Consider the following 230686-nt stretch of genomic DNA (forward strand, 5'->3'; position numbering starts at 1 on the left):
AACCAAATCTCGAATGGCATCGCGGTTTCAGAAACAATGTTTCTGGCTTCGGTTGTCAGGTCGAAAATAGCCATGACACTCACAATCGAAGAGTTTTTAATTAGAGAGATCACTTCATTGGTCAAAGGTGGCAAGGTGCGTTGCACCACCTGAGGAAGAATCACATCCCAGTAAGTATAGGTCTTTGATAATCCCAAGGATTGAGCTGCTTCAAATTGTCCTCTCGCAATACCATTTAAACCGGCACGGAATATCTCGGCGGTGTAAGCACCTTGGAAAAGTGCCAAGGCTAAAACGGCAGTGCTAAAGCGATCCAGCCCTAATACGGGGCCAAATACAAAATAGAGCAAATAAATTTGTACTAATAACGGCGTATTACGAATCAACTCAACATAGCTGGTGGCTAGGGTACGTCCAACCACAGAATTTGAGTTTCTCAATAGCGCTGTCGTTAAACCAATAATCAGCGTCGCGACCAAAGAAATCAGAGAGATATTGATGGTAACCAGTAGCCCTTCAACTAATTCAGCAGGCCACCATTCGCCATCTTCATAGAAAGCAATATAGTCTGGCACGCGCTCCCATTGCCAGCTGTATCCCATGGTTTGTGCACCAGAATCGAGAATCCAAACAACAGCAGCCACCAGTACAACAATCTGTACCAAAGCGGATAGGGCGGGTTTAATAATTCGAATCAACATCAATAAGTCAGGATCTGATTTAGGAACGCTTGAGTACGTTCATGTTGAGGGTTTTCAAAGAGCGCTTGTGGCGTATTCGATTCCACAATTTGTCCTTCATCCATGAAGATAACACGGTCGGCCACTTGTTTCGCAAAGCCCATTTCATGGGTCACACACACCATGGTGATACCTTCACTCGCCAGTTCAACCATTACATCGAGCACTTCGTTGATCATCTCCGGATCAAGCGCTGAAGTTGGTTCGTCGAACAAGAGTAATTCCGGCTTCATACATAGAGAACGGGCGATAGCCACGCGTTGTTGCTGACCGCCAGAGAGTTGCACTGGGTATTTGTTGGCTTGTTCTGCGATGTGTACACGCTCAAGATAGTGCATTGCAAGCTTCTCGGCTTCGTGTTTACTTTTTTTAAGCGTACGAATTGGGGACAAAGTTAAGTTCTCAAGCACAGTAAGATGGGGGAATAAATGAAAGTGCTGAAACACCATCCCAACTTGGCCTGGGGTGTTGAATTTGCTCGGAAGTGCTTGATCTAACACAGAAAGCTCGCCACTCTCGAAAGGTTCTAGCTGATTGATACAACGGATCAAGGTTGATTTACCCGAACCTGACGGCCCGCAAATCACCACTATTTCTCCTTGTTCAATATTTAAATCGATATCCTTTAGGGCATGAAAATCACCATACCACTTGTTAAGTGACTTAAACTTAACCATTTCCTTGAGATTGTTCAAATCGTTGTTCATACCTAGTAAAGAGACAGGTTTACCTTAACAATATAGAAATATGATTGCACATAAAATTAGGGACTTATGAGAATTTAATAGCATCTTGTAGGGCAAATAAAAAAGCAGCGCCTGATTTGGACGCTGCTTGAGGATATACGCAAGGGCAAAGAATTTGGTTCAGTTTCACGGCATAAATTTTTAGATTATGACGATTTTCCTTAGAACCTTGTTTTCCTTGCTCTAATTTTGAACGCTATTGAATCGCAGACTCTAGAATTTCACGAGTCTTCTCTGGCGTGATTGCTTGGTTTTCGCCAAGTTGCAGGTAGCCATGTGATTCAAGTTGAGCGACAACATTGTCGATCGCTGTTTCTTTGTTTGTTTCGTAGCCGTCGAACATAGTTGCAACGTCTAGGCTGTGGTAGAACGCTTCGATTGCCGCGATTGTGCGCTCGGCTAAATCTGCGCCCGCTTCTAAGCCAAATACGTTACGACCCATTTGCTCAAGCTTGCCGCGCTTCGCTTCGATTTGGTTACGAAGTAGTGAAGGTTGAACAATCGCAAGTGAGCGTGCGTGGTCGACGTGCCATAGTGCTGTGAACTCGTGGCCAATCATGTGTGTTGCCCAATCTTGAGGAACACCCGTACCAATTAGGCCGTTAAGCGCTTGGTTTGCTGTCCACATTAGGTTGGCACGCCATGCGTCGTTGTCACGCTCGTCGTATTGCTTACCCAGTACAAGTAGGTTTTTCAGCAGAGTTTCTGCGTAGCCGTCTTGAACCATCGCGTCTGTTGGCATTGTGATGTATTGCTCACATACGTGTACCCAAGCATCAACCAGACCATTCACTAATTGGCGCTCTGGTAGAGACTTCATTACATCTGGGTCCATTACTGCAAACTTAGGCTGTACCGCAGGGTTCATGAATGCCAATTTTTCTTGAGTTGCTTTACGAGTGATTACTGCACCCATGTTAGATTCAGACCCTGTAGCAGGAAGCGTCAGCACTGCGCCGATTGGCGTTGCTTCTGTTACTTGGTGTTTGCCCGCTAGGATGTCCCAACCGTCACCGTCGTATTTAGCCGCTGCAGCAACATACTTAGAACCATCGATTACCGAACCACCGCCAACAGCGATAATGAATTCTACGTTTTCTTCTTTAACAAGAGCGACGGCTTTATCTAGCGTCTCTTTGGTTGGGTTTGCTTCAACACCAGAAAACTCAATCCAAGCGTGATCTTTAAGAGATGCGACTACTTGGTCGTAAACACCATTGCTTTTGATTGAGCCGCCACCGTAGATGACAAGTACTTTCTTCGAAGTATCAACCGCTTGGCTGATAGCGTTGATTTGGCCTTGACCGAAGTGGATGACTGTAGGGTTAACATAAGTAAATTGCATTGTAGGTTCCTTGTGTAAAGCTAGATTTTTTATTCTGATGTGTTGCTCAATTTCTATATTTGCATATTAGTACAGGAATTTAGGGTGGTGAAGGCCATTTCCTACAAATTAATTGCCTATTTCTACAAACTTGTTATTCTTTTTGGGCTTTTGTGCAAATACACTCCGCACCTTGAATGGAATATCGCCAGTTATGAATACACTCGCTCAGTTAATGCAGTCTTACGTTGAACACAAAGGTTGGGATGATCTTGAAGGGATCAGAGAAACAGAAATTGACGGCGTGTGGTTATATAGAAGCAGCGGTGGCAATCAGCGTCAGCCTTTTACTTACCAATCTGGCATCATAATGCTCGGGCAAGGAAAAAAGAACATCTATATTGGCGAACGCCCAGTAACTTACGCAGCAGGTGATTACCTTGTAGTAGGTGTGCCAATGCCGTTGGAGTGTGAGGCCTTGCCTGTTAATGGCGAACCATTGCTTGGTTTATCTATCAACATTGACTCTCAACGTTTGCACAGCTTGGTAAAAAAGTTAGAAGACCAAGGCTTTCTTGAGAGTTACTGCAATAAGCACAAACAGAATTCTAGCGGCTTAGAATCCATGCCGATGGAAGAGCAAATGCTAGAAAGTTTTACTCGATTGGTGAAAATGCTGCATTGCGACATCGAAGCCAACATATTGGGTGATGCCATGGTCAGCGAAATTGTCTACCGTGCCTTAACCGGTTCAGAAGGGCGAGTGCTGTTTGATTTGGCCCATCATGACGGCCATTACGCACGTGTCGCTAAAGCACTATCTAAAGTGCATGAAGAGTATGACCAAACTATTACTGTTCAATCGCTTGCCGACGAAGCCAACATGAGTGTGTCTGCTTTCCATAATGCTTTTCGTAACGTCACTTTTGAATCACCACTGCAATACTTGAAGAAGGTTAGGCTCAACAAAGCCAAAGAACTGATCCAGTTAGAAGGCCTACGAATCAGCGATGCTGCACGCCGGGTCGGCTACTCTAGCCCATCCCAATTCAGCCGCGAGTTTAAGCGCCACTTCAATACCACCCCTAGAGCTGTTTAGTTCTTCTTTCAAAAAAGCCATGTCCCAAAAGCTATGGCGTCGATAATTCGTCTGACGCCATCTTCATTTCAGAAAACAGCACTTCTTAGTATCACAACCACCTTTCTCACCCAGTTACCCTAAACATCTCGCTTGTTTAATTATATGAGTAAATGTATCTAATCATGGGCTTTGTCAGATTATTGGCATTTGAGTATCGAACATTCTATTAACGTACTTGTATAAAATAGGCTCTTTAAAATAATTAGTTAAATAGCTTAAGAGTTTATGCAGGGTATTTTATTGATAGTTCGATGGTTCTGATAATACGGCTGTTTTATTGTGAACAACCTATCAAACAGCATCTAAATTTTTGGAATAACTCATAGAATTACCTGAGAGAGTATTCAATATTATTGAATAGTTTAAAAATTAAAGAGAATTTAGCAGTTGATAAAGCCAAATGTGACGGATATTTAGTCGTGTGATGACTAATTATTCTATAACCTGCTGATTTATAGTCACCTTAGAGTCTGACAGGTATCACGTTTACCCTAAAATAATTCACTTAACATGGCGCTACTTCAATCATTCTTTCCAATACGATTGTTCCACATAAACACGTATTACTATATTATTAAAAGGATAATTCCGATGAGTAGCGATATTATTAAAGTTTCAAGAAATACTGAAAACGCACCAAAAAATTCTGTATCTACACAAACGGTCGCTTTTTCTCATTATAATAACTTTTCAGCTCAATTACCTGTCGATCCTAAAACAGGTGAAGTTGTGATTGGTGATATTAAAGACCAAGCAGCACAATGCTTGAATAATATTAAGGCCATTGTTGAAAGCATCGACCATGTTATGGATGATGTGGTGAAGATTAATGTTTTCGTTAAGAATATTTCTGATATCGATGCTATCGATGAAGTTTACAAAAGCTTCTTCAACAATAGTCTTCCTACACGTACAGTTGTGGGCGTAGCTGCGCTACCGAATAGCGACGCTTTAGTTCAAATGGATGCGCTGATTTCAAACGGCGAAGGCACTAAACCACAAGCACCTTGCGCGCTGGTAAAGGTATCAAGAAATACAGATAACGCTCCGCATAGTGTTGTCTCTACGCAAACAGCGGCTTTCTCTCACTACAACAACCTTTCGGCTCAATTGCCTATCGATGTAAATACAGGTGAGTTGGTTTCAGGTGGTATCACAGAACAAACGACACAATGTTTAGCAAACATTAAAACGATTCTAGAGAGCATCGGTCATGTCATGAATGACGTGGTTAAAACCACTATTTACCTAAAAGATATCGAAGATGCAGAAAAGGTAAACGAAGCTTGTACTAAGTTCTTCCCAAGTTATGTTCCAGCGCGAACGGTTGTTAATGCCGCTGAACTACCAATGGGCGCTTTAATTCAAATTGATACATCCGTTTCACATGGCGACGGTACACCGCCACAACTGCCAGAAGACACTCGCTTACTGGTTATCGAAGCTAATAATACGGTTGATGCGCCATTTATGGCTTATTCGCACACAGTCGCTTTCTCTCACTACAATCATATTTCAGGTCAACTGCCTGTAGATCCGAAAACCAATGAAGTGGTTGCTGGTGGTATAAAAGAGCAAACTGAACAATGTCTTAAGAATATTAAGGCGATCATTGAAAGTGTTGAGCACAGCATGGACGATACGGTGAAAATTAATATTCAGCTTAAAGATGTTTCAGATATTGATGCGGTGAACGAAATCTACACTACGTTCTTTAATGCTGAGTTACCGGCAAGAACGGTAGTAGGGGTTTCAGAAATTCCTATGAATGCTTTAATTCAAATTGATGCTGTCGTTTCTAACTGCGAAGGCACACCTCCACAAGACGTTGTTGCTTAAACATCGTTACACACATCGATAACAGCGTTGAAATTTCGGCTCTAGTTCCTAACTTGGAATTAGAGCTGATTCAGTTTGAAGGCCTGCGATTAAGCGACAGTGTATACCGAATCAATGACTCCAATTCATCACAAGTTGGGCGCGAATGTAAGCGCCACCTCAATACATCACCACGAGCGGTGTAATGCTTCCTATCAGCAATAAAGGTTGTTAAACATGCGGCACTTCATATAGTGCAATCTTGCGCATAATTTTTGATTGACCGAGAAATCTAAATTTTATAAATACCTGTTATTGAGGTACTAAGATTCTGGAGGAGGTTCATTTGCTCGATTTGTTAAAGAAAGTGGTGCTTATCAATTTGATGGCTGCAATGGTCGTTTATGTGCTGTCGCAGTTTTTTCCTTTCTTTGCTTCTACTCGACTCGTCGACTTCTTATTTTTTGTCGTTATTGTCATTTGGATATTGGCAAAACTTCTGTGGGAGGGAGGCGTTCATAGTAAAACAACGCGCTTAGATGATCCTATTACAGACAAAGTTTACAAAATGGTCGACGGGCACGATTTTGCTAAAGACCAACAAGAACACTATCGAATGAATTATCAAACGGGCTTAGTGTTATTCATTGCTGGCTTACCGGCGTTTATTGCGTGTTTTGTTCTGCAATTCTTTTAAGTACGGGTAAGAGGTAGTAATGCAAGAATATTTAGAACTGGACGTGATGACATTGGAGTCAATTTCAAAAGAAGCGGGCTTTCCAATCGATAGAGATGCGTATTTAGCATCGCGCACTCAATCAATGGAACAAGGACTGCTTGTCGAATATCGGCGACGCAATAAGCTAATTGGTTACACCACGTTAAGTGATTTAGGGGATGGAAAGTGGTTTGTTCCTATGTTTGTAGTGCACCCAGACTATAGAAGTAAAGCCGCTTTTCTTGCTCTATTTCGTGGCATTGTAAATATACTGAAAGAGCGCGATTCAAGGGTATTAGTAAGCAATGTTTTACGCCTAAATGAACTGTCGGTGCAGTTTCATAAGCGATTAGGGTTTGAAATAACACGTGAGAATCACTTAGGTTATGAATTTACACTAGCGTTGACTCCTGAAGTAAAAAGAAAATGGGCTAACTTCGTCGCTGTTACCTTGGGGTCATAAATAATTGTGGATCGAGTTTGACCTCAAGTGTGTGGTGGTTAATATCACCTTTCTATCAAACGCATCACTATTAACGCTTCTTATCTTTCGAGAGTAATCAGCAAGGGCATGTATTATGTACAAATTCGGAATCGTATTATTTGATGACTTCACCGATGTAGACTTCTTCTTGATGTATGACTTACTAGGAAGAACGACAGACTCTTGGGAGGTTAAGGTTCTCGGAACCAAGCTCGAGCATCGCTCACATTTGGGTATGACCGTGAAAACCGATGGTCATTTGAGTGAAGTTGCACAGCAAGACGTTGTGCTTATCACAAGTGGTTATCGTGGTATTCCGGCTGCATTGAGAGAACCAGAGTTCATGAACTCATTACAGTTGGATCCGAGCGAGCAGTTAATCGGGTCGATTTGCGCTGGATCTTTTGTGTTGCACGAACTCGGTTTACTTAAAGGCAAGAGGCTAACAACAAATCCGCATGCAAAACCAACATTAGAAGCGATGGGTGGAGATGTTCAAGATCTACCTCTAGTCATCGAAGGCAACATTGCTACAGCTGGTGGGTGCCTTTCTCTGGTCTACTTAATTGGTTGGGTGGCCGAGCGGTTATTTGATTCTAACAAACGTAGGGCGATACAAAATCAGCTCATCCCTGCAGGGCAGCTAGAGCTCTTCGAAGAGCTTATCTCTAGAACCATCCAGTCTGCAGAGGCTGATAACTTACACAACAAGTCATTCAAAGCTGAGCTTACAGACGCGGTGAGTTAAATCATCGTCATGGTATTTTTACAAAAAGCGTTTAACGAGAGAAAGAAAACCAGTTTATGCAATTTCGAATTATTTTACTGTTGTGCCTAGCCCTGATGGGTTGTTCATCCAAACCAGAGTTAGCTCCTGACCCAACAACTGTCACTCTTTTTTATGGTAATACGTCGATCTCTGCGGGTGTCTTAGAAGATAAAACATTTAGTTCAGTGCTCGCTGATAGGGCTGAAAGCGTGACTTTTTCAGGGGCAATACGTAAGCAAGATCCTGGCTACTTCGTCGATATACTCGTGATTCGAGAAAAGAAAGAGCCGCGTTCAACACGACAACTAAACGCTTCGCTTGTTATGAAGCTGGGCGAGTTAGTGGATGTTGGCGGTGTGAATAACGATGTATTCAGAGTCATTATTGAGTAGCAAGAAAAACATGCCGATTAATTTGAATTTTCACTTTACCTCAACCTAACTTCAAGTCTTAAGCTTCTTTTACTCATTGAAAAGGAGCTTATTATGCAAAATAACTACGTAAAAGAACTTGCCGTCAAAACTTATCAAGAAGAGCTTCAGAAAGAGTACGTAAAATCTAAAGCTCGCCCATTTCATGCCCCAAGTTTTGTCGGAGGCATACTGTTGTCAGTCGTGTTGGTTGGCTTGTTTTAATTTATGCAGAATTTTTGATCTATTACCAACTCTCAACATCTCTATTTGCTGCGTTTTAATGCATACGGCACAATCGCTTAGGTTGAATTATGACGCCAATGTCGAGAGGAAGTATGGCAAGTCCTAGAGTTTTAAAGGCGCAGATTACTGATATTACGTGTGGCGAAAATGTCACTATCATCGAGCCCTCTAATGTGTATGGTTGTGAGCTTAAAGATGATGTGTTCGTTGGCCCTTTTGTAGAAATTCAAAAGAACTCGGTTATCGGTGACAGAAGTAAGATTCAGTCTCATACCTTTATTTGTGAGTATGTGACGATCGGAAGTGACTGCTTTGTTGGGCACGGGGTGATGTTCGCGAATGACTTGTTTAAAGATGGCAAGCCAGATCCAAACCCAGACAGTTGGGGACGAACTGTTATCGCAAATAACGTTACCATCGGCTCCAATGCGACAGTGTTGTCTGTCAGCATTTGCGAAGGGGTGGTAATCGGCGCGGGCAGTGTGGTGACCAAAGACATCACCGAGAAAGGTATCTATGCAGGCAACCCTGCTAAGAAGTTAAGAGACCTACCTTAAATTCAGAATAGAAGCTGCGCTGTATGAATCATAAGGTGCGGCTTTTTAGTTAAGCGTTAGAGTATTAATCATGGATGTATTTTTGCATTTGCTTCATTCAAATGATGTTAGTGCTTTATTGGAATTTGAAGTCGAAAATAGAGAGTGGTTTGAGCAATTTGTCCCAGCTCGGGAAGACAGTTTCTATTCAAATGCGGGCGTTGCTGAGCAAGTCACGAGTTTTCTAACAGAGTATGGCAATGGCGAGATGATTCCTATGTTGATCAAAGACGCTAATGGCACTATTTGTGGGCGAATCAATGTTCGTGATATCGACCAGAACGCTGAAAGTGGAGAACTCGGTTATCGAGTCGGTCACACATTTGGTTCCAAAGGTATTGCGTCCAACGCGGTGAGGAAGTTACTTACCTACTTGGCCGAGAACTCTTCCCTTAAATATGTTGATGCCTATGCGTTAGTGGGTAACGTAGGCTCAAATAAAATATTATCCAATACAGGATTTGATTTAGTTGAGCGCGTTGAAAGTTACGCTGTGTTCAAAGGGAAAAATCAAAACGCCAATTATTATCGTAAAGCGTTATCTGCTTAAGTGAATACTATCAATGCCGATCCTATCCTCATATAAGGTATTACTTGGTTTATCGTTGTGCGTATCTAACTTCTACCTGAGTCTTCTTTGATACTCAAAGTTTAGTGCTCACTTATCGCTCTAACTTGTTAATTCTACGTGATTTATTCATATCTCTCTTGTTATGCGTATCAGTGTGACTAATATTAGCCAGATTCTAACAAGATAGACTCGATCGTTAACCTGTCTATCTTTTTTGTATGTATTACATGGTGTTATATGAAGTATTTAATAGGTGTTTGCTTAGGTGCCTTATCTCTGTCTGCGGTAGCGCAGTCAATGGTCATTGTTGATTCAACAAGAGATCGCTCTATACCTCTAGAGGTCGTTTTACCTCAAAATTCTGACAGTTGTACAACGACAGAACAGTGCAATGTGGCTTTTATAAGTGCCGGCAATCGAGTTCCATTTACCAAATATGGTTTTGTTGGAGAAATGCTCAACGATAGGGGTTACATGACCATTTATGTCGATCACGAACTACCAAGTGATCCTCCTTTATCGAAGACTGGTGACTTGTATCAGACACGAATTGAGAATTGGACGCGAGGGGCACAAACTCTCAACGTACTTCAACATGAGCTAGCGAGTCGTTTCCCTACTTATGATTTTGACAAGTTAACCTTGGTCGGGCATTCGAATGGTGGCGATATTTCTACATGGTTGAGTAACGAAAATAAAAGTTATGTTTCTCAGTTAATTACGCTCGACCATAAACGAGTCACGTTACCTAAAAGTGAAAGTATCCGAGTGCTTTCCATTCGAGCAACTGAATACCCTACTAAACAGGGGGTACTACCGACTGAATCAGAGCAAAAGCAATATGGTAGTTGTGTTGTTGAGATTCCAGACTCTAAACATATGGATCTAAGCGATTATGGTTCTAATCTCGCCAAGCAAAGTACGAATGACATTATTATTGGCTTTTTGGATGGCTTCGCGTGCGGAGAGTTGAAAGTAAAAGTTGAGTAGAAACATCTAATCCATTAGAAGCTGGTAGCGTCCTTCTAGCCAGCTTCGAGCTTTTTTATTTCAAGGTTTAAGGTTACTTCCAGTTACGGCCACTTATAGATTTACGGTTACTTCTGAGGTTTGTTACGTTCGATTACGCTTATAGCGATCGCTAAAAACAAGATGTCTTTCACTAGGAAGAAGTTAGTGACTAAGATGCCATCCGATACTTTCCAAGCATTTGGCGTTGTAATCAAGAAGCTAAGTGTCACAACAAAGATAGCCGCTGCAGCAATACCTGAATAGAAAGCAATTGTCGGCTTCTTAAATCCAACGATCAACCCAATCGCGACAATGATCTCCGCGCCACCTACCATGTTAGACACAGCTTGCACTGAGAACAGATTGTAAAGCCAGTTCATTGCAGGATGATTTGCGATTAACGGTTCAATGAGCATCGCTTCGGTTGGCGTAAACTTGTAAATACCAATCCAAGCGAGCACTAACGCTACGCCAACCACTCCAAGGTTATATCCCACATTACTCTGTTTTAAATCATAGGTTTGAACATGCATAAAAGTACTCCATTTAATAAAATCCCTGAATATGACCGCATGAGTACAAAATTAATTTCGCTGTGAGAGTATTACTTTTCTATATGATTCATAATGCTTGGCACTTTTGGTGTTCTCTATGCTAATGATTTGTGTAAAGAAAAAGAGACTAGAGCTTTGAATGAGAGCTTTAGATGACAGAATAAGGAGATAGGTTATCAAAGCGTTTATATATGATGTATTTGGTGGGGAGTCAGCGAAAGGTAACCCTTGTGGGGTCGTAGAACTTGGCCAATGGTTAGCCGACTCGGAATTACTAGAAGTAACGCATCAACTCGCACTGCCAATCACAGCTTTCGTCGTGAAATCAGGGAATGCTTTCGATATTCGTTGGTTTGCCTTAGATGGTGAGATAAACCTTTGTGGTCATGGTAGTTTGGCTGCAGGCACTAGTTTGATCGAAAAGTATAAGCTCAATGAGATTACACTAAATAGTGATTATGGACAGGTCGTGATTTATAGAAAAGAAGGCTTGTCTCAAATAGAACTGCCAAGCTGGAAGGGTAAACCCTACTCGCAGTTAAGCGATGTTCCTATTGATTTAGCGGCTTTAAATCAATCTGTTGTCGAAGCTTTTTCTACAAGAGATTTAGTGCTGATTTTGGATTCAGAGGAAGCCGTAAAGAATTTTTCGCCTGACTTTGAATTATATAAACAAATTAAAGATCTGCATGCGGTGATGGTGACAGCCAAAAGTTCAGATGACAGTTATGTTCTGCGCTATTTTGCGCCGAAAATCGGTATTTCGGAGGATTTAGCAACAGGTTCGGCACAATGTTCACTGGCTCCATATTGGTTTGATAAGCTAGGAAAAGACAAACTTTCAGTTCGTCAGCTTTCAAGCTATGGCGGTTGTTTTGAAGTTGAGAGGAAGACAGACTCTTCAATTGTGGTGTCGGCACGAGTTGAGCGCCGTCCATAACAGAATGGTTATCTCACTCGAGAGGTAGAGCTTTCTAATTTATGTTTTCAATATTAGGAATTTGGATTAGATTACGCTGAAGTAAATCCTAATTATAAGAAGAGAATCGCACGTGAAAATCCATAGAATTAACCCGACCAAGCGTTGGTCAGATGTAACCGTATTTAATGGCATCGCAAGCTTTGTTGAAGTACCAGAGACGGATACATCGGCAGGAATTAAGAGCCAGGTTCAGCAAATTTTTGATCAAGCTGAAGAAATGATGAGCTTGGTCGACAGCGATAAATCTCGCGTATTGTCGGTGACAATTTACCTAACAAATTTCGCGAACTTCGATGCACTGAACGAAGTGTGGGATTCATGGTTCCTGAAGGTAGCGCACCAAGCCGAGCGTGTGTAAAAGCTGAACTGGCAAACCCAGAGCTATTGGTTGAGATGTCGTTTATGGTTGCTGCGGGTGAAAAGTTTCAATAAGCCGAACTATCGGTAGAAATAAGCTTCGTCAATACAAGTAACGAACAGATAAAACAAAGCCACTCAGGTGAATCACTTGAGTGGCTTTTTCGTTTTAAAGGCTAACCGAGACTAAATCGGATTAGGAATTAAGCGATGCCTTGATCTCTTGCCATCTGCTTCGCGATCTTCGGTGCGTGCCATAAACACGGCAGCAAGATAAACGATACAGGAACGGCTGTGATCACAATAAATGACTGTAGAGCAGAGATGCCGCCAGAGCCCATCGAGATAAGTGCAATAGCTACGGCACCCATGATGATACCCCAGAAGGTACGTACTGCTGCATTCGGCTCTGTTGTGCCCGTCATTACTACACTGATTGTGTAAGTCATTGAGTCACCTGTCGTCACGATAAACGTGGTCGTCAGGATAAGGAACAGAATCGCAATCAGAGTAGGGAACGGCAGTTGCGCAGTAATTGCTAGAAGAACTGCTGGAAGGTTGAACCCTTCGAACGCGCTAGAAATCACACCTGGGTTCTCTAATTCAAACGCTAAACCACTACCACCAACGATGCTGAACCAGAAACACGTTACAAGCGGTGCAACGATGCTGATAGATACGATCATTTGGCGAATAGTGCGGCCACGAGAGATGCGAGCAATGAAGATAGCCATCATTGGACCGTAACCTAAGAACCACCCCCAGAAGAACACAGTCCAGCCACCTAGCCATGCTGTATCTTGGCGGTAAAGCGCCATTGGGATGAAGTTATCAATCATTTCACCCATGCCTTGTAGGTAACCGTCAACGATGAAGCTTGTTGGGCCTACTAGAAGGATGTAGCCGATTAGACACACAGACAAGATGATGTTGTAACGGCTAACCAGTTGGATGCCTTTGTTCACGCCACTTAATGCAGACAATGTGTACATAGCGATAGCAAAGATAATAACGACACTTTGAGTTGCAAAGCTGTCTGAAATACCAAACAGTTCGCTCAATGCGTAGCTGATTTGTAGACCAAGGAAACCGATAGGGCCGATAGTACCTGCGGCTACAGCAACAATGCTGCATGCGTCTACTACGTTACCCACCCAGCTGTTGATTGCCTTGTCGCCAAGTAGAGGGTAAAGAAGAGTGCGAGGTTTAAGAGGAAGGCCTTTGTCGTAATGCAGATGCATTAACACGATAGAAGACAAGCCACCTAAGATTGCCCATGCAAGGAAACCCCAATGCATGAAAGATTGTGATAGAGCGTTAAACGCCATCGCTTGTGGATCAGCGTTGCCATAAAGTGGCGGAGCCGAAACAAAGTGAGCAATAGGCTCTGCAGCTGCCCAGAACACACCGCCGCCAGCTAGCAGCGTACATAGGACGATAGACATCCATTTGAAGGTGGTCATTTCAGGTAGGGCAAGCGTTCCTAAGCGAACGTGGCCGGTGCGACCTAGTGCAAGCACTAAACCGATAATGAAGTTGAGAAGTAGTAGGACTTGCCAGAAAGCACCGAACCACTTAGTTGAGTAACTGAAGCCGATGTTAACAAGTTCGGACAACACGGAGGTGTTGGTAAAAGCGAGGATGACAAAGAGGGTTAAAAAACTGCCACTAAGCCAAAAGACTGGGTTTCCGAGTTCCAGTTTTTCACCCAGAGATTGAGCTTTATTGAAATCGATAGAAGTAGATTCTGCGTTGATGTTTTCGTTGGCGACTTGCGTCAAGTTGGACATTATTTCTTCGCTATATTTGGCTCTTTCAAGCCTATGTATTTCTCCCACACTTGCATGGAAATGTGAGGTTCGTCAAAAAAGCCGCCGATACTAACACATTTGTTATCAAAAAGTGGGCGAATTCCCAAAAGAATCCCAAATCGCCTTTAAATCACTACTTTTTGGCTAGTTTTGATACGGATTTTTTTCTCGAATCCAAATCACATTTCCGATTTTTGAGATATTATTTTTTAGCTTTCCGAAATAAATTAATATTAGTTGTTGGTGCAAAATAAGTGTCGACTCATTGCATGCTATAAACAAATTAATGCGAGTCATTTTATAAATACTGAATATTTTAGGTGTTTAATTGGCGCTGTTACCTACAGTTGTTTTGCGAAGAGATTTAAGTGGTGAGGAAAATGCCATTTAGATTAAACATCTTGAAACAACAACTTAAGGGATAGCTAACATGCACCTAAACCAAGGAAGAGTGGCCAAGAAGGTTTTTACACTCAGTACTCTAACCGCGTCATGCTTAATGGCGTTCAACAGTTATGCGGCTGTTGATTGTTCAACGTTAGAAACGTGGGACTCAGCCACGGTATACACCGGTGGTGATCAGGTTTCACATGACGGCAGCGCGTACTCAGCGAATTACTGGAATCAAAACAACAACCCGAGCCAATTTGAAGGTGATTACGCACAGTGGAAAAAACTGGATGTGTGTAGTGGCAATGGAGGCGGCGGTACACCAAATGAAGCGCCAACCGCTTCGTTAACAGCGCCAACGGCATCCGATGTGATTGTTGAAGGTGATAATGTGGTACTTAGCTCAACAGCACTCGACTCTGATGGCAGTGTTGCTTCGGTAGAATTCTTTGTCGATGGTTCGTCGGTTGCAGTAGTGACAGCGGCACCATTTGAGGCGGCTTGGGCTGCAACGTCTGGCAACCATCAAGTTTCAGTTGTTGCAACGGATAATGAAGGCGCAGCAAGTGTTGCAAGTGTGGTTTCTGTTTCTGTTGATTCAGCACAACCAGGTAATGAAGCGCCAACAGTTTCAGTTGCCCTTTCAGCGACATCTGTTGATGTTGGTGGTGTAGTTACACTAACTGCAATGGCAGCAGACAGCGATGGTACGGTTGATAAGGTTGATTTCTACGTAGCGGGTGCTCTTGTGGGTACAGCTGCAACAAGCCCATACACGCTAGATTACACAACCACTCAAGCTGGCTCTCTAGCGGTCTACGCGAAAGCGACAGACAACCAAGGCGCAACGACTGATTCAGCACTGGCTTCTTTGACAGTTAACGGCGCTCCAACGGTGAGCACTTGTCGTCCTGATGGCTTGTATCAAACGCAAGGTGTCGATGTTCCTTACTGTACAATTTACGATGATGAAGGCCGTGAGAAAATGGGCGCGGATCACCCTCGTCGTGTGATTGGTTACTTCACCAGCTGGCGTGCAGGAGACGACCCGCAAGCGGCTTATCTGGTTAATGATATTCCTTGGGAACAACTCACACATATTAACTACGCGTTTGTGAGCATCGGTTCAGATGGCAAAGTGAACGTTGGTGACGTAAACGATCCAAATAATGCTGCTGTAGGTAAAGAGTGGCCGGGTGTAGAAGTAGACCCTGCATTAGGATTCAAAGGTCACTTTGGTGCGCTGGCAACCGCGAAGAAAAAACATGGTGTTAAAACGCTAATCTCAATTGGTGGTTGGGCTGAAACGGGCGGTCACTTCGCGACTGACGGAAGCCGAGTTGCTGATGGTGGCTTCTATACTATGACGACCAATGCTGATGGATCTATCAACCATCAAGGCATTGAAACATTCGCGACTTCAGCGGTTGAAATGCTGCGTAAATATCAATTCGATGGCCTAGATATTGATTATGAGTACCCAACGTCAATGGCCGGTGCGGGTAACCCATACGACAAAGACTTCATGGAACCGCGTCGTGAGTACCTATGGGCTTCGTACCAAGTATTGATGAAAGTGCTGCGTGAGAAGCTTGATGTAGCGTCTGCTGAAGATGGCAATCATTATATGTTAACTATCGCGGCTCCTTCTTCTGGGTACCTATTGCGCGGTATGGAAACATTTGATGTCACCAAGTACCTCGATTACGTAAACATCATGTCTTACGACCTTCACGGTGCGTGGAACGATCACGTTGGTCATAACGCTGCATTGTTTGATACAGGTAAAGATTCAGAGTTAGCACAATGGAACGTTTACGGCACTGCGGCTTACGGTGGTATCGGTTATCTGAACACGGATTGGGCTTACCATTACTTCCGCGGTTCTATGCCAGCTGGTCGTATTAACATCGGTGTGCCTTACTACACGCGTGGTTGGCAAGGTGTAACGGGTGGCGAAAATGGTCTTTGGGGCCGAGCTGCGCTACCAAATCAATCTGAATGTGCGGCGGGTACAGGCGAAGGCGAGAAGAATAACTGTGGTCATGGCGCAATTGGTATCGACAACATGTGGCACGATACCGATCCGAAAGGCAACGAAATGGGTGCGGGTTCCAACCCAATGTGGCACGCGAAGAACCTAGAGAAAGGTATTTGGGGTTCTTATGCGGATGCTTACAAGCTTGATCCTGTCAACGATCCAACGGATGTTCTAACGGGTACTTACACGCGTAACTACGACAGCGTGGCGGTTGCACCTTGGTTGTGGAACGCAGAGAAGGGCGTATTCCTCTCTACAGAAGATAAGCAGTCTATCGATGTGAAAGCAGACTACGTTATCGATAAAGAAATCGGCGGCATCATGTTTTGGGAACTAGCAGGGGATTATAACTGTTATGTACTCGATGCGAGCGGCAACCGAACTTCAATCGATACCACTGAACAAGCGTGTAACAGCGGTAACGGTGAGTTCCACATGGGTAACACAATGACGAAAGCTATCTACGATAAGTTTAAGTCTGCAACACCATATGGAAACAAAGTCGCGACGGGCGCTATCCCAACAGAAGCGCTAGATATCACAGTATCGGTTGGTGGCTTCAAAGTCGGTGACCAAAACTACCCAATCAACCCTAAGATCACGTTTACGAACAACACAGGGCAAGCACTTCCGGGCGGAACTGAGTTCCAGTTCGATATCCCAGTATCAGCTCCTGATAACGCGAAAGATCAATCGGGCGGTGGTTTGTCTGTGATTGCTTCGGGTCATACTCGTGCGGATAACATCGGCGGATTAGACGGTACTATGCACCGCGTAGCGTTCACGTTGCCTGCATGGGAAGATCTTCCTGCTGGTGGTGTGTATGAACTAGACATGGTGTATTACTTGCCAATTTCAGGCCCTGCAAACTATGCAGTGAGCGTGAATGGTGTCGATTATGCCTTTAGCTTTGAGCAACCAGACCTACCATTAGGTGATATCAGTTCAGGTGGCGGTAACCCTGGCGATGGTGGCACAAACCCTGGTACATGCGACACTGCAGGTTTAACGGTTTACCCAGATCTACCTCAGAAAGATTGGGCTGGTAATCCAAGCCATGCAAACACGGGTGACCAAGTCGTTCACAACGGTAGTATTTACCAAGCAAACTGGTGGACAAGTTCTGAACCGGGCAGTGATGGTAGCTGGACTCAGGTTTGTTCTTAATCTAACGCTAGATCATGTATTTATAGATAACGAATGCGAATGATTTTAAGTTTATTTATCAGTATCTTAGTTTGATTTAAATACATAACTGAAGCGTAAAATAAAAACGCCGAACTGAATCCAGTTCGGCGTTTTTGCTATAAGTCACAGATTGCGTATAGAAACCTCTCAAAATATCGACACTCGTTCAGTAAAAAATAAAAACATGATATAAAACAATCTGTATATAAAAGAAATCACGGCGTTACCTGAAATTATAAATCTATGGGGTAATCTTGAAAGTCAGACGTAAATACATTCTTAATTTTTCCATTGCGCTCGCCGTCGTGTCGATGATTCTTTCCGCTGTTCAATTTAATCGAACTGAAAAGTCATTATTAGAATCTAACCAACTGTTTTTTCGTACGATTGTGAATGCGAGCTACGATATTGTCGATACCACAGTTAATGAGGCGATAAAGACATATCTTAAAGGAATCACGGATACCGTTGCGTCTCATGTATGGCATGCCACGCCAGAACAAGAAATTGAACAGGTAAGCCAAATTGCCAGTGAATTGCACATTGGACAATCGGGTTATATTTATTTGATGTCTCCGCAAGGTGTCCACCTCTATCATCCATTCTTACAAGGTAAGAAGCGCGGTCACCTTACTCATATTCAAAAACAGCTCAGTATTGGCTCTGGTATGATCGAATACTTTCACGCCAATCCTCATGAAATAAACCGCCGAGCCAAAGTCGCTTATTCGATGAGGCTTCCGAGTGGCAATACATTGGTCGCGACGACTTATAAAGAAGAATTGATGTATTTGGTCGATCTTGAAGGTTTAAAAGACAAGCTAAGAAAGTACGCGTTCGGTGAGAGCGGATATGTGTACATTGTTGATCTGCAAGGTAACTTAGTGCTTCATCCGGATTATGAACATAAATCATTGAAATCCTTAATAGGCTACTCGTCTGAACTGCTTATTGATCGAGTCGCCACCAAACCCGAAGGTCACTTCAGTTATTCGATTTCTAGTGACAATGGCACGACAAATAAAAACATCTTCTATAAGTTTTACCCTTATCTGAATTGGGTCATTTCTGCAGGTATCTTAGAACAAGAGCTTAATCGAAATCACAGCCTCCTGTTTATTAGTTTGATGGCTTTGGTTGTAAGTTTACTGAGCATTATTATCGTGTTGGTGCTTTACCTGCGGCATCGCCATCTCAAAGTTTTGGATGTTGCGAGTCTTGATTACCTTACAGGGCTTCCTAGCAGACGGAGCTTTATCGAGCACCTAAAACTGAAGATTACTCAAAGTTCACCTTATCCGATAACGAATGTTGGTATCATCTTGCTTGATATTGACCATTTCAAGCGGGTGAATGATCAATATGGTCACGCTCAAGGTGACCGGGTTATCTGTGCGGTCGCAAAATCACTCAAGAGATTTGCTAACCGCCGTCGTTTGATTGCACGATATGGTGGTGAAGAGTTTATTTTAGTGACGTTTGATTGTGATGAACATGAGTTATTTGAACTATCAGAGGCGTTACGGCTATGTGTTGAGCAACTTCAAGGCTTGGTGTCTCCGGTGACAATCAGCGCTGGTTGTTGCCATGCTCCGGCACTGACTGATATTGAAACCGCTATCGATAAAGCCGATAAAGCGCTTTATCAAGCCAAAGAGAGTGGACGCAATAACACTCAAGCGTATCGAGAGAGTGAATATCGCGTTGCTTACATGTGAGTGGTTGAAACCTTCGATGTGAGTGAAGATTTGATGTACACAAATCGTGCTTGAGACCGACAGATACAAAAAAGCCCAAATAGATCGCTCTATTTGGGCTTTTTCAGAATTATTTGAAATGCTAATCGCTAATTTAAGCTTTCGCTGCTTTCATCGCTTCCGTTTTTTTTTCCTTTTGCATTTTTGCAAGGAAGTAGATGTTTACACAAGCGATAAAACCATTGGTGGCTGCAACTGGCCATGCGTCAATCATGATGCCGTATGCTGTGAAGAGTGCACAGCCAATAAAGTTAAGGACACGCAGACGAACGATATCTTTCATTGTTAATGAAATTGCGACCATAATAGACGCAGCGTAACCTAAAATTTCAACCATATTGAATTCCATTGTTTGACCCTCTTAAATTTGCCGATACTTTGTCGGTACCAATTCTTCTCTTCATGAGATGATTGAGGAAGCTCCGTGCCTCGAATGGTCTGGTTTTGTTTAACGGGATGAACTATACCAACTCTGTTTTTGTGATTAAACCCCCAAAACAGACAGAAGTGAAGGTTAGCGATTACGCAAACGTTTAATGACCTTTCTATTAACATAATTACTATTTATGTTGGAGGTTGAATTGATAGTTATTCTTATATGGGTAAGGGCTCCACGAATGATAAAACGATCCATTTGTGCAACAAAAAGCATAAGAAAAGTAGCGCAGTTGGCTTTGATAGCGATTGGACTGACAGCATGTACCACTCAAGAATTGCCGCCAACGCACAATTATGGTGTGGTCACCAGTGGTGATTTTGAGTTCATGAAACACGGAGTGATGACGTACTCGTGGCACCCTGAATCAGAGCAGGTTTACCTTTCTCAAAAATACGATGAAACTGTGGTTACCGATTTAGTGCGTGAGTCGATTCAAGAGCAACTCTCTAATAAAGGTTATCAGTTAAAACAGGATGGTGTCGGCGATGTTGTTGTCGGTTTTGGGTTGGCGGAAGAATCGGAACTGAACGATGAGTCGATCTTTGATGCGATCAAGCTATCTACTGGTGTGCCATTTTATGATGGTGAAGGTAAAGTAGCGGAGAAAGGATCGTTGTACATTGCGTTTTTCGTACCTAACTCTGAGGTCGTACAATGGCAAGCATTAGCACAATCTGGCATCCAAACTGATTTAGAGCCAAGCGAAAGAAAACAGCGCGCTACTGGCTTTGTTGAAATGTTATTTAGACGCATGCCTGAACGATAGAATTAGGAGCTGGATGGATTCGTTGAGTCAATATTAGTTGTTGAAAATATGGTCAGATCGCAGATTATACTTTTTTATTTGTAACGAACGGTACAAATACGTAAAGCAACGTAAAGTTCGCGCTTCTTTTGCTGGCATTTGTCTATACTGCTCAAAACGTTAACTTAGGTTTGATTCAATGAAACTGTTTTCCAAATACTCTCTCCCTCTATTAAGTATATTCATTGTAAGTAACGCAGCGATGGTAAGTAATGCAGCTATCGCAGCACCTTCTATAGTACCAAGCCCACCTAGCCTAGGCGCAAAAGGGTATGTGTTAATTGATTTTAATTCTGGTGATGTGCTGGTAGAAAAAAATGCACACACTAAGTTAAACCCAGCGAGTTTGACCAAACTGATGACCAGCTATGTAGCTGGACAAGAGATGAAGCGAGGCAACATTTCTGCTGATGATCAGGTACGAATCAGCGAAAACGCGTGGGCGAAGAACTTCCCAGACTCTTCAAAAATGTTCATCGAAGTAAACACAGATGTAGCAATGATGGACCTTTATCGTGGCTTGATTATTCAATCCGGTAACGATGCGAGTGTTGCGATTGCAGAACACGTTGCAGGTTCACAAGATGCATTCGTCGACCTTATGAACTCTTGGGCTACATCTCTGAAGCTAGAAAATACCCATTTTGCCAATGCACATGGTTTAGACGCCGATGATCTCTATTCGACTCCTTATGATATTGCGCTACTCGGTCGTGCCATTATTCGTGATTTACCGGATGTGTATGGCTTATACAGTGAGCGTTCTTTTAGTTACAACGGCATCACACAGCACAACCGTAATGGCTTGTTGCGTGATAGAAGCTTAACCGTTGATGGCATGAAAACGGGCTACACCTCTGGTGCTGGCTACAGTTTGGCGAGTTCAGCGACACAAGGTGAGATGAGACTTATTGCGGTTGTGATGGGCGCATCAAGCGTTAAGAGCCGTGAATCAGACAGTAAACAGCTGTTGAGCTATGGTTTCCGTTTCTTCGATACACTAAACCCGCACAAAGGTGGCGATCAAGTGGCTGAAGAGAAAGTATGGTTTGGTGAGCAAGACACATTGAAACTAGGTGTGGCAGAAGACACGTTCATTACCTTGCCTAAATCAGACAGTAAAAAGCTGACTGCATCTATCGAGCTTAACTCTGAACTGAAAGCGCCAATTGCAGAAGGTCAAACTCTAGGTGTGGTTCATTACACCGTTGATGGTGAAGATGTTCAAACTCAGCCTTTGATCGCGCTGGAAGCGGTTGAGCAGGGCGGTTTGTTCAAACGTTTAATGGACTACGTTAAGCTGTTCTTCGCGAGCCTATTCTAAATAGAGCTTGTAGCGATAAGCCGCAATCAAAAGTGGAAACATATGGGTGTTGTGAGTGAATCACAGCGCCCATTGTTTTTTTTACATCAATGAAAACACCGCTTCGTACCATCTTTATTAGCCGTAGCGGGCGGTTTCGATTAATATACGCAAAATTTAGCAGTGTAGTCACTTATGACGATAGAGATAAAGAACGTAACCGAACCCGAAGTAACCTGTGCCAATTGTCAGGCATGCTGTTGTCGTTTAGAGGTTATGATCATCACAGATACGGGCGTACCTGAAGAGCACATCGCTTACGATGAGTGGGGCGGTGAAACCATGAAGCGCTTAGATGACGGTTGGTGCTCTGCGGTAGATAGAGAAACACTGATGTGTACTATCTATGAAAACCGACCATGGATCTGTCGTGAGTTCGAAATGGGCTCTTTTGAATGCGTTGATCAGCGCAAAGATGTAATGGGCTAGGCGTCTGCAGTATTGAAGTTAGTAACGAAAATACGCTACTGAGCTGTGATAAGCACATTAAAAATTAAATATCAGGGTTCTATATCTGAAGCAGATGTAGAACCTTGATGCGTTTTACGAGATCGAATATTTAGTGAGATAAGAGTTTTAGTTCGACAAAATAACTTAGAACTCAGAAGGCACTTCAAACTCCATCCATTCTCCAGTTGTTGGGTGAATCAACTTTAGGTAGCCAGCGTGCAGGTGTAAGCGCTCGCGTTTGTATCCGTATAAGTCGTCACCACGAATCGGAACACCAAGCCCTAATGGATGAGCACAGTGCACTCGCAACTGGTGGGTTCGCCCTGTTTTAGGGTACAAGTGAACCTTGGTTTTCCCATTATGAGTGCCTACCGCTTGCCAATGGGTTTCTGCGTTTCGGCCGTGTTCATGGCAAACCAGTTGTCTTGGTCTGTCTGTGATGTCACCGCGCAAGGGCAGGCTGATATCGCCAAATTCGCCAGTTATCTCACCATCTAACAAAGCGGTGTAGCGCTTCTCTACTGTTCTATCAATGAACTGCTTCTGAATGTGCTTGTTTGACTCCGCTGTGAGCGCCAAGATCAACAAACCTGACGTCGACATATCCAATCTATGGATAATCAAAGGGCCAGTAGCATCCGGGTAACGCGCTTTTATTCGTGTATAAACAGAATCTTCGATGAACTTGCCGGGAACCGACAAGAATTCTTCAGGCTTATTGACGACCACGATCTCTTCGTCTTCATAAACAATATCAAAAGACTTACCAACCGCAGGGTTCACGATAAGTGGGTTATCTTCTAACTCAATGCTACTTAGCTGGTGTTCGAGGATTTCAAAGCTTTTACTCTGACAAACCGGGTAGAGGTTTGCGTGTTGTCGAATGATAGCTGTAGGCGGCAATCCCCACCAAAACTCAGATAATGCTAACGGCTTAAACCCGTGCTCAAAAGCGAAGTTAAGCAGCTTAGGTAGGCAGCAGTCACCAGAGCCTTCAAGCGCATCTTTGCCATCGAGTAATTCAAGTAAATTTTTAGATTGCTTCGTTTGATTGATAAAGCGATAGTGAGAGAGGCGTTGAGTTTCTAACTGTTCTGAAATTGCTTGGTGATCTTGCTTACGGCTTTTCAGTTCGTTTTCAATCAAGTCAACTTGTGATTGACGTTCTGCGATCTTCTGTTTCCACTCAATACGAAGTGCTTTTAGGTCGCGTTTCTCTTGGCTACTTTGATTGCCCAATTGTTTGAGCAAATTCGCCGCCGATTCTAGATTCCCCGATGCCTTTTCTTGGTTTGCTTGCTCTCTGACTTCATTTCGCTGAGTTTTGTTCTCGGCCATTGCTAACTGAAAGGCTTCGATAGCTTGTGCTGATTCGATTTTTAACCCTTCAAGCTCGGCTAATAATGCGTCTAGGTTGTGTGACTGTTGTAGCTTTTCAATGTCATCCGCTAGTTGCAACTGGCGAGCAAGGTTTGCACTATTTTGAGATTGAAACTGTTCTGAATCGAAGGCTGGTGGAACAAAGTGAATGTTGTTTAACTGAGAGACCAAAGCCGGATCTAACTGTAAACCTGAAAACGCAGAAAGGTAGCCTAACTCTTGCGTAGTTGGATTCTGAACAAGCAGAACAGCGTAGAGGTTACCTTGCGATATTTCGTTTAAACCACAGTCCAGCAGCGACTGTTGAAGCTGCTGCATCGCTAATTCACACAAAGGATGCGGAGTATAGTAATACGGGAATGTAAAACGCTCTGGCAGCGACAAGTCTTGATTCGCTGTTTGGTTTAACGTGCGCACTGGCGTGTATTGAGCAAGGTTTGCTGACATGAAGATCAAACTCTATGGGTATTCAGTTTAGATCTCGGTATTGTTGTCGAAATAAAGACAAATGAGAAGCCAAAGCGGAAGATAAATCGGCTTTGGCTTCATTTAGATTGTCATGTTCATGCTATGAAAGCAGTGAATGGAACAAATCTTGATTAGTTAGAGTGTTCTAACTCTAATTGCTCTGCTTTTTGGTAAGCTGGGTGGCTAGTCAAAAGCTTACCGTATTTAGCAATGTTAGGGTAAAGCGCAGTTGCACCGAAGTTACCAACGATTTCTACGATGAACGACATCATGAAATCGGCACCAGTGAGAGTTTCGCCTACAAGATAAGTTTTGCCTTCAAGCGCTTCGTTAACGAAGGTTAAGATCTTTTGATTTTCATCGTCTGCATAACCGCCTAGGAAGTTAGTCTCGCAGCCGTCTTTCATCACAAAGATCTTAAGCAACATTGGTAAAATACCTGAGCTTTCAGCGAAGTGAAGCCATTGTGAATATTCGACGTATTCTGCTGTACCGCGTGCTGGTGCGAACTTACCTTGACCGTATTTGTCGATTAAATATTCCGTGATAGCACCAGATTCAGTGATCACGACACCATCGTCTTCAATGACAGGAGATTTGCCCAACGGATGAACGGACTTGAGCTCTGGTGGTGCAAGGAAAGTGACACTGTCTCGTTGGTAAGGTTTGATTTGATAATCGACACCAAGCTCTTCCAGTAGCCAGATGATGCGCTTCGAACGTGATTTATTCAGGTGATGTAAAGTAATCATGATTTTACCTAGTTAACGGGTTCAGTTTATTGAATTATTTAGCTTCGTTCGTTTTGATAACAAGCTTGCCGAAGTTCTGACCGTCCAATAGGCCCATGAATGCTTGTGGCGCGTTTTCTAGGCCTTCAACTAAGTGTTCACGATAGTGCATCTTGCCTTGAGATAGCCACTCTGTCATTTGAACAGCAAACTCGTTGTAACGGTGTGCGTAGTCATCAAAGATGATGAAGCCTTGCATCTTAATTCGTTTAACCAGCAGCATCCCCATAAGGCTAGACATGCGATCTGGACCTTCAGGCAGTGATGTCGAGTTGTATTGAGAGATGAGGCCGCAAACAGGGATACGAGCGCCTGTGTTTAGAAGAGGCATGACTGCATCGAATACCTTGCCGCCAACGTTTTCAAAGTAAACGTCGATGCCGTTGTCACACGCTTTCGCCAGTTGTTCTGCGAAGTCGTCAGCTTTGTGGTCGATACATTCATCAAAGCCAAGAACCTCTTTCGCGTACTGGCACTTTTCTTGACTGCCTGCAACACCGATAACACGACAGCCTTTTAGTTTGCCGATTTGTCCAACGGTTGCGCCTACAGCACCTGTTGCTGCCGCAACGACTAGCGTGTCGCCTTCTTTAGGTTGGCCGATATCAAGCAAGCCCATGTAAGCAGTAAAACCAGGCATACCCATGATGCCCAGTGCGTAAGAAGGGTGCGTCGGTTCTTTGCCTAGTTTGATTAGGCCTTCACCGCTAGACACACCAAGATCTTGCCAACCTGTGTAAGCGAGAACCCATTCGCCAGTTTCGTAATCAGCGTGGTTTGACTCTTCAACCTGACATACGGTTGCGCCTACCATCACTTCATCAATCGCAACGGGGTCTGCGTAGGATTTAGCATCGCTCATACGACCACGCATGTATGGGTCTAGAGAAAGGTAAACTGAGCGAAGTAACATCTCGCCGTCTTTGATACTTGGCGCGGCTGCTGACTCTAAACGGAAGTTGTCTTGAGTTGGTGCGCCTACTGGGCGAGAAGCCAATACGATGCGGCGATTGTCTTGTTGAGTCATTGGATATCCTTAATATTATATTTATTCAGAATTAGACCAGTCGTCTAGTCTTGTTGTCTAAAAATCCCGCCGTCATCAAATTGATAAGAGGGCGGGTGATTTCTTTTAAGTTAAAGCAAGTAAAAGCGAATAAAGCGCATTTCGCGATATTAGCTTTCACCTTTTAAAATGCGTTCGGTTAGGCTCAAAGCCGACTGTAAGCTATGGGAGCTCTGGCTCAGCTTGCTTAATAAGCTTGCACCTAACCACATGGAGTATAGGTTCTGAGCTGCTTCTTGGTTCTCTTCAACCTTTATAGAGCCATCTTCAATACCGCCGACAATGCACTGTTCGATGGTATTCGTTACTTTCTCAGCACCCTTTAATAGCGCTTGGCGCATAGGATCAGAGAGATCAGAAACTTCCGCACTGAGTTTAACGACCAAGCATTTATGAGCATTACAGGTGCCGTTTTCGGTCTTCGCCCATAGCGAGAAATAGCTCAAGATTCGCTGATAATGATTACCTTCACCGTGTACTAAAATTGCTTCAATCTTAGTGATGTAGTTTTCAAAATAGTGCTGAATCAACGCCTCGCCAAATTGCTCTTTAGATTTAAAGTAGTGGTAAAACGAACCTTTCGGTACGTCCGCTTCTTTAAGCAACTGTGATAAGCCAACGCCATTGAAGCCGTTGTTCACTATTAATTGATAGCCGACATTTAAAATATGCAGGCGTGTGTCATTCGTTTTCTCGTTCATGGTCGGTACTATAGTTTAAATTAGACCAGTCGTCTAGTGGTGGGTTTTGAGGGTATATTTGGTCGTTGTTAAAATAGTTAAATAGTTAAATAGTTAAATAGTTAAATAGCTAAAGTGCTTTCAAATGTTCAGATATAAAAAAGCCCCAACATAGCGCGTATGTTGGGGCTTAAATCAGTCTCTTCGATTATTTGATAGAGATGAGTTCTACATCAAAAATCAGAGTCGATGATGGTGGGATAGGGCCTGAACCGCCTTTACCGTAAGCTAGAGTGCTTGGAATGAATAGACGAACTTTTTGGCCTTCAACCATGTAAGTCAAACCTTCTTGCCAGCCTTTAATTACTTGCTTAAGAGCAAATGAGATTGGCTCGCCGCGCTCAACCGAGCTATCGAAAACCGTGCCGTCAATCAAAGTGCCGTGGTAGTGAACTGTTACTTTGCTGTTCTTTGTTGGGTGCTCTGTACCTGTGCCTTCTTCAAGTACAAGGTACTGTAGGCCGCTTTCAGTCGTTACAACACCTTCTTTGGCGCCGTTCTCGATAAGGAACTGTTGACCTTGTTCGAAGTTTTCTGCACCAGACTTATGATTCGTCCAAGTACGGTAAATCATGAAACCCGCCAAAAGAAAGACAATGACCGGGATGACAAATTTAGACATAGTAAAACCTATTTATATTGAGTGCTGAATTTCGTAGTTAAAACTGAATGTGTTAATCAGTCGGCTTAAGCCGTGATTATGGTTGAGTCAAAAGGTAGTTGATCGTTTTCGCGATACCAGCAACGTCTTGGTGGCCAGCTGTCAGCACTTGGTATTTACCGTTGATGATAAAGGTTGGTACTGAGTTGATCTGACCTTTCACTGAGATCTCTTCTGCTTTTTTAACGTAGTCGAAAAGAGCGACTTGCTGTTCTTTGTTCAGTTGGTATGGGCTAACCAAACCACGAGAAGTAAACGCTGTCTCCAGCGCTTGTTGACGCTGCTCAGGTGTTGCATCTGCACCCATTTGAACGGCACCAAATAGGTCGTCCATGAACGCGTGGTCAGGCGTCGCATCAAGCTGCATCACTGCTGTGTAGTAGATCATTGCGCTGATTTGAGCGCTTTCGTTAAACGTCACGTGCATCTTGCCAATGGTTTGGTCTGTTAGAGATTCAATCTCTGGAATTGCACTTTCCATTTGACGGCAGTGACCACAGTTAAGAGAGAAGATTTCAGTGATCGGAGATAAGTTAAATTCGGTTAGAGCAGTAGGAAGCACTTCGTATTGAGCACCTTTTTGTGGCTCGTCTGTTTCACTACAACCCGCGATGATAAGTACGGCAGCGAGTGCTGTGATGAATTTAGTAAATGGTTTAAACATAATGTTTGCTCTAGCGTTGAGAAGTCGTGAGATTCTAACTATTTAGGACGAATTGGAAAACAATTATAAGGTAAATAAATGCAAACAGTTCGAACTAGCGAGTTAAGACAGTCTAGTTGACGGTTAACTGTGATCAATAGCACTTTTTTTGATGCAGGCTCTTTTGTCGAAAGTTTTCGTCTAAAGTTTTCCCCTCAGTGCCGATATAGACATTAGTGAATGATTTATCTGCATGAGTGGTTGGTGAAGTAATGAGATATTTAGCAATAATGTTAAGCATAGCTTTGGCAGGGTGTGAAACGACATTACCAACAGGTATGTTGGGCGATGATATGCTAGAAACTGCGCCGCAAACCGATTACGACTTGATGCATCCTGAATGGGGTGTGGTTCAAACGACTCATGTCGCGAGCAATCGTGGCTACACAATACAGAGCAACTCTCGTCAGCAAACAACCATTACCACCAACTATGGTCGAGGCGTATCAACCAATGATCCGCTAGAAGTTTTCCTCAGACAAAACCGTATCGATTTTGAAGTTTTACCGGGCAATCATGTAATGGTAAAGCTTGAGCAGCACGTGAACTTTAAAACAGGTTCTGCATTCCCTGAGCCTGCTTATAATCAATGGCTAGATACGCTAGGCAGCTATCTTGCTCAACGCCAAGATATTGATGTGGTCATAGAAGGGCATACTGATAATACGGGCACAGATCGAATCAACGATCCGCTTTCAGAGAAGCGCGCAAAAGAAGTGAAGGCTCGATTAGAGAGTAACTATGTGTCGAGTCGCTCCATTTATACTCGTGGCTTTGGTGAATATGTTCCAGCTTGTACCAACGCCTCTGCGCAAGGCAAGGCGTGTAACCGCCGTGTAGAATTGATGCTGATCGTAGCGAAGTAGTCGTTTGAACTTTCGTACCTCATTTGAAACGGCTTATGCTAAATAATAGACATAAAAAATCCCTCACATTTGAGGGATTTTTTGTATCTAGATTTTGTCGCTTTATTGCTTATGCAAACTGCCTTTCTAAGTAAGTCACGATATCTGAAGATTCGTACATCCACTCAGTTTTGCCGTCTTTTTCGATACGTAGACAAGGCACTTTCACACGACCGCCGCCAGCTTCAAGCTCTGCACGGTGTTGCTCGTTGTTTTTTGCATCACGAAGTTCAAATTGAACCGACTGACGTTTCATCGCGCGGCGCACTTTCACACAAAATGGGCACGCTTCGAATTGGTATAACGTGTGCGTTTTTGCTTGCTCGTTTACTTTGCTTTGCTCTTCTTGAGAACGCTTAACACCACGTGGGCTGAAAACAAAATTCAATAACAAGATGACACGACCTAAGAACCAACGGATAAACTTCATAACTCTCTCTACATATTTAAAATTAGCGTTACAATTTGCAGCATTATATACACAAGTTTTGCCAGATGCTTGCAACAAACCGCTAATATCTATTTTGTCCGTTCGATCGTGTGAGACTTAGCCACATTTAGCCCTAAACGCTTAGACAGTCGAGTCAGGTTTGCTCGGTCTGTTTTCAAAATACGGCCTGCTTGTGCCCAGTTAAAATTGGCATCTTCCAATACCTCAGTAATGATACTGCGTTGAAAATCATCTGTTGCACCGCGCAGCCCTGCAGAAAGATCGATCGTTGGTGTCGATAACGGTGTGTTCTTCACCTGTGTCGTCGCAATTGGCTGGTCTTGGTCGAGTGGACCACAATCTTCCTTGGTAATTGTCACCAGGTTTTTATTCGTGCTACGCGCCAATGCTTTCAATGCTGAACGACTGATCACGTGCTCAAGTTCACGAACGTTACCTGGCCAACCATAACGATTTAGGAAAGAAAGAACGTCAGAGCGGAACTTAACTTGGTTGATACCAAGTTTACGACGTGCTTGTTCTAAGAAGAAACCCGCTAATAGGCTGATGTCGTCACCACGATCTTTTAGTGCAGGTACTGCGATAGGGTACACACTCAGTCGGTGATATAAATCGGCTCTGAATCGCCCGTCTTCAACTTCTTGCTTTAGATCTCGGTTAGTCGCTGCCAATACTCGCACATCAATGGTTTGAATGTTGTCTTGGCCAACAGGTTGAATTTCGTTGTTTTGTAGAGCACGTAGTAGTTTACTTTGCGCGGCCAAAGGCAATTCACCAATCTCATCTAAGAACAGTGTGCCACCATCGGCTAACGCAAACTTACCTAAGCGGTTTTTGTCTGCGCCAGTAAACGCGCCACGAACGTGACCAAATAGTTCACTCTCTACCAAGTTCTCAGGAATAGCAGCACAGTTGACGTAGACCAACGGGTTACGTTTACGTTGCGATTGATGGTGCAGGGTACGAGCAACAAGCTCTTTACCAACACCAGTGTCACCATGAATCAAGATATTAAATTCAGACGGTGCGACAACGGCAATGTCGTTCTTAAGCGCGACCATGGTGTCACTGTTACCAATTAACTCGCCGCCGTCACGTTCCCAGGCTTCTACGTTCAACTCTTCCAGTAATTGCTTTGACTGTTTTGCTTGATGCTCAAGTTGCGAGAAGGTCAGTGCCATCTGCATAGTTGACGCTGCAATAGCTGCCAGCACCTCAAGGTTGCGGGCAGGAATATTCGCAAATACATCTGGTTTTAGGCTGTCCAGGGTTAGCACCCCTAACAATTTGTCACCAAACAGCAGAGGCAAACCCATGCAGGCGTGCATTGGTAGATCGCCGTCATGATCGATCAGTAAGCCATCGAAAGGATCAGGTAGCGAGCTATCAGCATCAAAACGAACAGGAGAGCGTGATGCGCAAATCTCATCAAAACGAGGGTGTTCTGAAATGATAAAGCGACGACCGAATGTATCTCGGCTGAGCCCTTGCATTGCTATAGGTACTAGCGTGTCGCCTTGAAGGCTTAAAAGCGCGACACAATCACACGTTATGGTTTTGCGAATGGCATCGATCAGGCGATTGAAACGATCTTGATCGTTCACACCACTTGCGAGGCTAATGGTCATTTCCATGAGGGTAGATGCGGAGATATCTTGCATAAAAAACTCTAACTGTGTGTGTTTATCTACATAATAGAGTCTTATTGACTTAAAAAAAAAGGTCTTTTTGACATTTTTATAAGATGTATTTTGAAAGGAAAACCAGTAATGACGGGGATTGATAAAGTTGGCACTGATTGTGCAAAAGAGACAGCGAAGCCCAATTATAGCGCTGATTAAACAGACTATTCTTGATCTCAATCAATCAGGTGGCATTAATCAGGTTTCGCGATTTTTTGAAATGAAAACGAGTCAAAATAACTCAGTTTCTAAAAATAACTCAGGTTTCAGAAAATCGATAAGTCATTCTTAATTTTTAGTAGTCAAAATGACATATAGGTCATAAGGCTCAGTGTTCGGAGTAAATTCATGCTTAACAATGCACATATCGAAATCATCAAATCTACTATCCCTCTACTTGAGAGCGCAGGCCCAGCTTTAACTCAGCACTTTTATCAACGTATGTTCACACATAACCCTGAGTTAAAAGATATCTTCAATATGACTCACCAAAGAACAGGTCGCCAAGGCGTAGCACTGTTTGAAGCTATCGCGGCTTATGCAAAGAACATTGAAAATCTAGCAGCGCTAACCACAGCAGTTGAACGCATTGCACAGAAACACACAAGCTTTAATATTCAACCAGAGCACTACCAAATTGTTGGTTTGCACCTGATTGAAACACTACGTGAATTAGCTGCTGACGCGTTTACTCCAGAAGTGGAAGAAGCATGGACAGCCGCTTACCTATTCTTAGCTCAAGTATTCATCGATCGTGAAGCTGAACTTTACCTACAGCGTAAGCAAGCTGTTGGTGGTTGGGAAGCAGCGCGTGCGTTTGTGATTGCAGACAAAGTCGAAGAGTCAGCGCTAGTAACAAGCTTCATCTTACAGCCAAAAGACGGCGGTGAAGTTCTGGATTACACACCAGGTCAATACATCGGTATTGAAGTGAAACCTGAAGGCTCTCAATACAGCGAGATTCGTCAATACTCACTGTCTGATAAGCCAAACGGCAAGCAATACCGTATTTCTGTCAAACGTGAGGGACAAGGTCAAGAGACACAAGGCGTTGTATCTAACCACCTACACGATATGGTTGCTGTTGGTGATGAAGTAAATCTTTACGCACCAGCGGGTGACTTCATGTATCAAGAGCGCAGCAAGCCAGTAACACTTATCTCTGCAGGTGTTGGTGTAACGCCGATGCAGTCTATGCTTGAGTTCCTAAATACGGAAGATAAAAACGAGCCAGTACTTTACCTTCACGCTTGTGAGAACGTAGGCCAACACTCTTTCACGACTCGTGTTAAAGACATTGTTGCCAACAAAGGTTGGGAAGCGAAAACGTGGTACATGAACAAAGACGAATCTGCATGTGAAAACACGCATCAAGGCCAAATGGATCTAGCGTCTATCTCAGACACTAAAGGCTTTGAAGAGAGTGACTTCTACATCTGTGGCCCGGTTGGTTTCATGAAGAACATCGTGGAACAACTAGACGCACTTAACGTTGATCGTTCACGCGTGCACTACGAAGTATTCGGCCCTCACGCTAACTTCTAATAGTTCTCGATAGTTCTATTAACACTCGCCTGAACTATTAACGACCTTGCCTATTCAAAAGGCCTCACATTGTGAGGCCTTTTTTGTTTGGAGGAGCGCTGAATCGAGAGGTCTCTAGAAAAGAGGGCTTGAGTTGATTAAGAACGCTTCGTCTTCTTAGACATGTAATCGGAATCAAAAAACTCAGGCCAGTACATTTTCACGTAACCACCTGCAACCCAAATCACTAGAATTGTCGCGATGGTTAGCTCAAAGAAACCAAACTTGTGTAGCCAATACCATTGTGGGTATTCCGCGCCGAAAAATGTGGTTAGACGATGCATGGCAATAGCGCTGATCACGGATGGGAAGGTGACGGCAGCAATTGAAGGTTGGAACTTCAGACGCATTAGGCGGATGTAACACAAGTAGATCAGCAGTGTCATTGTGATGGCAATGCCACCCAAAGCGCCAGTCAGAATAGGATCTGGATTATCAAAGTTGACCAAGTAAGCGGCTAAAGACAAGTTTACTGGTGCGGCCATGATTGCCAGTGTTGGTCTTGCTCTGCGTGGCAGGTTTCCTTCGAACACCAAGCGGTACAATACCACTGGCAGCATAAGGAAATAGATACCGATACAAGTGGCCGCAAGTGTTTCTGAAAATACCGTATGGCCAAACTGTGTGCCCGCTAAAGAACTGCTGATCAAACCTACCGGATACAGAAACCAACTCGGTACAATGTTTGACATTTTGAAGTTGATGATCTGAAAACCAAAGAACAATACCATCATGGTAAAGTGCAGCAATAGCGCACAGAACCAAACTGGGTAGGCGATGACTGGCGATATCTCGGCTAAGTAGTCGCACAGAATCAGCAAAGCCATGCTCATTGGTGCCATTAAGCTACCCACTAATGGGTGGCGTATGTCATTAAGGAAGGTATTAAAGCTCGTTAGATAACGGAGTAAAACAGGCAGCAATAATAGCGCACCGAATGAAGCGAGGTAGGGACGAATGATCTCACCAATGCCCGGGATATATAGCGCCCAAGCTTGTCCTAGCCCAATAACGCCAAGTGCTAAAGACGCCTGAGATGGCGGCACATTTTTTACTTGGGTTAATCTTCTCCAGTTCAACGACTTGCTCCGACTTAGTTAATTACAGAATATTGGATTATTTGCTTTAGTTAGAGCCTGTAAGTATTTCATCAATAGATTTTGAGGGCACTCAACTAATTTTGAGTGGATGATACCAAGTTTAACGTTTGCTTTTTTGATTTTGATACGGAATCGGGAGATTAAGCACGTTGAATGTGTGCTTTTGTTTCATGAGTCTTTTGTAATTAACGCACTTCCTCTTGTTGAGGCAGGTCTTGTTGTCTTAACTTCTCGTTTTTCAGCGTGCGGTTCAGTAGTTGGCTGTAAATCGGCTGACCCCCTAACATCTGCGCAATGATTACGGCACCTAGACAGGTGATGATCAACGGTAGGATAAGGTAGTAGTTATTGGTCATCTCGATAACCAGTAATATACCCGTAATTGGTGCACGCACGGTTGCAGCAAATAAAGCGCCCATACCTGCAATCGCAAACATGCCCGGCTCGATATTCAGTTCAGGAAAGAATGCCGCGGCGATAAGCCCAAATGCGTAACCAAAGAGTGTGCCGAGTGCAAGCATCGGCGCAAAGATACCGCCCGGAGCACCAGAGCCAAAACAAAGCAAAGTGGTGATAACACGCCCTAGAAAGATCAGTAGCAATATGTTGGTGCTGTAGCTGCCATTAGTGATATTCGGGATGATACCAATACCACCGCCAGTCAATTCCGGGATATAAAGCAGCAACAAGCCAAAACAGCCACCAAGCAGGGTTCCGGTTATCAAGTAGCGTTTGCGGTCGTTCTTATGTATTGCCACAAACATATCTTGCGAAAGTGTTATTAGCTTATTGAAGATCACGCCAAATACGCCGAACAACACGCCAAGTAATAGGAACAACCACAGTGCACTCAGTTCAGGCGGTTGGTATTGAGGCATTGTGATAACGGCAGATTGGCCATTGATCGAACGAAATACAATGTTGGCTGAGATTGCAGAGATGATGACGGCTTTGATTGAAATGAGTGAGTAGCGAAATTGTGGTCGCATCTCTTCAACAACGAACATAATCCCAGCCAATGGAGCATTGAACGCAGCAGCCAAACCGCCAGCCGCACCAGAAGCGAGCAGTGAATGTCGAGTATCGTCATCTTTCACTCGGAATATGTCAGTCACCATACGTCCGATGCTTCCGCCCATTTGCACGGTAGGCCCTTCACGACCTAACACCATGCCAGAGCCTAACGCGCCCATACCACCAAAGAATTTCACAGGAAGTACTCGCCACCAACGAACAGGTCGCATCCCGTCCATCGCGCCTTCTATTTCAGGGATACCTGAGCCGGCAGCTTCTGGAGCGAAACGGTGAACGAGGAAATAGCCAATGAAAGCGAATGCAGCACTAATAAGGAAAGCCGCAAGCCAAAGTGGTAAATAGCTACCGATTTCATCTTTCAGCCAATCGGTACGAGTTTCTGTGATGAAATGAACCGCAACCTCGAAATAGGTGCCCACCACGCCAGCAAGGATACCGACAATGCAAGAAAGGAAAAGTACTGAAGCGGGTGTTTTGTCTCTAGAGAGAAATTGGTTGATAGCATCCCTTGGCATTTTTGCTAAAAGGGATTGCTTAATTCTCTCTCTATTGGTCATTTAAGTTTGGTTCCTGAGTTGATGCGGGGAGGGCCTTAGTAAATTATACGCCTCCTCTGCATATCCTATAGCAGCAAAGATGCAAAGTTGAATTTCATTTATGAAAGAAGTGTATTACATAAATGGAATGTATGGACAATATAGTGGAATCGCCGTCACAGTTTTGATCGATTCTCAGGTAGCAACTTGTATTACGCCAAAAATGAACCATAGTTAAATCGTAAAGCAACATAACGAACCGCAAGGAGAAGTGAGGTTTTACACACAATTTGGATGGATTCAGAAACAAAGTTTTTAGTTCCTCGTTAAATGTTCAGGTCGATATTTAAGGCTTCCTGATTCGCGAACTCACGATTGAGTAACGAGGGTGAGGCGTACTGACAAGTACGCCTTTAGTCCGTCTGGAGCATCCAAAATTCTGCTTTTCACTTCAATTATCTATTTATCTGCTCAAAGTCTTTACACTTCGTTAAGCACTGTATCTCTGTTAATCAGCTTAACCCTCTATTTAGTTAACCCATTCTTCTGCTCGCCAATCTGAGTATAAACAAGCGATTGGGGTCAACTTTTTGGTAATTGAGTATATACTCCCTTAAAAAGGAGAACTGATATGACTAAAAAAGTTCCTACAAACATCATTACGGGTTTCTTGGGTGTTGGTAAAACGACAGCCATTTTGAATCTGCTTAAAAACAAACCTGAGAATGAAAACTGGGCTGTTCTGGTTAATGAGTTCGGTGAGATCGGCATAGATGGCGCATTGATGACGGACCAAGGTGCTTTGATTAAAGAAGTGCCGGGCGGTTGCATGTGTTGTACAGCGGGTGTACCTATGTCTGTAGGTATTAATGCTTTACTTCGCCAAAAGCCAGACCGCTTGTTGATTGAGCCAACAGGCCTTGGTCACCCTAAACAAGTGATTGCGACGCTGACTTCTGAGCAATACACGCCATACGTTGATCTCAAAGCGACGCTTGGTTTGGTTGACCCACGAAATCTATCCAATGAAAAGTACACGTCGAATCAGAATTTCAATGATCAACTAGACAGTGCCGATGTGATTCTTGGTACTAAGGTTGACCTTGTTCATTCTGAAGACATCGATGTGTTTAATGATTGGGTGACGGATCAAACGCCGGCCAAAGTCTTCCATAAGCTAATTCATGATGGTGAAGTGCCATTGGAAGTGTTGGACATTGAAAGAGTGTATGGCAGTGCTTCATCTCATCTTGAAGCGCACCATCACGATCACGCTGACCAAGAACCTCAATTCCAACTTCCTCCCGGTGAAGCTTTCATCCGTAAAGAGAATAAAGGGCAGGGCTACTTTAGTTGTGGTTGGTTGTTTGGAGCAGAGCATAAGTTCGACTTCGATGCGCTATTCTCAATGTTGTCGGATCTAACGGCTGAGCGTGTAAAAGCCGTAGTGAACACCGACCAAGGTTGCTACGCATTTAATGTGGCGAATCAAGTTGTATCTGTGAACGAAATTACGCTTGATGGTTTTGAATCTCGATTGGAAGTGATCGACTCACAACTCATGCCGTGGGGCGATCTCGAGCAGATTCTACTCAAGCTGTGTGGCATCAAATAGCCTCATTTTTGCTGTTTGAACCAATGAACTCGGTGTTTACTTCGTTTAAGGCGGGGTAAACACCAGATTAAATGAGAAAGTTTGCGTTATATCACGATAAATGTGAGATAAATCACTCTAATTACTTTATAGTGCTCGGCTGAAATAAGAATGTAGGCTGTCTGCTTAAGGAACCCGTAACAATGTCATTTTCCTCTCAAGGTTTTGCTCCTGAATTAGTCAAAGCGTTGACTGAGTGTGGTTATGAAAAACTCACTCCAATTCAACAAAAAGCGATTCCAATGGCTCGTAAAGGCCATGATATTTTTGCTACTGCTCAAACCGGTACGGGTAAAACAGCGGCATTTTCATTGCCTGTTATCCAACACCTTTTGAACAGCGGTAAAAAGGCGTCTAGAGGAACGGCTCGCGGCCTTATTCTTGCTCCAACTCGTGAGCTTGCTGCACAGATCGCTCAAAACATTAAAGACTACGTTAAATACACGGATCTAAGCGTTTCTGCGGTTTACGGTGGTAACAAGATGTCTTCACAAGTTCGTCAACTAGAACTGGGTGTCGATATTCTTGTTGCAACGCCTGGCCGTTTAGAAGAGCACTTAGAAGCGGGTAACGTGTCTATTGCTAACCTAGAATTCTTAGTATTTGATGAAGCTGACCGTATCCTTGATATGGGCTTTATCAATGCCGTTCGCAAGATCATGTTGGATGTTGAGACCTCTCCACAAATCATGATGTTTTCTGCAACGACTTCAACTCAGTTAAACCAATTGTCTGTTGATATTCTACGTAAACCAAAACGTATCAGTGTTGAGCGTGAAAACTCAACGGCTGCAACTGTTGGTCACGTGGTTTACCCAGTGGATCAAGAACGTAAAACTGAACTGCTTTCTGAGCTTATTGGCCGTAAAAACTGGCGCCAAGTGCTTGTGTTTGTGAACTACAAAGAAACAGCGAACGATGTCGTTAAAGAGCTTAAGCTAGACGGTATTAAAGCGGTACTTTGTCACGGTGATAAAGCGCAAAGCGCTCGTCGTCGTGCTTTAGACGATTTTAAAGAAGGCAGAGCGCGTGTCATGGTAGCAACAGACGTTGCGGCTCGTGGTCTTGATATCGAAGACTTACCACACGTAATTAACTACGATATGCCTTTCCTTGCGGAAGATTACGTTCACCGTATTGGTCGTACAGGTCGTGCTGGTAAACAAGGTCATGCAATCTCTTTCGTTAACCGTGAAGAAGAACTGACTGTTGTTCAAGTAGAAAAACTGATTCAACAGCGTATTCGCCGTGTCGAACAACCGGGTTATGAACCGAAGAAACGTGATGCTTACATCGAGAAGCTGAACACTAAGTCGGCTTACAAAAACCGCCAAGGTCGTAAGAACAACGCGAACGAAGAGCCTCAAGATCAAGCAAGCGCAGAACGCCGTTTGACTATGATGAAGCGAATTAAAAACCGTCGTAAGTAAAATTACGGTTGGTACTGAAAAAGAGCCACTGTATTGTGGCTCTTTTTCGTTGTGTCGCTAAATACAAGGTCGCTCCTTACAAAGACAACTCAACAAGCTGAACACTCAAATAAAAATAAGTCGATAAGGTAATAATATGGATAGCGCGCTACTTTGGGCTTTTATTCCCACGTTTTTCTTTGTATCAATCACGCCCGGTATGTGTATGACCTTGGCGTTAACACTGGGCATGAGCATCGGTTACAAGCGTACATTATGGATGATGGTCGGTGAGCTGGCTGGCGTCGCGGTAGTTTCAGTGGCCGCAGTATTAGGTATCGCGTCTATTATGCTGAATTACCCATGGCTATTTACAGGCTTCAAGTTTGTGGGTGCAGGGTACTTGTTCTACTTGGGTGTTCAGATGTGGCGTTCAAGAGGAAAACTGGCGATCAGTACTGATAATCAAACAACCAAAGTCAGCAATGATTGGGACTTGGTGGTTCAAGGCTTTGTTACTGCGATTGCAAACCCGAAAGGCTGGGCGTTTATGATTTCTCTGCTGCCTCCTTTTATCAACAGCAGTAAAGATTTAGCACCTCAGTTGATGATTCTGGTTTCTATTATCTTAGCTTCTGAATTTGTTTGCATGACTCTGTACGCGACAGGTGGAAAGAGCTTAAAACATATGCTGGGCAAAGCCGATAACGTTAAGTTAATGAACCGCATTGCGGGCACCTTGATGATGGGCGTGGGTGTGTGGTTGTTCGTGAGTTAATTCTGAGCATCGACAACGAGTCGTTTACGAAGTCACGGGTTCTCTGTTGAATCGAAGAACTGACCGAATATAAAAAGAGCGATAGGGCATTTAACCTTATCGCTCTTTTTGATTCTACTTAGCTAGGTAACGGAAACTAGATAACCGAAGTGTTTCTAATCTTAGTTAGCCTAAGTATTAAACAGCTATTTCACCGCCGTCTTCACGACGAATCACAACGGTAGATGCTCGTGGGCGAACATTGCCTTGAGTTTGAGCTGTTGCATCTTCAGACGATGGCCAGTTTGCAGGGTGTTGAATGTTCACAAATAGTGATTTGAAATCTGGGCTAATGGTAAAGCCCGTAACTTCACAACCGTTTGGACCCACAAAGAAGCGTTTAAGCTGTGCCTGGTTGTTTGCATCAATCACCGCGCTGTTGCCTTTGTCGTCCGTTAACTGAGATGGAACTACTGCCAGCATTTGGTCGTTGGTGTACCCAGTAACTTCGTCTGCACCGTTATCTGTCTGAATCCACAAAATGCCACGAGCATCAAACGCTAAGCCGTCAGGGCTCGCGAATTGGTTCATGTCTGTTAGTCCTGAGCGGTTGATAGATTTATCTTCCACTGCTGGAGAGCCGAATACAAAGATATCCCAATCGAATTCGCCAGCCGTTTTACCTTCATCCCAGCGGATAACATGACCAAACTTGTTGTTTACGCGAGGGTTCGCTGAATTGGCTTCTTTGCGCTTATTGTTGTTCGTTAGCGTTAAGTAAGCCGTACCTGTCATTGGGTCTACAGAGCACCATTCAGGACGATCCATTGGCGTTGCGCCTACAAGGTCGGCTGCGCCTGCGGTATTAACGATAAGTGCGGCTTGAGAGTCATATGAATCACCTAGCTTGCCGCCGTTTGTGGTTTTGCTGCTGAGTGTTAATGGTAACCATGTACCTGAACCGTCGTCGTTGAACTTAGCGACGTAAAGCGTGCCTTTGTCCATGTATTTGTCGCCCGCGCTTAGGCGGTTGCTTGGCTCAGCGTCACGCGGGTCCCATTTTGCTTCAGAAACAAATTTGTAGAGGTATTCGAAACGAGAATCGTGGCCAGAGTAGAATACGATCGGTTCTCCTTCGGTCAACTTACCAAATGTACAGCCTTCGTGACGGAAACAACCCAGTGCAGAACGTTTTTTAGCGCGAGAGTTTGCTGTGTATGGGTCGATTTCAACAATGTAGCCGTGACCGTGTGCTTCATTACGGTAATCGTCCATTGGTGAATCAGCGGTTGGTGTTACATCAAAACGTGCGAACTCATCCAAGCGTTCTTGTTTGTCACCAGAAAGTGTGTCCCAACCGTAGCGAGTTTTGTCAGTAGCGATACCGATACGTTCTTGAGCTGGTGTCGTTGTACCTTTATTGACGAAGTAACCTGGCCAGTTCTCTTCACAAGTTAGGTAAGTGCCCCAAGGTGTGTAGCCGTTGCCACAGTTATTCAATGTTCCACGAGCTTGGCTACCGTCTTGTGAGAATTTGGTTTTGGTAAACTCACTGTGAGCGACAGGGCCAGACAGGTCCATCACAGTTGCGCCTGTGTAGCGACGGTTAAGTGGATCGTTATCGACTATTACCCATTGATTGCCTTCAAGCTTAACGCGAACCACACTCACGCCGTGTGCGTTGATCTCTTTACGTACTTCATCAATGTTAGGACGAGCGCCTTCATTGTATGTAGGGCCATTAGCGTGCAGGGCTTTTTGGTCAATGTATTCGTGGTTGATCACCAACAAACCGTCATTGCTGTTGCCGTCGAGTGGGAAGAAGTGCATGCCATCGTGGTGCATTCCCAGTGCGTTGGCTTGGTCTTGTGCGTTGTTTGTACCGTCTTTTAACCAAGCATTACCTTGCTTGTTAAGTGGCGTACCCCAAGGAACAAGCACTTGTGCTGTGTAACCTTTCGGTACGACAACACTGTCAGTCAATGAGCCTTTAACCGATTCAAACGCTAGAGTCGCGGTGCTTTTCTGCGCGCCTGTTGCTTGCATTGTTGCGGCGTTAGCTGTGCTGTGACCCGCTAAACCAAACGCGCCAAAAGCGGTCATTGCACTGATGCCTAAACCGCCTTTTAATACATTTCTTCTTGAAAGATTTGCATCTAGAACTTCTTCGAAGGGTTTGTTTTTACTCTTGTTAAAACGAGTGCTATCAAATGTTTCCTTGCTCATCGCGACTGCTTCCTATTGGCTGACTTTATTATTCGTTATTTATGACTTACCCGCCTACTAGGGCGTGTTGACCTTTTGCGGTTAAATTTTGTTCGAGATAAAAGCGTCTTAATCGCGGCGAGGGGGAAGTAGCCTAGTCATTCTAAGCAAATCCTCCTCAACAAAGAGTAAAACGCTTTTAGCCGAACCCTTCGGGCAGCGTTTGCTGGTCATTTCTACTGCGTTATCGGCTTCTCATGTAGGCTAGCTACACATCGAAGCCTCTGCCTTGTATAAATACCCAGCAACTCGCTGCAAAAATCAGCTCAAAAGATCAACACGCCCTAATTAATTGGTTAATAAGTTGGGTAAATGTGTGACCAATCGTGAAGCAGTTAAGTGACAGATTTTTATAGTTTTCATTAAGCTTTTGTTTCTGTAGCACGATTTTTGCCATAACACTTCTCATGCAAGACAAAACACTTGGGGATTGGGTTAGAACTGTGTATAAATGCTTAATCAAATGAAAAGAGAGACAGTTATGAAATTAGATAAAATCGAAAACAAAAATCGTCGCCTACGCAAAAAGCTATACCTAGGTGAATTCGCGATTCTGGGTTTTGAAGTAAGCTGCAAGACATCGATTACTGATTTTGATCAATACGATGTGTTCATTGACGAGTTCATCGATTTCATCGACAGCATCGGTCTGTGCTTTGGTGGCGGTGGTCTTGAGCTGTTTGAAGGTTTCTTATGCTCTATTGAGCGCTACCGTTCAGTGACAGAAGCAGAGCAACTGCAAGTTGCACAATGGCTTGAAGCGCGTGCTGAAGTAACGAAAGTTGAAGTAAGCGAGCTTATTGACGCAAACTACGCGTTCTAAATTGATGTTGTTCTGTTAGCTTTGCTTAGAGGTCTATACGACTTTTAGAACGAGCAACAATACACAAAAACAGAGGCCGAATCGGTATGTCGATTCGGCCTTTTTGCGTTTTCTTCCTTTCATATTCTTTTTTTATGTTTCCCTTTTGCTTTGTGAGGCGACTAATTTCTCTTAAATATCAGTGCTCTATGGCTACTTATCTGGGCTGTAATAAGTTTGGATAAACTTGTGAGACTTTTATGAGAATTCAATGAAGTTGCTGATAGATTTGATCGCCATTCTTAGAGTCAACAACACCACTGTTCGTGGCTGACTAGATAACACGTCTTTCGATGTTATTGATTCGCCAGTCACGAAAGGACTCGATAAAGGATGGAATCAAAATGAATAAACGTACTCAAATCAGCTTAGTGATTGGCTCAGCGATGTTCGCTTTTGGGGCTGTTCAAGCTCAGGCAGCCCAGCTTGAGGTGACTGTCACCAATGCCACAAAAGGGATCTACTTTACGCCAATCTTGGCTGCGGCTCATGATTCAAGCTTGTTCATGTTTAGAACGGGGGAGGCAGCTTCTGCTGAGTTGGAATCCATGGCGGAAGGTGGCGATATTTCAGGTCTATCTAGTGTTATTGCTAACGCGGGCGGCGTGGTGGTTGAGAATCCAGCAGCCGGAATTCTCAATCCAGGCGTCGCAACTACGTTTGATATCGATACGGGTGATTTAGCTTACTTGTCACTCGGCGCGATGTTGTTGCCGACCAATGATGGCTTTGTTGGATTAGACAGTTGGAAGATCCCAACTCAAGCGGGCACCTACAAAGCCACACTCAATGGTTATGACGCAGGTACAGAAGCCAATGATGAGTTGGCAGGCAGTATGCCAAATCCTCCCTTTATTACCTTTGGTGCTGGTGGTACTGGTGTAGAGACTGCCGTGTCTAACACTAAGGTTCATATTCATCCGGGTAACATTGGTGATAGTGACGCGGCGGGCGGTATAAGTGACCTCGATAGCAGTAGTCATCGTTGGTTAAACCCTGTTGCAACTATCACCATTGTTGTGAAGTAAGGGGGATGTATGAAAGCTAGAATTCTATTTATCGCTGCCTCTGTTGCCGTGTTAGCCGGTTGTCCTGATGATGACGATTATTACTATCGCTATGATGTGAGTGTTACTAACCTCACGCCCAACCAACCTATGTCGCCACTTACAGTGCTGACGCACAACACCAGTTTTGATCTGTTTGAAATCGGGCAAAGTGCTTCCGTTGACCTTGAATACTTAGCTGAAGGCGGCAGCAATGCTGAACTTATCGCGCTTAGAGACAGCGACGCTAATGTCTATCAAGGCATCTCGGGCAATGGGCTAATTCTTTCGGGTGAGCAAGACACGGTGTCTATTCGTGTCGACCCAAATCAAGAGGAATATATCTCAGTTGCCTCTATGTTGGTGAACACCAATGATGCGTTTGTTGGTGAATCTGGTTTATCGCTGAAATCTTTGGCGGTGGGCGACACGTTCGTTATGAACATGAATGTGTGGGATTCAGGAACTGAGCTCAACGATGAGCTTGCTGCAACCATTCCGGGACCAGCAGGCGGTGGTGAGGGCTTTAATACCACACGAGACGACACCGATGTAGTGAGTTTTCATCCTGGTGTCATTAGCCAAGATGATGGTCTTGCGACCTCCGTATTAAGTGGCAACCATCGTTTCCTTAACCCCGGTGCGCGAATTACCATCACTCGCACTGAGTAACTAGTTGAACACACGATGAAAGAATTCCTGCTCTGTTCCGGTCAATTGAAAAGTGGGCAGACTCAGAATAGAGCAGGGATAATGAATAGTGCTGCGGTAAATTTGATGGCAAACATATTGCTGGTCGAAGACGACGTTGATTTGGCCGAGCTGGTGCAGATGCACCTCAAGTTCCAAGGGCATGATGTTGTAAGAACCAATTCAATTGAAAAGGCTCAAGCGTTATATCAGGGAAGCCAGTTTGATTTGATCGTGCTTGATCGAGGCTTACCTGATGGCGACGGTCTTGATTTCTGTCGATTGCTACGTCAGCAAGAAGACTGGGCGCCTGTGTTGATGCTTACAGCTAGAGACACTGAGCTAGATAAGGTCTTAGGCTTAGAAGCAGGGGTCGATGACTACATTACCAAGCCTTTCAGCGTTCTTGAGTTTCAAGCTCGAGTAAGGAATATACTGCGTCGCTTAAGTCACTCTGAAGCAATAGTGAAAGATCCGCAGTCAACCGAATCCGTAATGAGTTTTGGCAGGCTTACCATTCAACCTGAGCGTCATCAGGTTTCATTAAATAATCAAGATGTCCCACTTACCGCAACCGAGTTTACGTTACTTCACTTTTTAGCTACCCGACCGGGGCGCGTCTATAGCAAAGACGAGCTGCTCAATCACGTTTGGAATACCGATCATTCTGGGTATCACCACACGGTGTGTAGCACCGTTAACCGTTTGAGAACTAAGTTGGCCGTGCCGAATAGCGACGATGACTTCATCAAAACCGTGTGGGGTGTGGGCTATAAGTTCGAATCGAAAGTTTAGGGTTATGTGTCGCATCTTAAGCTTAAGAGGCATCGAGGAGAGAGCATGAGTTTCAAATCGCGTTTAGTGCTGTTTACCAGTTTGTGGTTTCTGCTCGTGAGTGTGGTTATCGCCTATACCTATCATTGGCAAAAAGAGACTATAGAACAAAGAACTAAGCAGAGCTTACATAAAGATCTCGCGCAGCACATGCGTGATGATAATCCTCTGATGATTGGCACGGACTACAACCCGAAAGCACTCAAATCCATATTTCATACCTTGATGTTGATTGGTCCCGATTTCGACATCTACTTTCTCGACAGTCAGGGCAATATCACGACACACGCCGCACCAGAGGGCACTGTGTTGGCAAACCAGATAGACTTAGCACCCATTAAACAATTCTTAAATGACGAGCCTTATCCGATTCTGGGTGAAGACCCGATTAACCCTGAATCTCGTAAGGTATTCTCTGTTGCTGCGATTGAAGAGTTGGGTTCTACGGTGGGGTATCTGTATGTGTTGATTGGCAGTAACCGCCATACCGTCATTGCCAATTCACAAGTCGATACGCCTTATATGGCGCTAGCCGGGCTTATGCTGATCTCTATCTTAGGCTTTGCGATTGGCGCTTACCTGCTCGTAAAACGTAGCCTGTTGAACCCTATTGAAGAGGTTACCAATAAGCTACAACAGCAAGCAGAGCAAGATTTCCGCCTCGACCCCAACTTCATACATCAAGTACCGGAGTTGGTGCCGATCGCACGCTCTTATCAGTTGATGGCGAAACACATTCAGCAGCAATTCTTACAGCTTGAGTATCAGTCTTCACATCGTAGACAAAGTTTATTGCAACTGAGCCATGATTTGAAAACACCGTTATCAAGTGTGTTGGGTTACTTAGAAACATGGAAGATCCAAAACCCTCAATCGGATTCACTGATTGATGTCGCGTATCGCAATGGTAATAAACTGTCTGAACAATTGCATTCACTGCTCGACAGTGCCAAACATGACAATCCTGTCTACGCATCGATAGATTTGAATGGGTTGCTTAGCGAGTGCTTAGAAACGATTCAGAGTCAGTACCGCCATAAAGATGTCGAACTTAAGGTTGATATACCTGATGGAGTAAAAGCAGCTGGTGACAATGACTTGCTTGAAAGGTTGATTTTGAACTTACTAGACAATGCGTTGAGGCATAGCCCAACTGGAACAGTAGTTTCACTGAGTGTTGATTTAGAACCGGATTCGAAGCGGGTGAAGGTGGTGATTCAAAATGAGGTGGAGCAGGAAGCACCGAATGGTTCATTGGGAATAGGAACCAAGATCGTGCAGTCTATACTGATGTTGCATCACAGTGTGCTAGAAACAACAAAGGCAGAGAACTCATTTCAGCAAAGCTTTTACTTGCCTTCGGTATAGTTCTGTCTGCCTTTGGTTTAGCTTGGTGTGTATTTACGTAGAAGTAACGTTAAGCGTCTTTGCTGCCTTCGTTACCTTCGTTCACTTTTGCGTAGAAGTGAAGTAGCTCAGTTAATTCTTTAACCCAACCAAATGCATCTTTAGGTGCATTCTTTAAAATCTTTTCTACTTTCTCACAGTGCACTTCGATTGCGATTGCTTCTTCAAGGTTGAAAGAAATTGAGTAGAAGTGCCAAAGCAGTAAGCGAGTCATTCGCTCGATGTTCTGTTGCGAGTTATCCGACTCTGAGAAGGCTAGGTTCACTTCACCAAGCGCGATAGCCGTCATTCGCAGCATCGCATCGAATTTTGCTGACTGCATGCGCTCTTCGCTGGTCACTTCTTCTTGTTCGAACGTGAACAATTCTGTCATTGCGTCTTCAGGAACAAGGCGATGGATCATTCTTAAACTAAATTCTTCTAGTTCATGGCGAGGCATGGTGATTAAACAATTTAAGGTGTAGTCGCGTTGCATGGTGTTCTCTTGAATCTGCAAAAAGGTCGGACAGTTTAATGGAGAAGCGAGCTTAGAAAAAGCAGATTTTAGATAAGCCTACCTTTGTAGGCTTATCTGGATGCCGCATACGTGAAAACTAGCGGAAATGGTGAATATAAAAAGCGCTACGCTTTACTATGACTTGGCGGTTGGTATTGCATGGACTGGTCGTTTCTCATAAAAATGTTGCTCGCAACCAAACTGCCAATGCAAATCGAACCAAGGGCGAGCCAAGTCATCGCATCGGGAATCTCGTTAAAAAGCGGGATGGCTAACAAGGTCGCTACTGCGGGGGTTGCACTGCCAAAGGCGGCAGAACGTTCAGCCCCTAAGGTATTGACCGCATAAAGGTAAGTGAACGCCGCTATTAAACCCGCCCCAACGCCTTGCACTGCTGAATGAACGGCAAGCTCTGTGTAGGGCCAATTAGCGATAGGTGTATCCATTAGATGGCTTGGGAGTGTTCCGGTTAGGATTAGGACGAGTAACAGCAAAGTAGAGCAGAGCGAAATAAAACCGGCACTGACTAACGCATTAAGATTAGCGACACGGGCAGATATGGTAAACGTTGCCCACATTAAGCTTCCGCATAAAAACAACAAATGGCCTTTGGTGTACTCAAAGTTGAAGCTGCTTAAGCTACTTCCCAAAAACAACACAATACCGAGCAAGACCAAACCTAAACCGACAACACGGTGTCGGCTGAGCGGCTGCTTAAAAAAGAGTACGGCAATTCCTGTTACGAAAAGAGGAAGCGTGCCCGGAACAAGAGCACTGCCATGTGATACCGGAACAAACTGCATGGCCGTTCCTGCAACAAGCAGATAAGGCAATCCGCTACCGACAAACATACCCGTTAGATACCGTTTAGGGACTTCAGCAATCACGCTGCGTGCTTTCCATATCAGAGGCAATAAAACCAAAGCCGGTATGAGAAATCTTGTGAGAGCGATATCTGCAGGTGTTAAATCTGAATTTGCGCCGCCTTTAAGAGAAAGGAAAAAGCTCGCCCAAATTAGCAGAGTGATGGTAATTGATAGATAGCCAAGATTCATAATAAACAATGAAAGTGAATGATGACTAATTATGGAGGAGAGCTCGTGCCTTAAGTTGGCAAGTTTCGTTCTAACTTGACCTATCATTGCGGATTTCTGCTAACATTCTTTAAATTGTTAACGAATTTAACTAATGAATGGCTTTCACTATGGACAGAATTGATAGACATCTTCTCGAGTTGCTGCAAAAGGACGGTAGATTGACCACGGCAGAGTTAGCTGATGAAGTAGGCTTATCCCCGTCACCTTGTGCTAGACGTATCAAAAGGCTTGAAGAAAAAGGCATTATCGACAGTTACCGCGTGAGCTTATCGCGAGAGAAGGTGGGTGTGGCGATGAGTGTGTTTGTCGAAGTGAGCCTAAACAACCACCAAGAAGTGTCGATCGATAAGTTCGAAGGCGCTGTTGTAGAGATGGAAGAGGTTATCAGTTGCCACGTTGTATCTGGGGCATATGATTATCTCTTGGAAGTGGTTAGCCCAAACTTGATGGCCTACGAGGCATTTACAAGAAAACTTCAAAGGCTCTCTAACGTGAAAGACATTCATACTCACCTTGCGATAAGACAAGTAAAAGGCAACGCGCCACTGCCAATTTATACCGATTAAACCAAAATAAGAGCAGTAACGCGGCGGTAAAGTGAGCTGAAACGAAATGGTTTTATCTTTAAAGAAGAGCGAGAAAGTTACCAAACATCTCTCACAGGATGACAAACTCACGGCAATAAAAAACGGAGCACCTCGTGAAAGGTACTCCGTATATGTAGGTGCAAAACTTAGTGATACTTAAAGTTAGAGATTGAACAATCCCCAGTTTGTGCATTAATTCTGAATGAAAAAGCATGTGAATGGTAATCCACACCATCATTCCAAATTGTTTCTCCAAATATCTTACATAGCTCTAGCTCACTTACTGAACCGAACTCTTCCATGTGTTTAGCTACAGATAAAAGTTTACCTCTTATCTCTGCAGTCCATTCCGTGTTACTCAAGCAGTTGAAAGCCATAGTCTTTTGCATATTACCTAGCCAAAATGTTTCTTGTTATTAAGTTATATGAAGATTCATGATAACAATTTTCTGGCGTTTGTAAATCTATTTTGTGATGAATATCTCACATACTCGCTTGCATTGGTCGGAAATTGAACTTTATTGTTGATAGTTAGCACATTAGTTTTACAACTTATTGATAAATCTTTGATTAGCGAGCTCTTAGAATAGTATGAAGTGGGTAGAGCATATTAATCGGAAAAGTCCAGTCAAACAGTGAGGTGATCTAATGGCTTCTTCAGTTTGATACATCGCTTATTGGTTGGTTTGTGTGGCGTGCTTCATCAATCATCGTAGCTTCTCTACGGTATATTGACGACAGCTGCCGGAATTTTTCACTGAGTGTATGGAGATCTCGGGAGAGTGATTGTGAGCTTTGTACGTGCACTTGTGCACTTTCTGTTTGTCTCGGTAGTTTTGCTCTAGCACAATGTTTAGCGACGGCTTGCCAAGAGTGTGTGAGAGACTCAGCTCCATCTAACTCGGTAGACACAACGTATGCCTGTTTTAATAGAACCTCAGAGACATCGTAAGCGGTATTCATATGACTATTGAGCTGTACATTAAACCTTTGCTCGTACTTTGCCCAAAGCTCAATGATCTGCTTTTTGGTGAAATGTTTGGATAACAGCGTTTGTGACTTGTAGGTTGAGAGAACTTGGTTGAATTCTTTGGTGTATTGGTTGTAACGTCCTTCAAATGAGAGCTGGCGATCCAGCAGTAGTTGCCAGTTTTCACTGCTACATTGGTTTGCTAGCACGACATTAGCACTCAAAGGTACACACACAGTGATAACCTTCACCCAAAAACTCATGACTTTCCTCTGCTTACCGCGTTCTCTATAGAGAGTATAGATGAGCAGCAGCATGAGTTGATGTACACTTGAAAGATACCTAAAACGGAAGAGCTGGTGGATTTGATGAAAAAAGCGCTGATCGCTTTACTTGTGTTGTTAATATTGGGCGGAGGAGGAGCTGCGTATTACTTCTTGGTCATGAATAAAGACCCAATTCTACCAGAGAAAATGGAACAGCCAGCTGTAGAAGTTACTCAGCAGTCAGAATTCGACCTGGCACCCATCATGGATCTGCAGCCTGAACCAGAACAGACGGAATTTTACGTTTTGGATAGAAAGCTTGAAGTGGTAGAGCAACCTGAAATTGATGGGTTGATAACAGATTATCTCTACAAAGGTGAAAAAGTCGAAGTATTAGAGAAACAAGGCGAATGGGCTCGTATCTCTGATTATATTGTTCTCAAAGAAGGTGGCCCGCAGGCAGCTGAATGGGTGTCTATGTCAGGCCTATCTAATGATGAAGTGATTATCTCAGAAAAAGAAAGCAAAGAGATATTAGATTCCTATTTGGTTAAGTCTGATGACCTCAAGATCCATCAAGAGAAATTCCGTAATTCGGTGGCTAAACTGATCTCTGAAGGGGAGTGTGCCCCAAGTGATTTTGAAGAACTCGGCGGATGGGTGAAATCGGTTAAGTACAGCAATCGAGATGTTTATTTTATTTATTGTGGCGGGTTGTCCATTGAAAACAAAATTTATCTTGATGTAAATACAAATGAAATATTTACGAAGTAGCAACCCACGCTCTATTTATTAATGATTTTAATTAAGCCCACTCATAGATTGAGTGGGCTTTTTTTTGCCTATCCATAATGTTAAGTTTTCCAATTCAGAACGTTAATTATATTGAAGTTCATATAGAATGATAATGAACCATTTATTAATGGATAATAAGATTTTTGTTATTATTCCCATGGTCAATCATTTCAAATTCTCACTTTGCATTCTTCTTGAAACAAGCTAAAAAATATAGGTTTATCTCCTATTAACAATGACTTACCTACTTGGTGATAAAGTTAAAAGTAAATAAATCCTAATGATATCAGCACCTTGCATTGATTTACATGTTCGCAACATTTCATTGATTTTGAGAGGGAAGTCAAGTTTTCAATCATAAGATATAAATATTTTCCATTTGTAATAATATTTTTTGATTTTGAGTTGTAGGGTTTAATTAAAGCAAAACGTAAAGTTTAATTATCAACTAAGACATTATCTTATTAACATTATTGTTATTTAATTGCTTGTAAGGGATGGAACCATTAATGAAAAAACTTGCTTTAATTACAGGGTCAAAAGGCGGTATCGGCTCAGCAATTTCCTCTAAATTAGTTGCAGACGGCTATCGTGTTATCGCGACTTATTTTACTGGAAACTACCAATGTGCATTGGATTGGTTTAATGAAAAACAATTCACCGAAGACCAAGTGAGATTGTTTGAATTAGATGTTACTAATACCGCGGAATGTGCGCTGAGCTTAAGCAAGTTGTTAGAACAAGAAGGCACGGTGGATGTGCTAGTCAATAACGCAGGTATTACACGTGATAGCGTATTTAAAAAGATGGATGCCGAAGCGTGGAAAGAGGTTATCGAAACGAACTTAAACAGTTTGTTCAACGTGACTCAACCTCTGTTCGCTCCTATGTGTGAAAAGGGTAACTGCCGAGTCATCAATATATCTTCAGTAAATGGTCTTAAAGGTCAATTCGGACAAACTAATTACTCGGCAGCGAAAGCTGGAATGATTGGGTTCTCTAAAGCTTTAGCAGCGGAAGGTGCTCGTAGCGGTGTGACAGTGAACGTGATTGCCCCTGGTTACACTGCAACGCCAATGGTTGAGCAAATGAAACCTGAAGTACTGGATTCAATCAAGAACCAAATCCCGATGAAACGCTTAGCAACACCTGTTGAAATTGCAGATGCAGTGGGTTTTTTAGCGAGTGAATCTGGCGCGTACATTACAGGCGAGACATTGTCTGTGAATGGCGGCTTGTACATGCACTAATGGCGAAACTGACAGGAATTGAATAATGGAAAAAGTATTTATTGTTGCAGCGAAACGCACACCAATTGGTTCATTTACGGGGTCATTGAAAAACGTTAACGCAGGTGAATTGGCTGGTGTAGCGATCAAAGGTGCTCTAGATTCAGTAGACCTTCCCCTAGATGTCATTGATGAAGTGATTGTCGGTAACGTGATTTCTGCTGGTCAAGGTATGGGCGTTGCGCGTCAGGCTTCCATCTATGCGGGGCTTCCTGAGGAAACACCAGCATACGGTGTGAACATGATTTGCGGCAGCGGCATGAAATCAGTGATGGACGCCGCGGCGCACATCAAAGCACAAGATGCTGAATTGGTTATTGCTGCTGGCGTTGAAGTGATGTCCCAAATTCCTTTTGTGGTTCCAGCGAGCGTTCGTAATGGTCACAAAATGGGTGACATCTCAATGAAAGACTTACTGGTTGGTGATGGCTTAACCGATGCGTTTAATCACTACCACATGGGCATGACCGCTGAAAATATCGCGAATACGTTGAATATTTCTCGCCTTGCTCAAGATAACTATGCCCTAGAAAGCCAACAGAAAGCAGTCGCGGCGATTGAAGCAGGTAAGTTTAACGATCAAATTGTGCCTGTAGCAGTTAAGCAGCGTCGACAAACTGTCACTTTTGATACCGATGAGTACCCGAAGTCAGATGCAACCTTCGAAGGTCTACAAAAGCTTCGTCCTGCCTTTGACCGTGAAGGAACAGTCACGGCTGGTAACGCTTCGGGCATCAATGATGGCGCGAGTGCAATCATCTTAGCGTCTGAATCTGCGGTAGCGAAACATGGTCTAACACCTTTAGTGGAACTGACCAGTTACGCACAGTCTGGTCTGGACCCAAAGATCATGGGTTTAGGACCCGTAGAAGCTGTTTCGAAAACGCTTGATAAGGCGAATCTAACTCTAGAAGAAGTAGATTTGTTTGAATTGAATGAAGCGTTTGCAGCTCAAGCTCTTGGCGTGATGTACCAATTGTCAGAGCAGCATGATTTACCGCTTGATGCGTTCAAACCAAAGGTCAACGTGAATGGTGGTGCAATCGCGCTTGGCCATCCTTTAGGTGCTTCAGGCAATCGAATCATTGTTTCACTCATCCATGAAATGCTTGAACAGAAAACGACTTATGGCGTTGCTTCACTCTGTGTGGGTGGAGGAATGGGAACCGCTGTTTTGCTAAAAGGTATGGAAGGTTAGAACCTGACATATCGGTGGCAAGCTTAAAAAGATCGATTCAGCTTTGCAAAGCATCGTGAGTTAGTCGATAAGCGTCGGCTGAATCGATAGTGACACAAATTTATTAAACTATGTATTCATCAGGAGTTATTTATGTACACGGATATTTTCAAAACAATTACTGACCAAACTGAAAAGCAATTTGAACCGTACTTAAAGTTCAACAAGTTGGTTGCAAAGAACGTCCAAACGATGACAGAGCTGCAAATGAATGCTATGCAGACTTACACGGACATGGGGCTTGCGCAAATGAAAGCAGTGACTGAAATCAAAGACGTGACTAGCCTAACGGCTTTCAACAGCCAGCAACTAGCAGCGCTAACTCAGCTGTCTCAACAGATGATGAGTGACAGTGCTAAGCTTCAAGCTGCGGCAAAAGAGTTCAAAGAAGATGTTGAAACACTAACAACTGAAAACTTGAAAACAGTTACACCTGCATAAATAAAATCGCCATCGAGTTAGCACTGTGTTTACTGTGAGGCTCGGTGGCGATTTTCCGATTATTGGAGTCATGTTATGTTTCAACACTTCTTTTCGGACTACCTTGTTAAACTTCAACAAACGAACCAGCAATGGTGGGAAAACTTTGAACAAAACAAGGAAGCCGCGCAATCCCCCCTCAATCAAGCGATGCAAGAATTGAACTTTGATGATGCATCAAAAATCTTCGAGCAAGCCGCCAACCAACCCGCCGTTCTACTTCAGCTACAATCTCAATGGTGGGAACAACAACTTAAGATCTGGCAGAATGCCGCGCTGATGGGCAACACCGAAAGTGTTATTTCAGAAGGTCGCAGCGACAAGCGCTTTATTGATGAAGCGTGGAAAAACGACCCATTCTACAGCTTTATCAAGCAATCTTATTTGCTATTCAGCAAAAGCTACATTGACACCATCAATTCTATCGAAGGCATCGACGAGAAAACCAAAGAGCGTGTGGCGTTCTTTTCACGTCAGGCAATCAATGCTCTCTCTCCAAGCAACTTCATTGCGACTAACCCAGAGTTGATGAAACTAACGCTCGAGCGAAATGGTGAAAACCTGCTTGATGGATTAGAGCAGTTACAAGCAGACGTTGAAGCGAGTGCTGATATCCTCAAGATCCGTATGACTAACAATAACGCTTTCCGATTAGGTGTTGATGTTGCTAACACGGAAGGTGATGTTGTCTTTCAAAACGAGTTGTTTGAACTGATTCAATACTATCCCAAGACACCGCAGGTCAATGCGACGCCTTTGCTGATCGTCCCGCCGTTTATAAACAAGTACTACATTCTTGACCTTCGTGAGAAGAACTCGATGGTGCGCTGGTTGCTAGAGCAAGGACATAGCGTATTCATGATGTCTTGGCGTAATCCGAGCGAGGCGCAGAAAGACCAAGAGTTCGGTGACTATGTCACGGAAGGTGTAGTGAAAGCGGTTGCGGCGATTGAAGACATCACAGGTAAAGAGCAGATTAACGCAGCAGGTTACTGTATCGGTGGTACGGTATTAGCCTCTACGGTTGCTTACTATGCTGCGAAGCGCATGAAGAAACGCATTAAAACCGCGACCTTCTTTACAACCTTGTTGGATTTCTCGCAGCCGGGTGAGGTTGGCGCGTATATCAACGAAACGATCATTAACGCGATTGAGAAGCAGAACGACGCCAAAGGTTATATGGATGGTCGTTCATTGAGTGTGACGTTCAGTTTGCTTCGTGAAAACAGCTTGTACTGGAACTACTACATTGATAATTACCTCAAAGGCAGCAGCCCAATGGAGTTTGATTTGTTGTATTGGAACAGTGATAGCACAAACGTAGCTGCTAAGTGCCATAACTTCTTGCTGCGTGAGCTTTACCTTGAGAACAAACTCGTTCAAGACAAAGGCGTGAAAGTTGGTGGCGTTTGGATAGATCTGAATAAGATCAAAATACCAAGCTACTTCATCTCAGCCAAAGAAGACCATATTGCCTTGTGGCAGGGGACTTATCGCGGTGCATTGAATACGGGTGGCAACAAAACCTTTGTATTGGGTGAATCCGGTCATATTGCAGGCATTGTTAACCATCCAGGCAAGAAGAAGTACGGGTTCTGGTTGAATGACAATCTTGATGATTCTGCTGATGAGTGGCTATCAAACGCAAGCCATAATGAAGGTTCATGGTGGACACACTGGGATCAGTGGTTACAGGGCTTTGAGACTGACGAGCAAATCGAACCATTCAATCAAGGTTCTGAGCTTAACCCTGTGATAGGCAAAGCGCCGGGCAACTACGTAAAACAGGTGCTGCCGATTGTTGATACAGAAGCTGTCGATAAAGAGCCTGCTGATACAGAAGCTCCGAAAAACGAAGCTTAGATTTTGCTATATAAGGCTTTCTTTATATTAGCTGCGATGTCGTTTTACTAAGGTTCCATCATCCCCCTAGCAGTAAACAGAAACGCCAGATAATAAAAAAGCCACTGAAATCAGTGGCTTTTTCGTATCAACTCCTATCAGAAGTAACTGGTAGACGTTGATGCAATCTCGATTATTAATCGACTTCTTTGTCTTTACCCATAGATAAAATCCAAAGAGATACGGCTGCAACACCTGCGAAGCCGCCAAGAATGATAACTGGCATAGCGCTGTAACCTAGGATGTGCCAAATTACGCTTTCTAAAGTACTCATTCAATCGCTCCTTATTGCCAGCCTTCAACGCCGTGCATGTCTGGTAGTTTGTGTGCAATACCTTTGTGACAGTCTACACACGTTTTTTCACCAGAAGCTAGCGCAGTCGAGTGTTGTTTTGCACTACGAGGGCTTTGCTCTGAGAAGTCCATGTAATCGAACTGATGACAGTTACGACATTCAAGTGAATCGTTCTTTTTCAATCGAGCCCATTCGCGTTCCGCTAGGTGAGCACGACGCGCTTTGAACTTTTCTTCAGTATTGATGGTCTTCGCAATAAAGTGAGCGTATAGCTCTTTAGATGCTTGAACCTTACGAACAATCTTATCCGTCCATTCGTGAGGTACGTGACAGTCTGAACAGATAGCACGAACACCAGAACGGTTGGAGTAGTGAATTGTCTCTTGGATTTCAGCAACGATAGGTGCGTGACAGCCAGAACAGAATTCTTCCGTGTTGGTTGCCTCCATACCTGTGTTGAATGCACCCCAGAACAAAAGACCACCCGAGAAACCCAAGAACAAAACAACGCCTACGGCTGCTTTACTTGGTGTCGCGAGTCTTTTCCAAAACGCTTTAAGTAATTTTATCATATATAGCCTCTCTTACAGTCCGGCTACGATTAACGCAGTGAATCTACAGGTTTGAACTCGTTCTCAACTAGTGGCTTAGCATTAGCTTGAGGTACGTGACACTGTAGACAGAAGTAACGACGAGGTGATACATCTGCAAGTACCGCATCTTCACGGTTCATGTAGTGAGTTACACTCACTTTAGTAGCACCCATTTCTTTTGCGTTTTTCCAGCTGTGGCAAGAAAGACACTTGTTAGCGTTAAGAGAAACTTCATAGCTACGAATAGTATGAGGCACTAGAGGTGGTTGGTATACGTAGTCACTCTCAAGTACTTGGTCACGAGGGAACTTTTTGAAGTCATCTGCTGCGCGAGTTGCTTCAAGTTCACTTGCACCACGTAGAGATTCTACGCCACCAATGCCGCCTGGCTTATCCAGCTCAGCTTCAGCTTGAACTGCACCAGCTAGCAAAAGACCAGCTGATAGTAGGGCAGTAATCAGTTTTTTCATGGTTAATTTCTCCGCCTAAAGGCTAATTCTTTGAGTGGACTACTTTTTTCAAAATTCACAAAAAAAGTAGCCGCAATATTAAATACGTTAGATCTTGTACCTAGTTTCTAAAAGCATATGGCTCTTAAGAAACCTTAGTGATCTTAACTGGACACTTCTTGTAGTCCGTCTGTTTAGACAGAGGATCCGTTGCATCCAAGATCAACTTGTTGATCAGAATTCTTGCATCAAAGAATGGTACGAATACCAAGCCTTGTGGTGGACGGTTACGACCACGAGTTTCAACACGAACGCGTACTTCACCACGTTTGTTTTCGATAAGAACTTCATCACCACGACGAAGGCCACGAGCTTTAGCGTCAGCAGGGTGGATGTAACACAGTGCATCAGGTACTGCTTTGTAAAGTTCTGGTACACGACGAGTCATAGTACCTGTGTGCCAGTGCTCAAGAACACGACCTGTACATAGCCACATATCGTATTCATCGTTTGGTACTTCAGGTGGCGCTTCGTATGGGGCATTGATGATCAGTGCTTTACCATCTGGCTTACCGTAGAAGTCCCAATCAGAGCCTTTCTTAGCGTATGGATCTGAACCTTCTTTAAAGCGCCATAGTGTTTCTTTACCGTCAACAACAGGCCAACGTAAACCACGAACTTGGTGGTAGCGATCGTATGGCGCTAAATCGTGACCGTGGCCGCGACCAAAGGCTGCGTATTCTTCGAATAGGCCTTTTTGAACGTAGAAACCTTGAGCTTGTGCATCATCGTTAAGCTCTTGAGCTTCAGACAGTGGGAATGCATCAACGTTGCCGTTTTTGTAAAGCACGTCGTACATGGTTTTGCCACGGTACTCAGGCATTTTCGCAACCAGTTCTTCACCCCAAACTTCTTCTATAGTGAAGCGCTTAGAGAACTCCATGATTTGCCATAGGTCAGACTTAGCTTCACCTACGGTTTTCACTTGTTGGTACCATGCTTGTGTACGACGCTCTGCGTTACCGTAAGCACCTTCTTTCTCGATCCACATTGCTGTTGGAAGGATAAGGTCAGCCGCTTGAGCTGTTGCCGTTGGGTACGGGTCAGAACATACAATGAAGTTATCTGGGTTACGGTAACCTGGCAGACGTTCAGTGTTGATGTTTGGACCGGCTTGCATGTTGTTGTTACACATTACCCAGTAAGCGTTGATCTTACCGTCTTTAAGCATACGGTCTTGAACTACAGCGTGAGCACCTGGTTTAGCTGGGATAGTGCCTTCTGGAAGTTTCCAGATGTCTTCTGCAATCTTACGGTGTTTAGGGTTCGCAACAACCATATCTGCCGGTAGACGGTGAGAGAATGTACCAACTTCACGGGCTGTACCACACGCAGATGGTTGGCCAGTTAGTGAGAATGGGCTGTTACCTGGAGTAGAAATCTTACCTGTAAGAAGGTGGATGTTGTACACAAGGCTGTTCATCCATACGCCACGAGTATGTTGGTTCATACCCATAGTCCAAAGTGACATTACTTTGATGTTTGGATCTGCGTATTGCTTAGCCAGCTTGATAAGGTCGTCTTGAGATACACCTGACATTTCAGACGCCTTCTCAACTGTGTATTCAGCAACAGAAGCTTTGTAGTCTTCGAAGCTAATATCAGTCATTTTGCCTGAGTTAGGGTTCGCAGCAGCTTTCTGCAGTGGATCATCGTCACGAAGGCCGTAACCGATGTCTGTCGTTGCTTGCTTGAAGTTTGTGTGCTTGTTCACGAAGTCCCAGTTAACTGCATCGTTTTGAATGATGTAGTTTGCTACGAAGTTCGCAATTGCAAGGTCAGACTGAGGATTGAAGATGTAACCAGTGTCAGCAAGCTCGAAAGAACGGTGGTAGTAAGTAGACAGAACGTTTACTTTAACGTGTGGGTGGCTTAGACGACGGTCTGTAATACGAGTCCATAGTACTGGGTGCATTTCTGCCATGTTTGAACCCCACAGTACAAATGCGTCTGCGTGTTCAAAGTCATCGTAACAACCCATTGGCTCATCAATACCGAAAGTACGCATGAATGCGCCTACCGCTGAAGCCATACAGTGACGAGCGTTCGGATCGATGTTGTTTGAACGGAAACCCGCTTTCATCATCTTAACGGCTGCGTAGCCTTCCATTACTGTCCATTGGCCTGAACCGAACATACCAACACCTGTTGGGCCATTCTTCTTCAGTGAAGCTTTCCATTTCTCAGCCATTACGTCGAAAGCTTTGTCCCAAGATACTGGTGCGAAATCACCATCTTTATGGAACTCACCGTCTTTCATACGTAGTAGAGGAGTCTCAAGACGGTCTTTACCGTACATGATTTTTGAAAGGAAGTAGCCTTTAATACAGTTAAGGCCTTTATTTACAGGAGCTTCTGGGTCGCCTTGAGTCGCAACCACTTTACCATTTTGAGTACCTACCAGTACCGAACAGCCCGTACCACAAAAACGACAAGGCGCTTTATCCCACGTGATTTTTGTTTGATCAGAGCTAGCAATCAGGTTGGTTGCTGTTGCCGGTAGAGTTACACCTGCAACGGCTGCCGCTGATGCAGCTGCGTTTGCTTTCACAAACGCACGTCTTGTCATTTTCATACTTCACCCTCAAGTTGAGAATTGTTGCTTCCAGTTTCTAAATCCGTTTCGTCCAGTCCAGTTTCGATTTGGTGATAAACCAAAGCTGTCCCTAAAACGTTCGTAATATTATTAATTTCTTCGATGGTATCCGTTACAAAACCTTGGTTTTCGGTTTCTAGGACCACTATGATTTTGCCTTCAGGGCTACTGCCGTAAATCTCTGCATTATCGAACTGCTCGATTTGTGCTTTGATCTCGTCTAGATGCTCTGGGCTCACATGCACGACTAAACTTGATATATGCACTTCATTTAGTGCCATAAATTGCTCTCGTTATTTTTGTTTTATGCATTACTCACAAGAATAGCTAAAGTAGGGCAAACTGCTACGCAGGCTCCACAACCGCTACACTCATCTAACTTGATTTTTGGTAGAGCAACACTGCCTGCTCTAAGTTGAAATTGAATGGCCATAGGTTCACACATGTCACCACAGCTTCGGCATTCAACATTTTGTTGCGCTAAGCACTTATCAGAGATATGTGCTTTTGCTTGCCAAGGCTCTCCCTGCTTTGGCTTAAAAATGGGTTCGGGGCAAACATCTGCACATTGATAGCAGAACGTGCATTCATCAATAGAGAAATCGACAGTGGGAAAACCACCATCGCCTACAGTGATTATCTTAGTCTCACAATTCTCGATGCATTTACCGCAGCGAGTACAGTCATCTGTAAAGCTTTCTAAGTTGTTAATCCAAGGCAAACGAATCTGGCTTGAGTCAACTTTTCTTCTAGAGAACAGACGGCGTTTTGATAGATCTACCACTTAATACCTATAGATGTTGCTAAGATGTTGTAATTTTAGGTCAATATTCCATTAATATCTTGTAATTTGTCCTCATAAGTAGTGTAGTTTTAGAAACAATTGTATAAATACCCCCTAAGGGCTAATTGGGGGCATATATTGTCTTAGATCAATAAATTACGGAGCGAGTGATCACATATTGAATGGAGCTATGATTTTTGATGTGTGACAATACGATATCGCTGGCAAGTCATTTATCAATAGGAAGGCACTTTTGCTTATAAAACCGGTTTCATCTGTAACAAGTACGATAGCAAAATCCTTGCTCTCTATACTGCTGTTGTCGGTTGCTACGACTGGCTTTGCCATCTTTACTTTGGCTTCAAGCTTGAATGATGCGGAAGCGGTTAACGTGGCTGGTTCAATGCGAATGCAGAGCTACCGTTTAGCCCATGATATTCAAATAGAATCAGTTGATTATGATTCTCATATTCACGAGTTTGAGCGATCGCTTTACTCTCCATCCATGACCAAGTTGGTCAGTTGGAATGTTCCGACGGACATCACAGAAGATTATTACTTGATCATTGGTCGTTGGCATGAATTGAAGCAAGTATTAAACAGTGAAGATCGCAAGCACTATCTCGTGTTGGTTGAGAACTTTGTTACTGAGATAGATGGCTTCGTTTTCAAGCTTCAAGAATTCTCAGAAGATAAGTTAATAAAATTGGCGTGGGCCGGTGGTGTTGGCTTAGGCGGAATTTTGGTCATATCTCTTTTTGTTGTTCATTTTGTACGTAAACAAGTTGTTAAGCCATTGCATGCGCTCGTTGGAGCCAGTCAGCGGATCAAAAACAGTGACTTTGAGGTAGAGTTAAAGGTCACCAATAATAACGAACTGGGTATTCTGACTAAAACGTTTAACTCGATGGCCAAAGATTTGGGCGTGCTCTATCGAAACCTTGAGTCAGTTGTAGACGCTAAGACAGTTGAGCTGCAAAACGCCAACCAATCTTTGCAGGCGCTTTATCACTCGTCACAAGAACTTACGGTTACACGTATCGCACCAGAAAACTTCCGAGCTATTCTACAGCACCTAGTCAGTCTAGAAGGAATAGAGTCGTTAAGGCTTGAGATAGCTGATAGTTCGGGCCGTTCATTGATTATGGACGAAGGGTATGATTCGAACTTGGATTATGAAAAGTTTGAAATGAAGTTGGATGATAATGAGCTTATCTTAGGCTATTTATATTGTTCATATCATCATGGCCATTCAACCAAGACTCTGATTGAGAGCTTTATCCAACTGTTATCACGGGCGATCTATTATAATCGTGCGCAGAAGAAAGCAGAACAGCTTATTATAATGGAAGAGCGTGCAACGATTGCCCGTGAACTTCATGATTCATTGGCTCAATCACTGTCGTATTTGAAAATCCAAGTGACATTGTTGAAGCGCGTGATTGGCAAATTGCCAGAACAACAGCATCGAGAGCAATCTGAACAAATAGCGTCGGAAATCGGCAACGGTTTAGCTGATGCCTATACTCAATTACGAGAGTTGCTCACAACCTTTAGGTTGACAATAAAAGAGGGCAACTTCGGCGAGGCTCTAAGTACCATGCTTGAAGAGCTCAGTGAAAGAACAGATGCAAAGATTAATCTAACCAATAATCTTTCATCCATAGAGCTTGATGCACACAGTCAGGTTCACTTGCTTCAATTGATTCGTGAAGCAACAATAAACGCAATAAAACACGCCAATGCCGACTTGATAGATGTATGCTGTATCGATGAGGACGGTGAAGTATTAGTCGTGATTAAAGATAATGGAGATGGCTTTGACTCAAGTAGTTCCAAGACGAACCACTATGGGATGAGTATTATGCAGGAGCGTGCGGCAAGACTGAATGGCGACTTAACGATTGAAGCGGCTCAAGGTGAAGGCTGTACAGTCATATTGAAATATAAAAGTTTGAAGGAAGTTAAAGTTGACGATTTGTAAAGTAATGCTGGTTGATGATCATCCATTGATGCGCAGAGGTATAAGCCAATTACTGAGCTTTGAAGATGAATTCGAAGTGATTGCAGAAGCAAGTAACGGTACTGAAGCAGTCGCTCTTGCCCATGAAGAAGAACCTGATTTGATCCTATTGGATCTTAATATGAAAGGCATGTCTGGACTTGATACGCTGAAAGCACTGCGTACTGATGGTTCAAGCGCTAACATCGTTATTCTCACGGTTTCTGATAGCCCTGCAGACATTGAAGCGATCGTAAAGGCCGGCGCTGACGGCTACTTGTTGAAAGACACAGAACCCGATGAGTTAATCGAATTGCTTAAGCAAGCACACAGCGGTGACAAAGCTTACAGCAGTGTGGTTGCTCGTTACTTAAATGACGCTGGTAGTCGCAATGATATCTTCGACCAACTGACTGAACGCGAAATGCAAATCCTTCAAGAAGTCGGGAAAGGTTACCGTAACAAGCAGATAGCAGATCACCTGTTTATTTCTGAATCGACAGTTAAGGTACACATGAAAAGCTTGCTGAAAAAGCTACAAGTGCCTTCACGTACTGCTGCAACGGTTTTGTATCTAGAACGCTATGGTGAAATGAAGTAGGGCTTGTTCCTTTGAGATAACACTATTTCAAGCCTTACTGTTTATACATATCTCGATAGTTTTAACGATGTTGAGAAAATGAGATTAAAAAAAGGCGCTGAACTTATTAGGTTCAGCGCCTTTTGGTTTACGCATTTTATATCAGTATTGGTGTTCGTTTGTTCTTCGTTCTTTGAGATTAGAAACTTAAGGCTTACGCTGCCATTGGAACCAATACAAGCGTGCCGAAGATAACGGTAATAAGACCACAGATTACTGGTACAGAAGTACGTTTGACTACTTCAAATGGGCTGATTTTACCCATACCAGATGTCGCTACAATTACACCAGATACTGGTGAAATAGTACGGCCTAAGTTAGATGCTTGAAGCATTGGGATGATTAGGAACGCTGGGTTCAAGCCCATTTTCGCCGCTAATGATGGAGCCAGTTCTACGAATGCATAGAAAGGCGCGTTACCAGAACCTGTTGCGATAGCTGCAGCAACCGTTAGACCCGTCAGGATAAGCATCAATGCGATACCGCCTGCGCCTGCCGATTCAGCAAGACCAATTAAGTTATCAATCGCACCAATAGACATTAGACCTTGAGCAAATACGCCTGCCGCAACCAACAGCATTACCACGCCTTTAAACGCGTCAGCCATACCTTGGTAGCAAGAGTCTAAATCCTCTAGTGTTTTTTCGCCGTCAAACTTCTTAACAACGTAATCGATGACCGCGCCCACGAAGATAGAACCGACCACAATAGTGTAGATATCAAGTGAAAGCCCTGGAATCGTACGACCGTTGAATAGGAAAACGCCGATGATAGGCAGGAATGGAAGTGCAGCGTAGAAAGCCGGTGCTGTTGTTTCGATTTCGGAAACGTCTACTTTTTCCATTGGCGTGTTTTCTTTCTTATCTAGATATTTGTTCCAGAAGAAAGCCGCACCTGCCATCACGATGATCGCACAGATAGAAACAGGCAGTACCGTTTGAACAGCAAACACATCAAGAGACATACCTGATTTTTCTGCCGCGATAACCACATCACCAGAGGTTGGTGAAAGAATGATGGCTGCAGGTGACGCACAAACCGCAACTGCCGCTGGGCGAGAAATACCCATTGCCGTCATCATTGGGAATAGGGTTGCCATCAATAGCACACCAAGACCCGTTGCAGAACTTACTGCTAGAGACATTAGACACGCTACGATGTAAGCCGCAACAAGAAGTACATAGGGAGATTTGATCGCAGCAAGTGGTTTAGAGAACTGTTTCACTACCACGTTGTTAGCACCAATGTGCGTCATGTAAGAAGCAAAACCACAAAGAAGCATGATTTGCATACCTAGGCCGCCCCCGCGGTACTGAAGCATGTATTTAACAAATTCTAGTGAGTCGGTAACCATGTTACCTGTTGAAGCGACTTTAGCTGGTAAGACTGTGTGACCAATAAGGCCAGTAATAAGAAGTAGGGCAAGGCCAGCAGTTAGTAATACACCCGCCGCTTTATAGCCTTTTACAATAAAGTAACCAACAGCAATAGTAATCACTAATCCGATCAAGAGCTCTAACATAGAAATCTCCACAAAGTTTAAAAAATATAAGAAAGTGTTTCAGAATATGACAATGAATGTACAGAAAACTGCACTGTGGCACGAGGCATAGTTGAGGTTGATATGATCTAAGACAAACATTTTTTTCGATGTTAATTGTGGTTGTAAATCGTGATTAACTACTGTTGTTTAGATGTTAATAAACAAATTATATCGTTTGCTGGAATATAACTTGGATCACTTTTGTTGTGCTAAGTTGCATATGAAGGATTTAATTTATAAAATTATGCTTTTTCTAACTTAGTGTTGGAAATCAAAAGGAAAGGGCTATTTCTTACATTTAGGAAGGTATTTTTGCATTCGAGGATTAGAGTCTGACGCCTACTTAATTTGGAAATAGCAGACGCCAGAGGAAAGTCACATAGAATTTACAGAGTGTGCTCTGTTAGTGACGGTAAGCTTAATTGATATTTACTTCTGGTTCCGAATTTGAATAAGCGGGCAGGTCGGCACATGCCACTTTTTTACAGAAATGAATCATTCCACGTTGCGTCACCAATAACAGCTCTCTGTCGTTCAGTGTAATGTAAGTCATCGCATCTGAAGAGAGTACCGAGCCTTCACTGATCATGACTTTTTCATAGAACGCGAGCTCTCTGTCTGGGATGATCTGTTCGTGTTGAGTCTCATCCAACGAAATATCGTGTTGAGTGACAACGTAAGTGCCAGACGATGTGAAACCAGCCTCTTTAGTCGAAACATATAACAACTCGTAACTATTGTTCTTCTTAAATTCGATATTCACGGAAGCTTGGTTATAAATTATTTTCTCGGGCGGATTAACCACCGATGCCGTGTTGGCCAAATAATGACCTTTAAGGTGTTCTTTTGGAATGAAGGTTGTCAACCAGCCGACCAAAACCCCCAATAGAGCGACGGCAACGAATATCTGCTTTTCTTTATTCACAAGTAACTCCTTTAAATTCACTAGGGAAACTCAAAGATTTTCCTGAATTATCTATGATGATTTTTCGACCCTTATATTCATAAAGCGTCACGTTGAATAACTCATTAAAAGTGAATTCGTCGGTTTCGATTGCACAAGAGATAAAATGTTGGCCTGTAAGATCTTCACCTAAGCTATTTCTGTCTAAATAAGCAAACAAATAATGGGACAGACCAGCGGTTACTACAAATAAAGCAATTAGCGCTAACACGTGGTTTGTCTTTTTCGTTGGGACTGCTTTTTCTGCTGTCGCACTTTCTTCTATAGAGCTCTCTGTCGGTTGTTCGGTTTGCTGCGTGGATTGCGCTTGAATTTTACGTAGTGCACGTTCTTTATCTTGTGTCACTTGTCCTGCAAATCGGTAGCCTTTACCGCGCTCAGTGACGATGATCATTCCGCTCTTGTCTTCTAACGCTTTTCGGCAAATCGAGATGGTTTGCATTAGGCTGCCATCTTCTACGTAAATACCTTTAGACACCCACACCTGCTCAATAAGAACTTGGCGAGTGATCACCTCGTTGGGTCTCGAGATAAAAAACTTAAGCAGCTCTGATTCATTAGAACCTATTGGGTACGTACGGCCCGTCTTAAAGTGATGGATTTCACTCTCTTCTAAATTGACCTGTATATCATCATTGATAATAAATTCAGCAGACATCTGGGTTCTCATTGTTATAAGCGTTCTAACCTAAATATAACAAATGTCGCTACAAATATAAACTTACTGATTTTGGTGTCTTTTATATTTAAGCTTTTGATTTAAATTGATTTATTAACCTAATTAGATTCCCTTATATACCTTTTTGAGGTTGTTTAATGCGGTTTCAGGTGCTTGCCGTTAGTAGCTATTGGATCATTAACGGGTGACGCTGATTTAGTGGGTGTGGGTTAATTGCTCAAATTTCTTACGTAGTTTTATCAACGTGTCATTCCAACTCTGTGTTGCCTTGCTCTCTGCGAATAAAAGTCGAGCTTACTTCCGACTCAATCGGCAACTCAAATAACGATAAATCGCATGACCACACCAGTTAAATGCGAAAGCTACGAAGGAGCTGTTTTGAAAGATTTCAATAAGCCATATATATGTGGACTAATTACGCTTGCCTTACTCGGCTGTCAGTCTGAAGACTCGACTCAAGAACCTGTTTCAGTATTGGTTCCCTACAACATTGATGAACTGCCAAAACCAAACGATGGATACGGGTATGACGACGACGGAACCATTACCGGAGTCGGTGAACACGCTGTAACTTTGTCATCAAAGAACGATGCCTATTATCAGGACTACAACAACTCATACGCCGCTTTAGATGGTTGGGGACTTTGTGCAGAGCCTATTTTAATTCCGCTACAAAGTATTAATTCTGATAAGCGTTTTCCACTGAATAATGAAACTTTATCGGGGAACGTGGTGTTAATTAATGAGTCAACTGGTGAGGAAGTTAGCACTCAAATATCAGCCGATGGTTCTAATATTATTATTCAGTGCGAGTCAGGATTAAAAGAAGGAACGACTTACTCGATCGTTGTGACTGATGGGGTAAAAACTGAATTTGACGAACCTTTAAAAGCAGACGCTAGCTTTGATGAATTGATTTATTCAGGTGTTCCGCTAGACAGCGATAAGGAAGTAAGCCTTCAGGAGCAGGTATTAAATGCGATAGATTCATATTATGCGCTGTATCCTGAGAAGGGTATTCCTGTATATGCAGCTCAATTTAAAACTCAGAGTTCATATTCGTCACTGGATGCGATGAGGGATAACCATATTGTTGAAGGAACGACTTTTTCTGGCGAACTCATCTTGGTCGAAGATAAAACGACTAAATATGACCTTTATACTCAGAAACTAAAACTGCCATTTTATCTACCTTTCACGAAGAGTCGTGAATCTGAGTGCGATTACGACCAATATGAACCAAAGGCATCATGCCCGCCGCTATACGAATGGATGAAAACATCGACAGGCGGTTTTCCTACAGTAAATGAACCACTGCCAGTTGTTGTCCAGTCACAGATTGTCAATGCCGATGTTTACACACCAGCCCGTTGGGATGGGAAGACAACACTTCCGAGCGTTGTCTTTATTCATGGCGTCACGGCTGATAAATCTGCTGCGTCTCTAATGGCTAAAGATTACACAACACAAGGTTATGCAGTTGTAGCTATTGACATGCCCTATCACGGCGAACGTATGAGATACGATGTGAATGGTCTTGAAATCAGTGCTAAAGAGAACAAATCATTTTTCATCAATATCGACTCACCTTTCGCGCTTCGCTCCAATTTACAGCAGTCGGTTTCGGATTTCTTAGGTCTACGCTTTGCTCTGAATAATCAGCCATGGGTTGATAAGAGCAATATTCACCTAGTCGGTCACTCTCTGGGTGGGATCATGTCGGTGATGGTTAGTGAGTTTAGCCAAGATTCACCATTGTTTAAGTTCAAAACGGTTAACTTTGTTGTTCCGGGTCAGGGGCTTACCAATTTGGTTTTGTCTTCTCAGACGTTAGGGCCGGAAATGTCCGATGGGGTGAAAAAATCGCCGGATATACAGCGTAGTATCGCTGAAACTGTGATTCCGGAAAGCTGCGATGCAGAGAATAACAACCAAGAGTGTATTGAGTCATTAAACGAGTTTGTCAGTTTATCTTCCGAAAATGCTCTTACGGTTAACCAGTTAGAAAATGATATATATGACCTTCTTGTGACTGGTTTAAAGCAGGGTGTTCAGGCTGCTATTGATAGCTCTGACCCTGCGAGTTTTACATCCCGCCAAGCTAACAACAAACAACCAACGTTATTGCTGGCGGCAGTGGGCGACTGCGGTGAAACATGTGATGTTGGAGTGGATTATGTACCAGACAGTGTCGTTCCCAACTCAGCTCCAGACAACATAAGAACGGGAACTGAGCCACTAATTAAGGCTTTGGGATTAGCTCCAATTACGGGTACGACAGGACAGCCATTAACTACTACAGAAACCCGGGGGGTTATTCGAACGACCACGGGAGGGCATGGTACTTACCTATTCCCTTATGAGGGAACGATGGACGAATCAGGATTACCCGGATTCCCAGATTCTGAAGAGCTCAATTTTGTTTGGGATGCGACCAATACTCAGCAGGTTGCCGTTGCATCGATGGTAACAACAACGGGTGCATCAATCGAAATAGTGAACGAAGATCACATCGAAACAGAGGTGCCTCAAGATGAAGAATAAACTCTTACTGGGCACTGCCGCTGCTCTTGTTCCTTGCCTGACTAATGCGGCTGGATTTCAACTTAACGCACAATCAGCAACAGGGTTGGGCCGTGCATTTGCGGGCGATGCTGTGATGGCAGATAGCGCCGCGATTGTTGCAAAGAACAGCGCTGCGATGGCTTACATCGAGCAACCAACACTCTCTGTTGGGGCTATTTATATCGATAGTGGTATTGATGTGTCTAATGTTAGCTACACGCCAATGATTGGTGATACTCAAACGTTAGATGATCAATCGTTAGATGCAGGGACGTTAGTCCCAAACATGCATTATGTTCACCCTATCGAAGGTTCTAAATTCACATTAGGTGCAACTGTGCATTCTAACTTCGGCACCGATGTTGAGTTTGACGAGTCGTTCGAAGCGGACGAGTTCGGAGGTAAAACGGCGCTTTCCAGTATCAACGTTGGTTTTGCTGTGGCTTACGAGTTGTCAGAAAAAATCAACTTAGGCGCGGGACTGGATGTCATTTACGGTGAGGGTGAGATATACCACCAAGGCTTGCTAAATGTGGACGCAGATGGCTTCGGTCTGGGCACAAATGTTGGCGCGACTTACCAAGTCAATGAACATAACAAGTTTGGTATTACCTACCGATATAGCCCAGATATTGAAGTGGAGGGTGACATTACCAAAGGTGGTGTCCCTGCCGACAAGATGAATGTACCTCTACCAGACACACTCGAGTTTTCCGGTTGGCACCAGCTAAACGACCAGTGGGCTTTGCACTACAGCCTGCAGTGGGTGAACTGGTCTGAATTTGACTCGCTAACATCTGACTCTTATGACGACTCAATTAAAGAGTATCAATGGAAAGATGCAGGACATATTTCTGTCGGTGGTACGTACACCATGTCCAAAGACATCGTTCTACGAGCGGGTTACATGTACGACATTTCCCCAACTGACGAACTCACATCATTATCAATTCCTGATGTTAACCGTCATTGGCTCACCGTCGGAGGGACATATAACGTCACGGCCGCCAGTTCTGTTGATATTGGTGTCGGATTTATCATCGGAGAATCACAAGATATTGACGAAAGCCTGACGACGATCCCAGGAACGAGTTCCAATATAACTGCTGATGTGACTGCCGATGCACTCTTGCTCGGTGTTCAGTATCAGCATCGTTTTTAACTTTTACTTTGGAGTTCAGAACGTAAAAATTTAGGAATCATATAAAAATGCAGGGCTCGACAGTGAGTTGAGCCCTTTTCCCATTATTAGCTGTTTTAGCATTATTTAAATAGCTGGAAGCTCATTAAGTAAGAAATAGCTGCTTAGAAAAACGTTTTAATTCAGACGAATTCAACGGTTATGGTTATTAAAAATGAAATTTACAAAGCTTAGTAAAACAATCTGTTTGGCACTGTTTGCCTTACATATCTCTCCATCGTTTGCCCAAGATTCAAACTTGATTCCTGTGACTATTGAAAAAGCTCACAAACGAGCATTCACTTCTTCAATCAACGAGGTAGGTAAAATCAGGGCAACGGATTCTGCTGCATTGACATTTAGTGCCTCCGACAAAATTCTTAATATCCATTTCAAAGATGGAGATTCAGTTAAAAAAGGTGAACTGATCGCTCAACTCGACAATACCAAAGCGAAAGCCGATCTCGACAAAGCTAGAAGCTCTCTAGCGTTAGCAAAGTCGAAATTAAAGCGAGTACAAGAATTACTAAAGAAACAGCCTGACTCTATGTCTCAGCAAGATGTGGAAGAACTGGGAGAACAGGCGAATCTAGCCGCGGCTGATTTCCGCCAGAAAGAAGCGCTAATGAACGATTACCTGTTGGTTGCCCCATTTGACGGGCAGCTCACTAACTTTAGCCATTCAGTAGGCAGTAAAATTGATAGTTCGACGGCACTTGTTAGCTTGATCAAACTTGATCCTGTCGAAGTTCAGTATTCCATTGGCCAGTCGGACTTGGGCAACGCAAAGCTTGGGCAGAATGTTTCCATCCAAGTTGATGCATTTGTTGATGAAGCGTTTTCTGGCGTGGTGGATTACATTGCGCCAGCGGTGGACGAGAGCTCAGGCCGTGTTGAAGTACACGCGCACGTGACTAACCCAGAGCATCGCTTAGTTCCGGGTATGTTTGCCAAAGTAAGTCAGATGACGAGTGAAGACTCCACGCAAATGGTGGTTTCCCAAAACTCAGTTCAAGCAAAAGATGCAGAGCGCTTTGTTTGGGTTGTGAATGGCGAAAGAATCGAGCAACGTATTGTCGAATTAGGCGTGAATACTAACGATGGTTACGTTGTTGTAGAGAAAGGCTTGAAGCTTGGCGATAACGTCGTTGTGACGGGACAACAGAATCTTAAGAAAGCGTCGTTAGTTAAGGTCATGAACCCAAATGCTGAACAGAAAACCGTTGAGCTAATAACGGAACCGACAAACAAAGACAATCCTCAGCAGACCGCAAAGCCTAAAGTAGAAAAGACCATAACACAGGTGGATGAACCCCATCCGATTGAGCCTTCGGTTGATTGGACGGAAGCATCGAAAGGCGTAGATGAAGCGATCATCGAAAACAGCGAGCAAGCAGAGACGAGCGCGGCTGTTGAGGATTCAACGAGCGAAACTCACACTAACGAAACACTAAGCAAGGAAGCTGTAACGAAGGAGAATCTGGATGAAGCTTCCTGAGATTTGTATTAAGCACCCTGTGTTTGCGTCAGTTCTGAGTATCACCATTGTTTTGCTTGGGCTTTTGTCGTTTCAAAAGCTCTCAATCCAGTACTTTCCAGAACATAAAACACCGTCAGCAACGGTAACGGCTGCGATCAATGGTGCGAGTGCGGAGTTTATGTCACGCAATGTGGCAGATAAACTGATCACCGCGGCAACGGGTCTTGATAGTGTTAAGACCATGACCACGGATTGTCAGGAAGGCACGTGTAATCTAAAAATCATCTTTGAAGATGACATTAATGACGTCGAATACACTAGCTTGATGAACAACCTGCGTAGCAGCGTTGAAGCGATTGGTGATTTCCCGCCGAGTATGACGGATAAGCCAACAGTAACGGATGACTCTTCTGATACTAGCATGCCGAGCAACATCATCACGTTTGTGAATACTGGCAAGATGTCTAAACAAGATATGTACGACTACATCAGCCAACAAGTCGTGCCGCAGTTTAAGCATATTCAAGGTGTCGGTGGTATTTGGGGGCCGTACGGCGGTAGTGAGAAAGCGGTGCGTGTTTGGTTGCAACCGGATCGTATGATGGCGCTCAACATGAGTGCTTCTGACGTTGTCGGCACTTTAAGTTCATACAACGCAACGTTTACCGCGGGTACCATCAAGGGGCAAGTGCGAGATTTCTCTATCAACCCAGTAAACCAAGTCACCAGCGTTGATGACGTGCGAGATTTGGTGGTTCGTGTCGATAACGGCAAGATCATTCGTATAGGTGATATCGCTGAAGTCAAAATGGGGGAAGAGAGCCTTACACCAAGTATTCTACGTGTAGACGACAACCTAGCGATGTCGATTCAGGTGTTGCCGCTAAAAAGTGAAAACCCAGTAACCGTTGCGAATAAAGTGAAGAAACAGATTGATGTGATTCAGCCTCAGTTGCCAGAAGGCATTGAGATGAAGATGGTTTATAACCAAGCTGATTTCATTAAAACGGCAATTGACGAAGGTTTCATGACTTTAGTGGAAGCGATTGTACTTGTTTCTGTTGTCGTCGTTCTGTTCCTCGGTTCTGTTCGTGTGGCTTCGATTCCAATCATCACCATTCCAGTATGTGTGATTGGTGTGTTTGCCGTGATGCATGTACTTGGCTTTAGCATCAATGTGCTTACTATTTTGGCAATCATCCTTGCTATTGGTTTGGTGGTCGACGATGCGATTGTCGTGGCTGAAAACTGCTATCGTCATATCGAAGAAGGTGAAACGCCATTTAATGCTGCAATTAAAGGGTGTCGAGAGATCGTCTTTCCAGTGATTGCTATGACGTTAACATTGGCGGTTGTTTACTTACCAATTGGCTTGATGGCGGGCTTAACCGCTGACCTGTTTAGACAATTTGCTTTCACGTTAGCAGCAGCGGTCATTATTTCTGGGTTTGTGGCGTTAACGCTTTCGCCAATGATGAGTGCTTATTTAATGAAGCCTGTATCAACTCCGGCGAAGTGGTATCAAAAGGTTGATGCGAAACTGAATGTGTTATCGGATTTATACACCAAAGAACTGGGCAAATGGTTTGATCGTAAGGCTCTGATGAGTGGTATTGCTTTGGTACTAATCGCTCTGTCTGCCTTAGCGGTTTGGAAAATGCCTCAAGTATTACTTCCAACGGAAGATACCGGTTTTGTTGAGGTGACTTCTACGCCACCAACTGGTGTTGGCCGTCAGTACCATTTAGATAACAACGAGCAGCTTAACAGTGTGTTCAAGGGTAATAGTTCAGTAGAAGCGAACTTATCTTACATTGAAGGTACACCGACCAATCACGTTCTGTTGAAACCATGGGGTGAACGTGACCAGTCAGCTGATGAATTGGTAAACGAGTTTATCGCTAAAGCACAAAGTTCAGTGTCTGCTTACGGCATGTCCTTCAAGGTGCGCTCAGCAGATAACCTAAACATCGCTACCAACATGATCCTTGAATTGACAACGGTTAACCGTGATACCACTGTGCTGTCTGAAACCGCGAGCGAAGTCGTTAACGCGCTTGAGGATTACGAGGGCGTAACCAACATTAAGAACTCGATGTTGCGTGACCAGTTACGCTATGACTTATCGATTGACCGTAATGCGATTGTGTTGTCTGGTGTGGATTACGGCAATGTCACCAATGCGTTATCAACATTTCTGGGTTCAGTGAAAGCGGCGGATTTACAAGCGGATGACGGTTATACATACCCAATTCAAGTTCAAGTAAACCGAAGTGATCTTGGTGATTTCAAGGTGCTCGATAAGTTGTATGTGGATTCACAATCGGGGCAAAGGCTTCCGTTATCCCAATTTGTTTCAATCAAACAAGTGACATCGGAATCTAACTTCAAGACGTTCATGGGTAAAGACAGCGCTGAAATTACGGCTGACTTAATGCCCGGATACACGGCAAGTGATGTTAAAGCCTACATTGATGATACGGTTCCAAGCTTATTGAAACCGGCGCAGAGCTACGAATTCAATGGCATCGTTAAAGATCTAGTTGATTCAACCGCCGGCGCACAAGTGCTGTTCGTATTGGCGTTGATTTTCATCTTCCTGATTCTAGCGGCGCAATTTGAAAGCTTTGTCGACCCTATGATCATCTTGTTAACGGTTCCATTATGTATTGTGGGCGCGATTTTGACGCTGTCGGTATTTGGTCAAAGCCTCAATATTTACTCCAAGATAGGGTTGCTGACACTGGTTGGCCTAGTGACCAAGCACGGTATCTTGCTGGTGGAGTTTGCGAATGAGAAACGTAAGTCTGGCGCCAGTGCGCAAGAAGCGGCGATCAGCAGTGCTCGTTCGAGGTTGCGTCCTATCTTGATGACCTCACTCACGATGATCCTAGGTTCATTACCGTTAGCACTGGCTGATGGCCCTGATTCATTAGGTCGAATTAATATTGGTTTAGTACTGGTCGGTGGATTATCTGTCGGAACTTTCTTCTCATTGTTCTTAGTGCCTGTCGCGTATGTCGGTATGGCGAACCTAAAGCAAATGGATGCGTTGACTCGATTAAGAACCAAACCAGCGTAGCGAGATGCTTTAAATTTATCTAGATACTTCAAGGCCCTCATTGTGAGGGCCTTTTGCTATTGTGGGCTAGATTAAGTGAGGAAAGCGGTGAGGGCGGTTAGAAATCGTAGTTTAGATTCATTGAGCTGTAGATTTCGGCGTTACTTTGATCTGAGGCGACAGTGGTGTTGTAAATGTATTCGGTATCAAACGTCAGTGCTAAATTACCCATCAGAATGTTCTTCAAATAGCCTTTTAGGTTGTAGTTTGTGTTCTCTTCACCGTAGGCCATGTTTGCAGTTGCACCCATAGAAAACGTTTCTGTAAGTGTTAGCGATCCATCAATACTGGCATTAACGATCAGCTCGTAGTTTTCTTTGTTTGGGAACTCTTCATCGGAGGGTTGTCGTTGACTGATTCTGTAACCCGGACCCGCAGAGCCTTGAAGCTTGATTCTTTCTGTATCGTAAAAGTGACGACCCAATCCGGTCGCGGTAATGAATTGCTTACGATAAGTACCAAAGTGGTCGTGTTCAAAACGTGTTGTCGCGACCAAATAGGTGACTTCGTTCAAGTCGTAGCTGATGCCATAGTTGGTGGTATAGCGATTGGTGCCGTCTTCATCGTTTTCAGCATCGGTATAGTAGGTATCAAACTGAACTCGTTGGCCCCAGTTCTCTTTTTTGTATCCAATAGAGATTCCAGAGTTGATCGACAAAGATGAGCTGGTGTTTTGTGAGTAGATAAACCCAAGCTTGGTCAAGGTCGTAAAAGGGGATTCTTTAGCTTCTTCTTGTAATTCAGAACCTTCGCTTAATACGACTTGGTCCTCGACTTCCACTTCTTCAACCTCCTCTCCAGCCTCTTTTCCAAATATGGGCATAGAGAACGCGATGAGAGCTAAAGGTAGCTTTCCTAGGTATCGTGTGTATGAAACTGTGTTTGTTAATGGGCGCGTTGTTTGCGAGATAGCGTGTGTCGACATAATGGTTTGGTATATAAAATGATAGAATACGACGAACGCAAGGTTAGTCGTGAAGAGTCGCCAATGATTGAATCGAAAAAGCTAGTGAGTTACGACGCCATAGGTAAAGGCGAAAAAATCGTTTTTATCGCTGAGAACCCGCTACCTCGATGAGGATTGAAATCTTCAATGTGGACAAAGAATTCAAGTATCTCAGAAGGTTTATCGTCTTCGATTAATAAGAACTCGAGTAGCCCTTGTTCGACATGGCATGAAACTATGGTCTCGCTTGATTGATCTGCTGAAATCTGTTCAACATTGATCACAACGCTCGTCTCGGGTAAGACATTGAAAGCATCTTGCGCACATTTGAGAATACAGCTGGAGACATACTCTCGATATAAAGCATTGCTTTCAGAAAGAGACATCGTTTCAAGCTTCACTTCACCTTGGCACATTACCTTTTTTTCTTTAGGGATCACGTTGTGCTTATTAACCTGAATATTGATTTCTAGCAGGTGACCATTCTTATAAGTATTGAAGTTATGGTTAATCAGCTTAGTGTCGGCTACCGCGGCGTTAATGGAGTTCTGCTGAGCTTCGGAAAGGGCAGAAAGCTTTGCTTCGCTATCGTTGTTTAAAATACCTTTCGATAATTGATTGCCCTTGGCCCAGTAGCTGTAGCTTTGAACCCAATGCACAAACTCTGTCTTGTATTGCTCGATGTCCTGTTCGGCGGCACGCTCAATATTGTTGGTGAGGGTGTACAATTTCGACTTGTTGCCTAGCAGCATATCTAGCCAGCTAGGCTTGTACTCATCGAGTGCTTCCATGGCTTTGACTTTATGATCGAATCGAACTGTTGGCATTACCGGAGCAGGCTCCATCGCAATCGACTCCCAATTCATTTTTGGGGTCGGAATGGTATGCACGGATTGGATTAAGTATAGGTGCTGATTGAATAAGTTCACTTCACTTACAGCGTCCTCAAGTTGTTTGGTATTCATCTACATTCCTGTCGACTGTTGTTCTTGTAATTTGGCGCTTAGTTTATGGTCAAAGCGCGCGAACAGTATTTAAATGAATGTGAATGATCTTTCGTGAGGTTACTTGATATTGGTTTAGGAATATTTCGACTGTGGAGAGATTAGCTTCGGTTTATGAGGGAGGAAGCGGCACATCGAGCCTGGCACAAAATGAACTCGAAACAACATGACAGGCAAGAAAGCGAAACCCTGCGTTGAAAGCAGGGTTTTTATTGAATCAGTACTGAGTGACTGGTTAGGCAATGTGCGTCATTTTGTTAATCACAAAGGTTTCAATACAGTTTTCAGTCGCAGCCATGTACTCGGCGATGTGTTGGCTCGCTAAGTGTTTCTCTAGATGAGCTTCAGAGTCCCAGTTCTCATGAAAAACGAAGTGAGCAGGGTTACTGTTATCTTGATGGAGGTCGTAGTTGATACAGCCTTCTTCGGAGCGGGTTTTATCGATCAATTTAATCATCTCTGATTTAACTAGCTCAGTTTTATCTTCTTTAGAGACGATCGTTGCAATAATGGTTAGCTTAGTCATTGTGAATTCCTAGGGCAATAAATCTCTGGGTCCGGGTAATATAAGTATCTATAAACCAAAGAAAAAGATACGATCTATCCAATGACTATGGCTGTTTGTGTCCATAATTCTCTTTGTAATCGCGAGATTATTAATGAATTACGCTCATAAGAAAGCCCGACACTAAGCCGGGCATCTTAAAAAGTGAATGAATTAGTTACTGAAATCAGCCTTTACCCAGATCATACGATGGTCAGAGGATACATCCTTGCCGTTACCATAATCACCAATTCGTGAGTCATTGAATAGTTTGCGTCCTTCTTCATACGAAGCTGACCAATAAACACCAGATTCAACAATGTTTAATGTAGCTGACGGCAGTGCGTAATCAACCGCAAGTCCAAACGTCGAAGTTATACGGTTTGGTTGTGGGTGAGACGATGACTTATCTACCGCATGTTCAGCTGCGCCATAACTAGTAGGGTATAGACTGCCGTTGGTGACTTCTTGATTAACTAATGAGTCGTTATGCAAGTCTTGCATTACAGAGCTAATGCCGTCGCCATCAACAGGATCTAGGTTTTGGTCACCCATCATAACAAAGTGCTTGCCTTGCTCTAGGCCACCTGTTTTTCCAGTGTCATCATAGATGAACGACTTGTTTTGGATGTATTGGTGCCAGAAGTCGACTTCTGCTGCGTTTTGCTCAATGTTCTTACCCACATCAAAAGCTGGAGGAGTAGGGTGTGACATCAACAAGTGAACGGTTTCTGTCCCGTTTTTAGTTGGAATTAGGATCGGCGCGTCAACGTGGTTTTTTGACGATAGACGAACTTCTTCCCATTCAGCTGCTGTGTACCACTCGTCGCCACAGTCCATGCCGACAGGGAACTTACTAGGATCATCACACACTGTGATTGTTGGGATGGTTGCACCTTCAAGATCCTTCCATTTAAATTCTTGGAATGTACGAGTGTTTGCCGTGTCTATCTCATATTTAGACATTAGAGCAAACGCGTACTGCCCGTGGTAGAAACCGAAGCCCCAAGCGTCACCGGGAAGTGTTCCAAAATTACCGTCATTGTCTAAATCAAAACCAAATTCGTTCAGCAAACCTGTATTGGTCGAATAGCTTTCAAAATATGGGTATGAGATTGGTTCTAGGTTCGCGTCGCCACCTGCACCTTCGATACTTTGAGCAACAGAAAGGTAGTTCTTCTGGAAGCCTTCGAGCGCTGATTTGTCGGTACCAGTACCATCATTGTTAAATTCAGCCATCATCAGCACATCAGGTCGATTCTTTTGAATCACGGCAGCGACGTTGCGGATCTGGATAACCTTTGCAGCTGTTACTTTGTCAGCGTCATCAATCGTGTTATCCAAATAGTCGGTCACTAGTTTTGTTTGAGCGCTTGGTTCAATCTGCATTTCTGTCACAAGGTCTTCGAAGGTGGCACGATCAAAAGACAAGTTATAAGTCGCGATCTTTACTTCTTCAGGTTGAACGTAATCTGTGTCACTGCTGCAACCAATCAAAAGTGCAGAAGAGATGGCGAAAGCGATAGATGTTTTTAACAATTTCATAAAGTGGGTCCGCTAATTGCTGAAAGAAATTTGGGACGCGCATGTTATGAGATGGATATCATTCTGTAAGTGATTCTTGTCACAGGCAAGGCTCTGAAGTGACATCTTGTTGCATTGAAAATGTGACATTTGGAACTAGTGTCTGTAATTAGAATAAAGACTTAAAATTCATAAATTTAATTAGAACTGTGAATTAAAAAAGCCCTCATAGCAATATAAGGGCTTCAGAATAAGAATCAAACTGTGTTGTTATTGGTGTGTTAAGCGTATTTTTTTGCTTTAAGCATATTGTTCCACTGTCATCGCCCAATTTTTCTTCTGTTGTTCGAAATTCATTTTGATTTGCTGGTAACGAACTTTAAGAACTGAGTGTTCGTACTTCTTCACAACGTCTTCACGTTTACTTTCAAGTAGCTGCTTTTTGACTTCGTAGTACTCGTTCATGTTTGATACTAGAGCATCGAATTCTTGCTGAAGCTTGTCTGCGATTTGTTGCTTGTCGGCACGGTGCATGATTTTTTGCTGTGTGCGTTTGAGTAGCATTGACGCTTCGGCTTTCTCAATGCGAGCTTGAGGGGTCTTTTTAAGCTTACTTGTCAGTCCCATCAATGAAGCACTTTTGATCAACCACTTTGTAGGATCGTATTGCCACCAGTAGATGCCGTTACGGTAGTCGTTCTCAAAAATGTGGTGGAAGTTATGGTAGCCTTCGCCAAAAGTTAGAACCGCCAACACACCGTTATCGCGGGCCGTGTTTTTGTCGGTAAAAGGTTGGCTACCCCAGATGTGAGCAAGAGAGTTAATGAAGAATGTTGTGTGGTGGTTAAGTACCAAACGAACAGCGCCTACGATTAACAACATGCCAAGTACGTCACCGTAAATAACACCTAAAGCGATAGGAACACCGAAGTTCATCAGCAATGCCAACAGAACATAGTGCTTGTGCTGCCACATAACAATCTTGTCTTTTTTAAGGTCACGGCAGTTTTCGTAGTTTTCGTACATTGAAGTGCTGTAATTACGAATCATCCAACCAATGTGCGAGTACCAAAAGCCGCGTTTTGCAGAGTATGGGTCTTTGTCGTTGTTATCGACATGCTTGTGGTGTACACGGTGATCAGAAGACCAGTGTAGCGCGCTGTTCTGCAGGGCAAATGCACCACCTAATGCAAACAGGAATCTTAGGCTTGAATGCGCTTCAAACGCTTTGTGTGACCATAAGCGGTGATAACCCGTCGTGATTGAAAGGTTACAGAACGTAAAGCAGATCGCTAGCCATATCCAGTGCTCCATACCATAGCCAAAAAAGTAGCCATAAACGGGAGCGGCTACAACAGCAAGCAGCATACTAAAAGAGAATACAAAAATATTGAGCCAGATTAATGGCGGCTTTTTTGTAGATTGTTTGTCGGCACTATTCATTAGCAAATTTCCATTGGGCTTACATCTGTGCGCTAGAATATCAGCGTACACGTGTAAGTCAATATTGAAAGTGTAAACGTGTATTAGTATGTTTTGCTTAAATATTGTATAAAGGTAGTGTGAAATGTAGTAGCAAGTCATAAATGGAAGTACTAAGGGCTAATAAATGGAAATTAAGGTAGCTGAATATAAAGATTATGAGCGGATTGCCCAATTACACGCGGATAGCTGGAAGCTATATTACCGTGGCATCCTTGCTGATGATTACTTAGAAAATGATGTTTTGGAGGACAGATCTGTTATTTGGCAGACTCGTTTGATTAATCCTCCTTTCAACCAACATGTTTTATTGCTAGAAGAAGGCGGTTTACTGGTTGGTTTCGTCTGCGCGTTTGGTAATCACAACTTTGAACGAGGTACGTTCATTGATGCGTTACACGTAGACAATAATTACCGCGGTCGCGGTGTAGGCAAGCGTCTATTGTCTGAACTATCGAAGTGGTTACAGCAATACTATTCGGATTCAGGGCTTTACCTAGAAGTGATGTCTGAGAATCGCCAAGCTATCGCGTTTTATGAAGCAATTGGTGGTAAAGAAGAGCTAGAGCAAGTTTGGAATGCACCATGTGGTAGCCAAGTGAAAGAAAAAGTGATTTCTTGGAACTCTCCCGTTGAACTTGAACAGAAAACAGCAAGCGTCGTGTATTCTTAGACGATTCTTGTTGGATACTGGTTCTTTGCTTAATTGCAACGCTTACCAAAGCTGAAGAATCAAGATAAAAGCCCCGAGCATTAAATTGTTCGGGGCTTTTTTGATTGGAGTAGTCGTCTTTTTTGTTAATCGCTAAGGTGCGTGAAATACTGGGTGATTAATCACACCATGTGATCTTATTCCTACCGCCTTTCTTCGAAATGTAGAGTGCTTGGTCGGCGTCGTCGATAAGTTGCTCGACAGAACCAAGGGCCTGAGGTGCATGTTTTACACCGATTGAAATCGTTACCTCTAACCTAAGGCGAGAAGGGGACTCTAAAAGGGAGTTAACTAGCGATTCAATTGAAGCCTTTGTTTCCCCTTGCACCATCACCAAAAATTCTTCACCCCCGTATCGAAAGCAGTTACTGCTCGTCGGTAGTCGTTTTTGAATCTCATCAGCCAGTTCTTTTATCACCATGTCGCCCATTTGATGGCCGTAGGTGTCGTTAATTGATTTGAAATGATCAACATCTATCATTATCGATGTAATGGATAACTGACGGTTTATGCTCGGTTCTATGACCTGATGAAGATAAAGGCGGTTGTAGCAACCTGTTAGCGCGTCTTGATAAGAAAGCGCCTCAAACATATTGGATTGTTTGCGAAGCTGAATCGCTTGTTTGCGCAACTGCTCGGATTGAGCAAAACGCTTGTGTACTTCTAAGTCACGTCTTATACAGGCCGCTGAGATTAGGATGTAAGCCGAAATATAAACGGAAATTATTTCTATTTCATGCTTTGGCTCTGCTTCATAAAGCAGTGGCGCAAGGCCGATCAGATAAGCCAAAAAGATAAACGACAGCGTAAAGATACTGTATTTGGCTGACAATCTTGAAAATGTGCCAATGTAGATCATGACGAGAATGATACCACCTTGGTAATCGAAATTATTCAGATCAATCGCAAGCCGACCGACATAGACTAAGAAAAGTGAGCTAACTACAAGGAAAGTACTTTCTACCAGTTCCAAAACGTTGGGTTTGTTTGTAATGCAGTATCTGGCGACAGCCATCATCAATAGAAAAAGTATGACTCGGAAAATGATAGGTGTAATGCACTCGCTACCAAAGTGGATGTAGTCGGTGATGATGAAAGCACAGAATATTGAGATCGGGATGTAGATGAAATTTATGTACGGCAAATAAATTTCATTATCGAAATAGGTTTTAAATCTTTGATTCTTGAACCCAGAATAAGAGCGCATTGAGAAATTAGCCGAGATGGATACACAATAATTTGCGTAGTATGTCACAGTCTTTGGGATTGTAAACGACCGTTTCTATAGATTTGTCAGTATGTTAGCTAGATCAACAAACGGTAACAGGCAATATTCACGCTCTATCATCGATAGAACGTGAATATATTAGAGGCAGGTGTAAGAGTGGTAAACAGAAACTAAAGTAGATTAATAAAAACTAATAGCGATTAACGCTTGTTCTTCAAGTAACGCTTACGACGCTCTTCTTTTTTCTTAATCTGTTGTTCGGCTTTCAGCGCAGCCGCTTCTTCAACTTCGATCAGCTCTTGTGTGATCATTTCTGGCAACTCAAGAGTTACCTTACCTAAAGTGCCATTACGCAATTCGTGAAGCAGGATTTCTGAACATTTGTGAATGTCTATGTGGCCACCTGCACGAAGTGCACCACGCTTACGGCCAATCGCTTCCATCAGTTCGATGTCAGACTCAGGCAGCTCTTCAATTTGGTAGCGCTCTTGCAAAAGGTTAGGGTACTGCTTTGCTAGGTACTCTACTGTGTAAAATGCCACTTCATCGTATTCCATTGCCGTATCTTTTACAGCACCTGTTGCAGCCAAGCGGAAGCCACTGTGTGGGTTTTCCACTTTAGGCCAAAGGATCCCTGGAGTGTCTGAAAGGATCACGCCATTCTGCAGGTTAATGCGTTGCTGACGACGAGTTACCGCAGGTTGGTTACCAGTAACCGCGATCGTACGTCCCGCCAAACAGTTGATGATGGTCGATTTACCCACGTTTGGGATGCCCATGATCATTGTACGAATATTCTTGCCCATCTGTTCACGGTGCGGTGCCAGCTTACGTACTAGCTCCATAACGTGGTTAACTTCTTCTTTTACGCTAGTCGTAATCGCAATCGCTTTAACGCCTTGCTCTTTCTCGAAGTGTTCAATCCAACGCTGAGTCAGTTCAGGATCGGCAAGGTCACGCTTGTTCAACACTTTTACACAAGGCTTATCGCCGCGCAGTGAAGAGATCATTGGGTTTTCACTACTAAACGGGATACGAGCGTCCAGTACTTCGATGATCACATCAACCTGTGGGATAACTTCTTCGATTTCTTTGCGGGCTTTATGCATGTGGCCCGGAAACCATTGAATAGACATAGAGATAAACCTTGATAAATATATTTGCTGCACATTGTAAGGGTTGGATGATACGTGTAAAGGTATATCTATCGCGACCTTCAATGAGCTCTGTGAGTTTGCTTGAAGTATAGACGGCTTGGTGATGCTTATTTAGCTGATGATTAACCTGATGAAAGTGGGCCCGCTAATGTTGTGACGTGTAAAAAGCCGCTATATCTTTCAAGTCTTGGTCATTGGGCTTGCTTAGTTGTGCTCGCATCATATCTGCGTAGTCGCCTTGTCTTTCCCCATTTTGATACGCTTTCATTGTATTAAAGAGGTAGGTTGGATCTTGACCAGAAAGCTTAGGATAGGAGTTATCAGCCGAAGGGCTGGTGGGGTTATGACAAAAAACGCAGCTTGGTGATTTCACTTTACCTAATTCAGGATCGCCATCATCAGAGGCATAAAGGCTAGAAGAAAAAGCGACTAATATTAGAGCGAAGGATGGGTAATGCATGTTTTTGTTCCGGTAAAAACATGATTATAAAGCTGACCTTAAGGGGAAGCTCAAGTTCTATTTGCTCTAGATGAGCAATTACATGGGGTTAGAGTGAATTTTTACAGCTTTGTTAGGAAAGTCATGTACAAACCGGAGCAGCTAAGCTTTTTGAGAAGCTGTGAGTCATAGAGCCGAAATGTGTCGTGAGGCTTAAGTTTTTGTGATGCGCAGTTGTTGGATATCAGAGCAGAAACTTGTTAAGGGGGGACGTGGCCCAAGCTTTGAAAGGGAACTTTCGTCAACTGTCATCGTGCTTGTAGGTAACTGTAATTTACTATTATCTTTGGATTGTAGTTATACTTTGAGCTTTATATCAGGTTGTATAATAGTCTCTAAACTATTGATAAAATATGCTTTTCTTATTGCTTCTTTGCGGTTTGTGACATTTATTTTTTTATATATATTGTATACGTGCGTCTTTACCGTACTTTCTGAAATAAATAGTTCGTTTGAAATTTCTAAATTTGAATCGCCTCTGCCTCTAATCACGCGCTTGAATATTTGAACTTCTCTTTTAGTAAGGCTAGATAGTATTACTTTCGACTTGAAAGTGTAATCGTGTCTATTAGATAGAATATGTGACATTAACTTTCTTGGTAGCCACAAATCGTCGTCACACACTGTTTTTAAACAACGGGTAAGGTGATCAATAGGAGCGTCCTGATAGATGATTCCTTTTATATTAAACAAGTTGAATAGTTGCATTACGGTAATACTCTGTCCGGTAATGTCAGCAGGAACATCGTAGACTACCCATTTCTTTGATTCTATTTTTGATAAAATGATGTTGATATCTTCGATATTTGCCAATAGTAAGTAGCTAATAAGGACGACATCGAAAGTCTTATGGTTACTCGAGCGCTCAATGCTTGTCATGCATTCTCTGCTAAAAGAAAAATCACTGTATTTTTCTATTTCGCGCTGAATAAACTGGTTGTTAATACCGTTGTCACCAATTAGGAGCATGTGCTTCAAATTATTTCTATGCATAACTTATTCCGAGCCTGGTAAATCATGTTTTGATTCTATGACGTTGTGTTTTATAAAATTGAGCTCTCCGGCTTAATTTTTACATAATTGCATAATTACGGTTGCTGTGAAAGTCGGGGTTCAATAGAAATTTGTAATGTATCGTCATATTGACCTCCTGGTTTGTTCTCTGTTTCACCAATGACAAAATTCAAAGGAATAGGTTGACCAATCGTAGCGGAAAGACGTTGAATCCTTGCATCCAGTTGCTCAAGATTTACTCTGTCGCTATCGAGGGACAATTGATATGGAATGTCCCATTTGGTCTCATTAGATTCATGACGCAGCATTCCTTGGTGGGATGATTCCAATACGATGGTATAAGCTGTATTGCTTTGAACCCATAGGTTAGGTGCAGAACGAATAACCTTGTTTGAGTATAAGGTTCCTAGATCAAGGTCATAATGTTGTTGGGTTAATCCATAAAAATGAATTTTCGCAGCAGGAGGAACGGTAACCGATACTGGGATGGAACTAGGGCTAATTTCTATTTGTTGACTATTTGATGTATAAGACGGCGAGACTTCCAATAACCCCCGATAGGTTCCTGATGCTAACCATTGTTTGCTCGGAAATCGCATTTGTATCGTTGCCGAAGGTTGGCTGTCGGTTAATGATAAGTGCCATTGATTAGCCACTGGCATACCGATCTGTCCACTCCACTCAAAGTTGAGTTTGTCTTGGTTTGACCCTTTTAACGAGCGGCTTGTATCGTTAAGCTGCAAAATTAAGCTTAAGTTGCAGGGTTCGCCAATTATGTTCGCATCTATACGGTAAGTGTTTATTGTTGCGAATGTGCCTGCGCTGAAAACATCATATTGTGATTTCGATGAGACGGATTGAATAGTCAACGCACTAGCTTCACATGCCAATGCCGAAGGTACATGGTTTATGGCTATGAGGAACAAGGATCCCCAAAGTACTTGTTTATTCGACATACACATCTCCTAGTCTTATCAAGTTGTTACTGCGTTCACTGAGGGAAATGATGACTGACTCTTGTTCTTTAGTGTCTAGTACTAATTGATATTTACCTGGCTTTAACCCAGAGATTGCAAATATGCCGTTACGATTTGTAAAGAAGTCAATTGGCAACTGTTTTGCCTCACCAAGGTAATGTGCTACGCCAGCGACAAGTGAAATAGGGTTGTTACTTTGACGATCGAATAGCTTGCCAATAACGGTTAATACAGCATCAGATCCAATCTGGAGTTGGAAGCCCCTTTTGTAACCCGGCTTAATCCAAAAAGCGCCGTCGCCTAAGTCATACCCTGGTGGCAAGTTATCGACCTCGTAACTGACTACTTGGTCATTATAAGCAACAAGGTCAGGAACCATGGCACTTGCATCTCCTTTAAGATAAACGCGTGCGTACTCACCCTCTTTTGTGGGATCGATAGCCACGTCATTCTCTTTAAGGCTCTTATGTTTGCTGACAATAGCAAATGCTTCGCGTACTGGTCTGCCGATCGTCACAGATGAGCCCGCAAAAGCAATGGCACTACTAATGGTCACGTCAGTATTGTGGTTTCGTGTTTCACCACTAATGTCTTCAAGCCGCGAAGCGTGGGTTGCATTTAATTCATAGCGGTTTGCCGTGTAGTTAATTCCGGCATCCATATCGGCATCCGTTTCTTCGTTATTAATGACACTCGCAAACGCTGATATCCCGCCTGTGTTACCAATATTATTTTGATAGCTGTAATCTAAGGCGGCTTCATTGAGTTCTGTGGTGTATCGACCGACGACACGAGTTTGTCGACTAAGAGGCCAGCTAACGGTGACTGTAGTGCTGATATCATCGTCTTCGGTTGCGTTGTTCCGATAGTTAACGCGTGCGCTCCAGGTGGCGGGTGTATCAAACAGTCCGTCCGATAAACTCGGGCTAATCAGCCAATAATCGTTCTCTTTGTCTACTCCTGAACGATAATTGAGCGTCATGGCGGCACGTAAGGACTTGCCAAGATAAATGGAGCTGAATGCAGAGACATAATGAGTGGTTAAGTTGATATCGATATCGGAAGCATCAAATCCTGAAACCCCAGTAAAATTGTTGGCCAGATATTCATAACTGAAACTCAGTTGTGGGGACAGCGTGTTCGTATTGGAAAACTCCGCATCGAACGCAAATTTGTAAGCGTCGCCAGTTCCAAATGTAGGGTGTTCGCTAAGAGAAGCAGTGAGTTCAGTGACGCCCCATGTAGAAGCGAGTAACGCAGTGGCACCATATTGATAAAGATCTTCACGGGTTTGAAAGTTCGTACCTAACGTTAACCAAGGACTAATACCCACATCAATATAACCATGGAAAATGCGCTCGTCGGTTAGGTACTCTAGTTGTCCATTTTGTAATTCAGAAGGCGCTCCATACATGATGCTATATTCAAACTCACCGCTATTGAGCAAGTCGTTACCGGTCGCAATAGAAAACTCGATGCGTTCTTCATTACCGGAGCGGTCGGTGATGACGAGTACAATATCATTACTACCTTGTGCAAGGGGGATATCACTAAGGTTATAGCTACCTGCGCCTAGAGTTAATCTTTGGACTGCGATCCCATCAATATAGACATCGACATTTGATGCTCTTTGAAGCGTGAATGATTGATTGGCTCGTGGTCGTGCATTTCTGGTTGGAATGAGCGTAAAATCTCGAGTTAAACCAATACCAAGTATGTCTGTGCTGTCCTGAAAAGATTGACCACTGTTGTACATATCGCCGAGCACAAGTCGTGTTCCTTGTTCGGCAAAGTCAATATTAAGACGAGATCCTTCTCTTATGTATCGTGAATCTTGTGATGAGCTGTTTTCTAGATAGGATTCATACTCAAAGTTTAGAAAACCAATGTTAAGTGCTGAATCGAATTGGCTGCGATAAAGATCCTGTCTTGATGAGTTTTGATCGACATATTGGCTCTCATTGGCAGAAAGGGCAAAATTAATGTACCCACTAAACAGGCTTGGTTCAGCATAGTTATAAAAATCATCTGCGCCGTCCATAGACAATTGCTGGGTTAAGCCAAATTCAGGCGGTACTGTCACGATACATTCTAATGATGAGAAATCGAAACTCAGCCCCAGTCCTACGCTCTCGAAGTCGTTCTGTGACAGCATCTCATCGTCAGTCGTATCATTGAGCTTCCCAATGCCCTCCTGAGTTACGACGGACGAAAGGAGGGAGAGTGTACTTTCCTTAGGTAACAAAATTTCGTTGTTTGCGGTAATGATAATGTCCGCTTCCCCAAGTATGGTGTCACTTATCCTTAGCAACGAGGTAAGTTGAATATCTCGTCCTGTTGGGTTTAAGACCATTTCTTGGCCCCAAGCAGTAGGACTTAAGGCGGCACAATAAAAAAGTACTAATCCCAAGACATACAAAATTTGCCACATCTTGTGATAGGGTTCAGTTTTCATGCCCATGATAAGTGCCCACTGGTAAGTAATTTAAAGAAGAAGGCAAAGTAATAATGGAGCGTGGTGGAATAAACTGCTCACCTAAAGCCTCATGTACTTTTTGGCTCTGAGATTCGAGCCCCGCAAAATGAAGTAACGATGTGTAGGTAAATCGCGATCCTGAATTAGTGAGTGTTAGCTTGCCTTGCTCATCTATGCGCAATTTCACGTCAGGCTCTAACGACGATGAGTGAATGTGCAGCAACGCATTGTAGTGAACTTGTAAGTTGATACCGGTTGTTAAACCGATGGGTTTATCTGTTCTCGCGTTGTTCTGTCCAATATTCACGGTACTGAAACGAATGAAATAACTTTGAGAGGTTTCGAGTGTTCTATTTCCCAACCATTGTATACGGAATACTTGACGTTCTCCGGGGGCCAACATCGCCGCTGGTGGAAACACAAACATCTCTTCACTCGCTAGATCAGATGTCTCGAATGTACCATCAGATAAGAATTTTAATCGACGAACGTTAGCTTCAAGTGGGAGAGCTTGTGTTGAGTTGTTAGTCACAACTAGTTGCGACGTTGCTCTGTGATCTGTGTTGAGCTCAATGACGGTTGGAAACAGTGTTATGCCAAACGCTTGTGCACACAGAAAGCAATAAATTAGCGCCCCCCAAATATCACGTCTCATTGCTATTGATCCTGCTCTATTTCAATCGATAGGTTATTCACGTTGTAATTTTTAAGAGGCAGCATTTCAAAAAAACGAGTGGAGTAGGGAAGGACTAAAGTTCCAGGAATACGCTTAGCGATTTCTACGCCTTTTAAATATGTCGAATTTTTACCATCAGATATCTTCCATGTTGTATTTGTTAATCGACCGTAGCTATTACCACTGTTAAGTACTTCAAGAACCCATTTGTTGTTTTTGGTATTCTGTTCGATACTTTTAATTTCTAGCTGAGAAGCTGTGTTCTGAGGTCGGACGTTAATAAGCGTATTAAATTGCAGTAACAGACTTACTTGTCCTTGGTTGCTGCTTGCTCTTTGAACTTGTACTTGCTTAACAGCAATTCGATACGCTTTAGATTCTGTGATGGAAGGATCGCCTAAATAGCGCACCATAATAGATTGTGATCGTCCAGGTTCAATAATCGCGGTCACTGGAATAACTAGTAGCTCGTCATCAGCAGGAGTGGTGGTCTCTTTGCCATATTTGTCCATTGTCATATATACCGGAGACAACTCAACCGTGAGCGGTTCTTGAGAAGAATTCTCAACCCTCATGGTCATTTGAGCTCTTTTGCCAAGCGGCGTCATTTCCATAGACATCGGTTCTACTTTGAACGCATGAGCGGACAAACAAGTGAACGACAATAAAAACAGAACGGTCCATTTATGTATGATCCATTGATACATAGCGATAAGCTCCAAATTAAACTTACGTCGTTGAGATTGAGGCTAAGATTAAGTCGGAGGCCAAATAATAGCCCCCGACTTATTAACCTCTAATTTGAGGTGATATTTACGGTTAATGTATCTGAGTAGCCACCTGCCCATGGGGAGGTTTCTGTCGTCACAATATCAATAGATGCGGCAACACCTGTCGCTAATGCGCCAGAACCGCCATAAGAATTACTGACTGAAACATCATTTAGACCTGGGCCCCCTGGTGCATTAAGCGTGAAAGGAGCTAAGCCTGAAGGATTAAATGTTGCATCGTATGTAAGGGCGTAGTCTTCGCTATCATCTGACTCTAGACCACCTTCAGCACTTGTCAGTGTCACAGTTGCACCATCGACGTCATTACACTTCATGTTAAGACCACTAACAGAAAGGTTTTGAATTTGAGATACGTTACCAAAGTCCATCAGTTGCGTTGAAAGACCAGTAACCTCACATACAGGTGAAACAAATCCAACTAACTGTACATCACCTGGAGCGGCTTGGACTTGAGCGCCAAAAATAGCTGTGACTGTTGCTGCGTAGAGTGTTAGCTTTTTCATTAGAAATTCCGTTATCTTAAATGATTGGCTCGAATACTGCTGAGCGTATGTTGTTCTGCAGATACATTGCAGAGTTTTCACTTTGTTACGCTATGAATCGAAGGGTAAACTTCGATCTCAATAACGTCTTGATAATAACCTGCGTAATGCAAGCTATTTTCGAGTGCTACCCTAAGATTCCCCTGTTGAGAGAACGGAATAACACCAGAACTGTCTATCATTACTGGTGAAGTAAGTTGGCTACTGTGCCTACTTTCATGAAGACGAATTTCGTCTATTTGTAATGAAAAATTGTAACTTTCAATAATATCAACCCCTTGATGTTGATATTTTAAGCCTCCATATTTTGAGTTGATCGTTATACCCAACGGACGGTTACAATAAATATTAAAAGGCAACGATTGCACATCACGGTGTTCCGTAAAATTCATAATGTTGCCAGAAAAGAAGTTTATTTCGCATCGGTCTTTGATCTGACCGCTAATTCCTAACGTTAAGCTATTAGCACTGGCATATAATGAAAGTGACAGACTGATCTGCTCCAGTTAGACTGGACACCGCATTAAGCGACATATTGTTTTTCAAAGTTAACTGGACTTAGATACCCAAGGGCACTGTGCCTTCTTGTTCGATTATAATCAACTTCGATATATTCAAAAAGTGCTTGGCGCATCTCTTCTCGCGTCATTATCGGCTCGTATTGAACGGCTTCTACTTTCATTGAGTGGAAAAAGCTTTCAACACAGGCGTTATCCCAGCAATTTCCCTTCCTACTCATACTTTGTTTTAGATTATGGGCTGAGATTAAGTCTCTGTAATCTTTTGAACAATATTGGCTACCTCTATCACTATGGATAATTACCCCTTCGGGCATGCCTCTACGGAACAATGCCATTGATAGCGCATCACAGACCAGAGTCGCGGTCATTCTGGTGCTCATTGACCAACCAACTACTTGCCGTGAGTACAAGTCGATAACAACCGCCAAATACATCCAACCTTCGCTTGTCGCTAGATAGGTAATATCTCCAGCCCATTTTTGGTTTGGTGCTGTCGCATTAAAATCTTGCTCTAGCAAGTTCGGGGCAACAGGAAGCCTATGCTTGCTGTCTGTCGTACATTTAAACTTACGGGCTGCCTTCGCGACTAAGCTCTGGCGCTTCATGCTCGTGGCAATGGTTTTTACATCGTGCTTATTACCATTTGCCTCAAGTTCTTTTTGAATACGCCTTGCACCGTCGCGTTCCTTTTTATCATCAAAGACTTCTCGAACTTTGCTGTCAAGCTGCTTTCGGTGCTCGTTGCGTTGAGTGACTTTATGGCGATTATCAATCCAATAATAAAACCCACTTCGAGAAACCCCAAACACCTTAGCCATACGGACAATCCTATATTGCATAAGGTGTTCGAGCATAAACTCATAGCAATCTACTTTAGATTTTTCGCGAAGTAGGTGGCGGCCTTTTTTACGATATCTAGCTCTTCAGCTTGCTCAGCCAATAACCGTTTGAGTTTGGCATTTTCAGTGGCGAGTTCCCTTTCTCTATCGCTGATTTTCGCATCTTTTTTGACGGCTTTACGCCATCCATAAATTTGAGATTCATACAACGATAGCTGTCGTGCCGCAGCAGCGACACCGACTTTCTCTGCCAACTTAAGTGCTTCGGATTTAAATTCAGGAGCATGTTTGATTCGTGTTTTCTTAGTTGTCATTGTTCACCTCGTTAGTGATTGTACTCACTTAACTCAGTGTCCAAAACTTCTGGTGCAGATCAGACTGAAAATTAACGCTGAGACGATTAAGTTATGAAGAATTCGAAATGCTTTAACCATAATCTCACCTCTCAACGGTTGAATGTAACTTGTTGCTTAACTGTGAAAACTATATGTGCTTTAAAAAATGGTGAAGTAGTAAAAAAAGTTTATTATTTAAGAGAAGTATGAGTTTTAGTATGATTTTAATCTGAACCGAAGAGATTAAATAATTGGATAATAATACTATATTCAATTAGATAGTGGAGTTTTCCCCAATGTTTGAGTTGACGAGCGATTTTTATTTAATTGATAAAAATAGAAGTATGGTCTACGTCGAGTGTATTGAGTTTTTTGATGGGCCGTTGTCACCACAATAGTTACAGTGTTATTAACGGGGAGGCTAATTTGAAAACTTAATTTATAAGTTGATTTTAGCGATTTTAAATTTTTATTTCCGAGAGGGGTATCTGCTGTTTGTTTATTGAAATTAGTTATTTAAACGAATTTTTAGGGGAGGTTAACTCTAGTTTTAAATACCGTATGCGTGGTATTTAAAAGCTTGACATTATTATTACTAAGTTATTTACCTCTAGTGAACAGACAAAGCTTTAAGTCATTAATGAAATTCAAACTCAAAGGTTAATTGAATGCTTAAATTTAGGGATTATTCTTAGAAGGTATCCTTATAGGCCAAAACGAGATTGCGTTCTGTTCCAGTCAATCTAGTGTGTTTTCTAGAAAACCTACAGGTGTCGAAGGCTGGTTTTGTTGTGGAATTGTCTAACAGATTTGATGAAAAATTAAAGCTTCCCGAAGGAAGCTTTAGTGTTAATTGCGATAGAGGCTCTTCTCGTTAAGAGTTAAAGTGCATTTTCTAGCTTTGTTAGGAAAGTAGTGATGTCTTCAGAGCTGATATCTCTATGAGTAACAAATCGAACCGGGTTACCTGGAGACATCGTAATGCCTTGTTCGCTCAGCTCACGAGCAATTCGGTTGATATCCACGGACTCATCTAACTTAGCAAACACAATGTTAGTTTGAATGAAATCAGGGTTAACAGAAAAGCCTTCTAACTTGCTTAGGCCGATCGCTAGGTTTTTCGCGTTCTCGTGGTCAGCTTTAAGTTGAGCAACGTTCTCAGTCAGTGCCATTTTACCTGCTGCAGCAAGAATGCCTGCTTGACGCATACCGCCACCGACCATTTTACGTAGTCGACGTGCTTTAGCGATGTACTCTTTACTACCAAGTAGCAGAGAGCCAATCGGAGCACCTAAACCTTTCGATAAACAAATCGTCATCGAATCGAAGTGTTGCGCGATCTCTTTAATGTGAACGTCCAACGCGACTGCCGCATTGTATACGCGTGCACCGTCTAAGTGCATCTGTAAACCATGTTGGTTTACGAACTCACGAGCTTCCGCTAGGTAAGACATTGGCAGTACTTTGCCATTGATCGTGTTTTCTAAACTAAGAAGCTTAGTACGAGCAAAGTGGCTGTCGTCAGGTTTAATAGCAGCGGCAAGCCTTTTAAAATCTAAAGTGCCGTCTGGGTTGTTCTCGATTGGTTGAGGTTGAATCGAGCCCAATACCGCCGCGCCACCGGCTTCGTATTTGTAGTTGTGCGCCTGTTGACCACATAGGTATTCATCACCACGCTCACAGTGCGCCATTAGGCCGAGTAGGTTGGCTTGCGTACCTGAAGAGGTGAACATAGCGGCTTCAAAGCCCGTTTCGTTGGCTGCCCACTGCTCAAGCTCGTTTACTGTTGGGTCATCACCATATACATCATCACCGACTTCTGCGTTTGCCATTACATCGCGCATAGCTTGTGAGGGTTTAGTTACGGTATCAGAACGAAAGTCCATGTTTCTCTCCTAGAGTGTTATAGGTAGCCGCAGAGTTGGGCTTTACTTAAACAAGCGATAGTTTTTGTATCGGTGATTTGATCGTGTCGTATTTTATCTTGCAGTTCTTCTAAGCTCAGTTCGAACACTTCTATGACTTCATCTTCATCACATTCAAAGCGGGTAGTGAGGCTTAAGTCTTTTGCGACAAACAGATACTGTATTTCATCACAGAAGCCAGCCAAAGGGGTGACTTGCCCCAAGCTTTGAAAGGAAGTTGCGCTGTAACCGGTTTCTTCTTCCAATTCACGCTGGGCACATTGAAGAGGTGACTCATCAATTTCCATCGTGCCTGCAGGTAGTTCCAAAAGCCATTTCTTAAGAGAAGGGCGGAATTGGTTAATGAGGATGATTTTTCCAGACGAAGTGATAGGAAGAATAACTGCCGCGCCAGGGTGGTTTATTGTTGTATGTTTTACCACGACGTTCGTAGGGAGCGTCACGTTCTCTTCTATGAGAGAAATACTTTTCCATTTATGGATAACTTTACTCATGCAGTCTGGCCACATTCCTTGCCAATTTTTCGTATAACGGAAGACGTGCACCACCATAACGTCTATGGTGTCGAAAATAAAAGAAAAATTAGGGTTAGCAATAGATTTAGTTTCACGCCGTTCGTGATGTTACTCTCATAATTGGAATCTATGATTGCGCCAAAATTACCGGCGTAACCATCTGATATAAATGCAACTCAATAATAAAATACACTTGTAACAAAGTGCTAACAAATGTATAAAAACATATCTACACTCTCAATTGTTCAAAGATTTTCGGAGTAACGCATGAACCCTTCTATTTCTTCACATGCTGACAAGGCGCTACTCTCTGAAAGAATCAATAAATTAGCGCATGCTCTCTCTGATGGAGTCTATGAAAGAGAAGACACGATTAAGCTATGTTTACTGGCTGCATTGGCTGGTGAAAGCGTGTTTCTATTAGGCCCTCCGGGCATTGCAAAAAGCCTTATCGCAAAACGTCTTATTCAGGCTTTTGACAACAGTAGTTATTTTGAATATTTGATGACACGTTTCTCTACGCCAGAGGAAGTGTTCGGCCCGCTAAGTATCCAAGAATTAAAAGACAACGGTCGTTATGTAAGGCTGACCGAAGGTTACCTACCAACAGCACAAGTTGTATTCCTTGATGAGATCTGGAAAGCCGGCCCTGCAATCCTAAACACCCTGCTTACTGTAGTGAACGAAAAAACATTTAAGAATGGCAGTGACATTGAACGCGTACCTATGCGCTTGTTGGTTTCTGCATCTAATGAACTTCCAGATGAAGACAGCGGCCTAGAAGCCCTTTATGACCGTATGTTGGTTCGCGTGTTTGTTAACCGTATTCAAAACAAACAAAATTTCAAATCAATGCTGACAACGGGTACTTCTCAAGAAGCTGTGATTCCAAAAGGTTTGGCGATCACTGACATTGAGTACCATCAATGGCAGAAAGAGCTCGACAAGCTAGAGCTGACCGATAACTCGTTTAACAAGCTGTATGAACTGAAAACCATGCTTGAAGAGACGGTTAAGAAGCAAGGCTCAGCATCAGAGTCAGACTTGTATGTATCAGATAGACGCTGGAAGAAGGCCGTTAAACTATTGAAAGCGAGTGCGTTCTTCAGTGGTCGCGATAGCGTGAACCCGCTAGATATCCTGCTTCTGCAGGATTGTTTATGGCATAGCCCTGAATCGCGCGATGTAGTTCGTAGCGTGGTGAAAGACTTTGCATTGAACCGAGCGTTTGATCAACAAGAGTCGAAAGCTCAAATCGAGATGTCTCGTGAAGAGTTAGAAGAGATTCAAGACGATGTTGAATCGACGCTATCAGTTTCGCTCTCTATGGAATCAACCAGCGGCTTGTTGCGTAAAGACGTTTACCAGAATGATATCAAGAACGCGAAAATGTACAGCGTGGGCAGTGCATACAATCTAGTGAAACTCGTTATGCTGCAAAGCAACATGTCGGTGTCTGAATCTGAGAAAGGTGATAGTCGTTGGGTATACGTAGCCAAAGACGATTTTGATCGTGTTCTTAAAGAAGGTCACGGTGATATTTACGGTTACGTAAACGAAAATAAAAACCTATGCCGCTTAAAACTCGACTTGGATGCATCGAACCAATTAGTGATTAAAGACATTGCCAATCGCTCTGTCTTGGTGAGCGTTGTTACCACAGATGGTTTGGATCAAGAACTGTATAACAAGTGGTTGAGTGGTGCTGAGAAAGCCTTAGAGCAGTTAACTGAAGCTGAATTCAAGTTAAAACGTGTTCGTACTGAATTCCATGATGCGTTACCTCATAACTATATTGACCCTGATTTACCGAAAGCGATGGAAGCAAGTTTGCAAGCGGTAACGCAAGATCTTGAAACCACGAAAGTGAAGAGTGCAAAGATTGCTCAGCGTATTAAGTTTATGAGTCAGTACTTCGAGTAAGGGGAGAGCATATGTTAGGAGCAGACGGCTTAAACCTCGCTTTGATGGTGGCTGATTCAGGAATCATTGATACAGCGATGAACGATCTCATTGCTCGCTCTCAAGTCATGATGGCTGCTGAGAATAAAGGCGTAAAAACATCAGTCAAAAATCACTTAGTTAAATGGCGTGGTAAGGTCAAAAAGCGCGTAACTAAAGTGTGCGAAACCGACCGATTTCAAGAAGAAATCGCCCTCTACCAAGAAGTGATTCACTGGGATGAACCGCAATTCTTTGATGAGATTGATAGTGTCATCAAAAAACTGGAGTGGCACTCCGCGTTCTATCTACAAGCAAGACGCTTGATGGAAAACAACAAAGGCGTTTATAACGCGATGTTTCCACACTACTTTTGCGACCAATGGTACCAATCTCTTTCTGATGCGATCAAGCAAGCTCAAGTAACCGAACTCGAAACAAGCAAAGAAAAAGTCTTAGCCGATCTTTATCAGCGCATGGAAACCATGAAAAACATGGACAAAGTGACGGAGTCGGGTGATGAAGGCAGTGTAGGGCGCTTGTGGGACATGGCATCTGCCAAGTTAAGCAAAACAGACCTTACCATCATGAAACGTCATGCTGAGTTCTTGAATAAACACAAGGGCTTGCAAGAGATCGCTGAAAAGCTAGGCCGTATGGCTGGCGAGGAAGATGATCCTTCGCTACACAAAGCCCCTGTAGAAGAATTGCAGATGGTTGAAGAGAAAAGCGATGAAGCGGTCGATGATATTGTTGGGATTCACGAAAGTGATGACCTCAACAAGATGCTGCCAAACGAAACCATGTTTCTAGCTTACCCTGAACTTGAGGTTATCTTTTACAAGCACTTGGCCGACAAGCGTTTACTGAGCTATCGCTCGCAAGGTAAATCACGCACGTTACGTAAAGTGAAAGCGCAAAAGCCAGATAGCAAGAACATCGATATTGAAAAGGGTCCGTTTATCGTCTGTGTGGACGCTTCGGGCTCTATGAGTGGATTCCCTGAGCAGTCTGCCAAAGCTATGGCTTATGCCTTAATGCAAATTGCTCTTGCGGAAGAGAGAGATTGTTACGTGATTCTGTTCTCTTCTGAGCAGATTACCTATGAGTTAACAAGGCAAGATGGCCTTCGTGAAGCGAGCGACTTCTTAAGTTACTCATTCCATGGCGGTACGGATCTAGAACCTGTTCTCATGAAATCGATTGACTTGATGACGGGTGATAAATACAAAAATGCCGATTTAATCGTACTTTCGGATTTCATTGCACCGAAACAATCTGACGAAATGATTGCTCAAGTTGAAAAGTTGAAAGAACACAAAAACCGTTTCCATGCGGTGAGTCTTTCTAAGTATGGTAACCCTCAACTCATGACCATGTTTGACCATTGTTGGGCGTATCACCCAAGTCTTGTCGGTCGTTTCATGAAGAAGTGGTAACGTACGACACCTAAATTTAATCCATTTTGCTGTGTGTTTTTTGATTGAAGAGGTCGAACATGCAGCAATTTGATTTAAATGTCAGCAAACGGAATTTAAATTCACTTTTTTGTTTGACTATCTCCCCTCAATCCGTAAAGTAGGCACCCGAACACAGCGGTGCGATTTACCTAAGTCCCTAAAGTGTTGAATTAAAAAGGCGCCTTGGCAGAGTGGCTATGCAGCGGATTGCAAATCCGTGGACCTCGGTTCGACTCCGGGAGGCGCCTCCATTCTTTCTCTTAGATTGATAAGTTAAGAGATATTAAGAATGAAAATGCGATACTAGCTCAGTTGGTAGAGCGCAACCTTGCCAAGGTTGAGGTCATCGGTTCGAACCCGATGTATCGCTCCAAATTTTGTAATGTTGATGTATTTTGACATTAAGATGGTGTTTTACTTTTCAGTAATCGGCATCGCAATAAAGAATTGCGTGCCCTGGTGGTGGAATTGGTAGACACAAGGGATTTAAAATCCCTCGACGTTCGCGTTGTGCCGGTTCAAGTCCGGCCCGGGGCACCATCTATTTGGTTGTTACCTTTTAGGGTAGCAATCAAAAGAGTTGTTCTCTTAAAACACTATTGAAGGCGCCTTGGCAGAGTGGCTATGCAGCGGATTGCAAATCCGTGGACCTCGGTTCGACTCCGGGAGGCGCCTCCATCATTTAGAAAAAACCAGTCCTCGTGGCTGGTTTTTTCGTTTCTGGCCTCGCTAAAAGCTTCCAACGTCCCCTTTTCAATGTTTATCAAAGAAATCTTTGTTACGAATATACTTACTCATCAAATGGTAAGAGAAAGGCCTAATCAACCAACTAAAGATAGAGCGACCAAGACGGATTAATGTCGGTGTGTTCTCGTAGATGCGCCCGTTATAGAGCCAAAGCACTTTGCCTACATGCCAATAGAGCAAAGGAACTGGAGGCATGAAGGTTACGATGTCGATATCACAGCAGATTCGGTAGGTCTTCTTACCCAAACGATAGTGCTTTCGAAAGCTCCAGTCACCAATGGCGGGTTGGCCAAAAGTCACTATTCGCTTAATACGGCCAGGGTACTTTTGATCAAAGTAATCAGCGAAGACACAACCGATAGCGCCACCGGAAGAGTGACCAGTAATAGACACTCTCTTGCCTTGCTCTATTAGAGGTGTGAGCGTAGCTTCCAAGCGTTCAATAACGGTTAAGCCAAGCTTATCTTCATTACGACTTGGCTGGCTTTCCTGAAACATTAGATGATAGAAGCCAGCATGCACACGATAATTGAGCCCAATTCTTTTGCAGCTTCTTGTCCATAGAGCAAAGGTCAGTAACCAATCTGAGATGCTGTGCGATCCTTTGATAACCACAACCACTTCATCTTTGTCGCTGCTCCACAGCACTCGAATCATGGTCTTGCCAAACTGGTTCTTTATGATGCGTTGTCCATTTGGGTCAAAACCATAGCGAGTTTGCTTAAATACTCTAGGGTAGGCGAGGTTACAAAGAACGGCATAGCGCTCATATTGATATCGTTTTAGTGGTTTCACGTGTTTACTTCTTAATAAGAGTTACTTAAAACTCTAGTCGTTGAATGTGAAAAGCACATGAAAACACCATTTACTTGATTCGTTACAGAAAAACCAAAATTTGCCGCTGTCGCTAAAGTTAACCCTAGATAGTAAATTGCAGTGTTAGATTAGAGAACAGCGTATAAGAACCGTACAAGCTGCACTAAATTTATTCTTTGGAGAGTGATAATTAATCATTTGAATTAAAAGATAAAATTTATTGTTGACGAATTTTTTCCTTCCGTTAAAGTACACCTCGTTCTCACGGCTTAGGTCGCTGAGAGATGGTGTTTTTACTTTTCAGTAATTGGCCTCGCATGATTGCGTTGCCCTGGTGGTGGAATTGGTAGACACAAGGGATTTAAAATCCCTCGGCGTTCGCGCTGTGCCGGTTCAAGTCCGGCCCGGGGCACCATCTATCTTGCTTCTACTTTTTGAGTAGAGTGATGAACAAAGAGTTGTTCTCTTAAATCACTATTAAAGGCGCCTTGGCAGAGTGGCTATGCAGCGGATTGCAAATCCGTGGACCTCGGTTCGACTCCGGGAGGCGCCTCCATTCTTTCTCTTAGTTTGATAATTTAAGAGATAATAAGAATGAAAATGCGATACTAGCTCAGTTGGTAGAGCGCAACCTTGCCAAGGTTGAGGTCATCGGTTCGAACCCGATGTATCGCTCCAAATTTTGTAATGTTGATTAATTTGACATTAAGATGGTGTTTTACTTTTCAGTAATCGGCATCGCAATAAAGAATTGCGTGCCCTGGTGGTGGAATTGGTAGACACAAGGGATTTAAAATCCCTCGACGTTCGCGTTGTGCCGGTTCAAGTCCGGCCCGGGGCACCATCTATTTGATTGTTACCTTTTACTAGGTGACAATCAAAAGAGTTGTTCTCTTAAAACACTACTGAAGGCGCCTTGGCAGAGTGGCTATGCAGCGGATTGCAAATCCGTGGACCTCGGTTCGACTCCGGGAGGCGCCTCCACTATTAAAAGTTGAAGGGCCTGCAGAAATGCTGGCCTTTTTGCTATCTGAAATTCTAAACCCTCATGCTATGTTCAAACTTCCACGTATGTTATCTAGTCAATAACACCTCTAGGAACAAGCTCTTATCTGATCACTTTCTTTGCCGGTCTGTTCCTTGTGTAAACCGGTCATTTGCTAAACAATCAACAGCATCTGTTAACTAATTGTGGTGGTTTTTGAGTGAAATTAGTGGGGGAATGGAAAAGGCGATTGTCTTTTGCGTCGTTAAGTTCTTCATATTTAGACATAGTTGCTCATGATCCTGTAACGCTTTCATGAGTTATTACACTTATTATGACTGCAAATGAAAATGATTGTCATTTACTTACGTTGCTGCTAACCTATTGTGAAACTTTACAACATCTTATCTAATGCACAAAAGTGTATATAAAACCCCGCTAAACCTTATTAAACCTGAGGTTATTCGTTTGCTTCGTATAATAAATCAGCAGATCTACCTCTTTTGTTCTACCCCTTTAGGGTAGTTCGTTTTCGTAATTGATTTACATCATATTTTCATTTTCTTTCATAATTCATTATTCGCTCAGTTAAGAAATATATAACCTTCAGGAATTCTTATGAGCAAGATGAAGCTAGTCGTAATCGGTAACGGGATGGTCGGCCATCGCTATATCGAAGATTTAGTCGAGAAGACAGATGTTGCAAACATGGACATCACGGTGTTCTGTGAAGAACCACGTGTAGCCTATGACCGTGTACACCTTTCTTCTTATTTTTCACACCACACTGCAGACGAACTTTCTTTAGTTAAAGAAGGTTTCTACGAGAAACACGGCATCAATATGCTGATCGGTGAACGTGCGATAAACGTTAACCGTGAAAAGAAAACAGTTTACTCAAGCACTGGTCGAGAAATTCAATACGACAAACTTGTTCTTGCTACCGGTTCTTTCCCATTCGTACCGCCAATCAAAGGCAACGAAGGTAAAGACTGTTTCGTTTATCGCACTATCGAAGATCTGAAAGCTATCGAAGCAACCGCTAAGAACTCTAAGTCTGGTGTTGTTGTGGGTGGCGGTCTACTTGGTCTTGAAGCTGCAGGTGCACTTAAAGCACTTGGCGTAACCACACACGTTGTTGAGTTTGCTCCTAAGCTAATGGCTGAACAGCTTGACCAAGCGGGTGGTAACCAACTTCGTCAAAAAATCGAACGTATGGGCGTTAACGTACATACAAGCAAGAACACGCTTGAGATTGCTCCTGAAGGCACTGAAGCTCGTAACGTAATGCGTTTTGCAGACGGAACAGAGTTAGAAACTGATTTCATCGTATTCTCTGCTGGTATTCGCCCACAAGACAAACTTGCTCGTCAAATGGGTCTAGGTATTGCACCTCGCGGCGGTATCGAGATTAACGATCACTGTCAAACGACAGACAAAGATATCTACGCTATCGGTGAGTGTGCGTCTTGGAACCAAACGTTCTACGGCCTTGTTGCTCCTGGTTATAAGATGGCGACGGTAGCGGTTGATCACGTTGTTGGTAACGAAAGCACATTTGAAGGTGCGGACATGTCTGCGAAGCTTAAGCTTCTAGGCGTGAAAGTAGGTTCTATCGGTGATGCAAACGGCCGTACTCCTGGTTGTAAGAGCTACGTTTACCAAAACGAAGAGTCAGAAGTTTACAAACGCCTAATCGTATCTGAAGACAACAAGAAGCTTCTTGGTGCGGTAATGGTTGGTGATACGTCTGACTACGGCGATCTTCTTCAGCTAATGCTGAATGAAATCGACCTACCAGAGCACCCAGATGCATTGATTCTTCCTGCTCATGCTGGTGCTGAAAAGCCAACACTTGGCGCGGACTCTCTTCCTGAATCTGCAGTTATCTGTTCTTGTTTCGATGTAACTAAAGGCAAGATTGCACAAGCTGTTGCTGAAGGTCACCACACAATTGGTGATATCAAAGCAGTAACAGGCGCAGGTACGGGCTGTGGTGGTTGTATTCCACTTGTGACTTCAGTACTGAACGCTGAACTTGCTAAAGCTGGTGTAGAAGTGAAGAACGACGTATGTGAGCACTTTGCTTACTCTCGCCAAGAGCTTTTCCACTTGATTCGTATCGAAGAGATCAAAACATTCGACGAACTACTAGAGAAATACGGTAAAGGCTACGGCTGTGAAGTATGTAAGCCTCTAGCGGGTTCTATCCTTGCTTCTTGCTGGGGTGAACACATCCTTAAGCCTGAGCTAGTGAAACTGCACGATACCAACGATAACTTCCTAGGTAACATGCAAAAAGACGGTACTTACTCTGTAATCCCTCGTATGGCGGGTGGTGAAGTAACACCTCAAGCACTAAGTGTTCTTGCTGATGTTGCGGCTGAATACAACCTGTATACCAAGATCACGGGTGCACAACGTATCGGTCTATTCGGTGCTCAAAAAGATGACTTACCAGCAATCTGGAAGAAGTTAATCGCAGCAGGCTACGAAACTGGTCAAGCTTACGCAAAAGCGCTTCGTATGGCGAAGACATGTGTTGGTTCTACTTGGTGTCGTTACGGCGTTCAAGATTCAGTTGGCCTAGGCGTGATGATCGAGAACCGTTACAAAGGCATCCGTACTCCTCATAAGATGAAGTTTGGTGTGTCTGGTTGTACTCGTGAGTGTGCTGAAGCTCAAGGTAAAGACTTAGGTATTATCGCAACTGACGCGGGTTGGAACATGTACGTGTGTGGTAACGGTGGTATGAAACCTCGTCACGCAGACCTACTTGCAAGCGACTTAGACCAAGAAACTCTAATCAAGTACATCGACCGTTTCATGATGTTCTACATCCGCACGGCTGCTCCACTGCAACGTACTTCGGTATGGATGGACAACCTAGAAGGTGGTGTTGATTACCTACGTGAAGTGATTGTAGACAACAAGCTTGGCATCAATGACCAACTTGAAACTGACATTGCTGGCCTAGTGGATAACTTTGCTTGCGAGTGGACAGACACAATCAACGACGAAGCTCAACTTAAGCGCTTTGCACACTTCATCAATGCTGATGATCGTGATGAAAACGTTGTGTTTGTTGATGATGGCCGTGAACAACACCGTCCAGCGACATTCACTGAGAAACACCCTGAAGCGAAGGGCGATATCCTTCACGTTGAACTGGTTTAATTGGGAGACGACATCATGGCATTTACCAAAGTTTGTAAGATCGAAGACATTATCCCAGGTACAGGTGTTTGTGCATTGGTTGGTGGTGAGCAAGTAGCTGTCTTCCGCCCAACTAAGGCTGAAGAAGTATTCGCGATTAGCAACACAGACCCATACTTCCAATCTAACGTGTTATCACGTGGTCTGATTGTTGAGCACAAAGAAGAGCTTTGGGTGGCAAGCCCACTTAAAAAGCAACGCTTTAACCTAGCAACAGGTGTGTGCATGGAAGACGAGAACTTCAACGTGAAAGCGTACAAAGCTCGTGTTACCAAGGGTGCTGTAGAAATCTCTGCTTAATCTTTGGATGAGTAAGATTTGATAGTTCAAGGGTTCTAGTTCTCGATATTGCCTTAACTCGGTAACTAGAGCCTTTTCCTATCCAATTTTAACTTTTAATTTTACTTTTTAAGGACAACATTATGTCTCCTGATTACAAACCAGCTGAATTCGTTCAAACGATGATCGATGTGGGTGAAGCGAAAACTAAAACAAGTACTCGCGATCTTCTGATTCGAAGCACTATGGCTGGTATCATCCTTTCTCTAGCGGTTGTTGTAGCAATTACAGCAATGGTACAAACAGGCATTGGTCTTGTTGGCGCACTAGTGTTCCCAGTTGGCTTCGTGATTCTAAGCGTTATGGGTTATGACCTAGTAACTGGCGTTTTCGGCCTTGCGCCTTTGGCTAAATTCGACAACCGTCCAGGCATCACTTGGGGCCGTATCCTACGTTGTTGGGGTATTGTTGGTCTTGGTAACCTTATCGGTTCTTTGATTGTTGCTTTCCTAGTGGCTGTTTCTTTAACAGGTAACTTCTCTCTAGAGCCAAACGCTGTTGCTCAAAAGTTCATTGCTGTTTCTACAGGTCGTAGCTTAGGCTTTGAAAACATGGGCATGGACGGATGGATCACGTGTTTCGTACGCGGTATCTTCTGTAACCTAATGGTATGTCTAGGCGTGATTGGTAACATGACAGCACGTACTGTGTCTGGTCGTGTAGCAATGATGTGGTTCCCAATCTTCATCTTCTTCGCACTAGTATTTGAGCATACGGTAGTAAACATGTTCCTATTCCCACTGGGTATGATTCTAGGCGCTGATTTCGGTATCGCGACATGGTTGAACTTCAACCTTATCCCAACAATCCTAGGTAACATCGTTGGTGGTCTACTAATGACGTGTGTTCCTCTATACCTAACTCACGCTAAAACTGCACCTTCTCTAGGTGCTAAGTAATCCTCAATAGGGTGAAACGTAATTTAGTATGAGATTAAGAGCCCCAACAACATGTTTGGGGCTTTTTTAGTTCGAAAGCCCTTATATCATTGCGCAAATTACTCGCAATAGACTGTTTTGTTATAATTACTTCTATCTTCGTTAGTATTTAGACTGAATATTTAATTCAACACCTGATAGTCTAAGGGTTAAGGATTTGGATAAGTCATCATGAATACAGTGACTTATCACATAGATTGAAGCTTGAGATAAAACAAGCAAACCTTCGGAGCACAGCATGTCAGAAGTATCGTCATCGAATGTTAAAGAAGTAACCAAAGGATTGGTTTCATTAGTAGGCGCGGGTCCGGGCGACCCAGACTTACTTACGTTAAAAGCGGCACGAGTGATTCAACAAGCAGACGTTTTGGTTTATGACCGCTTGGTATCAAAGGATATCTTGGCGATGGCTAACCCAGAAGCGGAAATGCTGTATGTGGGTAAAAAGCTCGATCATCACTGCGTACCTCAAGATCAGATCAACCAACTATTGGTCACTAAAGCACAAGAGAACAAGCATGTAGTACGCCTTAAAGGTGGAGACTCATTTATCTTTGGTCGTGGCGGGGAAGAGTGTGAAACACTGGCTGAAAATGACGTTAGATTTGAAGTGATTCCGGGCATCACAGCTGCTGCAGGCGCAACGGCTTATGCGGGTATTCCGTTGACACACCGTGACCATGCGCAAAGCGTTCAGTTTATTACCGGTCACCTTAAGAAAGACGGCGAAGATATTGACTGGCAATCTCTTGCTCAGCACAACCATACAATTGTGTTTTACATGGGGTTAAAAGAGAGCCCAAACATTCAGAAAAACTTACTGGACAACGGTATGCGAGCTGATATGCCTGTAGCGATCATTGAAAACGGTACTCGCCAAGAGCAAAAGGTTTACCGCGGTGGGCTGAGTGATTTGGCAAGCCTTGCTGCTACAGCAAAGAGCCCTGCACTTATTGTCGTTGGCAGTGTAGCTCAGCTACATGAAAAGCTAGATTGGTTTAACAAGCAAGCTTAATTATTTGGCCTTCTAGTTGTCTTTTTAAACAATTGCTGAACTCATCAAGTATCAAATACTGCAGCGGCTGCTTTGTCGCTGCATTTCTTGTTGGCGCATTGGCATTTCATCGATGATATTGGTGATTTTCTGCCAGTCTGTCTTACCGCTCCACCTGTGTTTCTCTTTTCCGTCTTTACCTATCAAAATAGCAGTATGTGAACCTTTTGGTATTCCATAGCTATCGGTTACGGCTTCTAGGTTAAATTCTTCTTCAAGCCAAGTAGGGACTGTGTAGCCGCTCTCCGCAATGACAATGATAACTACGTCTCTTTCATCCAATTGACAGTTGTTGATCAACACTTCATTGAGAAATTCTTTGACGACGGAATCTTCCTTTGGTGCAAAGTAGATCACGCTACGGTGCGGTAACGGTTTTGAATGTGAATAGGCGGGGTAGGCAAGTACCGAGTGAATGGTTGAGCTCATGACCAATACTGTGCTGATAGTCAGTAGCTTAATCAAGCTAAACCAGACGCGAAAACTTGCCGAATAATTCATTGATTTCGCTGCTTTGGCTGTGTCGATGCTTACGCACGATTTGTGTATTTGTCGGTGTAGCATGGCCAACCTCCCTTGAAAACTCAAAGTCTGAGAATGATTTGAAAGTTACGTAGGGAAGAAAGTTAAGTTCAGAACCATTCGATAAACGTACAACACAAATCAACCTGCATTAAGCATAGTTAGGATTACGCTAAACATACGGAGATTTACGTTAACGGAAGGAAACAAGTTCATTTTTATTGAGTAAAGCGACTCGCATTTTATAAGTGAATAGAATAGGGTATACGGAAAATCTAAAGGTATGAATTTATGGAAAACATAGCAATTTTGGTCGACGTTCAGAACGTTTACTACACGACGCGCGACAAATACCGTTCTAACTTCGACTATAACCAGTTTTGGTATGTTGCCACGGAAGGGCGTAACGTTGTTGCAGCTAATGCTTACGCAATCTCAAGCCAAGACCCTAAGCAGCGCCAATTTCATCACATCCTGCGTGGTGTTGGCTTTAATGTGAAGCTGAAACCGTTTATTCAGCGTCGAGATGGTAGTGCAAAAGGTGACTGGGATGTAGGTATAGCACTAGACGCGATAGAGCTTGCTGAGACAGTCGATACGATTGTTTTAGTCTCTGGCGATGGCGATTTCGAAATCCTTGTAGAGCGAATCAAAGAGCGTTTTGGCAAACCTGTTGAAGTGTATGGTGTACCGGGGTTAACCGCTCAAAATCTTATCGATTCTGCGTCAAAATTTGTACCGATCGAAAAAGATTTTCTTCTATAGAGGAAATCAGGCACTTTATAATTGAAATCAATAATAACGATAATTAGAATGCAAACAGTTCTTATTTATCGGTGTGTGTAATGTCTCGCGTTTTAGTTGTTGATGATGATATTCAGTTGTGTGAGTTGCTGGGTGAAGTGTTAGAAAATGAGGGGTATCACGTTGATACCGTTCATTGCGGTGAGTCCGCGCTTGAGTTTATTCAATCGAACCCTGTCGATTTAGTTTTACTCGATGTAATGCTTCCAAACCTAAGTGGTATTCAAGTGGCAAGGCGTATTTGTCAGCGTTTTGCTACTCCCATTCTTATGTTAACCGCGCTTAACGACGATGCCTCAATGCTCGATGGGTATCAAGCTGGAGCCGATCAGTACATCGCTAAACCTTTCAATGTTCCTGAACTCTTAACCCGAATTAAGGTGATCTTGCGCCGAGTGGGTTTTGAGCGTCAGAGACAATCTCTAGCGTCATCTAATCACGGTTTGTGCGAACAACTTTCTCGTTTGCCTTTAACTGGTACTGAAAAAGACTTGCTTGATTATCTTGTTAAAAATGATGGTATCGTGGTTTCCAAGTCTGACCTTCAAGTCCATGTACTTAAGAAAGAGCTGTGCCCTTTCGATCGTAATTTAGATATGCATATCAGTAATATACGTCGAAAATTGGTGCAGGCGGGCCTGTCGAAACAGCACATTAAAACCGTTCGTGGTAAAGGCTACAGTTACCTAGAGTCGGTCGGCGCATGAGTGCCCATCTAATACGTTGCCCGGATTTCATCGCTAAGCGAAAAGATGGATTAACCTTTCAATTGTTTAGTTACCTGACAGTGATTCTAGTGAGCATTTTGATCCTGCAAGGTGTCGCTGAAAGAGCGTTGATGAAGGCTCTGCTAAAGGTCCCTGAGTCCGTTAAAGCAGAAATGTTGGATCTTGCTCATCAAGCGAATGTTTTGATCGAAGAAGGGGACATGGACGAGCTAGCTGACTGGGGTAATGCTCAACGTTATTATTTGTTCGTTATTGACGAGAATAACCGCCCAATTACACATCGACACATGCATCCGCACTTCGAATTTAAATTGAAGTTTCTGCGTACCTTAGACCATCAACTGAGTGACCGTGTGAGTAAGCCAATTTTTGGCTTGCCACTGGATAATGGCAGTACGCTTGTTATTCAACTTCCTCACCAGTTTCACCCCGCAAAATCCTTTGCTCCATACTCCTATATGCTTAAAGCTGTGATTGCCTTGGTGGTATTGTCTCTGTTCTCGATTATCATGGCGAAAAGCCTACAGCAACCGTTGGATAGATTGAGAGAAGCGAGTCGCAGACTTGCTCAAGGCGATTTCACTGTCAGTGTGGTATCGGAGTTAAATTCCACCACGCGAGAATTCAACGAGCTTGCACACGATTTTGATCATATGACCTTTGAGATTAAATCTCTGGCTGAAAAACAACGTCGTTTGATTCGTGATGTGTCACACGAGTTAAGAACGCCATTAGCAAGGCAAAACCTCGCACTACACCTGCTACGAAGCAAGGTTGATGATAAAAGCATTGGTTTGCTCGAACGAATGGAAAGCGAAACAGAAGAGATGAACAAGCTGGTGGGTGAGATACTTGAATTTAGTCGCTTGGAAACCTCTCGCTATGACTCTAAATTAAGCTTAATGCACCTAGAGCACTATTGCTCGATGTTGATCGCGCAGATGCAAAACGATTTAAAGCCGAATCAAACTTTGATTGGTGACTTAGAGACACCGACATCAATGGTGAGTGTTGATGAGAGACTACTTCTTCGAGTGATCGGTAACTTGGTCGGCAATGCAATTAAATACGCGGGTGAGAGCGCTCATGTTGTCGTGACTACATACGAACAGATAACAGATAAACGTTACAGTGTCATATCTGTGGAAGATGATGGTGAGGGTATTGCTGATAACAAGATTGCGGGTATATTCGACCCGTTTACACGAATTGAATCAGCGCGAGATAAACAGTCTGGCGGTTACGGTCTAGGCTTAGCGATTGTTAAAGAGGCAATGGTTGTTATGAATGGGCATGTAACTGCAGAGAATAGAGAAGGCGGGGGACTTAGAGTGAACTTGATGTTCCCAATCGGTGATTAGCTTTCTCTATTGAGAAGAAGGCTAAATAGATAATTGTCCCAACTCAATTGTACAGACTTAAGCGATACCCAATAAAAAAGCGCCACTGCATCTGCAGTGGCGCTTTTCTTTATGTGCTTTGAATGAGCTAGGCGTAGCCATTAATTACGCCTGAGCTTGAAGACAAGAGCATCAGATAAGCGAGACTATGCCTGTTGGCGAGCTAGCTTAACTTCTTCTTCTTTCTCACCTGCTGCTGGGTCGTTGAAGCGAGACTCGTCTAGAGCGCCTTCAGACTTAGCAACGATGATAGATACGGCACTATCACCTGTGATGTTTACAGCGGTACGAATCATATCAAGAAGGCGGTCAACACCCATGATTAGAGCGATACCTTCAAGCGGTAGACCAACTTGGTTCAATACCATCGCTAGCATAACAAGACCAACACCAGGAACACCTGCAGTACCAACAGACGCCAGTGTCGCCGTTAGGATAACCATTAGGTAATCACCCATAGATAGGTCGATGTTGTACGCTTGCGCGATAAACGCAGTCGCAACACCTTGCATGATTGCAGTGCCGTCCATGTTCACAGTTGCACCTAGTGGTACTGTGAAAGAAGCGACTTTGTTGTCTACGCCCATGCGGTTCTTAGCTGTTTCCATTGTTACTGGAATTGTTGCGTTTGAAGATGCTGTTGAGAATGCAAACATGATTGCATCTTCCATCTTACGTAGGAACGTAATCGGACTAAGACCTGTGAATCCTTTAAGCATCGCACTGTAAGTAACCAAGCCGTGTAACAGTAGGGTACCTGCAAGTACTAAGAAGTATTCTGCTAGGTTCCAAATCGCACCTAAGCCAAGGCCAGAGAACAGTTTCGCCATCAAGAAGAACACGCCGTAAGGAGCAAGGTTCATTAGTAGCGCAACTAGCTTCATGATCACTTCGTTTAAATCAGAGAAAACGGCAGCGATACGTTCGCCAGGTTTGCCGGCAGCACTGATTGCGATACCAAACAACACTGCAAATACGATAACTTGTAACGTTTTGCCCTCAGCCATCGCCTGAATAGGGTTGGTTGGGAACATGTCGATGATTACTTGACCTAAAGAAGGGGCATCCGCTGATTTGAAAGAGCTCGCAGCAGTAAGATCCGCACCAGCTCCAGGTTGGAACAGGTTACCGATAGTAAGTGCTAGAGTGATAGCAACGGCTGTAGTACCGATATAAAGTGCAAGCGTTTTGCCCCCCATACGGCCAAGAGTTGATAAGTCTTTAAGAGAGCTTGTACCGCACACTAGTGAAACGAAGACTAGAGGTACAACAAGCATTTTTAAACTGGCGACAAAAATCTGTCCGCCTACTTCAAAGAGTCCGTTAACGATGTAGTTGTTAACAAAGCCGCTGTCTGCAAAAAGGGATTGAATGGCAAATCCCGTTAATATGCCCACGACCATACCGAGGATAACTCGACCAGTTAGAGACATAGGTTTCTTGGTATTCATTTAGAACACTCCTTATTATTTATAACTTTGATACCTTTTCAAAGTGAGCAGGAGATTAGCAGTCGGTTGTTCAAATCGAAAAACAAAAAATGAGTTTGAAATTATAGATGTGATCACAATCACTGATAATTGTGTAAATTAAACAAATAAAAACAAAATAATTCACTATTCATTTACATTTGTCGAGGGTTTTATACATAAAACCGTCATTTCAAAGGTAGTAAATAAGACAAGACAATTTTCTTATCGATTGTCTCTTCTTAAATTGACCGAACCAATATCGTTATTTCAAAATATTTGACTCTGATAGCCAGTTTTTGACGTAAATACAGGTTAACTACCTGTATTGAATTGGCTTTAATGAATTTTAAGAAACGGCTGGTCGGTAGTCCTTTACAAAGCTTTACGAATGCAAAGAATGTAAATTTAATGCAAATGGTAATAGTTATCACTTATATTCACTCCCGAAATGATTAGTGGTACCGGAAACGGTTCAACGAGTACATCGAATAAATAAAAAGTGCTCGAATAAAAGAATAAAGCGGAGTAAAGGACATGTTTTCAAAGAGCCCATTGGCTTTAGTGATCGGCGCAGTATTAGCTTCACCAGCAGTATTGGCAGAAACAGTAAAAACAGACGAGCATATGGTTGTTGAAGGTCGCGACTACGGTTACAAAGCCGACACGAACACAACAGCGATGCGTATGGAGGCAACTCAATTAGAGACTCCGGGACAAGTTTCAGTAATCGATGAGCAAATCATCGATGAACAGCGTGCTAGCACGTTAGGTGAAGTTCTTAAGAACGACGCATCTGTTGGTGCGGGTTCTAAATCAACTAACCGTGAGCGTTTCACGCTTCGTGGTTTTAATTTGGAGAGTAGCTCTGGTTACCTGCGTGATGGCGTTCAACACTGGTCTCATTACCGCCAACCGGTAGAGCTTCTGGAGCGAGTTGAAGTATTGAAAGGCCCAGCTGGTCTACTTTACGGTAAGTCTGCTCCTGGCGGTCTTGTGAACATGGTTTCTAAGAAGCCAACATATGAAACTCAAGTTAACGTAAGCCAAGATATCGGCTCTGATAGCTACACGCGTACTACCGCTGATGTTAGCGGTTCATTAAATGATGACCAAACTTTACGTGCTCGTTTGATTGTTTCACAAGAAAACCAAGACTCTTACCGCACACGTTTTGATGGCACAGATGTAGAGACTGACCGTTTTGTTGGTGGTCTATTTGTTGATTACGATATCAACGAAGACATCATGTTGTCTGTTCATTACGACCGCACTATTGAAGAGGGCGATTTAGACAACGGTTCTAAAATCGATACTTCTACTGGTAAAGTTATCGACCCTAACACGGTTAATGACCAACGCTTTGCTCAAACGGACAACGACGTTGCAAACTACGGTGCATCTGTAACCGCTAACTTGAACGACGCTTGGTCTGTGAAGACAGGCATCAGCCGTCAGTTCTATGAACGTCAACGTACAGAATCAAACAACACGGTATATAGCGATAAGAGCGGCGGTTACGGCTACAAGGTATCAGACCGTCACGATGAATGGACGTTTGATACGGCTTATGTAGATTTTACTGGTGATTTCGATGCACTAGGTGTAAACCACCGCCTACTTGTTGGTGTGAATGGTCTTCATTACGATTACGAGCGTTTATACGATTCTGGCTACACATGTGTTAACGCAACAGAAGCAGAAGCAGCTGCTGCATGTGGTAACGGTTTTGATATGCCTTCTAACGTTAACTACAAGAACGACAATGAAGTGTCTCACTCTGAAAGCCAACACTACGGTCTTTATGTTCAAGACTTAGTAACGCTGACTGAACAGTGGCAAGTACTTGGTGGCGTGCGTTTCGCTTACGACAAAACGACGAGCAGCTCTAATCAAGAAGAGAGCTACAACAACATTCTTCCTAAGCTTGGTGTGATTTATTCACCAGCGTCTAATGGTTCTATTTACGCGGTTTACTCTGAAAGTTTCGAACCTGTTGGCGAAATCACAGATAAAGATGACGTGAACTTTGGTCAGTCTCAAGACGCTAAGAAGGGCACACTTTACGAGCTAGGTTCTAAATGGGAACTGTTTGATGAGCGTCTGTTTGTATCAGGAGCATTGTTCCAGATCACTCAATCGAACATGCAAGTGACTGAAGACCTAGATCCAGCAAGCAATAACGGCAAAGAGACACGCACAAGCCAAGTTGGTGAGCAAGTTCATACTGGTGTAGAACTGTCGGCTACCGGCTACATGACTGAAGCATTCTCTTTGAGTACATCAACTATGTTCTTGGATGCTGAATACCAAAATGACCCTGCACTTGAAGGCAAAACTCCAGCTGACGTTCCTGAGTTTACGGCTAGCATTTGGTCTACTTATGCATTCAACAACGGTACTGATGTAAACCTGGGTATTTATCATGTAGGTGAGCGTTACACAGAAAGCGCTAACACATTCAAAAAAGATGCTTACACTCGTGTAGACATGGGTGTGTCACATACAATGAAGTATGATGAAAACCTAGATTTCGTTGCACGCTTCAACGTAGAAAACTTGTTTGATACTGACTACCTTGAAGGCGGCAGCACGAGCAACGTTGTTGTCGGCGAAGGCCGTAACTACATGGCGACTTTACAGGTAAAATACTAATTTGTTAGTAGGGTACTATTAATAGCTTAAATATTAAGGGGAAGGTTTCGACTTTCCCATTTCGTGATTCCGCTATTTAATAAAAATATCCCTAGTAATGCGAGTGACTTTTAATGATAATGAGACTGCTTATCAATAAAATTCATTTGACCTTCTTCTTATAGTAAATGACTACAATTATGAATCTTTTAAAAACTAGCCTAGCGCTTGCCATCAGTTTGGTTGCAACGTCTTCGATGGCAAACAGCTTGGATCAAGCTCAATCAATTCAAAACAAGACCAATAACGCGTCGGCTTCGAGCCAAAAGATTATTGATAAAAGCTCACAAGCGACTTTAATGCTGCAAGCTGAGATTGAGCGTCTGCAAGAAGAAGTTAAAAACCTAGAAATCTATCACGATCACCTTGCTGCATTGGTTGAAAGCCAGAATCGAGAAGCTCAGAGCCTTGAAGGGCAGATCGACGAAATCAAATACACACGTCAAGGTGTTGTGCCTCTGATGTATCAGATGATTGATGGTCTTCAACAGTTAGTTGATAACGATGTGCCAATCAAGAAAGAACAGCGTTTAGAAAGAGTTGAAAAGCTGCAAGCAATGATGACTCGTGCTGACGTGAGTGATGCAGAAAAGTATCGTCGTATCCTAGAAGCTTACCAAATCGAGATGGACTACGGAATCAAGCTAGGTGCTTATCAAGGTCGAGTAGCATTGAACAGCGACAGAACGATTGAGGCTGATGTATTGCATTTAGGTCGTATCTCATTAGTTGCTCGTAATCTAAACGGCAGCCAATACTGGTCTTGGAATCAAATACAAAACCAATGGCAAGAGCTAGATTCTTCGATGAAATCTGAGTTAGATAAAGCTTACGACATTGCTAGCCAACAAGCTGCACCAAGCCTAATTACTTTACCTGTTTCTCTAACTGTTGCGGAGGTTAAGTAATGAACTTAAAGCCATTAGCAGTATTGCTTTGCATCACGTCTATTTCCTTTTCTGCTTTCTCTGCTTCTGATTCAACGGCTCAGTTGGTTAACAAAGCGAAGTCAGAAAATCGTACTCAAGCTTCTCACAATGTGGTTCGTGAAGCCGATTTTAAAAAGACTGAACAAGAGCTGAAAGCGATTAAAGCACAGCTTGAAGCGAAACGTACCTCGATTCAAGGCGCGACAGATGTTCTGACTCAAACATTCAGTGATAACGAAAACAAGCTTGCTCGCTTAGAAGAGAAGCTGCGTTTAGAAACCGGTAGCTTAGGCGAGTTGTTCGGTGTCGTTCGTCAAAACGCAAAAGAACTAGGCGCAGAGCTTAGCTCAACAGTAAACAGCGTTGATCGCGCTGAGCACACAGCGACCGTTGACCAAATTATCGATGCTAAATCCCTGCCATCAATGCCACAACTTTCTGGTTTGTGGATGAGCATGGTTGAGCAGATTCAAGCGAGCTCTGAGCTTAGCAAGTCTCAAATTGCATTCATTAATGGTGAAGGTAATACACAAACTGTTGATGCGTATCGTTTAGGTTCGATTGGTCTTGTGACGGATCAAGGTTATGTTAGCTGGAACACTCAGCGTGAAGATGCGATTGCGTATCTGAAACAGCCATCGAATGGTCCAACATTGGCATCGCTTTCTACATTAGCAAATGGCGACGTGTCTAACGTGGTTGTCGATCCTTCTCGTGGGTTCATGCTAGAGCAACTAGCGCTAACGCCAAGCTTAACTGATCGCCTTGAAGCGGGTGGTGTTGTTGGTAAAGTGATTCTTGGCTTACTTGCAATCGGCCTAATCATCGCATTGGTTCGTGGTGTTTCATTAGCTATCGCTCGTCAGAAAATTCGCGCACAACTTAAGAACCCTGAACAAGCAGGTGATAACCCACTAGGCCGTGTTCTTGCAGTGTACAACAAAGAACAAAACCAAACGGTTGAAGCGTTAGAGCTGCGACTTTTAGAAGCGGTAGTGGATGAGCAGACTCACCTAGAGAAAGGCCTATCTATGCTTAAGCTATTGGCGGCACTTGCTCCAATGTTAGGTCTTCTAGGTACTGTAACCGGCATGATCGAAACATTCCAAGTGATAACTCAGTTTGGTAATGGCGACCCTAAAGTAATGGCGGGCGGTATTTCGATGGCGCTTGTAACGACGGTACTTGGTCTTGTTGCAGCAATGCCTCTTCTACTGGCACACAACATTCTTAGCACTCAGGCTGAAAACATTCGCAATATTCTTGAGAAACAAGGTATTGGTCTTGTAGCCGAGCAGGCAGAAAAAACGGTTGAGTCAAAAGCTGTCGTTTCACCAGTTGGGACTGCTGCGTAATGGATATTTTGTCGGGTTCTCTATTACCAGCGAGTTGGTTAACGAGTGACTGGCTGCTGTCTTTATCAAGCTTTATGGAGCAGGGCGGTTTCGTTCTGTGGTGGCTAGCGGCTGTCGTCCTAGTGTATTGGGTGCTTGTGGTAGAACGTGTGCTTTATCTTGCGTTCTACTTTCCAAAGCAGCGCCAAGCTTGGATTACTAAGTGGCATGAAAGAGAAGATCACTCTTCTTGGCATGCCAAAGCCATTCGCGAAGGTTGGTTAGGGCAAGCGAGTATCTTACTTTACCAAAACTTGAACTTTATTAAGCTGTTAGTCGCTATTTGTCCGATGTTGGGTTTGTTAGGTACCGTCACCGGTATGATCTCTGTTTTTGATGTGATGGCGACTCAAGGAAGCAGTGACCCTAAATTGATGGCTTCAGGTATCTCGTTGGCAACACTGCCAACCATGGCGGGTATGGTTGCTGCATTAGCGGGCATGTTTGTTCATGCTCGTTTAGCGAAAGTGTGTAACCGCTTAGAATTGAAATTAGAAAAATCTTTAAGGAGTCAACGATGAGACTCGGTCGACGTCATTCAAAAAACGAAGAGGCTCAAATAGACCTTACTTCGATGCTTGATATTGTATTTATCATGCTTATTTTCTTTATTGTGACCAGTTCATTTGTTCGTGAATCAGGGGTTGAAGTCAATCGCCCACAAGCTTCTAACGTAGTAAGCCAAAAGGATGCGGGCATCTTTGTTGCGATTACTTCTGCTAACGACATCTTTATCGACAAACGTGTCGTAGATGTTGAACGTGTCCAAGCAACGTTAGAACACTTGTTGCTAGAACAACCTGATGCTTCTTTGGTTATTCAAGCGGATGAACACGCTTACAACGGTACGGTTGTTAAAGTGATGGACGCGGCTAAAGGTGCGGGTGTTAAAAACATTGCGCTTGCTGCTGAAAAGCGATGATCTTGGAGGATCTTCATAAATGATTCGCCTATTTCTTGCTTTACCGCTGGCGGGTGCATTGGGCCTGGCTCTATTTTCTTTCATGGCTTGGATGGTCGATAATGGCCATCAACGTTCACCAGATGATAGCGAGACGTTGAGTTTCAACATGGTGATGGTTGAACAAGAACAAGAAGTTCAAAGAAGACAACGTGCCGTCCCTGAGAAACCAGAAATGCCAGAGCCACCACCAGAAGCGCAAACGTCTCAGTCACAAGCTGAAGTCACGCCTCTGAATTCGATGTCTTCACTGCCTTCATTGGATTTGAATACATCGGTTGATGGCTTAGCGATTAACGCACCGACATTTTCTGATTTTGGGTCAAACCAACAGGCAATGCCTCTGTATCGAGTAGAACCTCGTTATCCGCCGAAAGCGCTGAAGCGCGGCGCTGAAGGCCATGTCATTATGTCTTTTACCATCGACGAAACGGGACGCCCAATGGACATTCAAGTCACTGACGCAAACCCACGTCGTATGTTTGAACGTGAAGCGATGAGAGCACTTAAAAAATGGAAATATCAACCAAAAGTTGTCGATGGAAAAGCGATAGCTCAGGTTGGTCAAACCGTGAAACTAGAGTTTAAGTTGGCAAAATGATGAAACAGATATGGATATTAGTGGGCTTGTTGTTAATGCCCCTTACAACACAGGCGCAAGAGCTGACCCAATATACTGCTATTCGTGTTCAAAAGGCGCATAAGCTTGCTCAAGATGAACAGGTTAAACAGGCGATTGACGTACTTGCAGGATTGGAGCTTTCGAAAGGCTACGACAAAGCGTACGTAGCTCGCATGCTTGGTGTGTTTTACTGGCAAGATGGTAAAACCGACACGGCAATTAAGCAGCTTACTTATGCGGTCGACAGTAATTTACTGGTGGATGAACAGGCTTGGGTAACGAAACGCATGCTTGCTGATCTATTACTAAACGATCAGCAGTTTAAAAAAGCGCTTCCGCACTATTACGAGTTAGTAAAAACTGCGCCAGAAAAGGAAAAGAAAGACACACTTTGGATGCGAATTGCACAAGCTGAATATCAAATTGAAAACTGGTCAAAAGTACTGGTGGCTATTGGTAATCGCGACAAGTTCAATTCAAAACAAGAGCTATCACCTTTATCGCTAAAATTGGGTGCTCAGCTACAGTTAAAGCAGTGGAAACAGTCTATTCCGACACTGGAAAGCCTCATTGAACTTCAACCAGAGAAAGATAACTGGTGGCGTCAACTTGTTGGTATTCAGCTAAGATTAGAACGTAATCGTGATGCATTGAACACGCTAGCGTTGGCTGATCTACAAGGTGTTGAGTTGAAAAACTCAGACCGTAGATTACTGGCTCAGCTTTATGCTAAACGAGGCATTCCAGAGAGAGCAGCACAAGAGATCGCTAAGTTAGATGATGCGAACAACGATGTTCAACTTCTGGCTGAACAAGCAACCTACTGGCAGCTAGCGAAAGAATGGGACAATGCGATTGAAGTGTGGACGTTAGCGTCTAAAAAAGACACTCAGTATCATTGGAATGTGGCTCAGCTATTGGTTCAGCAAGGTTACTACGACCGAGCTCTGGTTGTTTTAGATAAAGTGAAAGACAAGAACAAGCAAGCCGATGTCGCTTTAGCGAAAGTACGTTCATGGTACAAGCTAAAGAATCTTGATAATGCTCTCGCTCAAGCGAAACGTGCGAACAACATTGAACCTTCTTCTGAAGCAAAAGGTTGGATTAAATATCTGACTCAGTTAAGAACAGTGAGTGATAACGGCAATGTCTAATTGCTGTTAACACAACAGAAGACAAGAGAAAGTAACAAATAGAAAAGGGTGTCATTTGATGGTTCAAGTGACACCCTTTTTGATTTTTCAGTTAGAGCTTACCTAGTTTTACAGTTTGGTTTGACTAAGGATCGCACATTGTCCCACTAGGCGTTGCACTTTGAATCACACCGCTAGTGTCGACAACCCAATTAATGGTGCAGTCACGATAAGGGTTTTTAAAGGCATGCACTGTATAACCATTGTCTAACGGCTTCTTGGTTTCAATCCAAGCATAGTTTCGAGATGCCCAAAAACTGATAGGGCGTGACCGTTCGGTGAGATAACGTTCTTGTACATCGGTTATGTCTGAACCGATGTATTGTTGAATATGTTCTTCCGTGCTGGCTATTTGGCTGGTACACGCCGTTACTAGCGCAGCAAAAGCCAAAACAATAATACGCATTTCAAATCCTTTTAAGCTTAATTAGCTATCATCAAACCAGTGATCAAATAGTCCCAACTTTCTATCCTTAAAGCCACAACTGTTATCTTAAACCAACCTCAATCAAGCATGTTGAGATTGAGGTTTTTTAGCTTTGATCCTGTTATGGACAACCTCTAACAGAACGAATCAAATCCCTTAAGTACACGTTAGCAAGAATATGCATATAGTTCGATTATTTCCCATGTAATGTTATGTAAATTTCCTTACGCCACTCGGCAAACGTAAACAATGTAAATTGAATGCCAATACGAATGATTATCAACTAAATTGTCGCCATAAAATTTATAGGTATTGGTTTGTATGTCGTTAAAAAGTAGGGCGGTTCAATCATGGGCTCGTCGACTTCATGTTTATATTTCAATGGCACTTCTGTTCGTTGTTCTTTTCTTCTCAGTGACAGGTATCACCTTGAACAGACCTGAGTTATTTGAATCAAGCCAACCCAATATTCAACGCTCTACTTTAGAGCTTCCTACGAGTTTGTTCACGATCCAAGACGGGCGATTAAAAGCCGACGAGACAGCCTTTGAAACGTTTCTGTTTGAAGAAGCCAATCTGTCTGGTGTTCCTTCAGGTTTGGACATCTACGCAGAGATTGAAGGCGGTGAGTTGCTCATCGGTGAAGTGTCTATGGACTTCAAAGGACCAGGCTACAACGCTTCCGTGTTTGTTGACGTTACGTCTGAATTTGTAGAAGTCGAAACCACGAATTACGGCGTTATCGCATTGTTGAACGATCTACATAAAGGTCGTAACAGCGGTGAAGTATGGAAATGGTTTATCGATATCACTGCGCTACTGATGATCTTCTTTGTGCTGACTGGCGTGTGCTTACTGTTACCTAAGAAAAAGACGCTTAATACTTCCATCAAATGGACGGTGTTTGGGTCTGCAATCTCACTTGTTATCTATTTTGTCGCCGTGCCTTAACGCTTGATTCGATTGATGAATCGGATTGAAAAACGAACTTAAGGTTAAACGGATTTAAAAGGTTGTTAAACATGAAAAAAATGAACAGGAGCAAGGCGCTTCTTGCTTTATCTCTTTTGCCAAGCCTAGGTATGGCACAAGTGATCCCTGATACGGCAAAACTTGATGTCAGCTTTGAGCTTCCAAAAATCGATACCTCTATGTATGCGCGCCCTTATGTGGCGGTATGGGTAGAGAACAGCGAACGAAAGTCCGTGAAAACCATCGAGCTTTGGGTCGGTAAAGACGAATGGCTTAAGGATCTGCGTAGCTGGTGGAGAAAGGTTGGCCGTTACGATCGTGAACTGGTTGATGCTGTAACGTCTGCAACCCGTCCTGCTGGTCAGTACCGTTTCGTTTGGGATGGCAAGAGCGACAGCGGTGAAACGTTAGAACAAGGCGAGTACACGGTTCATATTGAAGTGGTTCGTGAACACGGTGGCCGTAACTACCTTCGCCAAAAAGTATCACTCACAGATTCAAACGCGTCTTACGAATTAAAAGCAACGCAAGAGACGGGTGTAATCGCCCTGAACTACATCGCTAAATAGTAAGTGGGAACAGTAACTAGTAAGTACGAACTAAAACCAAGCTGAACAGAATAGACAGTGGTCATCGTAGGCTCAGATAGAGCGACACGGCTAACAATTATAAATAATGGAATTGAACATGATGAAACAGACAAAAATCAAAGCACTTGCTCTAGCGGGTGTGATGGTATTCGGCCTAGCAACAACGACAACGGCACAAGCTCACCCACGTTGGATTTTGCCATCTCACTTCACGGTATCTAAAGAAGGTGGTGATTGGCTAACGTTCGACGTTACTGCGTCTCACGGTACGTTTGTTTTTGATAAGCCTGCTGGCAGCGAAAATGCGCATGTCATCATGCCTGATGGTCGCAGCGAGCGTCCTAACTTTGTGATTCGTGGCAAGCGTCGTTCAATCTTTGATTTCTATTTTGAAGAAGAAGGTACACACAAAGTGGCGATCAACAACCAGCCGTCTTACTACACGCAATACAAAGCGGGTCGCCGTGACACGGTGAAGTGGATTAAAGCAAACAAAGCTGAGCGTGACTCTGTTCTTCCTGAAAAATCACGTGACGTGGTAACACAAATCAGTTTCACTCGCGCAGAAAGCTACATCACGGTAGGTAAGCCAACGGATTCAGTGTTCAAAATTGAAGGCAAGCTTCTTGAAATGAAGCCAGTGACTCACCCTTCAGACATCGTTGAAGGCGAACCTGTAACATTCCAGTTCTTCTACAACGGTGAAATCCAGAAAGACGTGAAAGCGGAGATTACTCGTGAAGGTACGCTTTACCGCAACCACCAAGAGCAGATTGATGTGGTGAGTGATGAGAACGGTGAAATCACGTTCACTCCAGACGTCGCGGGTCGTTACGTAATGAAAGCGAACTACAAAGGTGAGTTGATTGACAACCCACTGGCAGACAAAGCAAGTGCGAACGTTCACCTAACGTTCGAAGCTCTGCTTCAATAATCTGTGATGTCGGGGCTCGATCCCTGATTAAGCAACCAAAAAACTTAAGGGCTCATTTGAGCCCTTTATCGCTCAGTTTACTACTGAGAATTTGCACTGTGGCTAGGGTACGAACCATGACAATAAAAACAAAACTTAACGCATTAATGACTCCTTGCTTGGCTCTGGGACTTGGTTTCGCTGCATTACCTGCACAAGCACACTTTCCATTGATGAGCTGCTGGTTTGAAGGCAAAACTGTGGCTTGCGAAGCGGGCTATTCAGACGGCAGTAAAGCTATTGATTACGCGGTTGAGATGTACGACTACGAAGACAACTTGATTGCAAAAGAGATGACGGATAAACGCTCTATCGTTGAGTTTCCAAACCCTGAGACTGAGTTTTACCTTGTGTTTGATTCAGGCCACGAGTTTCCTGTTGAAGTGGACGTTGTTGAGATCAGCGAGAAATGATGATTCAAGGTGTACGTGCTGACACGGGCGGCAGAGAAGGCAAATGGGTAGGGCTGTTCATTGTGTTCATCCTGAGCTTTGCCACGGTTGCTATCCCATTTCATCAAGCAGAATCGCATATCAAAGCGGTACTTGATCATCAAATCTTAGTGACCGATGTCGAGCAAGAAAACTTGGCGATGTTATCAGAGCTGCGTTTAGCGCATGAAGAGATTCGTGACCTGCGTATGGACTCAGACGGTGAATGGCCAAGTGTTACGTCACTTAAAGATGAATGGGTCGCGCCATTTGTTGAAGACCAGAGTTGGAAGCGCAAAGGTTCTCATACTTGGTTATTGGACGAGCGTGGTTATTACTTTTCTACGCCAAGTGAATATGCTGCACAAAGTGATCATGGCTTCGCTGACTCCTTTATTTTGAACGCCAACAGTGTCTCTCCTGAAATCTGGATTTTCTTTGGTGGTGTAGCTACACAGCCAACTACTTTTGACCAACACACGCTTGAGTCTACGGGTTGGAAAATGGTCGTGAACGAATCAGAAATTGAACAGCATCATGAAAGCGATGCTCACTAATAATAAGAGAATTACTATGCGAATTATGACTCTATTGATGTCGTTATTGGCGGTGTTAATGACACCCAATGCATTGGCAAAAGAATACAAGGTCGACAGCGATAAGCTGACGATTGGCATAACCCTTCAGCCTTACTACAGCTATGTAAAAGCCGTGGTGGGTGACAAAGTGAACATCCTTCCTTTGGTTGATGCCGGCTTTAATCCGCATAATTACTTGCCACAACCGAACGACTTGAAACGTTTGAGCCAGATGGACGCTATCGTGGTAAACGGTATTGGCCATGATGACTTCGCACTAAAAGTAATCTCAGCCGCGCAACGTGATGACTTGCTGGTGATCGAAGCGAACAAAGAAGTGCCTTTACTTCCAGCATTAGGCCAATCTGTGGGTCAAGGCGCGGTGAATCCGCATACGTTTGTTGGACTTTCGACAACAATTCAAAAGGTTTACACCATTGCGAGTGAGGTATCTAAGCTCGACCCTGACAACGCGGCTTTTTATCGTAAGAATGCACGTAAATACGCAAAGCAATTTCGCTTTATGAAGCGCGATGCGATGTTGTCATTAGGTGAGTTAGATACATCAGGCATGAAGGTTGCGACTACGCACAACGCTTATGGCTACATCCTTCAAGAGTTTGGTGTTGATGTCGCTGCGGTAATCGAGCCAGCACACGGTGTTGAGCCAAGTGCTAGCCAACTTCAAGAGACGATCGAGAAGATCCGCGCATCGGGTATTGATGTTCTGTTCTACGAGTTAAACATGCCAAACCGTTTTGTTGACACGATTGAAGCGGAAACTGGCGTTCAGCTTTATCGTTTCTCTCACATGACCCACGGCGAATATGAAGACGACAAAGTCGAAGTTGAGATGAAGAAGAACCTAGAAACGTTAATCGAAGCCATGAAATTTGCGGCGGCGAACCAAGCTAAAAGCGGGAACGCATAATGTTAGGTCCATCAATCTCAATTAATAAACTCGGTCTGCAATACGATAACAACGTAATTCTTGATGATATCTCGCTCGAGCTTAAAGCGGGTGAGTGTCATGTGATCATGGGGCCAAACGGCGGTGGTAAAACTTCATTACTCCGCTCTGTGCTTGGTCTTACGCCTTTCTCTGGTCAAATCAATATCCACTGGCCAGATAAGCCGAGTATTGGTTACGTTCCGCAAAAAGCGACTTTTGAGTCGAGTTTACCTTTGACGGTCATGGACTTCGTACTGCTTAATCAAACGCGAATCCCGTTGTTTTGGCGTCGAAAATCTAAGCAATTGGATCTTGCACTCGCACAATTAGATCGCGTTGGTATGGCGACACGTAGCGACCGCCGTATGGGACAGTTGTCGGGTGGTGAGCAGCAACGCGTGCTGTTTGCTCAAGCGTTATTGGATAACCCGAGCTTACTGGTATTAGACGAACCAACGACGGGCATGGACGAGCAGGGCGTTCGTTATCTTGAATCGCTGATTCGTGAGTGTGTTAATGAAGGTCGTACGATTCTTGCGGTACACCACGATGTCACCGCAGTTCGTCGACTCGAAGCGAACGTACATGTTGTGAATCGATTCTTGGTTGATAGTGGCCCACACGAAGAAGTCTTACACCCAAGTAAAATCGAGAGCCTATTCCAGCACTACAGCAGTGGCTCTGCCATGACTAAATCTCAGGAGGTTGCGTAATGGATTGGTTACGACAACTTGCCATTAGTGGTGTTGAAGCGGGTTGGTTATCAGACAGCTTCATGTATGCCTTTATGGTGAATGCTTTGGTTGCAGCGTTATTGCTTGGCCCTCTGTTAGGTGGTCTTGGTACTTTGGTGATTGCCAAGCGTCTGGCTTTCTTCTCTGAGGCAGTAGGCCACGCAGCATTAACCGGTATCGCTATTGGTGTTTTACTTGGCGAACCACCAGAAAACCCAATTATTGGTCTGTTTAGTTTCTGTATGATCTTTGCTTTGCTTCTTCATTTTGTAAGAAACAGAACCAACGTGCCATACGACACCTTAGTTGGTGTGTTTCTAGCGCTAGCATTGGCAGTAGGTGCGGCATTGCTGATGTACGTGGCACGTAAGATCAATATCCACATGCTTGAGAACGTGTTGTTTGGATCGATTCTGACGGTAACAGACCAAGACTTAGCAATTCTCGCAGGCAGCTGCGCGCTCATCATTTTGCTCTTGATACCGACGTTCAACCGTATTCTCCTTACTTGTATCAGCCCTGATATTGCCAAGGTTCGTGGTTATAACACCAGCTTCTACGACTACCTGTTTGTCATGATGATCACCTTAGTGACGATTGCAGCGGTGAAAATAGTGGGTGCGGTTTTAGTGGGTGCGTTGTTGCTGATTCCAGGTGCGACCGCTCGATTGCTGACTAAACGCATGGGGAGCTTTGTACTGCTTTCAGCATTACTCGCAACCACCGCGTGTTTGGTCGGAACAGTATTACCGATGGAACTTAAACTGCCAGTGCCATCTGGTGCTTCAATCATCATCGTTTCTGCAACATTTTTCCTAGCGGCAACGTTTTACCGAATTGTAAGAAAGGCGTAATCATGACTTGTTTAATGAATCGTATCGCTAGCTCAGTAAAAGCAACGGCTCAAGTGAGTGTACTTGGTAGTGTGTTAATGGCTGGTTCTGTGCTGTCACTGAACGTGAATGCAGAAGACATCCTAACCAGTACACCTGTGACTTATGCGTTGGCGACAGAGCTAACCAAAGACACGGACATTACCACTGAATATCTTCCACCGAAGCGCTACGGTATTGACCGTCTGCCGAATTGGTTTGGTACCAAGGGTGCGAGTAAAGTGCTTCAATCTGGCGAAAAGGCGACCGTTGCGGTAACACTGTCATCCATCTGGCAAGCGGATCCTACCTTTGTATACGCAAGACAAGGCAATATCCGTTTGGTTGAGGTGGATGCGGCTCGAGCGATCACACCGCGTGCACAAGGTGTTGCAGCGCTTACATTGTCGAATGGTGATGTGTCTAAATACGCGTGGTTAAATCCGACCAACTTAACGCGTATGGCGGCGATTGTGGCTGACGACTTTAAGTTATTGTGGCCGACACAAGCTGAAACGATTGATAGCAACTTACAACGTGTGATGTTGGATGTTCGTGAACTGATCAACAAGCAGCAAGCAGTATTGCTAGATAATGACGTAGATTCAGTATTGTTGCTTTCAGAAAGCTTGGAAGACTTCGCGTCTGGCAGCCAACTGTTTGTTGAAGATCGCATGTTCAAAGCTGAACTGGAATGGACAGACGAAGACAAAGCTAAACTTAAAGAGATGTTTTCGGAAGACGATGCTCTTTGGTTAGTCACAGCGAAAAAGCCAAGTAACTTGATTAAATCATTAGTACCGAATGAGCGTATCTTGGTTGTGGATTCTGTTGATCGTTGGGGTAGAGCAGGGATTAATGGAAAAGCACCGTTTGCCCGTTGGGAAGTGCAGCCATTCAAAGGCTAATCAGCGCGATTACAAATAGTAGGATCAAAAAAGCAGCCCAAATAGAGGCTGCTTTTTTTGTTCTTGTCTGTTGGCTCAGTACGGAGATTTGGACAAGAGGACTGCGAGTTTTAACTTACTCTGCAGCTTTTGTCTCTTCAGCTTCGACAGTCGCTTCTACTGAACCTTCAGCGTGCTCTTGAGCCGCTTTAGCTTGTTCTTCAGCTTCCATTTTTGCGCGGTCAGCTTTAGAAATGTAGCGAGGCTTGTTGCTACTATGCAGTTTAGAATTCGCCTGTTTCTGCTTCTTTTTTAGAATTTGATTGATTTTTTTCTTACGGTTCATTGCTGCATAGCCTTGTATTTAGTTTAGGCGGTGGAGGATAATCATTTTAGCTCTAGAACTCAATATTTACATGGTATTCAGCAAGGAAAATATCACTATGCAGGCCGTCGAGACCGAACGTTTACGATTAAGAATGATCACGCCTCAAGATGCGGCGTTTATTCAGCGATTATACAGCTCAGAAGATTTTCTGCGTTACATTGGTGATAAGGAAATCAGCGACACTGACAAGGCTGTCGAATACATCGAAAACAACATTCTTAAGATGCACGAAGAGAAGGGAGTCTGTTTGTTGATGGTTGAAATCAAGGATTGTTCAACACCAATTGGTATCTGCGGACTAATAAAAAGAGACACCTTAGAGTCGCATGATATTGGCTACGGGTTTGTTCCTGAGTTTTATGGTCAAGGCTTTGCCCAAGAAGCAGCGGAGGCGATAATTGAACAAGCTAAGCAGAACGCTGATATCGATCATTTAGTTGCCATCACAACCTCTGATAACATTCGAAGTATCGCACTACTGACTAAATTAGGCTTTGTGTTTGAGCGAGTTGAAGATGTGATAAGCGAAAGTGTTAATCTCAACCTGTACGGTTTCTCATTAGGTAATTAAAACATGTTCCAACATAACAATATTCTACAAGGCGAGCTCGCAACGGAGTACAAAACCGTTATTGCGATGGTGCACATCTATTGCAAAGATCACCACGGTGAAGTTCGTCAGAATAATGCGTTATGTGAGGAGTGTGAGCAACTGCTGCGTTATGCCGAAACACGACTGGATAGATGTCCTTATGGCGAAGCAAAACCGACCTGTAATAAGTGTCCGATTCATTGCTATAAACCTGATCCGAAAGAGCAAATGCGTTTAGTGATGCGCTATGCCGGGCCAAGAATGCTACTTAAGCATCCTATTTTAGCGATTCGACATCTGATTCATGAGAAGCGGAAAGTGCCTGAAAAGCCGCTGCCGAACGTATCTAATCGTCATATCCGAATGAACAAGAAGTAAGTGGCGCTTGAAAGTAATTTCTAAAGAAACGAAAAAGGTCTGATTTCTCAGACCTTTTTTGATGTAGATACGATTTATCTAAGCTTGAATATAGCCAGGTAACTGTAACTTACGCCGCTTGTGGTTCTTCATAAGTAACCGTTAGGTTGTTGATCCAGCGTCGGCTCAAGTAACGGTGTGAACAGATAGCCAGTTTCACTACTTCTTCTACTAACATCAGACCATAGATGTATTTGAAGTCCCATCCAGCGATAAATGCGCAGTAAACACACACTGGAATACCCACCATCCACATCGCGATGAAATCCATACGTAGGCAGAACGCGTTATCGCCACCAGCGCGAATAATACCGTTGATGATCACCATGTTGAGCATACGAATCACCACAGCAAAACACATAATGGTCATTGCAGGTGAAGCGAGTGGGTAGAGTGCATCTGTAGAAAGGTTCAGCCATGTTAGAACATGCTCTTTGCCCATAAACAGTAGCAATCCTACAACCGCGCCAAATCCAACGACGGCTTTAATGAAGGTCAACCCCATACTCATTGCGTCATCAAACTCATCACGGCCTAATGAATGACCAAGCAGTACTGAACACGCTACCGAAATACCAAAGAAAATCGAGTAACACAGTGATTCAAACGGCGCGAGCATAGAGAACACAGCAAGTTCAGTTGTGCCCATGTGACCGAAGATCATTTGGTATGCCATAGTACCCATTGCCCATAACACGGCATTCATCGTTAGTGGCAAAGCAATACGACGGTAAGACAACCATAATGACGGACGATGTGGTGAGCTAGGCGTGGTTAACAACCAGTGGTTACGCATGCGCATGTAGCCATACATCAAGCCAACTTGAATTGCGCGAGCGAGTGTCGTCGCCAGTGCTGCACCTGCTACGCCCATAGCGGGAATACCAAAGGCACCTTTGATTAGAACGAAGTTAAGCGCAATGTTGAGTGCAATGGTCACCGCGCCCAATAGTAGTGGGGTTACGGTGTCACCTGATGAGCGCATGCTTGCTTCTACCACGACTACAATGTGAGTCAGCAGTAGAACGGGGAAGCCATACCATAGGTAAGTCGCGCCAAGTTCAATCACGGTTTGATCGCTGGTTTGCAACATCATTAAAAACTGAGAACCAAGAGTGATGATTGCAGTCACAGGCAACAGAACTTTTAAGCCAAACACCATCGCGATAGATGATACCGTTCGTGCGCTTTTTCGGTCATTCTTTCCCCAGTATTGAGCGACTAATGTTCCGTTTGCTGAGGCCAACCCTGCCATAATCATAATAGCAACGAAGTGCCATTTTGATGCAATTCCCACAGCCGCAGCTGCTTCCATACCATAGTCACTGACCATCAATACGTCAGCAAGGGCAAGAATAGCGACAAGCGCACTTTGTAAAGAAACAGGTAAACCAAGTTTAACGATACGAGGTAATATGCTCTCTGGCTTGTTATTCATAGATGAGTTAGGGTTGATGTTAGTTGTCATAAGCTCTCCGATTTATGGCAGAACTATAGTGATTTGAGCGAAGTAACAACATGTTTAAAAAACAACAAAACCTGTGCGAATCTGTCATTGATTCAATGAGACCAAAATCAACTTGGCACGATGATGTTTTTCTCGCTGAACAGTGCAAAGAACGTTTTTTGACCGTTGAAGATATTCCAGAGATGAAAAGCTTTGGTGTCTACATGGGAGGTATGGCGAAGCTATATGATGGTTATTGGGTTGAGCGAGAATCCGTTAATGTTCATACGTTGATTTTCACTATGGAAGGTGGCGGTATTCTAACAACCGCAACATCGGTACAAGAGATTACACCTTATACGCTGGTGGTTCTTCCTGCTGAAACCCCATTTCGTTTTGAACTTGATCCTCAATATAATTATTGGAAAATGGCGTGGATGCTGACGCCCGATACGCAGCAATGGCAGCACATAGCAAGTTTAGGTCAGGGGATTGTGCCGGTCGGAGAGTGTGAGCAGATCTGGTCATTAATGAACTTGGTTTACTTTGAGATAGGCGGTCGAGCCAGTTACCGTAAGTTACTCTTGAGTGAAATTATCCGAACATTGACGGGATTTGAGCCTAAGTCGACCAGTACTACTGCACGTGTTCAAGCACTCTATAATGAGATTGAAAGCAGTCTGCACCAACCATGGACTGTCGCTGGCATGGCACAAAGGGTGTTTATCAGCGAAGAGCAACTTAATCGAGTCACCAAGACGCTATTCGACCTATCACCACGCAGCAAATTGATTCAGTTGAGAATGGATAAAGCCACCAGTTTGTTGAAGCAGCAAGATTGGTCGGTGTCGATGATAGCCAATCGTCTAGGCTATAAAGACCCATATAACTTCTCACATCGTTTCAAAAAGCATTTCGGTCTGTCACCTAGTCAATATCGAAAGAGTCATCGACTGCCCGGTTAGCCATGCTTATTTCCTCGATCAATTACGCAAGATCAAACTTTGCAGTAATATTACTGTATTGAGCTATCTATCAATTTAGTATTTTTGCCCTATTCGGTACTATCAGAAACATCTAAAAGCACGACTGCATATGCAGGGTGAGGTATAAATGCAAAAAGATATCGGCGAGGTGGATGATTTTGTTCTTCCATCAAAGCTCATTTTAAATAGTAAAGAGTTTCAATCAGGCACAAAAATTGTTCGAAAACAGGGCTGTGGTTCAATAATAGGAACGCTTTCTGAGCCTCATCGTAAAGTGCTTTTCTATCTTTACCTGAACAGAGGTCAAGTAGTTAGCAAGCAAATATTGAAGCGTGTAGGTTGGGCCGGTAAAGCGGTGACATGTGCGTCTGTATTGGTGGCTATTTACGAGATCAGAAGAGTTCTCGACTGTCGTTGTATTCAAACAATTTCCAACGAAGGGTATGTCATGGAGTAATAAATAATCTCCTATTGATATCCTATTAATATTTTAATAATAAAAATTTAATCTCTTTACCGTACGAATTCCATTGATTATCGTCAAATCTAAAACGTCCACATATAAGCGACGTTATATAAATACGAACAAATCTGACATTGTCGCTGGCTATATAGTAAGGGAATTATCTAAAAATGGACTCTTATCCTGGAATAGAAACGAACCACTCTGAAAACAACGTAATACTTGAATTAAACGGTAAAATTGTTGAACTCAACACCAAACTTATTCGCAATGTAGAGAATGGCTACGTACTGGCTACCATGCCTTTGGCATACCGAAAGATCATTTTATTTATGAATCGACATCGAGGTGAATTGTTCAGTGTTGGTCAATTAAAGAAGATTGGCTGGGAAAGTGAGAAAGTCACCAATTCTTCTGTGATCGTCGCCATATCGGAAATTCGATCTTTGTTTGGTGATGGGCTGATCATGACGATAACGGGTGAAGGTTACGTGTTCCAACCTTAAACACTGTTCGCTGGTCAGGGCGTCCGCATGAATGGTTAAGATTTAGCCATCGATGTAAATCCAGCCATAAGAACTTGTTCCAAGTAGGCAGGCTTCATCATACACCGCTTCTGTTTCATCGGTACGCTAATCTTGGTTGACTCAGCTCTGAGCATGTTCAGTGCCATATGTCTTAATCCCGCCATGTTTTCAGCAGCATTTTCTCTATAAATCTGACAAGCATCTTCACCCATACTGACATCTAAAATCCAATGCATGGATTCAATGCCCCAGTGGGCACGGATAGCCTCTCTTGCCTGCTCTGAGGTCAGTTCTGCTGAACTAATGTAGTAACGATACTCCAACTCTGGAGCCTTGCCTTTTGTTGCTCGGTAGTTTTCGACCATCACAATACTGGTTAACCTATCCCAAGTGGAGAAGTCACCCTCCAACTCACGAGCACTCAGGATATGACAAGTACGCGCTTCAATCCGGCCCTTCTGCTTCTCAACTTGATACCTATCCCAGTCAATCGGATCTCGCCGGCGTGAGGAGAAGGCGGACTGAATCGAGGCCGCTAACTTGCCTTGATTACCCTTAACCGATAATAAGTAATCACCGCCTTTGCTCGTGATAGCCTTTGCTATCTTAGTCTGGCAGGCCATCGCATCAATCGTCACGATAGCACCTCGTAAGTCGAGCATCTGGAGGAGTGCAGGTATCGCTGTGATTTCATTACTCTTAGCATCGGTTTTTAGCTGACCTAATACGAGTTGATTAGCACAGGAATAAGCACTCACCATGTGAATGGTGCTTTGCCTGTCGTTTCTGTCATAGGAACCCCGTAAAGTTTTGCCGTCAATGGCTACCACCTCACCACCAGTTAACTTGTGCACTGCTTTCATCCAGGCTAGAAAGCAATCTCGGAACTCTGCCGGGTCGATGTTTGAAATCAGACGAGCAAAGGTATCATCAACCGGCACACCTTTTTCGAATAAACCATGTTTAAGAAACCATTCATGGTGTCCGAGAACATACTCGCGAATATCAGTCCAGCCTTGACCTCCGGCTATTACGGCACAAATTGAACCAAATAAAATGTCGAACAGAGGATAGTCTACTTTTGCGCTTTGTCGTTCGTCTCGAATGATGCTGAAATACGTTTTGATGGTATCTAAATTCATGGGTGCTCCTCAAAAAGAGGAGAATAAGATCACAACCAACCCATCAGGTCAACGTTAGTCAACCATTGGGCGAAAAATGTTCATGATCTTGCCCTGGTTCGCTGGTTTTATATTTCTCCGCATTATTACAGTTAAAGAAAAGGGCGCTTCATTTAGACGATTAGTCATCACGAAGAGCCCCACTATTCTCTATCTAATAAACTTGCTATATCACTCGCCAGCAATCTGTAGAGGAGAACGCTTTAGACTTGCGATTAACATGTAAATCGTTGTCGCTAGCAGAGACGCAAACAGGTAAGTAAATAGTCCTGCTTGAGAGTCCATAAAGCTATCTGCAACTAATGGCCCTGCGACTGAACCGATGCTGTAACACAACAGCATAACCTGAGTCACTGACACCAGATAGCTTGGGTCTAAGTTACGACAACCTAAGTTAATCGCAATTGGGTAAAGTGCGAATGTTGCCATGCCCAGTACGAATAGGCTCATGCCTAGTACGTAGAAATCATGGTTTATCGTTAGTACACCAATGCTTGCAACCCCTAGTAAGCTGAACAGAGCCATTAATAACACTTGTCCTATGTGGTGAGATAACCATGTCACCATCGGCTGAACAGCCATACCACCCATAATTACTAACGCCATCAAACCACCAATATCTTGGTGTGCGATGTTGCGCTGAGCCAGCTCTACAGGCATCAAGCCATAAATAGAACCAAGTGTTAGCCCCGATACAATACAACCAATTAGTGCGCTGTGGCTCAGTTTGCTGATTTGCTTCAGTGATAAAGACTTAGCATCGTGAATTTGTGGTGCTGTCGCTTGTCCGTACATCAACACAATGATTGCACCAAACAACAAGGTGAACATTGCAATGAAAGGCACGCCGCCTGTAATACCAAGGTATCCAATGCCAAGTTGACCAACGGCAGATCCGCCGTATAGCGAACACATGTAAACCCCTAAACGTTTCGCACGCTGAGATTCATCACCGCTCATTAGCCAAGATTCAACAATTACGAAGATGCCCGCTACCGCAACACCAGCAACAAAACGAGCCAATAGCCATACCGCTTGATGTGGGATCAATGGCAATACAAGGATCGTTGCAATGAATACGCTCAGTGCCACCACGAATGCGTCTTTATGACCAATACGAGCGATGGCGCGTTCAATCAATAACGTACCCGCTAGAAGACCTGCATAAAAGGCACTCGCCAACCAACTCGATAGATTACTGTCTAAGCCATACTCAGACAGCATTAATGGTAATGAACTCATTAAGTAGCCTGAAGCTATCGCGTAAAAAGACAATGCAATAACAGGAACAGTTATGCGAGTTGTTGGTTGGATGTTGTCCAATGTAGCAGCCTCTAAATAGTGAAAGAAACGATGAATTTTCCGCGACTATGGGGGAGAAACTGGATTGGGTAAAACGAATAAAAATGGTCGTGAAGATAAAAGAAATTTATCGTGTTTGTTAGCTAAAATACCGTTGTGATATTTCATGTTTTCGCGATATTTTCTGCGGTTAAATAGCCGATAAAGCGTTGTTCAAACGACTATTTAATTTGAAAGACGGAGAGAGGTTCGTTGTATTCATCAGATTTTAATTTAGGGCGTTTAATCGTGTTAGACCACTTCTTGTCGGTATTGTCTAGGCGAGCTTCCACTCCACTTACGAAAGGCATGTCGAAAGTTAGCGCTGTCTGAAAACCCAACGCGCTCAGATATCTCTTCAATGCTCATTTGAGTTGAAGAAAGGTAGTGTCGAGAAAGGTGAAAATGAACGTGGTCCAGTATCTTCTGGTAGCTGGTATCGACGGCTTTGAGATGCCGGCGTAGCGTTCGAGAAGACATCCCCAATTCTGATGAAATAGATTCTATCGAAGGGTAACATCCAGGTCTCTCAAGTAGCATTTGAGAGACTTTTTCTTTTAGGCTGGCGGACGCACTGACTTTTGCCAACATGTCGTCACACGAATTCAGACACATCTGCAGCGTGATGGTATTGGCGGTAGGAAGAGGCGAGTACAAACTTGTTGCATCAAACTGCCATTCAAGGCGATCACTATTGAATTCGACGGGGCAACGGAAAATCTCTGTGTAGAGGTCGCCGTATTCTGGCTTCGGGTAAGGGAAGCGGATCACTTGGGATGGGAATGGTTGTTGTAGTACTTCTTCACACAGGCTTTGAATTGCGGTGAACCAATATTCGCAACAAAATGGCAGCAGCGAGTCCAAGTCGATCAGCTGCTCGGCTCTAAAGTACCCAACGTTATCTTCTACTGACATCGTTTTTCTAAGTACAGGGCCAGCAAGCTGCAGATATTTAAATCCAATCAGCAATGCATCTAATAGTGTTTCACTGCTGAATACTGCATAACCTAGAACACCAAAGTCACTAAACCGTGCTTGTTGACCGACTCTTAACCCTAAACCGCCTTCATCAGTATTCGCCAATGCGTTACTGAACACCGCCAACTTTTGCGCCAAGGTAATGTGGGTGTCTGGCGTGTTGAGCTGCAGAGCTTCAATGTTACTGCCTTCCAATAATGCTTCGATATTGAGGGCGGGTGACATATAGCGATGCAGTAATTGAAGATCAAGAATGCCGAATGCTTGCATATCGGGTTCGTAGACTGCGGTGTATTTCATAGGATGCCTCTTGTTGAATATTGCCATCTTAACCGAACTCTTAACATTTGCGCTTGTCGCCTGTTCTCACTTTCCCAAGCTTGTTCAAACTTTTGCTTTATGTGTGCAAGGTTTTACAAGGCCTGATAGAGCTGTGTCCGAATATCACCGGTTTTTGTCTTTTTGAAACCTGTTCGAAATGTTATCAAAATGTTGTAATTTGATGGGTTGCATATTGGAACATCTTAAACATTTTGCTCAATAACTACTCTTACCTACATGACACACCAATGTGCAGAATTTGATAGCAACAAAGACAACACTTATTACAACGATTAAAACGTCTAAGGCGAATGTGACCGCTAGGTCAAGCCGAATAAGGAGATCATGGATGCACAATCTTGCTGTTAACTTGGAGCGCAGCGCTTCGCTTTTTCCAACTAAAGCCGCTCTGCGTATGGGATCGGATGAAGTCAGCTTTTCTCAGTTAGAACAACTTTCTGGAAACGTGGCCGCGAACCTAAAAAGGCTCGGGTTAAAAAAGGGAGATAAGGTCGCGCTGTCGTGTCCGAACGTCACGTATTTTCCAATCGCTTATTACGGGATTCTAAAAGCGGGCTGTGTGGTGGTGCCTTTGAATGTGTTATTCAAGGCCAGAGAGATCGCTTATCACCTTAATGATTCAGATGCGAAAGCTTATTTATGCTTTGAGGGCAGTGAAGAGTTACCTATCGGACGCTATGGATTACAAGGTTTTGTACAGGTCGATAACTGCGAACATTTCGTGTCTATGCCAATACCAAACGGCGCAACATCCTTGCTTTCAGAAAACCATGAGCAGCATGAATCAATAGCTGATTGGTTAGCACAACCTTTGACTCCCTTTGAATCTGTGGCTTGTCATGGCGATGATACTGCTGTGATCCTTTATACCTCTGGTACGACTGGGCAGCCAAAAGGGGCTGAGCTTTCCCACACCAACATGCAAACCAATGCGATGTCTTCGCAGTATCTTATGAGATTGGAATATAGCGATACCACAATGGCCACACTTCCTCTATTCCACAGTTTTGGCCAAACCGTGATGATGAACGCGAGCGTGTTAACGGGCTCTACCATGGTGTTGATTCCGCGCTTTGAGCCGTCCTTGGTGATCGAGCAGATCATTAACCATAAAGTCAGTGTGTTTGCGGGCGTTCCTACTATGTATATTGCGCTTCTAAAAGCTGGAGAAGAGTCTTTAGAGCGCTCAGAGCAAGTCAAACACAGCTTGAGGTTAGGCGTATCTGGCGGAGCTTCTATGCCGCTTGAGGTTATACGACAGTTTGAATCTCGTTTCGAATTACCAGTCTTAGAAGGGTATGGGCTGTCTGAAACTGCGCCGGTTGCGACCTTTAATCACATTGATGGCGATAGACTTTCGGGCAGTGTGGGTCAGCCTTTATGTGGTCAGCTTATTAAGATTGCAGACATCCAAGGCAACTCAGTCGCTATGGGGGATTTGGGAGAAGTCTGCATTAAAAGCCCAAGTGTCATGAAAGGTTATTATCAACGACCTGAAGCAACGGCAGAAGCGATCAGAGACGGTTGGTTTTTAACGGGTGACATCGGACGCGTCGATGAGCACGGTAACTTGTTTATTGTTGATCGTGTTAAAGACATGATCATTCGTGGTGGTTACAACGTTTATCCACGAGAAATTGAAGAAGTATTGATGTGTCACCCTGATGTGGAGATGGTGGCGGTGGTGGGCGAGCACCATGATCAGTTGGGTGAAGAGATTCACGCCCATGTTGTACTTCACGAGCATACCCAGTGTGATAGCAAAGCCTTGATGGCTTGGTGTCGTGAGCAACTCGCGGACTACAAATATCCTCGTAAGGTGTTTATTCGTAGCGCCTTACCCATGACTGCTACCGGAAAAGTCTTAAAACGAGAGCTACACCCTTTAGAAGTTGCGGAGGCAATCAATGGATAACTATGACTTTATCATCGTAGGTGGCGGTTCGGCTGGTTGTGTGATGGCTTCTCGATTGTCGGAAGACCCTAATGTGACGGTTTGCTTGTTAGAAGCTGGCGGTAAAGATACGAGCCCATTTATTCATACGCCGGTTGGCGTTGTGGCTATGATGCCGACCAAGCTCAATAACTGGGCTTTCGAGACAGTCGAACAGCCGGGTTTAAATGGTAGGAAGGGCTATCAACCGAGGGGCAAGACTCTCGGTGGCTCCAGTTCTATCAATGCCATGATGTACGCCCGTGGACATCGCTATGACTACGATACATGGGAAAGTTTAGGTAATGCTGGCTGGAAGTATGAATCGTGTCTGCCTTACTTTAAAAAAGCAGAGAATAACGAAGTCCACCAAGATGAGTTTCATGGTCAAGGTGGTCCTCTTAATGTGGCAAACCTTAGGTCGCCAAGCCCAATGTTGGAACGCTATTTAACTGCGTGTGAGTCGATAGGTGTGCCTCGCAATGAAGACATCAACGGTGCTGCTCAGTTTGGTGCAATGCCGACGCAGGTAACTCAGCTGAATGGTGAACGATGCAGTGCTGCCAAGGCTTACTTGACGCCAAATCTCTCGCGTCCAAATCTCACCGTCGTGACCAAAGCAACCACACATAAGGTTTTGTTTGAAGGTAAGAAAGCGGTAGGTGTTGAATACGGCTCAAATGGCAAACGTTATCAGATCCGATGCAACAAGGAAGTCATTTTGTCTGCAGGTGCTTTTGGGTCTCCTCAGTTGCTGTTGCTATCGGGCGTTGGCGCCAAAGACGAATTAGAGGCGCATGGCATCGAACAGATTCACGAGTTACCGGGTGTGGGTAAGAACTTGCAAGATCATATCGACTTGGTTCACTCATACAAGTGCAGTGAAAAGCGCGAAACGTTCGGTATTTCATTGCAAATGGCATCTGAAATGACCAAAGCTTTGCCCTTATGGCACAAAGAACGCCGCGGGAAAATGAGCAGTAACTTCGCAGAGGGAATCGGTTTTCTTTGTTCCGATGATCATATCGCTGTGCCGGATTTAGAGTTTGTATTTGTGGTCGCAGTAGTCGATGACCATGCGAGAAAAATTCATACCAGTCATGGGTTTACCTCGCATGTCACCTTACTGAGACCTAAAAGCCATGGCACCGTAACACTGAATAGCGCCGATCCCTACGATCCGCCAAAGATCGACCCTGCGTTTTTCAGCCATCCTGAAGACATGGAGATCATGATTAAAGGGTGGAAAAAGCAGTATCAAATGCTAGAAAGCGAAGCGTTCGATGATATTCGTGGCAATGCTTTTTATCCTGTTGATGTCAATGATGACAAGGCTATAGAGCAAGACATCCGTAACCGAGCTGATACCCAATATCACCCTGTTGGAACCTGTAAAATGGGGCCTAATAGTGATTCATTAGCCGTGGTAGATAAAGATCTCAAAGTTTATGGATTGGATAACTTGAGAGTCATTGATGCTTCGGTAATGCCGACACTGATTGGGGCAAACACTAATGCGCCAACCATTATGATTGCTGAAAAAGTCGCTGATCAGATTAAAAGCCAATACAACTTAGATAAGAAAGACAGTGTAAATAAGCAGGTCGCGAATGAGAGCGCAGAACACGAAATGACTGGTTAGCCGGAAAGGTTAGAGAAAACAGGCAGATTTACAATAGGTTAGGGAGCCTTATCCATTAAGGTTCCTTAACCTATTTTGTTTGTTGATTGCTGAAAGAATCGAAACAAACTTACTTCGTTAGAGCTTGATTAAGCCATTGATCAAATTGACCTTTTGGTAACGCACCGTTGATCGTGTCGACACGTTTACCGTCTTTAAAGACCATCACCGTCGGAATACTTCTGATTTGATACATTGCAGCAAGCTGTTGCTGAGCTTCAGTATCAATCTTAACGAATCGAACATCTCCAGAGCGTTCTTTTGCAACGTCGCTGAACACAGGCGCGAAGCCTACACATGGGTTACACCATGTCGCCCAGAAGTCGACAACTACAGGCTGTGAACTGTTCAAGATAGATTGGAAATTAAGTGACGTTCCCTCGATAGGAGCGCCATCGAGCAGTGCTGTTTTGCATTTACCACAAGTTGGGCTTTCTGAAATTCTTTCTGAAGGAACTCGGTTTAAGCCATTACAAGAAGGGCAGCGTGTGTTGAATGTAGACATAACTTTCTCTTTTTATTGTAACTCCGTGGCTAACGTGATTTACGAATCACGCACGGAGCGCTTATACTGTTTAAAACTAGAATACGATACTTAAATAAAAACAAACAATAAACAGGTAAATGATGACAAAATTTTACGCCGAAATTACTGGCTGGGGAAAGTGTCTGCCACCAGCCGTGCTGTCCAATGATGATTTAAGCACTTTCATTGATACGTCTGACGAGTGGATTCGTACTCGAACTGGTATCGAAAACCGTCGTATCAGTCATGTAAATACCTCTGAGCTAGCGACTGTTGCTGCTCAACACGCAATGGCGTGCGCTGGCCTTACTGCCGAAGATATCGATCTCGTGATCATCGCAACGTGCAGCCCTGATTCTCTTATTCCAAATACTGCGTCTAAGGTTCAACAGAACCTAGGTATCAAGAGCGCAGCGGCTTTTGACCTTAACGCAGCATGTACAGGCTTCATTTACGGTGTTGAAACCGCAACTCGATTGATTCAAGCGGGCAACTACCGCAATGCAATCGTTGTGGGCGCAGAACGTCTTTCATTCTTCATCGACTGGACCAAGCGTGATACTGCGGTTCTATTCGGTGATGGCGCTGGCGCTGTGGTTCTATCTCGCACTGAAGAACAAGTTGGCCTGCAAGAAGCGCAGATAGGTTGTGATGCAGAAGGCCGCGATATTCTAGCGGTACCAAAGTTCGGTACATCTATGGATCGCTTCGCTGCTGACAACGGTTACTGGGACTTTGATTTCGTAGGTAAAGAGATCTTCAAACGAGCGGTTAAAGGCATGGGTGCAGCAGCACACACAGTATTGAGCCGTACTGGCATCTCAACAGACAACATTGACGTTGTGATTCCACATCAAGCAAATATCCGAATCATTCAAACTCTGTGCGATATGGCGGGCATTGAACGTGAGAAAGCGTTCGTGAACATTCAAAATTACGGCAACACGTCGGCTGCGACTGTGCCAATTGCATTGTGTGAATCGTTAGAGCAAGGCTTTGTTAAACCGAACTCAAACATCCTTGTAGCGGCATTCGGTGCTGGTTTAACTTGGGGTGCTGGTCATATTAAATGGGGTAGCCGTGTTGAACCACTAGGTCAATCGGATGCTAAGCTTCCAGAAGCGGATAAGTCGGCTTTAGAGCTTTTGGAAAGAGCCATTTTACACTGTAAAACGCGTCCTAATTCTGAGAACGAGTAGCAACATGGCGCAAGTTCGTTTTATGGCAAAAGCCGACCTTGATGGTGCGGCTTTAGTTCACCAAGCTACTTTTGTTCGACAGCAAAACTCAAAAGATTGGTTACAATGTAACTTAAGCGCTTCACCACGCTTTCTTAACTTCGTTGCAGAGAGCGAAGGTGAGATTGTTGGCTACATAATTTGGGTGCAAAAGAGTGGGTTTAGACCTGAAGCTGTTTTAGAACTAGAGCAACTTGCCGTGTTACCAAGTGCGCAGGGGAAAGGATTGGGAAAACAACTGATTCTGGACTCCTTGCCGCAAGTGAAGCAGAAGCTAGCAGAGCAAGGCTCGACGCTAAAACATGTATTAGTGACCACCAGAGCTGACAACTTTGCACAAAAGCTTTATCAATTGACGTTAGGTGCAGAGGTCGAAACCACGATTTCAAACCTGTACTCTGCTGATGAAGTGCTTATGATAGCTCGCAATGTAGGTGAGCGAATCTGATCGCTGAGTTCTTAGAACCAATTATAATCAGCGGTATAAATTGATTTACGTTTAATTAGGGACTTCTACAGTCCCTTTTGTTATTTCTTAGGAAGTGTTTTGAAGAAAGTTTTAGCAATTGGCTACGTTTGGCCAGAACCGAATTCATCGGCGGCTGGCAGCCACATGATGTCTCTTTTGCGTCTATTTAAGAGACAAGGTTGGTCTGTTGAATTCGCAACGCCAGCTCAAGAAACCGAGCACATGATCGACCTCTCAGAAGAGGGCATCACAAGCCAATCTATTCAGCTAAATTGCGATAGCTTTGACCAGTACATCGAAGAGCTGCAACCTGATGTTGTAATGTTTGACCGCTTTATGATGGAAGAGCAATTCGGCTGGCGCGTTGAGAAGGTATGTCCGAATGCCTTTAAACTACTGGATACTGAAGATTTACAATTCCTACGCAATGCTCGACATGAAGCAGTTAAGAAAGAGACAGAGTTAACGAAAGAATACCTGTACAGTGATTTGGCGAAACGTGAAATTGCCGCGATTCTGCGCTGTGATCTTTCGTTGATCATCTCAAGCTACGAGATGGAACTGCTCCAATCTGAGTTCAATATCGATCCAAAGCTGTTACATCATCTGCCGTTTATGGTTGATCTTAATACGTTACCTGAAAGCACAAAAAGTTTTGAAGAACGTAAGCATTTCATGACGATAGGTAACTTTAGACATGCGCCTAACTGGGATGCGGTGCTTCAGTTACAGAAGATTTGGCCGAAGATTCGTAAGCAGTTGCCTGACACTGAGCTTCATATTTACGGTTCATACCCGCCGCCAAAGGCAACCGCTTTGCATAACCCTAAAACCGGTTTCCACATCAAAGGTTGGGCTAAAGATGCTCAAGAAGTGATGGAACAGGCACGTGTTTGTGTTGCGCCATTACGTTTTGGTGCGGGCATTAAAGGTAAGCTGCTTGATGCGATGAAGCTGCAAACTCCAAACGTGACGAGTGAGATCGGCAGTGAAGGCATGCTACCACAAGGCAAACTGCAATGGCCGGGTGCGGTGGCAGATGATATCGACGAGTTTGTTGAACAAGCTGTCGCTCTCTATAAAGATGAAGATAAGTGGCTTCAAGCTCAAAGCCAGTGTCATTCAATTCTTGAAGCGTACTATGAACAGAATCAACTGGGCGACAAATTGATCGAGCGATTAATTGCGCTAGATTCTGAGCTTGATTCGCATCGACTGGATAATTTCTTCGGTTCAATGCTAAAGCACCACAGCATGGCAAGCACTAAGTACATGTCGCAGTGGATTGCGGAGAAGAATAAGATTAAATAACGGTTCTTTACCACAGACAGAAGAAATCTTAAGCCCTTAGGTTAACACCTAGGGGCTTTTTTCATGGGGGAAGCTTTTTGATTACTGATTTACAAACCGAAACATGCTGGTGTTACATTAGCATTGACTAATTTATATTTATTAGTAAACTCTAATTTAAATAGCGGTGAGTTAGATTCGAGTTTGTGGATAGGAGAGGCCAGTGGTTAGTTTTATTCCTTGGGATGCTTTTTTCGGTGGCATGTTGTTAGGTGTGTCGGCCATTGTTTTAATGTTGGGCATTGGTCGAGTTGCAGGTATTAGTGGCATTGTCAGCCGTTTATTACCAGTTCGCACCAGCAACAAAGAAAGCAAAGACACGGATGCAGAAAAAACTGAAAAGCATTGGCGTATCGCGTTTGTTGTTGGAATGGTAGTTAGTGGTTGGTTGTTAATTCCTACCGGTTACCAACTCCCTCAATTGGAAGAGATGAACCTTTTGGTATGATCTTCACCCGATAAAATGGACACCCTATTCTCTTTAACCCGTCACGACTTCATACTCATGTGGGGTTCGATATCCGAGACTTGAGTGCAGTCTATAACGGTTATAAAAATGCTGGATATAACCGGCAAGTTTATCTCTAAGCTGCTTCTCACTTTTAAAACTATTTTTCCTAATTATGTCGCCTTTGAGCGTATGGAAGAATGACTCCACCTCCGCATTATCGGTGCAATGACCTGGACGATTCATACTTGGGACAATTCCATTTTTTGATAATAAAGCTTGAACTTCATGGGCTCGATATTCAGAGCCTCTGTCGGTATGAAACAATAAGCGCTCTTGTGGCTTTCGATTTCTAATGGCCATTCTCAACGAACTCATCGTTAGCTGTGTACTCTTCTTACTACCAAGCGACCAACCGACGATTTTACGTGAGTAAAGGTCGATAACGACGGCTAGATACATCCAACGTTTACCTTGCTTTATATACGTTAGATCTCCTGACCATTGTTGATTAACTGCTGTTGGTTTTGGTGTGTCTTTTTTAATATTCTTAATCGATTGATAGAACCGATGTAGCTTGGCCATTTTCATGTAAATGCGATAACTTCGTGCTCTTAGCCCTTGCTCTCTCATGATCCGAGCCACACGCTTGCGGCTAACCAAAACGCCTTGGCGCCTCAGTTCTGCATGAACTCGTGGGCTGCCGTAAGTCTCTCGACTCTGGGTAAACACTTTAATTATACGCTTCTTCAAAGCCTGCTCTTCTTGATCGTAGCGGCTTGGTTCTCTATCAAGCCATGCGTAGTAACCCGACTTAGAAACAGATAGAAAACGGCACATCAATACAATGGAATAACGCGTTTTGTAATGGGCTATGAATCGGAATTTTGTCGATTTTCTTGGGCAACGAATCGTTGCCACTTTTTTAGCAAGTCATTCTCGAGCTTAAGTTGTTCATTCTGACGTTCGAGCTCTGCAATCCGACTAGACTCAGTTTTCTGGCTCGGGATCTGAGTCCTTTTCTTACGTTTATCTTCCATAATAACCCCTTCTCTATAGTCCTTTCGCCATTTAGAAAGCATATAAGGGTGGATATCTAATGATAGCGCCACGCTTTTAACTGTAGCTCCTTCTCGAAGCGAAAGTCGGACAGCAGTTACCTTAAATTCCGTAAGATATTGTTGAGTTTTTTTACCTGATTTATAAGCTGGCATAAACACCTCCAATTACTATTGAAGGTGTCCACTAGATCGGGTCAACTACAGTAGTCGTTATTGCTGGTCTGTTAGTCGGTTTTGGCACTAAAACGGCAAACGGCTGTACTAGTGGGCATGGCATTGTCGGCATGGCGCGTTTGTCTAAACGCTCCATTATCGCAACGTGTGTATTCATGGGTGTGGCAATAGCAACCGTGCTTATCAAGAACCTGATAGGGTTGGGGGCATAATGAAAAATTCTTCATTTAGTATCGTTGTTGGTTTACTTGCTGGAATCTTGTTTGGCTCGGGTATGATCATCTCAGGTATGGTTGATCCAAAGAAAGTACTTGGCTTCTTAGATGTGACTGGCAATTGGGATATCAGCTTGGCATTTGTGATGGGCGGTGCGCTACTGGTGTTCGCTCCGTTTTATCACTTAGTCATTAAAAAGCGCGCTAAAGCGATCAATGGTGAGCCGTTAGATAGCCGTAACAATCCGCTAATCGACAGAAAACTGATTCTAGGTTCAACAGCGTTTGGATTAGGTTGGGGGCTTGCAGGCTTTTGTCCAGGACCTGCTGTTACGAGTCTTAGTGGCGGTAACCCAACCGTGTGGGTGTTTATGATAAGCATGCTGGCGGGGATGTGGTTGGCAGGTCGAACGAATAAAACTTGTTAGGGTAAACCTATCGTGTATCGAATTGGCTTGATATAAGCATTAGAGAGGCCGACTCGCAGCCAGTCGGTCTCTTTTTAGATCTACAACAATTAGTTGATAGTCGTTGAAACTGGGCAGTGGTCACTGAGTTTGTAGTCCAGCACATCTTGCGTTTCAAATACCTTTTGTTTCGCAGGAGTAGCATCTAAGGACTTGCTCACCACAATATGGTCTATTACAGAACGGAACTGGTGCGTGCGGTGGTTATTACGATTTGAGCGAACCTTACAATCTGCACGGGTCTTCCTTGTCGCCAAACGAGCATCCGTGTTTTCAGTTAAATCCTTCCACATCCAATCTCTTGAGTAGGATAGGTTATGGTTGAAGTCGCCTAAGATCGCGTAGTCTTCACCGTTACGTTCTCTTTGTTGTATCCATTTATTCAGTTGCTGTGCTTGGTCTTTTAGGCGCGAACAATCGCGGTTAGACTTATACGCTCCGCTGCAGCCTGCCTTTAAATGCACAGACAACATGTGAATTGGTTTTGAGTCCGTTTCAACGACCACATAGCTGGCAAACCTAAGCTTGCTGTTAGAATCCAACTCCAGAGGAAAGTCAGCGTAGTCGGTGAGTGTGATTCCTTTGCGAACTGCGAAGCCTGTGTATTGGTTCACTTCTTTGAACTGGCGGTTACTGTTTTCTGGTAATGCTCGGTCAGACATCAATATCTTGTATTGATCGCCAGCCACGCGCTGAATGGCATTTAAGTCGTCGACTTCCTGAAAGGCGACCACATCCGCATCTAAAGACTGAAAGTATTCTTCAAGTTTGTTGAAATCAGCTTGATCACGTTGGGCGGAAAACTTATTCACAGCCTCGTTGGTTGATAACCATTCGATATTCCAACTGGATATGGTCAAAGGTTCAGCAAATGCGTGGCTACTGAGTACGCAACCTAACATTATCCAGTTTCGAAGTCGTTTCATGCCAAATATCCCTAATTTTGTCTGCCAATATTGATGAGCCGTTATCCTACAACACTTACCAAAAATTCAACTCTTTTTAGCAGTTTTTTTATTGTTACATTGTTTCTTTTCGACTTGAGAACTGGCGTAATAATATTGAATTGATCTTAGTCAGCGTGAGAGTTTTATTGATCCAAATCAATACTCAAAGTTGGTGGTTCTCGTTAAATACGCCACAATATCTAGTGTTAGTTAAACGATAAATCGCTCTATATAGTGTGTTTGTGGGTAAGTCTGTGAATACCTCAAGAGTAAGGAGAAGTGGTGAAATCAATCGTAATCAAGCGTGATGGCTCAAGAGCTCCATTCAGTAGAGATCGCATCCAAGCTGCAGTGGAAGCAGCATCAGACAAAGCCGATAAGGAAATTGCTATTTATGCACTGAATGTGGCATTAGCAGTTGAGTTGAAGCTCGAAGACTACGATGAAGTTCATATCTCTGAAATTCAAACCATGGTCGAGAACGAGCTAATGCAGGGGCCATATAAGTCTCTGGCTCGTGCTTACATTGAATATCGTCATGACCGCGACATCGCACGTGAAAAGCAAAGTGCTTTAACTCGTGAGATCGAAGGTTTGATCGAAGAAAGCAATGTTGATCTGATCAATGAGAATGCCAACAAAGACGGCAAAGTTATCCCAACTCAGCGTGACTTGCTGGCGGGTATCGTGGCTAAACACTATGCGAAAACTCACATTTTGCCACGTGACATCGTACAAGCTCACGAGTGTGGTGACATTCACTACCACGATCTAGACTACGCACCGTTCTTCCCAATGTTTAACTGTATGCTTATCGATCTGAAAGGCATGTTAACGCATGGCTTCAAGATGGGTAACGCGGAAATCGACACTCCGAAGTCGATCTCTACGGCGACTGCGGTTACAGCACAAATCATCGCGCAAGTGGCGAGCCATATATACGGCGGTACTACGATTAACCGTATCGATGAGGTTTTAGAACCTTACGTAATGGCGAGTTACGAAAAGCATTTATCGTTAGCGAAAGAGTGGGACATTCATAGCCCAGAAGCTTTTGCTATCTCTCGTACAGAGAAAGAGTGTTACGACGCGTTTCAATCTCTAGAGTACGAAGTAAACACGCTACACACAGCTAACGGTCAAACACCATTCGTGACGTTTGGTTTTGGTCTAGGCGAAAGTTGGGGTTCGAAACTTATCCAGCAATCTATCTTGAAAAACCGCATCGCAGGTTTGGGTAAGAACCGCAAAACAGCCGTGTTCCCTAAACTGGTGTTTGCAATCAAAGATGGTTTGAACCACCAGAAGCAAGATCCAAACTACGACATCAAGCAGCTAGCGCTTGAGTGTGCGTCTAAGCGTATGTACCCAGACATTCTTAACTATGACAAAGTAGTAGAAGTGACAGGGTCATTCAAAACGCCGATGGGCTGCCGTAGCTTCTTGAATACCTACGAAGAAAACGGTGAGTTGATTCATGAAGGTCGTAACAACCTAGGTGTTGTTAGCCTGAACTTGCCACGTATCGCGATTAACGCGAAGCAAGATATGGCTAAGTTCTACGAACTGCTTGATGAAAAACTCAAGCTGGCTCGTCGTGCATTAGAAACACGTATTTCTCGTCTAGAAAACGTGAAAGCACGTGTTGCTCCAATCCTATACATGGAAGGTGCGTGTGGTGTTCGCTTGAAAGCAGACGACTCTATTGCTGATATCTTCAAGAACGGCCGTGCATCTGTTTCTCTTGGTTACATTGGTATCCACGAAGCAATGACAGCGCTTTACGGCACTGACGTTCACTTGTACGACGATGGCGAAATGCGTGTTAAAGCGCTTGAGCTGGTGGAATACATGAAGCGTGAAGTGGAATCTTGGACAAAAGAGACAGGTTACGCATTCAGCCTATACGGCACACCAAGTGAAAACCTATGCAGCCGTTTCTGCAGCATCGATACCAAAGAGTTTGGTGTGATCGATGGCGTAACAGACCGTGGTTATTACACTAACAGCTTCCACTTAGACGTACAGAAGAAAGTGAACCCATACGACAAGATCGATTTCGAGATGCCTTATCCAGAAATCTCTAGCGGTGGTTTCATCTGTTACGGCGAATTCCCGAACATGCAAAAGAACATTGAAGCACTAGAAAACGTATGGGACTACAGCTACACACGCGTACCTTACTACGGCACGAATACGCCAATTGATGAGTGTTACGAGTGTGGTTACAACGGTGAGTTTGATTGTACAAGTAAGGGCTTTACCTGCCCTAAGTGTGGCAACCATGACTCAACCAAAGTGTCGGTAACGCGCCGCGTTTGTGGTTACCTTGGTAGCCCTGATGCACGACCATTTAACTTCGGCAAACAAGAAGAAGTTAAACGCCGCGTGAAGCACCTTTAGTCAGGCCTAAGAGCATTAGAAATAAGATTGGTATTGGCGTTATGTCGATACCAATTCTTTTGTTTCAGTTCTTGCAGCATTTCGCTTCAAACTATTAAGCAATAACGAGTTTTCAATACTGCCTTATGAATTATCATCAATATCACCCAATCGACGTTGTAAACGGCCCAGGAACACGCTGCACTTTGTTTGTGTCGGGTTGTATACACCAGTGTCGCGGGTGTTATAACCAATCGACGCAAAGGTTGGACTCTGGGCATTTGTTCACTCAAGAACTTCAAGACCACATTATTGCTGATCTCAATGATCCGCGAATCAAGCGTCGTGGTTTGTCGCTTTCTGGTGGTGATCCTCTGCATCCTGCAAACGTGTCTGAAGTGCTTAAGCTTGTTCAGCGTGTAAAAGCAGAATGTGAAGGTAAAGATATTTGGATGTGGACGGGTTACGAACTCGACGAACTCGATGAAAAGCAGAAGCAAGTATTGGAGTACGTTGATACCTTGATTGATGGTCGTTTTGAACAAGACAAAGCGGATCCGATGTTGGATTGGCGTGGCAGTTCAAACCAAATTATCCATCGATTTACTGATATATAACTGCTGTCGTGACTTTGCACACTCGTAAACGAAAAAGGGCGTCATGGTTAGCGCAATGCAACCAATCGGCCCTTGGGTGTGAGTTCTTTTCGTTTGGTTTATTCGCTCAAGCTCGCATTCAAGCTGCGACGTGATCCCGCTCTTCTATTAGGTTGTTGATCCATTTCTTAGAGTGAATTCGCTGGCTAGTTAAAGCGATCTTCGCTAGTTCCTCCAGTAACACAATCATCAGCACCCATTCTAAAGACCAGCCCAGTACTAAAGCGGTGAAATAGGCGAGGGGAATACCAATGGCCCACTGGCCAAATATGTCGATGAAGATGCTGTAGTTGATGTCTCCGCCGCTTTTTAACACGCCACCTATGCCAACCATGTTGAACACTCTCAATATCATCCCTGCGGCCATCACCAAAGCGACGTTGACCGCTGTATCTTTGAGTTCCAGATGCGTTAAATCGATTAATTGAACAATGGCTGGCTTGGCGATAAAGCACAGCACTGCCAATAGTGTCGCAAGTGCACAACTGACAAGTACATAGCCCCAAGCGGTATTTTCAACACGTTGATAATTCTTCGCACCAATCTCATTGCCTAGAATGATCGAAGCGGCAACAGCAAAGCCCAAGAAGGCAGAAATTAAGATGCTTTCCACTGGTGATAACAGTGAGATGATCGCAAGTTCACCAACGCCAATCTGACCTACAATGACGCTGTAAATCAGTATCCCACCAGCCCATGCCGTATCATGAACTAACATAGGAATGGCAATCTTGAAGTACTTCTTCCTGTGCTTGGGTAAGATTGCATCACGCCAACTCTCTATTGTAGGGAATAGATGCGCGTAATGTTTCCTCGCCATAACTAGCAGTGCAATGGTCTGAAATAATCGAGAAACTGTGGTGCCTATCGCTGCGCCAACCACGCCGAGTTCTGGAAAACCAAATAGTCCGAAGATCAGCAGGGCATTGAGAATCGCATTAACGATGATTGCCCAAATACTTATCTTGGTGGGCAATTTGGCTTCACCGACAGATCGCAGCGCGCTTTCTAGCGGCACAACGATTGCCGTACCAATAAGGCTGGCTCCTGTTATCCAAAGGTAATCCGTTGCCAAGCGGACGTAATCAGGGTCTGAGGCCACCACAGACACGACTGATTCAGGAATCAGTGTATAAATCAAAACAAAAGGGATGATAGCAAAGATAGACAACGCCCAAGATTGCGACAAGACACGTCGAATGCCATTGAAATCACCCGCTCCAAAATATTGCGAAGCTAGCACGCTGACTGCACCGCTAATTCCGGAAACCATGATTAAGTTAAAGAAGAAGATACGGTTGCCAACGCCAACTGCTGCAGTTGCCGCATCACCAAGCTGATTGACCATGAAAATATCGACCACGCCGAGCAATGAGAACAACATAGTTTGCAGTGAGACAGGTAAACCGATGTGTAACAGCTTGTGCCAAAATTCTTTGTCTAAATGACGATATGTCGAGAGCATCGCATTTCCCCTCTAGTGAATATGCGAGAAGTTTATCGGTATTTGTTTTAACTGTATTGTTCAGGTTCATCACAAACTTTTGCCAAACTATCCACTTTGGTAGTTCGGCAACATGAACGAGCTAGCAATGGTATGAGCGAGAAACAAGAACGGTACGAGATCTCTGAAAAGACCCATCAAGAGTTTGTCGATCAAAGCCATGTATTGGCATTCGAAGAACTGGGTATTGTTCAATGTGGGACAGCATCGTGTCGTGATTTCTTTTCTGTTTATCGAAAGAACCAACAAAAACACATGTTGTTGTATACCGTAAGAGGCAAAGGGTGGCTCGAAAGCGAAGGGTGTCGATACATTCTAGAGCCGGGGTCGTGTATTACTGTGCCTGCAGGCGTTGAGAACGGCTTTGGGATTGAAGAAGAGACATGGCAGATAGCTTGGATCTTTCTATCGCCTGATAAGCACTGGGGAAATGTCGTCAATGATGAGGTGAGTTATACGCTCTCTCCGGCAGCAGAAGTTGTTTCGTCTTGCATTCATACCTTGTTAAGAAGCATCGCGTTGCCCATTGATCTCGGTGGAGCGATTGCCATTCACAGCGTAGCCCAAATAGAATTCATGATTAATGCGCCAGTCCCGCAGCAGCAATCTAGAAATTTGATTCGATTAAGAAGAGTGTTCGATAACGTACAAAAGCAGCTGCATAAAGAGTGGAATGTACATGAGCTGGCAAACCTATTCCCGTGTTCAGAGCCGCATTTCCATCGCTTGTGCCAGCGCTATTACTCACACAGCCCAATGACTCATATCATGCGCATGAGAATGGAATACGCAGCACGTTTGTTGAAATCGAGTGATTGGTCGATTCAACATATCGGTGAGATAGTGGGATATCCCAATGCTGCCAACTTCAGTACCCGATTTAAGGCGTGGTCGGGAATGACACCAAGGCAATTCAAACAAAGTGCTTAATAGGGCACATGGGAACATAAGACACATAGAAATAAAGCGCTTTAAATTGTTAAATAGGTCATTAGGTGTATGAAATTTGCACTATTTATCCGTTTGAAATGACCAATCTCTGATTACTTATGGTAACTAAACGCTTCTATTAAAAAATGTTTCTGATTTGTCTACGATAATGTTAACGTGAAACTCATTACTTGAATTTCAAAGGGTTGTGACTTTCATGTTTTCACATCTACCAAAACCAACTTTAGATCCAATTCTATCTCTTTCTGTTGCTTACCGCGGCGATACTCGTACTGATAAAGTCGACTTAGGCATTGGCGTTTACAAAAACGACCAAGGCGAAACACCGATCATGAAAGCCGTTTCTATGGCTCAAGATATCGTTGTTGATACGCAGAAAACCAAAGCTTACGTTGGCCTAGCAGGCTGTGAAGAGTTTAACCAGAGCATGGTTGATCTGCTGCTTAAAGGGACTTCTGCAATGGATCGCGTTGCTGCGATTCAAACACCTGGTGCAAGTGGTGCACTTCGCATGTTGGGTGACTTAATGAAAGTTTCTCAACCAGACACCACAGTTTGGATTTCAAACCCAAGCTACGTTAACCACAAACCGGTGATGGAAGCGGCAGGCTTAAAAGTTCGATACTACAATTACTTCAGTCCTGAAACGAAGCAAGTTGATACTGCAAGAATGTTGGATGACCTTTCGAAAGCGGGTCCATCAGACGTGGTACTACTGCACGGTTGCTGCCATAACCCAACGGGTGCAGATATCGACTTTGAAGCGTGGCAGGAAATCACCAAATTATCTCAGAAGAATGGTTTCTTACCGTTCGTTGATATTGCCTACCAAGGTTTTGGTGATGGCCTAGAACAAGACGCTAAAGGTCTTCAACACATGGCTAACAACGTCGAAGAGATGTTGATTACGACATCTTGCTCGAAGAACTTCGGTTTATACCGTGAAAGAACGGGTGCCGCTATCGTGATTGGCAAGAACAGCGAACACGTTGGTAATGCTAAAGGTAAGCTTCTTACGCTTGCTCGTTCAACTTATACAATGCCGCCAGATCATGGTGCCGCTTTGGTTAAAACAATTCTTCAGAATCAAGAGCTAACATCGATTTGGAAGCAAGAATTGAGTGAAATGCAGCAACGTTTGTTAAATCTGCGCCAAAGTTTATGTGATGAATTGCGAAATACTTATAACACGTCACAATTTGATTTCATTGAAAGCCATAAAGGCATGTTTAGTGTACTAGGCTTTAAAGAAACTCAAATGAATCAATTACGTGAAGAGTATGGAGTCTATGGTGTTGGTGATGGACGCATCAATATTGCAGGCCTTTCCGAATCTCATATTCCTTATGTAGCTAAAGCGATAGCCAACGTTTCAAAATAGAAGGTGACTGAATGTATAACCGGAAAGCGATTGTAGTTTTAATGCTAAGTGGTGGCCTGTTTGCTTGTTCGACGACGACTCAAGCTCCTGTCGAGCCAGAGCAAAAGCCTCAAGTAGAACAACCTGTTGTGGATGACTCTTCAAAGACTGACGCAACTGAAGGCGAGAAAGTAACGGCACCTACAGAGAAGCCTGAAGAAGTAAAACCAACTGAACCAGAAGTGAAACCAAAGCCTGAAGAAAAGCCAGCTCCAAAGCCGACTAAAACAAGCGATGGCAAACTGATTCTTGGTGAAGAAGAGTGGGTGTTTGTACCAGGTTTGAAAGAAGCGTTTAAAGCACGTGTCGATACAGGCGCAACAACCTCTTCAATCAGTGCGGTTGATATTGTTGATTTTGAACGTGACGGAAAAGACTGGGTTAAGTTCAAAATCGAACATGATGGCATCACTACGGAAGAGATCAGCTTACCGGTAGAGCGTTGGGTTAAGATCAAGCAGTCGAGCGCGGAAGGCACACAACGACGTGCTGTGGTTGTCGCTTCAATTCAAATCGGTGACCTGAAAGACAAAACTGAGTTTACTCTAGCGGACCGAACGCATCTTTCATTCCCACTTCTGTTGGGTAGAAGCTTCTTTAGAGATGTTGCGGTAGTAGATGTAAGCCAAAAATACGTTCAAAAGAAAATAACTAAATAACAGTTCTGCTAGTCATCAAAGCTTTTCGTTTGGAAGAGCTATAGTTTCAAAAGTGACGAGCTTAAAAGACTTTTAGTGTTGATAAATGAAATCCCTGCCGGTTCTGCTGGTGGGGATTTTTCTATTTACACCCCAATAACGTATGAAAAGCATCTAAATGGTCTATGTTTACTATTCGTTTACTGTTTAACCTCGACAACGTGATCGAGATCTCTATATAATCCGCGCTTCGATTTTTGTTTAATCCATACTTTCGTACTTCTTATTTAGGTTATTGAAATAGTCTAATAATTATCTGTCAGTACACGCTTAGGAATTAGTTCTTTGATATCTACCGCGAACATCACAATGCAATTTGGCGCAGAGCCGCTGTTTGAAAACATCTCTGCTAAATTTGGTAACGGCAACCGTTATGGTTTGATCGGCGCCAATGGTTGCGGCAAATCAACGTTCATGAAAATCCTAAGTGGCGCATTAACGCCAAGTTCGGGCAACGTTTCTATCACCCCAGGAGAAAAACTGGGTGTGCTTAGCCAAGATCAGTTCGCTTTCGAACAATACAGCGTTATCGACGTTGTAATCATGGGTGACAGAAAACTGTGGGAAGTAAAACAAGAACGTGACCGCATTTATTCTTTGCCAGAAATGAGCGAAGACGATGGTATGAAAGTCGCAGAACTTGAAAGCGAATTCGCGGAAATGGATGGCTACACAGCAGAAAGCCGTGCTGGCGATATTCTAATCCAAGCCGGTATCGAAGAAGAGTTCCATTTCGGTCTGATGCAGCAAGTTGCTCCAGGTTGGAAACTGCGTGTGCTATTGGCACAAGCTCTGTTTGCAAACCCAGATATCTTGCTACTTGATGAACCAACCAACAACTTGGACATTCATACGATCAACTGGCTTGCTGAAGAGCTGAACCAGCGTAAATGTACAATGATCATCATATCGCACGATAGACACTTCCTGAATTCTGTGTGTACGCACATGGCGGATATCGATTACGGTGAGCTACGCGTTTACCCTGGTAACTACGAGTACTTCCTAGAAGCGTCTGGTTTGATTCGAGAGCAGCTTCTAGCAAGCAACGCTAAGAAAGCGGCTGAAATCAGTGAGCTTCAAGACTTCGTAAACCGTTTTGGTGCGAACGCATCGAAAGCGAAACAAGCAAGTTCTCGTGCTAAGAAAATGGACAAGATCACGCTTGATGAAGTGAAATCATCGAGCCGTATGAGCCCATCAATTGATTTTGGTGAAGGCAAGAAACTGCACCGTCAAGCGCTTGAACTTCAAGACCTTGGTCACGGCTTCGATGGCGAAACATTGTTTGCTGGTGGTAACTTGCTACTTGAAGCGGGTACACGTCTTGCCGTAATCGGTGAGAACGGCGTAGGTAAAACCACACTTCTACGTTGCCTAGTTCAAGAGCTAGAGCAAAATGAAGGCATCGTAAAATGGTCTGAAAATGCATCGGTAGGTTATTGCCCACAAGATAGCACTAAGGATTTTGATAACGACCTGAGCATCTTTGATTGGATCTCACAATGGCGAACAGTGAAGCACGATGATCTAATGGTACGTGGTATTCTAGGTCGTCTATTGTTCACTGCTGACGATGCGAACAAGAAAGCGCGTAACTGTTCTGGTGGTGAAAAGAACCGTCTGTTATTCGGCAAGCTAATGATGCAAGACATCAACGTGCTGGTAATGGACGAACCAACCAACCACATGGATATGGAAGCAATCCAAGCCCTGAACGATGCACTTAAGGTTTACACTGGCACACTTATCTTCGTAAGCCATGACCGCGAGTTCGTTTCTTCACTAGCAACACACATCATCGATGTGAAAGACCAACAGCTAGTGAGCTTCCAAGGTACTTACGAAGAATACCTAGATCACCAGAAAAAGATGCTGATGGTTAATTTATAAAGCAAGTCGCTGGCTTAGAGCGTGAACGACTTAAAGCCAGCGAAACTAACAAACAAAAAAGCCCCGAACATAAATGTGTTCGGGGCTTTTCTATGTAATATGTTCAGCTATTTATTACTCAGTAACTAAACCTAAGCTTATCAATAAAACCTAGATACGAAATCTAGATTAGAATCCGAATCGAGCCGACATTAAGATTTGGTGGCCGTATGTGCCGTTATTACGCATATCAAGGCCAACAGACAGTTGATCAGTAGAATGGAAACGAGCACCGATACCAACAATAGAACGAGTGTCATCGTTGTCGATCAGTTGACCAAGGCGCGCGTTAACTTCAACGTTTGCCATTAACCAAGCTCTCAAGCCAAGGTTGATTTCTGTTTTGATGTGGTTGTCGTCATTACGTTCGATGTTGTGCAGTAACATTTGACCAGTAACGTCAGCAAATTGGCTGATTGGGCCGTTGAATCCCATACCTACCGCTGCATCCCAATCACTTTCAAACTCTGAATCGATACGAGCAACAAAGTGAGAGTTCTGAGTGAACATTGTTGTTACTTCACCGCCGAAAGTACTTGGGCTAGTACCCATGCGCAGCTCGAATGTGTTGTAGTTAAAGTTGTTTGCAGACGCAGAGAATGAACACAGTGCAGCGAGTCCTAAAAGGACAGTCTTATTCGTGCAACCTAGCATGGTGACTCCATATAAATTGTATTTTCGGCAGTATAATACAAAAAAGCCTGCAATATGCAGGCCAATTGTTTGAAGTCAGTATGTTTTATAATTATCGCTTATAGAACTTGGATATGATCTACTTCGATTTCCGGAGTTTTTCCGCCTTCGTATTCACCAAAGATACGAACTTTTGTATCAGCGGTTAGCGGTTGTGCTAGGCGGATGTCATCATCCAGTTCTATTTGAATTTCACTCTGGCCGTCAGAGAATACAAACGTGTCATTCTTTAGTTGACGAACAATCTTGCCATCCACAATTGCTTCTTGCTCTGCGAACATGCTTGTATCGGCAAGTAGTGTCGCAACAGAAACGGTTTCAATTGGTCCAGTGTAAGCAATAGCGCTTTCGTGCTTGTTATTGTTGCTGTGGTCACTAGCCATTGCGAAAGTTGGGGCAAGGATAATAGTAGATGCGATAGCTAATACAGTTTTTTTCATGGTGAATTCCTTAATGTTGTTTTTAGTAGAAACGTTTTCTCAATTTGAAACGTTTCTTTTCGTTAGTACGTTTTTTGTTGAAGCGCCTGTTATCGTTCACAAGCTTCGTTTCGATGTAGCTATTAAACAACACTGGGGTTGAATCCAGAGTGAGTAACACATTCATTTTCCATTCATTTTATTGAGCATCTGCTTAGCAATGACGTTAAGATGGAGGTAGAGAAATATTGCCTTCAGCTACAAATTGAGAAATTAAGGATTTAAGTACAAATGCGAGCACCATTAAGCGCCCTTATGGTTCAAGGAACCACGTCAGATGCCGGAAAAAGTGTATTGGTGGCAGGTTTATGCCGTGTTTTGGCAAGGAAAGGAATCAAAGTGGCACCATTCAAGCCACAGAATATGGCGTTAAACAGTGCTGTGACAAAAGATGGTGGTGAAATTGGTCGCGCTCAAGCGGTTCAAGCGCAAGCTTGTAATATTGAGCCAACCGTTCACATGAATCCTGTACTACTAAAACCTAATTCAGATACCGGCGCACAAGTGATTCTGCAAGGCCGAGCGCTGAGTAACATGGAAGCGACGGGTTATCATGATTACAAGAAAGTTGCGATGGATACGGTTGTCGATTCGTTTGACCGACTTTCTGAAGAATACGAAAGTGTAATGATTGAAGGTGCGGGTAGCCCAGCTGAAATCAATCTCCGTGAAAATGATATCGCTAACATGGGATTTGCTGAAAAAGCGGATATCCCAGTGATCATCGTTGCTGATATTGACCGTGGTGGCGTTTTTGCGCACCTCTACGGCACATTGGCTCTGCTATCTGAAACTGAACAAGCTCGCGTAAAAGGTTTTGTGATAAACCGCTTTAGAGGCGATATCGCACTTCTTCAATCTGGCCTAGATTGGCTAGAGGAAAAAACTGGTAAACCAGTTATTGGTGTCTTGCCGTATCTTCATGGTTTTAACTTAGAAGCGGAAGATGCGATTACCTCTGCTCAAGAGTCTGACGGAGAAGCTAAGCTTAAGGTCGTGGTTCCGGTGTTAACCAGAATCAGCAATCACACGGACTTTGATGCGCTAAGACTGAATCCTTCAATTGATTTACGTTATGTCGGTAAAGGCGAACGTGTAAACAATGCAGATTTGATTATCTTGCCGGGTACAAAATCTGTAAGAGCAGATTTGGATTACCTAAAACAACAAGGCTGGGATATAGATATTCAACGTCACTTGCGCTTAGGTGGCAAAGTGATGGGGATCTGCGGCGGCTATCAAATGTTAGGTAACATCATCCACGATCCTGATGGCGTTGAAGGTACGCCCGGCAGCAGTGAAGGGTTAGGGTATTTGGATACTGAAACGACTCTTACACAGCAGAAAACTTTAACAAATGTACGCGGCACCATGACGCTTGATGGTAAAACAGCACCAGTAAAAGGTTACGAAATTCACGTAGGTAGGACTGATGTCAATGAAACGGCTTTACCTGTTCAGTTAGAATCAGGCAACCTTGATGGCGCTGTAAATCAAGACAACTCGATTTTTGGTACTTACCTGCATGGCGTATTCGATAACAGTGATGCGTTGTCGCTTATTTGCGAATGGGCAGGAGCCAACGATGTAACAGCGATTGACCATGAACAGCTTAAAGAGCTGGGTATTAATCGAATCGCGGATGCCATTGAAGAGTACTTAGATCTTGACCTGCTTTGGCCAGAACTGAAACGAACATAGATAAGTGATAACAATGAAAAAGCGAGTCATCCTTTTAGCCATGGCCTTAACTTCGGCACTGACTTCCACTCATCTTTTGGCTGCTGAAAAGCTGCGAGTTTATGCTGCATCATCAATGACCAATGCTGTTAATCTGTTGGTTGAAGAGTTTGAGAAAGATCATTCTGTCGATGTGACTCCTGTGTACGCGAGTACGTCATCTTTGGTACGACAAATCGAAAGAGGAGCACCAGCAGACATTTTTATCTCGGCAAATGAAAAATGGATGACGCATTTAGTCGATCGTAAATTGGTTTCTAGTGACAGTGTCACAAATTTATGTGAAAACGAACTTGTGCTGATTTCCCCTAAAGAGACATCGGTAACATTAGACCTATCAAAAGGTAATCAATGGGCTAAACTGCTTACTAATGAGAGGCTTGCAGTGGGCAACACCATATCGGTTCCTGCTGGTATCTATGCGAAAGAAGCGTTAGAAACGTTAGGTGTATGGGACGATGTGAAGACTCGATTGGCACCAAGTAACAATGTTCGTATGGCCTTAGCCTTAGTAGAGCGTAGTGAAGCTAAGCTTGGGATTGTCTACAAGACGGACGCATTGCTTTCAAAAGAAGTAAATCTAGTGTTGACGTTCCCATCTGATCTGCACACACCAATACGTTACCCTGTAGCGAAATTGAACGATAAAGTCGTTGCAGAAGAGTTCTATACTTTCCTAAAGAGCGAAAAAGCGAAAGACACCTTGAACAGTTTTGGATTTGAAGTGCGTTAAATGAGTTACTTATCGGAATACGAATACCAAGCCTTAATGCTGAGCTTGAAAGTCGCTGGGTTTGCAATCTTCTGGCTTATTCCTATCGGCATTGGTTTGGCGTGGCTACTTGCTAAGAAACAATTTGTAGGCAAAAGCATTGTAGAGAGCATTGTCCATTTACCTCTGGTACTTCCACCTGTGGTCATCGGATATTTACTGTTAGTGATGATGGGTAGGCAAGGCATCATAGGCTCGTGGCTCAATGACGTGTTTGGTATTGTATTCAGCTTTAGTTGGAAGGGCGCAGCTCTCGCTTGCGTGGTTGTGGCGCTGCCATTAATGGTTCGCTCCATCAGGCTGAGCCTAGAAACCGTAGACAGTAAGCTTGAAGAGGCCGCTGCTACATTGGGCGCTTCACCGATTCGTGTGTTCTTCACTATTACATTACCGCTGATGATCCCTGGGATTATTACCGGCACCATGCTTTCATTCGCAAGAAGCTTGGGTGAGTTTGGCGCGACAATCAGCTTCGTTTCCAATATTCCCGGTGAAACTCAAACCATCCCATTAGCCATGTATACCTTTATTGAAACCCCTGGCGCTGAAATGGAAGCGGCACGTTTGTGTGTCATTTCAATTGTTATAGCGCTTGGTTCATTGATGCTTTCTGAATGGCTCAATAAGAAGTCGGCACAGCGACTAGGAGGCAATGCATGAGTGCTTTGATCCTCCAATACCAGCAACAGTTGGGTGAAACTTTCTTTGATATCGACCTAGAACTCCCAAGTTCCGGTATTACTGCGATCTTTGGTCGTTCTGGCGCGGGTAAAACATCGCTTATCAATGCGATTAGTGGTCTTAAACAGCCAGATAAGGGCTTGATCAGCGTATCGGGAACCACCTTGTTTGATAGTGATAAGGGCATTAACTTGCCGACTCACAAACGTAATGTCGGCTATGTGTTTCAAGAGTCGCGATTGTTTCCGCATATGAAGGTGTCAGGCAATCTTAAATATGGCATCAAAGACTTTGATAAACCGCATTTCGATCAGATTGTCTCCTTGTTATCTCTCGGTTTATTGCTAGACCGTTACCCAGCTCGTTTGTCGGGTGGTGAGAAGCAACGAGTGGCGATTGGACGTGCTTTATTGTCTAAGCCGAGCATTTTGCTGATGGACGAACCATTAGCGTCTCTCGACTTGCCTCGTAAGCGTGAAGTGATGCCGTTTTTGGAGAACTTATCTGAAACCGTTCAGATTCCGATCATTTACGTGACGCACAGCCTTAACGAGATTCTACGCTTGGCCAATCATCTTGTGATCATCGAACAAGGCAAAGTCATTTCGTCGGGTGTGACAGAAGAGGTTTGGGCATCGAGAGCTATGCAACCGTGGCAATCTTTCTCAGAGCAAAGCTCATTATTTGAAGCCACATTAGCGGAACACAATGATGATTATGCACTGTCTCGCCTAATGTTAGGAAAGTCGACGTCATTATGGGTTCAGAAAGTGTCGAGTGAGCTTGGTACTGCAGTAAGGCTGCAAGTTAGGGCAAATGATGTTTCTATCACACTAGAACAGCCGAAAGGGACTTCGATTCGTAATATCCTTCCTGTCACTATTAAAAGCGTAGAGACGCACCAACAAGGCACAAATAAGCAGAGTGTCGCTGTCGAACTAGAGTTAGAGTCTGGATGTTACTTATGGGCAACGATTACGTTGTGGGCTCTGGATGAGTTGAATCTAGAAATTGGGCAGCGTGTTTACGCGCAAATTAAAGGTGTAAGTGTCGCTCAAAGAGATATCGCGGTAACACATTAAATCTGTCAAGGTCACCTTTTCGATATTGTCGTGATGTTGCAGTTTCTAGGCTCTGAAAATTCGATCTTGATTCCATGAATGGAGACATGCGTCATTTTTATACGGTATAACTGCCAGTTTTGAGCCACGCTGTATGTGTGCTGAGGCATATTAATTACCTCAATAATAATAAGAAAAAGTATCAGGCACAAAAAAGCCGCATGTTTGTAATAACATACGGCTTCATCATTAAGTTTTCGTTAAGCATTCAACCTAAAGTTAGGTCTGAGGAATAGCTTATCGGATGAAGACTTCTTTAAAATCACGCTTCAAGATAGCATCGCGACGCGCTTTCTTGATTTGCTTAGCCATATCTTTTACACAGTTATGTAAAATTTGGTCAAGTAGTTGAGCTCGGTACTCTTCTTTTTCTTCATCAGACATGCCTTCTGGAAGTTTAAGAGTAGGGAACTCTTCCATCATGTTTACGCCAGCAAAAGCTTGGCTAACAGATATTAGAGCGTGGAATTGCTCAAAGTTGTCCAAAACATTTTGTGCGCTTGCTGGAAGGCTGCTCCAAGTTTCACGCACTGCTTCTTCAGACACCTCATGAATAGAAGTAACCATGTTGTGCATCTCTTTAGGCACTTCATCAAATTCGATAACTTGGCGAAGCTCTGGTGAGATAGTGGTTAAATCGATTTCTTGTACTTCGTTGTTTGTAGCGTCTGACATAGTATTTCTCTTTAAAAAGAAACAATGCTAAAAAGATCTGTAAAAAAGTCAATATAATATAGAGATTAGGGCATGATTTAAGCCCAAATTTGAGCTACTTTGAATATTCAACACTAGATAAAGGTGATGTGATGATAGAAAAGGGATCTTCGATGCGCATATTGCTGGTTGATGATGTTCAACTAGACAGGATGCAACTTGCTATTCGACTCAAGCAATTGGGTCATATTGTTGAAGCTGTCGGTAGCGGAAAAGAAGCCCTGAACGTCTATTCTGATTTTGATCCTGAACTTGTGTTACTTGATATTAGCATGCCAGACATGGATGGTTTTGAGGTGGCTAACGAGGTTCGTAGGCAATTTCCAGAATGGGTTCCGATCATCTTTCTAAGTGGCCACGAAGAACCTGAAATGATCGCGAAAGCGATTGACGCTGGTGGTGATGATTACCTGATAAAACCTGTAAACAAGGTGGTTTTAAATTCTAAGCTGATTGCGATGCAGCGTATCGCGCATATGAGACGAGAGTTAAAACAGAGTACCGCCAAGCTCGAAGAACTGAATATCCTCTTGCAGCAACAAGCCAATGAAGATGGCTTGACCAAATTGTACAACCGTCGATATATGGACACTAAGCTTGAAGAGAGCATAGCGTGGCATGGAAGGCGTAATATACCCATGACAGTTATATTGCTAGATGTAGACTTCTTTAAGCCTTACAACGATAATTACGTCCATATTCAAGGGGATAAGTGCTTGCAAGAGCTTGCTAATACCTTGAAGCTGCTTTTTGTTCGAGCAGGAGAGTTTGTCGGCCGTTATGGCGGTGAAGAGTTTGTTCTTATCTTAAGTGATACGGATAGCGATGCTGCTATGTTACAGGCGACACGCATAAAAGAAGCGCTACATGAAATGAATTACGTCCACGATTATTCAACGGTTTCTGATAGGGTGACAGTGTCACAAGGTGTGTTGTCATTTGCACCAGAAGGGGGTGAATCTATCGCCTCTATTTACGAAAAGGTTGATCAAGCGCTTTATCAAGCGAAGCAAAGTGGTAGAAATACCTTTGTACAGCGCAGTATTTTGGAGCTTGCAGGCTAGTTGGCGAGCTCTTCCGGATATTTGAATTTATACTTCTATTAGCGTTTGAGCTTGGAAGTACTTTAAGTGATAAGAGAAATGCCATATTCAAAGTCATTTTCTATGGCTAATACATGTTGGACACTGATTGTCCCTGTATTCTACTTTGCGGTTCCTACCAATGTTCAAGCGAACCAGTTGTCTGATCTTGTCCGTAAGGATATAGAGCAGAACTTTGCAACCAGTGTACTTCTTAACGACACTGATTTTTTTACCTTTGGTATCAACAACTTTGACCCTAATAAAGTGTTTCGTTTAGACAATGAAGACATTGGTTCGAATGATTCCGTAAGTCGTCGGAAAAACATAACCTCACTTAGCCTCCCTTATACATTTGAGCTACCAGCTTATATCGAAGATAACCATCAAGAGGTGACGCTGCGCTTATCAGCATTACGCACTGAGAAAGACGTTCAATACGCATCAGAAACTGTGTCTGATTTTCAGAAAGAGACTGTGATATCTGGCTATGTTGAGTTTGCAAACGTGTCTCAGTTGGATGAGTACTGGAGTTTTCATTCAGCGATTGGTAACCATATCTCTTACTATCGGAATGATTTTGAGTATCGTGCGAACATACTTAAACCTGTTGCCGAACAGCTTGATGGGTTGTATCTCAATACTGACGCTTGGGCTTACATCATAGAGCCCAAGATTAAATTGATCTATGAAGACAAGAATAACTGGGGTAAATACAAACTCAGTACCAGTTGGCATTATTTTAATGGTGTGGGTTGGGGGGAAGCCAATAACGGTAACATTGGCCACCCAGAAGGTTGGTATATCGCCAATGAAGCAAAGATCTTTTATGATTTAGTACGTTGGGACAAAAACATCACATCGATGTATTCCAGTATCAGACGAATTGATATTGGGGGCGATACTGTAGCACCTATGGGGACAACGTCATATTACGAGGGCAGTGTAGGGTGGTTGCTTAACCCAAACCTGTTTAATGAATGGGTCGATAACGTGGGAATAGGTTTTACGATTAACTACGGAAGTAGCTTAAAAGGCGGGAGCTTGGTTATCTTCTTCAACCAAGATTAAGCTCCCTCTAATCTAGTTACCGAGACTTACGTTTAACTATCAACACACAGCTTGTTTCGACCTGTTTCTTTCGCTTTGTAGAGAGCCTTATCAGCAAGCTTCAGCACTTCTTCAGGATGTCTGGTGGTGGTACTGTCAGACAGCCCAATACTCACCGTCACGTTCACCACTTCCGATGGTTTGCCATTCTTACCCCGCTTTTTAATCCCCACTTCATGATCGTCAGGGCGTTCGTGGCTATTCCGAATCGTCATGTCGTAGTTCTGAATCTCGGAAATCAGAGCTTGAAGGTGCTCTTTAACCTGTTCCGAGTATTTGCCTTTAAAAATGATCGTGAACTCTTCGCCACCATAACGATAAGCTTTCGCGCCACCGGTCGTTTCTCTCAGAATACGAGCCACCAGTTTTAACACATCGTCGCCAATATCATGTCCGTAGGTATCGTTGAATTTCTTGAAGTGATCGATATCGACCATTGCCATCGAATATCTACGCCCTAGGTGCTTCATATCGACTTCTAATGCATGTCTGCCTGGGATGTTAGTCAGTTGGTCATTAAAGGCCATATCATGGCTAGCAGACATTACATAGACGATAATCAATATGCCTGACAAAGAGAACATGGTGCTTGAGATGTATTGGATATCAAAGAATATGAAGGTACTCGAAGACAACAAAATCGCGCTGTAAACAACGACATCGATAGAGCGGTTATAGACTAAAACCAAAATCGACGTTAGGCCCAGTAAACAAAGGCTATAGAGCACCAGAATAAAAGGCAGTTTAGAAAAGTCTCTAACGGTAAATAGAACCCCTTCACTCCATGATTCAAAACCTCCGGCATGGAAGTGAGACACAATCAGTTGCGCCCAAACCATGAATAGCACCACAACCAAGGCGTAAAGTAACATGGACTTTGAGTTAACCCCGTTATCGGGGAAGGCATATACCAATAAGCAAGTAACCGGCACTAAAGCGGCCAGAAGAGACAGCTCCAATAATGTGGTTCCAGTGTTTAATGGGGTTTGTAAGCGGACTTGGATGATAAAATAGGCAACGAGCATGGTAAGAGACACCATAGCCATACGACCTTGCCTGAATGTGTGACACAGCAAAACGGCAACGCTCAATAAAATATACGGAAGGTTGCTAGCAAACCCTAAGTTTGAATCGGTCACGAGAATGACGTTGTTCATACCTACGAGTAACATTGCTAATAGAAGTAAGGGAAAGCAAAATCGAAACATGCTCGACGTTACAAAAGAAGATGCCATTTATGTGGTGAGCCTAAGTGTACTGATGATCTTGTAATTTAATTTTATACGTAGGATACGGTTAAACAAGCGATTGCCAAGCTTTTTGCGTAAATCAGAGCAAAAACATAGTCATAGGTCGCTATTGGTGCAACTCTTTTTATATGTATTTGAGTTGCTATTAACCATAGAGCGAACTACATAGTATATATGAGAAATTAATTAGTCGTTATAGTTACTTAACATGCAGTTAGTAAATCTGTAGTAATGAGTAGGGTATAGTAAGGTAACAATATGTAGATCGTTGCCAAATTAGGCTAGGACACGATCTGTTGTGATAGCTACAAATGGAGGTGTGGTATGCAAATTAGTGTTGATGTTCATAACTATATGGAAACTCTGGTGGGTCATGTATTGTCTACCGAGGAATATGTGTCTAGTTATACCAATGAACAGTTGGCGGATCTCGCGTGTTTGGCTTTGGGTCAACTCAAACCCATCTATATTCGTTTTGATATCGATTTTCTGTCAGCATTGCCAGAAGACAAATTGGTGCTATATAAGCGCAATAGTGAGATCGCGGTCAAAAATGCAGAAAGTATGATTATTGACGACCGAAGACGCGAACGTGACGACAATGTGCCCGTTATATTTAGTCAACACAATTTTGATGATGACGTAGAATTACAATGGTATGAAAAGCCGTTGTTGAACCGTAAACAGTCATGATAGTTTAGGGTTAATACGGTCATTTAAGGAGTAAAAAACGTGGGATTCTTTTCTAGATTATTTGGTGGCAAAGAAAAAACCGAACAAAAAGTAGAGATTGAGCCAGTCGAATATAAGGGTTTCAATATCTATCAAGATGCCATTGCAGAATCTGGTCAATACCGTGTTGCTGGGCGAATTGAGAAAGAATTCGATGGTGAAATTAAAACTCACCGTTTTATTCGTTCAGACGTTGTTTCAAACAAACAAGATGCCGATGAATTGATGCTTAAAAAATCGCAGATGTTCATCGACCAAATGGGCGACAATATATTTAGCTAGCCAATTAGGGTTAGAATTGATGTTGGTCATCATTTCGAGAGCTTTCAGTGTATATGCTGAAAGCTCTTTTTAGTTTTAGGGACAAAGAACAGCTAGTAAGTTTTTATTTAAAGGATTATTTGCAAGTGGTTTGACCTCTTTGTTCGAGGCGGTCGTCATTTCTTCAAATGAAGCGCTCAAATTCCATCCAAATCGTTATAAGTAATAACTTTTCCTGTTCTTTGAACAAAACGCTTGAAGTATTAGTTGTCGTTAGATACAAACGAATAAGTCATTCGTGCCAATAGTCAAGGAATAGCTATGCAAATTGGTGTACCAAGAGAAACACTCGCGGGTGAAACGCGAGTCGCTGCTTCGCCGAAATCGGTAGAACAGCTTCTAAAATTAGGATTTGAAGTTTGTGTTGAATCACAAGCAGGTGCGTTAGCAAGTTTTGAAGATGCAGCTTATGAACAAGCTGGTGCAAAAATTGTAACCGCAGATGAAGCTTGGAAATCCGATATTATCTTTAAAGTTAACGCTCCGATCGTTGACGAGTCTAAAAATGAAATCGATCTACTTAAAGATGGCGCGACATTGGTCAGCTTTATTTGGCCTGCTCAAAATCCTGAATTAATGGAACAATTGTCCAGTCGTAACATCAACGTGATGGCGATGGACTCTGTACCTCGTATTTCAAGAGCTCAAGCACTAGATGCATTGAGTTCTATGGCTAACATCGCGGGTTATCGTGCTGTGGTTGAAGCGGCGCATGAATTTGGTCGATTCTTCACGGGTCAAATTACGGCGGCAGGTAAAGTTCCACCAGCAAAAGTACTGGTTGCTGGTGCGGGTGTTGCTGGTCTAGCGGCAATTGGCGCTGCGGGTAGTTTGGGTGCGATCGTTCGTTCGTTCGATGTTCGTCCTGAAGTAAAAGAACAAGTTGAGTCTATGGGCGCTGAATTCTTGGAAGTCGATTTCAAGGAAGATACCAGCGCGGGTGATGGCTACGCAAAAGAGATGTCTGAAGCATTCAACAAGAAAGCTGAAGAGCTTTATGCCGCTCAAGCTAAAGACGTCGACATCATCATTACAACGGCACTGATTCCAGGTCGCCCAGCGCCTAAGCTGATTACCAAAGAGATGGTAGACAGTATGAGTGCAGGTAGCGTGATTGTGGACCTTGCCGCTGCGAATGGCGGTAACTGCGAATATACGGTTGCTGATCAAGTGATCACAACGGCTAACGGCGTGAAGGTGGTTGGTTACACTGATATGGTTGGTCGACTGCCAACTCAATCATCTCAGCTATATGCAACGAACCTAGTTAACCTGCTGAAACTGCTTTGCAAAGAGAAAGATGGCAACATCAATATCGACTTTGAAGATGTCGTTCTGCGTGGTGTTACTGTGGTTAAAGAGGGCGAGGTGACTTGGCCAGCTCCGCCGATTCAAGTTTCTGCTCAGCCACAACAGGCCAAACCCGAAGAAGCTAAAGCTCCACCGAAGGTTCAACAACCTGTGTCTCCGGTAAAGAAAGTCGCTGGCATTGCAATAGCGGTTGGTGCTTTCGCTTGGGTAGCATCGGTTGCTCCTGCTGCGTTCTTATCCCACTTTACCGTTTTTGTTCTCGCTTGTGTGGTGGGTTATTACGTAGTTTGGAATGTAAGCCATTCTCTGCATACGCCTTTGATGTCCGTGACTAACGCGATCTCAGGGATCATCGTTGTAGGTGCACTGTTACAGATAGGACAAGGAAGTGGCGTCGTCACTTTCTTATCATTTATTGCCGTATTAATTGCAAGTATCAATATCTTTGGTGGTTTTACCGTGACCAAACGTATGCTTGAAATGTTCCGTAAAGACTAAGGAGTAACAGATGTCTGAAGGATTAGTACAAGCAGCTTATATTGTTGCTGCTGTATTCTTTATTATGAGCTTGGCTGGGTTATCGAAACAGGAATCTGCACGTGCAGGTAACTATTACGGTATCACGGGTATGGCAATCGCGTTGATCGCGACGATCTTTGGCCCTCATTCTGCTGGTATTGTATGGATCATCATTGCGATGGTGATCGGTGGTGGTATTGGTATCCACTACGCAAGAAAAGTAGAAATGACTGAAATGCCTGAGCTGGTGGCAATCCTGCACAGCTTCGTAGGTATGGCTGCGGTACTTGTGGGTTACAACAGCTATATCGATCCACCTGCTGCTGTGTCACTTAACCCTGCTGATATTCATGCAGAGCACGTTATCCACTTAGTGGAAGTGTTCCTTGGCGTATTTATTGGTGCTGTGACGTTCACAGGTTCGATTGTTGCGTTTGGTAAGCTTCGCGGCGTTATCTCTTCGTCTGCATTGAATATCCCGCATAAGCACAAGTGGAACCTAGCGGCTATCGTTGCTTCTACATTGCTGATGATCATGTTCGTTAAAGCTGACGGCAGCATGTTCGCGTTAATGGTGATGACACTTATCGCATTCGCATTCGGTTACCACCTAGTGGCATCGATTGGTGGCGCTGATATGCCAGTGGTCGTCTCTATGCTTAACTCGTACTCTGGTTGGGCAGCAGCAGCGGCAGGTTTCATGCTTGCGAATGATCTACTCATTGTAACTGGTGCATTGGTTGGTTCGTCAGGTGCGATTCTTTCTTACATCATGTGTAAGGCGATGAACCGTTCGTTTATTAGTGTTATCGCTGGTGGATTCGGCCAAGAAGTGGTCGTGTCTGATGGTGATGAAGAGCAGGGTGAGCACCGCGAAACATCAGCTGAAGATGTAGCGGACATGCTGAAAAACTCAAAGTCTGTCATCATTACCCCAGGATACGGCATGGCTGTAGCTCAAGCTCAATACCCAGTGCATGAAATCACTGAGAAACTACGAGCGCAAGGCATCAATGTTCGATTTGGTATCCACCCAGTTGCGGGTAGATTGCCGGGTCACATGAACGTGCTACTTGCTGAAGCTAAAGTGCCTTACGATATTGTTCTTGAAATGGACGAAATCAACGATGACTTAAGTGAGACGGATACTGTATTGGTTATCGGTGCAAATGACACCGTGAACCCTGCAGCACTTGAAGATCCAAACAGTCCAATTGCTGGTATGCCAGTACTTGAAGTTTGGAATGCTCAGAATGTTATCGTATTCAAACGTTCGATGAACACGGGTTACGCAGGTGTGCAAAACCCACTGTTCTTCAAAGAAAACACGCAGATGCTGTTTGGTGATGCTAAACAGAGTTGTCTAGGTATTTTAGAACATCTATAGAAAGCATTTTAAGTAATCTGTAATAACTAGATAAGGAGCTCATTTGAGCTCCTTTTTTGATCTTCAGAACGAATGAGCAAGCTCTTGAAAGCTGAGTGACAAGAGCGATGTGTTAGCGTTACCTCGTCTATCCCAATAAATTTGTAAGCAAGCCAACCAGCGTACTAGTTTGCATGTGCGGAATGGGCACATAATCGCGGGTTTAGTCACTGTTAGCGGTCATTCTCACTGTTTTTCATGCGGTTAAAAATTTATCTTTGATAGTGAATGGTATATATTTGTTTGATCTATATGAATTTGCGTTGGTTTGTGATCATCAAAAGAACATTTTCTCTTCTTATTGCTACGTTATCTGTGTCTGCAAATGCATTTGCTGACTCTTTACCCGAGCGTATCGATAATTTCACCAAACTCTTTGATCATGAAACCGCCATCGAATCTTATGATATTCGAGTGCTGCAGGCTGATTATCCAACACGCTTGATCATGCCGTCGTCAATGCTGCCACAAACAGCAGAGTACCCGTTAAAAGATATCCAGCGTTTATACCAGTTATCAAAGACTTGTAGCGGGAAATTACCGCTAAGTCCGTTGATTACAGAGCCTTTAGTTTTTACTCGTGCGATGTGTAAAGGTACCAAGCTTTCAGATCGTTGGTTTAGCCGCAGTGGCTTGATTCACCCTGGTGGTGGCTCTTATGCCGCACGATACGTAGAGAAATACCCAGAAAAGTTCGACTCTCTGAAACGCTTTATGCATATTCAAGAGCGTCCAAACACTGAACACGACGAACTGTTGTCTCGCTTACAACAAATGGACAGTGAAGCTATCACCGCGCTGCTAGCGGGCGCGAGTATGTTTGTAGAACTCGATGAAATGTGGGTAAAGCGCGGCGATAGGTACTACCTGTACAAAGAATCAGTCTGGAGTGAAAACGCAACGCTTTCAGGGCTGTCGTTCAGTTTGTCATCAGAAGGCAACAGCTGTTTTGTTCAGCGTGGTAACGTATGTTGGGAAATAGAAGATCATTCAGAGCTTCTTCAAGTTGCGATGTTTATTTTGGTGATTGCCAACATCCTACTGGTATTAGGCTGGGCAATTTACCGATGGAACAGTAAGAAACAAGAGATGAAGAGCCGTATGCTGGTTCTTCAAATTCTAACGCACGAATTAAGAACGCCGATTGCGAGTTTGTCATTGACGGTTGAAGGGTTCAGACGTGAGTTCGAACACTTACCAGAATCGGTATATGATGAGTTTCGTAGACTGTGTGAAGATACCCGCCGTTTAAGGCAGTTGGCGGAAGCAAGCAAAGACTATTTGCAGTCAGACAACCAACCGCTCGCAACAGAGTGGGTACCAAGTGTTGAAGAGTGGCTTCAATACAAAGTTGAAGAAGATTTCGCTCCGGGCATTGAGCTCCGTGTAAACAAAGATATTGCTGCAAAAGTAAACGTATATTGGTTAGGAACGTGTATCGATAACCTGATCAGAAACGCCGTGAAATACGGTGTAGCTCCAGTGATACTAGAACTGAATACTTCTGACAAGAAGCTGACATTCAAAGTTATAGATAATGGAGACTTGTCTCGCAAAGATTGGGGGCAACTAAGAAAGCCATTCGTAAGTAAGAGTGGACTCGGTTTAGGTCTGACGATAGTGGAATCTATGGTCGGAAAAATGGGCGGTCACATGACGCTTATTGGCCCCCCAACAACATTTATTTTGGAGATACCTTGTGAAACAGACATTGCTTCTCGTTGAAGATGATAAAAATTTAGCTGACGGTTTATTAGTTAGCCTTGAGCAAGCTGGATATGAATGTTTGCATGCAGAACTGATCTCTGAAGTTGAAGGCTATTGGGAACAAGCGGATCTAGTGATTCTAGACCGTCAACTTCCTGATGGTGACTCAGTAGATTCACTTCCAGGTTGGAAGAAAAAGAAAGACATCCCTGTTATTTTGCTAACGGCTCTCGTAACAGTAAAAGACAAAGTAGCGGGCCTAGATTCAGGTGCAAACGACTACCTAACTAAGCCTTTCGCTGAAGCTGAACTGTTTGCTCGAATCCGTGCGCAGTTACGCCTTCCTGATGCTGAGGATCAAGATGCATCAAAAGTAATGGCTCAAAATCTTGTTATCGACAAAGCGACACGTGAAGTGTTTTTCAATGAACTGGAAGTTACTTTAACGCGTACTGAATTTGACCTGTTGCTATTTTTGGCAAGTAACCTTGGCCGTGTTTTCACACGTGATGAGCTACTTGACCATGTATGGGGTTACAACCATTTCCCAACAACACGTACGGTAGACACGCACGTTCTGCAACTAAGACAGAAGCTACCAGGTCTAGAAATTGAAACGCTTCGTGGCGTTGGTTACAAGATGAAAGCGTAATGAAAAAAGCCTTACTTCCACTATTAATGTTGTCTTGCGTGGCGAATACCGTGCAAGCAGCGGATTGGTTCAAGAGTAGCGATACTTTGACTCAAGTACATAAACATCTATTGGATAATGATTTACCTCAGATGTTTGATTCACTAGTGGAAGTTTGGCAAATCAACTCTTCTCAATCACGAGAAGAACACCTCAATGAACTGTTCGATCAAGCATTGAACAAAGATTGTGGTAAAACCCTCACAAGAAAAACACTGCCAGATTGGATCAGTTCAGTCGTCGTTAAACGACACGTTATTCAAAGTCCCGGCAGAGATACATTTCGTGTCGCAATTAATGTTGAGTCCGAAAATGATATTAAAGAAATAACCTTCGAAAAATGGGTCGATAAGGTTGTGTCATCTGATAGTGAGTTCACCAAAGAAAATGAAGTCGTAAATAACGCAGCGGTAAGCCTATTCCAAAAGCGTTACAATTTAGCGTCTCAACTAGAATCGGGTTTGTATCGTTTAAGTGTGAAAGGCGATGGTGGAAATTCTTGGAGTACTTGGATTATCCTTGGTGAAGTTGCAATGCGTCAGCAAGTTCGCTGGTCTTCAAAAGACACCTGGCGAATCGATAAAAAAGAACTTCTGAACCCTTATTGTCCTCTTCCTAAACTCGAAATTGGTTTGTACGATTATGTCGATGAACACTATGAGCAGGTGTGGGGCAAGAGCTATGAATCTGATTATCCAATGAACCTAACTGGCGAAGAACTTCCAAATGATCGCTACGTTTTGGCAGTATCAATGGTTCATTCACGCTGGCAAGGCGACATAGCGATAGAACAAGCACAAACTATCAGTAAAACTTATGATATTTCTAGCGAAGAAGAGTTAAAGTAATTTAAAATTGTGCCGTTAACTATGTAAGGGATCTAACAAAGATAAACGGCATGAAAAATACAACTAAACTACTCGCAGCATCAATTGCATTCGCCAGTCTTCCTCTTTCAGCAGCAAACTACGCCATTGAAGCGCGTGGTGATGCGATGGGTGGTGTTGGTGTTGTTTCAGCAAACTTCCTAACCGCTCCATTCTATAACCCGGCACTTGTTGCTATTTATCGTCGTAACGATGATATGGGCATGATTACGCCAAGTTTTGGCGGTAGCTATAATGACCCTAACGATATGAAATCGAATATCGATAGCGTCGTTGATGCGTCAAATACTGCAGACCTGGACGCAGCGCTTAATAATCTTGATGGCAACCAAGCTAATGTTGAACTGGGTGGTGTTGTCGCATTTGCGCTTCCTAATCAGTTTGTTGCAGCCAACCTTTTCGCTAAAGCCTATACAGAATCATTTGCGACTCCTAACGTTTACACGACAGGTTCAGATGAAGACAAAGTTGAACTGTCTACAGTTGAAGCGGTTTCAATCGGTGTAGCAGAAGTCGGGCTTTCTCTAGCAAAATACCAAACCTTTATGGGCCAACACATTTCATTTGGTATCACACCTAAAATCCAACGTATTTACACGTACAACTATGTTGCATCGGTTAATGATTACGATTTATCTGACGTGAGAGAAAATAGTGATGGTGATACAGCATTCAACATGGATGCTGGTGCACTTTGGTTCTTCGGCCCGTTCCGAGTAGGTGTTGCAGCAACTAATTTGATCTCTAGAGATATAGAAACCAAAGATACGACGAGAACGCTTAACAGCAGCACAAGTAGTGCGACACACCAAGTCGGTGGTAAATACACTTACCAACTAGAGCCTGTTTATACGGTTGGTGCAGGTATCGTATCGGATTACTTTTCGTTTAGTGTTGATTACGACCTAAATGAGACTGAGAAGTTTACTTCGTTTGATGATAACGAACAGATGATTCGTGTTGGTACTGAAGTTGATCTTATGCGTCAGCTTAAGTTAAGGGGAGGGTACTACAAGAACCTGGCTTACTCTGATTCGGAAGGAACAGTCACAGCCGGTATTGGTATCTCGCCACTTAACTTGTTCCAGTTAGATCTAAGTGCGAACTACACAAACGAAAATGCAATGGGTGCTTCAATCAATTTCCTTGCTAGTTACTAACAGTCCTTATATAGTTCTGCTCCTAAATAAAGGAGCAGAGCATGCTAAACGACTTACCAACCCTTTCTCACGAAGAACAACAGAAAGCTGTTGAACGAATTCAAGAAATGATGACTCAGGGCATCAGCACAGCACAAGCTATCAAAATCGTTGCTGAGCAAATTCGTGAAGAAATGAGTAATAAAGAAGAGTAGGGCATCAGCCCTTCTTTTTTAACGGCTTAGTGCACTATAACTAAATATATTACCCTCTAGTATATTATCTCGCACATGCCAACTCTTTAGTTACCCTAAATTCCGAACCGTTAAACACCATTAAATGCCTTTTATTCAATAAGTTATATCAGAGTAATCCACTTTTTAGGCCTTTCTTGGTCTTGGGCTGTAATTAAATTACAGCAAGGCGTGAAAGTAAAACAACTGCCACATCAGGTGTCAGTATTTATGTCACCGCATCTAAGTGGCTAAATATAACGAGTTTTTAAGGCTGGTTACGCTGTGACTTCTATTTTTAGCGGATACAAGTGCAAGAAGTTCACAAGCAGACAAATGAGGATTTCATCTAAGAGCAGTGCGAGAGGAGTAACGACGCGATACCGCGAGCGACTGACTACCGCTTAGAGCAAGCTTTACTCGCGGCCAACGCGACTTTAAGAACAAGTGTTAGGAAGCTTAGAGGCGCAACGAAGAGCTGTTTCTAGAGCGATTCAGAAACGATACGTATCAACCTGAGAATGCTATTGGTGGCGTTATTGATTACAGGCGGTGTTATTGCAGATGGTGAAAGCGCTTGGAGGTGTCCAAACCGATTAGAATTCTGATGAGACAACAAGGCTTATGGGTTTGTTTAGTCAGCAGTTAAAAATCTAACGGGTGCTTGAGTGGAGAGTAGATATCGACAGGGTATTGGCGTGTTGATTGACTAATGGCCGAGAGTTGAATGTGTAAGTTCAGTCCACTCTAGCGAGCCTCAATAAAATGTAACGACTTGGTTTCGACCGTTGTCTTTAGCTTCATAAAGCGCTTTGTCTGCTCGCTTAATTGCAGAACGTATAGACTCATTCTGCTTAAGTAGTGTAACCCCAGTAGAAGCCGTTACTGTCTGCGCGTCAGGCCATGTATTCTGGTCCATAGCCAGGTACAAATCATCGATTGATTCGTGACACTGTAGCGTTGTTTGCTCTAGGCAAACGAGCAGAAACTCCTCACCACCCCAACGATAAAGCAAATACTGCTCCCCAAGCGTTTCATTTGCGATAGTAACAAATTGAATAAGAACCTTATCACCTACTTCATGGCCATGCTGGTCGGTGATCTGTTTGAAATGGTCTAAGTCAAACAACGCGACGTGAATCATTTTTCCTTGTTGTGCTAACCATTCGAAATCATAGAAGGTATCTAGCGCTTCGGTCCTGTTTCTGCAGCCAGTTAACGGATCAGTAGTGGCCTTGACTTTTAACTCTTCAATTTCTTGGGTTAAATGACGTTGTTGCTGTGCTAAACGCGTTTTGTTTCGTTGTGCTATATGTAAAGCACAAGCGACATAGTAGATCGCGTATACCACCCATAGTCCAATCAAGAGTTCGCCTAGCAAAGCCTTGCTGATAATTTTACCTTGGAACACAATACTCGAGATGTTAAGTGAATGATGCCCAGCAAGCGTGCTGGCACCAAGCCCGAGTTCAACAGATACCGCGTTCGTAATGTCTACTGCGCTATCAGAAACAGGGCGTTGATAATGATCTATCCACCAGAAAGGAACATTGAAGTAGCCCAAGTCAATTTGGCTTGCGTCTGGTAGCGAAAAGTCTAAGCGATTGAACTTGTTCGACATTGCATCGCCTTTAACGCTGTAACCCTCGTCATAGTTACGAATGTAGAAACGAAATCTTGGGTTCTCTTGGCCTTCGTAGTCCATATTAATGGTTACCGAATCGAACGTGGAGAGATCTAACCCTTTGCCTTCTTTCGATATGACGAATTCAACCTCACAGAAAGGCTTGCTATAGGTACGCTCAAAGTCACACTGTAACTCAATGCCGTTATTTGACTTGTGTAATGATGCAACCGTGCCGCCATCATGATCTCGGTCTGTATTGGCGAGTGTAGGGTATTTGTCTGGGCTAATGATGTAGCTCTTGTTCATTAGTTTATCAAAAGAGAATAGCGACAATAGGGTGATTGCCAGGCAAAAAATCGAGAGGAATATGTTGAGTTTGCGGAATGCTTTGTCGCTCATGATATTAATCCGTACACGTGATTCAAACCTAATACCCAATGCCTTAGAGCTGGCGTAATCGAAGGTTAGAGATTAGCCTTGTTGAAATTGCTATATCTAAAACTGTTCTAGAACTGACGGTTATACATGAAAGTGCGCCATTAGACCAAGATGAAGTTTAAAAATTGAACGCAGAGCATTGATTCTGAATGTTATTTGCTCAATAAGTGCGGTTTTTACGGGGGTGATAATTTAACTGTATATTTATACAGTTAAATTTAAGGTGGCTCGGTTTGTTGTAATCAGAGTAGTGTGTACGAGTTATAAGGCTTGCTGTGATAACGAGTCATGAGGCCACTGTTACTGTTCATCAATTAAAGTGGAGGGCAGTTATGTTGCAGTGTCACTTTTTTGAGCTCGTTTTATCGAAACACTTTGTTGTCTATGAGAGCGTTCGTTCCATTCATCTTGTCTTTCATTCCTGATTACGCGCCATATGTCGAACAAGGCTTCAATGCATTACAGAACATCCCTAACCCATACTGGTTTGTCGTAGGTGCCGTTGTAGTCGATACGCTAGGCATGCGCGCTATGGTGCGATACCTACTTGAATACTACGCATCTCGATGGAAAACGAAGTGATGGCGTTCCTTGATGCGTTAATCATCGCACTTATTACAGGTTGAGTCTCAAGCCTTGGCACGATTGCGGCTTTGAAAACAGACATCAACTGGATAAAACGAGTGCAGCAAGACCAAGAGCAACGGATACGAAAATTGGAAGATCCCAATGGCTAAGAAAGGTTATAAGTGCAAAGGTCGAAAGCAGAATTGCCAGTTAATGAAGGGCTAAACGCTTAGAAATGGGCGAGTTAGGGTGAACACAACACGTAAGAAGTACAACAAACCCTGATAAATCAATCAACATAAAGAGTTTCTTTTTATCAAAGTGGCTCTTTTTTATGTGTTCTATAAGAACCTTTAGCTTTAGCATCAAGTTTCACAGCTAATGATTTAAATCACTGTTATAAATAGAATTGATGGTTATAATTCTTTCTCGCGAATCATACTAGTTAGAAAACTGTCAATTTAAACGAGGTGTTTTTCTGTCAAGGCTGATTTGTGTTTATTTATCAGTATATGTGAAGGCTCATATGCTGGTTTACCATACTTTTATTATTTATCTGGATCAGAATGAACGCTACAGAACTCGGTATTGTACTAGCGGTAGCTAGTTTGCTTTTGGGATTTATCTTTTGGGTTGTTCCGCGAGAAGTTGTAACCAATCGCTTCAAAAAATTTAGTGTCCAATCTCATGTTGAAAAGCTACATCTTCGAACTGACTTTAGAATCGCAATAGTCGATGATGAAATAGGCAATTATCCAATACAATACATCAAAGACTTAGGCTTTAACGTTCATGAGTATGAATCAGTTTCGTTTACTGATGCACAAAATTTGGTAAACCACGACTTGTTACTTCTCGATGTAAAAGGTGTCGTCAGGGAGGACCTAGATGAAGGTGGTGCTAAGTTAATAAAAATAATAAAAGAGGCTCGCCCTTTAATTCCTGTTGTAGCAGTGTCTTCAGGCTACTTCCATACGGAACTGAATGACTACTTCAGAATTTCAGATGCTACTGTAAACAAGCCAATCGATGAATTTAAAATTCGAGAGCTTTTGTGTGAGCTTAAGAAAGAGTTTTTTGACGCACCTTCAATAGCTAATACTATCGAAGATAGTATTAAGAAGCTTGATATTGGTTCTTCTAAAAAGAACAAGTTAAATCAGGTGGTTATCGACTTTTTATCTGGCAAGTGTTCAGAAAATGATTTTTTGAATGTTATTCATATGAATGCAAAGGGTGAGTCACAAGAAATAATTAATAACAGTAGAATACTGCTAGACAGAGTTAAATATGCTTAATCAGATTATCGAAAACAAAATTGTAGACGTCCCTTGGCCTACGCTAGTAGACGGCAGGGTATATGAAGGTAGTAAATTTCAAACATATGAGCGATGCACATCTGAATGTAATGAAAGACAAGGCGTAAGCGATACTCATGTTTGTAGTCACGGCTTAAGCTATATATCTAGAAAAGTTGCAGGAGAGGTAATTACAATATCAGGAGTGTTTGTCCCGACAAAAGACAGTGGAAGACGATATCGTAAAAATATAGCTTTGAACCAACGAAAGGTCACCATTGAGTCAATTAATCAGTGGTTTACAGCTTTGGATGAAAAGTCCTCGGCAATTAATTCATTGGTAGCAAAAACGGCAAAAAACAACTTTGATCAGTTCCACGAATTTGTTAAGTGGGCGAGGGAAATTGGTCACTACAGTGAAAGACTTTTAGCCAAAAGTACGACCTCAAAGATTGCTGCTTTTGAAAATGCCTCAGATGATTTAAAAAGCTTGTATAAAACAAGCGTAATGTTACTCGATTCTCTTGATACAACTGCTTTGTATTTTAACCCAGAAAGTGCCAAGTTTGGTCGAAAGAAACATACTGATCTTTACAGCATGGTACATAAAATAAAGTTAGTGTTGAGCCATTCTGTTGCAAATAAAAGTCGCGCCAATGTGGTAATCCGAGGGAGAGTCGAAAATAAGCACAAAGTTTACGAGTCCTTTAAAATCATACCTCTTTCATTGATACAGAATGCTATGAAATACAAGCGTTCTGGTGATGTTGAGATTCTATTTGATGAAATTGGTGATAGCTTAAAGATGAAAGTGAACTCGGTAGGACATGAAATTCCTCAGTCAGAAATTGATAGTTTATTTATTCGTGGGTTTAGAACTAAGAAAGCTCGTGAAATGGCCGTTGAAGGTAGTGGTCTGGGATTATATGTGCTTAAAATTGTAGCTGATGCTCATGATTTTGAGGTTATTGTTACCAGTACACCAATACAACCTCGTAATAAGGGCCTCTTCTTAAATTCTTTTGAAGTTAATATCCACTAATTTTTTATATAAACCAAGCGATTAAGAGTGGTTTCAGCGCTGGTTTTTTAGGCCTGTTTTGGTGTTTGTGGCGCAATGAGCTTGATTAGATGGTTAAGTTGCTCACATCACCTTAACTTTATGCTGCACATTTGAGAAATCTACATAAAATTGCCACATTGGCAACACTTCCTTTCGTTAGAGAAATATTTTATCGAAACGGAAGAATATGTTGAATCAAGTGTAAGTAATATTTTTATATGTAATAAGTATGGCATTTTATATCATATTGATCTGCACCAGAAGTTTTGGACACTGAGTTAAGTGAGTACAATCACTAACGAGGTGAACAATGACAACTAAGAAAACACGAATCAAACATGCTCCTGAATTTAAATCCGAAGCACTTAAGTTGGCAGAGAAAGTCGGTGTCGCTGCTGCGGCACGACAGCTATCGTTGTATGAATCTCAAATTTATGGATGGCGTAAAGCCGTCAAAAAAGATGCGAAAATCAGCGATAGAGAAAGGGAACTCGCCACTGAAAATGCCAAACTCAAACGGTTATTGGCTGAGCAAGCTGAAGAGCTAGATATCGTAAAAAAGGCCGCCACCTACTTCGCGAAAAATCTAAAGTAGATTGCTATGAGTTTATGCTCGAACACCTTATGCAATATAGGATTGTCCGTATGGCTAAGGTGTTTGGGGTTTCTCGAAGTGGGTTTTATTATTGGATTGATAATCGCCATAAAGTCACTCAACGCAACGAGCACCGAAAGCAGCTTGACAGCAAAGTTCGAGAAGTCTTTGATGATAAAAAGGAACGCGACGGTGCAAGGCGTATTCAAAAAGAACTTGAGGCAAATGGTAATAAGCACGATGTAAAAACCATTGCCACGAGCATGAAGCGCCAGAGCTTAGTCGCGAAGGCAGCCCGTAAGTTTAAATGTACGACAGACAGCAAGCATAGGCTTCCTGTTGCCCCGAACTTGCTAGAGCAAGATTTTAATGCGACAGCACCAAACCAAAAATGGGCTGGAGATATTACCTATCTAGCGACAAGCGAAGGTTGGATGTATTTGGCGGTTGTTATCGACTTGTACTCACGGCAAGTAGTTGGTTGGTCAATGAGCACCAGAATGACCGCGACTCTGGTCTGTGATGCGCTATCAATGGCATTGTTCCGTAGAGGCATGCCCGAAGGGGTAATTATCCATAGTGATAGAGGTAGCCAATATTGTTCAAAAGATTACAGAGACTTAATCTCAGCCCATAATCTAAAACAAAGTATGAGTAGGAAGGGAAATTGCTGGGATAACGCCTGTGTTGAAAGCTTTTTCCACTCAATGAAAGTAGAAGCCGTTCAATACGAGCCGATAATGACGCGAGAAGAGATGCGCCAAGCACTTTTTGAATATATCGAAGTTGATTATAATCGAACAAGAAGGCACAGTGCCCTTGGGTATCTAAGTCCAGTTAACTTTGAAAAACAATATGTCGCTTAATGCGGTGTCCAGTCTAACTGGAGCAGATCATATCATGCCTATAGGATTTAATGACGTTTAAAGCGATTACGTTCGCGAGGGTAAAATGCCAAAATTGGACCTTGATAGTTTCTTAGCACAAAGCAATCTTACACAAAAAACGTGGGAAGAATCAAACACTCAGATTGTTGAACTAGATGAAATTGCAGCAGAATTCGAAAAGTTAAAACCAAGATTAGAGCAGGTAGCAACGGGAATTGTTGGAATGTTGCAAAAACATAATTCTGTTCACTCAGTTCGCTGGAGAGTTAAAGACACCAATCATTTACTGGCCAAAATTGTTAGAAAAAGAGCTGAAGGTAAAGCGAAGTATATTGAACTAACTAAAGATACATACTCTGATGTTATCACTGATTTAGTTGGTGTAAGAGTGTTGCACTTATTCAAAGCAGACTGGTCTAACATTCAACAGTATTTAGATGAATTCTGGAATATAGTTGAGGGTCCAACTGCTTATATACGAAAAGGAGATGATAGGACTCCTTTTATAGAGTATGGCGTAAATAATGATGAAATTATTGAACATAAGGACGATTATCGTTCTATTCACAATATTATTGAAAGTAACTTAGTTAAGCAGCCAACAAGGATTGAAGTTCAAATTCGAACCATTTACGAAGAAGCTTGGAGTGAAATTGATCATAAAGTTCGTTATCCGAATTACTCTGATAATGAGCAGCTTAAATTCTTTCTGAAGATTCTAAATGGACTCTCAGGAAACGCAGATGAGATGGGCTCATTCGTTAATGTACTTGCTAGCCAAATAAAATCAATTGAAAAGATGGAAGCACAAATGCTCGCGCACAAAGATGCATTAGATAATGCAAATAAAGTGAAGCAGGAACAACTTGATCAGATCAGAAAACTAGCATTGCAGAACGAGGAAATACAAGCTGCTCTTGATAAGATAAAAGAGGCTGATTCAGATATAACCGTGCTGGAACGAAGTAATCAAGCTACAGCCCCGGTTAAGTTAAGTACATATGAACCAGCTCGATTTTCAAATGGTCTTGCCTCACTAGGTTTAAGTGCGAACGTGATGGATTCGATTTCTAGGGCCTCTTCGGTAGGTTTAAGCGATAGCGTGCTGGATTCAATTTCTAGGGCTGCTTCGCTAGGCCAAAGTGGTAGAGTGATGGATTCAATTTCTAGGGCCGCTTCGGTAGGTTTAAGTGATAGCGTGCTTAATTCGATTTCTAGAGCTGCTTCGCTAGGTCAAAGTGGTAGTGCGCTGGATTCGATTTCTAGGGCTGCTTCGTTAGGTCAAAGTAGTAGAGTGTTGGATTCGATTTCAAAAGCTACTTCATTAGGTCTTAGTAAAAGCCCGATCGATTCGATTTCCGAAGATATTGAAGTAATCGAAGATGCTGAAGCAACCAAATCTACTTTAGACGAAAAAGATTAAGTGTTCCTAATATTAATCTCGACTGTTAAAGATAGAGTCCACATCCGTACTTTTATGTAAAATTCGGATTATGAGTAGACATGTATGAGTCTGCTATCTAAAGAGCCAGCATATAAAAGCGGGATAGGAGAGTCATACCTTTTTCTCGGTACCTTACAATAGGAATTCACTACCATGATTTAGCATTTTGGGTTCTTATTATGCTGATGGTAATTCCCTAAGGCCTGCGTGAAGTGTTACTTGAATTTGGCAGGCACCCAAGGCTTCGCAGGCATACGGCGACCGCCACGAAACGGTAATGGATGTTCTTTAGGTGGGTAAAACTTCGGGGAATCAATTCGACCGTGGCGTTCGACGAGCTGACGATGTTCGTCGCGCTGATACGCAAAACTGAGCAATTCTTTCGGATTAAACTCGCGTCGTTCAGGCGTGATCAAGGTAGCACGGTCAAAGTGCACCTTAAATCCATTCCAACGATAGTCTAACGGCAAATAACCGCGAGCTTGGATGTTCATCAATTTTTCGGCCATCGGGTTCACAGGGACTTCACCTGAGAGCCAGCGTTGGACGGTGATCGGTTGAACGTGAAAAAGGCCGCGGCGTCGTGGATACCATCAAAGTGATGATGCACGAGATCCGCAAAGTGTGGCGTGAGCATGTGATCTCCTTCAAAAATTAAGACAAGGGCGCAAAGTTTTTTTCCTCCTCATAAAGTGAGTTTGTAGTAGAAAGTCTCTGGAAACGGCGACACGTGAGCACAAAAATCAGAGACACGAAAACCAAGTATAGCCAACAATATCAAACTCAATGCGTATAAACAGACAGCCAAAATCTATAAAACTAATGACATTAAGGACTTAATCCGGCGTTGTGTGCAAAATCCGTAAGGACTAAGGTACTGAAACCCCTCATATTTCAACGTCCATCTGTCAATCCCATTTTAAAATGTCCTCGTTTGTCCCAAATAGAAATGTCCCGTTGTTAGGTCTTTCGACTGGAGGCTTTGAATGGTTCGGTGAGCACTGGGTTGATGGTTCGAGGGGCAGTTTGAAGGGCTCTTTGTTGTGCACGGCGCTTGGGGGCTTTCTTACTGCGGGTTCGTTGCTGTTGTTGTTCGAATTCTTGTTGTTGTTGCTGAGCAAATTTTAAAACTTGGCCGAGGCGTTTGTTGTCGACGATTTGGGTTTGTTGAACGTGCTCGAGTTTGTCGAAGGTTTTGAATTCGAGTTTTCGATGCCCGTATTGGATGGCGATTTCACCGTTTGGGTAGTCGAGTATCTTGACATGTTCGTGCGCTAGTCGGCTGTTTTCTTCAGTAGGTTCAATGAGATAAATCACTTTATCGTATTGAAATGTCAGCGACTTTGAGAGCTTGCGGGTTTCTTGCCAACTGAAAATATCGTCGAGTTCTTGCTTGGACTCTCGAACCGGACGATGCATGTCTTTTGGGTATTGAGCGGGCTTAGCAAAGCGATGGTTAAAATCGGCGATGAAGTAGGGAAGCCAGGCGTTGGCTTGTTCGATGGTGTCGATACCTTGTAAGCGCATCTCTTTAACCAGTCGGTCTTGCAGCGTGAGGTTGGCTCGCTCAACGCGGCCTTTGGCTTGGGAGCTGTTGGCACAGATGAGTTCTATCGCCAGTTCTTTCAACACGCGCCCGTATTGAGTTTGGCCAACTTGTTTGTGTTTCTCCTGATTCTCTCGAAAAATAGAGTGCTTGTCACTGTAAAATGCGATGGGCTTGCCGTGCTCATTGAGGTATTCACGCGTAGTCATCATGTAGTCAAACGCGGATTCTGTCTCACTGAATCTTAGGTTCATCAAGCGGCCAGTCGCATCATCAATGAACACCAGTAGGCAGCATTTGTCGCTGCGGCCCTCAAACCAGTCATGATGTGAGCCATCTATCTGAATCAATTCTCCAAGACAGTCTCGACGGTAACGAGGCTGATAGACTCTAGGTTTTCGTTGTGAGTGCGGGATCCAAAGATTGTCGGCAATCATCCATTGGCGAAGTGTCTCTAACGAGATAGCTAAATTATGATTTTCTATGATCTTTTCACGTGCAAATGTGGGCGAGAAATCAGAATAGTGTTTATGGATAGTCGAAAGAATCTCTTTGCGATATTCGTTAGAATAACGCCGATTACTGGGTTTACCTCTAGAAGCATGGGTTAAGCTAGCCGCACCATGTTCACGTAGTTTGTTCATTAACCTTTGAACTTGACGCTCACTTAACGAAAGTATCTCTGCCGCATCAGTACGACGCAAACGATGTTCACAGACGTCTTGAATAACTTTGAATCGACTAATTTCTTTTTCACTCATGGCAATCAACATCTCAGTAGTCCTTAGTAACCGAAGCTGGTACATGAAATGTAGTCAGCAACCAGTACTAAGGTGACATTTTAATCTAGCTCAAAAGTGACATTACTATCTGGGGCTTACACCTCCGCTGCGTATTATGTCTGATTATGTTTAATGGTGCATATATTATAAATTCAATGCAACCTCTTGTATTTAGAGGTTTTATCATTGAAGTATCGCGAAATGAGTAAGAATTACATTTTTCGAGAGTTAGAGTGCCAAATGACCAAGGAAGAGGTCGCTGAACTCTGTTTTAAATCTGTGAGAACTGTCACAGGTTGGGATGAGGGAAAACCGATACCACCTGAGTGTAAAAGGCTTATGCGTATGGCAAAAGGTAGAGAACTCAGCATTAGTGAGGACTGGGTACAGTTCAAAATGTTGTACGACCGAATGGAGCTGCCGACGGGCCAAGTAGTTAGGCCACAACAAATATTGGCAGGTATTGCATTGTTAGGAATTCAATCAGAGCTAGAAATTAAGACTTCAACACACTTACTTGGACTTGCTAGAGCGATAGCTAATATCAAGAAATAGGATTAGAAAAGTATGGTTTTATCAATGCTTATTCAAAGTCTAAAGCACATCAGTAAACAAGATGGCTAATTGCTGATAAGGTTACCTTGACTGGCGCGAAGCTCCATCCTGTTTAACATGAATTAGTCAGTCCTCCTTTTTGGTCATATCAAGGAGAAAGAAGCCGAACCTTTATCGAGAGGGTTCGGCTTTTTTACTCTGAGTGTATGGTTAAGAAATAAGCTTAACAATTCACTGGGTCTTTATGATACGGCAATATTTTTTTAAGTTTCTAGACTTAATTATTATAGGTTCTATGTCTTCTTTAACAGGCATCCAAATACTACGAACTTCTTTTTGATAAGCGTAATCATCTTCTTTTACTAACGAAGGATGAATTCCAGAGTCTTGATGATGCGGCAGCCTTCTAGATTGGTATTTGCATTTATGACTACCTTTATACTCAGCTTTGTGTTTCAAAGACTTACTAATACACTTAAAAAACTTTTCTGGTTGATCAATTGCAACACATGTGTCGTAACCAAAGTCGCGCATTGCTGATTCATCAAACTCGTAAGTAGTACAATAGATATACAGGTTGGAGCTGTTTTGAGGTTTTTCTAGGGTGACCCCAGAGATCTTAATTGAACCATTATCACCAAGGTTAAAAAATGATTTGGCAAATTCTGGTTGATTAGAGGCAGACCAAGTTTCGTTATCTACCTCCATGTAAGATGATTTTGTACCTTCTTTGTTGTCACCAATTTCTCGGCCATGCTTCTCTTCATCTCTAAATTCATACAAAGTACCAATTCGAAGTGAACCCTGTTCAAGAAGCAACTTGGCATGTTCTTTTTTCATATATTTGTAGAGTACAGGCATAAAGTCCTTAGTAGCTTATAACGTTAACTAAATCGCACAAAAACCTTGGCATACGCTTAATGAAGTAAAAAGGTATGAAGTTATCTGTCTAAGTTTTTTGTTTGCATCATTTCGTAATTTCACCCTTATTGTTTATTTCATCAGGGTTCGCTAAATACATTTTAACTAATTCCAAATTATTTAGTCCTTTGTTGCTAAGACCAATATCTGCTCGTATTGCTTTATGTAGATTGTTTACCGCAATGAAAATATTGCCTCCATCTTGCGAGACGCACTGAAATTCTAATTGCATTTTGATTACTTCTGGTGAGCCCCAAAGAATAATGTCAGATTTAAACTTAGCAAGGTAATCTACTAACTCTTGATGAGTTGGTGCTTCTGTAGAAACATTTTCGTTTGCTCCAGACATAATGGATTGAATTGTGTCTAGGTATTTTTCATATATCTCAACTTTTTTAGATCTATGAGCTTCTTCTCTATCGCGTAATTTTGTTTGATTTTGCGTAATAATAACTGCCGTTAATCCAACAAATATTGTCGCCATGGCACCCAGAATAGCAGCTGAAATTTTAGGGTCTGAATTGATTAGCGCGTCAATGAAAAAGCCAGCGGCAACCCATATGCCATAAATGATACCCGCAATAATGGCAAAACCTAAAATAGATAACCAAAACTCTTTTTTGAACATCATAAACCTCAAGTGAACGACTGTCTGTTGCGTGATTATACTAAAAATTTTTGTTCAATAACAATTGCTTATCTTTGTAGATACGACAAGCAACTCAAAAGGATGGGACTAAGTTGTGTTGTTCTTAACAAGTTACTAGCGCGCAAGCTTGCAACTAGAGCAGAGTGTGTGAACGCTGATAGCTAGGTCGAATTTACCCCCGTGATACAACACGGGGGTTGGCTTCCTCCCGCCGCGCTCGTCCTCCTCAGTCTTCGTCGTTCTCACTTGTTGTCCGTCAGCACTGGAAAGAGATCCTTTTCGACACTCAAATGATCTTAAAGAAAGCTAGTGAACACAAAAAAGCCTTACCGATGTGGCAAGGCCTTAAAGAGCGATTCTGGCAGGATGAGGGAGGGTGCTACTTAGATTGGCATTGGCAGTTAGAAACACTCGCCAGTTGAGACATACGGACTAATAACCTCTACGGTGTGGCTCGGTGCCTCGTTCGCGCTTCGCACTCTCTTATCCCTGCGGGGCTAGCTAAAACAAACTGACATCAGCTCGACTCACTTCTGGCAAAGCGGCTGCCGCAGCTGCGTAAGGCTTACATGTTATCAACTTCGACAGTTGGCCTCTGTTCAGTTTCAACAGGCAATCATCAATGTGGTCGACAGTGTAGTGGTCAACTGATATTGGCCACGTTCCTAGAGTTTAACCAGAACAATCGTTCTGATTCATTGGGAGTCAAACCACCGTTGTATTGGTGCGGGCGGAGTTGGCAATAATACCCAATAATGTATCGAGTAATTTCTTGTTGTGCCTCTGCAAAGCTCCGATAACCTACTGTAGGTATCCATTCCGTCTTCAAGCTTCTAAAGAAGCGTTCCATTGGTGCATTATCCCAGCAATTTCCTCGTCGAGATAAGCTTTGCTTGATCTGAAAGCGCCACAGTAATTGCCGATAACTTCGGCTTGTATAATGACTGCCTTGATCGCTGTGAAACATGACGCCCTGTGGTTTACCACGAGACTCATAAGCCATGGCAAGAGCCTTACGAGTTAATCGACTATCGGGCGATAATGACATTGCCCAACCAATCGTTTTTCTAGCGAACAGGTCTAAAACTACGGCTAAGTACATCCAACGATAGCCAGTCCAAACATAAGTAACGTCACCAACCCAAACTCTGTTTGGCTCCGTAACTGCAAACTGGCGGCCTAAGAGGTTTGGGATCTCAATATGTTCTTGTGATGCTTTACGATACCTGTGTTTTGGCACTTGGCAGCTCACTAGACCAAGGGCTTTCATGAACTTCGTTGCTCTGTAGCGACTCAGGTTAGTTCCCTGACTCGTTATTATGTCTGCAATGGTTCTCGCTCCCGCAGAACCGTTGCTTGCGGCATGTGCCTCGCTAACTAAACTACGGAGCTTTGCTGTTTCGGCATCAATTTCTACTGGACGTTTTCGCCAGTAGTTATAACTGCTTCGATGAACATTGAACACTTCACATAATATTTTTACGCTGTGGCTCTGCTTGAGTTTCTTGATTATCAAGAATTGTTCAGTGAGTCCGACATCAACAGAGCCGTGGCTTTTTTTAATATTTCATTATGCTCTTCAAGGCGAGCTAACTTCTTTTTTAATTCACGTATTTCAATTTGCTCAGGCGTCATCGGCGATGCTTTAGGTGCTTTCCCCTGACGTTCCTCTTTTAGTTGGCGAACCCACTTATCCATCGTGGACTTCCCAACATTCATAGCTTGAGCAGCCTCTGTCACAGAGTGGTTCTGATCTAGAACCAGTTGTGCCGCTTCTAATTTGAATTCAGCGCTAAATAGTCTTCTTGTACGTTTTGTCATAGTGTCACCTGTTAACTTATGAGGTGATGATATCACCTCTAACTAAGTGACCAAATTCAGCGTACCACTACACAGTAACGTTATAAGCCTTTAGGAAGTTTTCGTTTACATAATAAAGACCGTCTAGAGCTTCCACCTCGATGCTAATGTGTTGCTCGATAGCTCCTCTCTTGATGGCGAAATTAATCCCCGTTACATACGCTTTCTTAATTCCTTCAAAAGGAAGAACCTCAGCTATAGGAACATGAGAAAGGCTATCTTTGTCAGTGCCTTTACTGCTATCCCCACTAGAACGTACATCCCCAGAAGCTTCACTATTTTCACTAGGTAGTGTTTCACTTTGCTTAGGAACGGCAGTTGAAGACGTTGTTTGTCCCGCTTCCTCCACCGTCTCAGTAGTTTCAAAATAACGATTGGATAAGTCATAGATTATGTACCCCAAACAGAAGATGGATAAAAGGAAAACCAAAATAGCTTTAGGGTTACGAAAAAGCGTATTCATGGCTAATTGTTGTTTCGCGCTGCCTGTACCCGTAGATTTGTAGAGTAGGAAAGAGTCTAGAGGGATTTTTTGGTTGGTTAAGTTAACGTCTTTCTTTTTGGGAATGACAGGAGTCGATACCGATTTGTCATGCTTCAAGATATAAGGATTTCGTTTCGTCCAGAAAAACTGATCGCGTCCCTTGTGGAAGAAGTTCTGATTCGCACAGGCTTTAATGCCAGAATCAATTTGCTTCCAATCTGGTGAAAGCAACTCGATGTCCCAATCATATTTTCTATGTCTCATGAACCCCTCATTGAAGCTATGAGGATAGATAATTCTGCCTTCTGAATCGTACTCAGCAATCCCTCTATCATCTATTTCAGAATCTTGTAATTCGTCCATGTTCGCAGGGGTGTAACGAGAATTGAAAAAGCGTTCGTAATCTTTAGGTAGTAAACCGTCACGAGGTGATTGAGTGATGAAGTCAGATAGCGGTTTGTATTTCACTTTGCGAATATCAAAGCCGACGTTTTTAGAGAATATATCTTGGCACTCATCAATAACGATAAGCGCACCAATAGGGCACCAACAGAAGAAATGCGTCCAAAGGTGAACGCCAGATTCATCCCTAGAGCTAATACGAAAGAGTTTAGCGGTGCTAGGGAATTGGATATTAAATCGCTCTTCAATGACGGTTAAAGGCTGCATACCCTCGATGTTAGTCACAACCGTTCTACCTGCTTTCAAAGCTTGGTAGATAGAAAAGTAAGCCGTGTATGCAGACTTGTAAGAGCCGTTAGCGCCTGTTCTTATGGTAATCGCCATTATCTAGATAACCTCATCACTAAAGCGGTAGTGAAGAAGTTAGCCCAGACTGCAAGGCCTTGAGGGACGCCAAACTTAAACGCATAAAACCTCAGCTCATCAGGTAAAGCATTAAAAGCTTTGGACAGAATGTCGTTAAAGCCGATCTCTTTTAAGAGAATTTGAGCCGAGTTGTAAGAGAGTTTAATGAACTCCAATTCCGCTTTTAACTTCATCTTAATCATGAAAATCTGGATGTATGAAAAGAGGTCTAACGTCATTTGGGGTATAGCTTTAAAGAAGTCAGTAATAAATGCCATCTGTAAGCTAATCCAATCAATAAAAGAGTAGATGTAATCCATAACTAATCCTTACCTAACATTCTGATGCCAGACAAAACAAACAAGAACATCACAACAGCTGAAATGATCGTGGCGTTCTCCAATAGAGCAGAGAGCACACCTGATTTGAAAGAGCGTTCTGCATGGTTAACATTGAGATTTAATGAGTGCTCTTTATAGGTGCCGTTATTGAAAGAGCTGGTATCGATAGAGAATAACGCTTTGAACTTTTCAAATTCATCGGTCATTTCTTGTTTGATTTCTGTGACTTCATTTTGAACTTCAGCTATTTGGTTTTGAGTGACAATGAAACCCTCACCATTAAAGCCATAGTTAGGTTCAACAAAGTTATTGTTGTTAGTGACACCATTGATGAGGTCAGTCAGCTTACTTTCGACACCGGACATATCAGAGCCGTCTATACCGTCTATTTGAGAAGATAGGGTGCCTAGTTGTGTATTCAAAGAATCCAGTTTTCCATCAACAACCGTGACCTGGTCTGAAAGGCCTGACACGTTAGTTGTCATCTCTTTTTGGGATGACTCCATGCGTTTGAGTATCTTTTGGTTGGCACTGGCCTTAGCTGCGTTTCTTAATCGGTTCGAGTCGGTTTCTGAAAGCGAAAGCTCATCAAGGTCAACGTCGACTTCTAAGTTATCGAGTTTGTATTGAACGTCTAATAGCAACTGTTTGGCTTGTACGTGTCGATAATCCAAAGCATAGGTTTGATTTAGTATGTTTTGCTCAACCTCAGATAGCGCTTTGTCCATTTCTACAAATTTGTATGAAAGGTTAGCGCCCATGTTGCTGATGCGATTGGGTATCTCATTGATGTTGCCCGTTCTTTCGATGAAGTTACGGTGAAGGTGGGAGATGTCTTGTCGAATGCTTTGATGACCGTTAATGATCGTTTCGTTGAGGCCGCCATTATAAGTATCAAGCGCTTCATTAAACTGCTTACGAGTGATACCCGTTCGTACCAATTTATCGATTACACCAACCAAATCATTTTGGTTTTTGGACAATTCTCTGACTGAATCCGACCACGCCTTAGTGTTCATACAATCCAAACCACCAACACAGTTGTAGTTCTTGATCTCTTTTAATTCGACTAACTTGTCATAGTCGGATTGAATTCGGTCGGGGATACCATCTGCGTCAGTATCGGCAACCACATTGTCATTACTCTCTGGATTCGCATCGGAATGGTTAGGGATTCCGTCACCATCCCAATCTTCCTCACTGTCGAGAATGCCATTCATATTAATGTCACCCTCCCAAGGGAAAGGCTTGGCTGAGTCACCTGAAAAGCTATCACCACTAGAACATTTTTCACCCGTAAAAGTAAAAGAATTACTCCACATACGTTTGGTCGGGTCAACGCTTATCGATACAGAGCTTCCACGAAGAACACAAGCTGAACCATATTGGCCAATACACGCAGAGGTTGGGCTTTCGCCCCATATGTAAGCATCATAGGTATAGGTTCGTGATTGAGATTTCAATACGGTGCAAACCGAAGTACAAACGCCACCATCATCAACTTCCCCCAAAGGGCAGCTAATGGCATGAGCGTAACTACTTAAAGACGCGAACAGTACCAAGAGCGTGTATCGTATTATTCTCATATTCAAAGCCTAGATATAAAAAAGCCCCCAAACTAGGAGGCATTGATACCCGTATATACGCCATATACGAATGACATAGCCATAACCACCCCAAACAGGACGGTTACGACTTGAGAGACAATGTCTCCCATTAGTTCCCCATAGAGTTCATGATAGCGCGAAGACCAAAGCCAATCGCAGCAAGACCGATAAGACCAACCACAACCAAACCATAGTTCGATTGACCTGTCGTTACAGCTTCGTTGATAGCGGTTGTAATTGCAGTGTTATCAGCAAATGAAGAAGCAGAAACAAATGCAGTAGAACCTAGAACCAATAGACGTTTTTTCATGATATTTCCTTTTTTAAGAGTGTGTTACTAAAAGTTGACCCTTAGCCTTTGCCAAGAGTTTTTAAGATTCGTCCTAGCACATGGCCAGAAACGAAAGATAATAAAATCCAACCTGAAACCGCGGTGTAGAGTTCACTGTCGATGTTCAAAGATTGAGACGCAGAGACTAAATTGTTGTATTCAGAATCTGTGAGCATTACGAGCTGACAATCAAAGTCGGTTGACGTTCTTAAGTAACCTTGCTGAGTGGTCGTAATGCAGTTCATTGTTAAGCCTTACTTGAAGCACTTTTTTGACGATTGAGAGAGCCAATTTCAGACAAAAGAAAGTCTCTTTTAACCTCTAAATCACGGATAGTTCTCGTCAGAAGCAAGCGGTCAATCCAATCAATTACAAACGAGCAAACACGACCAAATAGTGAGAACACGACCATGGTAATAATTAGAGCTTCAATCAGAGTATCCAAATCATCGCCAGTTAATTGATAAACGACCGTTTCCATAATTAAGCCTTGTTAGCTTTCATAAAGTTATCGAAGTGCTTTTTAATTTCTTCATCGACAGGGACAAGCTTGTTCACCAAGATATCTAGAGGATCATTTGGGTTAGCACCAAAGCTCAGTTCGTATTCACGGTTAGCAACAAAAGCGCGCGTTTGGATAAGCTGACGAGCGTAGGCCACATCAATTTTCAGCGCTTGCTTGTTGTAAGGGATGTCAGTTGAGAAACCGATACCAGTTTGTTGAAACTTCTCGTTATCGACTTCTTCAACAGCACGTAGGACAGACAGCTCCGCGAACTCCATATTAGATTTCGGGAAACGCTTGATAGAGATACCAGTTATTGTAGGCATATTCTTGACTCCAAAATTTCGATTTTCTGTTTAGTGTATTCGTCAGGAATGCCTAACGAGGTTTCAAAGTTGGCGCGCCTATGGTGCGTAGGAATGAGCATTCCGAATGCTTCACCCAAGTCACCCTCAGTCATTGCCACAACTTCAGAAAGTGCTTTACCACATTGGCGACGAACCCAAGCAATACGAGCAAAGAACTCAAGACCGGCCTTCTTTTTGTTAAGCTCAATCTTCATAGGTTCAGCAGGGTCGATACTGGCCGAGAAGTCACACAGACCAGCAAAGGCCGAAGCAGGCGAGGCGAGTAGTGCCAAATCACACTTCTTCAATTCCACTTCATTGCGGTACCAAATCACTTCAGGATCAGCGATGTTTTGCTCAAACTTCTTGTTGTACACACGCCAGTAAATTGCAGAGGTACGAGAGCCAACAAGGACAGCTTCCTCTGATAATTCACCGGATTGTGAAACGCGCTTATGAGGAACCATTGTCGGACCACGGCCACGAGAAGCAGTGCGAAATGCTCCCTCATAAAAACATTTCTCAGCATACTTACAGTCAAAGATTCCGGTGTAGTCATCCACGCAGAGATCCAAACGGGCTAGGCGAGTGATACCCAAAAGTGACAACCACCAGTGCACTTTTTTGTGTGTGGTGAAGTCGAACAACTTAGCGCAACCTGTACCATTGATTTGCACGTATACCGTATCGTTATTACCGCCAATACCGACTAAGCCACATTCAACTGTTCCCGTAGAATCGTAAATGACCATCGAATCTTCATAGCCATGTAAGCCACGGCCACGCATAGGTGACAGACGAAAGTTAAAGACTTTAAACATGAACTCATCAAACCTATCGCCTAAAACCTTACGACACTTGTTACGGTGTAACTCGATTGATTTCTCTATCGCTTCTGGTGAGTTAAAGCGACCTTTAACGCTTTGCTTTTTAAACTCAGGAAACTGCATGTTGATAAAGTCTTGTTCGTTCGAGTTATCCAAGTGTCTAAGCGAACCGTACGAAAACGAAAAGGCTAGGTGATCCACTTGAACCGGACGAATTTCATCATGGAACTTATGAGGCTTTTTAGATGGCATGGAACACACCCTTAACCAAAAGCTCTTGGTAGTTCTCATCGGTGATTTCAACAATCTGAAATGACACCATTCCATAGTGAGCTTCCATGAACTGGAAGAACTCACGCGGAGACTTAAAGAAATTATGACCCCAAGGAAAATAGGCGTTGATGCCATGATTGGGTTCGTTGTCGAAGTAGATAGAATCCATGATTAATCGCTCACAACATAAGAGACTTGAGCTAAAGGCCAAGAGTCTTTGAGATGTTCAACAATGCTGTGTGCGTCAGACGCGGAAAGGAACTTACTGTGAAAGTGTTGAGCTGTAGTGATCACAAAAGGTTTACCGCTAGCTGTGGTACCAAAGCCTGCAAAGTAACGAGGTAGACACCCAGAAACTAATAGAACATTAACCATAACAACCACCTTGACTGATTATTGAGAATTGGGATTGACCGTCTAAGTTGAGCTATAAGCGTCAAGGGCGAACAGCCCAAACCTAGACAGTCAAAGTATTGAAACAAGGAAGCTTGTTTCTCTGAGGAAGATTATAGGCACGAAAAGTTGTGCCTGTTAAGCACGGAAAATCATGCCTAATCAGCTAGAATGTAGCTAAAGGGAGAATGTCTTATGTATCAAAATGAACTGTTAGATGCCTACAAAAAGGCGCAAAACTACGTACAAGATAAGCAGATTGCACATGATTTGAATCTACCAAGACAGCGGATTGGTGAAATGCGAAAAGGAACTCGCTATATATCTGATTCAGAAGCAGTTTTTCTTGCAGAAAGCGCAGGAATTGATCCAGAGATGGCTTTGCTTGGTTGTCACGTTGACCGCAACGAAAATCCAGAGATTAAACAGATGTGGGAACACATAGCAAAAAAGTGCAACGGGCTAGGATTAAAAGCGATTTCAATGACTTGCGCGGGATTAGCACTGATGGCAGCCACCCCAAATAAAGCACTAGCCAACTGCGTATTATGTGCGTTATGTTAAATTGGTTTTGGAGATTGTAAGGCAGGTATCTTTATGTGATGCCCTGCCTTTATATTGTGTCGATAGTCTCTAATTTATACTGTGTATTTAACCATATTGGCTATTTACCATAAAATACCTAATAACCAGTGATAATAATCTTCGATTTTAACCCTGGTATTAGTTAGAGATTAACCGCCAGCAAACTTAACTTTGTAGCCTTTCTTTTCAAGGTGCGCTTTGATCTTGTCACGAGCATCTCCTTGAATTTCGATGTTACCATCTTTTACTGAGCCGCCGCAGCCGCACACTTTTTTGAGTTCTGCTGCCATTAGTTTTAATGGTGCGTCATCTAGGTCTAAGCCAGTTACGACAGAAACGCCTTTGCCTTTACGGCCTTTGGTTTCTTTTTGGATTCGAACGATACTATCGCCTTTAGGACGTTGGACTTTCTCTTCTTCAGGTTTAATACGACCTGTTTCTGTTGAATATACTAGGCTCATAAATTACTTCTTTTGTTGCTCTGCTTTTTGTTTTGCGAGTAAGTAAGCTTCTATATGACGCTGGATTGCAATCTTGCCGCCTTTGATTAAGCGACCGTTAAACATGCAATACCACGCATTAGGCTCACCAGTGTCATTCTTGATTTGGTAGCCGTTGAAGTTTTCAGTCGAGCCACCAGTTCCTCTCGACTTATTTAATGACGTGAATTCTTTTGGATCAATAATAGACGCGGTTTCAATCCACCAATCAATACTCTTTTTTACGGCAGCTAGGTTGCCCTGAATAACGTTGTTTTTTAATTTAGCACGCCAAACTGTGTTATTAGCATCTATCGATTGAAGATGGACGCTTCGGTAAATTGAATTAGCCATATCTATTAATCATCTTTTTGTTTTCACTACATTAATCATAAGTATACTTATAATGATATCAAGCATAATATGGTAAAAAAACCTGTTGAGGTACGGTAATTTGAGAAAAAAAGTCCCTATTTTAACCGACTCTGTGATAATTAATTCATTTGTTGAAAAATTAAACAGGCACGCGACAATTGAAATTATAGATGAATTGACGGGATTTCAATACTCTCACAATTCACTGTTGGGTATCTATAGTGATTGGAATCGCTATCATGCGTTCTGTACCAAACATCGTATTAACACACTTCCCGCTTCTATAACCGCTGTGCGTCGATTTCTTGAGACGGAGTCCAACGATAGAAAATACGCATCCTTGAAACGTTACACTGCAACGCTTAGTATGTTACATACTGTGTTGAGCTTTGCTAACCCGATCAAGCATAGGCAAGTTCGCTTTACCCTGCTCCACTTACAATCTCAAATGGCCGGTGACGCCAAACAAACCAATGCTATGACATCTGTGCATCTCACTGATTTAAATACGTTACTCTCCCATGATAAAGCAAACTTGAAAGAGATCAGAGACATCGCTATTTATAACGTTATGTTCGAGTGTGCTTTAAAGCGCTCAGAACTTAAGGCGTTGTCGATGACCGATGTTGAGTACGTTGAAGATCATTACCAAGTAACAGTCAAAGATTCAGCTTATCAGTTATCACAAATAGCCAGTGTTGCACTTCAACGTTGGCTTTCGTTTACTGGACCACAAGACGATTTGCCTGTGTTTCGTGCGATAGACAAGCATGAGAATATTGGTTTACAGCCTTTAGATGATTCGTCCATATACCGAATATTGAGAAGAGCAAGCGACTTACTTCAACTTCCAGAAAACCACCATTTCTCTGGAAATTCGATTCGTGTTGGTGCCGCACAAGAGTTGTCGAAACAAGGTCTTAAGGTTAGAGAGATTCAGGACTTTGGTCGCTGGCTTAGCCCTGCCATGCCAGCCCAATATGTGGGTTTCACGGGAACGGCTGAGAGTGAGAAGATGAAGTTTAAGGCGCTAATACCTTGGCAATAAACGGTTCGTAATTACTTGGATATTGTTACTTGGATATAAGTTGTGGCTAAATGATAGATTCGTAAAAAACGGCTAGCTTTAAAAACAAAAAGTGCCTTGGCGAAAGCTTAAGGCACTTTTGGGTTCAGCTCTAAGTGAACGAAAACGAGTTAGAAACCTAAGAAAGGCTTGTTCTCACGCAGTTCTCTAAGAACTGGCTGAATTTGTGGCCGTCATGCTCAACCATTTTAGGGAACATGGAGATTGGCGTCATACCTGGGAAGGTGTTGACTTCGTTCAGATAGATTTCGTTGTCTTGCGTTAAGAAGAAGTCGATACGAGATAAATGGCGGAGCTTCATCTGTGTAAACACTTTTCGAGCGCTTTCTGCAATCAGTTCACGCTGCTCATCAGTGAGGTTGCTTGCTTCAACCTCAGTGATCGAGTGACTGTCTGCACTGTACTTCTCTTCGTAAGAGTAAAATGCGCCGTTCGGTGCAATCACCTCGCCCGGTTTGCTGATATGTAGCTCGCCATCGATTTCATAAGCAGCAACTTCTAGCTCTCTAGGCACCACTGATTTCTCAACCAATACTTGGTCCGAGAAAGTGAACGCCTTGTTGATAGCCTCGCTCAAATCTTCTACTTGGTTAACTTGGTAACAACCCACAGAAGAACCTTGACGAGCCGCTTTCACGAACACTTTACCCCACTTTTCAAATGCTTGAGTTGCTTGTGAGTGAGCTTGATCATTGTTGTCTGATAAGAACAGGTACGGCGTGTTTGGAATGCCAAGTGCGTCGTACCAAAGCTTTGAAGTGATTTTGTTAAAGCTGTTGTTACTCGCTTCTGAACCACAACCTAAGTACGGGATTTTCGCCATTTCGAACAGTGATTGAATATCACCTGTTTCACCTGGGAAACCGTGGATGCAAGGAACGATAAAATCGACTTTAGATTCTAAATTGTCACCGCGCAGGGTTTGATCGTTAATATCAAGATAAACCAATTCACCTGAATCAAGACACCAGCCTTCGTTTTTAATTTCAACTCTCACAACGTTGAAATCTGCAACGCTATTGAGTTGTTCGAAAAGGTAATTGGCTGAAACTAAAGACACTTCATGCTCTGAAGATCCACCGCCGCAAAGTAGAAGTATGTTTGTGGTGTTCATGGGTAAATTCGGTCCTTGAAACTAGGAATACTGACTTCAATGATAAACAAAAGTCGAGATAGGTACAGTGTTTTGATTGTTAAAATTGCGTTCGAAAGATCGAGCGATTAACTATTAAACAAAACAGCGAGTCTTAAAACAAAAGAAGGAGCATTTGCCCCTTCTTTATGAATCAAAACTTAGTTCAACTTGTTAAGCGTAGGGTATTCAGAGTTCTTGATGTCATCAATGCTCTTAACGAACGGCTTCAAGTTTTGGAAAGTGTTCGGCAGTGTTGAGATTGCCTTTTTAGCTTCTAAGCGCGTTGCGTAGTCACCGTAAAGTACGGTGAACCATTTGGTACCGTTAACCATTTTGTAGTTTTCCCAAACTGGTTGAGAAGTCGTAGGTAGCATTTTCACGAAAGAATCGACTTTACTTTGGCTGCCAACAGCAACAACTTGAACGGTGTAACCAAAGCGCTGATTCATGTCTTGCTGTTTCTTGGTTGAGCCTGTCACTACTGCAACTGGCTTCGCTTGAGTCGTTTGAGTGACTTTCTGTTCAACAGGTTCAGTTCTGATCACGTTGACAACGTTTTCTTCAACAACGCCTGTTTGCTCAGATTGAGATACAACTGGAGCTTCAACTTTGGCCGTTTTGTATTCTTCTTGATAACTATCTGAAGTGACATTGGTAACGTAGTCGTCAGATACACATGCAGCCAAGAGCAGTGGCAAAGTCACAATTGCAAATTTTTTCATGGAAAGCTCTATATCCTTAATAATAATTACTATAAATCATGCCGATACGTCGGTTTAGAATCAAGTTAACTTTGAGATTATACACCATTAGTGGGTGACCTATTTCACAAACTTTATGCAGTGTCTGCTTATTCATCTTAATTCGGTGAATTTGCCATCAACCCGTGAGTGCAAAGTAAGTTACGATGAACTTACGTGCATTGCTAGGATATGTCTATGAATCATCTTGATCCCCTACTTAAACCCCGTTCAATCGCTGTTGTTGGTGCTTCTCAAAGAGAAACGCGTGCAGGGTATATCGTCATGAACAATTTGTTGCACGGGGATTTTAAAGGTGCAGTGATGCCAGTTACGCCAAAATATGACTCGGTGGCAGGCGTACTCTCTTATAAAAATATTTTGTCACTACCGATTGTTCCTGACCTTGCCATTTTATGTACCAATGCGACCCGTAATGTCGCCATTTTTGAAGAACTAGCCGAGAAAGGTATAGCCTCTGTCATTGTGCTTTCTTCCGACATGCAGCAAGAAAGCGATAATGGTGAGACGTATGATGAACGATGCCTAGCGATTGCCAAAAAACACAACATTCGAGTGTTAGGTTCCAATAGTTTGGGAGTGATTGTCCCTTGGTTAAATTTAAACGCCTCATTCTCTCCTGTGACAGCATTACCCGGTAAAATCGCCTTTGTTTCTCAGTCTGCAGCTGTGTGTACCACGATTCTCGATTGGGCTAATGACAAAGAGATCGGTTTTTCGGCGTTTATCTCTATAGGTAATGGCAGTGACATCGAATTCTCGGAGTTATTGGATTATCTGAGTACCGATTCTCACACCGAAGCGATATTACTTTATGTAGACAGCATTACTGATGCGAGGCGCTTTATTTCTGCAGCGCGTGCGGCATCGCGCAACAGACGAATTCTAGTGCTAAAAGGCGGACGAACAGCGAAAGGGCGAGCGGCCGCAATGGCACACACCGGTGGTGCCGATACTTTAGATATTATCTACGATTCCGCGATTCGCCGTAGTGGCATGTTGCGAGTTAAGAACTTACATGAATTGTTTGCTGCGGTAGAGACACTGACTCATTCAGTACCATTGCGTGGTGAGCGTTTGGCTATTGTTACCAACGGTGGCGGCCCTGCGATTATGGCCGTGGATACGCTATTTGACCGCGGTGGCAAGCTCGCAGAGTTTTCACAAGAGACTCTTGATAAGTTGAACAAGGTGTTGCCATCTAGTTGGTCTCACAGCAATCCTATCGATATTGTTGGTGATGCTGGTGATCAGCGTTATATCGATACCATAAACATCTTACTCGATGGCGATGAAGCGGATGCGATTCTTATCATGCATAGCCCTTCTGCGATTGCACATTCCGCTAGAACGGCTGAACGAATTATTGAAGCGATTAAGAAGCACCCTCGCCACAAGCGCTTTAACATCCTGACGAATTGGTCTGGTGAGTTAACAGCTAGGCCAGCGCGAAAGCTGTTTACCGAAGCGGGTTTCCCGACCTATCGAACGCCTGAAAGCTCAGTGGTCGCATTCATGCACTTGGTCGAATACAGACGTAATCAACGTCAGTTAATGGAAACGCCGACTACCGCTGAAAAAGTACACATTGAAGATCTAGCAGATGCGAAAAGTTGGATAAAACGACAACTACTGGATAAAGATACAGTTAGCCTTGATACTCACCAAAATAGCCAGTTTTTCAAGAGCTTCAACCTCGATGTGTTGCCAACTTGGATCGCTTCTGATCCAAGTGAAGCGGTACACATTGCAGAAACAATTGGTTATCCGGTTGCCGTAAAACTTCGTTCGCCAGACATTGCACACAAGTCAGACGTTCAAGGTGTGATGCTCAATTTACGAAACAGCAGTGAAGTTGCCAATGCTGCTCAGGCAATTCTCGATCGTTCTCAACTATCCTTCCCTACAGCTCACATCCACGGCTTGTTAATTCAAGGTATGGCCAAGATCGCGGGTGGCCAAGAGCTACGAGTCAAAGTAACAACCGATGAAACCTTTGGCCCAATCATTTTACTTGGACAAGGTGGTTCGGAGTGGGATGAATCGATTGATGCGGCCGCTGCTTTCCCACCGCTCAACATGACACTGGCGCGCTACTTGATTATTCGAGCGATAAAAAGTGGCAAGATTCGCCTACAAAAGCTCCCTAACCCGATTGATATAGAGGGCCTTTCTGAATTATTGGTTCGTATATCGCAGATGGTCGTTGATTGCCCTGAAATACATGATTTAGATATCCATCCAGTACTGGCCAACGGAGACAAGTTCACGATCTTAGATGCCGATATCATATTGAAAGCCTACGAAGGAGACCCGCAAGAAAGGTTGGCCATTCGCCCTTACCCAGTCGAGCTTGAAGAACGTATCCAGCTAAAAGATGGAACCGAAGTGTTGTTACGCCCTATTCTGCCCGAAGATGAACCGCTCCATGCTGACTTTATTAATCGCGTATCTAAAGAGGATCTTTATAAACGTTTCTTTAGTGATGTCGGTGAGTTCAATCATGAAGCGTTGGCTAATTTTACTCAGATTGATTTCGATAGAGAGATCGCCTTTGTTGTGGTGCGTGAAGAACAAGGGGTTCCTGCAATCATCGGTGTATCGAGAGCGCTGATTAACCCAGAGAACACCGATGCCGAGTTTGCGATTCTGATACGTTCCGATCTGAAAGGTGTCGGCTTAGGTCGTATTCTGATGACGAAAGTTATCGATTACTGCCGAGCAAAGCAGACTAAACAGATGTCGGGTATGACGATGCCAACCAATAGAGGGATGCTGACACTAGCTCAAAAGCTCGGTTTTAAGCTAGATATCAGTTTTGAAGACGGTACTGCAGATATGGTGTTACCGTTACTTTAACGCCCATGTCTTTTTAAGATGTTGGATACACCAAGACTTGGCGTCGCCCATTTTGTTACGTCGCCAAGCCATGACGATATCGATCGGCTGTGGTTCTGTACCCGAAATCTGCTGTAGTACGCCAGATTCAATCAGCGGCTTAGCAATACTACTCGGCAAGGTGCCAATCCCTAATCCACTTGTCAGAGCTTCAACCTTTGCAGGGAAACTTGTCACGGTTAAACGAGGTTGCTTCTCTAGAATGTTGCGACTTAAAGCGGGTTGATCGCGTGCAGTATCTGCGATTGCAATTACCCTGTAACTTTCTCTAGCCTTTTGGTCAAACTCGCCAGAACGCTTGTGAACGTAGTGGTTTGATGCCGCGACCCATACCATTTCCATCTTGCCGATTACGTCACTTTTCATATCGTTTGGGATGGTGTCGAGTTTCGGGCAAACAAGCAGGTCAGCACGACCATCTGTGAGTGATTCCCAGCATCCAGCTAAGATCTCTTCTTGTAAGCGAACGCGTGTTTTGCTGATTTTCCCTAGTTCATCGACTAACGAGAAGAAATTAGCAATCGGAATAATGCCATCGAAAGCAATGGTTAAATCCAACTCCCAACCGTTAGCAAGAATACTCGCATCGTTAACGAGTTGTTCAGTGGCACCCAGAATGATCCTACCTTGTTCTAATATTAACTGCCCCGCTTCAGTGAAATTGGCGCGGTGTCCTGAGCGATCAAAAATCATGATATCTAAGTCTTGTTCTAACTTTTGGATTTGATAACTCAATGAAGAAGGTGCTCGGTCCAGTTCATTCGCTGCAGCTGCGAAACTCCCACGACGATCAATGGCATCTAATATGTGTAATGCTTCAAGTGTTATTGGACTATGCATGGCTTTCCTACTTTATAAATGAGACTTGAATCACAAAAACAGAAGTATTCAGGTTATGAATGGAACTGTAAAAATCTTTTTAATACAGTCATTTAAGAGTGTTAATTATGAACTAGTTGATAAGATTGAAAATTATTTAAATGCAAATAATAGTAATTATCATTTAGATCCAATATTATCTTTCGCAAATCAAGATAATACTATGGAATTAAGGTAACTATCAGATGTATAAGCAATCCCTACTCTCTGCTTCAATCGTTTTAGCGCTTTCATCAACATCAGCCTTTGCTCAAGATTATGCCCTATTTGACGAGGTTGTTGTATCTTCGACTCGTACTAATCAAACACTTATCGATACAGCAGCTTCTGTTACCGTCATCTCGGATAAGCAAATTGAAGAGAATATGGCGAAAGATGTGAATGAAATCTTCGAATACACTCCAGGTGTAACGATGAACTTAAGCTCTCGCCAAGGTGCACAAACCATCAACATTCGTGGCATGGAAGGTAAACGCGTCAAGATCTTAGTAGATGGCTCGTCGCAACCAGGTTCATTTGATGGTGGCCCTTATGCATTTATTAACTCTAGCGGTATTTCAATCGATCCCGACATGTTAAAAAGCGTTGAAATCATCAAAGGCGCTGCTTCAAGTTTACACGGAAGTGACGCTATCGGTGGTGTTGTTGCTTTCGAAACTAAAGACCCATCTGACTTCTTGAAAGATGGCGAAAACTTCGGTGGACAAGCGAAACTGTCTTACTCTTCAGAAGATAACTCTTTCAGTGAGCATGTTGCATTAGCTAATCGATTTGGTGACCTTGAAACATTGGTTGCCTACACGCGCCGTGACGGTGAAGAGCTTCAAAACTTCCGCGACTCGAACAACTTAGAAAATTACGCGGTAGAAGATCAAGACACATCAGCAGATAACCTATTGGTAAAACTGCAATATCAATTGAATGAAAGCCATCGTATCGAGTTTTTAGCTGAGCTAATCAAAGATACTTCAGACTCTGACATCTATCACTCAAGTTACGATAGCTATACTGGTGCTGATAACACAACACAAAATCGATTCGCTATTAAGCACATTTGGTTCGCAGATGGCGCTATCGCTGACACAGTGACGAGCAAAGTGTCATACATTTCTAAAGAAGAAAATGGTGTGACGAAGCGCTTTAAGCCAGCGGGTCCAGGTATGCCACCTTGGGTGCCAGCCAACAACGATAACTTGCAAACCAAAGATTATGAATACACAGAAGATAAGCTTGAGATCGAAACGCAGTTAGATAAAGAGATTAACAACCATTACCTAGTTTACGGTGCGACATATACACATAGTGACATTAGCAATACAAACATGGAGTACAACTCTGATCCTGCTACTGATGACCAGCTTTATGTATACACTCCTGATGCTAAAGAGCAGAAATTTGGTCTGTTTGTACAAGACGAAATTAGCCTAATGAACGACAAACTTGTTGTTACTCCAGGTGTTCGTTTCGATCACTTCTCTACAGACCCTGGTAAAAATACAGGTGAGTCACTTACGGACTTCTCTGATTCTGCGGTAACTGGACGCTTAGGCTCAACATACAAACTTACTGATACAGGCACCATTTTTGGCCAAATTAGCCAAGGCTTTAGAGCCCCTTCTTTCGATGAACTGTACTACACGTATGACAACCCAGGACATGGTTACGTAAACGATCCAAACCCAGATCTTAAGTCAGAAACCAGTATTTCTTATGAGCTAGGTTACCGTCATAATACACAGGCTTCATCGTCTGAAATTGCGGCTTACTACAGTGATTACGATGACTTCATCGAAACAGTGGTAACGAAAAAAGTTGGCGGAACTACACACTACTCTAACGTTAACTTAGATTCGGCAACAATTAAGGGTGTTGAATTCTCTAACACGTTACTATGGGATGTTTTGGTAGGTGCACCTAAGGGGATTTCAACTCACTTCGTTGCTTCATATACAGAAGGTGAAGACGGAAACGGTAATGCACTGAATAGTGTTAACCCTTGGAATGCTGTATTAGGTCTTAACTATGATGCTCCAAACCAAAACTGGGGTACTAGCCTTAAGTTAAACTACACGGCTAACAAGTCTGGTTCAGACATCAATTTCGATGACGAAAGCGGCGGCAACGCTGGTCAAGCTGAGCTTCCAAGCGCTACGGTTGTTGACCTGACAGCTTACTACAAGCCAATGAAGGATCTTACTATCCGTGGTGGCGTATTCAACTTAACTAACGAAGAGTACTACCGTTGGAACGACATTCGTGGCGATGATGAGCTTTACAAAGAGAACTCTCAAGCGGAAAGAAACTACGGCATTTCAGCTAAATACGAATTCTAATTTGTTAGAAAGCTGAACCATAGAAACGTATACAGCAGATACTAAAAAGCCAGCTAAATGCTGGCTTTTATTATTTCACTAAAAATTGTATCAAAAAGGGATAAAGTGAAATTACTTCTCTGCCATTTCTTTCTTAACCATTACTGCTGCAGCAATGATGAAAGTGATGATTAGGCCTAGTTCCATGATTAACTCCAAAGAAAATTAACATTAAACATATAATTCGCGTGCATGATAACACAACAGATACAGAATGATACTTTTTAACCACTAATTTACTTTTTATTCGATTTAGATCAAAAAAGATGCCCTAATGCATCTTTTTGTAAGTTAACTATTCATGAAACAACTAGATCAACCAGGGAAACCATCAGGATTGGTTGACTGCCAGCGCCATGTATCTTCAGTCATTTCAGTCAGTGTACGTGTAGCATTCCAGCCGAGTTCTTTCTGAGCTTTAGCAGGATCTGCCCAACATTCAGCGATGTCACCAGGACGACGCTCCACAAGCTTGTAAGGGATATCTTTACCGCTCGCTTTCTCAAACGCTTTAACCATGTCCAATACACTTGAACCGTTACCCGTACCAAGGTTGTAGATATGAAGACCGTCTTTGCGCCCTACTTTCTCAAGCGCTGCAATGTGACCATCAGATAGATCCATTACGTGGATGTAATCGCGAACGCCAGTTCCGTCTTTTGTTGGATAATCGCTACCAAACACAGATAGAAACTCACGGCGGCCAACAGCGACTTGAGATACAAATGGCATTAGGTTATTTGGAATACCTTGTGGATCCTCACCTAGCTCACCACTTGGGTGTGAACCTACTGGGTTAAAGTAACGCAGCAGTGTAATGCTCCAATCCGGATTGGCTTTTTGGAAATCGGTTAAGCACTCTTCAACCATTAATTTACTACGACCATATGGGTTGGTAGCGCTTGTTGGAAAGTCTTCAGTAATTGGAACACTTGCTGGATCGCCGTAGACTGTCGCTGAAGAGCTGAATACCAAGGTTTTTACACCCGCATCACGCATTGCATCAACAAGAACTAACGTGCCGTTTACGTTGTTATCGTAGTATTCAAGAGGCTTTTCCACAGACTCTCCGACGGCTTTTAGACCCGCAAAATGGATAACCGCTTCGATGTTGTGTTGCTTCATTGTTTCAGTCAAAAGCGCTTTATCACGAACGTCACCTTCAATGAAGTTGGGACGAACGCCCGATACTTTTTCGATACGTTCTAAAACGCTTGGTTTGCTGTTGTACAAGCTATCAAAAAGTACAGGCGTCATACCTGCGTTGATCATCTGGATACTTGTATGGCTACCAATGTAACCCATGCCACCTGTAACTAAAACATTCATGCTTAGCAGACCTTTTAATTAAAATTATTCAACCTATCACTTATGATACAACAACTTAGACAATGCCCACAAACGCCTGTGGCTATTAACTATCACGAGAGAATACAAATTGACCTTTTCCTTTGCGTTTCGCTTCGTACATCGCTTCATCGGCAACCTTTAGAATCACGTCGATATCACGCTCCAAACCGTCAACTAAGTGTATGCCCAAGCTCGCTCCAACATGAAGCGAACGCTGTTTATAATTCACTTCTTGCCCGATAAGCTCTAACAAACGTTCGGCTAGCTTCGCTAATAAGATTTTGTTTGTCTGCTTAATAATAAGTACAAATTCATCTCCCGACAAACGTGCAACCAAATCTCCCGCTCTTACCTGAGATAACAACCTGTTTGACACTTCTTTCAGGATTTCGTCACCTGCATCGTGTCCATAGTTGTCATTCACTTCTTTGAAGCCATCCAAATCCAAGTAGATAACCGCAAAATGCTGATTTGAATAGTGGCTCGACGTGACAACATCATCCATAACTTTATACAGTTGCGCTCTATTCGCTAACCCGGTTAATGCGTCGTGATGAGCTAAGTGTTCGAGTCTTTCCATCTCTTTAACGTTAGATAAATCAGACAGAGTTAACACCATATCAAACTCGTCTTTTTCGTTGTCTGAGGCAACTCTATTCACTTTGACAAACATAGGGACTAACGTGCCGGATGCGCTTTTCTCCCACACTTCGCCTTGCCACTGCCCATAATTTTCCAATGAGCTGCGAATAGTCGGCATGAGTGACGAAAACTGTTGCCAAGAAAATACTTCAAATGGTGTTTTGCCCACCAGCAGATCGGCGTGATACCCCAGTAGTCCAGTGACCGCTGGGTTTACCATGGTAATTACGTTGGACGAGTTAAGTACGATTAGGCCGTCTTTACTATTCTCAAAAACACCGGCCGCAATACGTTGGCGGCTCATTGCCGTTTCGATGTTCGTGACATCTTGAATTGCATAAAGGATACGGCCATGTTTTGACAATGAACGGCTACTCACTCGAAGCCAACGTTTAGATTGAAAGAGATCAGTGGTTTCCAGCAATTCGTCATTCAGTTCAATATTGGCGTTGATAACATCTTGTAAGAACCCAACTTGCTTGGTTACGATCAACTCTTGGATCAACAAGTGTTCAAGAAAGGCTTCCGAGCACTTAAAAATATCGCGAGTGGCTGCATTTGCATGAACGATGACCCCTTTTTCATCTACAACCAACAATGAGTGCTGAACGGTCTCAATGACCTCATTCGCGAACGACTTCTCTTCTTGGAGTTTATCCAGTGTAAAATTGATTTGGTTGTCCCGGTGTTGAAGCCTTTCAAGCATGGTATTAAAAGCTCGAACCAGCTCCCCAATCTCATCGCGGTTGGTTACGACTAATTTTGGCTGCTCTGATCGGCGTTCGATAAAGGCTTGCATCGCGTCATTGAGGTCAAACATCGGCTCGATAATCAAGCGTTGAACCAATTTGACCAGCACGCCGCCTAAGATCACCAGAAACAGAAGATAGACGGCTGCAACCTTGAAAATATTCGTTAAGATTGAATTAAACGTCTCTTTTGATATTGTCACTCTCAAGTTCGCGATAACAGCGTCATCCAGCGTCACAGGAACGAGCAAGAAGATTAAATGCTCAGAGATGGCAAATTGATGATCCGCGATATCGTCTAATTCATCTGCGTTCGGCCTTGGAACCAATGTGTTGTTCACTTGGTAGCTAGCAAATAGCTGTTCGTTAATGTCATAGAGTTTGACCCTGACAATATCTTTATCTGCAACGAAAGCTGACAAAATCTCTTGAGCCGAAGATTTGTCCTCAAATAGAATCGCGGCTTGTAGATTATAAGCAACACCTTGTGCTAACACTTTAACTCGCTGGATCAGGCTTTCTTTTTCTCTTTCAAACGTGACAGTGTAATTTACCGATTGAATTGTCACCAAAGTAACCGTGATGAAGATGATAATCGGTAATATCAACTTGTTTTTTATCGATATATTATTAATGAAAGACAGCATTATTGGTCCTCCACTATAGCGATTCGTAACAGGTTTGAGCCAATGACGTAGTCACCGCGCCTTGCATTCTCGAGATTGATCTTAGGTTTGAGCTTATTATCAATGTGAGTAAGCTCAATGACTCCACCTAAGTCTGTAAAGTTAGGGATATCACTGATTGTCACAGTATGTGGGGAGTGCTCTTGACTAAGGAATTGGTCATTTTTACGGTCAGACAAATACGTAATATCACACTTAGATGTAATCGACTGTTGAACTTGGATAGCGAGCGAACGAATAGATTTCCCCTCTGTAATTGACGTCAGCACTTGGCTTACCTTTTCATCGCCAATCACACAAAAGTTCACAGCGTTCATTGAGCTTTCATCATTCCAACGTATAAAATTCGCAATTCTAAAAAGGTACACCGCTTTCACTTCATAAGGCTTGAAGTTAGCCGCCGATGCATTCAAAGGCACAATAAGCATAGCTAAAGTGACCAGGCCTAGTTTAGTAAAACCGAGCTTAATACGGTGCCTAATCCACTTAGAATTCATGAGAGATCCTCACATACACCGACTCTTGATTGACGCTTTTCTGAGATGTGAATTCAGCTTGATAGCCGTCACTCTCACCTATGTTTTCAACAACCACTTCAACTAAAGGCGCTGCGGACGACTTTTTCCATGCGAGACGCGCATCAAAGGTTATTTCATGTGGGTAAGACTGCCATTCATATTGAGTGCCATCGCCTGCTACCCAATAGTCTGGGTAATTCACATTAATGTACTGGCCAATCACATCGAATTGCCAACTTTCTGTGATATTCCACATCAACTGTGCCGTGGCTAAATGTTCATTATCAATATCGTAATAAACACTCGTTTGAGGACTAGATTTAGGGTCATCACCTTTGTTTTTTCCCTCTAATGTTGTGTAGGCATAGCTCAAGTAACTGGTGATATCTTGAGTGAGCTGATAGCTTGCGCCTAACTCCAAGCCATATGTTTTCGCTTTATAATCATCAGACAGTACACCGACATAGACATGATTCGCGGGGATATCATTTGGGTCATAACTGTGGAAGCGAAGGTTGTCATGTTCACTCAGATATATCGTCGCATCGAGTTCGAAATTTGAATTGTTTGAGTAGCGATAACCCATTTCCGCCGTTACGACGCTCTCTGTTTCCAGGTCAGAATTCGATTTATAGACATCAAGGTAGCTGTCGTTAGAATCAGCATAGTAACTGTTGAAGTAATATGTGGAGTTTGAATCCATATAAGAAGGAGCAACCACCGCACGACTCAAGCCAGCCCAAACAGAATGGCGTTGATTTAGCTGATATAAACCGCGTAGTTGAGGTGAAAGTTCTGTCGAGTCATTCTGTGTAAAGTGTTCTGCCTTGAAGCCAAGAGTTATCGATAGCGCTTCTGTCATTTGAATTTGAGACTGTACAAATGCGTTCGCAATATAATCGTTAGCAGATTGGATATTGTAGGCTCTACCGTAGTAATCGGGATTGTACCAATCCACGTCCGAAACTTGGCTTGAGGAGAAATCAAGGTACATATATCGCAGGCCACCACCGAGTGTTAGCTGATGGTTTGCCGATAGTTGGTTGATATAAGTAGAGTCAAAATCGATGGTCGAATAGCTTCCCGGAGCGTCTGGCGCGTTATCCTCATTATATTCACCCCATAACGAATATGAGAGTGTCGAACTTTCATCAAAATGGCGAGAATCGTTGAACTGGATATAAACAGATTGGCTTTTATTATCAAAATCGTTGGCTTGTGATCCGACAAACGATCCTGAATTATCATATTGGAACGTATACAACTCCGACTCATAAAAGCTTTTCTCACCACCAATACGTAATGACCAACTTTCTTCAGCATTACTTGGCTGAAATACCATCCCTGCCGTTTGTGCTTTCCATTTTTCAGATTCGTTTGTGCGATATGTGGGTTCTTCTCGGTACTTATAAAAGGCACGAGCATTCACACTGTCGTTGAGGCTTAATCCCTGACGAACACTAAATTCATAGTTATCAGTATTAGAAGCGACACCTGAGAGATAAGTCCCCTGCGTATCATTGGCAGACTTAGTAATGATATTGACAACACCATTAACCGCGTTGCCTCCCCAAATTGTTCCGCCGGGGCCTTTTAGTACTTCGATGCGTTCGATGTCGGCAAGTACATAATCAACGTCGCTCCAATACGTACCGCCATAGACTGGGCTAAACAAGCTGCGTCCATCCATCATCACGAGCATCTTGTTATATAGCCCATCATGAAAACCACGGGCAGAAACAAACCATGAGGTTTCGTTAAACTTGGTTACTTTGAGTCCAGGGACAAGCGTTAGGACTTCCGCAATAGTTTTTGCCCCACTGCGCTGAATTCGCTCATTAGAAAGCACATACACCGACGAGGGAATGTCAGTGAGTTTTTGTGTCACTTTCGAAGCCGTTTCCATTTCGACATCTAACATCGACAACTCTTCAAGACTCATCGACATGAGTTGGTCTAGAGAGTTTACTTGAGCATAGACAAAAACAGGTGTCGTTAATGCTAGTCCTAAGCAAACCTGGCGGGATATCATGTGCTCACCTAATATACAGATAGATATTAATCCTTTAATCAATAGTTCAACTATATATGAAATGCCATACTGGTAAATTTACGGTATCGAAAGTATGAGTTAGGTCACTGTTTATTTGTGGTATTTATAAGACCGTCATTACTTACCTCAACGTAAAGGATTAGCACCACGTGACAACGAAGATTTTGCTTAATTGCGACATGGGAGAAAGTTTCGGCAATTGGAAGATGGGCGATGATGAGTCGGTCATGGAATGGGTCGATATGGCAAACATCGCTTGTGGCTTCCACGCGTCTGATCCGCACGTTATGTCCAAGACGATAAAACTGGCGCAGCACTATCACACCCAAATTGGTGCTCATCCCGGTTATCAAGATCTCGTTGGTTTTGGTCGCCGTTCTATTCCACACACCATGGACGAAATCAGTGAGCTGGTTTGTTATCAAGTCGGTGCATTACAAGCCCTTTGCCGCTATCACCATACCACTGTTGGCTATGTGAAACCTCATGGCGCTCTTTATAACGATATGATGGCAAACATTGATGTGTTCAATGCGGTAGCCCAAGCCGTCGCTGAGTTTAACATCCCGTTGATGATTCTCTCTTCATCAGACAATCAACAGTATTTGGATATTGCTGACGACCATGACTTGCCTCTCTTGTTTGAAGCGTTTGCCGACCGTGCTTATTTAAATAACGGACAATTAGCGCCACGTACTCAAAAAGGCTCGGTTTACGTCAATCAAGACGATATCTATAACCAAGTTATGCAAATCATTAACTATGGCTCGGTTACGACTTTAGAGGGCGAAAGACTGCCTATTGAAGCTGATACTATCTGTGTTCATGGTGATAACCCTCAATCCATCGCATTAATTAGAAAAATCAGACAAGACCTCAACGCTTTTAATTAGTATGAAGCGTGTGATTGGTATGACGCATGGTCTAATCGCTCGTGAGATCTAATTGATTTGTATTGGCTTGGACACGGAAGTGAGACACGCCAAGTAAGCTAAAAAAGGCAAGATAACAAACGTATGGAAACGAAATGACGACGAATCAGATTGAATTCAATATAGCGCCAGTCGCGGAATGCAGCGTTTTGGTGACCTTGACGCTATCGCCTTCAAATAATCAATCTAGCGCCGAATATGCGCATTACATGGCTCACTTTTCCGATGCCATTCGCCAAAACTTAGCATCGGTGTTGATGAATGTGACACCGGCTTACCAAACAATATTGGTCGACTACCTCCCTTATCGAATATCAGAACAGCAGCTCATTGAACAGCTCAATAATTTGTTGAGTCATGCTCTGTCGTCCTTTTCTAGTGTTAGTAAAACTCGCGATACGATTGAGCTTCCTGCCTATTACTCACCAGAAACGGCGCTCGATTTAGACCGATATCAAAACAAAGGCCTGTCGCTCGACCAGATAATTCAACATCACACCTCACAGACATACAGCGTCAGTGCGATTGGGTTTACGCCTGGCTTTGCCTTTATGTCGGATGTGGTTAATGAGCTTGCCTTGCCCCGTCACTCCACACCCCGCTTAATTGTGCCCAAAGGCAGTATCGCCATCGCGGATACGAAAACAGCTGTGTACCCTTCGGATTCACCGGGCGGTTGGAATATTATTGGCAATTGCCCACTTCCGTTGTTCGATCATAGCAAGTTGAAGAACGCCGATATCACGCAAAGACCACTGTCTCTGCTTAATGTTGGTGATACCGTCCGTTTCATAGCAATTTCAAAAAAAGAATTTGTAGATTTGGGTGGAGGCATCGTAAATGGCTAAGACAAAAACTAAACCAACACTGACAGTGATTAAGCCCGGCCCGTTGAGTTTGATTCAAGACTTTGGGCGATTTGGTGTTGCTCATCTTGGATTAACGCAAGGTGGACCGGTTGATGACTACTCTTATAGCTGGGCTAACCATCTATTGGGCAACCCAGTCAACCAAGCGGCGTTGGAAATCACGCTTGGGCAATGTGCGTTGAGAATCGATTTTGATTGCGAGATGGCACTATGCGGGGGTGATTTACAAGCGAAACTCGATGGTAAACCACAGGCTAACTGGAGCACTTTTCAAGCTTTTAAGGGGCAAGTTCTCTCATTTGGTTTGCCTAAAAATGGTCTAAGGGCGTATTTAGCCATTAAGGGCGGTTTCGATGTTCCATCAACTCTTGATAGCTGCTCTACAGTCACTCGTGAAAAGATTGGTGGATTAACGCAAGATGGAGAGCCATGCCAACAAGGGCAACAAATAGCTTTTACCCAGCACCAACTATCACATTCATTTAAAGCGGTAAGTGTTACCTTCCGATACACGCCTGATTACAATCTACCCGTGAACCTACGAGTGATTGAAGGCTATCAAAGCGAGCTATTCTCCGAGTCAGCAAAAGAGACTTTGTATAACGCGCAGTATCACGTTGACCAAAACTCAAATCGGATGGGTTATCGACTCAGTGGCGAACCCGTCGACTCGCCTGACATTTCGCTATTGTCAGAAGGCATTGCCTTAGGTGCGATTCAAATTCCACAAGATGGACAGCCTATCGTGCTGCTTAATGATAGACAGACCATAGGTGGTTATCCGAAGATAGGATGTGTCGCCAGAATCGATTTACCACGCTTGGCGCAAGCAAAACCTGGACATGCGATATCGTTCAGCAAGGGCGATCGCTTGGGCTTACAAGATGTTTGGTGCCAATGGGCTCAGTTTTTCGGCTATTAGTTTTTGCGATGTGTTATGTGCTAAATGCTATGTAGCTGAGAATAATCAACTAGGAAGATGTCATTTAGATGAGGTTCGGTATCTAAGCAGATGTTGAAATGAAGATTCGGCTTACCTATTACAGTAAGCCGAATTGAAGAAATTAAACGCAGTCGATGATGATAGACTAATTATAGGCTATTAAGCGTGATCTTGACCTGACACCTTGGCAAGCGCTTCTGGGTATCCACGTTCTTGTGTCAAATCTATCGCTCTGTTTTCAATATCATTTAGATTAAGTGACATTGTCACTGAGTGTGTGTCTTCAATAGATGCCGCCTCTGATACATCAAACCATTGCTCAGCGACCTTTTGTGCCGCTTCTAATGTTGAAGAAGCTTTTACTACTTCAAGTCGAGCATAGCGATCCCCACAGAATGAAACGTCTGAAGCTCTTAAGCTTGGATCGGTTCCCGGAATCTGTTGTGCACCAAACAAAGGTTTACCACCGACCAATGCAGAACTGAAACTTGGGATGAACTGAGACATATGCGTTATTGCCGCGCGAGTTCTTAATTCAAGCTGATCTTCACTCCAACCCGATACGATTTTCTTAAGCAGCTTCGAAGGCAACTGTGGCTGTGACGAGTCTGTTGACGATGAAACAAGCCCACCCTCAAACAGAGTAATCCCTTCTGTCATGCCGTGAAGTTGGAACACACCATCAGCATACGGCGTTAATTGCGCCATGCCTTGCGGTGTGCCTCTCGGGCCATGAAAGATAACTTCTGGCCACTCTTCCTTACATTCTTGCGAATATGGCCACTCTGTAACGTATGCAGCTTTAAACTCAACAAGTCTTTGCTGCTTAGAGCCAACAAAGTCATCTACGATACCCGTTTCAAACCCACTCGCATTAATCAAGTAATCGGTCGTTAGTTGGCAGCTTTGGTTTTCGGCATCGGTATAAGTCAAAGACCAACCTTGACCTGTCGACTCAACAGATTGTAATCGGCTGTTGGTTAACACAGTACAGTTAGCTTGTTGCCCCAAAGAGAGTTGAGCGGTCGCAGAAAGTCGGAATACGCTCCAGCCATACTCTTGGACCATCGCAACAGGATACTTTAGGGTCTCTAAATCCGTATGCTTGGCGAAAGGAATACACCAATCATCAAGCGATGTTGGTTTCAGAGGCTGTGTTTTCGCAGAAAGTGCTAATAAATCTTCTTTGCTGTACAGCTTATAATACTCTTCCGGATCACCGAGCACTTGGTTGCTTTTATCTTGTTTAACAAGATCGGCATAAGCGCTTTTGATTATCTTGAGACGAGGAAGCAGATCCAACGGCTCTCCACCATCACTGTGCGGAACGGCGATGATTGTCGGACGAATATTGATCGTATGAGGGAATAAGCGGACGGTATCAATTGACTGTGTGAGCAATTGAAGACACTGCTCTACAGAAATATCTCGATACAAATTGCCGCCAGCGTGCAGGTGGCAAATTGGTGGACCATTAACCAAACTCGGCCCTTTTTCTAAGATAGTGACCTTAAAACCCAACTCACTAAAGTGAATCGCGCTCGTTGTTCCGGCAATACCACCACCAACAATGGCAATAGAAGGTTGATTTGTATCCGTTTTGTTGTGGTTCATCGTGTTCTGTAGAATAAGATTAACTGCCTCTATTCTACTTTTGTTCTGCGATGAATTAAAACACATTTTTATCAAGGTCTTAGATAGGCGGGATTTAATATCTATGTAAAAAACATAAATAATCTCTTGACTCAATAACTCCAGATAGGGTTTTAAAGGTTATTCTAACAGTCAAATTTGTCCTAAGTGACGCCACATAAAGGCTGCCTCAGTACTCTTAAAACATAGCGGTTAACTTATCCCTAAAGTTATCCACCGTTTTTGTGGATAACTGTTGATAACGTTCTTGCTAAGTTGCGCAAACCCTTTGTTTACAGGGACTAACCGCTGTTCATTAAATCGGCATTATTGGGTAATTAGTTTTAAAAAATGCTAAAAACAGTGGAATCTAAGGTTCGATATTTTTTACTTATGCTACCGGTTGGTTAAATAAAAAACGGTCTAAAGCGACGTATTATAAATAGTGCATGACTAAGTATAAATAATCTCACTTTTAGACCGTTTTAAGCGCTTGGCTAGATCTCGCTAACGACTAGCCAAAATCCTTGTTTACTGGTGCCAACAAACGTTTGATTAAGCTATTCACTACCGCGGCTAATGTGATGAACGTTAGCACCGGTAGCGCTATCCACAACATCGGGTGAAGTGAAGGTTGTAACTCAAAACCAAAGTTCATCACTCCTGCCACGCTGAGCTCAGAACCAAGGGCTGCAATTGAGCCTGCGACTAAAGCCATTAAACCGTACTCACACCAAATAGTATTGAGAATTCGCTTCTTACTCGCGCCTAATGTTCGATACAAGCGTATCTCTTGTTGTCTTTGAGATAAGCTCAATCGCAATAGAGTGAAGATAAGCAACAGCCCCGCCACCACACCTAACGCCGCAAGTACGGTAATCGACCAAACAATCTGCTTAAGCAACTCTTGGATCTTGCTACCCATCTTACGAATATCCATCAAACTCACGGTTGGATGATTTCGAGAGAGTTCGTTGAGCATCTGATTGTGTTGTTCTTCTAATCTGAAGCTCACTAGCCAAGTAGAAGGGATTGAACTCAAGACATCTGGAGTAAAAATGAAGTAGAAGTTCGGCTTCATTTCTCGCCACTCGACTTTGCGGATGCTATTCACCTTGGCAGAAACATTCTGGCTGTTGATTGTGAATGACAGCTCATCGCCAATCTTTAGATCCAGTTGCTCCGCGACATCCGATTCCACAGATACGCCATGCTCTTGCGTCCAGTTACCTTCTAACACTTCATTGTACTCGGGTAAGCTATCTCCCCAAGTGAAGTTGATCTCTCGACTTAGTGCGTCTGTTTCGCCTGAGGTATCGCTGTATTCCGACGCTTCAACACCGTTTATCGTCGTCAGTCGTCCTCGGATAATTGGAAACGCTTGAGTACGCTCTACTTCGTTTGCATCAATCGTCTCGAGATAACTGTCTTTCTCATAGCTTGCAATGTTAAGTGCAAACGCATTCGGTGCGTTCTCGGGTAAGGTTTGTTGCCAATCTGACAGTAAATCACTTCTTACCAACCAGATGATAGACAGCAACATCAGTGAAAGCGCTAAAGAGCCAAATTGAATCCCAGTTGCTAAAGGTGTGCGATTAATTCGACTCAATGCCAAACGCATCGATGTCGATGTCGGCAACTTACTAACTAAACGCAGAACAAGCGAACTGACGACCGCAAGCACTAAGAACAGGCAAGCGATACCCGCTAAAACTATCCATACCAATAGATTGTCGCCATACATCAGCATCATTGGAATAATCGGTACCAGTAACAACAAATATTTCTTGTAGCTTTCATTGGACTGGTGACTTGATTGAATCACGCTGATTGCCGAGGTGTTGACCAAGCCAATTAACGGGATACCAAGAGCAGGAACACCAATTAGGATGCTTGATAAAATCGCCAAGATTGCAGGTTCAATACCATAGCTAGGAAGTGGCGTTGGTAATAAGTCGCCCAGAGGTATACGAAGCAAAAACTCCAAGCCGATACCGATGGTTATTCCCAGTACTGCACCGATAACCACTAACAAAGATACCTGTACAGACAACCATTTAACGATCCACTGCTTGCTTGCACCTAAACTCTTAAGCATCGCGATGGTTTTACGACGACTCGCAACATAATGTTGGCAAGTGAGTACCAAAGTGGTCGCAGCCATGATCACTACGATAGCTACCGTTAGTGATAAGTATTGAGTGGTGCTTTCGAACATGTCGTTGGTACGACTGGCTGAGTCTTGTGTACGCCAGCGGTCACTTGGTGTCAGTTCGATACTGTCTTGTGCGGATTTGAGTTTCGATTCATCACCATTTAAAAACAATCTAAAGCTAACGCGACTGCCCGGTTGAATCGCTCCCGTGGCATCAATATCGCTTGTATGAATCAGAACGGCTGGCATCTGTTGGAATGGGTTAAAGCTTAAGCCTGGTTCTTGAGTGATTCGTCCAGTTATCGCTAAATCGGCATCGCCAATAGTGACAACGTCACCAATCTCAACCTCTAACTGTGCAAATATACGCTCGTCTAACCAAAGTTCCCCTGGCTCAACATGGTTACTTGATGCTTTATCAGCACCCACTAAGATCATTTCACCGCGTAATGGATAATTACTTTCAACCGCTTTCACCGTCACTAACTGCATCGAGTTGTCACTGAATGCCATGGTTGAAAAACGAGTCAACTGAGAGCTTTCTAACTGTTCAACTTGAGTGAGGTCTAATAAGGATTGTGGAACTGGGTTTGCTGAGATAAACACGATATCGGCAGTAAGCGCATCTTTGCCCTGCTTAACAATTACCTGCTCCATACGTTCGGCCAACGCCGACAATGCAAATACACAAGCAATAATAAGCGTTAAAGCGATTGAAACTGGCCAAAGCTGACCGTGTCGAATCTCTTCGATACTCCATGAAAACAGGCGTTTATTCAGTCCGTTTGATGAATTCAATTTAGACTTCCTCTATCTGACCGACATGCATCTTGAGTGTTCTTTGGCAACGTTGTGCAAGCTTAGGATCGTGTGTCACCAACACTAACGTTGTGCCGTGGGATGAGTTCAATTCAAACAACAACTCGACAATTTTGGCAGCAGTTTGTTGGTCTAGGTTGCCTGTGGGTTCATCGGCAAAAAGAATTTTTGGCTTAATCATAAATGCGCGCGCCAACGCGACCCTTTGTTGTTCACCACCCGATAGCTGCGACGGCAAATGATCAAGCCTGTCTTTCAAGCCTACTGATTCAAGCAGAGCAGTCGCGCGTTCGATGTCTTCGTCTGCTCCCTTCAACAAACAAGGTAACGTGACATTTTGCAGCGCAGAAAGGCTTGGAATTAATAAGAAGCTTTGAAATACAAACCCAACCGATTCACTGCGAATCTTAGCCCTTGCCTCATCATCAAGCTGTGAAAGTGGCTGCCCTAATAAACTGATTTCACCTTTCGTTGGTACGTCAAGACCAGCTAGCAGCGTCATTAGGGTCGACTTACCCGCACCAGACGTGCCGACAATCGCGACGGTTTCGCCTTCACGAATATCGATATCGACGTGCTCTAGGATTGTTAAATGTTCTTGATTAGTAGACACTGTCTTCGAAACAGCTTCTGCTTTAATGATGGATGTATGCATGACTCGACTAATTTCCTTTTTATTCTTTATTTTATTTTCAACCGCTTCTTTGGCTCAAGATACCGAGTTAGATTCTAAGCTACTGGTCCTTGGTGATAGCTTGAGTGCTGGTTACAACATGGACATCAAACAGAGTTGGCCAAACCTGTTACCAGACGCATTAGCAAAGCATGACAAAACAGTCACCGTGGTTAACGGAAGTATTTCGGGTGACACAACTGGCAATGGTTTGGCTCGCCTACCACAATTGCTTGAAGAACACGCTCCAGACACTGTTCTTATTGAACTTGGTGCGAATGATGGACTTCGTGGATTCCCACCGAAGCTGATGTCTGCGAATCTTGATCAAATCATTGAGCAGATAAAAGCTGCGGGCGCGAAACCTATAATGATGCAGATAAAAATCCCACCGAATTACGGAAAGCGTTACAACCAGCAGTTTGAATACGTTTTTGCAGCGCTTGCTGATCAACAAAACGTGCCACTTTTGCCCTTTTTCCTTGAGCACATCATCCTTAAACCTGAGTGGATGATGAACGATGGACTGCATCCAAAACCAGAAGCTCAACCTTGGATTGCTGAATTCGTCGCCGAAGAATTATATCAGTATCTTTAAGTTTTAATGGTCTAGCTCAATAAATTTTACACAGCTTTACGTTAGCCTGAGTGCATATCACCGTTAACTGTAAGGTTATTTATGCTGATCGAACCTGTTATCAAGGGTGTGGTAGCCAAAAGCGCTCACCCTCTTGGCTGTCAAGAAGCCGTAAAGCAACAAATCAAGTTTGTTAAGAGTGCGCCGCAAATCAAAGATGGCCCTAAACGCGTACTGATTATCGGCGCTTCCTCAGGCTTTGGCCTTGCCGCTCGTATTGCCCTTACCTTTGGCGGCGCAAAAGCTGACACTATCGGCGTCTCATTCGAGCGCGGTCCAAACGAAAAATCCCTAGGTAGTGCTGGTTGGTACAACAACATCTACTTCAAAAAAGAAGCAGAACGAGAGCAACGCACTGCTATCAATATCGTTGGCGATGCATTTTCGCAAGAAACACGTTCACAAGTTGTTGAAGCCATTGAAACCTACTTTGAAGGTGAAGTGGACCTGATTATCTATAGCTTAGCTGCGGGCGTTCGTCCTAAACCAGATTCCGATGAGTTTTGGCGCTCTGCCATCAAGCCTATTGGTGAAAGCGTAACTGGCGCGACGATTTCTCTGGAGCACGACAATTGGGTGACAAACACACTTGATGCTGCAACGGAAGAAGAAGCCGAAAGCACACTCAAAGTGATGGGCGGCGAAGATTGGGAACAATGGATAGATGAGCTTATCAACGCTGAATCTATCGCCCCGGGTTGTAAGACAATCGCGTTTTCTTATGTTGGTCCAGAAGTCACACACCCTATCTATTTAGACGGGACATTGGGGCGAGCTAAGATCGACCTTCACCAAACCAGCCACGCACTTAACTTAGAGTTAGCTAACTTTGATGGCAACGCTTACGCGACTGTCTGTAAAGCCCTAGTCACTAAAGCGAGCGTTTTCATCCCGGGACTCAGCCCTTATCTACTTGCTTTGTACAAAGTTATGAAAGAGAAAGAGACCCACGAAGGTTGTATTGAACAGATGCAGCGCTTGTTTAGCTGCAAACTGTATGGACAAACTAAAGTGCCACTTGATGGTGAACGTCTGATTCGTATGGATGACTGGGAATTAGACCCTGAAACCCAAGCACACGTAACAGAGCTGTTAGAAAAGATGGATGAGAACAACTTCAAAATGTTAGGCGATTACCAAGGGTTTAAAGAGGAGTTTCTGCAGTTAAATGGGTTTGCTCAACCTTCGGTAGACTATAACCAGAAACTTAATACTGAAGATTTTATAAAATTAAAGCCTTAATCGAAACTTATCTCATTACTGAGACCCAGATTCACATTTGAAAACCTCTGCAAAATTGCGGAGGTTTTTTCGTGCAACATTTCTTATAATTAATTAACGTAAGGTTCATAGTTTATTTGGTTCATCATAATTAACACAGGATGTGTTGATGCATTTAGCATAATTGACTCGGAGTCATATGAAGAAAATAAAAACTCTCGATTTAGATATCCCAGACGATATGGAGCACGGTTGGCAGAATATTGTCGACCTCTTAGCTCAAATTACTCAAGTGCCCGCAGCACTAATCATGCGTGTTCACGCCAATTACATTGAAGTTTTTTCAACCAGTCGTAGCGAGAACAACCCATACAACAAAGGTGATTCTGAAACGCTGGGGAATGGGCTGTACTGCGAAACAGTGATGGAAACTCAACGACAGCTTCTTGTGCCTAACGCGCTTGCCGATCCTAAGTGGGACAACAACCCAGACATCAAACTCGGCTTAGTCTCCTATTGTGGTATTCCATTACTTTGGCCTAACGGTGAACTGTTTGGCACCATTTGTATCTTGGACTCGAAAGAGAATCACTACACCCCTACTTATATCAAACTGTTAGAGAGCTTTCGGACTTCGATTGAATCTCAGCTTAAAACCCTATTCCAACACGCCAAGCTTACCCAAATGAATCGCGACCTAAAAAACCGCGTTTACAATCGCACTAAAGATCTCGCGAGCCTTAATTACTCGTTGAATCAAGAAATTGATAAACGAAAAGCGGCTGAACAGAAGATTAACTTCCAAAAGAATCACGACCTCGGCACCGGCTTTTTAAACCGAAACGCATTTGAATCTCGCTTAAACCACAAGCTACTGTCACAGAGAAGGCTGACAGACAGCTCATTTGCAGTCGTTCATATTGGTTTTACCAACGGTAGACGCATACAAGCACGCTACGGCTATAACGCGTTAGACCAAGTGCTTGTTGAATACCGAAAACGCATCGACTGTATTTCTGATATCGATGTATTAACTGCACGCCCTACTTCGGTTGACCTCGTATTGGCGTTTAGCGTTAAAGATTTACACCATCGCCTTGAAGAACTTTGCCAGACGCTCGTTAAAGTTGGTCATTCAGAATTCGACATCGAAAGTGACAAAGTGCATTTGCACGCGTTTATTGGGATTGCAATTACGAACGACGAAGATGACGCGGAAAGCATTCTGCAGAAATCTTCTGAAGCGATGTTAGCCTGCAAAGATTCAGGACAAAAGTTCGCTTACTACTCTCAATCCCATACCGAAGAACAAACTCACATTAATAAGATCGAAGGCTATTTGCTTCAAGCCGTTCGTAATGATGACCTTATGCTCTACTTTCAACCCAAAGTTAGCCCGTTGACGCATCGCTGGGTCGGTGCTGAAGCTTTGCTTCGTTGGCGACATCCTGTTTTGGGTGATATCTCTAACGAAACCCTGATCCACATGGCTGAACAAAACGGTTTGATTTTCGAAGTGGGCAGCTTTGTTTTACGCAATGCGATTGAAAAAGCCAAAGAGTGGTCCGAATACGTTGAAGATTTCAAGATGGCTGTGAATGTGTCTGCAATTCAACTCAAGAACGTACACTTTGCGGAACAAGTGGTTCACCTCCTCGAAACCTATCATTTAGAGCCTCGTTTCTTAGAACTTGAAGTTACGGAGAGTGGACTGATAGCAGATGAAGTGGTTGCCAAGAATACCTTGGGATCTTTGCACGATATTGGCGTTACATTGTCACTAGATGACTTCGGTACGGGCTACGCCTCCTTCAGTTATCTGAAGAAGTTCCCATTCGACACCATTAAGATTGATAAGAGCTTTATCGACCAAATGCTCAACTCACACGAAGACTCGGAAATTGTTCGTTCTATTGTCCAAATTGCCAAAAAGCTCGACTTAAAAGTGACGATTGAAGGCATAGAAACGGAGGTTCAGGAGCAATTTATTATTAACGAAGGCTGCGATGTGGGCCAAGGTTACCTTTACGGAAGACCAATGCCGAGCCAAGAATTCGAACACAGCTTAATCAATCAAAACTATTTGGGGACAACTCGTTACGCTTAAAGCGAAAAAGAGCAGTTAGTTTTGGATTTAGGCCTACTTTCTCTTTACTCTAAAGGTGGTGATTTTTATAATCGCCGCCTTTCTGTTTTTATCTTTCCCTTTATATAGGCATTCCTCGTTATGGATCAGTTGACTGCAAAGCTTAAAAAGCTCGAAAAACAAAACTACCGTGCATATCAACAAATTAAAGGTCAATACGACTTTGCTGATTTTGAATTACACATCGACCACATCCAAGGTGACCCATACGCGTCAGCTTCTCGTTTTCGTGCAACGCGCGCGTGGTCTTTGACCGGGTTAGATTGGCTGAAAGAAAAATCTTACGAATACCAAGTAGCCGCTCGTGACTTTATCGCACGTAGCTTCTCTGAGTTCGCGAAACAAGAGTCGACCGTTTCTATCGCGCTGACGGGTCAAACCGTATTAGACAACACAGCTGTTGTATTCACAGACCACGGCATCGAAATTCGTTTCCGTATTAATTTACCAGCTGATGGTCGTAGCATTCTTGCTAAGAAAGCGAACAACATCATCACTTTCTACTTACCGAAGTTTATTCGTCGCGCGACGCTTGAGCGTGAGTTAAACATCGATGCAATGATCAAACATTGTGAAACGATTGAAGACCAAGAAGCGCTGCGTGCTCAATTGGATGAAAACAACCTAGCCGCTTTCGTTGCAAACGGCAGTGTGTTACCTCGTATCGCGGGTAACTGCGACCTTCCAATGAAAGACGCGGTACCTTTCGCGGCTCCAGAATCATTGAGTGTTACGTTAAATACTCCAAACCAAGGTGACGTGACCGGCCTAGGCATTCCAAAAGGCATTACGCTGATCGTTGGTGGTGGTTTCCATGGTAAATCGACACTGTTGAACGCCGTTGAACGTTCTATCTACAACCATATTCCTGGTGACGGTCGCGAAGGCATTGTAACTGCGATTGATACGATGAAGATCCGCGCTGAAGATGGTCGATGTGTGCACAGCTTGAACCTGTCAAACTACATCAACCATTTACCAATGCAGAAAGACACATCTGACTTCAGCACACAAGATGCGTCAGGTTCTACGTCTCAAGCGGCTTGGTTACAAGAATCGATTGAAGCCGGCGTTCAAACTCTACTTATCGATGAAGATACGTCAGCGACTAACTTCATGATTCGTGACGAGCGTATGCAAGCGCTAGTGTCAAAAGGCGATGAGCCAATCACACCACTTGTCGACCGCATTGGTCAGCTTCGTGAAGAGATGGATATCTCTACCATTGTTGTAATGGGTGGCTCTGGTGATTACCTAGATGTCGCGAACACTGTGATTCAAATGCACGACTACCAAGCGGTAGATGTGACTGAAAAAGCAAAAGACGTGATTGCTCAGCACCCTACTCAGCGTACTAACGAATGTGAAACTGCTTTAGAAACGTTTGTACCGCGTTCATTGAACCGTGCTTCACTGATGAACATTCTGACTGACGGTAAATTCCGTGTTAATGCTAAAGGCAAAGAGTCACTGCGTTTTGGTAAAGAGTTTGCAGACCTTTCTGCGCTTGAGCAATTAGAATCACCGTCTGAAGTGAATGCGATCGGTTGGGCTTGGTTCCAATTCGCACAAACTCCAGGTTGGTCAAACAACCCTGCTAAAGAGTTTAACGCTATTTTAGAAAACGAATGGCACGCTAACATGCCTAACTACGGTGACCTAGCGAAACCAAGAACGTTAGATGTGATGGCTGCTCTGAACCGTATGCGTAAATCTCAGTTCAAGCCTTCGAACTGATTTCGTTAAATATCGGATTTATTGTGCTTCTAGGTTTTTGAAGTTTTAATCTTCTAATTTACTAAAGCTTCTAAGCCACTAAATAAGCAAATTAACCTTTTACGGCTCTCATTCTGAGGGCCGTAAATTTATCTAACCTCTTTTGACCTAACCTCTAGTGTCGTCAAAACTCTTGAACTTTATAAATTCATAAAACCAATCTTTACATCAATTACTTATCATCTTTTGTAATGAGAAAATTAAAGGCACTGTTTACCGCCATCTAATGCTGTCGATCCCTCAAAACATGACACAGCTTTTACAAAACCCTAGTGATATTCAGATAAAGTCCCGATTCGACAAGTGTAACCAAATGTAACAGACCCTTGAGGCTTCAATGAATCATAAACGCGTTAAGATGCGTGACCATAAAATCGAAGTGAACCTATTCAAAAACCGCGTAATCGTCGCGTTTTGTGGGATCTTGATGTTCACTCTTGTCTTAGTCGGCAATCTATACCGACTTCAAGTTGAAAACTTTAAAAGCTATCAAACTCGTGCCGATGGCAACAGAATCAAAGTATTACCTATCGCCCCTACTCGTGGACTTATTTACGACCGTAACGGCGTGTTGCTTGCAGAGAACAAGCTTGTCTTTGATCTAACCATGATTCCTGAGCAAACCGATGATGTCGATGCAATGCTCACCAAGCTAGACAAATATGTCCCCCGTGATGCAGAGCAGATCGCTCGTTTCAAAAAACGCTATCACAACACCCGCCGTTTTAAATCTGTGACTATTCTAGAGAACTTAACGGAGGAAGAGATCGCCAAGTTCTCCGTGCACCAGTACCAGTTCCCCGGCTTATCTATCGATACCAGCTTAAAGCGTTTTTACCCGAATGGTGAGGTGCTTACCCATGTTCTTGGTTACGTGGCGCACATCAATGATAGCGATCTCAGAAAGCTTGAAGAACAAGGGATAGAAGCGAATTATCAAGCTACAACAATCATAGGAAAACTGGGTGTTGAACGTTATTACGAAGATATTCTGCACGGCACCAAAGGTTATCAAGAAGTCGAAGTAAACAGCCGTGGGCGAATAGTCCGAACCATTGAGTACGTGCCGCCAGTAGCCGGCAAAGATATCGTGTTAAATATTGACCTTGAGCTGCAAAAATACGTCTTTGAGCAACTTGATCACCGAACTGGAAGCGCGGTTATTCTCGATCCGAAAGACAACAGCGTGTTGGCGATGGCATCAAGCCCGAGTTACGACCCTAACCTATTTGTCGACGGCATTTCGAGTAAGAACTACCAACGTTTATTGAATGATCCGGCTCACCCGTTGGTTAACCGCACCACACTAGGCGTTTATCCTCCTGCCTCAACCGTTAAACCATTTATGGCTGTGGCAGGACTGCAAGAACATGTCATCTCTGAAGATACCATCCGTAACGACCATGGCGTTTGGAGAATTCCTGGCTCTAAACGAAACTCTAAATCGTGGCGTGACTGGAAACGTTGGGGTCACGGACCTGTCGATGTCACTCAAGCCATTGAAGAGTCGGTAGATTCATTCTTCTATCAAACCGCTTTCGATTTGGGTATTGACCGAATTTCAAGTTGGATGAACCGATTTGGATTTGGTGAACCGACAGGCATTGATATCTATGAAGAAAGTACCGCCAACATGCCGACTCGAGAATGGAAGATGATGCGTTATCGCACCCCTTGGTATCAGGGTGACACAGTTCCGATTGGTATTGGCCAAGGTTATTGGACATCGACACCTATGCAACTTGCTAAAGCAACATCAGTATTAGTTAATCATGGTAAGGTGATGCCCCCTCATATCTTGAGAGCAACCTTAGATCACGGCGAAGATTTCAGTACACAACAACTTGTCGAACCGGAGCCAATGCCCTCAATCACCGAAGTGCCGGATAGAATTTGGGATGTACCAATCAACGCGATGCGACTCGTGAACCACGGAAGTAGAGGCAGCGGCAGACGTGCATTTAAGGGAACTGACTATACGAGCGGCGGAAAATCAGGAACTGCACAAGTCTTTGATCTTGCGAAAGATCAGGTCTACAACTCGAAGAAACTCGCTAGGCATTTACTTGACCACGCGCTTTACACGGCTTTCGCACCGTATGAACACCCTGAATATGTCGCAACTGTGGTCATTGAACACGGTAACGGCGGTTCAAAAGTCGGTGCGCCTTATATCCGTAAAGTACTCGACTATGCCTTTGAACATAAAAGTGGCGAGAGCAAAGATCACTCCTAACACCAATAACTTAAGTCGCTACAGCACATAACGTAGTTACCCAAAACATAACGTAATAACGACAAAGCCCCACTTGTGTCACTCACAATGTGGGGCTTTCTGTTTTAGGGTTCTAAGCAATTAGACAGCTAAAAATGCCTGTCGATTATGAGCTTCTTAATACATGCCATGCTTCACAGAGCGTCTGAAATTTTGCGGTGTTGCCTTCGTCTCTGTCCGGATGCCATCTCAATGCCAGTTGTCGCCAACGTTTTCTAATTTCATGGTGTGTCGCGTCTAAAGGTAACTCAAACAGGTTCAATGCTCGACTTCGATCCATATCGAGTTCATCACCACCCACATACTTTCTATACCGAGTCCAAAATTCGTTCAACAGCCTTTTGACTTCACCTTCATCCGCTTCATAGTTAACCCAATTAATGTAGTATTCTCGAAGTGGGTCTTGATGATCGATGCTGTGACTGCTTCCGTGATAACGACCATTCATCAATTCGATGTCCATCGCTTGGACTTGGAGCCAACCATCTGGGTGTAAGGTTTCTTGAAGCTGATAAAGCGCATTCATGATAAGGAAGTTCTTTTTAAACAACTCTTTCTCAGGCACAGCATCCAACACTGGCACAAACCCAAGATCGTTCAGATGAGCTGCCAATGTGTGTACTTTCCATCCGCTTGGCTTTTGCTTAAGCACTTCCATTATCGGCCAAAGCAATGGGTTTTCCATATGGCAATGAAAGTTTGCTCTCACATCTTGATAATTCGACATAGTTGACTCAGTTAGCTTCTCTGAATTAATGGATTTCTAGAACTGTGGATACTATAAGTAACCTGTTTCGCATCCGTTGCGTATCTTCTTTAATTGAAAGCGATTTTCTAAGATTTGTCGAGCTTAAGGACAAACAACTTTCTAACGTTTGGCTTAAAGGCACCTTTTATCGTCAAAACTGAGTACCATTTCGTTGAATACAACCGTTAGTAATAAAGCCGCAATTCTTTGGTACGGATACAAAAAAGGTCAGCGACTTAGCTGACCTTTCACATCTATCCCAATTTTAGGGACGAAGCATTGAACTGACTAGATAACGCCAAGCTCTCTTAGACGTTCCATTAGGTATTCGTTTGCTGTGTACTTTTCAGATAGCACTACTTCTGGTTTCGGGTGAAGGAATAGAGGCAAAGAGATACGAGACTTCTCTTGGCGTTCACCTGATGGGTTGATTACACGGTGAGTTGTCGATGGGAAGTAACCACCAGATGCTTCTTGAAGCATGTCACCGATGTTGATGATCATGTTACCGAAGTCACATGGAACATCTAGCCACTCGTCATTTTGAGCTTTAACTTGAAGGCCCGGCTCGCTTGCAGCAGGAAGAACCGTCAGTAAGTTGATGTCTTCGTGTGCCGCAGCGCGGATTGCACCTGGCTCTTCATCACCTTGCATTGGTGGGTAGTGAAGAACACGAAGCAGAGTCTGTTCACTGCCGTTGATCATTTCTGATAACGCAATAGAGAATTTCTCTTGTACTTCTTTAGGAGCATGAGCTTCAACCCAACCTAGCAGCTCTTGAGCAAAAGCATTCGCACGTTGGTAGTAATCTAGAATCTGTTCTTTCAGCTGCTCAGGGATTTGACCCCATGGGTATACGTGAAAGTACTCTTTGATGTCTTTTACAGTGTGGCCCTTAGCAACTTCAGACACTGAAGGTGGAAAATATCCATCTTGTGTTTCAACATTAAAGTGGAAGTTCTCTTTTTCTTCAGAGATGAAGAATTGGTACCAGTTTTCGTAAATTGACTCAACAAGCTCTTTCGGGATTGGGTGGTTCTTAAGAACACCAAAACCAGTTTCACGTAGAGAGCGAACAAATTGTTCTGCTGCGTCGTCAGCAAGGTAATCGACAGTTTCCAGTTTCATGACTTTCTTTCTTGTTATGTAGTAATAGAGCGATTTTAAGGATCGCTTTGTTGTAAATCAAACTTTTGTGAAACTCTCGCAACCGTTTGTCTAGATACTGGGCGATAACGCCGGTTTTCAACAAATATGGTGATTAGAGCACAATTGAACACTGTTCATTATTGTGTAACTATACATGAAACTAATACAGGATCTGATGATGACAATTACGCCACTTGCTCAAAATAGACCATTACTGTCATTGACGACGCTGTATCTGATTGTGTTTCTATTTTCAGCGTTTGCTCCCTCCTCAAGAGCGGTATGGATTGCCGAAATTGTCCCAGCGCTTGCGATATTGGTGGGAATCTGGTGGTTATCAACAAAGCTCACCTTCACTAAGACAGCTTACGTTTTAATGTTTATCTGGCTGATTTTGCATACGATAGGCGCAAAATATACCTTCGCGGAAGTGCCATTTGATTGGTTCAATAACATGATAGGTTCAGAACGGAATAACTTTGACCGTGTCGCGCATTTCTCTATTGGCCTTTATGCTTACCCACTCGCTGAGTACTTGATTCGTAAAAAACTGGCTCAACCGGTGCTGGCATGTTTCTTTGCGTTATTTGCGATCATGAGTGTTGCTGCAGGTTATGAAATCATCGAGTGGTGGTACGCGGAGATTGCAGGTGGTGATGAAGGTATCGCATTCCTTGGTTCACAAGGCGATATTTGGGATGCACAGAAAGATATGCTGTGTGATACGACGGGCGCAATTGTTTCGCTATTACTTCTTAAGCTTCAAGGGCGTGTCAGAGCTTACTGAGCTCAATTCTTTACTCTGAGTATCAAAAGCAACGTTGAAATGCCACACACAAACTGTGCTGTGGCATTTTTAGTTTCAACATTATTTTCTCGTTTATAATGATTGGTCGTTTCATCGTGACGGGTTATTTCATCGTTACCTTGCCACCAACAAACTTGTAGGCTGGCGTACCTCGAACCAAAGTGTCTCGCGCAAATTCAATCCCGCATTCAGGGCACACACATGGTTTTGTCGTGAAATCTTCAACGATACGCTCCTTAAAACATTTCACGAGTGCACCTTTGCCACCTTTCCGATACTTAAAAAGCTGCGTTTTGCATTTGGCACAGAAAATCTGAACCGTCTTGGTCGGTTGTTTCTTGTTTGGTTTAGCCATAGAAGTTAATGATTGAACTCTTTATTTCTTAAGTTTAGGTGCGACAAGAACCAAGCTTATCCCAAGAAGTATAACGGTTGATGAGACTATAAATTGCATAGTGACAGGTTCAGATAACAGTAATACGCCACCAAGTGTCGCGATAACTGGAACAGAAAGCTGTGCAATAGACGCAACCACGGTATTCAGCTTTTTCACCACGTAATACCACAAACTATAACCCACACCAGAAGCCACAGAGCCCGATATAACCGCGTAAATCAAACCTTGTTCAGTGATAGACACTTGCGTTAACGCATTAGGAATCAAAACTAACAAGCTTAGTGCCAAAAGGATAACTAGCGAACTGAATCCAAAGTTAGCGGTGGTCGATTGCAGTGCGTTTGACGATGTCTTTCCTGCCAATGTGTAAATGCCCCACCCAACTCCGGCCAGAGACATCAAGATAATAGAAACTAAATCAGGTGCCTGTGTCGATTCCGTTGGCATTAATAAATAAACAAGCCCTGCTACCGATAACAAACATCCGCCCCATTCAATCAATGACATTCTGTTGCCAGAAAACAAGTGCGCGGCAATCATCGTAAATTGCACCGCGACAAACAACACCAGAGCACCAAGACCTGCGCCAAGCTCTAAGTAAGCAAACGAAAAACCAAACATATACACGAGCAGTGACAATATTGATGTGAGTTGAAACTGTGATTTGAGCTTTGTGTATAGCGATGTGTTACTTGCTAACTCACTTTTAGCTTTAGATTGGGAAGATAAAGCTAATAAAATCAAAAGCGTAAGCGCACCAGATAAGATGCGAACGATCGAAAAGCTCAAAGGATCGATCGTTTGATCCATTAAGGCCCAGCGACACAGAATTGAATTAGCAGCAAATGCCACCAGCGTAATAAATGTAACCATCAGAGTTTGCATCGTTTTTCCTAAATGAGTTATTTGGTCCTAATTGAGTTTTCTTGGATTTCAATCAACGTCAGGCTTCACCCAAACTTGGCTAAAGTCGAACCAACCTAATGCATTACATTTCGCGTTTTGCAACGTACCACATTGATCTTTGTTAACGCCCAACCAACAGTGGAACATCGGAATTAACTGATTGCTTTGCACCAGTTGCTTACCGAGTTGCCTTGCTGGGAATTGGTCGAATTCGCCTGAACGCCAACGATCAATCATATGGCACCATTGATCAAAATCATCTGCGGGACTGGATTCATCGAGGAAACTATAATCCATAAGCCAACATGCCAGTGCGTCGTCTCTGTTATTCGCAATTCCCATGGGGTTAATCCAAATGTCCACATCATCAGCATGCGGTGGATCGGTTTCGTAACCCAAAAGCTCAACATCAACATTATA

212 protein-coding genes, 9 tRNA genes and 5 pseudogenes (2 of these 226 only partly in view) are annotated in these 230686 nt (G+C 43.3%); 128 read left to right on the top strand and 98 right to left on the bottom strand.

Annotated elements, in window-relative coordinates:
• From BCU34_RS19340 to BCU34_RS19350, 3 genes are all read right to left on the bottom strand, one after another.
• Positions 1-701 carry the 5' portion of an amino acid ABC transporter permease gene (locus BCU34_RS19340; protein ID WP_009845515.1) on the bottom strand. 97 nt of this gene lie to the left of the window's left edge, so 701 of the gene's 798 nt are visible here — the first part of the coding sequence; the start codon lies at positions 699-701; its stop codon lies beyond the left edge, outside the window.
• Complete coding sequence (locus BCU34_RS19345) at positions 701-1447, bottom strand: amino acid ABC transporter ATP-binding protein (RefSeq protein WP_048662590.1); 747 nt, start codon at positions 1445-1447, stop codon at positions 701-703. Before BCU34_RS19345 ends, BCU34_RS19340 begins: the two co-directional genes overlap by 1 nt.
• Positions 1448-1682: 235 nt before the next feature.
• On the bottom strand, positions 1683-2831 hold the full coding sequence (locus BCU34_RS19350) for an iron-containing alcohol dehydrogenase (RefSeq protein WP_102478478.1): 1149 nt from the start codon (positions 2829-2831) through the stop codon (positions 1683-1685).
• A 193-nt stretch (positions 2832-3024) separates the two neighbouring features.
• Here BCU34_RS19350 and BCU34_RS19355 point away from each other — a divergent pair, with 193 nt between their 5' ends.
• The 10 genes from BCU34_RS19355 (at position 3025) to BCU34_RS19400 (ending at position 10553) form a co-directional block, all read left to right on the top strand.
• Positions 3025-3909: an AraC family transcriptional regulator gene (locus BCU34_RS19355; RefSeq protein WP_102478479.1), complete on the top strand. Its 885-nt coding sequence runs from the start codon at positions 3025-3027 to the stop codon at positions 3907-3909.
• A 633-nt stretch (positions 3910-4542) separates the two neighbouring features.
• On the top strand, positions 4543-5790 hold the full coding sequence (locus BCU34_RS19360) for a RidA family protein (RefSeq protein ID WP_048660033.1): 1248 nt from the start codon (positions 4543-4545) through the stop codon (positions 5788-5790).
• Positions 5791-6115: 325 nt separating this feature from the next.
• A complete protein-coding gene (locus BCU34_RS19365) occupies positions 6116-6466 on the top strand; it encodes a hypothetical protein (protein WP_048660034.1) in 351 nt (116 codons plus the stop codon).
• Between the two features lie 19 nt (positions 6467-6485).
• Complete coding sequence (locus BCU34_RS19370) at positions 6486-6950, top strand: GNAT family N-acetyltransferase (protein WP_102478480.1); 465 nt, start codon at positions 6486-6488, stop codon at positions 6948-6950.
• 115 nt (positions 6951-7065) lie between these two features.
• Positions 7066-7719 (top strand): DJ-1/PfpI family protein, encoded by a 654-nt coding sequence (locus BCU34_RS19375; RefSeq protein ID WP_102478481.1) that lies wholly within the window; start codon positions 7066-7068, stop codon positions 7717-7719.
• Positions 7720-7775: 56 nt separating this feature from the next.
• Positions 7776-8132, top strand: a complete 357-nt coding sequence (locus BCU34_RS19380; RefSeq protein ID WP_102478482.1) for a hypothetical protein — start codon at positions 7776-7778, stop codon at positions 8130-8132.
• Between the two features lie 93 nt (positions 8133-8225).
• Complete coding sequence (locus tag BCU34_RS19385) at positions 8226-8375, top strand: hypothetical protein (protein WP_017082068.1); 150 nt, start codon at positions 8226-8228, stop codon at positions 8373-8375.
• 113 nt (positions 8376-8488) lie between these two features.
• On the top strand, positions 8489-8953 hold the full coding sequence (locus BCU34_RS19390) for an acyltransferase (RefSeq protein WP_017082069.1): 465 nt from the start codon (positions 8489-8491) through the stop codon (positions 8951-8953).
• A 70-nt stretch (positions 8954-9023) separates the two neighbouring features.
• Positions 9024-9542 (top strand): GNAT family N-acetyltransferase, encoded by a 519-nt coding sequence (locus BCU34_RS19395; RefSeq protein ID WP_102478483.1) that lies wholly within the window; start codon positions 9024-9026, stop codon positions 9540-9542.
• A 258-nt stretch (positions 9543-9800) separates the two neighbouring features.
• Positions 9801-10553, top strand: coding sequence for an alpha/beta hydrolase (locus BCU34_RS19400; RefSeq protein ID WP_102478484.1), 753 nt, complete (start codon positions 9801-9803; stop codon positions 10551-10553).
• Positions 10554-10660: 107 nt separating this feature from the next.
• Here the strand turns inward: BCU34_RS19400 and BCU34_RS19405 are convergent, their stop codons facing one another.
• The gene (locus BCU34_RS19405; RefSeq protein WP_076646849.1) at positions 10661-11107 is read right to left on the bottom strand and encodes a DUF417 family protein; all 447 of its coding nucleotides are present in this window, start codon (positions 11105-11107) and stop codon (positions 10661-10663) included.
• 196 nt (positions 11108-11303) lie between these two features.
• Here BCU34_RS19405 and BCU34_RS19410 point away from each other — a divergent pair, with 196 nt between their 5' ends.
• Positions 11304-12068 (top strand): PhzF family phenazine biosynthesis protein, encoded by a 765-nt coding sequence (locus tag BCU34_RS19410; protein ID WP_170960780.1) that lies wholly within the window; start codon positions 11304-11306, stop codon positions 12066-12068.
• 112 nt (positions 12069-12180) lie between these two features.
• A pseudogene (locus tag BCU34_RS19415) lies at positions 12181-12542 on the top strand (RidA family protein).
• Between the two features lie 128 nt (positions 12543-12670).
• On the opposite strand, the gene BCU34_RS19420 reads toward BCU34_RS19415, so the two are convergent.
• Positions 12671-14257 (bottom strand): BCCT family transporter, encoded by a 1587-nt coding sequence (locus BCU34_RS19420; protein WP_029405430.1) that lies wholly within the window; start codon positions 14255-14257, stop codon positions 12671-12673.
• Between the two features lie 451 nt (positions 14258-14708).
• Here BCU34_RS19420 and BCU34_RS19425 point away from each other — a divergent pair, with 451 nt between their 5' ends.
• Positions 14709-17876: a chitinase C-terminal domain-containing protein gene (locus BCU34_RS19425; RefSeq protein ID WP_102479026.1), complete on the top strand. Its 3168-nt coding sequence runs from the start codon at positions 14709-14711 to the stop codon at positions 17874-17876.
• A 275-nt stretch (positions 17877-18151) separates the two neighbouring features.
• A complete protein-coding gene (locus BCU34_RS19430; RefSeq protein WP_102478536.1) occupies positions 18152-19615 on the top strand; it encodes a sensor domain-containing diguanylate cyclase in 1464 nt (487 codons plus the stop codon).
• A 133-nt stretch (positions 19616-19748) separates the two neighbouring features.
• Here the strand turns inward: BCU34_RS19430 and BCU34_RS19435 are convergent, their stop codons facing one another.
• On the bottom strand, positions 19749-20003 hold the full coding sequence (locus BCU34_RS19435; protein WP_017068159.1) for a YgjV family protein: 255 nt from the start codon (positions 20001-20003) through the stop codon (positions 19749-19751).
• A gap of 268 nt (positions 20004-20271) precedes the next feature.
• Between BCU34_RS19435 and BCU34_RS19440 the strand changes: the two genes are divergently transcribed.
• The 3 genes from BCU34_RS19440 to BCU34_RS19450 all read left to right on the top strand — a co-directional run bounded on the left by BCU34_RS19440 (position 20272) and on the right by BCU34_RS19450 (position 22690).
• Positions 20272-20859 (top strand): DUF4136 domain-containing protein, encoded by a 588-nt coding sequence (locus BCU34_RS19440; protein WP_048662602.1) that lies wholly within the window; start codon positions 20272-20274, stop codon positions 20857-20859.
• A 178-nt stretch (positions 20860-21037) separates the two neighbouring features.
• On the top strand, positions 21038-22222 hold the full coding sequence (locus tag BCU34_RS19445) for a D-alanyl-D-alanine carboxypeptidase family protein (protein WP_048606313.1): 1185 nt from the start codon (positions 21038-21040) through the stop codon (positions 22220-22222).
• Positions 22223-22396: 174 nt separating this feature from the next.
• Entirely contained in the window at positions 22397-22690 is a 294-nt protein-coding gene (locus tag BCU34_RS19450) for a YkgJ family cysteine cluster protein (RefSeq protein ID WP_080967419.1), read from the top strand.
• A gap of 165 nt (positions 22691-22855) precedes the next feature.
• On the opposite strand, the gene BCU34_RS19455 is transcribed toward BCU34_RS19450, so the two are convergent.
• From BCU34_RS19455 to BCU34_RS19480, 6 genes are all read right to left on the bottom strand, one after another.
• Positions 22856-24538 carry an RluA family pseudouridine synthase gene (locus BCU34_RS19455; protein ID WP_102478537.1) on the bottom strand — a complete coding sequence of 561 codons (1683 nt, stop codon included), beginning with the start codon at positions 24536-24538 and terminating at the stop codon, positions 22856-22858.
• A 152-nt stretch (positions 24539-24690) separates the two neighbouring features.
• Positions 24691-25311, bottom strand: coding sequence for a glutathione S-transferase family protein (locus BCU34_RS19460; RefSeq protein WP_102433485.1), 621 nt, complete (start codon positions 25309-25311; stop codon positions 24691-24693).
• Positions 25312-25345: 34 nt separating this feature from the next.
• Positions 25346-26377, bottom strand: coding sequence for an NADP-dependent oxidoreductase (locus tag BCU34_RS19465; protein WP_102478538.1), 1032 nt, complete (start codon positions 26375-26377; stop codon positions 25346-25348).
• A 149-nt stretch (positions 26378-26526) separates the two neighbouring features.
• Positions 26527-27117 carry a TetR/AcrR family transcriptional regulator gene (locus BCU34_RS19470; RefSeq protein ID WP_102530300.1) on the bottom strand — a complete coding sequence of 197 codons (591 nt, stop codon included), beginning with the start codon at positions 27115-27117 and terminating at the stop codon, positions 26527-26529.
• Between the two features lie 187 nt (positions 27118-27304).
• Positions 27305-27778 (bottom strand): FKBP-type peptidyl-prolyl cis-trans isomerase, encoded by a 474-nt coding sequence (locus BCU34_RS19475; protein ID WP_050634254.1) that lies wholly within the window; start codon positions 27776-27778, stop codon positions 27305-27307.
• A 76-nt stretch (positions 27779-27854) separates the two neighbouring features.
• A complete protein-coding gene (locus tag BCU34_RS19480) occupies positions 27855-28481 on the bottom strand; it encodes a thioredoxin domain-containing protein (protein ID WP_102433487.1) in 627 nt (208 codons plus the stop codon).
• A gap of 269 nt (positions 28482-28750) precedes the next feature.
• On the opposite strand from BCU34_RS19480, the gene BCU34_RS19485 reads away from it, so the two are divergent.
• The gene (locus BCU34_RS19485; RefSeq protein ID WP_102478539.1) at positions 28751-29386 is read left to right on the top strand and encodes an OmpA family protein; all 636 of its coding nucleotides are present in this window, start codon (positions 28751-28753) and stop codon (positions 29384-29386) included.
• A 109-nt stretch (positions 29387-29495) separates the two neighbouring features.
• On the opposite strand, the gene BCU34_RS19490 is transcribed toward BCU34_RS19485, so the two are convergent.
• Together BCU34_RS19490 and norR are read right to left on the bottom strand one after the other, a co-directional pair.
• The gene (locus BCU34_RS19490; RefSeq protein ID WP_102478540.1) at positions 29496-29855 is read right to left on the bottom strand and encodes a glutaredoxin family protein; all 360 of its coding nucleotides are present in this window, start codon (positions 29853-29855) and stop codon (positions 29496-29498) included.
• Between the two features lie 89 nt (positions 29856-29944).
• The gene (gene norR, locus BCU34_RS19495; protein ID WP_102478541.1) at positions 29945-31537 is read right to left on the bottom strand and encodes a nitric oxide reductase transcriptional regulator NorR; all 1593 of its coding nucleotides are present in this window, start codon (positions 31535-31537) and stop codon (positions 29945-29947) included.
• Between the two features lie 369 nt (positions 31538-31906).
• Here norR and hmpA point away from each other — a divergent pair, with 369 nt between their 5' ends.
• Positions 31907-33103, top strand: coding sequence for an NO-inducible flavohemoprotein (gene hmpA, locus BCU34_RS19500; RefSeq protein ID WP_048660056.1), 1197 nt, complete (start codon positions 31907-31909; stop codon positions 33101-33103).
• Positions 33104-33240: 137 nt separating this feature from the next.
• Here the strand turns inward: hmpA and BCU34_RS19505 are convergent, their stop codons facing one another.
• Together BCU34_RS19505 and clcA are read right to left on the bottom strand one after the other, a co-directional pair.
• Positions 33241-34221 carry a TDT family transporter gene (locus BCU34_RS19505; RefSeq protein WP_170960847.1) on the bottom strand — a complete coding sequence of 327 codons (981 nt, stop codon included), beginning with the start codon at positions 34219-34221 and terminating at the stop codon, positions 33241-33243.
• A gap of 206 nt (positions 34222-34427) precedes the next feature.
• Complete coding sequence (clcA, locus tag BCU34_RS19510; protein WP_048660058.1) at positions 34428-35834, bottom strand: H(+)/Cl(-) exchange transporter ClcA; 1407 nt, start codon at positions 35832-35834, stop codon at positions 34428-34430.
• A 610-nt stretch (positions 35835-36444) separates the two neighbouring features.
• Here clcA and BCU34_RS19515 point away from each other — a divergent pair.
• From BCU34_RS19515 to BCU34_RS19525, 3 genes are all read left to right on the top strand, one after another.
• On the top strand, positions 36445-37428 hold the full coding sequence (locus BCU34_RS19515) for a CobW family GTP-binding protein (protein ID WP_048660059.1): 984 nt from the start codon (positions 36445-36447) through the stop codon (positions 37426-37428).
• A gap of 182 nt (positions 37429-37610) precedes the next feature.
• Complete coding sequence (locus BCU34_RS19520; RefSeq protein ID WP_019821956.1) at positions 37611-38897, top strand: DEAD/DEAH box helicase; 1287 nt, start codon at positions 37611-37613, stop codon at positions 38895-38897.
• A 136-nt stretch (positions 38898-39033) separates the two neighbouring features.
• Positions 39034-39654 carry a LysE family translocator gene (locus BCU34_RS19525; RefSeq protein WP_048662612.1) on the top strand — a complete coding sequence of 207 codons (621 nt, stop codon included), beginning with the start codon at positions 39034-39036 and terminating at the stop codon, positions 39652-39654.
• Between the two features lie 177 nt (positions 39655-39831).
• Here the strand turns inward: BCU34_RS19525 and BCU34_RS19530 are convergent, their stop codons facing one another.
• A complete protein-coding gene (locus BCU34_RS19530) occupies positions 39832-41859 on the bottom strand; it encodes a PhoX family protein (protein ID WP_102478543.1) in 2028 nt (675 codons plus the stop codon).
• A 520-nt stretch (positions 41860-42379) separates the two neighbouring features.
• Between BCU34_RS19530 and BCU34_RS19535 the strand changes: the two genes are divergently transcribed.
• The 5 genes from BCU34_RS19535 to BCU34_RS19555 all read left to right on the top strand — a co-directional run bounded on the left by BCU34_RS19535 (position 42380) and on the right by BCU34_RS19555 (position 46698).
• Positions 42380-42721 (top strand): YggL family protein, encoded by a 342-nt coding sequence (locus BCU34_RS19535; RefSeq protein ID WP_057623238.1) that lies wholly within the window; start codon positions 42380-42382, stop codon positions 42719-42721.
• Positions 42722-43104: 383 nt separating this feature from the next.
• Positions 43105-43788: a spondin domain-containing protein gene (locus tag BCU34_RS19540; RefSeq protein WP_102478544.1), complete on the top strand. Its 684-nt coding sequence runs from the start codon at positions 43105-43107 to the stop codon at positions 43786-43788.
• A gap of 9 nt (positions 43789-43797) precedes the next feature.
• Positions 43798-44478, top strand: coding sequence for a spondin domain-containing protein (locus BCU34_RS19545; protein ID WP_102478545.1), 681 nt, complete (start codon positions 43798-43800; stop codon positions 44476-44478).
• A gap of 81 nt (positions 44479-44559) precedes the next feature.
• A complete protein-coding gene (locus tag BCU34_RS19550; protein WP_102478546.1) occupies positions 44560-45291 on the top strand; it encodes a response regulator transcription factor in 732 nt (243 codons plus the stop codon).
• Positions 45292-45336: 45 nt separating this feature from the next.
• Positions 45337-46698 (top strand): sensor histidine kinase, encoded by a 1362-nt coding sequence (locus tag BCU34_RS19555; RefSeq protein WP_102478547.1) that lies wholly within the window; start codon positions 45337-45339, stop codon positions 46696-46698.
• 49 nt (positions 46699-46747) lie between these two features.
• Here BCU34_RS19555 and BCU34_RS19560 read toward each other — a convergent pair whose 3' ends face one another.
• Both BCU34_RS19560 and BCU34_RS19565 read right to left on the bottom strand, forming a co-directional pair.
• Positions 46748-47212, bottom strand: coding sequence for an exoribonuclease R (locus BCU34_RS19560; RefSeq protein ID WP_102431710.1), 465 nt, complete (start codon positions 47210-47212; stop codon positions 46748-46750).
• A gap of 146 nt (positions 47213-47358) precedes the next feature.
• On the bottom strand, positions 47359-48288 hold the full coding sequence (locus BCU34_RS19565) for a DMT family transporter (RefSeq protein WP_048666318.1): 930 nt from the start codon (positions 48286-48288) through the stop codon (positions 47359-47361).
• A 149-nt stretch (positions 48289-48437) separates the two neighbouring features.
• Between BCU34_RS19565 and BCU34_RS19570 the strand changes: the two genes are divergently transcribed.
• Complete coding sequence (locus tag BCU34_RS19570; protein ID WP_102478548.1) at positions 48438-48896, top strand: Lrp/AsnC family transcriptional regulator; 459 nt, start codon at positions 48438-48440, stop codon at positions 48894-48896.
• A 167-nt stretch (positions 48897-49063) separates the two neighbouring features.
• Here BCU34_RS19570 and BCU34_RS19575 read toward each other — a convergent pair whose 3' ends face one another.
• Both BCU34_RS19575 and BCU34_RS19580 read right to left on the bottom strand, forming a co-directional pair.
• Positions 49064-49306 (bottom strand): hypothetical protein, encoded by a 243-nt coding sequence (locus BCU34_RS19575; RefSeq protein WP_017062621.1) that lies wholly within the window; start codon positions 49304-49306, stop codon positions 49064-49066.
• Between the two features lie 268 nt (positions 49307-49574).
• Complete coding sequence (locus BCU34_RS19580; RefSeq protein WP_102478550.1) at positions 49575-50150, bottom strand: hypothetical protein; 576 nt, start codon at positions 50148-50150, stop codon at positions 49575-49577.
• Between the two features lie 96 nt (positions 50151-50246).
• On the opposite strand from BCU34_RS19580, the gene BCU34_RS19585 reads away from it, so the two are divergent.
• The 5 genes from BCU34_RS19585 to phaC all read left to right on the top strand — a co-directional run bounded on the left by BCU34_RS19585 (position 50247) and on the right by phaC (position 55817).
• Entirely contained in the window at positions 50247-50927 is a 681-nt protein-coding gene (locus BCU34_RS19585; RefSeq protein WP_102478549.1) for an SH3 domain-containing protein, read from the top strand.
• A gap of 530 nt (positions 50928-51457) precedes the next feature.
• Entirely contained in the window at positions 51458-52198 is a 741-nt protein-coding gene (locus BCU34_RS19590; protein ID WP_102530298.1) for an SDR family oxidoreductase, read from the top strand.
• A gap of 25 nt (positions 52199-52223) precedes the next feature.
• Positions 52224-53435, top strand: coding sequence for an acetyl-CoA C-acetyltransferase (locus BCU34_RS19595; protein WP_102480564.1), 1212 nt, complete (start codon positions 52224-52226; stop codon positions 53433-53435).
• A gap of 132 nt (positions 53436-53567) precedes the next feature.
• A complete protein-coding gene (locus BCU34_RS19600) occupies positions 53568-53915 on the top strand; it encodes a phasin family protein (protein ID WP_048660075.1) in 348 nt (115 codons plus the stop codon).
• Positions 53916-53990: 75 nt separating this feature from the next.
• Positions 53991-55817, top strand: a complete 1827-nt coding sequence (gene phaC, locus BCU34_RS19605) for a class I poly(R)-hydroxyalkanoic acid synthase (protein ID WP_102431375.1) — start codon at positions 53991-53993, stop codon at positions 55815-55817.
• A 175-nt stretch (positions 55818-55992) separates the two neighbouring features.
• Here phaC and BCU34_RS19610 read toward each other — a convergent pair whose 3' ends face one another.
• The 6 genes from BCU34_RS19610 to napF all read right to left on the bottom strand — a co-directional run bounded on the left by BCU34_RS19610 (position 55993) and on the right by napF (position 60633).
• Positions 55993-56130 (bottom strand): TIGR02808 family protein, encoded by a 138-nt coding sequence (locus BCU34_RS19610; RefSeq protein WP_102478764.1) that lies wholly within the window; start codon positions 56128-56130, stop codon positions 55993-55995.
• Between the two features lie 11 nt (positions 56131-56141).
• Positions 56142-56723 carry a NapC/NirT family cytochrome c gene (locus BCU34_RS19615; RefSeq protein WP_009845456.1) on the bottom strand — a complete coding sequence of 194 codons (582 nt, stop codon included), beginning with the start codon at positions 56721-56723 and terminating at the stop codon, positions 56142-56144.
• Positions 56724-56752: 29 nt separating this feature from the next.
• Positions 56753-57214, bottom strand: a complete 462-nt coding sequence (locus BCU34_RS19620; protein WP_102478765.1) for a nitrate reductase cytochrome c-type subunit — start codon at positions 57212-57214, stop codon at positions 56753-56755.
• A 124-nt stretch (positions 57215-57338) separates the two neighbouring features.
• On the bottom strand, positions 57339-59828 hold the full coding sequence (napA, locus tag BCU34_RS19625; protein ID WP_102478766.1) for a periplasmic nitrate reductase subunit alpha: 2490 nt from the start codon (positions 59826-59828) through the stop codon (positions 57339-57341).
• Positions 59825-60130, bottom strand: a complete 306-nt coding sequence (locus BCU34_RS19630; RefSeq protein ID WP_019824440.1) for a chaperone NapD — start codon at positions 60128-60130, stop codon at positions 59825-59827. Before BCU34_RS19630 ends, napA begins: the two co-directional genes overlap by 4 nt.
• Positions 60131-60153: 23 nt before the next feature.
• Positions 60154-60633 carry a ferredoxin-type protein NapF gene (gene napF / locus BCU34_RS19635; protein WP_102478767.1) on the bottom strand — a complete coding sequence of 160 codons (480 nt, stop codon included), beginning with the start codon at positions 60631-60633 and terminating at the stop codon, positions 60154-60156.
• Between the two features lie 253 nt (positions 60634-60886).
• Here napF and narQ point away from each other — a divergent pair, with 253 nt between their 5' ends.
• Together narQ and BCU34_RS19645 are read left to right on the top strand one after the other, a co-directional pair.
• On the top strand, positions 60887-62617 hold the full coding sequence (gene narQ, locus BCU34_RS19640; RefSeq protein WP_102478768.1) for a nitrate/nitrite two-component system sensor histidine kinase NarQ: 1731 nt from the start codon (positions 60887-60889) through the stop codon (positions 62615-62617).
• Positions 62604-63236: a response regulator gene (locus tag BCU34_RS19645; protein WP_102478769.1), complete on the top strand. Its 633-nt coding sequence runs from the start codon at positions 62604-62606 to the stop codon at positions 63234-63236. The genes narQ and BCU34_RS19645 overlap by 14 nt, the downstream gene beginning before the upstream one ends.
• Positions 63237-63429: 193 nt before the next feature.
• Here the strand turns inward: BCU34_RS19645 and dcuC are convergent, their stop codons facing one another.
• The 3 genes from dcuC to BCU34_RS19660 all read right to left on the bottom strand — a co-directional run bounded on the left by dcuC (position 63430) and on the right by BCU34_RS19660 (position 66440).
• On the bottom strand, positions 63430-64797 hold the full coding sequence (dcuC, locus tag BCU34_RS19650; RefSeq protein ID WP_009845449.1) for an anaerobic C4-dicarboxylate transporter DcuC: 1368 nt from the start codon (positions 64795-64797) through the stop codon (positions 63430-63432).
• Between the two features lie 439 nt (positions 64798-65236).
• Entirely contained in the window at positions 65237-65743 is a 507-nt protein-coding gene (locus BCU34_RS19655; protein ID WP_102478770.1) for a hypothetical protein, read from the bottom strand.
• Entirely contained in the window at positions 65736-66440 is a 705-nt protein-coding gene (locus BCU34_RS19660; RefSeq protein ID WP_102478771.1) for a winged helix-turn-helix domain-containing protein, read from the bottom strand. The genes BCU34_RS19655 and BCU34_RS19660 overlap by 8 nt, the downstream gene beginning before the upstream one ends.
• A 357-nt stretch (positions 66441-66797) precedes the next feature.
• On the opposite strand from BCU34_RS19660, the gene BCU34_RS19665 reads away from it, so the two are divergent.
• From BCU34_RS19665 to BCU34_RS19680, 4 genes are all read left to right on the top strand, one after another.
• On the top strand, positions 66798-69005 hold the full coding sequence (locus tag BCU34_RS19665) for an alpha/beta fold hydrolase (RefSeq protein WP_102478772.1): 2208 nt from the start codon (positions 66798-66800) through the stop codon (positions 69003-69005).
• Entirely contained in the window at positions 68995-70188 is a 1194-nt protein-coding gene (locus tag BCU34_RS19670) for an outer membrane protein transport protein (RefSeq protein WP_102478773.1), read from the top strand. Before BCU34_RS19665 ends, BCU34_RS19670 begins: the two co-directional genes overlap by 11 nt.
• A 193-nt stretch (positions 70189-70381) precedes the next feature.
• A complete protein-coding gene (locus tag BCU34_RS19675; RefSeq protein WP_102431382.1) occupies positions 70382-71704 on the top strand; it encodes an efflux RND transporter periplasmic adaptor subunit in 1323 nt (440 codons plus the stop codon).
• Entirely contained in the window at positions 71691-74768 is a 3078-nt protein-coding gene (locus tag BCU34_RS19680) for an efflux RND transporter permease subunit (protein WP_102478774.1), read from the top strand. Before BCU34_RS19675 ends, BCU34_RS19680 begins: the two co-directional genes overlap by 14 nt.
• Positions 74769-74865: 97 nt before the next feature.
• On the opposite strand, the gene BCU34_RS19685 is transcribed toward BCU34_RS19680, so the two are convergent.
• The 5 genes from BCU34_RS19685 to BCU34_RS19705 form a co-directional block, all read right to left on the bottom strand.
• Positions 74866-75630: a YdiY family protein gene (locus tag BCU34_RS19685; RefSeq protein WP_102479740.1), complete on the bottom strand. Its 765-nt coding sequence runs from the start codon at positions 75628-75630 to the stop codon at positions 74866-74868.
• 191 nt (positions 75631-75821) lie between these two features.
• Entirely contained in the window at positions 75822-76718 is an 897-nt protein-coding gene (locus BCU34_RS19690; RefSeq protein ID WP_102479739.1) for a hypothetical protein, read from the bottom strand.
• Positions 76719-76992: 274 nt separating this feature from the next.
• Positions 76993-77283, bottom strand: coding sequence for a putative quinol monooxygenase (locus BCU34_RS19695; RefSeq protein WP_065584768.1), 291 nt, complete (start codon positions 77281-77283; stop codon positions 76993-76995).
• Positions 77284-77475: 192 nt separating this feature from the next.
• Entirely contained in the window at positions 77476-78846 is a 1371-nt protein-coding gene (locus tag BCU34_RS19700) for an endonuclease/exonuclease/phosphatase family protein (protein ID WP_102479738.1), read from the bottom strand.
• A gap of 279 nt (positions 78847-79125) precedes the next feature.
• Entirely contained in the window at positions 79126-80268 is a 1143-nt protein-coding gene (locus BCU34_RS19705; RefSeq protein WP_048660095.1) for an acyl-CoA desaturase, read from the bottom strand.
• Positions 80269-80434: 166 nt separating this feature from the next.
• Here BCU34_RS19705 and BCU34_RS19710 point away from each other — a divergent pair, with 166 nt between their 5' ends.
• Positions 80435-80980 (top strand): GNAT family N-acetyltransferase, encoded by a 546-nt coding sequence (locus BCU34_RS19710; protein ID WP_102479737.1) that lies wholly within the window; start codon positions 80435-80437, stop codon positions 80978-80980.
• Positions 80981-81137: 157 nt separating this feature from the next.
• On the opposite strand, the gene BCU34_RS19715 is transcribed toward BCU34_RS19710, so the two are convergent.
• The 13 genes from BCU34_RS19715 to BCU34_RS19775 all read right to left on the bottom strand — a co-directional run bounded on the left by BCU34_RS19715 (position 81138) and on the right by BCU34_RS19775 (position 94493).
• Positions 81138-82163, bottom strand: coding sequence for a GGDEF domain-containing protein (locus tag BCU34_RS19715; RefSeq protein ID WP_170960848.1), 1026 nt, complete (start codon positions 82161-82163; stop codon positions 81138-81140).
• Positions 82164-82447: 284 nt separating this feature from the next.
• Positions 82448-83383: a ribosome biogenesis GTPase YlqF gene (ylqF, locus tag BCU34_RS19720; RefSeq protein ID WP_029405588.1), complete on the bottom strand. Its 936-nt coding sequence runs from the start codon at positions 83381-83383 to the stop codon at positions 82448-82450.
• Positions 83384-83549: 166 nt separating this feature from the next.
• The gene (locus BCU34_RS19725) at positions 83550-83864 is read right to left on the bottom strand and encodes a c-type cytochrome (RefSeq protein ID WP_102479735.1); all 315 of its coding nucleotides are present in this window, start codon (positions 83862-83864) and stop codon (positions 83550-83552) included.
• Between the two features lie 336 nt (positions 83865-84200).
• Positions 84201-84896 (bottom strand): response regulator transcription factor, encoded by a 696-nt coding sequence (locus tag BCU34_RS19730; RefSeq protein WP_108145135.1) that lies wholly within the window; start codon positions 84894-84896, stop codon positions 84201-84203.
• A gap of 95 nt (positions 84897-84991) precedes the next feature.
• Positions 84992-85873: a hypothetical protein gene (locus BCU34_RS19735; protein ID WP_102431745.1), complete on the bottom strand. Its 882-nt coding sequence runs from the start codon at positions 85871-85873 to the stop codon at positions 84992-84994.
• Complete coding sequence (locus tag BCU34_RS19740) at positions 85863-88355, bottom strand: fimbria/pilus outer membrane usher protein (RefSeq protein ID WP_240698012.1); 2493 nt, start codon at positions 88353-88355, stop codon at positions 85863-85865. The genes BCU34_RS19735 and BCU34_RS19740 overlap by 11 nt, the downstream gene beginning before the upstream one ends.
• Entirely contained in the window at positions 88339-89025 is a 687-nt protein-coding gene (locus tag BCU34_RS19745; RefSeq protein ID WP_102479224.1) for a fimbria/pilus periplasmic chaperone, read from the bottom strand. The genes BCU34_RS19740 and BCU34_RS19745 overlap by 17 nt, the downstream gene beginning before the upstream one ends.
• Positions 89026-89027: 2 nt before the next feature.
• A complete protein-coding gene (locus BCU34_RS19750) occupies positions 89028-89753 on the bottom strand; it encodes a molecular chaperone (protein WP_048668843.1) in 726 nt (241 codons plus the stop codon).
• An 89-nt stretch (positions 89754-89842) separates the two neighbouring features.
• Complete coding sequence (locus BCU34_RS19755) at positions 89843-90340, bottom strand: hypothetical protein (protein ID WP_017080976.1); 498 nt, start codon at positions 90338-90340, stop codon at positions 89843-89845.
• 77 nt (positions 90341-90417) lie between these two features.
• Complete coding sequence (locus BCU34_RS19760; protein ID WP_241905478.1) at positions 90418-90885, bottom strand: hypothetical protein; 468 nt, start codon at positions 90883-90885, stop codon at positions 90418-90420.
• 17 nt (positions 90886-90902) lie between these two features.
• Positions 90903-92053, bottom strand: a protein-coding gene (locus BCU34_RS19765; RefSeq protein WP_102480628.1) for an IS3 family transposase whose coding sequence is annotated in 2 segments (ribosomal slippage) — positions 90903-91810 and positions 91810-92053 — 1152 coding nt in all. Because the reading frame shifts where the segments join, the coding sequence is not laid out codon by codon here.
• Between the two features lie 902 nt (positions 92054-92955).
• The gene (gene ltaE, locus BCU34_RS19770; protein ID WP_102479865.1) at positions 92956-93960 is read right to left on the bottom strand and encodes a low-specificity L-threonine aldolase; all 1005 of its coding nucleotides are present in this window, start codon (positions 93958-93960) and stop codon (positions 92956-92958) included.
• A gap of 17 nt (positions 93961-93977) precedes the next feature.
• The gene (locus BCU34_RS19775) at positions 93978-94493 is read right to left on the bottom strand and encodes an NUDIX hydrolase (protein WP_102479863.1); all 516 of its coding nucleotides are present in this window, start codon (positions 94491-94493) and stop codon (positions 93978-93980) included.
• Positions 94494-94781: 288 nt separating this feature from the next.
• Between BCU34_RS19775 and BCU34_RS19780 the strand changes: the two genes are divergently transcribed.
• From BCU34_RS19780 to BCU34_RS19805, 6 genes are all read left to right on the top strand, one after another.
• Entirely contained in the window at positions 94782-96437 is a 1656-nt protein-coding gene (locus BCU34_RS19780; protein WP_102530294.1) for an ATPase RavA domain-containing protein, read from the top strand.
• An 11-nt stretch (positions 96438-96448) separates the two neighbouring features.
• Positions 96449-97894: an ATPase RavA stimulator ViaA gene (gene viaA, locus BCU34_RS19785; protein ID WP_048668848.1), complete on the top strand. Its 1446-nt coding sequence runs from the start codon at positions 96449-96451 to the stop codon at positions 97892-97894.
• A gap of 198 nt (positions 97895-98092) precedes the next feature.
• Positions 98093-98166 (top strand) — tRNA-Cys (locus BCU34_RS19790).
• 46 nt (positions 98167-98212) lie between these two features.
• Positions 98213-98288 (top strand) — tRNA-Gly (locus tag BCU34_RS19795).
• Between the two features lie 80 nt (positions 98289-98368).
• Positions 98369-98455, top strand: a tRNA-Leu gene (locus BCU34_RS19800).
• Positions 98456-98519: 64 nt separating this feature from the next.
• Positions 98520-98593 (top strand) — tRNA-Cys (locus BCU34_RS19805).
• 75 nt (positions 98594-98668) lie between these two features.
• Here BCU34_RS19805 and BCU34_RS19810 read toward each other — a convergent pair.
• The gene (locus BCU34_RS19810) at positions 98669-99457 is read right to left on the bottom strand and encodes a lipase family protein (RefSeq protein ID WP_048610810.1); all 789 of its coding nucleotides are present in this window, start codon (positions 99455-99457) and stop codon (positions 98669-98671) included.
• 349 nt (positions 99458-99806) lie between these two features.
• Here BCU34_RS19810 and BCU34_RS19815 point away from each other — a divergent pair.
• The 9 genes from BCU34_RS19815 to cobA all read left to right on the top strand — a co-directional run bounded on the left by BCU34_RS19815 (position 99807) and on the right by cobA (position 105971).
• Positions 99807-99893 (top strand) — tRNA-Leu (locus BCU34_RS19815).
• A 67-nt stretch (positions 99894-99960) separates the two neighbouring features.
• A tRNA-Cys gene (locus BCU34_RS19820) sits at positions 99961-100034 on the top strand.
• Between the two features lie 46 nt (positions 100035-100080).
• A tRNA-Gly gene (locus BCU34_RS19825) sits at positions 100081-100156 on the top strand.
• Between the two features lie 79 nt (positions 100157-100235).
• Positions 100236-100322: transfer RNA gene (locus tag BCU34_RS19830), tRNA-Leu, on the top strand.
• 66 nt (positions 100323-100388) lie between these two features.
• Positions 100389-100462: transfer RNA gene (locus tag BCU34_RS19835), tRNA-Cys, on the top strand.
• A 619-nt stretch (positions 100463-101081) separates the two neighbouring features.
• Positions 101082-103640: a nitrite reductase large subunit NirB gene (gene nirB / locus BCU34_RS19840; RefSeq protein ID WP_048660107.1), complete on the top strand. Its 2559-nt coding sequence runs from the start codon at positions 101082-101084 to the stop codon at positions 103638-103640.
• A 15-nt stretch (positions 103641-103655) separates the two neighbouring features.
• Positions 103656-103979 carry a nitrite reductase small subunit NirD gene (gene nirD / locus BCU34_RS19845; protein ID WP_048662836.1) on the top strand — a complete coding sequence of 108 codons (324 nt, stop codon included), beginning with the start codon at positions 103656-103658 and terminating at the stop codon, positions 103977-103979.
• Between the two features lie 122 nt (positions 103980-104101).
• A complete protein-coding gene (locus BCU34_RS19850) occupies positions 104102-104917 on the top strand; it encodes a formate/nitrite transporter family protein (protein WP_017062558.1) in 816 nt (271 codons plus the stop codon).
• Positions 104918-105194: 277 nt separating this feature from the next.
• Entirely contained in the window at positions 105195-105971 is a 777-nt protein-coding gene (gene cobA, locus BCU34_RS19855) for a uroporphyrinogen-III C-methyltransferase (protein ID WP_102433458.1), read from the top strand.
• A gap of 51 nt (positions 105972-106022) precedes the next feature.
• On the opposite strand, the gene BCU34_RS19860 is transcribed toward cobA, so the two are convergent.
• Complete coding sequence (locus BCU34_RS19860) at positions 106023-106574, bottom strand: DUF4174 domain-containing protein (protein WP_102480543.1); 552 nt, start codon at positions 106572-106574, stop codon at positions 106023-106025.
• 249 nt (positions 106575-106823) lie between these two features.
• Between BCU34_RS19860 and BCU34_RS19865 the strand changes: the two genes are divergently transcribed.
• The 3 genes from BCU34_RS19865 to BCU34_RS19875 all read left to right on the top strand — a co-directional run bounded on the left by BCU34_RS19865 (position 106824) and on the right by BCU34_RS19875 (position 109425).
• Positions 106824-107297, top strand: a complete 474-nt coding sequence (locus BCU34_RS19865; RefSeq protein WP_004731130.1) for an NYN domain-containing protein — start codon at positions 106824-106826, stop codon at positions 107295-107297.
• 80 nt (positions 107298-107377) lie between these two features.
• Positions 107378-108043 carry a response regulator transcription factor gene (locus tag BCU34_RS19870; protein WP_048660110.1) on the top strand — a complete coding sequence of 222 codons (666 nt, stop codon included), beginning with the start codon at positions 107378-107380 and terminating at the stop codon, positions 108041-108043.
• Complete coding sequence (locus BCU34_RS19875) at positions 108040-109425, top strand: sensor histidine kinase (RefSeq protein WP_048660111.1); 1386 nt, start codon at positions 108040-108042, stop codon at positions 109423-109425. Before BCU34_RS19870 ends, BCU34_RS19875 begins: the two co-directional genes overlap by 4 nt.
• Before the next feature lie 185 nt (positions 109426-109610).
• Here the strand turns inward: BCU34_RS19875 and BCU34_RS19880 are convergent, their stop codons facing one another.
• Positions 109611-110915 carry a dicarboxylate/amino acid:cation symporter gene (locus BCU34_RS19880; protein ID WP_048660112.1) on the bottom strand — a complete coding sequence of 435 codons (1305 nt, stop codon included), beginning with the start codon at positions 110913-110915 and terminating at the stop codon, positions 109611-109613.
• A 555-nt stretch (positions 110916-111470) separates the two neighbouring features.
• Here BCU34_RS19880 and BCU34_RS19885 point away from each other — a divergent pair.
• The 7 genes from BCU34_RS19885 to BCU34_RS19915 all read left to right on the top strand — a co-directional run bounded on the left by BCU34_RS19885 (position 111471) and on the right by BCU34_RS19915 (position 118687).
• On the top strand, positions 111471-113588 hold the full coding sequence (locus BCU34_RS19885; protein ID WP_102479760.1) for a TonB-dependent siderophore receptor: 2118 nt from the start codon (positions 111471-111473) through the stop codon (positions 113586-113588).
• 179 nt (positions 113589-113767) lie between these two features.
• Positions 113768-114535, top strand: coding sequence for a DUF3450 domain-containing protein (locus BCU34_RS19890; RefSeq protein ID WP_102433463.1), 768 nt, complete (start codon positions 113768-113770; stop codon positions 114533-114535).
• Positions 114535-115911 carry a MotA/TolQ/ExbB proton channel family protein gene (locus BCU34_RS19895; RefSeq protein ID WP_102433464.1) on the top strand — a complete coding sequence of 459 codons (1377 nt, stop codon included), beginning with the start codon at positions 114535-114537 and terminating at the stop codon, positions 115909-115911. The genes BCU34_RS19890 and BCU34_RS19895 overlap by 1 nt, the downstream gene beginning before the upstream one ends.
• A complete protein-coding gene (locus BCU34_RS19900; protein ID WP_102433465.1) occupies positions 115911-116471 on the top strand; it encodes a MotA/TolQ/ExbB proton channel family protein in 561 nt (186 codons plus the stop codon). Before BCU34_RS19895 ends, BCU34_RS19900 begins: the two co-directional genes overlap by 1 nt.
• Positions 116468-116872 (top strand): ExbD/TolR family protein, encoded by a 405-nt coding sequence (locus BCU34_RS19905; protein ID WP_004731145.1) that lies wholly within the window; start codon positions 116468-116470, stop codon positions 116870-116872. The genes BCU34_RS19900 and BCU34_RS19905 overlap by 4 nt, the downstream gene beginning before the upstream one ends.
• 19 nt (positions 116873-116891) lie before the next feature.
• A complete protein-coding gene (locus BCU34_RS19910) occupies positions 116892-117512 on the top strand; it encodes an energy transducer TonB (protein ID WP_102479489.1) in 621 nt (206 codons plus the stop codon).
• A complete protein-coding gene (locus BCU34_RS19915) occupies positions 117509-118687 on the top strand; it encodes a tetratricopeptide repeat protein (protein ID WP_048662832.1) in 1179 nt (392 codons plus the stop codon). The genes BCU34_RS19910 and BCU34_RS19915 overlap by 4 nt, the downstream gene beginning before the upstream one ends.
• Before the next feature lie 124 nt (positions 118688-118811).
• Here BCU34_RS19915 and BCU34_RS19920 read toward each other — a convergent pair whose 3' ends face one another.
• Positions 118812-119132, bottom strand: a complete 321-nt coding sequence (locus BCU34_RS19920) for a hypothetical protein (RefSeq protein WP_057622183.1) — start codon at positions 119130-119132, stop codon at positions 118812-118814.
• A gap of 342 nt (positions 119133-119474) precedes the next feature.
• Between BCU34_RS19920 and BCU34_RS19925 the strand changes: the two genes are divergently transcribed.
• The 9 genes from BCU34_RS19925 (at position 119475) to BCU34_RS19965 (ending at position 126163) form a co-directional block, all read left to right on the top strand.
• Complete coding sequence (locus tag BCU34_RS19925) at positions 119475-120104, top strand: PepSY-associated TM helix domain-containing protein (protein ID WP_057622184.1); 630 nt, start codon at positions 119475-119477, stop codon at positions 120102-120104.
• Positions 120105-120175: 71 nt separating this feature from the next.
• Positions 120176-120694: a DUF2271 domain-containing protein gene (locus BCU34_RS19930; RefSeq protein WP_102433467.1), complete on the top strand. Its 519-nt coding sequence runs from the start codon at positions 120176-120178 to the stop codon at positions 120692-120694.
• A gap of 118 nt (positions 120695-120812) precedes the next feature.
• Complete coding sequence (locus BCU34_RS19935; RefSeq protein WP_102479490.1) at positions 120813-121649, top strand: DUF4198 domain-containing protein; 837 nt, start codon at positions 120813-120815, stop codon at positions 121647-121649.
• Positions 121650-121765: 116 nt separating this feature from the next.
• Entirely contained in the window at positions 121766-122101 is a 336-nt protein-coding gene (locus BCU34_RS19940; RefSeq protein WP_102433469.1) for a hypothetical protein, read from the top strand.
• Complete coding sequence (locus BCU34_RS19945) at positions 122098-122676, top strand: DUF6162 family protein (RefSeq protein WP_102433470.1); 579 nt, start codon at positions 122098-122100, stop codon at positions 122674-122676. Before BCU34_RS19940 ends, BCU34_RS19945 begins: the two co-directional genes overlap by 4 nt.
• Positions 122677-122692: 16 nt before the next feature.
• Positions 122693-123628, top strand: a complete 936-nt coding sequence (locus BCU34_RS19950) for a metal ABC transporter solute-binding protein, Zn/Mn family (RefSeq protein ID WP_102433471.1) — start codon at positions 122693-122695, stop codon at positions 123626-123628.
• The gene (locus BCU34_RS19955; protein WP_102433472.1) at positions 123628-124362 is read left to right on the top strand and encodes a metal ABC transporter ATP-binding protein; all 735 of its coding nucleotides are present in this window, start codon (positions 123628-123630) and stop codon (positions 124360-124362) included. Before BCU34_RS19950 ends, BCU34_RS19955 begins: the two co-directional genes overlap by 1 nt.
• Positions 124362-125237, top strand: a complete 876-nt coding sequence (locus tag BCU34_RS19960) for a metal ABC transporter permease (RefSeq protein WP_102479492.1) — start codon at positions 124362-124364, stop codon at positions 125235-125237. Before BCU34_RS19955 ends, BCU34_RS19960 begins: the two co-directional genes overlap by 1 nt.
• Positions 125238-125239: 2 nt before the next feature.
• On the top strand, positions 125240-126163 hold the full coding sequence (locus BCU34_RS19965) for an ABC transporter substrate-binding protein (protein ID WP_102479494.1): 924 nt from the start codon (positions 125240-125242) through the stop codon (positions 126161-126163).
• A 115-nt stretch (positions 126164-126278) separates the two neighbouring features.
• Here BCU34_RS19965 and BCU34_RS19970 read toward each other — a convergent pair whose 3' ends face one another.
• Entirely contained in the window at positions 126279-126488 is a 210-nt protein-coding gene (locus BCU34_RS19970; RefSeq protein WP_048662822.1) for a DUF2986 domain-containing protein, read from the bottom strand.
• 97 nt (positions 126489-126585) lie between these two features.
• On the opposite strand from BCU34_RS19970, the gene BCU34_RS19975 reads away from it, so the two are divergent.
• On the top strand, positions 126586-127101 hold the full coding sequence (locus BCU34_RS19975; protein WP_048660129.1) for a GNAT family N-acetyltransferase: 516 nt from the start codon (positions 126586-126588) through the stop codon (positions 127099-127101).
• A gap of 3 nt (positions 127102-127104) precedes the next feature.
• Positions 127105-127500 carry a nitrous oxide-stimulated promoter family protein gene (locus BCU34_RS19980; protein ID WP_017060975.1) on the top strand — a complete coding sequence of 132 codons (396 nt, stop codon included), beginning with the start codon at positions 127105-127107 and terminating at the stop codon, positions 127498-127500.
• 109 nt (positions 127501-127609) lie between these two features.
• On the opposite strand, the gene BCU34_RS19985 is transcribed toward BCU34_RS19980, so the two are convergent.
• The gene (locus tag BCU34_RS19985; protein ID WP_102479495.1) at positions 127610-129007 is read right to left on the bottom strand and encodes an MATE family efflux transporter; all 1398 of its coding nucleotides are present in this window, start codon (positions 129005-129007) and stop codon (positions 127610-127612) included.
• Between the two features lie 50 nt (positions 129008-129057).
• Between BCU34_RS19985 and BCU34_RS19990 the strand changes: the two genes are divergently transcribed.
• The 3 genes from BCU34_RS19990 (at position 129058) to BCU34_RS20000 (ending at position 130941) form a co-directional block, all read left to right on the top strand.
• The gene (locus BCU34_RS19990; RefSeq protein ID WP_102479497.1) at positions 129058-129951 is read left to right on the top strand and encodes a helix-turn-helix domain-containing protein; all 894 of its coding nucleotides are present in this window, start codon (positions 129058-129060) and stop codon (positions 129949-129951) included.
• Positions 129952-130099: 148 nt separating this feature from the next.
• Positions 130100-130429, top strand: coding sequence for a winged helix-turn-helix domain-containing protein (locus tag BCU34_RS19995; protein WP_102479499.1), 330 nt, complete (start codon positions 130100-130102; stop codon positions 130427-130429).
• A gap of 176 nt (positions 130430-130605) precedes the next feature.
• Entirely contained in the window at positions 130606-130941 is a 336-nt protein-coding gene (locus tag BCU34_RS20000; RefSeq protein ID WP_065677073.1) for a winged helix-turn-helix domain-containing protein, read from the top strand.
• A 35-nt stretch (positions 130942-130976) separates the two neighbouring features.
• Here the strand turns inward: BCU34_RS20000 and BCU34_RS20005 are convergent, their stop codons facing one another.
• The 3 genes from BCU34_RS20005 to BCU34_RS20015 all read right to left on the bottom strand — a co-directional run bounded on the left by BCU34_RS20005 (position 130977) and on the right by BCU34_RS20015 (position 134762).
• Positions 130977-132104, bottom strand: a complete 1128-nt coding sequence (locus tag BCU34_RS20005) for an ISAs1 family transposase (protein ID WP_102480625.1) — start codon at positions 132102-132104, stop codon at positions 130977-130979.
• A gap of 210 nt (positions 132105-132314) precedes the next feature.
• Entirely contained in the window at positions 132315-133466 is a 1152-nt protein-coding gene (locus BCU34_RS20010; protein ID WP_055318845.1) for an MFS transporter, read from the bottom strand.
• Between the two features lie 270 nt (positions 133467-133736).
• Positions 133737-134762 carry an AraC family transcriptional regulator gene (locus tag BCU34_RS20015; protein WP_102478862.1) on the bottom strand — a complete coding sequence of 342 codons (1026 nt, stop codon included), beginning with the start codon at positions 134760-134762 and terminating at the stop codon, positions 133737-133739.
• 370 nt (positions 134763-135132) lie between these two features.
• Here BCU34_RS20015 and BCU34_RS20020 point away from each other — a divergent pair, with 370 nt between their 5' ends.
• Positions 135133-136719, top strand: coding sequence for a long-chain-fatty-acid--CoA ligase (locus BCU34_RS20020; protein WP_102478863.1), 1587 nt, complete (start codon positions 135133-135135; stop codon positions 136717-136719).
• On the top strand, positions 136712-138379 hold the full coding sequence (locus BCU34_RS20025) for a GMC family oxidoreductase (RefSeq protein WP_102478864.1): 1668 nt from the start codon (positions 136712-136714) through the stop codon (positions 138377-138379). The genes BCU34_RS20020 and BCU34_RS20025 overlap by 8 nt, the downstream gene beginning before the upstream one ends.
• A 109-nt stretch (positions 138380-138488) precedes the next feature.
• On the opposite strand, the gene trxC is transcribed toward BCU34_RS20025, so the two are convergent.
• Entirely contained in the window at positions 138489-138923 is a 435-nt protein-coding gene (gene trxC / locus BCU34_RS20030; protein ID WP_048660138.1) for a thioredoxin TrxC, read from the bottom strand.
• 122 nt (positions 138924-139045) lie between these two features.
• Here trxC and BCU34_RS20035 point away from each other — a divergent pair, with 122 nt between their 5' ends.
• From BCU34_RS20035 to BCU34_RS20050, 4 genes and pseudogenes are all read left to right on the top strand, one after another.
• A complete protein-coding gene (locus BCU34_RS20035; RefSeq protein WP_017097618.1) occupies positions 139046-140143 on the top strand; it encodes a ketoacyl-ACP synthase III in 1098 nt (365 codons plus the stop codon).
• Between the two features lie 22 nt (positions 140144-140165).
• On the top strand, positions 140166-140630 hold the full coding sequence (locus BCU34_RS20040) for a GNAT family N-acetyltransferase (protein ID WP_102433189.1): 465 nt from the start codon (positions 140166-140168) through the stop codon (positions 140628-140630).
• Positions 140631-140729: 99 nt separating this feature from the next.
• Positions 140730-141962 carry a glycosyltransferase gene (locus BCU34_RS20045; RefSeq protein WP_048662816.1) on the top strand — a complete coding sequence of 411 codons (1233 nt, stop codon included), beginning with the start codon at positions 140730-140732 and terminating at the stop codon, positions 141960-141962.
• A 202-nt stretch (positions 141963-142164) separates the two neighbouring features.
• Positions 142165-142446: pseudogene (locus BCU34_RS20050) on the top strand (YeeE/YedE family protein); the annotation flags it as partial.
• Between the two features lie 36 nt (positions 142447-142482).
• On the opposite strand, the gene BCU34_RS20055 reads toward BCU34_RS20050, so the two are convergent.
• A protein-coding gene (locus BCU34_RS20055; RefSeq protein WP_102479999.1) for an IS3-like element ISVisp1 family transposase occupies positions 142483-143663 on the bottom strand; the annotation gives its coding sequence in 2 pieces (ribosomal slippage) (positions 142483-143378 and positions 143378-143663; 1182 coding nt in all).
• A 50-nt stretch (positions 143664-143713) separates the two neighbouring features.
• Here BCU34_RS20055 and BCU34_RS20060 point away from each other — a divergent pair.
• Positions 143714-143896 (top strand): annotated as a pseudogene (locus BCU34_RS20060) (YeeE/YedE family protein); the annotation flags it as partial.
• Positions 143896-144327, top strand: a complete 432-nt coding sequence (locus BCU34_RS20065) for a YeeE/YedE family protein (protein WP_065677065.1) — start codon at positions 143896-143898, stop codon at positions 144325-144327. The pseudogene BCU34_RS20060 and the gene BCU34_RS20065, both read left to right, overlap by 1 nt.
• An 89-nt stretch (positions 144328-144416) precedes the next feature.
• Here BCU34_RS20065 and BCU34_RS20070 read toward each other — a convergent pair whose 3' ends face one another.
• Positions 144417-145292, bottom strand: coding sequence for an endonuclease/exonuclease/phosphatase family protein (locus BCU34_RS20070; RefSeq protein ID WP_102433167.1), 876 nt, complete (start codon positions 145290-145292; stop codon positions 144417-144419).
• Positions 145293-145595: 303 nt separating this feature from the next.
• Between BCU34_RS20070 and nrdD the strand changes: the two genes are divergently transcribed.
• Positions 145596-147716, top strand: coding sequence for an anaerobic ribonucleoside-triphosphate reductase (gene nrdD / locus BCU34_RS20075; RefSeq protein ID WP_102480874.1), 2121 nt, complete (start codon positions 145596-145598; stop codon positions 147714-147716).
• Between the two features lie 125 nt (positions 147717-147841).
• Complete coding sequence (gene nrdG / locus BCU34_RS20080) at positions 147842-148312, top strand: anaerobic ribonucleoside-triphosphate reductase-activating protein (RefSeq protein WP_102480873.1); 471 nt, start codon at positions 147842-147844, stop codon at positions 148310-148312.
• Between the two features lie 118 nt (positions 148313-148430).
• Here nrdG and BCU34_RS20085 read toward each other — a convergent pair whose 3' ends face one another.
• Positions 148431-149816, bottom strand: coding sequence for an MATE family efflux transporter (locus tag BCU34_RS20085; RefSeq protein ID WP_102480872.1), 1386 nt, complete (start codon positions 149814-149816; stop codon positions 148431-148433).
• A 132-nt stretch (positions 149817-149948) separates the two neighbouring features.
• Here BCU34_RS20085 and BCU34_RS20090 point away from each other — a divergent pair, with 132 nt between their 5' ends.
• The 4 genes from BCU34_RS20090 to BCU34_RS20105 all read left to right on the top strand — a co-directional run bounded on the left by BCU34_RS20090 (position 149949) and on the right by BCU34_RS20105 (position 154817).
• Positions 149949-150785 (top strand): AraC family transcriptional regulator, encoded by an 837-nt coding sequence (locus tag BCU34_RS20090; protein WP_102480871.1) that lies wholly within the window; start codon positions 149949-149951, stop codon positions 150783-150785.
• A 217-nt stretch (positions 150786-151002) separates the two neighbouring features.
• Positions 151003-152187 (top strand): amino acid aminotransferase, encoded by a 1185-nt coding sequence (locus BCU34_RS20095; protein ID WP_102480870.1) that lies wholly within the window; start codon positions 151003-151005, stop codon positions 152185-152187.
• An 11-nt stretch (positions 152188-152198) separates the two neighbouring features.
• Positions 152199-152885 carry a RimK/LysX family protein gene (locus tag BCU34_RS20100; protein ID WP_102480869.1) on the top strand — a complete coding sequence of 229 codons (687 nt, stop codon included), beginning with the start codon at positions 152199-152201 and terminating at the stop codon, positions 152883-152885.
• 324 nt (positions 152886-153209) lie between these two features.
• Positions 153210-154817, top strand: coding sequence for an ABC-F family ATPase (locus tag BCU34_RS20105; RefSeq protein ID WP_081090187.1), 1608 nt, complete (start codon positions 153210-153212; stop codon positions 154815-154817).
• A 168-nt stretch (positions 154818-154985) separates the two neighbouring features.
• Here the strand turns inward: BCU34_RS20105 and BCU34_RS20110 are convergent, their stop codons facing one another.
• Together BCU34_RS20110 and BCU34_RS20115 are read right to left on the bottom strand one after the other, a co-directional pair.
• Positions 154986-155510, bottom strand: coding sequence for a hypothetical protein (locus BCU34_RS20110; RefSeq protein ID WP_048608275.1), 525 nt, complete (start codon positions 155508-155510; stop codon positions 154986-154988).
• Positions 155511-155608: 98 nt separating this feature from the next.
• Positions 155609-155989 carry a YgiW/YdeI family stress tolerance OB fold protein gene (locus BCU34_RS20115; RefSeq protein ID WP_102433172.1) on the bottom strand — a complete coding sequence of 127 codons (381 nt, stop codon included), beginning with the start codon at positions 155987-155989 and terminating at the stop codon, positions 155609-155611.
• 270 nt (positions 155990-156259) lie between these two features.
• On the opposite strand from BCU34_RS20115, the gene BCU34_RS20120 reads away from it, so the two are divergent.
• From BCU34_RS20120 to modC, 4 genes are read left to right on the top strand one after another with little or no spacing between them, the layout of a single operon-like run.
• The gene (locus tag BCU34_RS20120) at positions 156260-157729 is read left to right on the top strand and encodes a cobyric acid synthase (RefSeq protein WP_102480868.1); all 1470 of its coding nucleotides are present in this window, start codon (positions 156260-156262) and stop codon (positions 157727-157729) included.
• Between the two features lie 13 nt (positions 157730-157742).
• Positions 157743-158501 (top strand): molybdate ABC transporter substrate-binding protein, encoded by a 759-nt coding sequence (gene modA, locus BCU34_RS20125; RefSeq protein WP_102480867.1) that lies wholly within the window; start codon positions 157743-157745, stop codon positions 158499-158501.
• Positions 158502-159200 carry a molybdate ABC transporter permease subunit gene (gene modB / locus BCU34_RS20130; protein WP_102480866.1) on the top strand — a complete coding sequence of 233 codons (699 nt, stop codon included), beginning with the start codon at positions 158502-158504 and terminating at the stop codon, positions 159198-159200. It begins immediately after the preceding gene.
• Entirely contained in the window at positions 159197-160303 is a 1107-nt protein-coding gene (gene modC, locus BCU34_RS20135) for a molybdenum ABC transporter ATP-binding protein ModC (RefSeq protein ID WP_102480865.1), read from the top strand. Before modB ends, modC begins: the two co-directional genes overlap by 4 nt.
• A 276-nt stretch (positions 160304-160579) precedes the next feature.
• On the opposite strand, the gene BCU34_RS20140 is transcribed toward modC, so the two are convergent.
• Positions 160580-161017 (bottom strand): DUF3069 domain-containing protein, encoded by a 438-nt coding sequence (locus BCU34_RS20140; protein ID WP_004731036.1) that lies wholly within the window; start codon positions 161015-161017, stop codon positions 160580-160582.
• Positions 161018-161169: 152 nt separating this feature from the next.
• On the opposite strand from BCU34_RS20140, the gene BCU34_RS20145 reads away from it, so the two are divergent.
• Complete coding sequence (locus tag BCU34_RS20145; RefSeq protein ID WP_102480864.1) at positions 161170-162120, top strand: diguanylate cyclase; 951 nt, start codon at positions 161170-161172, stop codon at positions 162118-162120.
• 78 nt (positions 162121-162198) lie between these two features.
• On the top strand, positions 162199-163209 hold the full coding sequence (locus tag BCU34_RS20150) for a Solitary outer membrane autotransporter beta-barrel domain (protein WP_102480863.1): 1011 nt from the start codon (positions 162199-162201) through the stop codon (positions 163207-163209).
• 32 nt (positions 163210-163241) lie between these two features.
• Here the strand turns inward: BCU34_RS20150 and BCU34_RS20155 are convergent, their stop codons facing one another.
• Positions 163242-164483 (bottom strand): GGDEF domain-containing protein, encoded by a 1242-nt coding sequence (locus tag BCU34_RS20155; protein WP_102480862.1) that lies wholly within the window; start codon positions 164481-164483, stop codon positions 163242-163244.
• 339 nt (positions 164484-164822) lie between these two features.
• Here BCU34_RS20155 and BCU34_RS20160 point away from each other — a divergent pair, with 339 nt between their 5' ends.
• The 9 genes from BCU34_RS20160 to BCU34_RS20200 all read left to right on the top strand — a co-directional run bounded on the left by BCU34_RS20160 (position 164823) and on the right by BCU34_RS20200 (position 173446).
• On the top strand, positions 164823-165191 hold the full coding sequence (locus BCU34_RS20160; RefSeq protein ID WP_048660158.1) for a late competence development ComFB family protein: 369 nt from the start codon (positions 164823-164825) through the stop codon (positions 165189-165191).
• A gap of 39 nt (positions 165192-165230) precedes the next feature.
• Entirely contained in the window at positions 165231-165512 is a 282-nt protein-coding gene (locus BCU34_RS20165; RefSeq protein ID WP_004731023.1) for an HlyU family transcriptional regulator, read from the top strand.
• Positions 165513-165812: 300 nt separating this feature from the next.
• Positions 165813-167360, top strand: a complete 1548-nt coding sequence (gene pntA, locus BCU34_RS20170; protein WP_048662800.1) for a Re/Si-specific NAD(P)(+) transhydrogenase subunit alpha — start codon at positions 165813-165815, stop codon at positions 167358-167360.
• 10 nt (positions 167361-167370) lie between these two features.
• Positions 167371-168768 (top strand): Re/Si-specific NAD(P)(+) transhydrogenase subunit beta, encoded by a 1398-nt coding sequence (pntB, locus tag BCU34_RS20175; protein WP_048660160.1) that lies wholly within the window; start codon positions 167371-167373, stop codon positions 168766-168768.
• A 291-nt stretch (positions 168769-169059) separates the two neighbouring features.
• Positions 169060-170532 (top strand): sensor histidine kinase VxrA, encoded by a 1473-nt coding sequence (vxrA, locus tag BCU34_RS20180; protein WP_048660161.1) that lies wholly within the window; start codon positions 169060-169062, stop codon positions 170530-170532.
• Entirely contained in the window at positions 170507-171166 is a 660-nt protein-coding gene (vxrB, locus tag BCU34_RS20185) for a response regulator transcription factor VxrB (RefSeq protein ID WP_009845363.1), read from the top strand. Before vxrA ends, vxrB begins: the two co-directional genes overlap by 26 nt.
• Positions 171166-172053 carry a DUF2861 family protein gene (locus tag BCU34_RS20190; RefSeq protein ID WP_102480861.1) on the top strand — a complete coding sequence of 296 codons (888 nt, stop codon included), beginning with the start codon at positions 171166-171168 and terminating at the stop codon, positions 172051-172053. Before vxrB ends, BCU34_RS20190 begins: the two co-directional genes overlap by 1 nt.
• A 50-nt stretch (positions 172054-172103) precedes the next feature.
• The gene (locus BCU34_RS20195; RefSeq protein WP_102480860.1) at positions 172104-173252 is read left to right on the top strand and encodes a conjugal transfer protein TraF; all 1149 of its coding nucleotides are present in this window, start codon (positions 172104-172106) and stop codon (positions 173250-173252) included.
• A 41-nt stretch (positions 173253-173293) separates the two neighbouring features.
• On the top strand, positions 173294-173446 hold the full coding sequence (locus BCU34_RS20200; RefSeq protein ID WP_004731009.1) for a YoaH family protein: 153 nt from the start codon (positions 173294-173296) through the stop codon (positions 173444-173446).
• Positions 173447-174221: 775 nt separating this feature from the next.
• On the opposite strand, the gene BCU34_RS20205 is transcribed toward BCU34_RS20200, so the two are convergent.
• Positions 174222-175490 carry a GGDEF domain-containing protein gene (locus tag BCU34_RS20205; RefSeq protein ID WP_375071626.1) on the bottom strand — a complete coding sequence of 423 codons (1269 nt, stop codon included), beginning with the start codon at positions 175488-175490 and terminating at the stop codon, positions 174222-174224.
• Positions 175491-175919: 429 nt separating this feature from the next.
• Here BCU34_RS20205 and BCU34_RS20210 point away from each other — a divergent pair.
• From BCU34_RS20210 to BCU34_RS20230, 5 genes and pseudogenes are all read left to right on the top strand, one after another.
• A pseudogene (locus tag BCU34_RS20210) lies at positions 175920-176111 on the top strand (hypothetical protein); the annotation flags it as partial.
• A gap of 551 nt (positions 176112-176662) precedes the next feature.
• Positions 176663-177394: a hypothetical protein gene (locus BCU34_RS20215; protein ID WP_102480857.1), complete on the top strand. Its 732-nt coding sequence runs from the start codon at positions 176663-176665 to the stop codon at positions 177392-177394.
• A complete protein-coding gene (locus tag BCU34_RS20220) occupies positions 177387-178436 on the top strand; it encodes an ATP-binding protein (protein WP_102480856.1) in 1050 nt (349 codons plus the stop codon). Before BCU34_RS20215 ends, BCU34_RS20220 begins: the two co-directional genes overlap by 8 nt.
• A gap of 331 nt (positions 178437-178767) precedes the next feature.
• Positions 178768-179918 (top strand): IS3 family transposase gene (locus BCU34_RS20225; RefSeq protein ID WP_102480628.1). Its coding sequence is split into 2 segments (ribosomal slippage): positions 178768-179011 and positions 179011-179918, totalling 1152 coding nucleotides; the frame shifts between segments, so codons are not numbered across the junction.
• A gap of 85 nt (positions 179919-180003) precedes the next feature.
• Positions 180004-181362, top strand: a complete 1359-nt coding sequence (locus BCU34_RS20230; RefSeq protein ID WP_102479665.1) for a RelA/SpoT domain-containing protein — start codon at positions 180004-180006, stop codon at positions 181360-181362.
• 236 nt (positions 181363-181598) lie between these two features.
• On the opposite strand, the pseudogene BCU34_RS20235 reads toward BCU34_RS20230, so the two are convergent.
• Both BCU34_RS20235 and BCU34_RS20240 read right to left on the bottom strand, forming a co-directional pair.
• Positions 181599-182020, bottom strand: a pseudogene (locus BCU34_RS20235) (phage protein).
• Positions 182021-182343: 323 nt separating this feature from the next.
• Positions 182344-183690: an ISNCY family transposase gene (locus BCU34_RS20240; protein ID WP_413286281.1), complete on the bottom strand. Its 1347-nt coding sequence runs from the start codon at positions 183688-183690 to the stop codon at positions 182344-182346.
• A 207-nt stretch (positions 183691-183897) separates the two neighbouring features.
• Here BCU34_RS20240 and BCU34_RS20245 point away from each other — a divergent pair, with 207 nt between their 5' ends.
• Complete coding sequence (locus tag BCU34_RS20245) at positions 183898-184266, top strand: phage protein (protein ID WP_102479685.1); 369 nt, start codon at positions 183898-183900, stop codon at positions 184264-184266.
• Between the two features lie 231 nt (positions 184267-184497).
• Here the strand turns inward: BCU34_RS20245 and BCU34_RS20250 are convergent, their stop codons facing one another.
• Positions 184498-185127, bottom strand: coding sequence for a hypothetical protein (locus BCU34_RS20250; protein ID WP_133148556.1), 630 nt, complete (start codon positions 185125-185127; stop codon positions 184498-184500).
• Between the two features lie 106 nt (positions 185128-185233).
• The gene (locus BCU34_RS20255; RefSeq protein WP_241905486.1) at positions 185234-185818 is read right to left on the bottom strand and encodes a hypothetical protein; all 585 of its coding nucleotides are present in this window, start codon (positions 185816-185818) and stop codon (positions 185234-185236) included.
• A 308-nt stretch (positions 185819-186126) separates the two neighbouring features.
• Here BCU34_RS20255 and BCU34_RS20260 point away from each other — a divergent pair, with 308 nt between their 5' ends.
• Complete coding sequence (locus tag BCU34_RS20260; protein ID WP_016799651.1) at positions 186127-186258, top strand: hypothetical protein; 132 nt, start codon at positions 186127-186129, stop codon at positions 186256-186258.
• Between the two features lie 221 nt (positions 186259-186479).
• Here the strand turns inward: BCU34_RS20260 and BCU34_RS20265 are convergent.
• The 11 genes from BCU34_RS20265 to BCU34_RS20315 form a co-directional block, all read right to left on the bottom strand.
• A protein-coding gene (locus BCU34_RS20265; protein ID WP_102420178.1) for an IS3 family transposase occupies positions 186480-187657 on the bottom strand; the annotation gives its coding sequence in 2 pieces (ribosomal slippage) (positions 186480-187399 and positions 187399-187657; 1179 coding nt in all).
• 67 nt (positions 187658-187724) lie between these two features.
• Complete coding sequence (locus BCU34_RS20270) at positions 187725-188966, bottom strand: zonular occludens toxin domain-containing protein (protein WP_241905492.1); 1242 nt, start codon at positions 188964-188966, stop codon at positions 187725-187727.
• Positions 188966-189307: a hypothetical protein gene (locus BCU34_RS20275; RefSeq protein WP_048659343.1), complete on the bottom strand. Its 342-nt coding sequence runs from the start codon at positions 189305-189307 to the stop codon at positions 188966-188968. Before BCU34_RS20275 ends, BCU34_RS20270 begins: the two co-directional genes overlap by 1 nt.
• A 2-nt stretch (positions 189308-189309) precedes the next feature.
• Positions 189310-190914, bottom strand: coding sequence for a hypothetical protein (locus BCU34_RS20280; RefSeq protein ID WP_133148573.1), 1605 nt, complete (start codon positions 190912-190914; stop codon positions 189310-189312).
• A gap of 130 nt (positions 190915-191044) precedes the next feature.
• Positions 191045-191245, bottom strand: a complete 201-nt coding sequence (locus BCU34_RS20285) for a hypothetical protein (protein ID WP_055319872.1) — start codon at positions 191243-191245, stop codon at positions 191045-191047.
• 41 nt (positions 191246-191286) lie between these two features.
• Positions 191287-191511, bottom strand: a complete 225-nt coding sequence (locus tag BCU34_RS20290) for a hypothetical protein (RefSeq protein WP_016786877.1) — start codon at positions 191509-191511, stop codon at positions 191287-191289.
• A 2-nt stretch (positions 191512-191513) separates the two neighbouring features.
• Complete coding sequence (locus BCU34_RS20295; protein WP_102480579.1) at positions 191514-191747, bottom strand: hypothetical protein; 234 nt, start codon at positions 191745-191747, stop codon at positions 191514-191516.
• Positions 191748-191749: 2 nt separating this feature from the next.
• Positions 191750-192097, bottom strand: a complete 348-nt coding sequence (locus tag BCU34_RS20300) for a DUF1293 family protein (RefSeq protein ID WP_108145171.1) — start codon at positions 192095-192097, stop codon at positions 191750-191752.
• Positions 192085-193197, bottom strand: a complete 1113-nt coding sequence (locus tag BCU34_RS20305) for a replication initiation factor domain-containing protein (protein WP_413286280.1) — start codon at positions 193195-193197, stop codon at positions 192085-192087. The genes BCU34_RS20300 and BCU34_RS20305 overlap by 13 nt, the downstream gene beginning before the upstream one ends.
• Entirely contained in the window at positions 193187-193387 is a 201-nt protein-coding gene (locus tag BCU34_RS20310) for a hypothetical protein (RefSeq protein ID WP_017067258.1), read from the bottom strand. Before BCU34_RS20310 ends, BCU34_RS20305 begins: the two co-directional genes overlap by 11 nt.
• A 2-nt stretch (positions 193388-193389) precedes the next feature.
• Entirely contained in the window at positions 193390-193593 is a 204-nt protein-coding gene (locus BCU34_RS20315) for a hypothetical protein (protein ID WP_102479041.1), read from the bottom strand.
• Between the two features lie 213 nt (positions 193594-193806).
• Between BCU34_RS20315 and BCU34_RS20320 the strand changes: the two genes are divergently transcribed.
• Positions 193807-194175 carry a DUF3693 domain-containing protein gene (locus BCU34_RS20320; RefSeq protein WP_102479042.1) on the top strand — a complete coding sequence of 123 codons (369 nt, stop codon included), beginning with the start codon at positions 193807-193809 and terminating at the stop codon, positions 194173-194175.
• A gap of 170 nt (positions 194176-194345) precedes the next feature.
• Here the strand turns inward: BCU34_RS20320 and yciH are convergent, their stop codons facing one another.
• Positions 194346-194657: a stress response translation initiation inhibitor YciH gene (gene yciH / locus BCU34_RS20325; RefSeq protein ID WP_102480562.1), complete on the bottom strand. Its 312-nt coding sequence runs from the start codon at positions 194655-194657 to the stop codon at positions 194346-194348.
• Positions 194658-194660: 3 nt separating this feature from the next.
• Positions 194661-195029 (bottom strand): DUF3319 domain-containing protein, encoded by a 369-nt coding sequence (locus BCU34_RS20330; protein ID WP_048660165.1) that lies wholly within the window; start codon positions 195027-195029, stop codon positions 194661-194663.
• Positions 195030-195129: 100 nt separating this feature from the next.
• Here BCU34_RS20330 and BCU34_RS20335 point away from each other — a divergent pair, with 100 nt between their 5' ends.
• On the top strand, positions 195130-196098 hold the full coding sequence (locus tag BCU34_RS20335; RefSeq protein ID WP_048668928.1) for a tyrosine-type recombinase/integrase: 969 nt from the start codon (positions 195130-195132) through the stop codon (positions 196096-196098).
• 157 nt (positions 196099-196255) lie between these two features.
• Here BCU34_RS20335 and BCU34_RS20340 read toward each other — a convergent pair whose 3' ends face one another.
• Positions 196256-197251, bottom strand: a complete 996-nt coding sequence (locus BCU34_RS20340) for a D-alanine--D-alanine ligase (RefSeq protein WP_102433187.1) — start codon at positions 197249-197251, stop codon at positions 196256-196258.
• A 179-nt stretch (positions 197252-197430) separates the two neighbouring features.
• Positions 197431-197994, bottom strand: a complete 564-nt coding sequence (locus BCU34_RS20345; RefSeq protein ID WP_102479984.1) for an SPOR domain-containing protein — start codon at positions 197992-197994, stop codon at positions 197431-197433.
• A 216-nt stretch (positions 197995-198210) separates the two neighbouring features.
• On the opposite strand from BCU34_RS20345, the gene BCU34_RS20350 reads away from it, so the two are divergent.
• A complete protein-coding gene (locus tag BCU34_RS20350; RefSeq protein ID WP_102433188.1) occupies positions 198211-200892 on the top strand; it encodes a bifunctional acetate--CoA ligase family protein/GNAT family N-acetyltransferase in 2682 nt (893 codons plus the stop codon).
• Here BCU34_RS20350 and BCU34_RS20355 read toward each other — a convergent pair.
• Entirely contained in the window at positions 200884-201771 is an 888-nt protein-coding gene (locus BCU34_RS20355) for a LysR family transcriptional regulator (RefSeq protein ID WP_048660171.1), read from the bottom strand. The two genes, BCU34_RS20350 and BCU34_RS20355, sit on opposite strands and share 9 nt — an antisense overlap.
• A gap of 224 nt (positions 201772-201995) precedes the next feature.
• Between BCU34_RS20355 and BCU34_RS20360 the strand changes: the two genes are divergently transcribed.
• The gene (locus tag BCU34_RS20360) at positions 201996-204143 is read left to right on the top strand and encodes a TonB-dependent hemoglobin/transferrin/lactoferrin family receptor (RefSeq protein WP_102479692.1); all 2148 of its coding nucleotides are present in this window, start codon (positions 201996-201998) and stop codon (positions 204141-204143) included.
• 354 nt (positions 204144-204497) lie between these two features.
• Here the strand turns inward: BCU34_RS20360 and galE are convergent, their stop codons facing one another.
• From galE to BCU34_RS20380, 4 genes are all read right to left on the bottom strand, one after another.
• Complete coding sequence (gene galE, locus BCU34_RS20365) at positions 204498-205511, bottom strand: UDP-glucose 4-epimerase GalE (protein WP_048608318.1); 1014 nt, start codon at positions 205509-205511, stop codon at positions 204498-204500.
• An 85-nt stretch (positions 205512-205596) separates the two neighbouring features.
• Positions 205597-207570: a diguanylate cyclase domain-containing protein gene (locus tag BCU34_RS20370; RefSeq protein ID WP_102478740.1), complete on the bottom strand. Its 1974-nt coding sequence runs from the start codon at positions 207568-207570 to the stop codon at positions 205597-205599.
• Positions 207570-208106, bottom strand: coding sequence for a YfiR family protein (locus BCU34_RS20375; protein ID WP_102478741.1), 537 nt, complete (start codon positions 208104-208106; stop codon positions 207570-207572). The genes BCU34_RS20370 and BCU34_RS20375 overlap by 1 nt, the downstream gene beginning before the upstream one ends.
• Entirely contained in the window at positions 208096-210159 is a 2064-nt protein-coding gene (locus BCU34_RS20380) for a TonB-dependent receptor plug domain-containing protein (RefSeq protein ID WP_102478742.1), read from the bottom strand. The genes BCU34_RS20375 and BCU34_RS20380 overlap by 11 nt, the downstream gene beginning before the upstream one ends.
• 170 nt (positions 210160-210329) lie before the next feature.
• Here BCU34_RS20380 and BCU34_RS20385 point away from each other — a divergent pair, with 170 nt between their 5' ends.
• From BCU34_RS20385 to BCU34_RS20395, 3 genes are all read left to right on the top strand, one after another.
• Positions 210330-211073: a 5-oxoprolinase subunit PxpA gene (locus BCU34_RS20385; RefSeq protein ID WP_017060084.1), complete on the top strand. Its 744-nt coding sequence runs from the start codon at positions 210330-210332 to the stop codon at positions 211071-211073.
• Positions 211074-211207: 134 nt separating this feature from the next.
• On the top strand, positions 211208-211960 hold the full coding sequence (locus BCU34_RS20390) for a 5-oxoprolinase subunit B family protein (RefSeq protein ID WP_102478743.1): 753 nt from the start codon (positions 211208-211210) through the stop codon (positions 211958-211960).
• On the top strand, positions 211953-212903 hold the full coding sequence (locus tag BCU34_RS20395) for a biotin-dependent carboxyltransferase family protein (protein ID WP_017060082.1): 951 nt from the start codon (positions 211953-211955) through the stop codon (positions 212901-212903). Before BCU34_RS20390 ends, BCU34_RS20395 begins: the two co-directional genes overlap by 8 nt.
• A 180-nt stretch (positions 212904-213083) precedes the next feature.
• Here the strand turns inward: BCU34_RS20395 and BCU34_RS20400 are convergent, their stop codons facing one another.
• The 3 genes from BCU34_RS20400 to BCU34_RS20410 all read right to left on the bottom strand — a co-directional run bounded on the left by BCU34_RS20400 (position 213084) and on the right by BCU34_RS20410 (position 218185).
• Positions 213084-214538, bottom strand: a complete 1455-nt coding sequence (locus tag BCU34_RS20400; protein ID WP_017060081.1) for an FAD-dependent oxidoreductase — start codon at positions 214536-214538, stop codon at positions 213084-213086.
• 532 nt (positions 214539-215070) lie between these two features.
• Positions 215071-217509 carry an ABC transporter permease gene (locus tag BCU34_RS20405; protein WP_102478744.1) on the bottom strand — a complete coding sequence of 813 codons (2439 nt, stop codon included), beginning with the start codon at positions 217507-217509 and terminating at the stop codon, positions 215071-215073.
• Between the two features lies 1 nt (position 217510).
• Entirely contained in the window at positions 217511-218185 is a 675-nt protein-coding gene (locus tag BCU34_RS20410; RefSeq protein ID WP_017067780.1) for an ABC transporter ATP-binding protein, read from the bottom strand.
• Here BCU34_RS20410 and BCU34_RS20415 point away from each other — a divergent pair.
• From BCU34_RS20415 to mrdA, 5 genes are all read left to right on the top strand, one after another.
• Positions 218184-218801, top strand: a complete 618-nt coding sequence (locus tag BCU34_RS20415; RefSeq protein WP_102478745.1) for an arylesterase — start codon at positions 218184-218186, stop codon at positions 218799-218801. The genes BCU34_RS20410 and BCU34_RS20415 overlap by 2 nt on opposite strands.
• An 81-nt stretch (positions 218802-218882) precedes the next feature.
• Positions 218883-220082: an enoyl-ACP reductase FabV gene (gene fabV / locus BCU34_RS20420; RefSeq protein ID WP_102478746.1), complete on the top strand. Its 1200-nt coding sequence runs from the start codon at positions 218883-218885 to the stop codon at positions 220080-220082.
• Between the two features lie 178 nt (positions 220083-220260).
• The gene (locus BCU34_RS20425) at positions 220261-222168 is read left to right on the top strand and encodes a GGDEF and EAL domain-containing protein (RefSeq protein ID WP_017060077.1); all 1908 of its coding nucleotides are present in this window, start codon (positions 220261-220263) and stop codon (positions 222166-222168) included.
• A 120-nt stretch (positions 222169-222288) separates the two neighbouring features.
• Positions 222289-223944 carry an ABC-ATPase domain-containing protein gene (locus tag BCU34_RS20430; RefSeq protein WP_017060076.1) on the top strand — a complete coding sequence of 552 codons (1656 nt, stop codon included), beginning with the start codon at positions 222289-222291 and terminating at the stop codon, positions 223942-223944.
• Positions 223945-224320: 376 nt separating this feature from the next.
• Positions 224321-226219, top strand: a complete 1899-nt coding sequence (gene mrdA / locus BCU34_RS20435; protein ID WP_102478747.1) for a penicillin-binding protein 2 — start codon at positions 224321-224323, stop codon at positions 226217-226219.
• A gap of 145 nt (positions 226220-226364) precedes the next feature.
• Here the strand turns inward: mrdA and BCU34_RS20440 are convergent, their stop codons facing one another.
• Both BCU34_RS20440 and BCU34_RS20445 read right to left on the bottom strand, forming a co-directional pair.
• Positions 226365-226985, bottom strand: a complete 621-nt coding sequence (locus tag BCU34_RS20440; protein ID WP_029235437.1) for a DNA-J related domain-containing protein — start codon at positions 226983-226985, stop codon at positions 226365-226367.
• 309 nt (positions 226986-227294) lie between these two features.
• Complete coding sequence (locus BCU34_RS20445; protein ID WP_017060073.1) at positions 227295-228134, bottom strand: isopenicillin N synthase family dioxygenase; 840 nt, start codon at positions 228132-228134, stop codon at positions 227295-227297.
• Positions 228135-228333: 199 nt separating this feature from the next.
• Between BCU34_RS20445 and BCU34_RS20450 the strand changes: the two genes are divergently transcribed.
• Positions 228334-228942 (top strand): DUF2238 domain-containing protein, encoded by a 609-nt coding sequence (locus BCU34_RS20450; protein ID WP_017069655.1) that lies wholly within the window; start codon positions 228334-228336, stop codon positions 228940-228942.
• Between the two features lie 124 nt (positions 228943-229066).
• Here the strand turns inward: BCU34_RS20450 and BCU34_RS20455 are convergent, their stop codons facing one another.
• The 3 genes in view from BCU34_RS20455 to BCU34_RS20465 are tightly spaced (at most 48 nt apart) and all read right to left on the bottom strand, a layout consistent with a single transcriptional unit that may run on beyond the window.
• Positions 229067-229318, bottom strand: coding sequence for a hypothetical protein (locus BCU34_RS20455; RefSeq protein ID WP_017060071.1), 252 nt, complete (start codon positions 229316-229318; stop codon positions 229067-229069).
• A gap of 21 nt (positions 229319-229339) precedes the next feature.
• On the bottom strand, positions 229340-230245 hold the full coding sequence (locus BCU34_RS20460) for a DMT family transporter (protein ID WP_102478748.1): 906 nt from the start codon (positions 230243-230245) through the stop codon (positions 229340-229342).
• A 48-nt stretch (positions 230246-230293) separates the two neighbouring features.
• Positions 230294-230686, bottom strand: partial view of an SgrR family transcriptional regulator gene (locus BCU34_RS20465; protein ID WP_102478749.1) — the 3' portion only. The gene runs 1299 nt beyond the window's last position; 393 of the gene's 1692 nt are visible here — the last part of the coding sequence; the start codon falls outside the window, past its right edge; the stop codon is at positions 230294-230296.

The sequence above is a fragment of the Vibrio sp. 10N.286.45.E10 genome, from assembly GCF_002874195.2.
GTDB lineage: Bacteria > Pseudomonadota > Gammaproteobacteria > Enterobacterales > Vibrionaceae > Vibrio > Vibrio crassostreae.

Coding starts and splice junctions, on each gene's coding strand:
- BCU34_RS19345 (WP_048662590.1), bottom strand. CDS start 1,447: ATGAACAACGATTTGAACAATCTCAAGGAAATGGTTAAGTTTAAGTCA.
- BCU34_RS19350 (WP_102478478.1), bottom strand. CDS start 2,831: ATGCAATTTACTTATGTTAACCCTACAGTCATCCACTTCGGTCAAGGC.
- BCU34_RS19355 (WP_102478479.1), top strand. CDS start 3,025: ATGAATACACTCGCTCAGTTAATGCAGTCTTACGTTGAACACAAAGGT.
- BCU34_RS19360 (WP_048660033.1), top strand. CDS start 4,543: ATGAGTAGCGATATTATTAAAGTTTCAAGAAATACTGAAAACGCACCA.
- BCU34_RS19370 (WP_102478480.1), top strand. CDS start 6,486: ATGCAAGAATATTTAGAACTGGACGTGATGACATTGGAGTCAATTTCA.
- BCU34_RS19375 (WP_102478481.1), top strand. CDS start 7,066: ATGTACAAATTCGGAATCGTATTATTTGATGACTTCACCGATGTAGAC.
- BCU34_RS19380 (WP_102478482.1), top strand. CDS start 7,776: ATGCAATTTCGAATTATTTTACTGTTGTGCCTAGCCCTGATGGGTTGT.
- BCU34_RS19385 (WP_017082068.1), top strand. CDS start 8,226: ATGCAAAATAACTACGTAAAAGAACTTGCCGTCAAAACTTATCAAGAA.
- BCU34_RS19390 (WP_017082069.1), top strand. CDS start 8,489: ATGGCAAGTCCTAGAGTTTTAAAGGCGCAGATTACTGATATTACGTGT.
- BCU34_RS19395 (WP_102478483.1), top strand. CDS start 9,024: ATGGATGTATTTTTGCATTTGCTTCATTCAAATGATGTTAGTGCTTTA.
- BCU34_RS19400 (WP_102478484.1), top strand. CDS start 9,801: ATGAAGTATTTAATAGGTGTTTGCTTAGGTGCCTTATCTCTGTCTGCG.
- BCU34_RS19405 (WP_076646849.1), bottom strand. CDS start 11,107: ATGCATGTTCAAACCTATGATTTAAAACAGAGTAATGTGGGATATAAC.
- BCU34_RS19420 (WP_029405430.1), bottom strand. CDS start 14,257: ATGTCCAACTTGACGCAAGTCGCCAACGAAAACATCAACGCAGAATCT.
- BCU34_RS19425 (WP_102479026.1), top strand. CDS start 14,709: ATGCACCTAAACCAAGGAAGAGTGGCCAAGAAGGTTTTTACACTCAGT.
- BCU34_RS19435 (WP_017068159.1), bottom strand. CDS start 20,003: ATGGAATTCAATATGGTTGAAATTTTAGGTTACGCTGCGTCTATTATG.
- BCU34_RS19440 (WP_048662602.1), top strand. CDS start 20,272: ATGATAAAACGATCCATTTGTGCAACAAAAAGCATAAGAAAAGTAGCG.
- BCU34_RS19445 (WP_048606313.1), top strand. CDS start 21,038: ATGAAACTGTTTTCCAAATACTCTCTCCCTCTATTAAGTATATTCATT.
- BCU34_RS19450 (WP_080967419.1), top strand. CDS start 22,397: ATGACGATAGAGATAAAGAACGTAACCGAACCCGAAGTAACCTGTGCC.
- BCU34_RS19455 (WP_102478537.1), bottom strand. CDS start 24,538: ATGTCAGCAAACCTTGCTCAATACACGCCAGTGCGCACGTTAAACCAA.
- BCU34_RS19460 (WP_102433485.1), bottom strand. CDS start 25,311: ATGATTACTTTACATCACCTGAATAAATCACGTTCGAAGCGCATCATC.
- BCU34_RS19465 (WP_102478538.1), bottom strand. CDS start 26,377: ATGACTCAACAAGACAATCGCCGCATCGTATTGGCTTCTCGCCCAGTA.
- BCU34_RS19470 (WP_102530300.1), bottom strand. CDS start 27,117: ATGAACGAGAAAACGAATGACACACGCCTGCATATTTTAAATGTCGGC.
- BCU34_RS19475 (WP_050634254.1), bottom strand. CDS start 27,778: ATGTCTAAATTTGTCATCCCGGTCATTGTCTTTCTTTTGGCGGGTTTC.
- BCU34_RS19480 (WP_102433487.1), bottom strand. CDS start 28,481: ATGTTTAAACCATTTACTAAATTCATCACAGCACTCGCTGCCGTACTT.
- BCU34_RS19485 (WP_102478539.1), top strand. CDS start 28,751: ATGTTAAGCATAGCTTTGGCAGGGTGTGAAACGACATTACCAACAGGT.
- BCU34_RS19490 (WP_102478540.1), bottom strand. CDS start 29,855: ATGAAGTTTATCCGTTGGTTCTTAGGTCGTGTCATCTTGTTATTGAAT.
- norR (WP_102478541.1), bottom strand. CDS start 31,537: ATGCAAGATATCTCCGCATCTACCCTCATGGAAATGACCATTAGCCTC.
- hmpA (WP_048660056.1), top strand. CDS start 31,907: ATGCTTAACAATGCACATATCGAAATCATCAAATCTACTATCCCTCTA.
- clcA (WP_048660058.1), bottom strand. CDS start 35,834: ATGACCAATAGAGAGAGAATTAAGCAATCCCTTTTAGCAAAAATGCCA.
- BCU34_RS19515 (WP_048660059.1), top strand. CDS start 36,445: ATGACTAAAAAAGTTCCTACAAACATCATTACGGGTTTCTTGGGTGTT.
- BCU34_RS19520 (WP_019821956.1), top strand. CDS start 37,611: ATGTCATTTTCCTCTCAAGGTTTTGCTCCTGAATTAGTCAAAGCGTTG.
- BCU34_RS19525 (WP_048662612.1), top strand. CDS start 39,034: ATGGATAGCGCGCTACTTTGGGCTTTTATTCCCACGTTTTTCTTTGTA.
- BCU34_RS19530 (WP_102478543.1), bottom strand. CDS start 41,859: ATGAGCAAGGAAACATTTGATAGCACTCGTTTTAACAAGAGTAAAAAC.
- BCU34_RS19535 (WP_057623238.1), top strand. CDS start 42,380: ATGAAATTAGATAAAATCGAAAACAAAAATCGTCGCCTACGCAAAAAG.
- BCU34_RS19540 (WP_102478544.1), top strand. CDS start 43,105: ATGAATAAACGTACTCAAATCAGCTTAGTGATTGGCTCAGCGATGTTC.
- BCU34_RS19545 (WP_102478545.1), top strand. CDS start 43,798: ATGAAAGCTAGAATTCTATTTATCGCTGCCTCTGTTGCCGTGTTAGCC.
- BCU34_RS19550 (WP_102478546.1), top strand. CDS start 44,560: ATGAATAGTGCTGCGGTAAATTTGATGGCAAACATATTGCTGGTCGAA.
- BCU34_RS19555 (WP_102478547.1), top strand. CDS start 45,337: ATGAGTTTCAAATCGCGTTTAGTGCTGTTTACCAGTTTGTGGTTTCTG.
- BCU34_RS19560 (WP_102431710.1), bottom strand. CDS start 47,212: ATGCAACGCGACTACACCTTAAATTGTTTAATCACCATGCCTCGCCAT.
- BCU34_RS19565 (WP_048666318.1), bottom strand. CDS start 48,288: ATGAATCTTGGCTATCTATCAATTACCATCACTCTGCTAATTTGGGCG.
- BCU34_RS19570 (WP_102478548.1), top strand. CDS start 48,438: ATGGACAGAATTGATAGACATCTTCTCGAGTTGCTGCAAAAGGACGGT.
- BCU34_RS19575 (WP_017062621.1), bottom strand. CDS start 49,306: ATGCAAAAGACTATGGCTTTCAACTGCTTGAGTAACACGGAATGGACT.
- BCU34_RS19580 (WP_102478550.1), bottom strand. CDS start 50,150: ATGAGTTTTTGGGTGAAGGTTATCACTGTGTGTGTACCTTTGAGTGCT.
- BCU34_RS19590 (WP_102530298.1), top strand. CDS start 51,458: ATGAAAAAACTTGCTTTAATTACAGGGTCAAAAGGCGGTATCGGCTCA.
- BCU34_RS19595 (WP_102480564.1), top strand. CDS start 52,224: ATGGAAAAAGTATTTATTGTTGCAGCGAAACGCACACCAATTGGTTCA.
- BCU34_RS19600 (WP_048660075.1), top strand. CDS start 53,568: ATGTACACGGATATTTTCAAAACAATTACTGACCAAACTGAAAAGCAA.
- phaC (WP_102431375.1), top strand. CDS start 53,991: ATGTTTCAACACTTCTTTTCGGACTACCTTGTTAAACTTCAACAAACG.
- BCU34_RS19610 (WP_102478764.1), bottom strand. CDS start 56,130: ATGAGTACTTTAGAAAGCGTAATTTGGCACATCCTAGGTTACAGCGCT.
- BCU34_RS19615 (WP_009845456.1), bottom strand. CDS start 56,723: ATGATAAAATTACTTAAAGCGTTTTGGAAAAGACTCGCGACACCAAGT.
- BCU34_RS19620 (WP_102478765.1), bottom strand. CDS start 57,214: ATGAAAAAACTGATTACTGCCCTACTATCAGCTGGTCTTTTGCTAGCT.
- napA (WP_102478766.1), bottom strand. CDS start 59,828: ATGAAAATGACAAGACGTGCGTTTGTGAAAGCAAACGCAGCTGCATCA.
- BCU34_RS19630 (WP_019824440.1), bottom strand. CDS start 60,130: ATGGCACTAAATGAAGTGCATATATCAAGTTTAGTCGTGCATGTGAGC.
- dcuC (WP_009845449.1), bottom strand. CDS start 64,797: ATGTTAGAGCTCTTGATCGGATTAGTGATTACTATTGCTGTTGGTTAC.
- BCU34_RS19660 (WP_102478771.1), bottom strand. CDS start 66,440: ATGTCTGCTGAATTTATTATCAATGATGATATACAGGTCAATTTAGAA.
- BCU34_RS19665 (WP_102478772.1), top strand. CDS start 66,798: ATGACCACACCAGTTAAATGCGAAAGCTACGAAGGAGCTGTTTTGAAA.
- BCU34_RS19670 (WP_102478773.1), top strand. CDS start 68,995: ATGAAGAATAAACTCTTACTGGGCACTGCCGCTGCTCTTGTTCCTTGC.
- BCU34_RS19675 (WP_102431382.1), top strand. CDS start 70,382: ATGAAATTTACAAAGCTTAGTAAAACAATCTGTTTGGCACTGTTTGCC.
- BCU34_RS19680 (WP_102478774.1), top strand. CDS start 71,691: ATGAAGCTTCCTGAGATTTGTATTAAGCACCCTGTGTTTGCGTCAGTT.
- BCU34_RS19685 (WP_102479740.1), bottom strand. CDS start 75,630: ATGCCCATATTTGGAAAAGAGGCTGGAGAGGAGGTTGAAGAAGTGGAA.
- BCU34_RS19690 (WP_102479739.1), bottom strand. CDS start 76,718: ATGAATACCAAACAACTTGAGGACGCTGTAAGTGAAGTGAACTTATTC.
- BCU34_RS19695 (WP_065584768.1), bottom strand. CDS start 77,283: ATGACTAAGCTAACCATTATTGCAACGATCGTCTCTAAAGAAGATAAA.
- BCU34_RS19700 (WP_102479738.1), bottom strand. CDS start 78,846: ATGAAATTGTTAAAAACATCTATCGCTTTCGCCATCTCTTCTGCACTT.
- BCU34_RS19705 (WP_048660095.1), bottom strand. CDS start 80,268: ATGAATAGTGCCGACAAACAATCTACAAAAAAGCCGCCATTAATCTGG.
- BCU34_RS19710 (WP_102479737.1), top strand. CDS start 80,435: ATGGAAATTAAGGTAGCTGAATATAAAGATTATGAGCGGATTGCCCAA.
- ylqF (WP_029405588.1), bottom strand. CDS start 83,383: ATGTCTATTCAATGGTTTCCGGGCCACATGCATAAAGCCCGCAAAGAA.
- BCU34_RS19725 (WP_102479735.1), bottom strand. CDS start 83,864: ATGCATTACCCATCCTTCGCTCTAATATTAGTCGCTTTTTCTTCTAGC.
- BCU34_RS19730 (WP_108145135.1), bottom strand. CDS start 84,896: ATGCATAGAAATAATTTGAAGCACATGCTCCTAATTGGTGACAACGGT.
- BCU34_RS19735 (WP_102431745.1), bottom strand. CDS start 85,873: ATGTCGAATAAACAAGTACTTTGGGGATCCTTGTTCCTCATAGCCATA.
- BCU34_RS19740 (WP_240698012.1), bottom strand. CDS start 88,355: ATGGGCATGAAAACTGAACCCTATCACAAGATGTGGCAAATTTTGTAT.
- BCU34_RS19745 (WP_102479224.1), bottom strand. CDS start 89,025: ATGAGACGTGATATTTGGGGGGCGCTAATTTATTGCTTTCTGTGTGCA.
- BCU34_RS19750 (WP_048668843.1), bottom strand. CDS start 89,753: ATGTATCAATGGATCATACATAAATGGACCGTTCTGTTTTTATTGTCG.
- BCU34_RS19755 (WP_017080976.1), bottom strand. CDS start 90,340: ATGAAAAAGCTAACACTCTACGCAGCAACAGTCACAGCTATTTTTGGC.
- ltaE (WP_102479865.1), bottom strand. CDS start 93,960: ATGGACTTTCGTTCTGATACCGTAACTAAACCCTCACAAGCTATGCGC.
- BCU34_RS19775 (WP_102479863.1), bottom strand. CDS start 94,493: ATGAGTAAAGTTATCCATAAATGGAAAAGTATTTCTCTCATAGAAGAG.
- BCU34_RS19780 (WP_102530294.1), top strand. CDS start 94,782: ATGAACCCTTCTATTTCTTCACATGCTGACAAGGCGCTACTCTCTGAA.
- viaA (WP_048668848.1), top strand. CDS start 96,449: ATGTTAGGAGCAGACGGCTTAAACCTCGCTTTGATGGTGGCTGATTCA.
- nirB (WP_048660107.1), top strand. CDS start 101,082: ATGAGCAAGATGAAGCTAGTCGTAATCGGTAACGGGATGGTCGGCCAT.
- nirD (WP_048662836.1), top strand. CDS start 103,656: ATGGCATTTACCAAAGTTTGTAAGATCGAAGACATTATCCCAGGTACA.
- BCU34_RS19850 (WP_017062558.1), top strand. CDS start 104,102: ATGTCTCCTGATTACAAACCAGCTGAATTCGTTCAAACGATGATCGAT.
- cobA (WP_102433458.1), top strand. CDS start 105,195: ATGTCAGAAGTATCGTCATCGAATGTTAAAGAAGTAACCAAAGGATTG.
- BCU34_RS19860 (WP_102480543.1), bottom strand. CDS start 106,574: ATGCTACACCGACAAATACACAAATCGTGCGTAAGCATCGACACAGCC.
- BCU34_RS19865 (WP_004731130.1), top strand. CDS start 106,824: ATGGAAAACATAGCAATTTTGGTCGACGTTCAGAACGTTTACTACACG.
- BCU34_RS19870 (WP_048660110.1), top strand. CDS start 107,378: ATGTCTCGCGTTTTAGTTGTTGATGATGATATTCAGTTGTGTGAGTTG.
- BCU34_RS19875 (WP_048660111.1), top strand. CDS start 108,040: ATGAGTGCCCATCTAATACGTTGCCCGGATTTCATCGCTAAGCGAAAA.
- BCU34_RS19880 (WP_048660112.1), bottom strand. CDS start 110,915: ATGAATACCAAGAAACCTATGTCTCTAACTGGTCGAGTTATCCTCGGT.
- BCU34_RS19885 (WP_102479760.1), top strand. CDS start 111,471: ATGTTTTCAAAGAGCCCATTGGCTTTAGTGATCGGCGCAGTATTAGCT.
- BCU34_RS19890 (WP_102433463.1), top strand. CDS start 113,768: ATGAATCTTTTAAAAACTAGCCTAGCGCTTGCCATCAGTTTGGTTGCA.
- BCU34_RS19895 (WP_102433464.1), top strand. CDS start 114,535: ATGAACTTAAAGCCATTAGCAGTATTGCTTTGCATCACGTCTATTTCC.
- BCU34_RS19900 (WP_102433465.1), top strand. CDS start 115,911: ATGGATATTTTGTCGGGTTCTCTATTACCAGCGAGTTGGTTAACGAGT.
- BCU34_RS19905 (WP_004731145.1), top strand. CDS start 116,468: ATGAGACTCGGTCGACGTCATTCAAAAAACGAAGAGGCTCAAATAGAC.
- BCU34_RS19910 (WP_102479489.1), top strand. CDS start 116,892: ATGATTCGCCTATTTCTTGCTTTACCGCTGGCGGGTGCATTGGGCCTG.
- BCU34_RS19915 (WP_048662832.1), top strand. CDS start 117,509: ATGATGAAACAGATATGGATATTAGTGGGCTTGTTGTTAATGCCCCTT.
- BCU34_RS19920 (WP_057622183.1), bottom strand. CDS start 119,132: ATGCGTATTATTGTTTTGGCTTTTGCTGCGCTAGTAACGGCGTGTACC.
- BCU34_RS19925 (WP_057622184.1), top strand. CDS start 119,475: ATGTCGTTAAAAAGTAGGGCGGTTCAATCATGGGCTCGTCGACTTCAT.
- BCU34_RS19930 (WP_102433467.1), top strand. CDS start 120,176: ATGAAAAAAATGAACAGGAGCAAGGCGCTTCTTGCTTTATCTCTTTTG.
- BCU34_RS19935 (WP_102479490.1), top strand. CDS start 120,813: ATGATGAAACAGACAAAAATCAAAGCACTTGCTCTAGCGGGTGTGATG.
- BCU34_RS19940 (WP_102433469.1), top strand. CDS start 121,766: ATGACAATAAAAACAAAACTTAACGCATTAATGACTCCTTGCTTGGCT.
- BCU34_RS19945 (WP_102433470.1), top strand. CDS start 122,098: ATGATGATTCAAGGTGTACGTGCTGACACGGGCGGCAGAGAAGGCAAA.
- BCU34_RS19950 (WP_102433471.1), top strand. CDS start 122,693: ATGCGAATTATGACTCTATTGATGTCGTTATTGGCGGTGTTAATGACA.
- BCU34_RS19955 (WP_102433472.1), top strand. CDS start 123,628: ATGTTAGGTCCATCAATCTCAATTAATAAACTCGGTCTGCAATACGAT.
- BCU34_RS19960 (WP_102479492.1), top strand. CDS start 124,362: ATGGATTGGTTACGACAACTTGCCATTAGTGGTGTTGAAGCGGGTTGG.
- BCU34_RS19965 (WP_102479494.1), top strand. CDS start 125,240: ATGACTTGTTTAATGAATCGTATCGCTAGCTCAGTAAAAGCAACGGCT.
- BCU34_RS19970 (WP_048662822.1), bottom strand. CDS start 126,488: ATGAACCGTAAGAAAAAAATCAATCAAATTCTAAAAAAGAAGCAGAAA.
- BCU34_RS19975 (WP_048660129.1), top strand. CDS start 126,586: ATGCAGGCCGTCGAGACCGAACGTTTACGATTAAGAATGATCACGCCT.
- BCU34_RS19980 (WP_017060975.1), top strand. CDS start 127,105: ATGTTCCAACATAACAATATTCTACAAGGCGAGCTCGCAACGGAGTAC.
- BCU34_RS19985 (WP_102479495.1), bottom strand. CDS start 129,007: ATGACAACTAACATCAACCCTAACTCATCTATGAATAACAAGCCAGAG.
- BCU34_RS19990 (WP_102479497.1), top strand. CDS start 129,058: ATGTTTAAAAAACAACAAAACCTGTGCGAATCTGTCATTGATTCAATG.
- BCU34_RS19995 (WP_102479499.1), top strand. CDS start 130,100: ATGCAAAAAGATATCGGCGAGGTGGATGATTTTGTTCTTCCATCAAAG.
- BCU34_RS20000 (WP_065677073.1), top strand. CDS start 130,606: ATGGACTCTTATCCTGGAATAGAAACGAACCACTCTGAAAACAACGTA.
- BCU34_RS20005 (WP_102480625.1), bottom strand. CDS start 132,104: ATGAATTTAGATACCATCAAAACGTATTTCAGCATCATTCGAGACGAA.
- BCU34_RS20015 (WP_102478862.1), bottom strand. CDS start 134,762: ATGAAATACACCGCAGTCTACGAACCCGATATGCAAGCATTCGGCATT.
- BCU34_RS20020 (WP_102478863.1), top strand. CDS start 135,133: ATGCACAATCTTGCTGTTAACTTGGAGCGCAGCGCTTCGCTTTTTCCA.
- BCU34_RS20025 (WP_102478864.1), top strand. CDS start 136,712: ATGGATAACTATGACTTTATCATCGTAGGTGGCGGTTCGGCTGGTTGT.
- trxC (WP_048660138.1), bottom strand. CDS start 138,923: ATGTCTACATTCAACACACGCTGCCCTTCTTGTAATGGCTTAAACCGA.
- BCU34_RS20035 (WP_017097618.1), top strand. CDS start 139,046: ATGACAAAATTTTACGCCGAAATTACTGGCTGGGGAAAGTGTCTGCCA.
- BCU34_RS20040 (WP_102433189.1), top strand. CDS start 140,166: ATGGCAAAAGCCGACCTTGATGGTGCGGCTTTAGTTCACCAAGCTACT.
- BCU34_RS20065 (WP_065677065.1), top strand. CDS start 143,896: ATGAAAAATTCTTCATTTAGTATCGTTGTTGGTTTACTTGCTGGAATC.
- BCU34_RS20070 (WP_102433167.1), bottom strand. CDS start 145,292: ATGAAACGACTTCGAAACTGGATAATGTTAGGTTGCGTACTCAGTAGC.
- nrdG (WP_102480873.1), top strand. CDS start 147,842: ATGAATTATCATCAATATCACCCAATCGACGTTGTAAACGGCCCAGGA.
- BCU34_RS20085 (WP_102480872.1), bottom strand. CDS start 149,816: ATGCTCTCGACATATCGTCATTTAGACAAAGAATTTTGGCACAAGCTG.
- BCU34_RS20090 (WP_102480871.1), top strand. CDS start 149,949: ATGAGCGAGAAACAAGAACGGTACGAGATCTCTGAAAAGACCCATCAA.
- BCU34_RS20095 (WP_102480870.1), top strand. CDS start 151,003: ATGTTTTCACATCTACCAAAACCAACTTTAGATCCAATTCTATCTCTT.
- BCU34_RS20100 (WP_102480869.1), top strand. CDS start 152,199: ATGTATAACCGGAAAGCGATTGTAGTTTTAATGCTAAGTGGTGGCCTG.
- BCU34_RS20110 (WP_048608275.1), bottom strand. CDS start 155,510: ATGCTAGGTTGCACGAATAAGACTGTCCTTTTAGGACTCGCTGCACTG.
- BCU34_RS20115 (WP_102433172.1), bottom strand. CDS start 155,989: ATGAAAAAAACTGTATTAGCTATCGCATCTACTATTATCCTTGCCCCA.
- BCU34_RS20120 (WP_102480868.1), top strand. CDS start 156,260: ATGCGAGCACCATTAAGCGCCCTTATGGTTCAAGGAACCACGTCAGAT.
- modA (WP_102480867.1), top strand. CDS start 157,743: ATGAAAAAGCGAGTCATCCTTTTAGCCATGGCCTTAACTTCGGCACTG.
- modB (WP_102480866.1), top strand. CDS start 158,502: ATGAGTTACTTATCGGAATACGAATACCAAGCCTTAATGCTGAGCTTG.
- modC (WP_102480865.1), top strand. CDS start 159,197: ATGAGTGCTTTGATCCTCCAATACCAGCAACAGTTGGGTGAAACTTTC.
- BCU34_RS20140 (WP_004731036.1), bottom strand. CDS start 161,017: ATGTCAGACGCTACAAACAACGAAGTACAAGAAATCGATTTAACCACT.
- BCU34_RS20145 (WP_102480864.1), top strand. CDS start 161,170: ATGCGCATATTGCTGGTTGATGATGTTCAACTAGACAGGATGCAACTT.
- BCU34_RS20150 (WP_102480863.1), top strand. CDS start 162,199: ATGCCATATTCAAAGTCATTTTCTATGGCTAATACATGTTGGACACTG.
- BCU34_RS20155 (WP_102480862.1), bottom strand. CDS start 164,483: ATGGCATCTTCTTTTGTAACGTCGAGCATGTTTCGATTTTGCTTTCCC.
- BCU34_RS20160 (WP_048660158.1), top strand. CDS start 164,823: ATGCAAATTAGTGTTGATGTTCATAACTATATGGAAACTCTGGTGGGT.
- pntA (WP_048662800.1), top strand. CDS start 165,813: ATGCAAATTGGTGTACCAAGAGAAACACTCGCGGGTGAAACGCGAGTC.
- pntB (WP_048660160.1), top strand. CDS start 167,371: ATGTCTGAAGGATTAGTACAAGCAGCTTATATTGTTGCTGCTGTATTC.
- vxrA (WP_048660161.1), top strand. CDS start 169,060: ATGAATTTGCGTTGGTTTGTGATCATCAAAAGAACATTTTCTCTTCTT.
- BCU34_RS20190 (WP_102480861.1), top strand. CDS start 171,166: ATGAAAAAAGCCTTACTTCCACTATTAATGTTGTCTTGCGTGGCGAAT.
- BCU34_RS20195 (WP_102480860.1), top strand. CDS start 172,104: ATGAAAAATACAACTAAACTACTCGCAGCATCAATTGCATTCGCCAGT.
- BCU34_RS20200 (WP_004731009.1), top strand. CDS start 173,294: ATGCTAAACGACTTACCAACCCTTTCTCACGAAGAACAACAGAAAGCT.
- BCU34_RS20205 (WP_375071626.1), bottom strand. CDS start 175,490: ATGAGCGACAAAGCATTCCGCAAACTCAACATATTCCTCTCGATTTTT.
- BCU34_RS20215 (WP_102480857.1), top strand. CDS start 176,663: ATGAACGCTACAGAACTCGGTATTGTACTAGCGGTAGCTAGTTTGCTT.
- BCU34_RS20220 (WP_102480856.1), top strand. CDS start 177,387: ATGCTTAATCAGATTATCGAAAACAAAATTGTAGACGTCCCTTGGCCT.
- BCU34_RS20230 (WP_102479665.1), top strand. CDS start 180,004: ATGCCAAAATTGGACCTTGATAGTTTCTTAGCACAAAGCAATCTTACA.
- BCU34_RS20240 (WP_413286281.1), bottom strand. CDS start 183,690: ATGAGTGAAAAAGAAATTAGTCGATTCAAAGTTATTCAAGACGTCTGT.
- BCU34_RS20250 (WP_133148556.1), bottom strand. CDS start 185,127: ATGCCTGTACTCTACAAATATATGAAAAAAGAACATGCCAAGTTGCTT.
- BCU34_RS20255 (WP_241905486.1), bottom strand. CDS start 185,818: ATGATGTTCAAAAAAGAGTTTTGGTTATCTATTTTAGGTTTTGCCATT.
- BCU34_RS20260 (WP_016799651.1), top strand. CDS start 186,127: ATGATCTTAAAGAAAGCTAGTGAACACAAAAAAGCCTTACCGATGTGG.
- BCU34_RS20270 (WP_241905492.1), bottom strand. CDS start 188,966: ATGGCGATTACCATAAGAACAGGCGCTAACGGCTCTTACAAGTCTGCA.
- BCU34_RS20275 (WP_048659343.1), bottom strand. CDS start 189,307: ATGGATTACATCTACTCTTTTATTGATTGGATTAGCTTACAGATGGCA.
- BCU34_RS20280 (WP_133148573.1), bottom strand. CDS start 190,914: ATGAGAATAATACGATACACGCTCTTGGTACTGTTCGCGTCTTTAAGT.
- BCU34_RS20285 (WP_055319872.1), bottom strand. CDS start 191,245: ATGAAAAAACGTCTATTGGTTCTAGGTTCTACTGCATTTGTTTCTGCT.
- BCU34_RS20290 (WP_016786877.1), bottom strand. CDS start 191,511: ATGAACTGCATTACGACCACTCAGCAAGGTTACTTAAGAACGTCAACC.
- BCU34_RS20295 (WP_102480579.1), bottom strand. CDS start 191,747: ATGGAAACGGTCGTTTATCAATTAACTGGCGATGATTTGGATACTCTG.
- BCU34_RS20300 (WP_108145171.1), bottom strand. CDS start 192,097: ATGCCTACAATAACTGGTATCTCTATCAAGCGTTTCCCGAAATCTAAT.
- BCU34_RS20305 (WP_413286280.1), bottom strand. CDS start 193,197: ATGCCATCTAAAAAGCCTCATAAGTTCCATGATGAAATTCGTCCGGTT.
- BCU34_RS20310 (WP_017067258.1), bottom strand. CDS start 193,387: ATGGATTCTATCTACTTCGACAACGAACCCAATCATGGCATCAACGCC.
- BCU34_RS20315 (WP_102479041.1), bottom strand. CDS start 193,593: ATGGTTAATGTTCTATTAGTTTCTGGGTGTCTACCTCGTTACTTTGCA.
- BCU34_RS20320 (WP_102479042.1), top strand. CDS start 193,807: ATGTATCAAAATGAACTGTTAGATGCCTACAAAAAGGCGCAAAACTAC.
- yciH (WP_102480562.1), bottom strand. CDS start 194,657: ATGAGCCTAGTATATTCAACAGAAACAGGTCGTATTAAACCTGAAGAA.
- BCU34_RS20330 (WP_048660165.1), bottom strand. CDS start 195,029: ATGGCTAATTCAATTTACCGAAGCGTCCATCTTCAATCGATAGATGCT.
- BCU34_RS20340 (WP_102433187.1), bottom strand. CDS start 197,251: ATGAACACCACAAACATACTTCTACTTTGCGGCGGTGGATCTTCAGAG.
- BCU34_RS20345 (WP_102479984.1), bottom strand. CDS start 197,994: ATGAAAAAATTTGCAATTGTGACTTTGCCACTGCTCTTGGCTGCATGT.
- BCU34_RS20350 (WP_102433188.1), top strand. CDS start 198,211: ATGAATCATCTTGATCCCCTACTTAAACCCCGTTCAATCGCTGTTGTT.
- BCU34_RS20355 (WP_048660171.1), bottom strand. CDS start 201,771: ATGCATAGTCCAATAACACTTGAAGCATTACACATATTAGATGCCATT.
- BCU34_RS20360 (WP_102479692.1), top strand. CDS start 201,996: ATGTATAAGCAATCCCTACTCTCTGCTTCAATCGTTTTAGCGCTTTCA.
- galE (WP_048608318.1), bottom strand. CDS start 205,511: ATGAATGTTTTAGTTACAGGTGGCATGGGTTACATTGGTAGCCATACA.
- BCU34_RS20370 (WP_102478740.1), bottom strand. CDS start 207,570: ATGCTGTCTTTCATTAATAATATATCGATAAAAAACAAGTTGATATTA.
- BCU34_RS20375 (WP_102478741.1), bottom strand. CDS start 208,106: ATGAATTCTAAGTGGATTAGGCACCGTATTAAGCTCGGTTTTACTAAA.
- BCU34_RS20380 (WP_102478742.1), bottom strand. CDS start 210,159: ATGATATCCCGCCAGGTTTGCTTAGGACTAGCATTAACGACACCTGTT.
- BCU34_RS20390 (WP_102478743.1), top strand. CDS start 211,208: ATGACGACGAATCAGATTGAATTCAATATAGCGCCAGTCGCGGAATGC.
- BCU34_RS20395 (WP_017060082.1), top strand. CDS start 211,953: ATGGCTAAGACAAAAACTAAACCAACACTGACAGTGATTAAGCCCGGC.
- BCU34_RS20400 (WP_017060081.1), bottom strand. CDS start 214,538: ATGAACCACAACAAAACGGATACAAATCAACCTTCTATTGCCATTGTT.
- BCU34_RS20415 (WP_102478745.1), top strand. CDS start 218,184: ATGACTCGACTAATTTCCTTTTTATTCTTTATTTTATTTTCAACCGCT.
- BCU34_RS20410 (WP_017067780.1), bottom strand. CDS start 218,185: ATGCATACATCCATCATTAAAGCAGAAGCTGTTTCGAAGACAGTGTCT.
- fabV (WP_102478746.1), top strand. CDS start 218,883: ATGCTGATCGAACCTGTTATCAAGGGTGTGGTAGCCAAAAGCGCTCAC.
- BCU34_RS20425 (WP_017060077.1), top strand. CDS start 220,261: ATGAAGAAAATAAAAACTCTCGATTTAGATATCCCAGACGATATGGAG.
- BCU34_RS20430 (WP_017060076.1), top strand. CDS start 222,289: ATGGATCAGTTGACTGCAAAGCTTAAAAAGCTCGAAAAACAAAACTAC.
- mrdA (WP_102478747.1), top strand. CDS start 224,321: ATGAATCATAAACGCGTTAAGATGCGTGACCATAAAATCGAAGTGAAC.
- BCU34_RS20440 (WP_029235437.1), bottom strand. CDS start 226,985: ATGTCGAATTATCAAGATGTGAGAGCAAACTTTCATTGCCATATGGAA.
- BCU34_RS20445 (WP_017060073.1), bottom strand. CDS start 228,134: ATGAAACTGGAAACTGTCGATTACCTTGCTGACGACGCAGCAGAACAA.
- BCU34_RS20450 (WP_017069655.1), top strand. CDS start 228,334: ATGACAATTACGCCACTTGCTCAAAATAGACCATTACTGTCATTGACG.
- BCU34_RS20455 (WP_017060071.1), bottom strand. CDS start 229,318: ATGGCTAAACCAAACAAGAAACAACCGACCAAGACGGTTCAGATTTTC.
- BCU34_RS20460 (WP_102478748.1), bottom strand. CDS start 230,245: ATGCAAACTCTGATGGTTACATTTATTACGCTGGTGGCATTTGCTGCT.